Raw genomic sequence first — 230,686 nt, 5'->3', positions numbered from 1 at the left:
GGCAGCTCCGATCGCACCGTCGCCGTCAAGACGATCCTACGCAGCCGCACGGGTGCGCAGATCGACACCGCTTGCGACCCCAAGGCAGTGGAGCGCTTCGCGCGCGAGGTACGCATGATGCGCCGCCTCAGCGACCCCAACCTCACCAGACTCATCGCCGGAGGCGTCACCGACGACACCGGCATGCCGTTCCTCGCGATGGAGTACCTCGACGGCGAGACGCTGCGCGACCTCATCGCCGAAGAGGAAACCCTGCCCGTCTCCTGGGCCGCCGCGATCGGCGCCCAGATCGCGTCCGGCCTCGCCGCCGCGCATGCCTCGGACGTCGTGCACCGCGACCTGAAGCCCGCCAACGTGATGCTCGTCCAGGGCGGCACGGTCAAGATCCTTGACTTCGGCATGGGCCGGATCGTCGACGACCCCGACGAGGCCAGGCTGACCAGCTCCGGGGTGAGCGTGGGCACCGCACGCTACATGGCTCCCGAGCAGTTCGAGGCCAAGCAGGTGACCCAGGCCGCGGACCTGTACGCCCTCGGCTGTGTGCTCTTCGAAATGCTCATCGGTGTTCCGCCCTTCACCAGCGAGTCTCCGTTCGAGCTGGCACGCAAACACGTCGACGAGCCCCCGACCCCCGTCGCCGCGATCCGCGGCGACGTCCCCGTCGAGCTGGCCCGGTTGGTGGACCGGCTGCTCGCCAAGAACCCCGCTGACCGCCCCGCCGACGCGGTGGCGGTCCGCGGCGCACTGCTGCCGCTGGTGACTGACGACGCCACGCACCTCCCGCACTGGAGCGCCCTGGACCCGACCCGGCCCCTGCGCACCCCGCACCAGAAGCCCGAAACAGCCCCGCCCACCCAGCCACAGCCCACGCCCGCCCCGGTAACAGCGTCCGGGACCGCCATGGACGTGTTCGGCGTCCACCGCACGCTCATCAAGGACTACCGGTCTTTCACCCAGGGCGGCACGGTCGTCCGCGACGACCGGGTCAGCGCCTTCGTCGAGGAGGACCTCAACCAGAAGTCGCAGTGGCCCGACCCCTGGCTTTCCCTGAACCCCTTCTTCAAGGGCGGCGGCACGGTCGCCGAGCTGACCACCCAGGGCGTGCTGCACCCGGAGTGCGCCCGCATCTTCCAGGCAGGCAAGACCGAGGGCGGCACCGTCTGCAACGGCCGNCCCCTTCTGCTGCACCAGCACCAGCGCGAGGCGATCGACGCCGCGAAGTCCGGTGATTCGTACGTCCTGACCACCGGTACCGGCTCCGGAAAGTCGCTCTCCTACATCGTTCCCATCGTCGACAAGGTGCTGCGCGAAAGCGAAGCCGAAGGTCCTCGGGCCGAGAAGCGGGTGCGCGCCATCATCGTGTATCCCATGAACGCCCTGGCCAACAGCCAGCTCGGGGAACTGAAGAAGTTCCTGCGGGACGGTTACGGCGAGGGCCGAGAGCCCGTCACCTTCGCCCGATACACGGGACAGGAGGACGACGAGAAGCGCAAGGAGATCCGCGACAACCCGCCGGACATCCTCCTCACCAACTACGTGATGCTGGAGCTGATGCTGACCCGGCCCACCGACCGGGCCAGCCTCATCAAGATGGCCCATGGCCTGGAGTTCCTCGTCTTCGACGAGCTCCACACCTACCGGGGCCGTCAGGGCGCCGACGTTGCGCTGCTGATCCGCCGGGTACGGGAAGCCTGCGGCTCCGAGCAGCTCCAGTGCATCGGTACGTCGGCGACCATGTCGACCGAGGGCACCGCCGAGGATCAGAAGAAGGTCGTCGCCCAGGTGGCGAGCCTGCTGTTCGGGACGCAGGTGCGTCCGCAGCACATCATCGGGGAGACCCTGGTACGCGCCACCGGCCCGTCACCGGACTCGGTGCCGGCCGAGCGCCTGGCTTCCCCTGCCGCTCCTCGCGCGTACGACGATCTGGTCCGCGACCCCTTGGCCCGCTGGATCGAAACGCGCTTCGGTCTGGCCACGGACGAGGACACAGGGGCTCTGGTACGCAGGCAGCCCGCGCAGATCGAGGTCGCGGCCGCGGAACTGCACGAGCAGTCGGGGGTCGACAAGGAGACGTGTGCCGACGCGATCCGCGCCACCCTGGAAGCCGGGTCGCAGGCCCGCCATCCGGTGACCGACCGCCCACTGTTCGCTTTCCGACTGCACCAGTTCCTCTCCAAGGGTGACACGGTGTACGTGACCCTTGAGGACAAGCGATCCCGTCACCTCACCCGCTCGTACCAGATCGAACAGCCGGGCAGCGGAGGCAAGTTGCTCATGCCTCTGGCGTTCTGCCGGGAGTGCGGCCAGGAGTATCTGACGGTCTGGCGTACGGAGAAGGACGGCGAGGTGCGTTACGAGGCGCGCCGCGACACGTCCGCGACGGGTGGCCGTCAGGGAGACGGTTATCTGTATGTGGACCATGAGCGCGAGTGGCCCTCCAGCGTCCAGTACGCGGTGGACGACCGCAGGCTTCCCGAATCCTGGCTGGAGCTGGACGGCCAGGGCCAGGAGACGGTGAAGAAGACCTACCGCGAGCGGGTACCGCGGGCCGTCACCGTCGATCCGCTCGGCCACGAGGGGCGCGGTGAGCTCAAGGCGGCGTTCATCCCCTCGCCCTTCCTGTTCTGCCTGCACTGCGGGGTGACGTACGAGCAGACCCGCGGCCGGGACTTCGCGAAGCTGGCGACGCTGGACCAGGAGGGCCGGTCCTCCGCGACCTCACTGATTTCCGCCTCGGTGGTGCGCTCCTTGAAGTCGGTGCCCGAGGAGGCGCTGAGCAAGGAGGCCCGCAAACTCCTGACCTTCGTCGACAACCGGCAGGACGCCTCGCTCCAGGCGGGCCACTTCAACGACTTCGTGCAGATCACACAGTTGCGCGGTGCGCTGTACCGGGCGGCGGTCGGCGCCGGGGACGAGGGCGTACGGCACGAGGATCTTGCCTCTTCGGTGACCAACGCGCTGGCCATCACCCCGGCCGACTACGCCGGTGACGACGACCTGCCGCCCTCCCTGGCCCGCAACGCCGCCAAGACCCTCCGCGACGTGATCGCCTTCCGGCTCTATCTCGACCTGGAGCGCGGCTGGCGCATCACCATGCCAAACCTGGAGCAGACGGGTCTGCTGGCGATCGATTACGAGGATCTGGGCTGGGTCGCCAACAAGCAGGACCGGTGGGAGCAGACGCACCCGGCGCTGCGGGACGCCGACCCGGCGCTGCGGGCCGAGATCATGAAGGCGGTGCTGGACGAGATGCGCCGCTCGCTCGCCGTCGACGTGTCGTACTTCCGCGACGACTTCGACGCGTTGCAGCGGGCAAGCGAAGAGCGCCTGATCGACCCGTGGGTGTTGTCCGCCGCGGACAAGCCCAAGGTGGGCATCGCCTACCCGCACCCGTCCCGTCCGGGCATGGACCGCGCGAGCCTGTTCCTTTCGGCGCGCGGCAAGTTCGGCAAGTACCTGCGGCGGACGGACAAGTCCTTCCGTATGGACCCGGCCGATCTCCAGCTGGTCATCGAGCAGTTGCTGAAGGTCCTGGCCAAGGCGGGCCTGGTGAAGGAGGCGACGGAGGCTCCCCAGCGCGCGGGGCGCTTCCACCGGTCCACCGATCCCGCCCCGACCGGCTACCGGGTCGCCGCCCAGTCGCTCATCTGGCGGGCGGGCAAGGGAGAGACGGGCACACATGACCCGCTGACCCGCACGTACCAGAGCGGTGACGGGCCACGCGTCAACACGTTCTTCCGCGATCTTTACCGGGAGGCGGCGGGCACGCTGTCCGGCCTGTTCGCGCGTGAGCACACGGCGCAGGTCCCCCCGGAGGAGCGCGAGAAGCGCGAAGGCGCGTTCCGCAAGGCGGAGTTGAAGCTGCTGTACTGCTCGCCGACGATGGAGCTGGGCGTCGACATCTCGTCGCTGAACGCAGTGATGATGCGCAACGTACCGCCCACACCGGCCAATTACGCACAGCGCTCGGGCCGCGCCGGCCGCAGCGGCCAGCCCGCCCTCGTCACGACGTACTGCTCCACGGGCAACAGCCATGACCAGTACTACTTCCGCCGGTCCGAGCGCATGGTCGCGGGCGTGGTCGCGCCTCCGCGGCTCGACCTCGCCAACGAGGACCTCGTCCTCTCCCACCTCCAGGGCATCTGGATCGCGGAGGCCGGTCTGAAGCTCGGCCGGTCCATCCCCGATGTCCTCGACGTGTCGTACCCCGACACCGGCGAGCGGCCCTCCCCCGCCCTGGAGCTGCTGCCGGACATCCACCAGGCCTCGCTCGACGAGGCCGCACAGCGTCGGACGGTGGCGGCAGCCCTGCGGGTGCTCGGCCCCCTACTGCCCGACTTCGCCGAGACCACCTGGTGGCACGACGACTGGATCCAGGACCGGGTGCGCACCGTTCCGATCCGGTTCGACGAGGCCTTCGACCGCTGGCGCCAGCTCTTCCGAGCTGCGCTCGACGACCAGTACATCCAGAACAAGCGGCGGCTGGACTACAGCCTCACCGAGACCGACCGACGCCGGGCCAACTCCCGCCGTCGGGAGGCCGAGACGCAGCTCAACCTGCTGATGAACGAGAGCGCCGACAACAAGTCGGTTCTCTCCGACTTCAACCCGTACCGCTACCTGGCATCGGAGGGCTTCCTGCCCGGCTACAGCTTCCCCCGGCTGCCGTTGGCCGCGTACATTCCCACGGTCGGCCGCCGACGCGGTGACGGGGACTACCTCCAGCGGCCCCGCTTCCTCGCCATCCGCGAGTTCGGACCCGGCGCGCTCATCTATCACGAGGGTGCCCGCTACCAGGTCACCCGCATTCAGCTTCCGCCGGACTCCTCGGGCGAGCTGGCGACCAGTGAGGCCACCCGCTGCGGTCACTGCGGTTACCACCACGACCCCAAGGAACGCGACGACCGCTGCCTGATGTGCGACGAGCGGCTCGGCGCGGCGACGTACGGCCTGCTGCATCTGCACACCGTGTACACCACGCGCCGGGAGCGGATCTCCTCCGACGAGGAGGAGCGACGCAGGGCCGGGTTCAAGCTGGAGACGTCCTACCGCTTCCGCGACCACGGGCCGTTGCGCAAGGGCCGCCTCGATGCCGCGGTCAGCGATGCGTCAGGCGCGCCGCTCGCCACTCTCGCGTACGGCGACTCGGCCGAGGTCCGGATCACCAACACCGGCCGGGTACGCACCAAGAAGGAGGAACCGGCGGGCTACTGGCTGGATCTCGCCGACGGCCGGTGGATGAACGACAAGGACGCCGCCGAAGCTTCGGGCGATTCCAGCGAGCTGCCGCGCATCGACAAGGACGGCAACGAGGGGCGCCGCAAGAAGCGCGTCATCCCGTACGTGGAGGACCGCCGCAACATCCTCGTGGTCACCCTGGACGAGGCGCTGCCGGAGCCGATCGCACTGACCCTGATGTACGCGCTGGAGCGGGGCATCGAGGCCGCGTTCGAGCTGGAGGACGTGGAGCTGTCCAGCGAGCTGCTGCCGCCGGACAACGGCCCGCGCAACCGCATCCTCTTCATGGAGGCCGCGGAGGGCGGCGCGGGCGTACTGCGACGACTCCAGGCCGAGGCGGGAGCCGTCGCGAAGGCGGCCCAACGCGCCCTGGAAATCTGCCACTTCGCACCCGACGGCAGTGACATGGGTGGCCCGCACCCTGAACGGCCGTGCGCGCTGGGCTGCTACGAGTGTCTGCTGACGTACGGCAACCAGCTCAACCACGCGCTGATCAACCGGCACACGGTGAGCCATCTGCTGGTGCGGCTGGCGTCAGCGGTCACCCGCCGCGAGGGGCGTGGGGAGTCGCGTTCGGAGCAGTACCGGCGGCTGCTGAAGCAGGCTCCGGCCGTATCCGGGCCCACCGAGTCCACCCCCCTTGAGGCGTCCGTCGCCGAGCTGATGGAGCGGGGCGACTTCCTTGGCTGGGCGAAGGCACGCGGGCTGCGGCTGCCCGACGAGCCCGGTTCCTTCCTCACCGAGGCGAACGCCGCTCCGGACTTCGTGTACCGGATGCCGGGCGTGCAGCTGGCCGTTTTCGTGGACCTGGCGGATACGGAAGCGGACGCCTCCCGGGACGACGATGCTGTGGAGCGTCTCTACGACGCCCGGTGGGACGTCATCCGCTTCCCGCACGGCGAGGACTGGGACGCCATCGCCGCGAAGCACCCCCGGTACTTCGGCACCCCCGCCGCCAACTAACCTTTCTTCCAGAGGACTTGACGACGCACATGGCTCACACATACTCCGCGGGCTCGCTGGTGCGCTCCCGTGGCCGCGAATGGGTGGTTCTCCCCGAGAGCAAGCCCGACCTGCTCGTCCTGCGCCCGCTGGGAGGCTCGGACGACGACGTCGCCGCGGTCTTCCCCGCATTCGAGAAGGTGGAGGAAGCGCGTTTCGCGCCGCCCGAGCCGAGCGACCTGGGTGATCAGCGCGCCGCCGGTCTGCTGCGTACGGCGCTGCGGATCGGGTTCCGGTCCGGCGCGGGCCCCTTCCGGTCGCTGGCCGGCATCGCGGTGGAGCCGCGTGCGTACCAGCTCGTACCCCTCCTGATGGCGCTGCGGCAGAAGACCGTCCGGATGCTGATCTCGGACGACGTCGGCATCGGCAAGACGATCGAGGCCGGTCTCGTCGCGAGCGAGCTCCTGGCGCAGGGCGAGGCGACGGGGCTCGCGGTGCTGTGCTCCCCCGCGCTGGCCGAACAGTGGCAGCAGGAGCTGCGCAGCAAGTTCGGCATTGACGCGGAGCTGGTGCTGTCCTCGACGGTTTCACGACTGGAGCGTGGACTGGATCTGGGCCAGTCCCTCTTCGACAAGCACCCGGTCGTGATCATCTCGACGGACTTCATCAAGTCGCCGCGTCACCGGGACGACTTCGTACGGAACTGCCCCGACCTGGTGATCGTCGACGAGGCGCACACGTGTGTGACCGCGGACGACGTGACGTCGAGCGCGCAGAGCCAGTTGCGGTACCAGTTGCTGCGCTCGGTCGCCAAGGACGAGACACGGCACCTGGTTCTGGTGACGGCGACGCCGCACAGCGGCAAGGAGTCCGCGTTCCGCAACCTGCTCGGCCTGGTGAAGCCGGAGCTGGCACAGGTGAACCTGGAATCCGAGGCGGGGAGAAAGCTCCTCGCGCAGCACTTCGTGGCGCGCAAGCGGGCCGACGTACGCCAGTACCTCACCAAGGAGGACGGGCTGAGCGACGATTCGCTGGCGGAGCGGACGGCGTTCCCGTCGGACCGCTACTTCAAGGACGAGACGTACAAGCTCTCCCCTGCCTACCGGGCCCTGCTGGACGACGCCATCGCCTACGCGGGTGAGCGCGTGGAGCAGGCGGGCACCGAGGACAAGCGGAAGGCCCGCATCGCCTGGTGGTCGGCGATCGCGATGCTGCGCTCTCTGGTGTCGTCCCCTCGGGCCGCCGCTCAGACGCTGGTCACACGTTCGGCGACGGCGGTGGCGGCGTCCGTGAAGGAGGCCGACGATCTGGGCGCACAGGGCACCAGCGACTCCCCGGACGGCGACACGATGGAGGGCGGGGACGTCGCGCCGGGTGCGGAGATCGGTGAGGAAGGTCAGGACTCCCGTCTCGCGGAACTGGCCGAACGCGCGAAGGAGTTGGAGGGCCCGACCCAGGACCTCAAGCTCAAGGCGCTGATCAAGCACCTCAAGGGGTTGCTCGCGGACGGCCACAACCCGATCGTCTTCTGCCGCTTCATCCCGACGGCCGAGTACCTGGCCGAGCAGCTGGGCGGAGACAAGGAGAAAGGCATTCGCGGGGCGCTGGGCGCGAAGACCGTGGTGAAAGCGGTCACCGGCACCATCTCCCCGCAGCAGCGCATCGAGCGCATCGAGGAGCTGGCTGCGGAGGCAGGCGAGGACGCCGCCGCGCGCCGGGTCCTGATCGCCACCGACTGCCTCTCCGAGGGCGTCAACCTCCAGCAGCACTTCGACTCCGTCGTCCACTACGACCTCGCGTGGAACCCGACCCGCCACGACCAGCGCGAGGGCCGCGTCGACCGGTACGGCCAGCGCCGGGACGAGGTCCGCGTCATCACCCTGTACGGCGACGACAACGGCATCGACGGCAAGGTCCTCGAAGTCCTCATCAAGAAGCACCGCCAGATCAAGAAGGACCTCGGCATCTCCGTCTCGGTGCCGGACGAACTGTCGACGGGCGTCACGGACGCGATCGTCGAGTGGCTGCTGATGCGCGGCAGGGAGGAACAAGACACGTTGTTCAGCGCGGACGCGTTCAAGGTGAACACGGCACAGCTGGACAGCGACTGGAACTCGGCCGCCGAACGCGAGAAGGCGTCGCGCTCCCGCTTCGCACAGCGCTCCATCCACCCGGAGGAGGTGGCCCGCGAGGTCACCGCCGTCCGAGCGGCGCTGGGCAGCACGGGCGAGGTGGACACGTTCGCACGGGAGTCACTGCGCGCCCTCGGGGCGCTGCTGCGGGAGGGCGGCGAGGACTTCACCGCTCAGGTGGGCGGTACGCCGATGGGTCTACGGGACGCGCTCGCGCCGGTGGTCGGCTCGGAGGTGATCGAGAAGGACCTCCCGATCCCGTTCCGGGCGGACCCGGCGGTGGCACGCGGCGAGGCGGCTCTCGTACGTACCGACCCCGTCGTGGGCGCGCTCGCTTCGCACGTTCTGAACGCGGCGCTGGACCCCCAGGCGGACGGCGCCCGGCCGGCCCGCCGCTGCGGCGTGGTCACCACGGACGCCGTGACCACCCGCACCACCCTCCTCCTGGTCCGCTACCGCTTCCACCTCACGCTGCCCTCGCGCAGTGGTGAGAAGCAGTTGGTGGCGGAGGACGCCCGGCTCGTCGCCTTCGAGGGCTCTCCCAAGAACGCCGTGTGGCTGACGCCCGAGCGGTCTCTGGAGCTCCTGGACGCGAGCGCCACCGAAAACACCGAACGGCACTTCGGCGAGCGGACGATGTCCCGCATCCTTTCCCAACTGACCGAAGTCGAGGACTATTTGGGCAAGTATGGCGATGAGCTGGCCGCCGACCTCCGCGAGTCGCACCGCCGGGTGCGCAAGGCGTCCGACGAGATCGTGCGCGGTCTGTCGGTCGTCGTCCAGAAGCCCGCCGACATCCTCGGTGCCTACGTCTACCTGCCTGCCGCCCCGGCCGCCGCGACTGGAGTGTCCGCCTGATGTCCGCCACCACCCGCAACCTGGTGTTCTCGTCGGTCCAGACGGTGGGCGCACTGCTGCCGGCCGACATGCTGGTACGTATCTCCGAGAACAAGGACGTACCGGGCTCGAAGCCCGCCGACTACGGTATGCCGTCGTCCCGTTCCGTGCACGCCGAGGCGGAGCGGAGCTGGGAGTACCTGAAGCCGCTCTGGCGCGAACTGCGCAAGCGCCTGCCCGAGAACAAGGACACGGGCCGTCCCACCGCCGACCCGACGGGACTCGCTGCCACCGAGTGGTTGGCCCCGCTCTGGCGCGAGCTGGGCTTCGGTGCGTTGGACCCGGTGGGGGCGGGCGGAATCCCGGCGGATTCCGACGAGAAGAAGAAGTTCCTGGTCTCCCACCACAGACGCCACACACTCATCCATCAGGTGGCGTGGGATGCGGGCCTGGACAAGAAGGCCGGGGGCGCGGGAGCGGTGCCCCCGCAATCCATGCTCCAGGAGTGCCTGAACCGGACCGAGGCGCACCTGTGGGGGATGCTGACCAACGGCCGCCAGGTGCGGCTACTGCGCGACTCCAGTGCGCTGGCCACGGCGTCGTACGTCGAGTTCGACCTGGAAGCGATCTTCGACGGCGAGCTCTTCAACGAGTTCATCCTGCTGTACCGGCTGCTGCATTCGTCGCGGTTCGAGGTCGCGGAGGGCGCTCCGCCGTCGACGTGCTGGCTGGAGACCTGGCGTACGACGGCCATCGAGTCGGGCACGCGTGCGCTGGACCACTTCCGGGACGGCGTGCAGAGGGCGCTGACCGTGCTGGGCACGGGATTCCTGCGGCACCCGCAGAACACGGCACTGCGGCAGGATCTGGACCCCGTCGCGCTGCAAACGGCACTGCTGCGGCTCGCGTACCGCATGATCTTCCTGTTCGTGGCGGAGGACCGGGGCACGCTGTTCGCGCGGGATGCGTCCGAGGAGGCCCGCGACAACTACAACAAGTACTTCTCCACGGCCCGGCTGCGTGACCAGGCCCTGCGGCGGCAGGGCACGGCCCACTTCGACAAGTACCTGGAGCTCCAGCAGATCCTCACCGCGCTGGGCGACGAAGAGGGGCGACCCGATATGGGGCTGCCCGGCCTGGGCGGCTTGTTCAACGACACGGACGCGGACAAGCCGCTGCATGGTGCTCAGTTGGCGAACCGACCCTTCCTGGAGGCCGTACGGCATCTGGCACGGGTACGGGACGAGGGCTCGTCGCGCTGGCGGCCGGTGGACTATCTACACATGGGGGCCGAGGAGTTGGGCTCGGTGTACGAGGCACTGTTGGAGTTGGTGCCCCGTCACAGCGCGTCCGAGCGGTCCTTCGAGCTGGTGGACCGGCCGGGCAACGACCGCAAGAAGACGGGGAGTTACTACACTCCGGCGGCACTGATCGAGACGGTGCTCGATTCGACGCTGGACCCGGTGATTCAGGCTGCGGTCGACCGGGGCCAGGAGAGGGCGGATGAGCGGGGCGCTTCTGAGGCTGCCGCTGCTGACTTGATCGTCGAGGAACTCCTCGCGCTGACCGTGTGCGACCCGGCTTGTGGGTCCGGTCACTTCTTGGTGGCGGCTGCGCGTCGGATCGCGAAGCGGGTTGCTGCGGTACGGGAGCGGAACCCGGAGCCGACCTTGGAGGCAGTGCGGCACGCGCTGCACGAGGTGGCGCCGCGGTGCATCTACGGAGTGGACCTCAACCCGATGGCGGTGGAACTGGCCAAGTTCTCGCTGTGGTTGGAGACGATGGAGCCGGGGATGCCGATGGGGTTCCTGGATGCGCACATCAAGCTGGGGAACGGACTGATCGGGGCTACGCCGGCGCTGATGGCCAAGGGGATTCCCGACAAGGCGTTCAAAAAGACGGAGGGGGACGACGAAGCCTTTGCGCGCAAGCTGATGCTGCGTAATGAATTGCAGCGGAAGGGCAATGTCGGCCTGTTCAGCACGGAGACGGAATCGCGGGTTTCCAACACAGCCTTCGCGCAGGGGCTGCGGCGGATCACCACGGCTCCTTCTGACACGCTCGCGGAGGTGCGCCGACAGGAGGCCGCTTACAGGGACTGGTCGACTTCGTCGACCTACTTGAGGGCTCTGCATCTGGCGGATGCGTGGTGTGCGGCTTTCACTTGGGTGAAGAGTGAGGATGCGCCGCCCCCGATTACGTATGACGTATTCCGGGAACTTGAGGACCCGGAGGATGGGGTATCTCGGTCCACGCATGACGAGATCATTCGACAGCGGGAGCAGTACCGCTTCTTTCACTGGTACTTGGAGTTCCCTGAGGTCTTTGGCGTTCCGGAGAAAGCTGCCATCGGCGCGGAGGCGGTGGACGCGGCTACAGGGTGGGCCGGAGGCTTTTCGTGTGTGGTGGGGAATCCGCCATGGGACAAGGTAGATTTTGAGGACAAGAAGTACTTCAGCGTGGTCAGCCCGGAGATTGCCGAAATCTCCGGTGTTACGCGGCGCACGAAGATCGTTGAGTGGGAGGCCGAAAATCCCGACGCGGGCGCCCGATACCGGGAGGCCCGCCGTACGGTGAAGGGTACCTTCCACTTCGCAGGTGACTCAGCTGCGTTCCCGCTGTGCGCGAAGGGGTTGACAGTCAAGGGCATCACCATGATCCAGACAGACACCCTGTTCGCCGAGCGTATGGCCACTGTCGCCGCGCCCGAGGGCCGTTTCGGTCTGATCCTGCCGACTGCGATCGCCACCGGGGCTGGCTCCCAGCATCTGTTCGCCGACTTCACCCGGCGGGGGGCGCTGGTCTCGCTGTACGACTTCGAGAACAAGCGCCCCAAAAGTCCGGCCCTTCCCAAGGGCGGCAAGTGGTTCGAGAGCGTGCACTCCAGCTACAAGTTCTGCCTGCTCTCTCTCACCGGGCGCGAGCTTCGCGAATCAGCTGGCCTGTTTGGGTTCTTTCTCTCCGACATCACCGAACTCGATGATCCCAACCGTGTCTTCGCTCTCAGCCCCGAAGAACTCACCCTCCTCAATCCTAATACTGGAACCCTCCCCGTATTTCGCACTCGCCGTGACGCAGACCTAACTACGGCCATCTACAAACGTCTTCCGGTGCTCCTCAGCGAAGGGCCTGATGGTAGCAACCCATGGCGCATGAGGTTCAAAGCAACCTTCTTTCACACAACCGATGATTCAGACCTGTTCCGCAAACAGGAGGAATTGGAGCGTGAAGGGTGGGGTCTGGAAGGAAACACATTCGTTCGCAACCAGGATCGCATGCTTCCGTTGTACGAAGCGAAGATGGTCGATTTCTACAACCATCGCGCTGCCGATGTCATCAAAAGCGAGACGGCCGTCAGCCGCCAGAATCAACCGAGCTATTTGCCAGCCACTGAACTACAGCGACCCGACCGCCTCGCCATGCCGCTCAATTGGATTCAAGAGGACGGCCAGATTGCAACGAGACGCAATAATAGGGAAGCCAAGGTTAACGGAGTTCAGTCTCGACTCGATGAGATGCAATGGGACCGAGGTTGGCTTTGCGGTTGGTGTGATGTCACCGCCTCCACAAATGAACGCACTGCCATTCCGGCCATCCTCCCGCGCACGGCAGTAGTAGAGACATTTCCGCTCATGCTCCCTGGAACGGATGCCCGGCGCACCACATGTCTATTGGCTGCCCAATCCTCGTTGGTGTTCGACTTCGTTTGTCGGCAAAAGGTCAATGGCGCCCACTTGAAGCTCTACACGTGGAAGCAACTCCCTGTCCCCACTCCCACGGCCCTCGAACCCCACATTCCTTTTCTCCTCCCCCGCGTCCTCGAACTCGTCTACACGGCATACGACATGACCCCCCTCGCCCGAGACCTGGACGACGAAGGCCAACCGTTCCGCTGGGACGAAGCTCGCCGCGCACAGCTCCGCGCCGAGCTGGACGCCTACTTCTTCCATCTGTACGGGATCTCTGCCGACGACACCAACTACATCCTGGAGACCTTCCAGTCGGCTTCCGGCGGTCTCAAGAACAACGAAATCGCCAAGTACGGCGAGTACCGCACCAAACGCCTCGTCCTGACCGAGTACGAGCGCATGGCCAAGGGCGGCCTCACCATGGAGAACCCCCTCGTGGACGGCGAGACCTACACGTCCCCGCTCTCCCCACCGCCCGGCCAGGGCCCCCGCCACTCGGCCCCGTAAACACGTCGTGCCCGCCGCAGACCCCTGCGGCGGGCACGCACCTTGCGCAGCTCAGCCTTCGGCCAGGTACCGCACGAACGGGGACCAACCGCCATGTCCCACCGCAAAGGCTGGGCGTGCCAGGTCCTTGGAGTCCCGCACGTGGATGGCCTGTTCGGTGACCGCGACCTCCACGCAGTCGTCTCCCTGCGTTCCGCTGTAGCTGGACTTGAACCAGGCGAGTTCCGTCGTACTCATAGCTCTCCTCGCAGTCGCTCCAGCAGACCCCGCGAGTCTTTGGGGTTCAGGGCCTGCGAGCGCAGTGTGTCATAGCGCTGTTGGAGGAGGCTCACCTCTTTCGGGTCGGCAATCAGGCGCCCGTTCTGCTGCCCCTCGGAGTACGCGAGCCGTCGGCCCTCCGGAGTTTCCAGCAGTCGCACAGGCCCGTCCAGGCATGCATGGAACTCGGCTTCCATGGGCATGAGTTGGAGCGTTACATTGCGCGGAGCTGTGACCTCCAGTACTTGGTCGAGCAACCCCCGCGTCACCGCCACTCCGCCCAGCCTGCGACGGAACAGCGATTCCTCCACGATGAAGCTGAAGGGCACGCTTGGGCGCGTCCGAAGCATCTTCTGGCGGTCAAGGCGTGCGGTGACCTGCGCCTCCGCCTGCTCGTCCGTCAGCAGCGGAATGCTGTTATCGAAAGCAGCTCGCGCATACCCCTCCGACTGCAACAACCCCGGCACCAGTCGGCACTCATACGTGCACAGGCTCACCGCCACCTTCTCCAACTGCGCCCACCTCCGGAACCAAGCCGCCAACCCCGGCTCCCCGCGTGTCAGGTGGACAGCCGCCTTCCGCAACGCCCCCGTGTTCCCCGTTTCCCCCTCCGCCCGCTCCACGAACGCCTCGTCCGTCATCCGCCGCCCCAACTCCACCGATTCCACCGTGTGTTTGGAAAAGCGGATACGCTCGCCGAACTCCGCTCTCCCCAGCCCGGCGTGTTCCCGCAGGGCCTGGACGACGGCCCCGAAGGTCCGCAGACTGTCCGACGGATCGGGTTCCCGTTCCCCGCTCCCCCAACTGCCGTCGTCCACCGGCTCATCCGCGTCGTGGGTCGTCGTCATGCGCGGCCACCTCCAGGTGCGTTCGCGTACCGCTGCGCTGCTCCTCGATCGAACTCACCCAGGGTGACGGTCGACTCCGCGTACCGTCTACCCCGCGCCCCCGTACGCTGACGCAGCGTACGGAGCGAAATCCTGGCACCGGGCCCCGCACGCCCGCCACGGTGGCCCCATGAACACGAGCACACCCCAACTCCCGGCCAGCCAGCACGCCTTCACCCAGCTGCTGTCCTCCACCCGACGCGGCGCTCGCCTCGCCCGCCTGCTCGCCACCGAGCAGCTCCGCACCTGGCCGGTACCACCGAGCGTGACGGAACGGGCGGAGCAGATCGTCGCCGAACTCGCCGCCAACGCGGTGCTGCACGGTCGCATACAGGGCCGCGACTTTCGGCTGGCCCTCACGCTGGACACGACGGTCCGTACCCTCCGGATCGAGGTCACCGATGCCCGGGGAGACCAACTCCCGCTCCCCACAGGCAAACCGGAGACACCCCAGGAATCCGGCCTCGGTCTCTATCTGGTCGCCGCGCTGGCCGACCGATGGGGCACCGAGCCCTACCCGCCCAGCGGCAAGAGCGTCTGGGCCAAGATCGTTCTCACGCCGGAAGCGGCAGGGTGCATTTCCGGCCAGCAGGCCGACGAGTCCGTTGCCCGGCATGATCACCCGGCGTAAGCTTCCTCAACTCCCCCACGCCTACCGTCCACCACCTGCCCCCTGTCTTGGAGCGTGTCCGTTGCCCTTCCCGCCCGGTGACATGCTCGCCGCTTTCGGCACGTACATGCGCTTCCAAGGCTTGGGGCAGGCCTTGGCCGAGCGCCATCCGGAGATCGCGCATCGCATCGAAGTCGCCGAGACGGCACCGCTCTATCTGAAGGTGGACCTGGACGGGAAGCGTGGCGTACTGCTCTCGCACGTGCGTTTCCCGTACACCATCATGTGGGGCCTCACCGGCCCCGACCTGGCGGCCGACACTTCGGTATTGCCGCTGGAAACCAGGGAGGAAGCGCTCGTCGACGCGGTGCACGCCCATGTGACTGCGCATCTCACCGGCACGCCCGTCCCGTCCCCCTGGCGCTGGCACGAAAACGAGCACTCGGACCTGACCGAACTGGCGGACCTGCTGGACGCACAGGGAGTAGTAGTCCGTCGAGTGACCGCAGGAAACAGGTACAGCCTGCGCGGCCCCTACTACGCCCCCGAGCTCGTCTCTCCCAGCCACCCCGCCCCACACGTCGACGCCGCAGTCGACGGCCACGAAGTACGCATCTCCCTCAAGCCGCGCCTCGGCTGGATGGTCGACCTCTGGTGCCCCGAGGTCGACCTCTGGACCCGTATCGACCTCAATGGGTCTCTCGGGCGTCCCCTCTCTCCCGTGCCCGGGGTGTCCCGGGCAGCCCTGTCCGTCGAGGACCTGGCCGAGCTGATCGGAGACGGCCCCCGTGCCTGGGAGATCGAGGACGTGGGAGACGTCCGGGACGAGAGTGCCGACGGCCTCGGTTACCAGGACCTCTTCCTGACCGTGCTCGGTCAGCTCGGCACCTTCGGCTTCACCGACGTCCACGAGGGCGACGCCGAGGACCCCCTCCGCTCGGAGCACTTCCACATCGTCTTGCACCGTCCGGAGAAGGACCTCTCCGCGCCTGCTCTGAAGGCACTCAACGGTGAGGCCGCAGCAGCCGGGGACGACGTGCCCAAACGGCTGATGGTCATCGCCCGATCGGGCCTGAGCAAGCCCGCCGCCGCCTTCGCCGACCAGGCCAAGGCGTTCGTCTTCCAACTCGACGAGCGGACAGGGCGGCTGACCGGGCTCCACGCACGGGCCCGCGAGGTGCTGCTGCCCCGCGACAAGCCCGACTGTCAGTAGGGGCCAGTAGGCTCGAAGAAGATCACAGCTCCACAGCCGTGCGGTGCCAGCCCGAAGAGCCGAGGAAGCCATGTCCGACACCTATCCGGAGTTCCGGCTCCGACTGCCGAACGGCGGGCCGACAGCCCGCGGCCGGCTGACCGACGAGCGCGGGACGAACGGCGCCCAGAGGTTCGCCGTGCTCGCCGGGCAGCCCGTGCGGCCTGACGTGGTGGACTCCTTCACCCAGCGCGTGGCTTCCGCGCACCGCAAGCGCCAGGAGCTGATCCGGCAGGGGCTGATCGTCCAGTCGGTCAGCCTGCCCGAATACCTGGAGACCACGACCGCCCTCACTTTCAACTCGCCCTCCGAAGCCGCGGCCGTCCTGCTGGGTCGCAGCGCGAACGGCTGGTTCGACTGGAAGACCGAGGACGGCCGCCCGCTGAGCGATTTCATGCCCGGCAGCTGGCCGGGGCCCAACCGCCCGTGGCTGGTGCGGGGCTCCAACGTGTCCGGTCTCGATCTCGTCCAGCGCATGTGGCTCCCGGACGGACTCGTCACTCTCTCCGCCTCCCGGCTGCGGCCGAACGTAGAGGAGAGCGCACGGAAGGCCCGTACGAGCGCGGAAACCTCCGCTCCCGAAGGCATCACCAAGGGGATCACCAAGGACTTCCTGCGGACCGCCGTCGAGGAGGACTACGAGTCCACTGCGACGTACAGCCAGAAGCAGCAGCTCGTCGAGGACCTGTACGTCTTCCTCTGCCGGATGAAGCCGGGCGATACCGTATGCACGATCTCCGCCGGAGAACTGTACGTGGGGGTTGTCACCGGTGAGTTCGCCCAGGTCGAGTCGGATGACCGGCGGTCGAATCTGCGCCGCCCGGTGGAGTGGCAGCCGGAAGGGTTCGAGTACGACGAGCTGCCGGAAGAGCTTCAGCAGAAGCTGTCCATCCAGCACGACATCGTCGACCTCGCCACGGTACAGGCGCACATCGAGGGGCTCGGGCTGAGTGACGAAGAGCTGGAGCGTGAGGCTGCGGAGATAGAGCGGGACCCCAGCGCTGAGATCGCGGCCATCGCCGTGCGCCGTGAGCTTGAACTCCCGGAGCCCACCGCGGAGTTGGCGAAGGACCTGCTGGTGCACCAAGTCGAGTGGCTGCGCGAGGTGCGCGATCTGCTCGCGGACGAGCGGCAGTTGGTGCTGTACGGGCCGCCGGGTACAGGCAAGACGTATCTTGCGCAGAAGATCGCCGAGTTCCTGGGCGGCGGCGCCGAGCAGGTGAAGCTCGTACAGTTCCACCCTTCGTACGCGTACGAGGACTTCATCGAGGGCTTCCGGCCGAAGGAGGACCCGAAGACCAAGGAAGTCGCCTTCCGGATCAACGCGGGCCCCCTGCGCGAGCTGGCCGACCTCGCGGCACTTGAGGGCAACCGGCACATCCCGTACTTCCTGATCATCGACGAGATCAACCGCGCCAATCTCGCGAAGGTCTTCGGCGAGCTGTACTTCCTCCTGGAGTACCGGCGGAAGTCCGTGCAACTTCCCTACTCGGGCGACGACTTCTCCCTCCCGCCGAACCTCTTCATCATCGGCACCATGAACACCGCCGACCGTTCCATCGCCCTCGTGGACGCCGCCATGCGCCGCCGCTTCGCGTTCGTGGAGCTGTCGCCGCGCATCGAGCCGACGAGCGGGCTGCTGCGGCGGTGGCTGGAGAATGAGGGCAAGAGTTCCGAGCCTGCGGATCTGCTCGAAGCCCTCAACTCCCGCATCGATGAGGCGGACTTCAGGATCGGGCCCTCGTACCTCATGAAGCCCGGTGTCTACCGCGAGGGCGGTCTTGAGCGCACCTGGCGTACCAAGATCCTGCCGCTGCTGGAGGAGCACCACTACGGGGAAGACGTCGACATCGAGAAGCGGTACGGCCTGACGGCCCTGCGCGCGTCACTGGGGTGAACCGGGTGAGTTCCGAGGACTCCGACGACATCGAGCTGGTCGAACACGCCCCGGCCACCTCCAGGCGGCTGCCCGACGCCATCGGACGAGCGCTCGCCGCCGGTGACATGGTCAGCGCGGCTCCGGATCCGTACACACCGGGTGTCTGGTCGCTGAAGGCGAGCAGCAAGGTCGGTGCGGTCAGCGTCGGCACGCCTGATGGTGGGCCGCCGGTCACCCTTCGCGTCACCCCCAAGGTGCCGATCGCCCGGCTCTTCTTCCTGCTGGGTTACAGCCTCGACCCGAAGCGGAACTGGCGGGACGAGGACGTGGAGGTGGCCGAGCACCGCGACCTGCTGCCCACGCTGGCCCATGCGATGGAGCGTCAGGTGGACCGGGCGCTGCGACAAGGGCTGTTGCAGGGGTACCGCCCGACGGAGCAGAGCGCCCTCGTCGTACGAGGTCGGATCAGGGAGGCCGAGCAGATCCGGCGGCGCTTTGGGATGACGCTGCCGGTGGAGGTGGCGTACGACGAGTTCAACACCGACATCGCGGAGAACCGCATCCTGCGGACGGCCGTGGAGCGCCTGCTGCGGCTGCCCGGCGTGCCGGGGGACGTGCGGCGCAGGCTCCTGCACCAGCGTGTGCGGCTGGCGGACGTCACGCCTGTCGTACGGGGCAGGAAGCTGCCCGCGTGGCATCCGAACCGCCTCAACTCCCGTTATCACCAGGCCCTTCGACTGGCGCGGGTCGTACTGGACGGGGCGTCCGCCGAGCACGCGCCGGGTGAGGTGCGCATCAACGGCTTCCTGTTCGACATGAACACGCTCTTCGAGGACTTCGTGACCACCGCCCTGCGGGAGTCGCTGCGCGGCACGGGCCGTACCGCGCGACTCCAGGACCCGCACCACCTCGATGTGGCCGACGCGATCCGCATGAGGCCGGACTTCGTGCTGTACGAGGCGGACGGAAAGGTGGCCGCTGTGGCGGACGCCAAGTACAAGGCGGAGAAGCGCGGCCGCTACCCCGACGCCGATCTCTACCAGATGCTGGCGTACTGCACCTCTCTCGGACTGCGGGAGGGGCATCTGGTGTACGCGAAGGGCAATGCCGTGCACGCGGCCCACGAGGTGCGGCATGCGAGGGTCGTGATCCATCAGCACGCCCTGGATCTGGACCAGACACCGGCCGGGCTCCTCGACGACATCGCTGGGCTCGCACGCCGGATGGCCCCGGTCCTTCCCGAATGAGCTGGTCGCGGACCGTCCCGTATGCGCCGGTCACAGCCCCCGCCCGTATGATCGGCCGCTGAACAGCCATACCGGAGCGGGGAGTTCACGTCGTGCCGCAGCTTGCGTTCGCCAACAGTTTCTGGGAGAGCTACGACGTCCTGGAGAAGCCCGTCAAAGCCGGTGTGCGCAAGGCGATGCAGAAGTTCCAGCAACTGACCGTGGCAGAACTGCACGCCGACAAGGGGCTGCATCTGGAGTCCGTCGACAACTCGCGTGACCCGCGCATGCGCACCATCCGGATCAACGACTTCTGGCGCGGAGTCGTCCTGGCACCGGACGACGGCAGCGATGTCTTCCTGCTGGTGAACGTAGTCGCGCACGACGTCGCGTACAACTGGGCGGCCAAGCGGCTCTACACGACGAACTCGGCGACGCGCGCCCTCGAAGTGCGCAACGTAGTGGCCATCGAGCAGCTGACCCCCGCTCTGGAGAAGGCCGCGGCCACGGCCCCCTCCCTGCTCTTCGCCCGGTACTCCGACTCGGCCCTTCGCCACCTGGGCATCGACGACCAGGTGCTGCGGGCCGTACGTACCGTCATCGACAAGCCGCAGTTGGAGGCGTTCGAGACGCTGCTGCCGGAGGACCAGTTCGAGGTGCTCCAGTACCTGGCCGAGGGCTTCGACCCCGACGACGTCTACCGGGACGTCGTCACCGCCCGGCGACCGGCCGCACCGGTGTCGACGGCGGAGGACAGCCTCGCGGTGGTGTTCGCCAACACCAGGACCCGGATCACGCTGGTCACGGGGCCCGAGGAGCTGACCGACATCCTGGAGAAACCCTTCGCGGCGTGGCGGGTGTTCCTCCACCCTTCACAGCGCCGGGTCGCGTACCGGTCCTCGTACAACGGGCCCGTCCAGGTCACGGGCGGCCCGGGGACGGGAAAGACGGTCGTGGCGCTCCACCGCGTCAAACACCTTCTGACGCGCTCGCCCGACTCGCGCATCCTTCTCACCACGTACACGAACGCACTCGCGGCCAGCCTGCGGGAGAACCTCTCGCTGCTCCTCGAAGGGGATCAACAGCTGCTCGGGCGGGTGGAGGTGACCACGGTCAACGCCTACGCGCACTCCGTCGTGGCCCGTTACGACGGCAAGGCACCCAGTGCCGTCGGCGAGCAGGAGGAGAAGCAGGTCTGGCAACGCGTCATCAAAAAGCTCGGTGTGCCCTGGACACAGCAGTTCCTCATGCAGGAGTACCGGCACGTCCTCCTGGGACAGGACCTCCGCTCGCTGGACGCCTACTGCGCATCCCGGCGACGTGGGCGCGGCAGCATGCTGCCGACGGCGCGTCGGAAGCAGCTCTGGCCCGCCGTCGAGCTGTTCGAGGCAATGCTGCGCGAGCGCGGCTGCGCCACGTACCTCCAGGTGTGCCGGCGCGCGGGCGATCTGCTGGCGGAACGGGCACCGGCCTTCGACCACGTGGTGGTGGACGAGGCGCAGGACCTGCACCCCGCACAGTGGCGGGTGCTGCGCGCGGCCGTCGCCCCCGGCAACGACGATCTGTTCCTCACCGGGGACCCCCACCAGCGGATCTACGACTCGAAGGTGTCCTTGGGGTCGCTGGGGATCTCGGTGGCCGGACGAACGAGCCGGCTGCGGATCAACTACCGCAGTACGGAGGAGATCCTGCTGTGGTCGACGCGCATTCTCGACCCGGTGCGGGTCGAGGACCTGGGCGGTGAAGGCACGGATGACCTCACCGGATACCGCTCCCTGCTGCACGGCCGCCGACCCGGGACCCAGCACCACTCCAGCGAGAACGACGAGGTGGCGGCGCTGGTGGAGCGGGTGGAGGAGTGGATCGCGCAGGGCATCCGGCCCTCCGCGATCGGCGTCTGCGCCCGCTTCAACCTCCAGCTCGACAAGGCGTACGAGCGGCTGGCGGCGGCCGGAATCCCGGTGGCCAGGGTCCGGGACAACCCGGGTCCGGATCTGGCAGGGGTCAGGCTGGCCACGATGCACGCGATGAAGGGGCTGGAGTTTCGCTGCGTGGCGGTGCTGGGGGTCACCTCCAGTGCGCTGCCGTTCGCACGGGAGGTCACCTCGGCTTCGGTCGACACCCTGCAGAACGCGTCGGACCTGTTGCGGGAGCGGTGTCTGTTGTTCGTGGCGTGCACCCGGGCAAGAGAGGCGCTCCATGTCTCCTGGGCGGGGGCGGCGAGTGAGTTCGTACCGCAGGCGAGCGAATTCCCATCCGAGGTGTCGGCCCGATAGCCGAAGGCGCCATGACGTTTGTAAACTGAGTCAATCCACAACGTCACGACACTTCCGGAGGACCTGATGTCCCAGCCCCGAGGGCCGCACGCCTCAGTGAGCCTCGCGGACATCGCGCGGATGGTGGGGGTCGGCCGGGCGGCGGTCAGCAACTGGCGGAGGCGGCACGAGAGTTTCCCCGCCCCGTTGGACGGCAACGACGTCAGCCCCCAGTTCTCCTGGGCCGAGACCGAGGCGTGGCTACGGGCCGAGGGCAAGCTCAGGTCCCCGCTGAGCGCGCTCGACCGGTTGTGGCCGGAGTTCGAGGCGGTGGGAGGGCGCGACTCGATGGGGTATCTGGTGGCGGCGGTGGGTGAGCGTCTGAGCCCACAGCGCGGCGGAGATCTCGCCGGCCTGCTCCCCGTCATCGACACGCACCAGGCCGATCTTCTCGACCGCGCCGTGAAGGTGGCGGACTCCGAGGGTCCTGAAGCAACCTTCGACTTCCTCTACCAGCGTTGGCTGCAAACGCATGTGCGCCAGGTGACGGTCACCCCCGAACCGATGGCGGCGTTGCTGACCGACATCGTGACGACCGCCCATGGCCGCCGCGTGCGCACGGTGCTGGACCCGGCGTGCGGGACCGGGGCCCTGCTCCTGGCATCGGCCCGGTCGATGTCCGAAGGCGAAGGGCCTCAGCTTTTCGGGCAGGACCGCGATCCCGTACTCGCGGCGTTGGCGGCGGCGCGGCTCGCGATGGCGGGCCTTCCCGCATCCGTCACCGTCGCCGACACGCTGCGTGCGGATGCCCAAGCTGGGGTGCGGGCGGACCTGGTGCTGTGCAATCCGCCGTCGAACGAGCGGGACTGGGGGCATGCGGAGCTCGCCACCGACACCCGCTGGACGTACGGGCTGCCGCCGCGTACCGAGCCGGAACTGGCCTGGGTCCAGCACGCCCTCGCGGCGTTGGCCCCCGGCGGGACGGCCGTGCTGGTTCTTCCTCCGGCTGTGGCCGCCCGTCGGGCGGGGAGGCGGATGCGGGCGAAGCTGTTGCAGGCCGGGGTGCTGCGTGCCGTGATCGCACTGCCGCCGGGGGCTGCGCCGCCGCACGGCGTTGGCCTGCATGTGTGGGTGCTCGCTGTTCCCGGCCCGGAAAACGTGAGCTCGGATCTACTGCTGGTGGACGCCGCACACGGTCTCGATGCCGCCGACATGGGCAAGCCGGGGTTGGACTGGGCTCGGGTGCGGGACTGCGTGCTGGCCGCGCTGCGCGGGGAGCACGCTGCGGGCAGCGTGGCCGTCGCGGTCATCGACCTGCTCGACGACGAGGTCGATCTCACGCCCGCCCGGCACATCCCACGCTCCGACGCGGCCAGCGGACTGGATCTTCGCCACGGGTGGGCCCGGTTCGACAGGCATCTGCGCGAGCTGCGGGACGTGGCGGGCGGCCTGTCAGGGCTGACCCCTTCGAACGGCGAAGGTGCGGGTACGCGCGCGACGGTGGCGGAGCTGGAACGGGCCGAAGCGCTGAAGGTGCTCGCCGGTCAGAGCGTCCCGGAGCACCTCGTGCTGCGCGGGGAGCGGCCCGAGGACGCGGTTCCCGCACTCACCTCTGTCGTACTCGCCAAGGAAACGGGTCACTGGTTGCCCCGGGCGGAGGCCGCGCGGGGTGAGGCCGACGGCACCCTGACGGTGACGGCTTCGCAGGACGTGATCGTCGTCGGTCTCGCCAGGGACTTCAGAGTGAGCGTGGACGACGAGGCACCCTCGGTGCTCGGCCCGCAGCTCTACGCACTGCGCGTTGACCCAGCACTGCTCGATCCCTGGTTCCTGGCGGGTTGTCTGGGTGCGCCCGCCAACGTCCGCCAGGCGGGTACGCATGCCTCCACCTCCTCCCGGGTCGACGTGCGTCGCCTTCAGGTGCCCCGCCTGCCCCTGCGCGAGCAGCAGAAGTACGGGGAAGTTCACCGGAAGGCCGTTTCGTTGGAGCGGGAGGCCCGGGAACTGAGCTCCGCGGCGGGCACGTTGAGCCGGTCGCTGGGCGATTTGATCGCGGAGGGGCGGCTCTCCGGAATGTGAATTCGCGTCAGTCGGGCAAGCACGACTCAGGCAGGTGCGAGAGGAGTTCCGTGACGGCGCCGATCTGGCCGGCGTCGATCTGGTCGGACCTGAGCCAATCGACCAGTCCGAGGCCCGCTTCGCGGCAGCGGGCAAGGAGCGAGGCCGCCTGATCGGACAGTTCGAGCACCTCTCGTACCGTCCGGGTCCAGTCCTCCACCGCTCGCAAAGCGTCCCCATCCGGGATGCGGCATTCCACCACCCCGATCTCCGCTTCCAGCATGAGGGCCCGAAGTTCGGGGACCGCATGCCGGGCGGGGGCGCCCGCAACCTGCCCGTACAAGAACTCGGCACGCTGGACACGTCCGCCGAGGAGAGCGGCATCGGCGCAGGTCAGATGGGCTTTTGCGACCGAGAGATCCGCGATCCCCCAGTCCTCCACAGCCTGGGCCAGGGCACGCTCCAGGCGTGCGCACACCGGTCCCGCGTCGGTGGCTTCCAATTCGTCCTTGGCCCTTTCCTGGAGCGCGGCGAATTCCCCGCGCCCCAGCCAACTGCCGCGCCGACGGTTCAGGCGGGGAACCACAGAGGGCTGTCGTGGCGCGGCGACCGGGTGCAGCCCTCCGGCCGTGCGGTAGTGCAGCGTCGGGTCCGGTTCGAGCGCCGGGTCGGGAGCAGGGTCACCGGGGGACGGCAGGAGGCCGTGGAGCGCTTCCCACACCTCTTCGATGCGGACAGGGCGGTCGCCGGGGATCTTGCTCAGCAGGTCCGCGACGAGGTCGTCGAGTTCCTGCGGCAGACCGGAGTTGATGGAGCGCATGCGGGGTGGCAGGTCTTCGAGGTGCTGGATGTTCTTGTTGCGGTCCGGCTTGTCCTCGAAGGGGCACTGCGCCGTGACCAGTTCGAACAGCACGCAACCGAAGGCGTAGCGGTCCACCGCGGCGGTCACCTCCCGCAGGCCGCGCAACTGCTCGGGCGCGATGTATCCGGCGCTGCCCGGTGTCTCGCCGAGTGCGGTGTAACGCGTCGCGTCGGGGTCCGTGAGGTAGGCGATGCCGAAGTCGAGAAGGCTCACCCTTCCGTCGGCGCGGCTCAGGACGATGTTCCCCGGCTTGAGGTCCCGGTGGACCACTCCGTGGGAGTGGGCATGGGCGAGGGCTTCGGCGATCTGGACGGCGATGGCGCAGGCAGCCGCCAGCGGGAGCGGCCGGTGCTGGTCGAGGAACTCGCGCAGGGTGGGCCCGTCGACGTACTCCATGACGAGGTACGGCTCTTCGCTCCAGTAGCCCCGGTGCAGAAGCCGGGGGATCGCGGGGTGATCGAGCTCGGCGAGGATCGTGCCTTCGCGTTCGAAGCGCTTGAGCATCTCGGCGTTGCGCCGTGCCCGCTCGCCGGGGCTGAGGCGCCCGTGCGTATAGGCGTCCAGCCGGAGGACCTTGACCGCGACCGTCCTTCCGGTCGTGGTGTCCGTGGCCTTCCAAATGCTGCCCATGCCACCCTGGTCGAGGGACTCCTCGACCAGGAAGCGCCCGTCGTCGAGGACGTCCCCGGCTTTCACACCTCACCCCGTTCTGCCTGCGCGCTGCGCGCCGCCTGACACACCATAGCGTTTCATGAACAGAATGCATCAACTGGATTGACTATGTACACAGACGCATGCTTCTCTTGTCGAGTACGTTCCCGCGCCCCATGAGAGGTTCGCCGTGACGCTTCAACCGCTCCCGCCCGGAACCGACGGTGACACCCGCCTCGTCCGCACCTCTCTGCCGCTCGTACGCAACGACCCCCGGGACTGCCCGCGCGGTTCCGCAGTACGGGCCAGGCCGTTGATCCAGCAGTCACCGAAGCGGTCGCGCCGCAAGCCAGTCGAAGACTTCGCCCTCGGCCCGGTGATGGCCGCGCTGGACTCCGTGGAATTCGACGGCACGGCTCCGGAGGCCGTACTGGACGACCTCTCTCGAATCCGCAAGTACACCGCTGGACATGTCAGTTGGGCTCGCACGGCGGTGTACGCGTTCCTCGCAGCACGTCGGCAGTCGGAGGCCGAGCGCAGCGTGGCCGGGCGCCCGGCCACGCTGCCGGTTCGGGAAGAGTGGACCTCCTGCGAGGAGTTGCGGGCACCCGACGCACGCGGCGTCCTGCGCTACGAACGCACCGCGTGGGGGCGGCGGTATGCCTCGAAGAACGGTGGTGAGCGGGAGCTGTGGTTGCCGTCCTTCAACTCCCTCAAGCACGACCGGCCCGCCGAGGAAATCGCCGAAGCCGCCTCCGTCCTCGCGATCGGTACCCCCTCTCACGCGGAGTTCGGCGACATACACCGCCCGGTCCCCGGAAGTGCGGCCCTCCCCCACCGGGTCCGCGTCATGGGGGTGGGCTGCGGCGACGGCGAGTACGGGGTACTGGCCGACTGGGACACCACCCGGGTAAAACAAGAGTTCGTCGCACATGCCCGGCCGGCCCTCGCCCGCGCCGTCACCGGCACCGCGACCAACCCCGGGTCCGAATGCGTGCGGTGCGAGGCCCTTTCGGGCTGTACGGGGCTGCCGAAGACCCCCGGCCTGCTCGGCGTTCCCGGACCGCGCCGCCCCCGCAAGCGCCGCTCCGTGTCCGCTTCTGACCTTCGCGCGTACGACTGCTGCCCCTCCTTCTTCCACCTGACGCGGGTACTCCACCTGAAGTCGCCCGCACCGGAGAGCGAGCCGATCCGCCGGGGGCGCGCCGTCGACGCCTGGCTCAACCAGCAACATCTCAAGGGCCCTTGTGCCGATGCGGCGCTGCCGCAGGAACTCCCGGAGCTGGGCCCGGACGAGCAGACCACGGCGCTCGCCATGATCGCCGAGCATGTACGGGCCTGTCCGCTCGACGAGCTCGGCCCTGACGAAGAAGTGCAGGTGCAGAAGCGCCTGACGGCCTACGACCCCGAACTGGACACGGTGATCGTGGCGGACCCCGACCTGCTGTACACGCGGCACGGCGGCTGGATCTGGCACGAGACCAAGACGGCCAGCAGCCCGTTGTGGGAGGGACGTCCACTGCTGGAGTCCTACCCGCAACTCGCCCTGGCGGTCCTCCTGATGTCCCACGGAGTACTCGGCGGCGACCCGCGCCGTTCACTCATCGAGCTCGAAGTGCTGTACGCGGACGGATCACGCTGCCTGGAAGTCGACCCGGGCGACCCCGACACCGTCGCCGAAGCCCGGCAGGTGATCTCCCGTCTCGCCGCCCCCTGGGCCGTCGACGAGACCTACGAGCCCCGGCCCGGTGACCAGTGCGAAGCGTGCGAGATGCTGCGTTACTGTGCAGCCGGGCAGGGCCGGGTGAAGGCCGGATGAGCGAGACCACGCCGGACGGCCTTCCTCCGTACGCCGCAGACTGGGCCGCCCACGACGGCGTCGCCCTGATGCGCACGCTCGCCTCCGCACTCACCGCCCTCGACGCGGTCGACGGTCTGCACTCCTTCGTGCTGCCCTATCCCCCCGAGGCCCAGCGCGCCCTGGACGGGACGGTTCTCGCCTGCCTCGAGCGGGGTGCACGCCCACCGATGAGCCTGCCCGACCTGATGTCCTGGTGCCGGGAGCGACCAGTGGCGGACTGGCCGATGGCACTTCCCGACGAGGCGGTCGGACCCGACGACCTGCTCCTCGATCCGGTGTCGTCCCGCCCGACCGAGCTCTGCCACGAATGGGCGGACAAGTACCCCGACAGCGCGCTGGACCAGCGCGACCGAGAGATCATCCTGGCGGCGCTCAGGCTGTGTCGCGAGTACGGCGAGGAGGACGCTTACACAGAGTTCCGCCGGTTGCTCGTGAACCGTCCGGTACTGACCTCGGCCGACGCCTTCTCCGTCTCCGTGGACCATGTCCTCGCCCCGGTGAAGGAACTCGTCAAGCGGATCTACCAGCCCGTGCCCGACAGCTACCTGCGTGGCGACACCTACGCCACGTGCGGCAGCTGCCTCACCCTGCTCACGCCGCTGAGGGAGAGCGGGTGGTGGTGCGAGCGGGACCGTTGCCGCCGACAGGGCGCGCCGCCCCTGGGGCGGCTCATCGCCCGCCAGGAGGCAGGTGAACTGCTCCAGTTGGAGCGTCCGTTGCGTCAGTTCGTCACCGGTCCCGGCAGGGCGGAAGCCGAGCTGGAGAAGGCCTTGGTGCGGCTCGGCCTGCGGGTGCGCATGTGGCCGGCCTTCGACGCTTACGACCTGCACATCACCTTTCCCGACGGCTGGGTGTGGGCGGTCGACGTGAAGGACTGGGCCCACCCGGCGTTCCTCGGGCGCTCCGCCCGCCCGGTGCCCCAGGAGCCCCGGTACGACGCGGCGTTCTGGGTGGTGCCGCAAAGCCGGGTCGCCGACCGCCCCGACTACCTCGCCACGTATGCCCGCAACCGCCCTCCGCACGCGCGGTCCCTGCCCCTGCTGACCGACACCACACTGATCAGGCGCGCCCGCGCCCGGCTGACCGGAGCCGAGGGAGGCCAGGGTGCGTGACCGCGACGGCTGGTACAAGAAGGTGACCGAACAGCTCACCCAAGTGTGGGGTGACGTCCCCGCGGAACTGTCCGGGACGAGACCCGCACTGGTCTGTCAGGTCGAACTGGCACTCCGGCTGCTCGAACACATCGCGCCCGGCGAATGCCCCCGAGGCGCCTACGTCCTCTTCGGCGGCTACCCCTTCGCCCGATCCCGAGGTCTGGCGGTGACCGAGGAGCACGAAATCATGCTCACGGCGGGACGCCACCTCCTGTGGACGCTGCGCCGACGCCGCACCTGGCACCAGGCCCTCGACACCTACCGTGCACTGCCGCCGCGGGTGCGTGTGTACGACGTGCCGCTGGAGGGCGGCGTGCCCGCCGTGCGCACGGAACCGGAGGACTCCGAGCGGTTCACCGTGTACGACATGGCGCTGGCGGCCCTCCCCCCGCTCGCGCGCAAGGAACTGTCGCTCGCCCCGCCCGGCCGTGCCACCTTCCTCGCCTGGCGGCGTCCCACGTCGGTAACCCTTCCCGCAGGGCTGGCTGCCGATCCCGTTCCCGGACACCGGCCCGACCTCGGGCGTCCCGGCGACGGCGCACCGCTCCTGGTGAAGCGAGCGGAACTTTTGGACACCGCACGATGGATGGACGAGACCGAGCGGGCGATGGCTGTCGCGAGCCCGGGGTACTGGGAGGACCGGCTGACGGAGTTGCGGCTTGCACCGCGCAGCAGCGACGGACTGTCCTTCGTCGATTCCGACACCCTGCGCATCGAAGGACTGTTGCATCTGGCGGGCATGGTCGGCGCGGGCAAGTCGACGCTGATGACCCTAGTGGCCGTCTGGGGCGCACGCCAGGGGCTGCGTACCACTCTGGTCGTGGGGGACGTCGCGGAACAACTGCGGCTGACCGGGCTCCTGCGGGACTTGGGGCTCGTTGCCGCCCCCGTACTGGGTCTGACGACCCGGCAGACCCACGTACAACGCCTCCACCGCAGGCTCGCCGCGCGCGGCTTGGACAACATCCTCGACCACGACGCCCCCGGCTTCGACGACTTGAGCACCGTGTGTGTGATCAACGCGCTGCGCGGTACCGAGGCCGCCGAGCCACTGCGCTACGCGGATGCCCCCTGCGCGTCCCTGTATCCGGAGAAAAAGCGTCAGGACCCGCAGCCCGCTACGGACCCGGCGCTGCCGGAGCCTTATCAACCTGGCAAGACCGCACCTCGGCGTGCCGAAACGCAGTCGGCCGAGCTGAAAGGCGCTCCGCACGGCTGCCCCCTGTGGCACGCCTGCCCACGCCACCACACGGCCCGCGAGCTGGTGGACGCCCTGATCTGGGTGGCGAACCCCGCGAGCCTCGTGCAGTCCGCCGTCCCCCGGCACCTGGGTGCCGAACGGCTCCGTCACCTGGAACTCGCTCTGCTGCGCAGCGACATCGTCTTCGTCGACGAAGCGGACTCCGTCCAGATGAAACTGGACGAGATCTTCGCCCCTTCCGCCACCCTCGTCTCCCCCGGCATCGACTCCTGGCTCGACCAGGTGCAGACGCACCGGATCGAGGAGCTGTCCAAGCAGGGCAGGCTGCCGCTCACCGATCAGGAGATCGAGCGGTGGTCCGCCTCACTCACCGTGGCCCACTCGGCCACGGACCGCCTGTACAAGCTGCTGATCTCGGACGCCGATCTCCGCGAGTGGGCGGACATCGAGTACTTCAGCCCCTGGACTCTCCAGGAGAAGCTCCTCGGCGAGTGGTTCGCCCCGGCCACATCGACGGGCGCACCCGACGGCGTCCCGGACGAGGCGGAACTGTACGAGGCGTACGAGGACGACGCACCGGAACCCGAGTCGGCCGGTCCTGTCACCGACGCGCTACGCAAGGAACTGACGGACATCTTCGACGCGTTCCGGGACGACCCGCTCGGCGGCGACGGCCCCTATGCCAACGAGACCGACGACCTGGTCCGGCTCGCACACGATGTGCTGACGACCCTCTCCACCCCGGCGTCCCGTGGGCGGGCCGTGGCGGTGCTGGTCCCGATGCTCGCCCGTACCCCGGCGGCGGCACGCGTCGAGGACGACCAGTGGCTCGACCTGACCGCGCGGAGACTGGAGTTCATGCTGCTGCTGAGCGCGCTCAACCAGCGGCTCGACCGGCTGGTCTTCCTGTGGCCGCAGGTCGAGGCGGCTCTGCATCTCGATTCGACCGGCAACGAACTCTCCCGCCGGCCTCCCCTCGACTACGCCCCGCTGGTCCCGGAAGCTCCCATGGGCAACGTGCTGGGCTTCCAGTATCTCCCCGACGAACGCGAGCGGGACGACGACGGTCGGCACAGCGGCACGCTGCGCTTCTTCCGTTGTGCGGGTGTCGGCCGCGCTCTCCTGCTCTCGCTGTCCGAGGTGGGCTCCGATCCCGGGGCCGGCCGGAAAGGCCCTCACGTGGTGCTGATGTCTGGCACGAGCTGGGCGGGCACCTCCACCCGTGCCCATGTGCTCGCCCCGGTGGGCGCCGTTCTAAAACCGTCGGAGCGATCACTGCGGGCCGTTGGGGAGTCGGTCTTCACCACGCACTTCCTGTACGACGACAACGGCCGCCCGATGGGCCTCTCCGCGGTGGACCCCAAGACACGCCCAGCAGCGGCGCGCGAGCTGGCGCAGAAGCTCGGCTCTCCGGGACGTGGCGGCGGCCCCAGCCCTCTTGAACAGGAGCTCGCGAAAGTCACCGACGACCGCCGCCGACGGGCGATCCTGCTCGTGGGCAGCTACAAGGAGGCAAACACCGTCGCCATGGCGCTGCACGACCTGGACCGATGGCGCGACAGGGTGCGCGTTCTCGCAGCCGACGACGCGGATCTGGAACAGGCCGTGGGCCCGTCGGGGTCGACGCTCCGGGCGTCGGGCCAGGGAGCGGTGACCGTTCTGAGGCGTGGAGATCTGGCGTCCTTCGCCGAGGACTGCAGCGCGGAGATCCTGGTGGCCCCCCTGATGGCGGTCGAGCGCGGGCACAACATCCTCAACGCCCAGCGCAACGCCGCCTTCGGGACCGCACTGTTCCTGGCGCGCCCGCACCCCCGCCCCGACGACCTGTCGCTGGCCGTCTTCGCCATCAACGACTGGGCCTCGCGCTTCGTACGGAACGAACCCGGCCTGGAACAGGGAACTTTCGGCAAGCTCGCCGCCGACGCGGAGGACCTCGACGCCGCCGGCCTCGCCTTCCGCCATGTGGCCCGGGCGGAGTGGCGCAGGCTGCTGGCACGCCGGTACATCTACTCGCGGCTGTCCGACCGGGAGAAACAGTCCTTCACATGGGACCAGCTGGTCACCATCTGGCAGGTCATCGGCCGACTCGTCCGAGGTGGCGTCCCTGCCAGGGTGGTGTTCGTCGACGCGCGATTCGCCCCGCGAACGGCCCGGGCCCTCTCGCCGGGGTCCTTGTCGACGCAAGTCCCTTCCCAGGACGGACTGTTGACAGGACTGCGCGATGTTCTCGCCCCCTACTTCGGCCCGTCGGCCGATCCCTCCGCCTTTCCCGACTTCGGCGACCCTGCCGTGGCCCAACTCCTGTACGCGCCGCTGTACAAGGCATTGCGCGACCTCACCCATCACGTCTCCTGAACAGCCCCGCCGTACCCCCTGCCCCGGAAGGCGAACCACCATGGCCCTGCGCTACAACTCCGTCCGAACCGCTTGCTGGCTTCCGGCCTCTCCCGATGCCTCCCACGTCGCCCGCTACCGCGCGCTTCCGTTCCCCGAGCAGTGGCGAGATGCCTTGCTCGACCTGTGCAGCGCGGGCCGTGAGAAGCGATGGGAGACAGTGCCGACCTGGCGCATGGACCAAGTGCTCCAGACCTTCGCTCCCGACCTGCTGGTACGCCCGCGCCCCTCGCAGTACCGGGGCGAGGAACCGGACTACTGGCTGTACGCACCCCACTCGTCCCCGGCCCCGCTCCCCGATCCGGCCTTCCAGAGCCTGTTGGGGGCCTGGCTCCGCGACCTCCGCCCGGAACCCGAGCACCGTTCCCGCGTCGCCGAGGTGCGGGCCCTGTTCCAGGAGGAACCGCCCCAGTGGCAACAGGACGTCGAGGTGGAACTGCTCAAGTGCGTGACGACCACAGGCGGAACCGCTGCTCCGGACCCCGGCCAGTTCCAGTTGACCACCGACTGGCTGGCCCAGAGGATCCTCTCTCTGGAGCCGTACGACTTCGGAGCGGGACGGCTGCGTTTCCGGGCGATGCCGCGCGGGCCGCAGGACCAAGGTGCCGAGCTGGTGTCGCAGGCACTGCCGCACGAAGGCACTCGCGGCACGGAGTGGTACTCGGTGGTCCTGAACATCACCCTCCACACGGTGCCCTTCGAACCGCTGCCGCGGTTCCACTTCCACACCCACATCCGGCGGTACGCCACCCACGTCGGTGCGAAGTCCGGCCGCCTCCACCTTCCCTTCGGGCGCAGGACAACGGTCATGCTGCGACCGCGCGTGCCCTGGCTGCCCGGTGCGCCGCTCAGCGACCGGTTCGCCGTGGCCCGGCTCGCATGGCTCCAGGGAGTCTACGACTGGGTGGGCGGCGGCCCGGCCGGCATGCTGCGCAACATCTCCCTCACCGACCCGTTCCCCGACGCGCAGGCCCTGCTTGCCGCACCTGCCGGATGGATCCAGGACGACATGCGCGCGGCTGTCGTGTACAGCACGGCCATGGGGTCGCACGAGGTGGGCGCCGGTCTGATGTCCCACCAGCGCTCCGCCATCACCGAGTGGGCCGAGAAGGCACTGCCCGAGGGGCTTCGCCCCACCGCACCTCTCGTCCGTACCCGCCTCTCCGGCAGCGCACCCGCCAACCCCCGGCAGGACCCTTCCGAGGCGGCAAAGAAGGCGGAGGCAAATCTTCGTCGCGCTGAAGCCCGGCGGAAGGGAGCCGCGTTCGCGTTGGGCGACCTCAGCCCCGGGGTGGACGCCGGTGTGACTCCCGTACTGGAAGCGCGACTGCTGTGGCAGACGCCGACGATGCGCGACATCACCGTCGCGGCGCTCATTGCGCACTTGGACCTGAAGGGCGACGGCGGCGCCCCCGACGCTTCGTCCACATACGACACCAGCCCGGTGGTCCTCGAATGGCAGATGCCTGAGCTCGTCGTGCGTCTGCGGTGCCTGAAGCTGTCACGTTCCCTCGGCGGCGACCTGCCCCTTCCCGACGGGATCCGGCATTCCCGTGAAGCCGTCACGACTGCGCTCGCCGTGCGTCGTACGCAGACCGCCGAGTTCGTCGCATCGGACCAAGCCTCGCCCGTACCCACTCTCGCGCTGGTGGAAATCGACCGCGCGAAGGACTTCTCCTCCCCTGCTCATGATCCGAAGTTCGCGCTGCGCCTGGGGTGCGCCGACGCCAAAGTACTGACGCAGTTCATGGCCGTACCGAAGAAGACCAAGGGTTACAACAGCGAGAAGAACGCAGAATTTCGTGCTGCCAAAGCATGGGACGACGGTCTGCGACAGTTGGGCGTGCGCGTACATCCCGAGCACAGCCTCGGCGAACAACTTCCGCAAGGGCTGCGGTACTTGGCCACCTGGATGGTGCGCAAGAACGGGCGCAGTCGCACCCGCTGGGCCAGCCATGTTCCCGTCGCGGTCCTCGTCACACCTCAGCCGTCGGGGGAAGGCACCGCCCGGGTGCAGGGCTGGGACGAGCAGGCCCGGGCCTGGGTGCCGTACCCGGTCATGCTGCTGCAACTCACCCGCCGTGCCGAAGTTCCCCGACACGCGGTGCCTGCCCCGCGTAACACCGGTGAACCGACGAGTCTCCCGTCCTGGTGGACGGACCGGGCGCAACAGCGTCGGAGTGCCGAGGAATGGTTGGAGAAGGTGTTGCGCTCCGTTCGAGACACCCCCACCGTGTTGCTCGTGCACGGCCAAAACATGCGCTCGCACTGGACCTGGCTGCAGGACGGCAATGTGGTGGCGGACAAATTCCGCGGCGGCCACGCCCCCGCCCGCCGCCTGGATCCGGATCTGCGGATCGTACGGGTGCGCAGCGCACGCGGCCGCGAAACTGCGCAGTGGTGGGGCCTGAATCCGGACCCGACCAGCGCCAACGGTCTTCCGGCCCACCTGTGGACCGATCCATCTGCTGCCCCGGGCGAGGCACGTGTCTTCTGGTCGACCACACCCAAGGCTCAAACCTTCAAGCTGTCTGTAGCCGCGGACAAGCTGGCCCCACGGGTCAATACCAAAGGAAAACTGACCATCGACACGGGCGAAGCCGCCTGGAACCCCGGCCTGGTCGAAGTCGCCGTGATCGGCTGCCACCCGCAGGACGGGGACGTGCCCGAGGCCCTGGCACTGGCCGTTCATCAGTTGCGGCAGGCTCCCGATCTGCCAGACGCGTTGAGCCTTCCGCTGCCGCTGCACCTCGCGGGCCTGTCTCAGGAGTACGTCCTCCCCACCCGCGCCGAAGAGGACTCGACTCCGGAAACCGACCAGGTGGCAGACGCAAACCCGGATGTGGCGGCTGCACCGGGCCTGGCCCGCATGCCGGAACCGGCCGAGCACGACGAACAGTTGTCGCTCTTCGAGCCATCCGCGGGAGCCCCCGCACCCTAAACGGACAAACTCCTTCTGGCCTTCTGGCCTTCTGGATTGCTGGCAATTGCGCATGGAGGGGTGGTACAGAACAGAGGCCCATCCGACGACCCACCCGTAGCAGCATCAAATGGCAATTGAGTCCGCGCCGTGCCATTCCGGAGGGATAGCAACGCATCATTCACCCGCGTATGACCTGCTGACGGGCCCCGCAGACGGACCCCGATACCTCTCGTCGAGGTCCTCCAGTCGGGCCGACAGTGCACGCGAGCTCCGCCCAAGGCTCGCGCCCCGCAAAGCAAGAACGCGCCATCACATCGGACCGATGATCCGTTTCGCAGGGAACGGCACCCCTTCGCCCAAGCGCATCCGGCAGCGCCGGAGCAACGCTCAGTCCGAACCGTACAACTTGCACTTCCGGTCAGCTGACACTTGATCAGAGCGAGCGTCGGATGAGCGTCACATGTGATGCATATGCATAAAACCGCAGGCCAGAGGCCCTTGGCAGCGGATTCGAGGCCGGGCAACGTGCTCCACCTGATGCGGCATCCAAAACACGTCGAGATTCTCATCCAGACCATAAACCTGCAGGTCAGGCACCCTTCGCGACCGGCTCCAGAATCGCCACACACTCCACATGATGCGTCATAGGAAACAAATCAAACGCCCGAAGCGTCCGCACCCGATACCCACCCTCCCGGAAATACCCCAGGTCCCGCGCCAGCGCAGCCGGATCGCACGCCACGTACGCGATCCGTCGTGCCCCCAGCCCCGCCAAGTGCTTCACCGTCTGCTTGCCCGCGCCCGCGCGGGGCGGGTCCAGGACGATGAGGTCGGCTTCCGTGATGCCCGTGCGCGGGAGGACCGAGTCGACCTTGCCCTGTTCGATGCGGACGCGGTCGAAGGACGCGAGGTTGTGGCGGGCGTCTTCCACCGCCCGCTTGCCGGACTCGATGCCGAGCACCGCGCCCTTCTCGCCGACGCGGTCCGCGAGGGCGCCGGCGAAGAGGCCCACGCCGCAGTAGAGGTCCAGGGCCGTGTCGCCCTTGCGGGGCGTGAGGCCCTGCATGACGGCCAGCATCAGGGTTTCCGCCGCCTTCGGGTGGACCTGCCAGAAGCCGCCGCTGCCCACCCGGTACGTGCGGCCGTCGGCGCGTTCGCGGACGAAGGGGCGGCCGTGGACGCGGTGCGTTCCGCCGTCCTTCTCGCCGATTCGCATCACCGAGACCGGCTTGTCCAGTTCGACGATGGGCAGGCGTGCGCCCGGCTTCGGGGCCAGGATCACCTGACGGTCCTGGGAGCCCGACGCCGCGATCGCTTCGATCGACGCCATGCCCGACCAGTCGCGCTCCTCGATGCCGAGTTCGGAGACGCCCTCAGCCGCGATCATGCAGTGCTCGATCGGCTCGACCTCGTGCGAGCGGTGGCGGCGCAGGCCCGCGTTGCCGTCCGCGTCCACCGCGTACTGCACGCGCGTGCGCCAGGACGGGACCTCGCCGGGCGGGAGCTTGTCGCCCTCCGCGGGCATGACCGTGCCGTCCCAGCCCGCCTCCTCGGGGGTGAGTCCGGCGAGGCGCTGGAGCTGTTCGGCGATGACCTCGCCCTTGAGGCGGCGCTGTGCGCCCGGCTTCGCGTGCTGCCAGTCGCAGCCGCCGCAGCGGCCGGGGCCCGCGTAGGGGCAGGGGGCCTCCACGCGGTCCTTGGACGGGTCCAGGATCGACACCGCGTCCGCGCGGAGGAAGCGTGCGCCCTCCTCGCCCTCCGTCACGCGCGCGACGACCTTCTCGCCGGGCAGCGCGTGCCGCACGAAGAGGACCTGGCCCTCGGCCGTGCGGGCGATGCAGTGGCCGCCGTGCGCGACGGGGCCGATCTCTACCTCGTACTCCTTGCCGATCAAAGAAACGGCCGACTCGGCGGCGTCCGCCCGCGCGTTCCCCGCCTGCGTTTTGTTCGGTTCTGCCTGCATGGCGGGGTGACTCCACTACGTAAAGGAAAAAGGGCGACGGCCGGACTACAGCCCACCAGTCTACGTGGGTGTCGTCCGGCCGCTCGCCATGAGCCCGAAGGCCCTCCCAGGGCCCTACGCCTTCTTGCTCGGTTCCTTCTTGCTCGGTTCCTTCTTGTTCTGCTCCTTCGCGCGCCTCGGCTTCTCCACCGGGCCCCGCCGCACCGCACCCGGCGCGTTCCACTCCGAGCGCCTGCGGGCCCGCTTCTTCGCGGCCTCGGAGGAGTCCAGCTGGTAGGGGACGGACGTGACCATGACTCCCGGGGTGAAGAGGAGGCGGCCCTTGAGGCGCAGGGCGCTCTGGTTGTGGAGCAGGTGCTCGTACCAGTGGCCCACCACGTACTCCGGGATGATCACGCTGACGACGTCGCGCGGGCTCTCCCTGCGGAGGTTCTTGACGTACTCGATGATCGGGCGGGTGATCTCGCGGTACGGCGAGTCGAGGACCTTCAGGGGGACCGTGATGCCGCGGCGCTCCCACTCCTCCTTGAGGGCCTTCGTCTCCGCCGGGTCGACGTTGATGCTGAGGGCCTCCAACGTGTTGGAGCGCATCAGCTTCGCGTACGCCAGCGCGCGCAGCGTCGGGCGGTGGATCTTGGAGACCAGGACGATCGAGTGGACCCGCGAGGGGCGCACGCTGTCGTCGTTCGGGGTCTCGGGGGCGGCGATCTCCTCGGCCACGCGGTCGTAGTGACGGCGGATCGCCGTCATCGTCACGTAGAAGATGCACATGCCGAGCAGCGCGACCCACGCGCCGTGCGTGAACTTGGTGACGAGGACGACCACCAGGACGAGGCCCGTGAAGAACGCGCCGAACGTGTTGATCGCGCGCGAGCGGATCATGTGGCGGCGCTTCGTCTGGTCCTTCTCCTTCGCCAGGTGGCGGTTCCAGTGCCGGACCATGCCGATCTGGCTGAGCGTGAAGGAGACGAAGACGCCGACGATGTAGAGCTGGATCAGGCGGGTCGAGTCCGCGCCGTAGATCACTACCAGCAGTGCGGCCGCGCCCGCGAGCAGCACGATGCCGTTGGAGAACGCGAGGCGGTCGCCGCGGGTGTGCAGCTGGCGCGGCAGGTAGCGGTCCTGGGCGAGGATCGAGCCGAGCAGCGGGAAGCCGTTGTACGCGGTGTTGGCCGCGAGGAACAGGACCAGCGCGGTGGCGGCCGCCAGGACCAGGAAGAGGAAGCTGCCGTGGCCGAAGACCGCCTCCGCGACCTGGGAGATCACGGGGTTCTGGACGTAGTCGCTGCCGACGGGGACGCCGTTGTGGATGAGGTCGTGCGCGGGCTTCTCGGCCATGTGCACGTTGGTCGCCATGGCGAGGCCGATGATGCCGCAGAACATGGTGACGGCCAGGCCGCCCATGAGCGCGAGCGTCGTCGCGGCGTTCTTCGACTTCGGCTTGCGGAAGGCCGGGACGCCGTTGCTGATCGCCTCGACGCCGGTGAGCGCCGCGCAGCCCGAGGAGAAGGCCCGCAGGAGCAGGAAGATGAGGGCGAAGCCCGCCAGGCCCTGGTGCTCGGGCTTGATCTCGTAGTCGGCGGTGGGCGAGTTCATCGTGTCGCCGAGGACGATGCTCCGGAAGGCACCCCACGCGATCATGATGAAGACGCCGGCCACGAAGACGTACGTCGGGATGGCGAAGAGCTTCCCCGACTCCTTCACGCCCCGCAGGTTCATCAGGGTGAGGAGGAAGATCACGGCCACCGCGCAGAGCACCTTGTGCTCGACCACGAACGGCACCGCGGACCCGAGGTTCTCGATGCCCGAGGAAATCGACACGGCCACGGTCAGGACGTAGTCGACGAGCAGGGCGCTCGCGACGGTGAGGCCGGCTCTCGGGCCGAGGTTGGTGTTGGCGACCTCGTAGTCGCCACCACCACTCGGGTACTCGCGCACGTTCTGGCGGTAGGACGCCACCACGGTGAACATCAGCACGACGACCGCTACGGCGATCCAGGGGCTGAAGTGGTAGGCCGACACACCCGCGATGGAGAGGACCAGGAGGACCTCTCCCGGCGCGTACGCCACAGACGAGAGCGGGTCGGACGCGAAGACGGGGAGTGCGATGCGCTTCGGCAGGAGCGTTTCTCCGAGCCGGTCACTGCGCAGTGCGCGCCCGATGAGGATCCGTTTGGGCACGTCGGTCAGTTTGGACACGGAGAGGATCGTAAGCGTTCGAATGGGGGCGCGCCCACCCACCACCCCCAACTGCTCCTCTCATCTGCCTTGTGCGATCCTGCGCCCCTCCGGATGGGTGGAGTGCGCCTCGGAGTGCACTCCGGGGCGCTCGGATGTGCGCTCCTGGTCCGCCTGTCCGCGGCGCGCCTCCGCCGCCCTCGCCTCGGCCCGGCGTATCGCCGTCGACGGCCACCACGCCGCGCGTCCGAGCAGGAGCAGCGCGGCCGGCAGGATCATGACGCGGATCACGAACGCGTCGAGCAGGACGGCCACCGCGAGGACGAGGCCCATCTGCTTCATCTCCAGGATGTGCAGCATCACGAAGCTCGCGAAGACCGTGACCATGACGATTGCCGCGCTGGTGACGACCTTGGCGGACGACGTGATGCCGTCGATGACCGCCTTCCGCGTGGGCACGCCGTTCAGGGCCGCTTCGCGGATCCGGCTGACGACGAAGACCTGGTAGTCCATCGAGAGCCCGAAGAGGATCACGAAGAGGAAGAGCGGTACGCGTGAGGAGATGCCGCCGAGCGAGACGAAGGAGAGCAGTTCCTCCGCCCAGTCGCCCTGGAAGACGAGGACGAGCACGCCGAGCGCGGAGCCCACGGAGAGCAGGTTGAGGACGACGCCGAGCAGTCCGAGGACGACCGAGCGGAACGCGAAGACCGTCATCACGAAGGTCATGAGGAGGAGGAAGCCCAGGACGAGCGGCAGCTTGTCGTTCTGGTGTCCTACGTAGTCGACGCCGCGCGGTACCTCGCCGGTGACGGCCGTCTCCACGCCGGGGAGCCTGCCGACGGTCGCGGGCAGGTAGGTGTGGCGGAGGTGGTCGAGCGAGTCTTCGGCCTTCTTCGAGTACGTGGGGTGCGGAACGTTGAGTTCCAGGGTTGTGGTCCTGCGGTCCTCGGAGGAGCGGAGGAGGGGACCACCGGAGGAGTTCCCGTCAGCCGCGCTGCTCACGTCGGCGGGGCGCGCGAAGAGCGGGTCCGTCTGCGCCCTGCGCTCCAGCGCCCCCAGCGCCTCCCGCACGTCACCGGCCTGCGAGGCCTCCGCCCGCACCACCACCACGTGCCGCACCCGCTGCTCCGGGAATGCCTGGAGGAGTCTGTCGTACCCCCGCATCGCCGGGATGTCGCGCGAGAAGCTGTCCCGCGCCGGGTTCTTCAGGTTCATGTCCAGCGCGGGGAGCGCCAGCCCGAGCATCACGAGGACCGAGAGGCCGAGCGTGAGCGCGGGGTGCTTGCGGGCGGGGGCGAGCAGGAGGTTCCAGGCGCGGCCGGGCTTCTTCTCGCCGTACGTCCGGACCGTCTTGCCCCGTGCGACGCGCTTCGCCGCGCGCCGTTCCGTCCGGCGGCCGAGCTTGACCAGGAGCGCGGGCAGCACCGTCACCGAGCTGACCATCGCCACGGCGACGACCAGGATGGTGCCGGTCGCGAGCGAGTCGAAGATGACGTCACGGGCCAGGAAGAGCGCGGTGGTGGAGACGATCACCGCCAGTCCCGATACGACGATCGCGCGGCCGGCCGTCGCCGCGGCGGCCTCGACCAGCGCCTCCGAGGTGGGGCGGCCGCCCGCGCGGGCCCGCTCCTCGCGTTCGCGCTTGAGGTAGAAGAGCGTGTAGTCGACGCCGACGGCCATGCCGATCAGCAGGATCATGCTCATTCCGACGCCCGTGTCGGGCAGCAGGTGCGACGCCACCATCGCCAGGCCCATCGTCGCCACGATCGAGGTGACGGCGAGCAGCAGCGGCACGCCGACCATGACGACCGAGCCGAAGACCACGGCCAGTGTGATCAGCGTGATGGGCAGCGTGATCGCCTCGGAGAACTGCAGGTCCTTGTTGCGCTGGTCGTCGACGCCCTTGCTCACGGAGGCGTCGCCGGTCTCCTCGATCGCGAGCCCCGGGTGCGCCTTCGCCGCCTCGGCCGTCTGCTCCTGGAGCGGTGGGACCCGCTCCTGGTCGTCCTGTTCGGTCCCGGTGAGCTCGACCGGGATCCGCAGCACGCGTCCGTCGGCGGAGGGCACGGGGGCCTTCACCGAGGCGACCTCGGGCAGGGACTTCATCCGCGCGGTGATGTCCTTGACCGCGGCGTCGGCGGCCGTCTTGTCCAGCGGGCCCGGCTTGCTCATCGAGCCCGACGCGTCGCGGATCAGTACGTGTTCGGTCGACCGCGGCTGCACGCCGCCCTCGGTCGCCAGGGCCTCGGCCCGCCCCGCCTCGCCGACGCGGAAGTCCTCCGCCGTCGCGCTGTTCATGCCCGCGGCGATTCCGCCCCCCAGGCAGAGCACCACGAACACCAGCCAGCCGATGACCGCCCGCCCTGGATGCAGCGCGCTCCACCGGGCCACGCGCACCGTGACCGATCGCTTTCTCATGACTTCCCCCGCCTCTGTTGTTGGCCTCTACCGTTGCTTCATGTGTAAGTGGAGACTGACAGGTGAAGGAGTGAGCCGTCAACTGTCATACGAGGGAGGTGCGAGGGACGCCTGGAGGGGCTTCGGGGCGGGCCCGCGGGAATTGACAGTGGTTCCCGTCATGCGTAAGCCTTGGCTGACGGGTTTGACGGGTTTCGGGACCAGCGCGAAGGCGGATCATGGACAGCGCAGAGCTGCTCGCCTTCCTCTCCGCCGTCGGCCACGCCCAGCGGATCCGGATCATCACCGAGCTCGCCCCGGGGCAGCTGTACGTCAGCGAACTGGCGCGGCGACTCGGCGTCTCCCGCCCCCTGCTCTACATGCACCTCGAACGTCTGGAGAAGGCCGGTCTCGTCGTCGGCCGCCTGGAACTCTCCGATGACGGCAAGGCGCTCAAGTACTTCGAACTGGCGCCGTTCGACGTGCGGTTGAACGTGGATACGATCCTCGCGGCCGTCCGGCAGGATGCGTCGGACGAGGCCGGCCGGCAATCCGGCGAGGCCGGTCAGCAATCTCCAGAGGGGTCTTAATGGACGACGTGATCATTCCGGTCGCCTTCTTCCTGATACTCGCCGGCGCGATCGTCGCCGTCGCGTACTTCCAGACGCAGCGCAACCGCGAACGCGACCGGCAGTACGCCGAGGCGATGCACGAGTATCGCGAGGCCGTCGAGCGCGCCAGATCCGAGCAGGAGTCGACCCGCCTCCAGCTCGTCGAACTCGGCCACCGTCTGCAGAACGTCGAGAGCCTGCTGCGCAGCGTCGACTGACCTCTCACCTCCGACGGGCCCCTTCGCGTCTCCGGCGGGCCCCTTCGCGTCTCCCTGACTGAGTACGCGGGTGAGTGCCCGGGACCCGTTGCGGCTTAAGCTCGTCTCTTGGCAACGCCGCACGCTGTTGCCCCGTGGTTGCCGGCACAGTGACAGAAATGAGTGAGCACGATGTTTTCGCAGGTCAGCGGGATGACCAGGAGTGCGGGGTAAAGGACAGGTGCACATCGTCATCATGGGCTGCGGGAGAGTCGGCTCCGCTCTCGCCCAGAACCTGGAACAACAGGGGCACACGGTCGCCGTCGTCGACCAGGACCCCACGGCCTTCCGCCGCCTCGGCGCCGGGTTCGGCGGCCGCCGCGTGACCGGCGTCGGCTTCGACCAGGACACCCTGCGCGAGGCCGGCATCGAGGAGGCGGGCGCCTTCGCCGCCGTCTCCAGCGGCGACAACTCGAACATCATCGCCGCCCGCGTGGCCCGCGAGATGTTCGGCATCGAGAACGTCGCGGCCCGCATCTACGACCCGCGCCGCGCCGAGGTCTACCAGCGCCTCGGCATCCCCACGGTCGCCACGGTCCGCTGGACCGCCGACCAGATGCTGCGCAGGCTGCTGCCGTCCGGCGCCGAGCCGCTGTGGCGCGACCCCACCGGCGGGGTGCAGCTCGCGGAGGTGCACGCGTCGCCCGCGTGGATCGGACACAAGATCAGCCAGCTCCAGGAGGAGACCGGCGTACGCGTCGCCTTCCTCACCCGGCTGGGCGAGGCGGTCCTGCCGACCTCGCAGACGGTCCTGCAAGAAGGCGATCTGGTGCACGTCATGATGCGCACCGACCAGGTCGACAAGGTCGAAGCCGCGTTCGCCGAAGGCCCCGAGGAGGGCGGTCACTGATGAGGGTCGCCATTGCCGGAGCCGGTGCGGTGGGACGTTCCATCGCCGGGGAGCTCCTGGAGAACGGCCATGAGGTCCTTCTCATCGACAAGGCGCCGACCGCCATCTCGGTCGAGCGCGTCCCGCAGGCCGAGTGGCTGCTCGCCGACGCCTGCGAGATCACCTCCCTCGACGAGGCCGCGTTGCAGCGCTGCAACGTCGTGATCGCCGCGACCGGCGACGACAAGGTCAACCTCGTCGTCTCGCTGCTCGCCAAGACGGAGTACGGCGTCCCGCGGGTCGTCGCCCGCGTGAACAACCCCAAGAACGAGTGGCTCTTCAACGAGTCCTGGGGCGTCGACGTCGCGGTCTCCACGCCGCGTCTGATGTCCGCGCTCGTCGAGGAGGCGGTGAGCGTCGGCGATCTCGTACGGCTGCTGCGCTTCAGCCACGGCGACGCGAACCTCGTCGAGCTGACGCTGCCGCCCGAGTCGGCCCTCGCGGGCACGCAGGTCGGCGACGTGCAGTGGCCCGAGGACACCTCGCTGGTCACGATCATCCGCGGTACGCGCGTCCTCGCGCCGACCGCGGACGACTCCCTCGAAGCGGGTGACGAGCTGCTGTTCGTCGCGGCGCAGGCGCGGGAGGAGCAGTTGGAGGACCTGCTTTCGGTGCGGCGCGAGAGCTAGCCCCGGGGCTCTGTACGTGGATGGGGGGCGCCCGGCGATTGCCGGGCGCCCCCCATCTCGTATGTCCGCTGCGGGTACGTCGTGGCTGGGCGCGCAGTTCCCCGCGCCCCTGAACGCCGCCCCTTCGGGGCGTGTTCTCACGCCTCGCGGCGTTCCCGTTCGCGCTCCTTCTCCGCCTTCTCCGCCGCTTCCATCTCGGCGAAGACGTCGATCGGCGGTGGGGCCTTCGCCAGGAAGACCCAGGTCAGGTAGACGGCGAGGAGGAACGGGGGGATCTTCAGGGCGATGAGGACCCAGCCGAACTGCGTCGTGTCCGCCCACCAGTACAGCGGGAAGAGGATCGCGCACTTGGCGAGCAGGATCAGGCCCCAGGCCCAACTGGCCTTCGCGTACGCCTTCTTGCGTCCCGGGTTGCGGGTGCGCCAGGAGAGGTTCTCCTTGAAGACCGGGCCGAGGATCAGGCCGATCAGCGGCACGCCCGCGAGGGTCGTGATCATGTACGCCAGGGCGAGGCCGAGGGTGTAGAGCATGCCCGGCAGGTAGAAGTCCTTGGCGTTGCCGGTCATCATCGCGAAGACCACGCCGAAGGCGACCCCGAAGACACCGCTGAAGGCGTGTTTGACGGTGTCCCGCATGACCAGGCGGACCACCACGAGCACCACGGACACCGCGAGGGCCGCGATGGCCGACATGTGCAGGTCCTTGTTGATCGTGAAGATCGTCACGAAGAGCAGACCGGGGAGAACCGTCTCCACCATGCCCCGCACGCCGCCGAAGGCTTCGAAGAGCGCTGCCTCGGTCACGGCCCGGGAATCTGCGTCCTGGCCCGCGTTTCCGTGGTCCGTCGGCGCGTTCCCGTGGTCCGTCGGCTTGTCGAGGGACGTCACCGGCTACTCCCGTCCGAGGGGTCTGAGTTCGTACTTCGGGTTGAAGAGCACCCGGCGGCCCCGGCTCTCCGAGATCCGGCCGGACGCGATCAGCTTGCGCCCCGGTTCGATTCCCACGATGGAGCGCCTGCCGAGCCACACCACGTCCAGCGCCGCCGAGCCGTCGAACAGCTCGGCCTCCAGGGCGGGAACCCCGGCGCGTGGGCGCAGAGTGACCGTGCGCAAGGTACCAGTAACGGTGACTATCTGGCGGTCACGGCAGTCGCCGATACGGACGCAGCCCGCTGTCTCGGCGTCCTCCCGCAGCTCCTCCGACTCCAGATCCTCCTGGGAGGAGGAGAGCCGGTCGAGCATGCGCCGGAAACGGCCCGCCGGCTTGTCGGAACCAGAAACAGCACTCATACACGAAGCGTACCGGGGGGCGCCGACACAGCGGAAAGGGGTGCGCTCATCTGTGCTTATGTCCGCTCAGTATCCGCTGCCCATGTCCGCTCACTACCCGCCGGGAACCCCGTTGAAGCGAGCAATCCGGTCACCTCTCGGAAGGATCACTTCTCGAACCGGTATCCCATTCCGGGCTCCGTGATGAAGTGCCGCGGGTGCGCGGGGTCCGCCTCCAGCTTGCGGCGCAGCTGCGCCATGTACACGCGCAGGTAGTTCGTCTCCGTCCCGTAGGAGGGCCCCCAGACCTCCTGGAGCAGCTGCTTCTGGCTGACCAGGCGGCCGGTGTTGCGTACCAGCACCTCCAGGAGGTGCCACTCCGTGGGAGTGAGGCGTACGTCGCGGCCGCCGCGGTTGACCTTCTTGGCGGCCAGGTCGACGGAGAAGTCACCGGTGTCGACCATCGCGTCGTCGTCGCCCGTCCCGGTGGGCTCCGCCCTGCGTACGGCGGCGCGCAGCCGGGCGAGGAGTTCGTCCATGCCGAAGGGCTTGGTCACGTAGTCGTCGGCGCCCGCGTCGAGCGCCTCGACCTTCTCGTCCGAGCTGTGCCGGGCGGAGAGGACCAGGATGGGGACGCGCGTCCAGCCGCGCAGGCCCTTGATGACCTCCACGCCGTCCATGTCGGGCAGACCGAGGTCGAGCACGATCACGTCGGGGTGGCGGGCCGCGGCGACCTGCAGCGCGGTGGCGCCGTCGGGGGCCGAGTCCACGTCGTACTTGCGCGCCTTCAGGTTGATCACGAGGGCGCGTACGATCTGCGGCTCGTCGTCGACCACGAGCACCCGGGTCATGCGTACCTGCCTATCTTTGTTTCCGTGGTTTCCGGTGGTCACGAGGTGACCTGGGACGACAGCTCGGGGCGGACCGGCGGACGTCCGGCCGCCGCCCGCAGGGTGAGGACCATGGTGAGGCCCCCGCCGGGGGTGTCCTCGGCGGCGAGCGTGCCGCCCATGGCCTCGACGAAGCCGCGGGCGACGGCGAGGCCGAGGCCCACGCCCGCACCCCGGGGAGCGTCACCGTAGCGCTGGAACGGCGCGAAGATGCGGTCTTTGGCACTGTCGGGCACGCCGGGCCCCCGGTCGACGACGCGGATCTCGACCCGCTCGCCGAGGGCGCTGGCGGAGACCTTGACGGGCTGTTCGTCGGGTGCGTATTTCACCGCGTTCTCGACGATGTTGGCCACCGCCCGCTCCAGGAGGCCCTTGTCGACGGCGACCATGGGCAGCGTCTCGGGGATGTCCAGCTCCGCGGTGCCGTCGGGGACGCCGCCGAGCGCCATGGGGACGACCTCGTCGAGGTCGACCTCGCGGATCAGCGGGGTGACGGTGCCGGTCTGCAGGCGCGACATGTCGAGGAGGTTCCCGACGAGGTGTTCCAGGCGGTCGGCGCCCGCCTCGATGCCTTCGAGGAGTTCCGCCTCGTCCTCGTCGGACCACTCCACGTCGTCGGAGCGCAGGGAGGACACGGCGGCCTTGATGCCCGCGAGCGGGGTGCGCAGGTCGTGGCTGACGGCGGCGAGCAGGGCGGTGCGGATGCGGTTGCCCTCGGCGAGGGTGCGGGCCTGGTCGGCCTCGGACTGCAGGCGCTGGCGGTCCAGGACGACGGCTGCCTGCGCGGCGAACGCGGCGAGGACGCGGCGGTCCGCGGCGGGCAGGACCCGGCCGGAGAGGGCGAGCGCCATGTGATCGCCGACGGGCATGTCCACGTCGGCGTCCTCGGGGCGCTCCAGCGGGCGCCCGTCGCCGACTCTGCCCGCGCAGGTCCACGGGTCGGTGTCGCCCGCCCGTTCAAGGAGGGCGACGGACTCCATGGCGAAGGTCTCGCGGACGCGTTCGAGGAGGGCTTCCAGGCTGGTCTCGCCGCGCAGCACGCTGCCGGCGAGGAAGGAGAGTATCTCCGCCTCGGCCCGCAGCCGGGCGGCCTGGTGGGTGCGGCGGGCCGCGAGGTCCACGACGGAGGCCACCGACACGGCGACGCCCACGAACACCGCGATGGCCACGATGTTCTTGTTGTTGGAGACCGTCCACAGGTGCAGCGGCGGCGTGAAGTAGTAGTTGAGGAGCAGCGAGCCGACGGCCGCCGAGGCGAGCGCCGGGATCAGCCCGCCGACCAGCGCGGCGGCGACCGTGAGCGTCAGGAACAGCAGCATGTCGTTGGCCAGGCCGAGGTCCGCGTCGATGTGGGTGAGCAGCACCGTCAGGACTGCGGGTCCCGCGACGCCGACCAGCCAGCCCCCGATGGCCCGGGACCTGCCGAGGCGCGCGCCGCGGGCGACGGGCAGGCCGCGCCCCTTGGCGACCTCGCCGTGCGTGACGATGTGCACGTCCAGGTCGGGGCCCGAGTCGCGGGCGACGGTCGCGCCGACGCCGGGCCCGAAGACGTACTGCCAGGTCTTGCGGCGCGAGGAGCCGAGGACGATCTGGGTGGCGTTGACGCCGCGGGCGAAGTCGAGGAGGGCGGCGGGTATGTCGTCGCCGATGACGTGGTGGAAGGTGCCGCCGAGGTCCTCCACGAGGGTGCGCTGGACGGCGAGTTCCTTGGGGGACGCGCCGGTGAGGCCGTCGCTGCGGGCGATGTAGACGGCGAGGATCTCGCTGCCTGAGCCCTTCGCGGCCATGCGGGACGCGCGGCGGATCAGGGTGCGGCCCTCGGGGCCGCCGGTCAGGCCGACGACGATGCGTTCGCGGGCCTGCCAGGTGGAGCGGATGTTGTGCTCGCCGCGGTACTGCTGGAGGTACTCGTCGACGCGGTCGGCGACCCAGAGCAGCGCGAGCTCGCGCAGGGCCGTGAGGTTGCCGGGCCGGAAGTAGTTGGAGAGGGACGCGTCGATGCGGTCGGACTTGTAGATGTTGCCGTGCGCCATGCGGCGGCGCAGCGCCTGTGGCGACATGTCGACCAGTTCGATCTGGTCGGCGCGGCGCACCACCTCGTCCGGCACCGTCTCCTTCTGCCGTACACCGGTGATCGACTCGACGACGTCGCCGAGCGACTCCAGGTGCTGGATGTTGACGGTGGATACGACGTCGATGCCCGCGGTGAGGAGCTCCTCGACGTCCTGCCAGCGCTTGGCGTTGCGGGAGCCGGGGACGTTGGTGTGGGCGAGTTCGTCGACGAGGGCGACCTCGGGGGCGCGCTCCAGGACCGCGTCGACGTCCATCTCGGTGAACGCGGTGCCGCGGTACTCCAGGTCCCTGCGGGTCACCTGTTCGAGGCCGTGCAGCATCACCTCGGTGCGCGGCCGGTCGTGGTGCTCCACGAAGGCGACCACGCAGTCGGTGCCGCGCTCGATGCGGCGGTGGGCCTCGGAGAGCATCGCGTACGTCTTGCCGACGCCCGGTGCCGCACCGAGGTAGATCCGAAGCTTGCCGCGTGCCATGGCCTCATTGTCTTCCCGAAACTGCTGTGTACGCAGAAACTGCTGTGTACGCAGCGTCGACCTTACGGCCAACAATTCCGGCAATACGGACGAGGGGGTGCGGGGACACTGTCCTTGACACAACCCTGATGGGTCGGGGCGGGGGCGGTGGAGGGCCTGCTCAGAGCGTGCCGAGCTCGCCGTCGCGCAGTTCGATGACCCGGTCGGCCAGGTCGAGCAGTGCCGCGTCGTGCGTGGCGACGAGGGCGGTGACGCCCTCGCTGCGGACGACGGCGCGCAGCAGCTCCATCACGGCGAGGCCGGTCTCCGCGTCGAGCTGGCCGGGGCGCGCCCCGCGGCGGCGTACACCCCGACGCCCCGCATCGGCAGCGGCCGTTCGTCCGCGCCCCGCACGGTGGCGTACGCAAATGTGGCCCGCAATGGTCCGGACGAACCGGAACCATCGCGGGCCACCGCGCAGTTGAGGGGCCTGCGCCCCGGGCGATCACCTAAGTGATCAGCACACCTACAGGATCAGCCCACCTAGGTGATCAACGCACCTCAGTGATCAGCGCACCTCGGTGATCTCGGGGCCGCGCTGCAGCTGCCCCATGCCGCCCGAGAAGCGCGAGCCTTCCTGCTGATCCTGCTGGACGCCCTCGGCGACCATCTGCGCGTCGTCCGGCAGCTTCAGGACGATCGGGTCGCGCGGCGCCATCGGGCCCTCGCCGCGGACGACGACGGTGTCCCGGAAGATCTGCTCGAGGAGCCCCGCGGCCTGCGGCTGCACCGCGCCCTGGCCGGAGATCACACCGCGCAGGAACCAGCGCGGGCCGTCGACGCCGATGAAGCGCACGACCTGCACCCCGCCCGTGCCGTCCGGCAGCTGCACCGGCACCTGGGCGCGCAGCTCCCAGCCGAGCGCGCCCTCGACCTCGTCGATGACACCGCCCTGCTGGGTGATGCCCGAGGCGATCTCCTCGCGGACCTCGCCCCAGATGCCCTCCTTCTTGGGGGCGGCGAAGCCCTGCAGCTGGATGGCGCTGTCCTGGAGCACGACGGTGGCCGCGACGATCGCGTCGCCCGCGACCTCCACACGCAGCTCCATGCCCTCGACGCCCGGCACGAAGAGCCCACCGAGGTCCACACGGCCCTCGCCGGGCTCACGGACCTCCGAGAGGTCCCAGGGACCGTCGGGGCGGGGCTCGGGCTCGAGCCTCACGCGCGACCGCGCGGCGTCGGCGGAGTCCGCGGGCTCGTCACCGTGCACGTCGTCGACGACCTGCTCGTCCGCGCCCGCCGCGTCCTCGGCGGCACTGTCCTTCTTGCGACGTCCGAACACGTCACTGTCCTTCCCGGTCGGATACGACCGATGCGTATCGATTCCCACCCGTTTGTTCGCCCGGGCTCACGCCCGGACCGCTGCCCACGGCGGCATGGCCGCCTGTGGACCCGAAGCCCCCCTCGGCCCGCGCCGATTCGGGAAGCTCCGCGACCTCCTGGAAGCGAACCTTCTCGACCTGCTGGACGACCAGTTGGGCAATCCGGTCGAAACGCTCGAACCGCACGCTGTCGCGCGGGTCGAGATTCACCACGATCACCTTGATCTCTCCACGGTACCCGGCATCCACCGTCCCCGGGGCATTCACCAGAGCGACACCGCAGCGGGCGGCGAGCCCGGAACGGGGGTGCACGAACGCCGCGTACCCCTCCGGTAGGGCGATGGACACCCCGGTGGGCAGGACCACCCGCTCGCCGGGGGCCAGTTCGCAGGACTCCGTCGTCCGCAGGTCGGCGCCCGCGTCACCGGGCTGCGCGTACGCGGGCAGCGGCACCTCGGGGTCGACGCGCCTGATCAGCACGTCCAGTTCACGGGAGGGCATCAGGGGTTCACCTCGAAGGCGCGGGCGCGCCGGATCTGGTCCGGGTTGTTCATGGCGGCCTGGATCTCCTCCGGGCGGCCGTTGTCGATGAAGTGGTCGACCTTCACCTCGATGAAGAGGGCGTCGGCACGGACCGCGACGGGGCCTTCGGGGCCGCCGATGCGCCCGGTGGCGGTCGAGTAGATCTTCCGTCCGGCGACGGCGGTGACCTCGGCTTCCAGGAACAGCACGGTGCCCAGCGGTACGGGCCGCACGAAGTCGGTCTCGAGGCGGCCGGTCACGGCGATCACGCGCAGCAGCCAGTTCAGCGAGCCCAGCGTCTCGTCGAGCGCGGTGGCCAGGACCCCGCCGTGGGCGAGGCCGGGGGCGCCCTGGTGCGCCTCGCGTACGGTGAACTCGGCGGTGATGGCCACGCCCTCGCCGGCCCGCGCCGCGAGGTGCAGTCCGTGCGCCTGCCCCTCGCCACAGCCGAAACAGTGCTCGTAGTGGGCACCGATGAGCTCACCGGGGGCGGGTGCGTCGGGGTGGCGGACGGGCGCTATGGCGTCGGCCGGGGGCGTCAGAGCTGCAGATGTACCACTCACAGGCGCAGACCTTACCTCCGCGTCAGCGCGGCAACCGCACCGTGCCAAGCTTGGTTCCATGCAGCCTTACGAAGAACGCCTGACCGCGCCCCGTTCGTGGTGGTTCGCCTCGGTCCTGGTGGGTGTGGCGATGGCCCTGATCCTGCTGCCGTTCGGCACGCTGCCGCTCCTCGGCGGCCTGGTCGGCGGCACGGCGGTGGCGGCGGTCGTCACCAGCGCGTACGGCGCGGTGCGGATCCGCGTGGTGGCGGGCTCGCTGGTCGTCGGCGACGCGAAGATCCCGGTGTCCGCGCTGGGCGACGCGGAGGTCCTGACGGGCGAGGAGACGCGCGCCTGGCGTTCGTACAAGGCGGACCCGCGCGCGCACATGCTGCTGCGCGCCTACATCCCGACGGCCCTGCGCGTGAACATCACGGATCCCGAGGATCCGACTCCGTACGTGTACATCTCCACGCGGCACCCGAAGGAGCTGGCTGCGGCCCTCGACGCCGTGCGCCAGAGCGCCGCGTAAGGGGCGCGGGGCGCGGACTCAGCGCCCCAGCTCCCGGGGGATCTCCCCCATCCGCAGCGGGTCGGCCGGCTTCTCCAGGGGCGGCAGCGCGGGCAGCTCGTCCCACGGGACCTGGTTCTTGCTCAGGTCCTTGCGGATCCGACCGGCCAGCTTCCTGGTGTCCCGGCGGTTCATGACCGCGCCGACCGCCGCGCCCACCATGAAGGGCATGAGGTTCGGCAGGTTACGGACCATTCGCTTCATGATCTGCTGTCGCAGCTCGCGCTTCATCTGGCCGCCCAGGGCGGCGTTCAAGGTCGCGGGTTTGGTGACCTCGACGCCGCGTTCCTGCGACCAGGAGTTCAGGTAAGCGGTGCTGCGCTGCTTGAGGTTGCCTTCCGGCCGCAGGCCGTAGACCTCGTGCAGCTCGGCGATCAGCTTGAGTTCGATGGCGGCGACGCCGGTGATCTCCGCCGCGAGCTCGGCGGGCATCGCGGGCGGCACCGGCAGCATCGCGGCGGCGCCCACTCCCGCGCCCACGGTGGACGTGGCGTTGGCGGCGCCCGCGATGAGCTTGTCCGCGAGCTGTTCGGGGCCGAGGCCCGGGAACTGCTTGCGGAGGGTCGCGAGATCGCGGACCGGGATCCGCGGGGCGTTCTCGATGAGCCGGTCGGCGAGATAGCCGATGCCGGCCTTGGCGCCGCGCCCGCCCTTGCGCACGCCTTCCTTCACTCCGTGCGTGACGGCGGCAACACGGCTCCCCCTGGACCCGGCCTCATCGGCACTCCTTGCGGTCCTGGGGGCCTTGTCGGCCGCCGTCGCGCCCGGCACCGCCTCGAGGGCGTTCGCCGGTTCGAGCGAGGCTGCTCCGTCTGCTGAGGAGCCTCGCCCGTCGTCACGTGCGCCGACGTCCGAGACGCCGGCTTTGTCCGCCCCGCGCTTGCGGAAGCGGCGCTTCCGGAACGGGGTCGAGCCAGTCACGGCCGACCCCGCCTCAGTCGCAGTCGCGGCAGATCGGCTGGCCGTTCTTCTCCTTGGCCAGCTGGCTGCGGTGGTGCACCAGGAAGCAGCTCATGCAGGTGAACTCGTCCTGCTGCTTCGGGAGCACGCGGACGGCGAGCTCCTCGTTGGAAAGGTCGGCGCCGGGCAGCTCGAGGCCCTCGGCGGCCTCGAACTCGTCGACGTCGACTGCTGAGGTCGACTTGTCGTTCCGCCGTGCCTTGAGTTCCTCGATGCTGTCCTCGTTGACGTCATCGTCGGTCTTACGTGGGGTGTCGTAGTCCGTTGCCATGTCGCTCTCCCCCTCTGGGTGTCTGCGGGTGTCTCCAGCGCACGTAACGCGTGAGAGGCCGGACTTGTGCCCGACCTGAGGCGGAGATTTTGCCTCACATCAAGGTCTGTTACTCAATCGACACCCAACCGCACCTCTGAAGAGGCGTTCTGTTGGATGGCGATCGGGACCGTACACGGTCCCTGTGCTGCGCTTCACGGGCGCCACCCCGTGTACTTCCCGTGATCAAGACTCCCGAAAACCCGGATTTTCCCGGCTTTCCGACGACTTTCACGATCACAGAGAGTAGACGGCCGAAAAATCGCCTCTGTGATCGATCGCACACATCATCCCCGGGGTCCACCCCTGGAAATTACGCTCAAAGCGAACACATCAGCGCGTCTGCGACTGCATCTCAGAGGGGCAAGGTGACTCGCATCACGAGCCCTCCCCCCTCACGCGGCTCCGCGATGATACGGCCCCCGTGAGCCCGCGCCACCGACCGGGCGATCGACAGGCCGAGACCCACGCCCTTGTCACTGCCCGTCCGCTCCGTCCGCAGCCTGCGGAACGGTTCGAAAAGGTTGTCGATCTCGTACGCGGGCACCACCGGGCCCGTGTTCGACACCACCAGGACCGCCTGGCCGTGCTGAGCCTCCGTGGTGACCTCGACCCAGCCCTCGTCCTGCACGTTGTACCTGACGGCGTTCTGGACGAGGTTCAGGGCGATCCGCTCCAGGAGGACGCCGTTGCCCTGCACGACGGCAGGACCGCGCTCCCCGCGGATCTCCACGCCCTTCGCGTCGGCCTCGCTCCGCACCTGGTCGACGGCGCGATCGGCCACCTCGGCGAGGTCGACCGGTTTCCGCTCCACGATCTGGTTGTCGCTGCGGGCGAGCAGCAGCAGACCCTCGACGAGCTGCTCGCTGCGCTCGTTGGTGGCGAGCAGCGTCTTGCCGAGCTGGTGGAGCTCGGGCGGCGCCCCGGGATCGGAGAGGTGCACCTCCAGGAGCGTGCGGTTGATCGCCAGGGGGGTGCGCAGCTCGTGCGAGGCGTTGCCGACGAACCGCTGCTGGGCGGTGAACGCCCGCTCCAAGCGGTCCAGCATCTCGTCGAAGGTGTCCGAGAGCTCCTTCAGCTCGTCGTCCGGGCCGTCCAGCTCGATGCGGCGGGAGAGGTCCGTGCCCGCCACCCGGCGCGCGGTGCGCGTGATGCGACCGAGCGGCGAGAGCACGCGGCCTGCCATCGCGTACCCGAAGGCGAAGGCGATCACGGCGAGGCCGAGCAGGGCGAGCAGCGAGCGGCTGAGCAGGTTGTCGAGGGCGTTCTGACGCATCTGGTTGACGCACTCGTTCAGGGCGCGGTTCAGCTGCGCCTCGGTCGGCTGCTCCGGAAGCCCCTGGAAGTTGGCACAGGTGCTGCTGCTGACCGTGGACTTGCCCGTGACCCTGAACGGCAGGTCACTGCCCACGTTCAGGGCCTGGGCGGCGAGCAGGTAGATGATCGAGAGCAGCAGGATGCCCGCGATCAGGAACATGCCGCCGTAGAGCAGCGTGAGCCGTATGCGGATGGTCGGGCGCAGCCAGGGGAACGGCGGCTCGGCCTTCCTCGGGTCCCACGTCGGCTTCGGAGGCGCGGCTGGCGGCGCCGGTGTCGCGGCCACCGCCGGTCAGATCCGGTAGCCGGAGCCCGGCACCGTCACGATGACGGCGGGCTCGCCGAGCTTGCGGCGCAGGGTCATCACCGTCACCCGGACGACGTTGGTGAACGGGTCCGTGTTCTCGTCCCAGGCCTTCTCCAGGAGCTGCTCCGCGGAGACGACAGCGCCCTCGCTGCGCAGCAGCACTTCGAGTACGGCGAACTCCTTGGGGGCCAGCTGGATCTCCCTGCCCTCGCGGAAGACCTCGCGGCGGTTGGGGTCGAGCTTGATCCCGGCGCGCTCCAGGACGGGCGGCAGCGGCACGCTGGTGCGCCGTCCGAGGGCACGCACGCGTGCCGTGAGCTCGCTGAACGCGAAGGGCTTGGGGAGATAGTCGTCCGCACCGATCTCCAGGCCCTCGACGCGGTCGCTGACATCGCCCGACGCGGTGAGCATCAGGACGCGGGTCGGCATGCCGAGCTCGACGATCTTCCGGCAGACGTCGTCGCCGTGGACGAGCGGGAGGTCCCGGTCGAGCACCACGACGTCGTAGTCGTTGACGCCGATGCGCTCCAGGGCGGCCGCTCCGTCGTACACGACGTCGACGGCCATGGCCTCCCGGCGCAGTCCGGTGGCCACCGCATCGGCGAGCAGCTGCTCGTCCTCGACGACGAGTACGCGCACGTCGCTGTCCTTCCTCTGTGCCCCTGCGGGCAGGTCTGTCTTGGGGTAGGCCTCCATCCTGCCCCTTTCGGCCATAAACCGGCTGTAAGGCGGCCTGTCGACGTGATCGGGCCACGGGAATGCCGGATTTTCTCGGGCGGTTGAGGTTTCTGCGGAAGGGAGCCAGGGGAGGACGGCCTTACACCCGCGATCACGCTTTGTATGTGGCGCGCCACGAACCGCTTTCCCAGAGCGGCTTGAGACGTGATCGCCCCTTCTTTGAGGGCACACCCCCGTGCCATCGACCCACGACCCAGCCGAGGGGGCGCAACCATGGACGCATTCACCGCAGGTCTTCTGCAGCGCATAGAGGCCACGGAGACCGACCTCACGAAGGCCCGTGAGACGGGAGACGACTTCCTTGCCGAGGTCGAGCTGGCGGAGCTGGAAGATCTCCACCGCCTGGCTGCCGAGCACGGTGTCGAGGTGGGCGCACTCCACGCCTGACCGAGCCCCGGACATCTGAACGGCGAGGGCCCCGACACCTGGACGAGGTGTCGGGGCCCTTCCGTCTACGCGAGCTGTCTATCCGGGCCGCCTACGCGGGCGCCTCAGTCGTGCCAGGCGCCGAGGTCCTCCAGGAGGCCCTGGAGCGTCTCGAAGAGGGCGGGCGGGGCGGCGACGGCCAGCTCGCCCGAGAGGGCCTCTCCGGGGCGGCCACCGGTCAGGGCGCCCGCTTCCCGCGCGACGAGGTCGCCCGCCGCGAAGTCCCAGGGGTTGAGCCCCCGCTCGTAGTACGCGTCGAGCCGTCCCACCGCGACGTCGCACAGGTCGATGGCGGCCGATCCGGCGCGCCGGATGTCGCGCACCTTCGGGATGAGGTGGCGGGCCACCTCGGCCTGCTGGGCGCGGCGCTCGGCGATGTACCCGAAACCGGTGCCGATCAGGGCCTGGTCGAGGGAGGGGGCGGGGCGCACGCGCGCGGGTGTGTCGTTGATGTGGGCGCCCTCTCCGAGGACCGCGCGGTACGTCTCCCCGCGCATCGGGGCGTGCACGACCCCGACGAGCGTCTCGCCGTCCTTGCGGGCGGCGATGGACACGGACCAGTCGGGGCGGCCGTAGAGGTAGTTGACGGTGCCGTCGATGGGGTCGATGACCCACTGGACGCCGCTGCTCCCTTCGGAGCTCGCGCCCTCCTCGCCGAGGACGCCGTCGGCCGGCCTGCGCTCCGCGAGGAAGTCGGTGATCAGCTTCTCGGAGGCGATGTCCATCTCGGTGACGACGTCGACGGCGCTGGACTTGGTGGCGGCCACGCCGAGGTCGTCGGGGCGTCCGTCGCGCAGGAAGGTCCCGGCGCGGTGTGCGGCCTCCAGGGCGACGGCGAGGAGTTCGGCCTTGAGGCCGTTCGGGTCGCCGGCCGGGGCGTCGGTCGGGAAGGTCACGTGGGTCACGGCTGGGGTCCTTACGCGTACGGGCTGTCGGCGCCCGCGGCGGCGGGCTTCGGGGCGCGGGCGGGGCAGCAGCCGACCGGGCAGAGGTTGTGGCTCGCGCCGAGAGAGCCCAGGGCGCAGGGGTTCACGGGTGTGCCGCTCTCGGCGGCGGCGCGCTCCAGGACCAGGTCCCGGATGGCCGCGGCGAAGCGCGGGTCGGCTCCGACGGTCGCCGAGCGCCGGACCGGGAGGCCGAGCTCCGCGGCCTTGGCCTCGGCCTCGGTGTCGAGGTCGTACAGGACCTCCATGTGGTCCGACACGAAGCCGATGGGGACCATGACGACGGCGGGGACTCCGGCGCCGTGCCGCTCCTCCAGGTGGTCGCAGATGTCGGGCTCCAGCCACGGGATGTGGGGGGCGCCGCTGCGGGACTGGTAGACGAGCTGCCAGGGGTGCTCGGTGCCGGTCTCCTCGTGGACGACGTCGGCGATGAGGCGGGCCACGTCCAGGTGCTCCTTGACGTACGCACCGCCGTCGCCGTGGTCCTCGACGGGGCCTGAGGTGTCCGCCGCCGCGTCGGGGATCGAGTGCGTGGTGAACGCGAGGTGCGCGCCGTCCCGCACGTCGTCGGGAAGGTCGGCGAGCGACTTCAGGACTCCGTCGATCATGGGGCGTACGAAGCCGGGGTGGTTGAAGTAGTGCCGGAGTTTGTCGATCTTCGGCAGCTCCAGGCCCTCGGACTCCAGGACGGCGAGGGAGTCGGCGAGGTTCTCGCGGTACTGACGGCAGCCCGAGTACGAGGCGTACGCGCTGGTGGCCAGGACGAGGATGCGGCGGTGGCCGTCGGTGACCATCTCGCGCAGGGTGTCGGTCAGGTAGGGCGCCCAGTTGCGGTTGCCCCAGTAGACCGGCAGGTCCAGGCCGTGCTCCGCGAAGTCCTTGCGCAGGGCGTCGAGCAGGGCGCGGTTCTGGTCGTTGATGGGGCTGACCCCGCCGAACAGGAAGTAGTGCTGCCCCACCTCCTTGAGCCGCTCCTTGGGGATGCCGCGCCCGCGCGTCACGTTCTCCAGGAACGGGACGACGTCGTCCGGGCCTTCGGGGCCGCCGAACGAGAGCAGCAGCAGGGCGTCATACGGAGTGGGATCCAGCGCATCGGACATGTATCCGATCCTGCCACCCACCACTGACAGGCGGAAAACGGCCTCCGCCGTCCGGAAAAACAACGGTGGGCGCCAGGCCCGGAAATCACGGTGCACCGGACCCCGCAGGAGCCGTAAGCTGTATCGACCATCTTCATGCCTTACCGGGACCTCCCGCCGGGAGCCGCCCCGGCGTTTCAGCGGAGTCCCACGTGCCCAGCCCCTACCGCGCCCTCTTCGCCGCCCCCGGCACCAAGGCGTTCTCCACCGCCGGGTTCCTCGGCCGCATGCCGCTGTCGATGATGGGCATCGGCATCGTGACCATGGTGTCCCAGCTGACCGGCAGGTACGGCCTCGCGGGCGCGCTGTCCGCCACCGTGGCACTGTCCGCGGCGGCGATCGGGCCGCAGATCTCCCGGCTCGTCGACCGGTACGGCCAGCGCCGGGTGCTCCGCCCCGCGACGCTCGTGTCCCTTGCCGCGGTCGCGGGGCTGCTGCTCTGCGCGAAGTTCGAGACGGCCGACTGGACGCTGTTCGTCTTCGCCGCGCTGGTCGGCTGCGTGCCGAGCGTGGGCTCGATGATCCGGGCGCGCTGGGCCGTCCTGTACCGCGGCACCCCGCAGCTCCACACCGCGTACTCCTTCGAGTCGGTGGTGGACGAGGTCTGCTTCATCTTCGGGCCGATCATCTCGATCGGGCTCTCCACTGTGTGGTTCCCCGAGGCCGGACCGCTGCTCGCGGGCGCCTTCCTGGCCGCGGGTGTCTTCTGGCTGACGGCGCAGCGGGCCACCGAGCCGGTGCCGCACCCGCGCGAGCACCACACCAAGGAGTCGGCGCTCCGCAGCGGGGGGCTACAGGTGCTGGTCGCCACGTTCGTCGCGACCGGCGCGATCTTCGGGTCGATCGACGTGGTGACCGTGGCGTACGCGGAGGACCAGGGTCACAAGTCCGCGGCGAGCCTGGTCCTCGCGGTCTACGCGCTCGGCTCCTGCGTGGCCGGCGCGGCCTTCGGGCTCGTGCACTTCAAGGGGTCGCCCGCCCCCAGGTGGCTGCTGGGTGTCTGTGCGATGGCCGTGAGTATGATCCCGCTGCAACTGGTCGGGAACCTGCCGTTTCTGGCCGTGGCGTTGTTCGTGGCGGGCCTCTCCATCGCGCCGACGATGATCACGACGATGGCCCTCGTCGAGCAGCACGTACCACGCGCGAAACTGACCGAGGGCATGACGTGGGTGAGCACGGGGCTCGCGGTCGGCGTCGCGCTCGGCTCCTCCGCGGCCGGCTGGGTCATCGACGCCGCGGGGTCGGGGGCCGGGTACGGGGTACCGGGGATCTCCGGAGCCGTCGCGGCCGCGGTCGGATTCCTGGGGTATCGCCGGCTGAAGCGGCCGGTTCCGCAACGGGGAGGGTCCCATGAGCACGGGCACGGGCAGCGGGAAGACCACATCGACGTGGCGTAACTGGGCGGGCAACGTCACCGCGCGACCGGCCCGGGAGGCCACCCCCGCCTCGGTCGACGAACTCGCGGCCGCCCTGCGCCGGGCCAGGGAGGACGGCCTCAAGGCGAAGCCCGTCGGCACGGGGCACTCCTTCACGGCGGCCGCCTCGACCGACGGCCTCCTGATACGCCCCGATCTGCTGACCGGCATCCGCGGCATCGACCGCGCCGCGGGCACGGTCACCGTGGAGGCCGGCACCCCGCTGAAGCGCCTGAACGTGGCGCTCGCCCGGGAGGGCCTGTCGCTCACGAACATGGGCGACATCATGGAGCAGACCGTCTCCGGGGCCATCAGCACCGGCACGCACGGCACGGGCCGCGAGTCGGCCTCGATCGCCGCCCAGATCGCGGGCCTCGAACTGGTCATCGCGGACGGCACGGTCCTGACCTGCTCCGCCGACGAGAATCCCGACGTCTTCGCCGCCGCGCGCACAGGACTCGGCGCGCTCGGTGTGATCACCGCGATCACCTTCCACGTCGAGCCGATCTTCTTCCTGACGGCCCGTGAGGAGCCGATGGCCTTCGACAAGGTCACCGACGACTTCGATGCTCTCGTCACCGAGAACGAGCACTTCGAGTTCTACTGGTTCCCGCACACCGGCAATTGCAACACCAAGCGCAACAACCGCAGCCCGGGGCCCGCTGCCCCGCCCGGCAAGGTCAGCGCCTTCGTGGACGACGAGTTGCTCTCCAACGGCCTCTTCCAAGTGGTCAATTCCGTGGGCCGGGCCTTCCCCGCCGCCATCCCCGGCATCGCCAAGGTCTCCAGCAAGGCGCTCTCCGCGCGGACGTACACGGACATCCCCTACAAGGTCTTCACCAGCCCGCGCCGGGTGCGGTTCATGGAGATGGAGTACGCCGTTCCGCGCGACGCCCTCGTGGCGACCCTGCGCGAGCTGAAGACGATGGTGGACCGCTCGCGGCTGCGGATCAGCTTCCCCGTGGAGGTACGCACGGCGCCCGCCGACGACATCACGCTCTCCACGGCGTCGGGCCGGGAGACCGCGTACATCGCCGTCCACATGTACCGGGGCACGCCCTACCAGGCGTACTTCGCGGCCGCCGAGCGGATCTTCACCGCGCACGAGGGGCGGCCGCACTGGGGCAAGGTGCACACGCGCGACGCGGAGTACTTCTCCAAGGAGTACCCCCGCTTCGGCGAGTTCACCGCCCTGCGCGACCGCCTCGACCCGGACCGCCTGTTCGGCAACGGCTATCTACGGCGGGTCCTCGGCGCCTGACACTCCTCTACGGAGTGGGCGTTCCGCCCTGCTGGGGTTCGCCGCCGGTGCCCGAGCCCTTCGAGGGCGCGGGCGTCGGGCTCGGCGTGGGCGTGGGCGTCGGATCCGTCTTGGAACCGTCGTCTCCGGAGTCGGAGCCGTCGCCCTTGTCCTTGTCCGGGTCCGTGCCGGTGCCGTTTCCGGTGTCGTCCTTCGAGCCGGAGTCGGTGCCGTTGCCGGTGCCGTTGTTGTCGCCCGTGCCGTTGCCCGAGTTGTCGCCGCCGGTCCCGTTCGGGTCCTGCGACGCGTTGTCGCCACCCTTCTGGGAGCCGTCACCCGTGCCCGGCGTGCCGTCGTCCGACGGCTGCCCGGAGGGCTCGTCGGCGGGCGGGGGCTGCTTCCTCGAAGAGGAGTTGTGCCCCGAGACGCCGTTGCTGATCGTGGTGCCCTCGCCGCCGCTGAGGTCCTTGCCGGACACCAGCTCGTACGTGGTGATGCCCGCCATGGCGACACCGAAGACGACGGCCGCGGCGATCAACGGCCGCTTCCAGCTGCGGACCTGCGTGCGGTGCGTGGTGCCCTCGGTGAACTCCTCCGAAGGGAGCGCGGGTTCGAAGGCCGTCGTCGGCGCCGGCACCTGGGCGGGACCCGTGGTGCGCAACACTCGCGTGGCGTCGTCGTGCGGCAGCGCCTGCGTGGCGTCGACCGCCCCGAGGAGCTGCGTCCTCTCGGCATCGGCACCGGCCGCCGCCGAAGGCAGCAGCGTCGTGGCGTCCGCGTCGCCCGCGGGCGGCGGCACCGTAGTGGGGTCCGTGCCCGCGGCGGGCAGCACCGTGGTGGGATCCGCCGCGGGATCCGCGTCACCGGCCGTGGGCAGCAGCGCGGTCGCGTCGGCATCGGTGCCGGGCGCGGCCGTCTCCGGTCGCCCCCACGTCGTGGTCACCGGCCCCGTCGCGCCAAGAGCACCCGTATAGGCGGAGGTTCTGGCGGAGGTCCTGAATGTCTCGGGCACCTGCGCCGCGGCCGTCACCGGAACCTGCCGCGCCTTCGGCTTGGCCTGCACCGTGACGTCACGTATCTGCTCGCCCGTACGCCTGAAGAAATGCTGGAAGACGGTACCGCCACAGGTCGCGATCGCGCTCACGACACCGGCGCCGAGGATCGTCCCGTAGACACCGAGGTTCGAGGCGAGCTTCGCCGCCACGACCGCGGCGATGGCGCTCCCCGCCACCTGCGGCACACTCAGATCGAGGCGCCGCTTCTCCTCCGGCTCCCCCTGGTCCTTCGACTCCTTGCCGGAATCCGGCTTTTCACGCATCTCCGACCCTTGCCTGCCTTTCTCGTCCGACTACACGAGAAGGGGACGTATGGGCGAAGTGATTAGTTCCGTTTCTGCCGTTTCCGTGAAGTGCGCCACCCGCGCACGCGCGGCGCAGGGCAGGGGCGGGCGCCAACTCCCGCCCTCCAAGAGAAGTTCGGCGGCGCGGCGGTCCACCCGCGTGGCCCGAATGGAGTACTGTTGCGAGCCCTGGGTCCGGTCTCCCGCCAGGGTGCCCGGGACCTTGCCAGGACCGCCGGGTGGGGGGCTCGCTGCACAGGGTGACGAACGTCGTCACTTAGCGTTGCGAAAAGGTAACCGTGCCATAACGGCGATCCAGGGCCCCTGCCCGACACGCCGGGCAACTCGGCAAGGTTGTGGCAGGCTGCACCCGGGCAGGCCACACTCGACTAGCGGAAGCAGCGACGCACGTGACGTCGGCAGGCACCACCCGGGAGGTCCCCATGCCCGAACTGCGTGTCGTGGCCGTCAGCAACGACGGCACACGGCTGGTGCTGAAAGCTGCGGACAGCACGGAGTACACGCTTCCGATCGACGAACGGCTGCGTGCGGCCGTCCGCGGCGACAGGCCCCGACTCGGACAGATCGAAATCGAGGTGGAGAGCCACCTCCGCCCCCGCGACATCCAGGCACGTATACGAGCCGGTGCCAGCGCGGAAGAAGTGGCCCAGCTCGCGGGCATCCCCGTCGACCGCGTCCGTCGCTTCGAAGGACCCGTGCTCGCCGAGCGCGCCTTCATGGCGGAGCGCGCCAGGAAGACTCCCGTACGCCGCCCCGGCGAGAACACCGGACCCCAGCTCGGCGAGGCCGTCCAGGAACGGCTCCTGCTGCGGGGCGCGGACAAGGAGACCGTCCAGTGGGACTCCTGGCGCCGTGACGACGGCACCTGGGAAGTCCTGCTCGTCTACCGCGTCGCGACCGAGCCGCACTCCGCGTGCTGGACGTACGACCCGCCACGGCGGCTCGTCCAGGCCGTGGACGAGGAGGCCCGTTCGCTGATCGGCGAGACGGACGACATCGCCGCGCCCGAGCCCAGCTTCCCGTTCGTGCCGCGCATCGCCCGGCTGCCAAGGGACCGCCCCTCGGACCGGCCGCTCGACCGTGCCCTGGACCGTCAGCTGGACCGCCCGAGCATCCCCGCGCCTCCCGCCGATCCGCCGGAGGAAGGGGTCGGAGCGGGCGCCGCGGTCGCCGAACAGGAGCGCGACTCCCTGACCAGCCTCCTGGAGGCGGTGCCGAGCTTCCGCGGCGACATGGTGGTGCCCGAGCGCCCCTCGGCGGCCACCGCGGAACTGCCGCCGTCCGTCACACCCGTCGCGCCCGTCTCGGAGGAGCCCGAGCAGGAGCCGGACGCCGAGGAGCCCCCGGCCGCAGCCGGAGCGGGCGCCGCCTACGCGGACGTGCTCATGCCGCGTTCGGTGGCGAGCCACCGTGACCGGCTCGTCGGCTCGACGGACCGTCAGGCGGAGGCCGACGGTGTGCGACCGGGCCGGCGTGCGGCGGTCCCGAGCTGGGACGAGATCGTCTTCGGCACGCGCCGCAAGAAGCAGGAGTAGCCGCAAACCAGCCAGTCTCTATGGAGAGGGGGTCCACACCGCGCGGTGTGGACCCCCTCTCCATAGAGCTGCCTTGGAGACGGCCTCAGCGGCCCGAAAAGCGCTACTGCGGGTCCGGTCCCGTCGCCACGGGACGCGCGGAGTCGGCCGACCACTCCGACCACGAGCCGACGTACAGCGCGGCGGGAATGCCCGCCACGGCAAGGGCGAGCACCTCATGGGCGCCCGAGACGCCCGAGCCGCAGTAGACGCCGATCTCCGTGGTGTCGGCGGCGCCCAGCTTCTCGAAACGCTCCGCCAGCTCGGCGGCGGACTTGAAGCGACCGTCCGAATCGACGTTCTCCGTAGTGGGCGCCGAGACCGCGCCGGGGATGTGTCCGGCCACGCTGTCGATCGGCTCCACCTCGCCGCGGTAGCGCTCGGCGGCGCGGGCGTCCAGGAGCAGGCCGGAGCGGGCCAGGGCCGCGGCGGAGTCCGCGTCCAGCAGGTCCTTGCTGTTCGGCGCCGGTACGAAGGAGCCCTCGGCGGGAGCCGCACCCGCCCCCTTCTCCAGCGGCCCCGTCCATGTGTCGATACCGCCGTCAAGGACGCGCACGGCCGCGTGACCCGTCCAGCGGAGCATCCACCACAGACGTGCCGCCGCCCAGTTCTGGCCACCGTCGTACACCACGACGCCCCGGTCCTCGGAGACCCCGGCCGCCCTCATCACGGCGCCGAAGCGGTCCACGTCGGGCAGGGGATGACGGCCTCCGGCACCAGCGGGGCCGGCCAGGTCAGCGTCGAGATCGACGAACGCGGCCGATGGGATGTGGCCTTCCTCGTACGCGGAGCGCAGCGAGCCCTCGTGGTGCCAGCGGACGTCGAGCAGGACCGGCGGATTCTCGCCCGCCAGCTCGCTGGCGAGTTCGGATGCGGAGATGATGGCATTCATGGCCCCATCCTTGCGTACGGGGTAGTCGCGCCGCCAAGGTCCGGCTACCCTGCTCCGCCGGACACGGCCGAACACGGGGCGTATGGAAACATGCACGCCCTGTTCGATGCACGGACATCGCCCGGCATTCACGCGTTCACGGATGAGAAGCAAGAAATCGGGCATCTACCGCGGGAAGCGGATGGTGCGGCGCGGCTACCGCGCGCACATGCGAACAGGAACCGAGCGGCCGACACGAAGGCCGAGGAGAGGGTGACGATGACCGAGGCGCGGGCGAATGGGGTCTCCCCTGAACAGAGCTCGGCGGAACAGAGCTCGTCGGACCCCTTCGGGAAAGTGCGGCAGGACAGCGGGGGGACGGGCCGGCACAGGCCCGGTACGCCCTGCTGGGTGAGCCTGATGACGCGCGACCTGCCCGCGACCCAGGAGTTCTACGGGTCACTCTTCGGGTGGGAATTCCGGCCGGGCCCCGAGCAACTCGGACCTTATGTGCGGGCCCTGCTGGACGGCCAGGAGGTGGCGGGCATCGGCCGACTGCCCGCCGACCGCCACCTGCCCATCGCCTGGACGACCTACCTGGCGACGGACGACGCGGACGCGACGGCGGAGGCGGTGCGCCACTGCGGCGGCACGGTCGGCGTGGGCCCGCTCGACGCGGGCGACGCGGGGCGTCTCGCGATCGCGTCGGACCCGATGGGCGCCGTGTTCGGCCTCTGGCAGGCGGCGGCCCATCTGGGCACCGCGGTGGTCGGCAGGCCGGGCACGCCGACCTGGAACGAGCTCCTGACGCTGGAGACGAGCAGCGTCGTCAAGTTCTACCAAAACGTTTTCGACTGCACCGTGGAGGCCGTCGTCTCGGCGGACCTCGACTACGTGACGCTGCACGTGGACGGCCGCCCGGTCGCGTCCGTGCACGGCCTCGGCCAGGCGCTGCCGCGCGACCGGGGCCCGCACTGGATGACGCACTTCGAGGTCGCCGACGTGGACGAGGCGGTGGAGCGGGTCGTCGAGCTCGGCGGGCACGTCATCAAGCCCGCCTGGGAGGCGTCCTACGGCCGGATGGCGACCGTCGCGGACCCGGAGGGCGCGGCCTTCACCCTCGTACGTTCACGGGTGGACGCCTGAGTCAGACGCGGGCGGCGGCCGTGTCGACCGGCAGCACGTCGGGCGACAGGGCTCCCGCGCGCGCGGTCGCCGCCGTCGTCCTGCGCCGGTGGTGACGGCGGCACAGCACCTCGTAACCCACCTCGTCCGGCGACTGGTTGACATCGCCGACGACCACCTGCGCACCCTCGACGACCATCTCGCCGCCTATGGTGCGGGCGTTGTGCGTGGCGCGTGCGCCGCACCAGCAAAGGGCCTCGACCTGGAGCACCTCGACGCGGTCGGCGAGCTCGACCAGGCGCTGCGAGCCCGGGAAGAGCTTGGAGCGGAAGTCCGTGGTGATGCCGAAGGCGAAGACGTCCAGGCCCAGGTCGTCGACGACCCTGGCGAGCTGGTCGATCTGGCCCGGCGCCAGGAACTGCGCCTCGTCCGCGATCACGTAGTCCGCGCGGCCGCCCTGCGAGAGGTGGTCGACGAGGTGGGCGTAGAAGTCGAAGTCGTCGGCCGCCTCGACCGCGTCGGTGACGAGACCGAGCCGGGAGGAGAGCTTGCCCTCGCCCGCGCGGTCGTCCCGCGTGAAGATCATCCCCTGGAGTCCGCGGGCGGAACGGTTGTGCTCGATCTGCAGAGCCAGCGTGCTCTTTCCGCAGTCCATCGTTCCGGAGAAGAACACCAGCTCGGGCATGGGGAGTGGAAAACCTTTCGGGGCGGACGGGGAGGCGGGGCGGACGGGCGGCGCGGGAGGGCGGAACCCGGTCAGGAGCGTACTTCGAGGAGCGGGACGAGCTGCTCGACGGGGGTCATCGAGCCGTGCATGCCGACCAGAGAGGACTCCTTGGGCTCACGCTCCGAGGCAATGATCGCCACGTCGTCATGGGCCGCGGCGACCACATCACCGATGCGGTCGTACACACGTTGATCAATGTGTGGACCGAACCAGCCCGCAGCGATCGCCTCATCACGTCCCGCAACCCAGAACTGCTCGCCGAGCACCTCGCGCCACACCGTCAGGACGTCGTTCGCGGCGCCCGGCACCGCGTACACGTGACGGGCACGGCCTTCGCCGCCGAGGAGGGCCACACCGGCGCGCAGCTCCCAGTCCTCGTCGAAGTCGATGCGGGACGCTTCGTCGAAGGGGATGTCGATCATGCCGTGGTCCGCGGTGACGTACAGGGCACTGCGCGGCGGAAGCCGCTCGGCGAGGCGCTGGACGAGCCGGTCCACGTACATGAGCTGGCCGCGCCAGGCGTCGGAGTCGACGCCGAAGCGGTGCCCCTTGCCGTCCACTTCCGCGTAGTACGTGTAGACCAGCGAACGGTCCCCGGCGGCCAGTTGCTTCGCGGCGAGGTCCATGCGGTCCTCTCCGGAGGCCTTGCCCCGGAAGGTGCCGCCGCTCAGCGCGACCTTGGTGAGCGGGGTGTGCTCGAAGGTCGGCGAGGAGACCTGCGCGGTGTGCACGCCCGCTTCGTGGGCGCGCTGGAAGACAGTGGGGTACGGCTGCCAGGCGTGCGGGTCGGTCCACGGGTTCCAGCGCAGCTGGTTCATCAGCTGACCGGTGGCGGGGTCGCGGACCGCGTAACCGGGCAGGCCGTGCGCGCCGGGCGGCAGGCCCGTGCCGACCGAGGCGAGCGAGGTCGCGGTGGTGGCGGGGAAGCCCGCGGTGACGGGCCGCCCCGTGCCGCCGCGCGAGCTCTGCAGCAGCGAGGTCATGAAGGGTGCCTCGTCCGGGTGCGCCTTGAGCTGCTCCCAGCCCAGGCCGTCGATCAGGAAGACGCAGTTCCGGTCGGCCGGGGCCAGTTCGGGGATGACGGGCGCGAAGCCGTCGACGCCCTGGTGGGCGACGAGCGTGGGCAGCAGGTCGGCGAGCGAGCCCGTGCCGTACGCGGGCACGGGAGCGGTGTCGAGGGCGAGCGGTTGTACGTCGTCCCAGGCAGGAAGGGACATCAGCGGGCGGTGTCCGCGGTCGCTTCGGACAGGGCCTGAGCGAAGGCGAGCGTCTGCCGCACGGTGTCGGGGCCGTCGCCCGCCTCGCTGACGCGCAGGCTGAGGTCGTCGGCGGTCGAGCTGCCCGTGTACCCGTGGTCCGCCTCGCAGTTGGGGTCGCCGCAGGCCGCGGGCTCCAGGTCGATGCGCGACACGGCGCCCCAGCCGATGGTCAGGACGACCTCACGGGGCGGGGTCCCGGGAACGTACTTCTCGGGGTTGGCGACGACGCGGCTGACCACGACCGACGAGATGCGGCCGATCTTGACGGACTCCGTGGAGGTCGTCGCGTACGGCGTCGGGGACGTGCTGTCCGCCGCCTGCTCGTCGGTGTGGCTGACGATGAAGCGCGTGCCGGTCAGGACGAGGACGGTGACGTGCCGCCGCACTTCATTGGCGTCGAACGTCGTCTCCTGGTGGACCAGGTACGACCCGATGGCCTCGCCGCCGATCGCGGCCTCCACCGCCTCGGCCACGAGGGCCGGGTAGTAGCCGCTGCGCTCGATCGCCGCGCGCAGCCCCTGGGTCGTCGTACCGGTCTTTGCCATGCCGTCCATCCTACGGCCCGGCGCGGGGCGCACGGTGCCCCGTGGGCGCCTCAGTAGCCGGGGAGGGTGCGCGGGCCCAGGTCGTCGCGGGCGGGCGGGGGCGCGAGCCGCACGGAGGCGTCGAGCACGGAGAGGCCGCGCTGGGCGACGACCACGGTTTCCAGGGAGACACCGACCACCTCGGGGTGGTCGTCCACGAGCCGGGAGACCCGCTGGAGGAGCTCTTCTAGGGCTGGGGTGTCGACGGGCGCCGAGCCGCGCCAGCCGAACAGGAGCGGCGCGGTCCTGACGGACCGGACGAGAGAACCCGCCTCGCGGTCGGTGACCGGCACGAGACGGTGAGCGGTGTCGCCGAGCAGCTCGGACGCGGCGCCCGCGAGGCCGAACGAGAGCACCGCCCCGGCCGCCGGATCGATGACCGCGCGGACCACGGTGTCGACACCGCGCGGCACCATGCCCTGGACGACGGGCCGCAGCTCGGCGGGCTTGCCGAAGGCGTCCGTCAGCTCCTGGTACGCGCGCCGCAGTTGTTCCTCGTCTGCGAGGTCGAGGCGCACACCGCCCAGGTCGGCGCGGTGGCGCAGGTGCGGGGCCGTGGTCTTCAGGGCCACGGGGTAGCCGAGGGTCCGCGCGGCTTCGGCCGCCGCGTCGGGATCGGGCGCGGTAAGCGCTTGCCGTACGTGGATGCCGTACCGCCCGAGCAGTTCGTTGGCGTCGGCCGGGGCGAGGGTGAGCCCGCGCGGGTCGCCGTCCGCGGCGAGCAGCTCCTCGATGCGCCCCGCGGCGCCGTTCTCGTCGATGTCGTCGTACTCGTGCACCCGGCCGGGCTCGGCGGCCTCGCGGCGCCACTGCGCGTACTTGACGGCTTCGGAGAGGGCACGGACAGCGCGCTCGGCGGCGGGGTAGGCGGGGATGCGGTACTGGTCGGGGGCGGGCGGCTCGGGGGTTTCCGGGGTCGGCTGCTCCACGAGGACGGGTGGCTCCGTAGAGCCCGGTGCCTGCGCAGGGCCCGGTGCCTCCGCAGAGACCGGCGCCTGCGGCTCCCTGCCGGTCGGCGGGGTGGGCGCGTCAGGTCCCGTGCTGGTCGCGGCGGCCAGCGCCTCGGCGAGGCCGCCGAGCTCCACGTGCACCACGGCCACCGGCTTCGCCGGGCACCCCGCCGCCGCGGCCCGTAGCTCCGTGGCGAGGGTCTCGGGGTCGGTCGTCGCGCCGTCCTCCCCCACCCACGGGATCGCGTTGACGATCACCGCGTCGCAGCCGTCGTCCGACAGCGCCTCGGCGAGCGCGGTGCGGAAGTCCGCCGGGGTGGCCCCGGTCGTCAGGTCGCGCGGCCGATGCGGCCGCAGTCCGTCGGCGACGCACGCGTCGTACGTGAGGAGGCCGAGCGACTCGGAGTTGCCGAGGATGGCCACGCGGGGCCCGGACGGCAGCGGCTGCCCCGCGAGCAGCAGTCCCGCGTCGACCATCTCGGTGACGGTGTCGACGCGGATCACGCCCGCCTGGCGCAGCAGCGCCGAGACGGTGGCGTGCGGCAGCCGGGTCGTCCGGACGGCGTGGCCGGTCGGCGCGATGCCGCTGTGCCGGGCGCCCTGGACGACGACCAGCGGCTTGGCGGTCGCCGAACGCCGCGCGAGACGGGTGAACTTGCGCGGATTGCCGATCGTCTCCAGGTACATCAACGTCACGTCGGTGTCCGGGTCCTCGAACCAGTACTGGAGGAGGTCGTTGCCGGACACGTCCGCGCGGTTGCCGGATCCGACGAACGTGGAGAGGCCCGCGCCCCGGCGGTGCAGTCCGGAGAGCAGGGCGATGCCGATGGCGCCGGACTGGGTGAACAGGCCGATGCGTCCCCGCGCGGGGGACTGCGGGGCGAGCGAGGCGTTGAGCCGCGTCTCCGGAGAGGTGTTGATGACACCGAAGGCGTTCGGGCCGATGATGCGCATGCCGTACGACCGGGCCTGGCGCACCAGTTCCCGCTGCCGCTCGCGCCCCTCCACGCCGCTCTCCGCGTATCCGGCGGACAGCACGACGAGGCCGCGCACCCCGCGTTCCCCGCACTCGGCGACGGCCTGCGGGACGCGGTCGGCGGGCACGGAGATCACCGCGAGGTCCACGGGTTCCTCGATGTCCGCGACGGAGCGGTGCGCGGGCACCCCGTCGATGTCCGCACCCTCTCGGCCGCCCTCTCCGGAGACGCCGCCCGCGGAGGGGCCCTCCAGGGAGACGCCCTCTACGAAGGCGCTGTTCACCGCGTACAGGCGCCCGGTGTAGCCGGACTCCTGGAGGTTGTTCAGGACGCTGCGGCCCACTCCGCCGGGCGCGCGGCCCACTCCGATCACCGCGACCGAGCCCGGCGTGAGGAGCCGCTGCACGGACCGCCCCTCGGCGCGCTGTTCGCGGGCACGCTGCACGGCGAGGGAGCGGTCGGTCGGCTCCAGGTCGAACTCGAGGCGGACGACGCCGTCCTCGAAGCTGCGCTTCTGCTGATAGCCCGCGTCCGTGAAGACCTTGATCATCTTGGTGTTGGCGGGCAGCACTTCGGCGGCGAAGCGTCGGATGCCGCGCTCCCTGGCGACGGCCGCGATGTGTTCGAGCAGCGTGGAGGCGACTCCCCTGCCCTGATGGGCGTCCTGTACGAGGAAGGCGACCTCGGCCTCGTCGGCGGGCGCGCTGGCGGCCATGCCGCGTTCGTCGATGCGGTCGTAGCGCACGGTGGCGATGAACTCGCCGCCGATGGTGGCCGCGAGTCCCACCCGGTCCACCTGGTCGTGGTGGGTGAAACGGTGCACGTCCTTGGCGGACAGCCGCGGGTAGGGCGCGAAGAAGCGGTAGTACTTCGACTCGTCCGAGACCTGTTCGTAGAAGCTGACCAGGCGGTCCGCGTCCTCGGCCGTGATGGGCCTGATGCGGGCGGTGCCCCCGTCGCGCAGCACCACATCGGCTTCCCAGTGCGACGGGTAGTCGTGCCGATCCTGCTGATCCGACGGGGTCTGCATGGGGCCAGGGTACGGGTCGCGCGGCCGCCCGGGCCGGGGCAGGCTAGGACAGGTCGAAGGGCGGCCGGGGCCGGGACGTCTGCCCGGCAGAGCACCCGTGACGGCATGAGACACTGGTCTAGACAAGTGTGAGACACCTGGAAGGGCAGCAACACATGGCTGAGCGCCGCGTCAACGTCGGCTGGGCCGAGGGCCTTCACGCCCGACCCGCCTCCATCTTCGTCCGCGCGGCCACGGCCGCCGGCGTCCCCGTGACGATCGCCAAGGCCGACGGCAACCCGGTCAACGCGGCTTCGATGCTCGCGGTGCTCGGTCTGGGCGCCCAGGGCGGCGAAGAGATCGTGCTCGCCTCCGACGCCGAGGGTGCCGACGCCGCCCTCGACCGTCTGGCGAAGCTGGTCGCCGAGGGGCTCGAGGAGCTTCCGGAGACGGTCTAGGACACGTTCCTCGCATTACGTCGATGGGGTCACCCGGAATTCCGGGTGACCCCATCGACGTATGTACGGTCCTGAATAAGCCGGTACGGTCCTGAATAAGCCAATCAATTCGCGCACATCGTCGGGCATTCACATACGGCGCCTCCGTTAATTGCGGAGGCTCATATTGTTTACGGCATGTTGCGAATCCCTCACATGGCCGCCCCGGCGCGCGGGGCGCAACCGGTGGGACGCACGCGTCCGTTCGACGTGCGCCGCCGTGAGCGCCCTCGCCCGTTGCGCGTCCCGGCGGGCGACCGCGTCGACGATCGCCGCGTGCTCGGACCAGGACTCGCCCGGCGCCGCCGAGGGCTCGACGACGTACATCCAGGCGATCTTGTGCCGCAGCGGGGTGAGCAGCGCCGTGAGGCCGGGGCTGCCCGACGCCTGGGCCAGCGTCTCGTGGAACCAGCCGCCCAGCGAGCGCAGATCCTCCCCACAACCCCTCCTCGTGCGCTCCTGGCCCAGCCTGACAAGTCCGCGCAGGACTTTCAGGTGTGCGTCCGTGCGGCGCTGCGCGGCGCGGGCCGCGGCGAGCGGTTCGAGCAGCGTCCGGACCTCCAGGAGGTCCGCGGCTTCCTGCTCCGTCGGCTCGGCGACACACGCGCCCGCGTGTCTGCGGGTGACGACGAAGCCCTCGGCCTCCAGCGTGCGCAGAGCCTCGCGCACGGGGACGCGGGAGACTCCGTAGCGCCGCGCGAGGAGTTCCTCGGTGAGCTTGCCGCCCCTTTCGTACACACCGGCGACTATGTCGTCCCGAATGGCCGTGCATACCGAGTGCGCGGGAACGCGCATGACCGGACCTCCGCTTTGATCCCCGCGCAACGCGGTCGACCGACGCTCGTTCCGTGACTCTATTGCAGGGCGCCGGGATTTCCGACGGCGGGACGGAATTCATGGATATCTTTTGGCCAAGAACACGGCGGCCCGGAACGCCGAAAGCCCCGGCTCACGAGGAGCCGGGGCTTTCGGTTCGGTGCTTGGCCGCTGCGGGGGCCGCGTCGGTCAGACGTTGACGCCGTGCGAGCGGAGGTACGAGACCGGGTCGATGTCCGAGCCGTAGTCCGCGCCGGTGCGGGCCTCGAAGTGGAGGTGCGGGCCGCTGGAGTTGCCGGTGGACCCGGAGAGGCCGATCTGCTGGCCCGGGGTGACCGTCTGGCCGACGGTGACACCGAGGGACGACATGTGGCCGTACTGGGTGTACGTGCCGTCGTTCATCTTGATGACCACGTTGTTGCCGTAGGCACCGCCCCAGCCGGCCTCGACGACGGTGCCGGAGCCGACCGCGTGGACCGAGGTGCCGGACGCGGCGTGGAAGTCGACACCGGTGTGGCTGCCGGAGGACCACATGGCGCCGCCGGTCTGGTAGCCCGTGGAGACGTACGAGCCGGAGACCGGGGAGACGTAGGTGTTCAGGCGCTTGCGCTCGGCCTCGCGGGCGGCGCGCTCCTTGGCCTCGCGCTCCTTCTTGGCCTTCGCCTTGGCCTCGGCGTCGGCCTTGCGCTTCTCCTCGGCGGCCTTCTTCTTGGCTGCCTCTTCGGCCTTCTTGGCGGCAGCGGCGTCGTCGGCGGCCTGGCGCTGCGCGGCGGCCTGCGCGTCGATGCTCTCGGCGAGCGAGTCACCGACGGATATCGCCTGGGTGAGTCCGGTGTGCTCCACGGCCGCTTCGTCGGCGGCGGCGAGCGCGGGGCCTGCGAGGCCTCCGATGACACCGGTGGTGGTGAGCGCCGCGACACCCGCGACGTTCGCGGTGGTCCGCGTCATGCGGCTCGGACGACGGTGCTTCCCGGTGGCACGGGTGAACGCCATGTGGCGGGTGTTCCTTTCCTTCCCTCTCGCCTACCGGGTTAGCTGACGGGTTCGGAGCAGGAAGGTCTCCTACGAGTCCCTCGCCTCACGGCAAGGTTCCCGATTCACCCCAGGGGACATGTGGGTCCCCGGCTCCCCTGGCTCGCGCCGTACGGGGACTCGGCGATGACTGCCCGGTGCCGCGGATGCGGCGTACTGCGCGACGGACAGCCGGGTCGACGCTAAGCGGGGCGTCTTTCATTCGACAAACAGAACGCGACTTTTGTAGCGCACGCCACACGCCAGACAGGCAACCACTATATGAATCCGGACATATGAGGACCCCGGTGACCGAAACGGGTCACCGGGGTCGCGATGCGTCCTGACTGTGGCTCAGCGCGGTCGCTGCCGCCACTCAGCCGGTGACGACGCTCACTTCGCCGATCCCGAGCGCCCTGACGGGCTCCTCGATCTGCGCGGCGTCCCCGACCAGGACCGTCACCAGCCGGTCGTCCGGGAAGGCGTTCACGACGGCCGCAGTGGCCTCCACGGTGCCCGTGGCGGCCAGCTGCCGGTACAGCTGCGCCTGGAAGTCGTCCGGCAGGTTCTGCTCGACCTGGTCGGCGAGCGTCGCCGCCACGGAAGCCGCCATCTCGTACTTGAGCGGCGCCACGCCCACCAGGTTCTGCACGGCCACGTCACGCTCGGCGTCGGTGAGCCCCTCGGCGGCGAGGGTGCGCAGCACCTTCCAGAGGTCGTCGAGCGCCGGTCCCGTGTTCGGGGTGTCCACGGAGCCGCTGATGGCGAGCATCGCGGCGCCCGTCCCGTCCGGGGCGGAGCGCAGGACCTGGCTGAACGCCCGTACACCGTAGGTGTATCCCTTCTCCTCGCGCAGGACACGGTCCAAGCGCGAGGTGAGGGTGCCGCCCAGGCAGTACGTGCCGAGGACCTGGGCCGGCCAGACGCGGTCGTGCCGGTCGGCGCCGACCCGGCCGATCAGCAGCTGCGTCTGGACCGCTCCGGGACGGTCCACGATGACGATGCGGCCGCGGTCGTCGGCGGTCACCGGCGGCACCGGGCGCGGCTCGCCCGGGGAACCGGTCCAGGCGCCGACGGTGTCCGTGAGGATGGCGTCCAGGTCGGTGCCCTCGAGGTCGCCGACCACGACCAGGGTGGCCGTGGCCGGGCGGACGAACTTCTCGTAGAAGGCACGCACCGCCGCCGAGTCGATGGCCGTGACCGTCTCCTCGGTGCCCTGGCGCGGGCGCGACATGCGCGACGTCGGCGGGAACAGCTGCCGGGAGAGCTCCTTGGCGGCGCGCCGCGCCGGGTTGGCGGCCTCGTGCGGGAGCTCGTCCAGGCGGTTGCGTACGAGCCGCTCGATCTCGCTGTCCGCGAAGGCGGGGGCCCGCAGTGCGTCGGCGAGCAGGCCGAGCGCCTTCGGGAGTCGGGAGACCGGCACCTCCAGGGAGACCCGCACGCCCGGGTGGTCGGCGTGCGCGTCGAGGGTCGCGCCGCAGCGGTCGAGCTCGGCGGCGAACTCCTCCGCGTCGTGCTTGTCGGTGCCCTCGTTGAAGGCCCGCGCCATGATGGTGGCGACGCCGTCCAGGCCCTCCGGTTCGGCGTCCAGGGGCGCTTCGAGGTGGACCTCTACGGCGGCGACCTGCTGGCCGGGGCGGTTGCAGCGCAGGACGGTCAGGCCGTTGGGCAGCGTGCCGCGCTCGGGGGCGGGGAAGGCCCAGGGCTTGGCGGTGCCGGCCTGGGGCTGGGGGTGGAACTGCATCGTCGCGGCCTCGGTCACTTCGCCGCCTCCTCTTCTTCCTCGGCACGCTCGTCGGCGCCTTCCACGGGCTCGTACACGAGCACCGCGCGGTTGTCGGGGCGCAGGCGGGCCGCGGCGACCTCCTGGACCTCCTCCGCGGTGATGTCGAGGACGCGCTGGACGGCCGTCAGGGCGAGCTGCGGGTCGCCGAACAGGACCGCGTACCGGCACAGTTCGTCGGCGCGGCCGGCGACCGTGCCGAGCCGGTCGAGCCACTCGCGCTCCAGCTGTGCCTGGGCGCGCTCCATCTCCTCCGGAGTGGGGCCCTCCGCGGCGAAGCGGGCCAGCTCCTCGTCGACGGCGGCCTCGATGACGGGCACCTCGACGTCACCCGACGTCTTCACGTCCAGCCAGCCGAGCGAGGGCGCCCCGGCGAGACGCAGCAGACCGAAGCCCGCGGCGACCGCGGTGCGGTCCCTGCGCACGAGCCGGTTGTAGAGCCGGGAGGACTCGCCGCTGCCGAGGACGGTGAGGGCGAGGTCGGCCGCGTCGCACGCGCGCGTGCCGTCCTCCGGGAGGCGGTAGGCGGCCATCAGGGCGCGGGCCGGGACCTCCTCCTCGATGACCTCGCGCAGCTCCTTGCCGATGCGCTCGGGCAGCGAGCCGTCGCGCGGCGGCTGCTTGCCGTCGTGGCCGGGAATCGACCCGAAGTACTTCTCGACCCAGGCAAGCGTCTGCTCGGGGTCGATGTCGCCGACGACCGAGAGGACCGCGTTGTTGGGCGCGTAGTACGTGCGGAAGAACGCGCGTGCGTCGTCCAGGGTGGCCGCGTCCAGGTCGGCCATGGAGCCGATCGGCGTGTGGTGGTAAGGGTGGCCCTCCGGGTACGAGAGAGCGGTGAGCCTCTCGAAGGCCGTTCCGTAGGGAACGTTGTCGTAGCGCTGGCGGCGCTCGTTCTTGACGACGTCGCGCTGGTTTTCCATCGACTCTTCGTCGAGCGCGGAGAGCAGGGAGCCCATCCGGTCGGCCTCGAGCCAGAGGGCCAGCTCCAACTGGTGCGCGGGCATGGTCTCGAAATAGTTGGTGCGCTCGAAGCTCGTCGTGCCGTTGAGCGACCCGCCCGCTCCCTGTACCAGCTCGAAGTGGCCATTGCCGTGCACCTGCTTCGAACCCTGGAACATCAGGTGCTCGAAGAGGTGAGCAAGGCCGGTACGCCCCTTGACCTCGTGGCGCGAGCCGACGTCGTACCAGAGGCAGACCGCGGCGACCGGGGTCAGGTGGTCCTCGGAGAGCACCACGCGCAGGCCGTTGGCCAGCCGGTGCTCGGTCGCTTTCAGGCCGCCGGAGCCGGCCTCGGCTGTGGCCGTGTGACCCATGGGCATGTACGTCCCTTCGATCGCTGGATCATCGCTGGATCAGAACAATTGCTGCCAGTCCTGACACTGTATGCAAGCGTGTCAGCACCTGACGAAGTTCCCGCTCCGCCCTCGGCGTAGTCACGGGTGACACCGCCGGTGCACGGGTCGTGGTCGGCGTTGTCAGTGGGACAGTCCACAATGGTCGGCGTCAGAACCCGCACTTGCTTGGTGAAGGAGCCGCAGCAGCGATGGCCCGCCGCAGCACGAAGACCCCGCCGCCCGACGACTCGTACGAGGAGAAGATCCTCGACATCGACGTCGTCGACGAGATGCAGGGCTCCTTCCTCGAGTACGCGTATTCGGTCATCTACTCCCGCGCCCTGCCGGACGCCCGCGACGGCATGAAGCCGGTGCACCGCAGGATCGTCTACCAGATGAACGAGATGGGCCTGCGCCCCGACCGCGGCTATGTGAAGTGTGCCCGCGTCGTCGGCGAGGTCATGGGTAAGTTGCACCCGCACGGCGACGCGTCGATCTACGACGCGTTGGTGCGCATGGCGCAGCCCTTCTCGATGCGCCTCCCCTTGGTGGACGGGCACGGCAACTTCGGTTCGCTCGGCAACGACGACCCGCCGGCCGCCATGCGGTACACCGAGTGCAAGATGGCCGACGCCACCTCACTGATGACGGAGTCGATCGACGAGAACACCGTCGACTTCGAGCCGAACTACGACGGCCAGGAGATGGAGCCGTCCGCCCTCCCGGCGGCGTACCCGAACCTGCTGGTCAACGGCGCGTCGGGCATCGCGGTCGGCATGGCGACGAACATGCCGCCGCACAACCTCGGCGAGGTCATCGCCGCCGCCCGACACCTCATCAAGCACCCGGGGGCGGACCTCGAGACGCTGATGAAGTACGTGCCGGGTCCGGATCTGCCCACGGGCGGCCGGATCGTCGGCCTCGGCGGCATCAAGGATGCGTACGAATCGGGCCGCGGCACCTTCAAGACCCGCGCGACGGTGTCGGTGGAGAACGTGACGGCGCGCCGCAAGGGCCTCGTCGTCACCGAACTGCCCTTCACCGTCGGACCCGAGAAGGTCATCTCCAAGATCAAGGACCTGGTCGGCTCGAAGAAGCTCCAGGGCATCGCCGACGTCAAGGACCTCACCGACCGCGCGCACGGCCTGCGCCTGGTCATCGAGATCAAGAACGGTTTCGTCCCCGAGGCCGTCCTGGAACAGCTCTACAAGCTGACGCCGATGGAGGAGTCCTTCGGCATCAACAACGTGGCTCTGGTGGACGGCCAGCCGCTCACCCTCGGCCTCAAGGAGCTCCTGGAGGTCTATCTCGACCACCGCTTCAACGTGGTGCGCCGCCGCAGCGAGTTCCGCCGCACCAAGAAGCGCGACCGCCTGCACCTGGTCGAGGGCCTCCTGGTCGCCCTCCTGGACATCGACGAGGTCATCCGCCTCATCCGCTCCAGTGAGAACTCCGCGCAGGCCAAGGAGCGCCTGATCGAGCGCTTCTCGCTCAGCGACATCCAGACGCAGTACATCCTGGACACGCCGCTGCGCCGCCTGACCAAGTTCGACCGCATCGAGCTGGAGTCCGAGCGCGACAAGCTCAACGGCGAGATCGACGAGCTGACCGGCATCCTGGAGTCGGACGCGGAGCTGCGCAAGCTGGTCTCCACGGAACTGGCCGCCGTCGCGAAGAAGTTCGGCACCGACCGGCGCACGGTGCTCCTGGAGTCGTCCGGCACCCCCGCCGCCGGTCCGGTCTCGCTGCAGGTGGCGGACGACCCGTGCCGGGTCCTCCTCTCCTCGACGGGCCTGCTGGCCCGCACGGCCAACGGAGAGCCCTTCACTGACGGCGACACCAAGCGCGTGAAGCACGATGTGATCGTCTCGGCGGTGCCGGCGACGGCGCGCGGCGAAGTGGGCGCGGTCACGTCCGGCGGGCGGCTGTTGCGCCTCTCCGTAGTGGACCTTCCCCAGCTGCCGGAGACGGCGAGCGCACCCAACCTCTCCGGAGGGGCGCCCGTCTCGGAACTGCTGTCCCTGGAGAAGGACGAGAAGCTGATCTGCCTGATGACGCTGGACGAGTCCTCACCGGGCCTCGCGCTCGGCACCGAGCAGGGCGTCGTCAAGCGCGTGGTCCCCGACTATCCCTCCAACAAGGGGGAGTTGGAGGTCATCACGCTCAGGGACGGCGACCGGATCGTCGGCGCGGCCGAGCTGCGCACCGGTGAGGAGGACCTCGTCTTCATCACGGACGACGCCCAGCTCCTGCGCTATCAGGCCTCGGTGGTCCGCCCCCAGGGCCGTCCTGCGGGCGGCATGACGGGCGTCAAGCTCACCGACGGTGCGAAGGTCATCTCCTTCGCGGCGGTGGACCCGGCGACGGAGGCGGTCGTCTTCACGGTGGCGGGCTCGCGCGGCACGCTGGACGACTCGGTGCAGACGACGGCCAAGCTCACGCCGTTCGACCAGTACCCGCGCAAGGGGCGCGCCACGGGTGGTGTGCGTGTCCAGCGGTTCCTGAAGGGCGAGGACTGCCTGAGCTTCGCCTGGACGGGCCCGACGCCGCCGCATGCGGCCCAGCGCAACGGCATGCCGGCGGAGCTGCCGGACATCGACCCGCGCCGTGACGGTTCGGGTGTCTCGCTCAAGAAGCCGGTGGCGGCGGTGGCGGGCCCGGTGTGACGGCAGATGTGACGGCCGGTGCGACCGGGACCCGCTAGCCCCCTCACCAGCCCTCGCTAGCCCTCTGTGTCGGCGCTTTCGTCCGGTTCCTGGACGTAGCGCAGTACGCCCCACATACTCCGCTCGTCGGCGGCCTGTGGGGCGTACTCGCGACAGGCCTCCAACTCCTTCTCCAGGGCCGGTACGTCGACGCCCGACCCGATGAGCACCAGCTGGGTCAGCCGTGGCTCGTCGGGTCCCCACGGCTGCGGGTAGAAGCGCAGGAACCGCCCCACGGCGTGGACCTCGTACCGGTTCCGCGGATCGGCGGTACCGAAATCGACGTACCCCTTGATGCGGTAAAGCCCTTCGGGACGGCTGTCGAGCAGGGCCATCAAGGGGCGCGGCCCCATGGGCACTTCGGAGGTGAAGGCGAGACTCTCGTAGGCGGAGTGCAGGTGGCCGCCGTGCTCACCGTGTCCGCAGTCCTCGCCATGCCCGTCGTGGTCGCCATGCCCGTCGTGGTCGTCGTGGTTGTCGTGGTCGTCGTGGTTGTCGTGGTCGTCCTCGCGCAGGTCGTCGAAGGAGAGCTGCCCCACGCGCTCCCCCACGGGTGCGCGGTCGAAGAACAGCTCCACGTCGACGCGGCCGTACGAGGCCGAGACGACGGCCGCGCGCCCCGCGAGCCCCCGGACGACCCCGAGAACACGCTCGTGCTCCTCGCCGGGCACCCGGTCGGCCTTGTTGACCACGACGAGGTCGGCGATGCCCAGGTGCCGGTCCACCTCGGGATGCCGCTCCCTGGTGGCGTCGAACTCGGCGGCGTCCACGACCTCGACGAGTCCCCCGTACACGATGTGCGGGTTCTCGCTGGCCAGCAGCATCTTCACGAGTTCCTGGGGCTCGGCGAGCCCGCTGGCCTCGATGACGATGACGTCGATCCCGGCGGCGGGCCTGGCGAGCCGCTCCAGATACTCGTCGAGCTCACTGGCGTCCACGGCGCAGCACAGACAGCCGTTGCCGAGGGAGACGGTCGAGTCGCCGAGCTGTCCGGCGACGGACATGGCGTCGATCTCGATCGAACCGAAATCGTTGACGATCGCCCCGATCCGGCTGCCGCCGCTGCGGTGCAGCAGATGGTTGAGCAGGGTCGTCTTGCCCGAGCCCAGGAAGCCGGCGAGGACGACGACCGGAATCTGCTGCCTGTTCAACGCGGACCTCTCGTATCGACGCTGGTACGGACCGCGACGGATGCCGTACGACGAATGAAGACGGGGCCAGGATAGGCACGCGTAGTCGGGCCGCGGAGTGAACGATTGTTAGCGGCGCTCGCGGGGCACACGTTAGGCACGGCGCCGGGTTGTCAGACCACCGCTTCCCTCCGTGCGCCTCCTCTCCGCCTCCCCGCCGATCAGAGCCGCTCGGCACCCTGGGAGACGGCAAGCGCACCGCCCACCGCTCGCCGGTCCGCTCCCTGTCGACCCGCACCCGACGACCGGCGGACGGTCGCCCGAATCGGGGGTTGACATGTTCACAAAGATGCACGCGGCAGAGATGCTGCGCTGCGTTGTCACAGCAGGGCTTGGCATCGCTGCGGGAGCCGTCGCCACCACGGCCGCGCAGCGACGGTCCTTCGACGCGCTCGACGCGCGGCTCGAGCACTTGGAGCGCACGGCGCGGGCCCAGCGCCACGCAGATCTGACCTACCAGCAGCGGTTGCACTGGGAGTTGCTGAGCAAGGCCATGGACGACGCCGACCTCGCCGAGGTCCTCGACGCCTACGGAGAGGGCGTATCCGCCAAGCGGCAACGGCAGTACCTCTACGCCAACGCGATGTACACCAACATGGTGCTCAACTACCGCATCGGCAATGTCACCCGGGACCAGTTCTTCGGCTACGCCCGCGGCATGCTCCAGAATCCGATCGTCCGGGAGTACTGGCACGCGACCCAGCCGCATCGGGCGACGCTGGACAGCACCACTGAGGAGGCGCAACTGGGCCTGATGGTCGACGACCTCCTGCAGCAGCTGGAGGAGGCGGACATCGACGAATGGTGGGTCGTAGGCGAGCCGCCGCCCACATAAGGCCAGGTCGGGGCGGTACGCAGGCCCACACGTCGGGGGTACTTGATCCACACGGGGGACATGGCGAGCGTCTCACGAAAGGGCCCGTAACCAACTCCGGCACCGCGCCGTTTTGCAGTGGCAGGCGGTGAACTCCAGCCTTGCACCCACACAAGAGCGCCGGTGTTCCGCGTTGCTGCCTGCGAGCCCCTCCTGTTCAGGTCTCGAACGCGGCGGCCCCAGGCACGTCGGCCGCGAGATCAAAGGGAAAACGACAGTGAGCCGAATCATCCGTCGTATCGGGGCATCCCCCCGCGCTCGTGGTTGCGCGACGGGCCAGAACTGTCCCGACATCTTCGAGCTGACCGACGGAAGTTTCGCTGTCATCGGTACCGACGTCACAGCCAAGCTGGACGCCGATCTCCCCTCGGATGCCTCGCGCGCCGACTACGAACGCATCATCACCATCTCCCGCGAGACCTTGATCCGGGCCAAGGCAGACATCCCGGACGCCTGACAGGCACGCATCACTCGTTGCACTGCACGCACGCGGGGGCGCCGACACAACGTCGACGCCCCTCGGTGTTGATGCTCTCGGCCGACCTGGCCCCGGTCAGTCGAGAGCGGGCACCGGCACCGGAGGAACCACCCCCACATACCGTGCCGCCGGCCGGATGATCTTTGAGTCGCGCGCCTGCTCCAGGATGTTGGCGCTCCAGCCGATCACTCGTGCCGACGCGAATGTCGGGGTGAACATCTCGCGGGGCAGGCCGCACAGTTCCATGACCACGCCCGCGTAGAACTCCACGTTCGTGTGAAGCTCGCGGCCCGGTTTGAGCTCCGCCAGGATCGCCTCGACCTGGCGTTCCACCTCGACCGCGAACTCCACCATGTCGCCGCCGAACTGCTGGGCGATGCCTCGCAGCATGCGGGAGCGCGGGTCCTCGGTGCGGTAGACGGGGTGGCCGAAGCCCATGATGCGGTCCCCCGCCAGGACCCGCTCGCGGATCCAGCCGTCGATGCGGTCGCGGGTGCCGATCGCGTCGAGGGTGTCGAGGGCGCGGCTCGGAGCGCCGCCGTGCAGCGGGCCCGACAGCGCACCGACCGCACCGACCAGGCAGGCCGCGACGTCCGCGCCCGTCGACGTGATGACTCGGGCGGTGAATGTTGACGCGTTGAATCCGTGATCAATGGTCGAGATCAAGTATTGCTCGATCGCCCGAGTGCGGGCGGTGTCCGGTTCCGAACCGGTGAGCATGTAGAGGTAGTTGGCGGCGTACGACAGGTCGTCGCGCGGCTCTACGGGGTCGAGGCCCTGCCCGAGCCGGTACAGCGCGGTGAGCAGCGTCGGCACGACGGCGGATGCGGCGAGCGCATCCGCGCGGCGCCGGTCGTCGTCGATGTCGTACACCGGGCGGAAGCCCTTCGACGCACCGAAGAGCGACAGGGCGGTGCGCAGCCCGGAGAGCGGTCCCGACAGTGCGCTGGCGCGGGCTATGGCGGGCAGCGCCTCGCGCACCTCCGCGGGGAGGTGGCGCAGCGACGCGGTGTGCGCGGCGAACGCGGCGCTCTGCTCGGAGTCGGGCAGAGCGCCGTGGAACATCAGGTGCCACACGTCCTCGAAGCGGCGCTGCTGCGCGAGTTCGACGGCCGAGTACTGGCGGTAGTGGTAGAAGCCCTCGTACCCCCTGACGTCCCCGAGTTCCGTCTCGGTGACGACGACACCCGCGAGTCCTCGTGGGACCTCCACGGGTTCGGTGGGGGCGGCAGCGGAGCCATTGATCGGCATGTTCTTCCTCGACTTCCTCCCTGGACTTGATTCGACTGTCCATGCTTGACTTATGTGGTGTCAATATTGATTCAATCAATGTGCACGTACAGGTATCGGGATGCGGATACGGTGACGCCTATGACGGATCAAGGAGCCACGCACGAAAACCGGCGGCTCAGCACCAAGGAAGCCGCCGAGCTGCTCGGCGTGAAGCCCGAGACCGTGTACGCGTACGTGAGCCGTGGCCAGCTCAGCAGCCGCCGCGGGCCCGGCTCCCGGGGCAGCACGTTCGACGCCAAGGAGGTCGAGGCGCTGGCCCGCAGGAACCGACGGGAACCCGCGGTAGCGACCACGGCCAACGAGCTCTCCGTACGCACCCGCATCACGCTCATCGACAAGGACCACTACTACTACCGCGGTGTCGACGCCGCGGAGCTCGCCCTGAACCACTCCTACGAAGAGGTCGCCGAGTGGCTGTGGACCGGCGTCCTGCGCCCCGGCGTCGTCTTCACCGCCCCCCACGAGACCGCCGGCGCGGCGCGCCGCGCCGTCGACGCGCTGCCCGAGCACAGCGGCCCCACCGACCGGCTGCGCGTCGCCGCCATCTCCGCCGCGGCCGCCGACCCGCTCCGCTTCGACCTCTCCGAAGAGGCCGTCATCGGCACCGCACGCACCCTCATCCCCACCCTCGTCGCCGCGCTGCCGCCCGTCCTGCCCACGCACCGCGACGCAGGCCCGCTGGCCCGCCGCCTGTGGGCCCGGCTGACCGGCATCAAGCCCGACGAGGCCGCACTGCACGCCCTGGACACGGCGCTCGCACTGCTCGTCGACCACGACCTCGCCGCGTCGACGCTCGCCGTCCGGGTCGCGGCCTCGGCGCGCGCCCACCCCTACGCCGCGGTGTCCGCCGGACTCGGCGTCCTGGAGGGCCCCCTGCACGGCGCGGCGAGCGGGCTCGCCCACCGCATGCTGATCGACGTGCTCGACAGGGGCAGCGCCGCTCCCGTGGTCGCCGACGAACTCCGGACGGGCCGCCGGGTCCCCGGGCTCGGCCACCGGCTCTACCCCGGCGAGGATCCGCGCGCGCAGGCGCTGTTCGCCCTCCTGGAGGTGATGCCGAAGGCCGACCCCGCCCTCGCGGCGGCGCGCGACGTGGTGGCCACCAGCGCCCGCCACACCGATCTGCGGGCCAACGTCGACCTGGCCCTGGCCGTCCTCACGGCGTCCACGGGGATGCCGGCCGAGGCAGGCGAGACGATCTTCGCGGTGGCGCGCACGGCCGGCTGGATCGCGCACGCTCTGGAGGAGTACGAGGAGCGACCGCTACGTATGCGCCCCAGCGGCCAGTACGTCGGTCTGCGTCCGCCCCAGCCGATGCCCTACGGCATACAGCGCAGGACGGGCCCGGGAGGCAGCGCAGGTTAGGCTCGCCTGCGTGAGTACGTGTGCGACCGCCTCGCGGGACCTGGCCGAACCTCTTGCGGGGACCGCTGCCACCGCCCGGACATGGCTCCTGCTGGAACAGCCGGGCCCCTGGGGCGCCAAGGCCCTGACGTCCAGCCATCTCGACCCGGAGCTCGGCCGCGCCCTGGAGAAGGCGGCCAAGGGAACCGGCGTGCGCATCGCCCTGATACGCCGCCCCGGACGCCACGCGGACTGTCACGCGACGGCCCGGCACCAGGTCTACGTGGGGCACACCGTCCCCGGCCGCACCTGGCTGCGCGGCACGGTGCTCGACGATCCCCGACAGTTGCTCGACCTCGACTTCACCGCTCTCGGAGCGGGTGACCACGGCGGCTTCGGCGACCCGCACACCGGCGACCCGCTCGCGCTCGTCTGCACGAACGGCAAGCGTGACCGCTGCTGCGCCCTGCTCGGGCGGCCCCTCGCCGCCGCACTCGCCGCCTCGGGGGCGGAGGGTGCCTGGGAAACCACTCATCTGGGTGGTCACCGCTTCTCGCCCACCATGCTCGTGCTGCCCCACGGATACGCGTACGGCCGCATGGAGACACCTGCCGTCAAGGAGATCCTCGACGCGGCACGCGCGGGCCGCGTCCTCGCCGAGGGCTGCCGGGGCAATTCGGCCTGGGAACGGCCCGGGCAGGCCGCCGAGCTCGCCGTACGCGAGGCGGCGAAGGAAGAGGCCGCCGACGCGCTGAGGGTCGTCGCGACGGACAGAGCGGACGCAGCAGCCGCAGTGGACGGAGAGACCCCGCACTGGGAGGTGACCGTCGCGCACGCCGACGGCCGCCGGTGGCGCGTCACCGTCGCGCAGCGGGCGTCGCTGCCGCCCCGCCCGGAGAGCTGCGGCGCGGCGCTCGCCTCGCCCGCGCGGATGGACGTCGTGGTGGTGGAGGGGATTCCCGAGGGCGCCGACGGGCCCACGTACGAGATCCCCGCCACAGTCGCTTCGGAGTAGCCCGGTCGCGGCCGTACCGTTCGTACACATGAGCCCGACCTCCCCTGCGCGGCGTCTCCGCCTCGGCCTGCCGCGGCGTGTGTTCTCGCAGGTGCTGCTCATGCAGCTGGCCATCGCGGCCGGGGTCGCGGTGCTCGCCACCGGCCTCTTCCTCGCGCCGCTGAGCGACCAGCTCGACGATCAGGCGATGCGCCGCGCGCTGGCCATCGCACAGACGACGGCCGCCCAGCCGCGCATCGCCGAGGACCTGTCGTCGTCCCGGCCCACGGCCGGGGGCCCGGTCCAGGAGGCGGCCGAGCGGATTCGGCGGGCCAGCGGCGCCGAGTACGTAGTGATCATGAACAAGGAAGGCGTGCGCTGGTCCCACACCGACCACGGTCAGATCGGCAAGGTCGTCTCGACGGACCCCAGCGACGCCCTCGCAGGCCGTGACGTCATGGAGATCGACAACGGCACGCTGGGCCGCTCCGCCCGCGGCAAGGTGGCGTTGCGGGACGCCGACGGGAAGATCGTGGGCGCTGTCTCCGTGGGCATCGAGTACGACAGCGTGCGGGCCCGTCTCGTCCACTCGATCCCCGGGTTGCTCGCCTACGCGGGCGGGGCCCTGGCCGTCGGCGCGCTCGCCGCGTACCTGATCTCACGGAGAGTGCAGCGGCAGACCCGCGACCTGGCTTTCTCCGACATCTCCGCGCTGCTCGCGGAGCGCGAGGCGATGCTGCACGGCATCCGTGAGGGAGTGGTCGCGCTGGACCGGTCCGGCCGGATCAGGCTGCTCAACGACGAGGCGCAGCGTCTCCTCGGCCTCGGTACGGAGGTGATCGGGAAGCCGCTCGACGAGGCGCTCGGGGCCGGACGTACGACGGACGTGCTCGCCGGTCGGGTCACTGGAACCGATCTGCTGACCGTACGCGGGCAGCGCGTCCTGGTCGCCAACCGCATGCCCACCGACGACGGCGGCGCCGTCGCCACCCTGCGCGACCGCACGGAGCTGGAACAGCTCGGCCGGGAGCTCGACTCCACCCGTGGCCTGATCGACGCCCTGCGCGCGCAGGACCACGAGCACGCCAACCGCATGCACACGCTCCTCGGGCTGCTGGAACTCGAGATGTACGAGGAGGCCGCGGAGTTCGTCGGCGAGGTGGCGGGCGCCCACCGGGTGACGGCCGAGCAGATCACCGAGAAGATCCACGATCCGCTGCTCGCCGCCCTGTTGGTCGGCAAGGCGACCGTGGCGGCGGAGCGGGGCGTCGCCCTCTCGGTGCCGCGCGACACCGCTCTGCCGGACCGTCTCGTCGATCCGGGCGGGCTCGTCACGATCGTCGGGAACCTCGTCGACAACGCCCTCGACGCAGCCGCCGGCACCCGCCACGCGCGCGTGGAGGTCGATGTGCGTACCGAAGGGCGCACCGTGCTTCTCCGGGTGCGCGATTCCGGCCCGGGGGTCCCGACGGAACAGCGAGAAACGATCTTCACCGAGGGGTGGACGACGAAGGAGCCTCCCGCCCACGGCAAGCGCGGCATCGGCCTCGCCCTGGTGCGCAGGCTGGCCGAACGGCAGGGCGGCAGCGCACGCGTCGGCGAAGCACCGGAAGGTGGCGCGGAGTTCAGCGTCGTACTGCCCGAAGGTCTGACGGAGCCCGGGATCGCCGCGGCGGAGGAGCACTCTGCGGAAGACCACGACGGCCCGCAGCACGAAGGAGCGACAATGACCCGGGTCCCCAAGGAGCCACGATGATCGAGGTTCTCGTCGTGGACGACGACACCCGTGTCGCGGACGTCAATGCCGCCTACGTGGAGAAGATCCCCGGCTTCCGAGTGACCGCCAAGGCGCACACCGCCGCCGAGGCCCTGCGCCTCGTCGAGGACGTCCCCGTCGACCTGGTGCTGCTGGACCACTACCTGCCGGACGAGACCGGCCTCTCCGTCGTACGCAGCTTGCGGGAGCGGGGCCACCAGACCGACGTGATCATGGTGACCGCGGCGCGCGACGTCACAACGGTGCAGGCGGCGATGCGGCACGGCGCACTCCAGTACTTGGTGAAACCGTTCTCCTATGCGGGTCTGCGCGCCAAACTCGACGCATACGCCACGCTGCGCCGCACCCTGGACGGCGGCGGCGAGGCGGAGCAGGCCGAGGTCGACCGCATCTTCGGCGCCCTGTCATCGACTCCCGCGCCCGAGCTGCCCAAGGGGCACTCCCCCACGACGGCGGAGCTGGTGCGCCGGGCCCTGCTGGCCGCGGAGGGGCCGCTCTCGGCCCAGGAGCTGGCGGACCACACACGACTCAGCCGGCAGACGGCACAGCGCTACCTGAAGCTCCTGGAGCGCACGGGCCGGGTCCGGCTGAGTCTCAAGTACGGCGACACAGGCCGTCCCGAGCACCGCTACGAGTGGGCTGCCAGCACCTGAGACACCCGCACAGCCCGGCTCGCCGAGCAAGCCACCCCCCTGTGACGAGGAGGGAATCGTTACGCCGCACCGGCACCGGTGAGCGACCGCACCTCCGTCTCCGCGTGCTTGGCCTCATCCGCTTCCTCACGCGAGGTCACCGTGCCGAGCCACCCCGCGAGGAAGCCCAGCGGGATGGAGACGAGGCCTGGGTTCTCCAAGGGGAAGTACTGGAAGTAGACCCCCGGGAACAGGGACTGGGGCCCTCCGGAGACCACCGGCGACAGGACCACCAGCACGAGCGCGGGCAGCAGTCCCCCGTACACCGACCACACCGCACCCCGTGTCGTGAAGTTCCGCCAGAACAGGGAGTAGAGCAGCACCGGAAGGTTCGCCGACGCCGCGACGGCGAACGCGAGACCCACCAGGAATGCGACGTTCAGATCACGGGCCAGCAGGCCGAGGCCGATCGCGATCACACCGACCCCTGCGGCGGCGATACGGGCGACCGCCACCTCGCTGCGCGGCTTCGCGTTCCGCCGTCGCAAGGAGGCGTACAGATCGTGGGCCACGGCCGCCGACGACGCGAGCGTGATGCCGGCGACCACGGCGAGGATCGTGGCAAAGGCGATGGCGGCGACGATGGCGAACAGAACCGTTCCACCCGTGGAGTGCGCGCCGCCTCCCAGATCGAGCGCGAGGAGCGGAACTGCCGTGTTGCCCGAGGCATTCGACCCACGCACCGCATCGGGGCCGACGACGGCGGCCGCGCCGAACCCGAGCACGATCGTCATCAGATAGAAGCTGCCGATGAGTCCGATGGACCAGACGACCGAACGGCGGGCGGCCCGCGCGGTCGGCACGGTGTAGAAGCGGGAGAGGATGTGCGGCAGCCCGGCGGTACCGAGCACCAGCGCGAGGCCGAGGCTCATGAAGTCGAGGCGCGCGGTCCAGTCCCCGCCGTACTTCAGACCGGGCGCGAGGAACCGGTCGCCGTGACCACTGCGGCCCGCAGCGGTCCGCAGCAGCTCGTCGAAGTCCCCGTAGAAGCGCACCAGGACGAGGACGGTCAGCGCGATCGCCCCGCCCATCAGCAGGACCGCCTTGACGATCTGGATCCAGGTGGTGGCCCGCATCCCTCCCAGCGACACATAGACGACCATGAGCGCGCCGACGCCGATGACCGTCCAGGTCTGCGCCGCCCCGCTCGTCCCTCCCAGCAGCAGCCCCACCAGAGAACCGGCCCCCACCATCTGCGCCACCAGGTAGAGAACGGACACGGTGACCGAGGAAGTTCCCGCCGCGATCCGCACCGGGCGTTCCCTCATCCGCGCGGCGACGACATCGCCGAGCGTGAACCGCCCGCAGTTGCGCACCAGTTCGGCCACGAGGTACAGGACGACCAGCCAGGCGACGAGGAACCCCACCGAGTAGAGCAGCCCGTCGTAACCGAAGAGGGCGATCAGTCCTGAGATGCCGAGGAAGGACGCAGCCGACATGTAGTCGCCGGCGATGGCGAAACCGTTCTCCATCGGGGAGAAGAGCCGCCCGCCCGCGTAGAACTCCTCCGCCGAGCCGTGCCGCTTACGACTCGCCCATGTGGTGATCGCAAGAGTGACTGCGACGAACACCCCGAACAGCAGCAGCGCCAGGGTCTGGTGTTCCCCCTTCACCGCTCCACCTCCTGGGCCGCCACCGCTCCCTGCGCAGGCGCCTTTCCCTGCGCAGGGAGCGGTGCCGGCCGCACCCCCGCACCCCGCTCCCCCTGTTCCCCCCGCTCTTCCTGCTCTTTCTGCTCTTCCTGCTCGCGTAGTTGCTCCTGTTCCTGCTCCCGCTTCTGCTCGAAGACGGCCCAGCGCAGGTCGAGCGCCGCCCTGTCCCGCCGCAGCCGTGCGTGGCGCGCATACGCCCACGTCAGCAGGAACGTCGTCAGGAACTGACCGAGCCCCGCCACCATCGCCACGTTCACCGCGCCGCTGACGGGCCGTGCCATCAGGCCCGGTGCCGTCGTCGCGGCCGCGACGTACGCGACGTACCAGGTGAAGAAGAGCGCCACGCCCGGGACTACGAACCTCCGGTACCGGCCGCGCACTTCCTGGAAGGCGGTGCTGCGCTGCACTTCCACGTAGATGTCGGCCGGGCTCGTGCTCCCTTGCCGGGCCGCGTCCCGGGGCGCCACCACGGAAGCCGGGGATCCGGCGTCGTCGAGTTCTCCCCAGCCGGAGGCAAGCGTGTCGTACCAGGGGTCTCTCAGGTCGCCGGAGCGGTCCCGGCCGGTAACGGCCCGGCCCGGCCCCGCATCGGGCCCGTCGTACTTCTCCACCGAACTCTCCTTAGTCCGCGGCCCTGTTCGGCCACGTGCCCAAGGATGGACAGATCGGTAAGATCCCAGACTCTCCTCTCATTGCTCTTCACCCCATCAGGTGAAGCCACGTCAGATGTCTGAGGCCCTGTCCAGCTTGATGAGCCCATGTCTGTACGCGTAACGCACGGCCTGCGCGCGGTCCTTGAGTGCCGCCTTCGCGAAGAGGTTGTTGATGTGGGTCTTCACCGTCGCGGTGGAGACATGCAGCGCCCGGGCGATCTCGTGGTTCGACATCCCCTCGGCGATCAGGACCAGCACCTCGGTCTCCCGCGCGGTCAGGCCGTCCGGAGGATCGGCCGCTGAGGCGTCGTCCGGCTCCGACAGCCGCTCGAGGAGCCGCCGCTGGATCCGCGGAGAGAGTCCCGCATCTCCTGAGAGCACGTCCTCGACGGCCCGCACGATCTCGTTCCCGCCCGCGTCCTTCGTGAGGTAGCCGCGTGCCCCCGCCTTGAGCGCGGGGAACAGCGAGTCGTCGTCGGCGTAGGTCGTGAGCACGACGACCTGTGTCCCCGGATACTCCGCGCGGATCCGTCGCGTGGCCTCCGCGCCGTCACACCGGGGCATGCGCAGGTCCATCAGGACGACGTCCGGAGCGAGCTCGGCGACCAGGCGCACGGCCTCCTCGCCGTCCGCGCCGGCACCCACCACCTCAATGCCGGGCAGCAGCCCCAGCAGCATCACGATCCCCTCGCGCACCACGGTCTGGTCGTCGACCACGATCACCCGCGCGGGTGGCTTTCCCCGGCCCTCGGCAGGTCCGGCCGGACTGACCTCCGTGGCCTTCGCAGCAGCCTCGTTCCCCGTCATCCCGGCACCCTCAGCGTCACCACGAAGCCCTCCTCACCCGGTCCCGCCTCCAGGGATCCGCCCAGCAGCTCGGCGCGCTCGCGCATCCCGAGCAGACCGTACCCGCCGCCGGAGGTGCCGAGCTCACCCGGCGATCGCCCTCCCGAGTCCCTGACATCGAGCCTCACTTGATCGTTCTCGTACCGCAGGCACACCTCGACCTCCGCGCCCGGCGCATGCTTGCGGACGTTCGTCAGCGCTTCCTGCGCCACTCTCCGCACCGCCTGGGACGCCTCGGCGGGCAAGGGGCGCCGATCCCCCGCCACGGTGACCGAGGCGCGGTCGGCCGTGACGAGCTCGCGCAGGAAGTCCTCGACCGGGGTCATCTCCCCGCGCAGCGCGGACAGGGCCTGTCTCGTCTCGGCGAGCCCCTCTCTTGCCATGGACCGCGCCGCCACGACCCGGCCCAGAACCTGCTCCTTGGACGCATCCCCCTCGATCAGCAGCCGCGCGGCCTCCAGGTGTACGAGCTGTGCGGAGAGGCTGTGCGCGAGCACGTCGTGGATCTCGCGGGCGATACGGGCCCGCTCGGCGAGGGCAGCCGATTCCGTCTCCGCGGCCCGCGCGGCACGCTCCTGCGTCAGCAGCCGCAGGGCGCTGCCCCTGGCCTCGGCATCCAAACGGAGGGTGTATCCGGCCAGCACCAGACCGATGACGGTGAGTGCCGTGATGAGCGGGCTGTCGCCGATGTACACGGCGTATCCGGACATCGCCACGAGCACACAGGGCGCTGCCGCGAGTATGGGGAGCCGCTCCAGGGCGGAGATCGCCGAGCCGCACCACAGCACCATGGCGAGCACCTGCCACTCACCGAACTCGGCGGCGAGTGCGGTGGCCAGGAGCAGTGACATCAGCGCCAGGGAGGGCCAGAGGCGGTGGGCGAACGAGACCCGGAAGAACGCCCACCCCGCCCACGTGACGGCAAGGACCATCGCCACCCCGGCGACGAGCCGCAACCCGCGGTCCGCATGGAACGCGTCCCACAGCAGGCTGCCTATGACCACGACGCGCAGGACTCGGACGAACCACAGCCGGGCCAGGCTCATCCCGGCCCACGTGAGCGCCTCCCGGGAAGGCCACCTTGTCCACCAGTCGCCGTTCACACGGGTTCCTTCCGCATCGGCTCGGGCGCCGCGTCGGGCACACCGTACGCCGAGGGGACGGGGCCGGCGCGCAGTACGAGCAGACCGCTGCGGGCCAGCAGCGTGGCCGCGAGGGCCAGCATCAGGCCGGGGGCGCCCTGGCGCACGTGCAGCAGCGAACCGATCCCGAAGAGCCCCGCCCGCAGCGCGATTCCGACGGCCCAGACCACGGCGGTGGCCTTGGTGCCCTTGCTCCAAGCGGTGCCGTCCGGTTCGGTCCACACATGGGAGGTCCGTGCCCAGCCGGCCCCCATGGCCAGGCCGACGAGCAGTTCGGCCACCAGCAGCGTCACGGATGCCGCACGGTGCTGGGGGTCGATCAGGCCGGGCTCGCGCACGGCCATGAAGACCAGCACGGCCGGTATCAGCCACCAGCGCCTGTCCGTGCCGATCTCCTGCGCCTTGAACTGGCGGACGACCACCAGCACCACGACGGCGCAGATCACCAGTGCGTTGGTGAGCCCGGACATGTCAGCCTCCGTACGACGAGCAGGACGAGGCCGGTCCGCGGAGGACCGACGCCTTCGACGCTACGGAAACCGCCTGATCACGACATCGGCGCAGGGGTTGAACGCGGGTGGAGCCGTGCTCTCCACCCGCGGGTGGAGAGCACGGCTCGTGCGTACCTGACGAGCCCGGGTGACGGGCGCGCGAGCGGTTACGCGTCGATCCGTGAGCGGTCCAGCGTCGCCGCGGAGCTGGTGATGAATTCCTTGCGCGGCGCGACGTCGTTGCCCATCAGCAGATCGAAGACCTGCTCGGCGGATTCCAGGTCGGAGATGTTGATGCGGCGCAGGGTCCGGAAGCGCGGATCCATCGTCGTCTCGGCCAGCTGATCGGCGTCCATCTCGCCCAGGCCCTTGTAGCGCTGGATGGAGTCCTTGTACCGGATGTTCTTGCGCTGCAGCTCCAGCAGCGTCTCGCGCAGCTCACGGTCCGAGTACGTGTAGATGTACTTGTCCTGGCCCTTCTTCGGCTGGCTGAGCTCGATGCGGTGCAGCGGCGGGACCGCCGCGAAGACGCGGCCGGCCTCGACCATCGGCCGCATGTACCGCTGGAACAGCGTCAGCAGCAGGATCCGGATGTGCGCGCCGTCGACGTCGGCGTCCACGAGCAGAATGATCTTTCCGTAGCGCGCCGCGTCGATGTCGAAGGTCCGGCCCGACCCTGCTCCTATGACCTGGATGATCGCGCCGCACTCGGCGTTCTTCAGCATGTCCGTCACGGACGCCTTCTGAACGTTGAGGATCTTGCCGCGGATGGGCAGGAGCGCCTGGAACTCGGAGTTCCGGGCCAGCTTGGCGGTGCCGAGCGCGGAGTCTCCCTCGACGATGAAGAGCTCGCTGCGCTCCACGTCGTCGCTGCGGCAGTCGGCGAGCTTCGCAGGCAGCGACGAGGACTCCAGGGCCGTCTTCCGCCGCTGGGCGTCCTTGTGCTGGCGGGCCGCGATGCGCGTGCGGGCCGCGGCGACGGCCTTGTCCATGACTGCGCGGGCCTGCGCCTTCGCGTCCCTCTTGGTCGAGGTCAGGAACGCCTTGAGTTCCTTGGCGAGGACGTTAGCGACGATGCGGTTGGCCGCGGAGGTGCCGAGCACCTCCTTCGTCTGGCCTTCGAACTGCGGCTCGGCGAGACGGACCGTGACGACCGCCGTGAGGCCTTCCAGGGCGTCGTCCTTGACGATGTCGTCCTCGGCGACGCGGAGCACCTTCTGGGTGCGCATCGCTTCGTTCATCGTCTTGGTGAGGGAGCGCTCGAAGCCGGTGACGTGGGTGCCGCCCTTGGGGGTGGCGATGATGTTGACGAAGGACTTGATCACCGTGTCGTACCCGGTCCCCCAGCGCATGGCCACGTCCACGCCGAGCTCACGGGTGACCTCGGTGGGCGTCATCTGGCCGTGCTCGTCCAGGACGGGGACGGTCTCCTTGAAAGTGCCCTGGCCGGAGAAACGGAGGACGTCGCAGACAGCCTTGTCCTGCGCCAGGTACTCGCAGAATTCGCTGATGCCGCCGTCGAAGCGGAAGGATTCCTCGCCCTTCGAGCCGCCGTCGCCGAGACCGAGCTCGTCCCGTACGACGATGGTGAGGCCCGGGACCAGGAAGGCGGTCTGGCGGGCGCGCTGGTGCAGGTTCTCCAGCGAGAGTTTGGCGTCCTTGAGGAAGATCTGGCGGTCCGCCCAGTACCGCACGCGTGTGCCGCTGCGGGCCTTGGGGACCTTCTTGACCTTGGTCAGCCTGGCCGAGGGGTCGAAGGTCGCCTCGGGGCCCGGCTTGGCGAAGGCGCCGGGGACGCCGCGGCGGAAGCTGATCGCGTGGGTGTGTCCGGCGCGGTCCACCTCGACGTCGAGGCGCGCGGAGAGCGCGTTCACGACGGAGGCGCCCACGCCGTGCAGGCCGCCGGAGGCGGCGTACGAGCCGCCGCCGAACTTGCCGCCCGCGTGCAGCTTGGTCATGACGACCTCGACGCCGGAGAGGCCGGTCTTGGGCTCGACGTCGACCGGGATGCCTCGGCCGTTGTCCCGGACCTCTACGGAGGCGTCGTCGTGGAGGATGACCTCGATGTGGTCGCAGTACCCGCCCAGGGCCTCGTCGACGCTGTTGTCGATGATTTCCCAGAGGCAGTGCATCAGACCGCGGCTGTCCGTCGACCCGATGTACATGCCCGGACGCTTGCGGACGGCCTCGAGCCCCTCCAGGACGAGCAGGTGCCGCGCGGTGTAGTTGGAACCGTCCCGGTCTGCTCCTGTCAGCAATGCTGTGGACGGCACGGACGTCTCGGCGGTCACGCGGTTCGCTCCTCGCTGAATTTCAAGGGGGGTCCTTTGGGGTAAGGACGCGGCTTCGGTTACCGGTCAGAGGGTACCGAGGCCTGGTAGAGCGGTTGTCACGCCACCCTCGTCTCAACTCAGACTAGTCCAGGCTCGCATACATGTTCGATCCCTCGATGGAGTGAAGCGCACGTCACGTTCCCTTCGAGGCATGAACCATTTAGGCTCCGGGCACGTCCTCATGAACAACCGGCAACCCAGCCGGGGACGACCTGACCTGACAGACAGCGCGAAACCGTAAGACACGTAAGAGACGCAATACGGCACATTCGCCGCCAACCGGCAACGGACAGCCACCTCGAAAGAAAAGTTCGAGGAAAAGCCACGAGCGGGAACGTTTTCGGCCTGGTTGGATGTTGACCCTGGTACGACAGCTCGTCGAGCTAGAGAAGAGGCGACGTGACTACTGTTCTGACCCCCGCGAGCCCCCTGACGGCCGCTGATCGCTGCGACCGCTGCGGCGCCCAGGCATACCTGCGCGTCGTCCTGTTGAGCGGCGGTGAACTGCTCTTCTGCGCCCACCACGGACGCAAGTTCGAGCCGGAACTCAAGAAGATCGCCGCTGAGATACAGGATGAGACGGAGCGCCTGACCGCCGTTCCGGAAAGCGCCACCGAAGAGGAACGCTGACACCTCGCATCCACGACGAGCCAGCTCCGGCGCACCAGGCCGGCGAACGGGCGGCCGTCCCTGCCCACAGCAGGGGTGGCCGCCCGCTCTCGCCACAGGGCCACTCAGGGCCCTTCTCGGCCCCCTGAGGCCGCCCGCCGACCAGTCCCGGACGGACAGCCCGGCTCAGTCGCGGGCGCCCAGCACCCTGGTGACGTCCGAGATCCTCGTGTAGACGCCCGGGCTCCCGGGGCGGCCGCAGCCGCTCCCCCAGGACACGAGCCCGATGAGGCGCCCCCGCGCGACCAGCGGCCCGCCACTGTCCCCCTGACAAGCGTCCCGTCGGCCCCTCATCTCACCGGCGCAGAGCATCGTCCGGGCGATGTATTTACCTTCGGCGCTGCCCGGGTACGCCTTTTCGCAGACCCCGTCGGCGAGCACATCGACGCGCGCCGAACGCAACGTACGGGCGTAATCACCCGCCCCAGTGGTGTCCCCCCAGCCGTATACGGCGGCGCCCGTGCCCGGCTCGTACGCCGGGTCGCCGGGCCCGGCCATCCGGATGGTGCGCCCCTGAGGGAGCGGCTCGGCGAGGGTCAGGGCCGCCACGTCGCCGGAGTTCGTGTGCGCGTCGTACTCCGGGTTGACCCTGACCTCGCGCACGGACACTTCCTGCCCCTCCGAGGACCGCAGATCCCCGCGGCCGACGAGGACTTTCAGGTCCGTCACCTCCTTCAGCGGCACCCCCAGCACGTCCTTGCTCATGCAGTGGGCCGCGGTCAGGACCGTCGAGCGCCCGGTGACCACGCCGCCGCAGAACTGTCCTGCGCGTGAGCCGCCGAAGCGGGCGCGGCTGGAGACGGCGACCACCCATGGACTCTCGGACACATCCACCGGATGGCCCCCGACGACCACGCTGTCGGCCGACACGGGGGCCGGGGCGGCCAGGGGCAGGGCGGCGGCAGCGGCCGCCACAGCCAGTACCCCCGTCCACGCTCGGGCGAAGGAACGACGCATGCGATCTCCTCACTCTGGGTTGCCATTGCGCACCCCAGAGTCATGCAGTATCGCTCACCCCGCACCCGCTCAGGCGTAAGGCCCGAAACCCGCTTGTCGCGGGCTTCGGGCCTTTCGTGGAGCCTTCTGGGTGACTGTCCCGTGCTGCCTAGTCGAGATAGTCGCGCAGGACCTGCGAGCGCGACGGGTGACGCAGCTTCGACATCGTCTTCGACTCGATCTGACGGATGCGCTCACGCGTCACTCCGTAGACCTTGCCGATCTCGTCGAGGGTCTTGGGCTGGCCGTCCGTGAGGCCGAAGCGCATGGAGACCACGCCCGCCTCACGCTCGGACAGGGTGTCCAGGACGGAGTGCAGCTGCTCCTGGAGGAGCGTGAAGCTCACCGCGTCGGCGGGAACGACCGCTTCGGAGTCCTCGATGAGGTCACCGAACTCGCTGTCGCCGTCCTCACCCAGGGGGGTGTGGAGGGAGATCGGCTCACGGCCGTACTTCTGGACCTCGATGACCTTCTCCGGGGTCATGTCGAGTTCCTTGGCCAGCTCCTCCGGAGTGGGCTCGCGGCCCAGGTCCTGGAGCATCTGGCGCTGGACACGGGCCAGCTTGTTGATGACCTCGACCATGTGCACCGGGATACGGATGGTGCGGGCCTGGTCGGCCATGGCGCGGGTGATCGCCTGACGGATCCACCAGGTGGCGTACGTGGAGAACTTGTAGCCCTTGGTGTAGTCGAACTTCTCGACCGCGCGGATCAGACCGAGGTTGCCCTCCTGGATGAGGTCCAGGAAGAGCATGCCGCGGCCGGTGTAGCGCTTGGCCAGGGAGACCACCAGGCGGAGGTTGGCCTCCAGGAGGTGGTTCTTGGCGCGGCGCCCGTCCTCGGCGATGATCTCCAGCTCGCGCTTGAGCTTCGGGGCGAGCTTGTCGGCGTTGGCCAGCTTGTCCTCGGCGAACAGGCCGGCCTCGATGCGCTTGGCGAGCTCGACCTCCTGCTCGGCGTTGAGCAGCGGGACCTTGCCGATCTGCTTCAGGTAGTCCTTGACCGGGTCGGCGGTGGCGCCGGCCGCGGCGACCTGCTGGGCGGGCGCGTCGTCCTCGTCCTCGTCGGACAGAACGAAGCCCTGGGCGCCTTCCTCGGCGGGCTCGCCCTCGCCGGGCTTGCCGGCGGCGGGCGCCTCCTCGGTGGCCTCTTCGTCGAGGAGCTCGTCGGCGTCCTTCTTGGAGGTGGTCTTCTTGGCCGCCGTCTTCTTGGCGGTGGTCTTCTTGGCGACGGCCTTCTTGGCCGTCGTCTTCTTGGCTGCGACCTTCTTCGCGGGCGCGTCCTCGGCGGTGCCGTCCGCGGTCAGCGCCTCAGTGGCGGCGGTGGCGGTGGGCTTCGCCGTGGTGGCCTTGGCCGCGACCGTCCTGGTCGCGGTGCGCTTGGCCGGGCTCTTCGCTGCGACGCTCTTGCGGGGGCGCTTCGGCTCCGCGGCACTGACCATCAGCGTCACACCCTCTTCCTCGAGGATCTGGTTGAGGCTGCGCAGAACGTTCTTCCACTGAGTGGCCGGAATCTGGTCAGCTTCGAAGGCACGACGCACGTCATCGCCGGCGATCTGCCCATCAGCCTTTCCCCGCTCGATGAGCGCCATGACAGAGACGGATTCGGCGATCTCCGGCGGGAGCGTACGGGATGTGCTGGCCGACACGAACAACCTCTCGGAACGTTGGAAAACGGCTTCCGGCCCCGTCCATTGTGGACCGGGGCCGACGACCGGCGGCTAAGGATGTGGGCCGACGGCGCGGGCGGGGCCGGGGAGCTGCACAGCGTCGCGAACGACCGCTGTATTCCCTCCTCGGCTATCACCTCTTAGGTCATCGCGCTGTTCCTTGGAGCGTTACGCCCAATCTACGTGGCCCGAGTCACACCCCGTAAGCGCACAAAAGCATCCAGATGCGGTCAGAAGCGGCCTATACGCATGCACGAATGATCCCCCGATGCCCCGCGAAGAAACCCCCCACATTCGTGTCGCCGGACTCCGCCGCGCTCCCGAGGAGCTCGTGGCAGGTCCGGCGACACAGGGGGACGGCGGCGGAGTCGCCGACGGGCACGGAGTGACGTACGCGACGACTCAGCGCTGCCGCGGGGCACGCGCACGGCCGCGGCGCCTACGTGGACGCGCGGTCAGTGCTCGCGCGGAGCGGGCACGACACGCTCCACCTCGGGGTGGACGGTGAGCAGCTGCCGCATGGCGGCCTCCGCGCCGGATCCGTCGCCGGCGGCGAGGGCGTCGACGACGCGGGAGTGGTGCACGAGCGACGCCTCGCTGGGGCGGTCGCAGCCGGTGATCGGACCGCCGGAGACCTGCAGTGCGGCCGAGACGATCCCGGAGAGGTGCTCCAGCATGCGGTTGCCCGCGACCTGCATGAGCAGCGAGTGGAACTCGGCGTCCGCGCGGGAGAAGGTGATCACGTCGCCCTGACCCAGCGCGTGACCCATGATCTCGACCATGTCGGCGAGGCGCTGCTGCACCTCCTCGCGGCCGTGCCCGGCGGCGAGGCGCGCGGCGAGGGGCTCGATCATCCAGCGCAGCTCGCCGAGCTCCCGGCGCTGGTCGTCGCGCTGCGGCCCGAAGGCGCGCCACTCGATGATGTCCGGGTCGAGCAGGTTCCAGTCGCTGACGGGGCGCACGCGCGTGCCGACGTTGGGCCGGGCGCTGACCAGGCCCTTGGCCTCGAGCACGCGCAGGGACTCACGCACGACGGTGCGGGAGACCTCGAAGCGCTGGCCGATCTCTTCGGGAACGAGCGGGCGGTCGGCGCCGAGGTCACCGGAGACGATCATCTGGCCCAGCTGCTGGACGAGTTGGCCGTGCAGCCCGCGGCCGCGGCTTCCGGCGGCGCGCCGGCCCACGCGCCCCAGGTCCTGGTCGGGGCCGTCCCAGACGGGAGGGACGACGCGGCCGCCGGCGGCGGACTCCGCGTACGGGTATCGGTCGAGGTCACCCGGGCCGGCGAGACCGGAGTCGGCGGAGCGGGCGGTGGTCATCATGGTGTGCGCAAGGGTACTCACGGATCAGTTGTCGGCGCTGCCTCCAACTCCCTTGAGGTCTTTGGTGAAAAGCACACGAAAGGGTGATCGCTTACCCCGCCGCAATTGACGCCTTATCGGAAAGAAACGGACGCCCTTCGGGGAGTTGTGCACAGCCCCGCCCGGGAAGGCCGCGGACGGTCGTCAACGGACTCTGGTGCGCATCGCCGTGAGCAGATATGCGCAGAGCAGAGCGGTCAGCGACAACATCAGCGCGGTGCCCACGGGTTGAGCGATCATGCGCACTCCCGCCGCCAGATATCGCTCGGCCCCGAACGGCCACTGCACCAGAGCGAGGTCCCGAAGGCGCGCCGGAAGTCCGGCCGCCGATCGCACGGACGGTCCCTCGACGGCCTTCTGTACGAGAGGTACGACGACGATCGGCACGGCGAGCACCGCGGCGAGACCGGCCGTCGTGGACCGGAAGACCCCCGCGGCCAGCACACCGGCCCAGGCACACCCCGTCACGAGGGCGTACCAACTGGCGGTCAGAGACGGCCAGTCGGCGGGAACTTTCGTGAGTTCCTCTCCGTATACAAGGTGGAGCAGCACGGCATCGGAGACCACGGCGAGAGTGCTCAGCAGCAGCGCCACCGCGGCCGCGACGAGGAGTTTGGCACCGAGCATCCCGAGGCGGCGCGGGACGGTGCCACGGTCCGCGGCGAGGGCGGGGTGGCGGAACTCGTCGCCGAAAGCGAGGGCGCCCAGAAGCCCGGCGCCAAGGGCGGCGGGCGGCAGGGGAAGTTCGTGGGGCCAGGCGGCGAGCAGGTACGGCTGCGCGGTGTGCCCGGACCGCGCCAGGAAGACGGAGAAGAGGGCGGAGGTGGCGAGGACGGCGGCCAGGGTGAAGTAGCCCGTACCGACGCCCAGCAGGCGACGCACCTCGTAGCGCAGGGGGTGCAGAGGACTTCTGCCGGGGCGAACGGTGATGGGGGGTGGCAGGGCGGACGCGGTTGTGGAGGCGGATCCGGTTGCAGAGGCGGTAGCGGTAGCGGTAGCGGAGGCTGTTGCGGGCGTGGCGGCCGTGTCCTGGGAGGTAGCGAGGATCCCCGTCGGTGCGCCGGAGCGGTGGGTACTGGTGCCTAGGGGCGTGGTGTCGAGGGGCATGGTGTCGTGCGGTGCGGAGTCGTGCGGTGCGGTCCTGTGAGGCGTGGAGTCGTGCGGCGCGGTCTCCTGCGGTGCGGTTTCGTGAGGCGTGGAGTCGTGCGGCGCGGTCTCCTGCGGCGTTGTGTCGTGAGACGTGGAGTCGTGCGGTGCGGTGTCGTCGTCTCTTCCTGTCGCCGAGTGCTCGGCGGGGGTGTCGTCTGGGGCGTCGGAGGAGGCTTCTGCCGCCCCTGTGGCGCCGGTCGAGCTGCCGACCGGGCGGACGTCGGCATGCGGTTGAGTGGCGGCCTCAGGGGGGCTCTCGGGGGTGGTCGTGGGGGTGGTCTCGGGGCTGGCCTCGGGGGCGGTCGTGGGGGTGGCCTCGGGGGCAGAAGCGGGGGCGGGGATCGGGCTCGGCGGGGCTTCGGGCTCCGGCCGCCCTTCCCGGTCCTGCCGGTCCTGCCGGTTTTCTCGGTTCTGCCGGTCCCGTCGGTCCCGTCCGCCCTGTCCATCCCGTCCGTCCGGCTGGCGCGTGTGGTTCTGCGGGCCCGCGTCGCCGAGCTCGTCGGCGAGTTGGTGGACGAGGATGCCGTGGCGGTATGCGGTCTCGCCCACGTCGGCGCATGTGCTTCCGTAGACGGAGAGCCGGTTGCCGTCCTCCTTGACGACCTCGATCGCACGCCGTCCCGTGCGTGCCTCTTTGGTGAGGAGTGCGCCCAGGCGGGCGGCGTGCGGGGTCCGGACGGCGACGCGGGGGCGGAGCCTGGTCCGGGCGAAGTCAGGAGCGTCCTGGTCGGCGACCAGCTGTCCGGAGTCGAGCGTGACCACGCGGTCGGCGGCCCGTGCCGCTTCCTTGGGGTCGTTCGTGGCGAACAGGACCGTGCCACCTTGCGCGGCGTGGGCGCGCAGGATGCCGTGCAGCCAGGCGCTCTCTCTGGCCGAGAGGCCCTCGCCCGGCCTGTCCAGGACGAGCGTGTGGGGGTCGGCGAGCAGCGCGCAGGCCAGCCCCAGTCGCCGGTCCATGCCGCGTGAGAGCGTGCCGAGGCGCTCGTCCCGGAGGCTGACGAGTCCGACGGCCTCCAGAACGTCGTCGGCGCGCAGAACGGGTACGCCCATGGCCGCGCACAGCATGCGCAGATGGCCGCGGACCGAACGCGCCGGGTGGCCCGGGACATCACCCATGAGGACGCCGACCTCGCGTGACGGGTGGGCGATGCGGTGCAGGGGGCGGCCTCTGAAGTACGTGATTCCACGGCCCTGTTGGAGTTCGAGCATCAACCGCAGCGCCGTGGTCGTGCCGATCGGCTCGGCGTCGAGCAGCGCGGTGACACGCCCGGTGCGTGCCTCGAAGGACACGTCCTCGACGGCGGGCGGGAGCTCCTGGCGGGGATTGCTGGTCAGTCCGATGGCCTGGATCATCGCTTCTCTCGCAGGATGTGCGACTGCTCGACGGCCAGGGCCCGTCCGCCGGATCGGGGACGGACGAACCCCGTGGGTACTGCAGCAAGATAACGCGACATTTGCGGCTTTTCGGTCAGGGCGCGGGCCACTGGTGTCCAGGGGGCAGGCCGACCGCACAGGATCGGCTGGTAACGCCGACCGGGGGTGTCAGACTTCGGGACGCAGCATCGGCGGGTTGAGGAGCGTCGCACCGCCCGCACGGAAGAGCTGGGCGGGGCGCCCGCCCTGGCGGGTGGTGGTCCCGCCGGTGGGCACGAGGAAGCCCGGAGTGCCGGTGACCTTGCGGTGGAAGTTGCGCGGGTCGAGGACGACGCCCCAGACGGCTTCGTACACGCGCCGCAGCTCGCCGACGGTGAATTCCGGCGGGCAGAAGGCCGTGGCCAGCGACGAGTATTCGATCTTGGAGCGGGCGCGCTCGACGCCGTCCGCGAGGATCTGGGCGTGATCGAAGGCGAGAGGGGCGGCCTGTTCGTCCTCGCGGCCGTAGCCACCCTGCTTGAGAAGGGCCTCCACCGGGGCCCAGCGGGCGCTGTTCGCGTCGCCACCGGCGCGCGGCGCGGGGAGGTCCGGGGCGAGCGCGAGGTGGGCGACGCTGACCACGCGCATGCGCGGGTCGCGCTTCGGGTCGCCGTACGTACCGAGCTGTTCGAGGTGCGCCCCGTTGGCCTGCGCCGGGGCGTCGGGCGCGTGCGCGCACAGGCCCGTCTCCTCGCGCAGTTCGCGCGCCGCGGCCGACGACAGATCCTCATCGGCGCGTACGAACCCTCCGGGCAGCGCCCAACGCCCCTGGAACGGCTGCTCACCGCGCCGCACGGCCAGCGCGCAGAGCGCGTGCCGGCGCACGGTCAGCACGACCAGGTCGACGGTGACAGCGAAGGGCGGGAAGGCCGACGGGTCGTAGGGCGACATGCCGCGATCATAGTCGTCTGCTTGACGATAAACATCTCCTTCGCCCATTGCTGTCCGGTTGCCTCCCGTCGCTCCGCCGCCCGGGTCGCCGGTGCCGCGGGTCCGGTCGTCCGTGCGCCATCGCTGTGCGTGAGACAAGGTCATACCCCCAACTGCAGCCCGTCGGCCGCCTCCTCGACCATGGCGAGACCGAGTCGGCTCACCCGTACGGAGAACGCTGCTCCCCCGACGCTCAGCCCGCCCAGCCCCAGCTCTCCCAGCGGGGCGCTGCGGACCGGATCGAGCTTCACCGTGCCCGCGGGTGCGTCGGGCCGGATCCCGGCGAGCGCGGTGAGGACGTGCACCCCGGCGGCCGCGGCGGTGGCGGCCGGGCGGCAGGCCGCCGGGTGCGGCAGCGGAGCCGCACCTTCCGTGCGCTGCTCCCCCGCGTACATCTCGGGCAGCCGGTGGCCGAAGCACTCGGCCGCGGACAACAGGCCGCGCAGGAGCGAGCTCGCCTCCTTCTCGTACCCCGCAGCCGCCAGGCCGGTGATGGCGACCGCCGTCTCGTGCACGCGGACCGCTCCGCCTCTGTGCCCGAACGGGTTGTACGCGGGCTCCCTCGCTCCCAGGCTGCGCAGCCCCCAGCCGGAGTCCATGACGGGCCCGCCGAAGAGCCGGGCGAGTTGTTCGGTCCTGACCTTGTCGAGCAGTCCGGGAGCGAGCGCGCCCGAGCCGAGCAGACCGGTGTCCAGGAGGTGGGCCGCACCTCCGGTGAGGTGCGGTACGGGCCTCCCGTCGGGTAGCCGGGCGGCGGCCGGTCTGCCACCCGTCCTGTCGTCCACCCAGAACTGCTCCTGGAAAGCGGACCGCAACCGGGCCGCCCACTGGCGCAGCCCCAGAGAGTCCCCTCGGCCGTACGCCGCGAGCAGGTCGGCGCCCAGCAGCGCCGCTCGATGCGCGTGCGCCTGGACTTCGCCGCGTGCGATCCCCGCCGGGTGGACGTCGGAGAGGAAGACGTCGTCGCCGACCGAGGTGTGCAGCCACCGCAGGCACCGCTCCGCCGCGGGCAGCAACTCCTCCACCTCCTGCGCGGGGAGCCCCCAGCGCCGGGCTTCCGCAAGGAGCACCGGGAAGAGCAGGGTCGCCTCGGTGCCCGTGCAGCCGGGCGGCAGATGTGAGCCCGCGTCGCGCAGCGGACCCGGGATCAGGCCCGACCGGGGGCCCGGGCCCCCGACCTGCCCCCGGGCGAGCGTGCGCAGCGTCCCCGCGGCGATGCGGGTGCCGAGCGGCAATGCCATGCGGGCGGCGGCCAGCGCCTCGGCCGGTGCGAGCCCGCAGCGCCACGGCGCCCCCGCGGCCGGATACATGTCGGAGGGATGCCCGGGGTCCCGGAGCAGCAGCGCCTGGAGGTCCTCGACGGACCGGGCGAGGAGCGGCTGGACCCTCGGGTCGTCGCCGGTAGCCCGCGCTCCGGCGGCCGAACGCATCGCCCCGCGCCCCGCCGCGCGGACCGGTCCCGCGCCGTCGGGCCGTACCCTGAGCTCCACGCTCCGGGAGGCGCCCGGCGGCAGGTCCACCTCCCAGCGCAGCAGTCCCGCGGAGGCCAGGGCGTCCGCCGGCGCGGGGTCGGCCGTGACGACGCAGTGCGCCGCGGCGGAGGACCAGCGCATGCCCGAGTCGTGCACGCTGGCGGGCAGTTCGGGCCCTGCCCGGCCCGATGCCACCGCGCCCACCTCCGCCAGGTCCGTGCCGAGGGCGACCTCGAGGGGCAACCGCAAGGGGCGTCCCGCCGCGCTGTGCAGGGTGATCCGCTCCGTGCCGTCGGCGTGCCGGATCCGCTCGACGACGACCTCCGGGTCGGGTCCGCCGTCCGTCGCCAGGCGGAGCGTCGCCACGAATCGCGCGCTGTCCGCGGAGAGCATGCGCGCCTGCACGGCGACGGGTTCGCGCCCCGCCACCCGTACCTGACAGCGGGACAGGGTCCGGCGCCCCGCGCGGTAGAACCCTTCAAGCCCCTGGCCCGTCAGCTGCCCCTGGTCCGTCGAGATAGCGAGAGCGGGCAAGGCGACGCAGATCAGCGCGGTGTGCGCGGGCGGGAGTGCACGGACGCGGCGTACCTCCGGGGTCGCGGCCGGTGGGGGTGGGGGTGACGGGCGTGTAGGCCGGAACGGGGGTCGTCCGACAGAAGACGGGGCGGGGAGAGACATGGGCAGCTTCTTTTGCGTTGTCTGCGGTGTCTGCACGGTGTCTGCGGCGTTGGTGCGGTGTCTGCGGTGTTGTGTTGTTGCGTGCCTGTGGTGTTGGTGCGGTGTCTGCGTTGTGTTGTTGCGTACCTGCGGTGTTGGTGCGGATGCATGCGGGGGGCTACGTCGTCTGCGGTGTCCGTGCTTCGGCGGTGTGACACGGCTGAGGTACCGCCACTCAGGTGAACGGGCAGACCCTGTGCCAAGTCACGCCTCCCCGTGCGAAGCCGACCATGTGGCCCAGAGCTCGTGCGTGGTCATCGGCTGTCCTTCGCGGTGCGCCGGGTGGCGCGGCGGCGGCTCTGCGGGCCCTTAGTCGGGCCGTTGGCCGAGTCGCCAGTTGGGCCGCCGCTGGTCGGGGAGGTCCCGCTCGCGGTGCGTGACAGGCGTCGGCGGCGGCGTCGGGGAGCGGCGCCGTCACGGGTTTCGCGCTTCTGTCGCAGGCAGCGGCGGATCGATTCGGGGTCCAGGTCCTCGTTGCAGGCCTGGTTGAGGAGCAGGGCAAAGGCGTACCCGGAGTCGGCCCCCAGTGCCATGTCCAGGGCCTCCTGTCCTTCCGCGAGGTCGCCGAGGGACCAGGCGACCCAGCCAGCTAGGGCCAATGGCGCGGCGGCGTACTCCGTGTACGCCCCGACGCAGCGTCGGGACAGAGCCCTCCAGAGACGCAGCGCGGGCGGCCCCTCAGCCCCCTCCATCCACTCCGCCGCACGGTCACGGGTCGTACGGGCCTGGAGGCCGAAGATGAGCGCGGCCGCCTCGTCGTGTGCGATCAGTTCGTCGTCCCTGTTGTCGGCTTCGAGGGTGTCGCCGGGCGTCGGGGGTGACGCTTCGAGGCGCGCCATGATCCGGCGCGCGAGATCGAGCGTTTCTGAGGCGACGTCCTGTCCTTCGCCACGCGCCCTGTCCGAGCCCTCGTTCCGTTCCTCGTCACGGTCCTTGTTCCGTTGCTTGTCCCGGTCCTTGTCCCAGTCCTTGTCACGTGCCTTGTCACGTGCCTTGTCACGTTGCGCGTCCCGTGCCTTGTCACGGTGCGCGTCCCGTTTCGCTTCCGTGTCGTCCGCGTCCTCCATGTCCTGCGCGTCGCGCAGCATCCTGGGAAGGAGGTCGATGCTCGCCGCGTCGAGCGCGCGCTCCTGGTCCGTCGCCGCGGCGGTCTCCCACGGCGTGAGGCGTCCCCTGATCTCGCTCTGCGTGGCGCCCGCCTGCACGCCCATGTACGTGGCGGCGGCGGCCAGGACCGAAGTGCCCGGCCTGAGCAGGGGGACTCCTTCCGGTGGGCAGCACCGGGTGTCCGGGCAGCAGTAGGTCCAGAAGCGGTTCTGTGAGATGCACACGACTTCGAGGACCGGCACGTCCAGACGGCCACAGGCCGTGCGCAGCTCCTGGGCCAGCGGGCGCAACCGCTCGACGACCTGCTGCCCCGTTTCCGCGCCGAGCGGGTCCTGGCAGAGGAAAACGACGATGCCGTCGGGTCGCTCCCCCCTCCGCTCGGAGCCGCCCACCAGGCACTGGGCCAGCTGCTCCGCGGCGGACGGCCAGTCCTCCGCGCGCTCGGGGACACCTAGGCGCACGCGGCCGCCGAATCGCCCCCGCTCTCCGTGCAGGGCGAGGAGCACGATGCTCTCCTCGGGCCTGAACCCGAGCAAGTAAGGCAACGCGTCCGCCAGTTCGGCCGGCGTGCGCAGTGTGACCACCGGCTCGTCGAACGGGTTCCCGGGGCGGGCAACGCCGGTGGCATGGACGGAACTGTCGGGTTCGAACTGGCCCGCTGCTTCGCTGTGGTTCGTCATGCGCCGACTCTCCCGCGAAGCGCCGGATTCCGGTTTGCCCTGTGGATAACCCCGATCAGGAGCACGCCAACCCGCGAGCGGCTCGCCAGGAGCACGCCAACACTTATCCACAGCTTCGCGTGCCCGCCCCGCCCAACTCCCCGATCCCGTACACAATTGCGTCACACACAGCCGCTCCGCCGTTCGGCGTCTTCACCTCAGACCTGCAACAAATTAGGTTAGGCTAAGCTAAGGTCACTTCGCAGTTCGGACCCAGCGGTGCGCGCGTCATCAGGGGAGGGAAAACACGCATGGGCCTACCCGCCATCGGCTCCTACCCGATGCCGGACCGCACCGCCCTCCCCCGGTCGCACGTCTCCTGGCGCATCGACCCGGTGCGCGCCGCGCTGCTGATCCATGACATGCAGAACCACTTCGTGGGCGCGTTTCCCGCGGGACGCTCCCCCGTGGTGGAACTCGTCGACAACATAGCGACGCTCCGAGAGCTGGCGTCGACACTGGACATGCCCGTCGTCTTCAGTGCGGAGCCCGCCGGTCAGGCGCCGGGGCAGCGCGGGCTCGTCGCCGACATGTGGGGCCCCGGGATCGGGGACGAACCGGGTGCCGCCGCGATCGTCTCGCCCCTCACGCCGCGTCCCGGCGAGCATCTGCTGTCGAACGTGCGCCACAACGCCTTCCTGCGCAGCCACCTCGGCAGGCTGCTGCGGTCGAGAGGCCGCGATCAGCTGATCGTCTGCGGGGTCTACGCGCACCTCGGCGTTCTCCTGACCGCGGCGGACGCCTTCATGAACGACATCCAGCCGTTCGTCGTCGCCGACGCGGTGGCCGACCTCTCCGCGGAGGAACACACGCTGGCCCTCCGCTGGGCCGCACGCACCGGCATGGTCTGCACGACGGACGGACTGCTGCGCGGCCTCCTCCTGCACAGGGAACCGCACGGGGAACCGCACAGGGAGCCGTACAGGGAGTCGTGCAGAGAGCCGTACGCAGGGCCGAAGAACGCGTGACCACGCCCCCCACCACGAGAGACGGAGACCATGACAGTACGGGCCGCGGTGGCCGGAGCCAGTGGCTATGCCGGCGGGGAGATCCTCCGCCTGCTGGTGTCGCATCCGGAGGTCGAGATCGGCGCGGTGACCGCGCACAGCAGTGCGGGGCGACGGCTTGGGGAGGTGCAACCGCACCTGGCCGCCGTCGCGGACCGGGTCCTCGTGGAGACGTCGGCCGAGTCCCTGCGGGGACATGACGTGGTGTTCCTGGCAATGCCGCACGGCCGGTCCGCCGCGCTGGCACGGCAGTTGGAGCCCGGCACCCTCATCGTGGACTGCGGCGCCGACTTCCGGCTGCGTGACGCGGAGGACTGGCAGCGGTTCTACGGCTCTCCGCACGCCGGCACGTGGCCCTACGGGCTGCCCGAACTGCCGGGCGCGCGGGACGAGCTGAAGGGGACCGATCGCATCGCCGTGCCGGGCTGCTACCCGACAGCGGTGACCCTCGCCCTGTTCCCGGCCTTCCTGGCGGGCCTGGTGGAGCCGGAGGCCGTCGTCGTCGCCGCGAGCGGCACATCGGGGGCGGGCCGGGTGGCCAAGCGCCACCTCGTCGGTTCCGAGGTGATGGGCTCGATGACGCCCTACGGGGTCGGCGGCGGCCACCGGCACACGCCCGAGCTGACGCAGAACCTGTCCCGTGTCGCGGGCGAGCGCGTAACCGTGTCCTTCACACCGACCCTGGCGCCGATGCCGCGCGGCATCCTCGCCACCTGCTCGGCACGCCTGCGCCCCCCTCGGGACGAAGTACACGCCCTGGATGACGTACACGCACTGGATGACGTACACGCACTTGAGGAGGCGGTGCGTTCCGCGTACGAAACCGTCTACGCCGACGAGCCGTTCGTACGCCTGCTGCCGCCCGGCACCTGGCCCTCCACCGCCGCCGTTCTCGGCTCCAACACCGCCCAGGTGCAGGTGGCCGTCGACGCGGCCGCCCGCCGGCTCGTGTGCGTCAGCGCGATCGACAACCTGACCAAGGGCACCGCCGGTGGCGCGGTGCAGAGCATGAACATCGCCCTCGGACTCCCCGAAGGGGCGGGGCTTCCCACGAATGGAGTGGCTCCGTGAGCGTGACCGCTGCCCGGGGATTCGCCGCGAGCGGGGTGGCCGCAGGGATCAAGGATTCCGGCGCCCCGGACCTGGCACTGGTGGTGAACCGCGGCCCCTCGCACGCCGCGGCCGCGGTGTTCACCTCCAACCGGGTGCAGGCCGCCCCCGTGCGCTGGTCCCGGCGCGTGATCGGCGACGGCACCCTGGCCGCGGTCGTCCTCAACTCCGGCGGTGCCAACGCCTGTACGGGCCCCGCGGGCGAGGACGACACCCGGGTAATGGCCGAGCGCACCGCCCGGGCCCTCCGCGTCGAGGCCGAACAGGTCGCGGTGTGCTCCACCGGCCTCATCGGCGTGCGACTGCCCATGGACCGGGTGACGGCAGGCATCGACACCGCTGCCACGGAGCTGTCGGATTACGGCGGCGAGCCGGCGGCGGTCGCGATCAAGACGACCGACTCGGTCCACAAGACGGCGGTCGCGTCCGGCCCCGGCTGGACCGTGGGCGGCATGGCGAAGGGCGCGGGCATGCTGGCCCCCGGCCTCGCGACGATGCTGGTGGTCCTCACCACGGACGCCGATGTCAGTGCCCCGTTGCTGGACTCCGCGCTCCGGGAGGCGGTGCGCACGACCTTCGACAGGGTGGACTCGGACGGCTGCATGTCCACCAACGACACCGTGTTGCTGCTCGCTTCGGGCGCCTCGGGGGTGCGGCCGGACCCGGCCGGGTTCACGGAGGCCGTGCACGGAGTCTGTCTCGACCTGGCGCTCCGGCTCGTCGCGGACGCGGAGGGCGCGTCGAAGGAGATCGAGGTGCGCGTGGTCGGCGCGGCCTCGGAGCCGGACGCCGTGACGGTCGGCCGGTCGATCGCCCGGAACAACCTCCTCAAGTGCGCCCTGCACGGCGAGGACCCGAACTGGGGCCGGGTGCTGTCGGCGATCGGCACGACCTCCGCGGTCTTCGACCCGGACCGACTGGACGTATCGATCAACGGCGTCCGGGTGTGCCGGAACGGCGCGGCCGGGGAGCCGCGGGACACAGTGGACCTCTCGGGGCGCCAGGTGACGATCACCGTCGACCTGCGCTCCGGGGATGCGTCGGCGACGATCTGGACGAATGATCTGACCGCGGCGTACGTCCACGAGAACAGCGCGTACAGCTCGTGAACGGAGTAGGGGCACACATGCGAACGGCCGTCAGGGAGCAGGGCTCCGAAGCCGCGGAGACGGAGGCGGAGACGGACGCGGAGACGGAGGCACTTCTCCGCGCGGAAGGCATGCAGGGCAGCGTCGTCGTCGTGAAGTTCGGCGGGCACGCCATGGTGGACGCCGACCTGCAACGGGCGTTCGCCCAGGACGTCGTGGAGCTGTGGCAGGCGGGCCTGCGCCCCGTCGTCGTCCACGGGGGCGGGCCTCAGATCAACGCGATGCTCGACCGTCTCGGCCTGGAGACCCGCTTCGCGGCGGGCCTGCGCGTGACCACTCCGGAGACCATGGAAGTGGTCCGCATGGTGCTGACCGGCCGGGTCCAGCGGGAACTGGTCGGCCACATCAATGCCCACGGTCCCTTCGCCGTCGGCATGACGGGCGAGGACGCGCACACGATGACGGCCGTGCGGCGGGCCGCCTGGGTGGACGACCGGCCGGTGGACATAGGTCTCGTCGGAGACATCGTGGCGGTGAACCCGGGGACGGTACGCGCGCTCCTGGAGCAAGGGCACATCCCGGTCGTCTCCCCCGTGGCACGCGGCGAGGACGGGCAGGTCTACAACGTCAACGCCGACCTGGCCGCGTCGGCCCTTGCCGTGGCACTCGACGCCGAACGTCTCGTGATGCTCACGGATGTCGAGGGCCTGTACGCGGACTGGCCGCACAGCACCGAGGTGATCGAGCGCCTGACGGCCGACGCGCTGGACGAGCTGCTGCCGGGGCTCGCCAGCGGGATGCTGCCGAAGATGGAGGGCTGCCTGCGCGCCGTCCGCGGCGGCGTGCGCAAGGCCCACGTGCTCGACGGCCGGGTGCGGCATGCGGTGCTCAGCGGCGTGCTGGGCGAGACGAGTCCCGGCACCACGGTGGTGCCCGACGAGGTCACCGAACGTGACGGAGCCGCCGGGCGTGCCGAGGCCGTCCAGCGCGACGAAAGCGCCGAACACGACGAACACGACGAGTGCGCCGTCTGACCTGCGCAACCTGCGCATACGAAAACTCCCGCCCCGGGACGTGAACCGGGGCGGGAGCGGTGCCGGAGACGCGGGAACGTTGCCGCGCCCGACCTCACGGACTCCGCAGCCCTCACGAAGTCCTCAGACCTCACAAACTCCGCGCCAGTATCCGCGCGTTGCGCCGCGGGTCGAGGGAGCCGGCCCACGTCGGCGGCGCCGTCCGCACGGCAGCGGGGGCGAAGCCGTACCGGAGGAACAGGTCTCCCCCACCCGTCGTCGCCGTGAACAGAGCGCTGAGCGACTTGGCGCGCGCGACGGCCAGTACGGCGCGCATGAGCCCGGCCCCCACCCCTCGGCCCTGCCTGTGTCCGGCCACGCAGAAGTTGTAGAGGACGCCCGCCGCTCCACGGCCCTCGACCGGGTCGGCCGCGTGCACCCGCAGGCCCACGCACCCTTCGAGCGTGCCGCCGGGCACGGCCATGACGAGGAAGTCGGCGGCGTGTTCGGAGTAGAGGGAGGTGGGCCTCTCGCGCAGCGCCCCCGAGCGTACGAAAGGCTGGGACAGGGCGGCGAGTGCGGCGGCGTCCTCCTCACGGGCCGGGCGCACGACGGGCACCCTGGCGGGCGCTCCTGCGGTGAGTTCGTGCGCGGGGAGTTCGCGCAGCGGGGCAGGGCGCGGCGTAGCCGTGATCAAGGCTGTACCTTCCTCGGTTCCACGATGGTTCCACGATCGAACTGGCGCAGTAAGGCTAGCCTTACCTAAGTTTCGAGTCCAGTTGACGCAGAACAGCCACGGAGAAGCAACACAGAGAAGGAGCACAGAAGGAGCGGCGCAGAAGGAGCGACAGAGGGAAAGCCACCAGAGAGAGCTGAGGAAGGGGCCAGATAGAGAAGGGCGGCCGGACAGCCGGTCCGGACACAGCAAAGGCAAGAGGGGAAACCCACCTCTTGCCACTCTCAAGTTATAGCCCACAGGGGGGCTTGCGGCAAGGCCCCCTCCGTCCCGCAAAATCACTGGCCTACACCAGCTTCGCGGACATCGGAGACCCTCCTGCCCAGCAGCGCGTTCAACCTGCCCGCCAACCTCTCGCCCAAGGCCGAGCCGACACTGATCGCTCGCGACGAGCGGCACTTCGCGGCGATCGCGGAGAGCCTCGACCAGACCGTCGCCGAGCTCTCCGGCCGTCTCGACACCCTGCGCAAGGCACCCGGCGGCATCGGCCGGGAGGCGATGGACCGGGACTCGGAGATCCACCGGATCAGTAGCCGTCTGCGCGCCCTGCGCCGGTTCGGTCTCGACCTCTGCCTGGGACGCGTCGACGTGGAAACCGACCCCGAGCCCCTGTACATCGGACGTCTGGGGCTCACCGACAGCGAGGGCCGCCGACTGCTCGTCGACTGGCGTTCACCTGCCGCCGAGCCGTTCTTCGCGGCGACCCACGCCAACCCGATGGGGCTGGCGAGCCGTCGCAGGTACCGCTGGACCGGCGGCCGGATCAGCGACTACTGGGACGAGGTGTTCACCGCCGACGGCCTGGAACACCACGCCGCGCTCGACGACCAGTCCGCCTTCATCGCCAGCCTGGGCAGCAACCGTTCGGCCCGGATGCGCGACGTGCTGGGCACCATCCAGTCCGACCAGGACGCGATCATCCGCGCGGGCTCCCGGGGCGCGCTCGTCGTCGACGGCGGTCCCGGCACGGGCAAGACCGTCGTCGCCCTGCACCGCTCCGCGTACCTGCTCTACTCCGACCCCAGGCTCGGTCACAACCGCCGCGCCGGCGGGGTGCTCTTCGTCGGTCCGCACGAGCCCTACCTGGGATACGTCGCCGATGTCCTGCCCAGCCTCGGCGAGGAGGGCGTGCAGACCTGCACCCTGCGCGACCTGGTCGCCGAGGGCGCCGCGGCCGGCCCCGAGAGCGACCCGGACGTGGCCCGGCTGAAGTCGACCGCGGACATGGTGCAGGCGATCGAGAAAGCCGTCCGGTTCTACGAGGAGCCGCCCACGGACGCGTACACGGTCTCCACGCCCTGGGCCGACGTACGGGTGACCGTCGACGACTGGGCCGAGGCGTTCCGGACGCCGGGTCCTGGAACGCCGCACAACGAGGCGCGGGAGCTGATCTGGGAGGAGTTGGCCACGATCCTCATGGACAAGCTCGGCATGGACGAGGAAGGGGACGAGGACGTGCCCGGCGTCTCGCCCGAAACGTTCCTGCGGGCGCTCCGCCAGGACAGGGAGCTGGTCACGACGCTCAACCGCGCGTGGCCGCTGATCGAGGCCGCCGACCTCGTGTCCGACCTGTGGACCGTCCCCGCGTACCTGCGGATGTGCGCGCCCTGGCTCGACCGGGACGAGGTCGCGAAACTCCAGCGCAAGGACGCCCCGCAGGCCTGGACCGTGTCCGACCTGCCGCTCCTGGACGCCGCACGGCAGCGGCTCGGCGATCCGGAGGCGGCGCGGCGCAAGCGGCGCCACGATGCCGCCGTCGCCGCCGAGCGCGAGCGCATGGCCGGCGTCATCGACGAGATCCTCTCGGCCGCCGACTTCGCCTCGGCCGGTGACGACAGCGAGGGCGCGGTGCGGATGCTGCGCGGCAAGGACCTCCAGGACACACTGATCGACGAGAGCGCTCTGCCCACCGACGATCCGGACCGGCTCGCGGGCCCGTTCGCGCACGTCGTCGTGGACGAGGCGCAGGAACTGACCGACGCGGAGTGGCAGATGCTGCTGCTGCGCTGTCCATCGCGGAGCTTCACCATCGTCGGCGACCGCGCCCAGGCGAGGCACGGCTTCACCGAGTCGTGGGAGGAGCGGCTCGCGCGGGCCGGCATCGACCGGGTCACGATGGCTACCCTGAGCATCAACTACCGCACTCCGGAAGAGGTCATGACGGAGGCCGAGCCGGTCATCCGTGCCGAGATCCCCGATGCCAACGTACCGACGTCCATCCGCAGCAGCGGCATTCCCGTCGACCACGGGTCGGTCGCGGAACTGGACTCGGTCCTCGGCACCTGGCTCGACGCGCACAACGACGGCGTCGCCTGCGTCATCGGCGACCAGGCCTTCCACGAGAAGTTCCGGGAGCGGTGCCAGGCCCCGTCACGCGTACGGTCCCTCACCCCGGAACTGTCGAAGGGGCTCGAGTTCGACCTGGTCGTCCTCGTCGACCCGGAGACGTTCGGCGAGGGCATCGAGGGAGCGGTCGACCGTTACGTCGCGATGACCCGAGCGACGCAGCGACTCGTCATCCTCACGAGCCGTTGACACGCCCCCGGAACGCTCACGGCCCTGTCGCGCGCCCCTCAACGTACGTCGCCACCACCTCGATGTCGCCGATACGTGAGGTGTCGACACGTCGCGGGTCGTCGCCGAGCACCACCAGGTCGGCGCGCTTGCCCGGGGTGAGGGTGCCCAACGTGTCCTCCCAGTGGCAGGCGCGGGCACCGGCCACCGTGTAGGCGTGCAGGGCCTCGTCGACGGTGATGCCCTCGTCCGGGCCGATCACCTGGCCCGTCCCGGACGCGCGCTCGACCATGAACTGGACGGCCCGCAGCGGGGCCCCGTCCGTGACGGGGCGATCGGAGCTGCCGACCAGCGGGATGCCGTGGTCCAGGAACGCGCGGCCGCGGTAGAGCCAGGGTGCCCGCGCCTCCCCCATGATCGCCGCGTAGTCGTCGCCGAAGCTGTGCAGGAAGGTGGGCTGGACGACCGCGCTGACGCCGAGCCGGGCGAACCGCGGGAGCTGGTCGGGCCGGATCAGGCCCGCGTGTTCGATGCGGTGCCGGGCGGTGGGCCGCGGGCGCAGGCGCTGGGCCCGTTCCAGGGCATCGAGGGCAAGGTCGGCCGCGCGGTCGCCGATGGCGTGGACGGCGAGCTGCCAGCCCGCCAGATGTCCGTCGACGATCAGGTCGGTGAGCGCGTCCGGATCGTCCTGCAACTGGCCCGCGTGGTCGAGTCCTTCGTACGGTCCGCTGAGCGCGGCGGTACGGGCCATCATGCCGCCGTCGGTGTAGACCTTCAGCGCGCCCACGGAGAGCCAGTCGTCGCCGAAGCCGGTGCGCAGGCCCAGGTCGAGGGCCCTGGGGATGCCGTCCGCGTCGTGCGCGGCGACCGGCCGAAGCCGTTCCGCGGCCACCATGAGCTGCACGCGCAGCGGCAGCAGCCCCTCGTCGCGAGCCAGTTGATAGGCCCCCAACTCGAGCGGGCTGTGGCCGAAGAGGGTGCCGCCGATGCCCGCCTCGGCGCAGGCGGTGACGCCCTCGGCCAGACAGGTCCGCGCGGCCCGCCCGATCGCCTCGGCCAGTTCGCGCTGGGAGTACGGCAGACGCAGGGCGCGAGCGGCGCCCATCGCACCCTCCGCGAGGAAGCCGTTCTCGTGCGGGGTGCCGGGCGGGAGCAGGTCCAGGACGGCGGAGTTGACCACGCAGCCGTGCCCGGATTCGTGCAGCAGGTAGACCTTGTGGCCCTGGCTGACCGTGTCCAGTTCGGCGGCGGTCAGATGGCGGCCCAGGGCCCGCTGGTCGTATCCGGCGATGCTCAGCCAGGCGCCGGGCGAGGGCTCACGGGCCGCGGCCGCCGCCACGGCGGCGAGCACGTCGTCGATCCGGGCACGGCCCGCGATACTCAAGGTGTTCTCCTTGAGCCCGGTCCAGGCCAGATGTACGTGGGCGTCGATGAAGCCGGGCAGCACGGTGGCGCCCTGCAAGTCGATCACCTCGCGCGCGGGCCGGGAGGTCACGGCCGCGTCGAGGCCCGCGATCCGGCCCCGCCAGATGCCCAGGTCATGGGCGACGGGGTGGTCCGGATCCATGGTGAGGAAACGCGCGTTCGTCAGTCTCTTGCAGAGCATCGAAGGTGCCTCTCCAGAGCGTGCCTCATCACTCGCCGAAGAGGTGCGGTCAGCCCTCCACCGACGCCACGAGGGAACGCGGCCGCAGGTCGGTCCAGTTGGTCTCGATGTACTCCAGGCAGGCGTCCCGCGAGTCCTCGCCGAAGGCAGTGGTCCAACCGCCGGGCACCTCGGCGAAGGACGGCCAGAGCGAGTGCTGCCCCTCGTCGTTCACCAGGACCAGGAAACGGCCGTCGGGGTCGTCGAAGGGGTTCGTGCTCATGTGTCAGTGCCTCCGTCAGGATGATTAGGTTAGGCTCCCCTAAATTAATGCGAGCTTAGCCTTACTTGCTTCCCTCTCACAAGGAGACGTTGATGCGCCCCGCGGCCGACACCGGGAACGCCTTCGCCGAGTACGGACTGTCCGGCGAACCGGGCACCGAAGCCTTCTGGTCGGCTGCCCGCAGCCCCGTCTCCATACCTGCCGAACCTGCCGAACCCGCCGACGATGGCGGTTGGCGGACCCTGTTCCTGTGGCGCGGGTCGCGGGCGAGCATCGGTTTCGAGAGCTGGTCGGAACCCGTGCCGCTGGCCCGGTGGGCCGAGTCGGACTGCTGGTACGCCGAAGTACGCATGCCCGCGCGGCTCCGCGTGACCTACCAGTTCCTCGTGGGAGAGGGCGAGGGTGGGGGCGACGAGGCGTACGCCGATCCGCTCAACCCGCACGGCGCAGGCGGCGACCGCTCGATCGCCTCGACCCCCGACGCCCCCGCCCAGCCCCACTGGCCCGCCCTCGGAGCCGACGACACCCTCCCCCTGCCCGGCACCCGGATCCGCTGGGCCAGTCAACGGCTCGGCGGACGGCGCACCGTGCGCGTCCACGCGGTGGGCGGCGGCGGCCCGTTGGTGCTGTTGCTCGACGGCGACGACTGGCTCTACCTGCACCCCGCCATGACCGCCTTCGAGGCGGCCGTCGCCGCCAACGAGATGGAGCCGGTCACGCTCGTCTTCCTGCCGTCCAAGGACAGGCTGGGCGAGTTCGGGTGCAACCCCGCGCTGTGGGAGGCGGTACGGGACGAACTGCTGCCTCTGGTGGCCGGGAGCGGCGTACCGGCGGACCCGGAACGTCTGGTGGTCGCAGGGCAGAGCCTCGGCGGGCTCAGTGCGATGTACGCGGCGCTGGACTTCCCCGACCTGGTGTCGCGCGTGGCCTGTCAGTCGCCGTCGTTCTGGTGGACGCCCGACGCCATGGCGTCGCAGGACCCGCTGGGCGGCCCGGTCGGCGGCACCATCGCCGAGCGACTGCGCGAGGAAAGCCCCGACCTGTCCGGTCTGCGCATCGCGTTCGACCTCGGCGAGCACGAGCCGCGGATGCTCCCGCACTGCGAGCTGACCGAGACGCTGGTCGAGGAGGCCGGTGCGACCGTACGGGTCTCGCGGGCGGCCGCCGGCCACGACCGGGCGGGCTGGCGGCACGCACTCCTCAGGGACGTCGCCTGGGCCCTCTCCTGACGGACACCTGGACGCAGCCCGTCACCTGACCCGTGCCCTGAAGCAGCCCGTTGCCCTGAAGCAGCCCGTCACCTCGCCACCGCCGCACAGTAGGCCTCATCCGTGGCGAGAAGGTTCCGGTGGCTGTCCTCCGCGGTGATGACGCCGTCGTCCAGGACAAGGACGCGGTCGGCGGCGTCCAGCATGGCCGGGCTGCTGGTGATCACGACGGTCGTGCGGCCCCGGCGCAGCTTCGCGACGTTCCGCGCGATGAGCTGTTCGGTGACCGCGTCGACGGCCGTCGTCGGGTTGTGCAGGACGAGGACCTCCGTGTCGGCGGCCAGCGCGCGGGCCAGGGAGAGGCGCTGGCGCTGTCCTCCGGAGAGGTTGGCTCCCCGATCGCGTACTCCGTAGTCGAGGCCTTCGCGGTGGAGGGCGACCACGTCGGTGAGCATGGACGCCTCGACGGCCTCGGAAATCGTCCGGCTGGTGCCCGACGGGTCGATGTTCGAGCGGAGCGTGCCCGCGAAGATCTCCCCGTCGTAGGGGTTCACCAGGATGTGCTCGCGGACCGCCTCGACCGACAGGTCCGCCATCTCCTGCCCGCTGACCCGGACCACTCCCTCGTACGCGTCCGGCGGCACGTTCATCGCGAGGACCGACGCCAGATCGGCGACCGCGCGCGGCTGGTACCCGGCGATCGCCACGAACTCGCCCGCCGCCACCGTGAACTTCAGCTCGCGCAGCGACCCGTACCGGACGGAGTCGATCTCCAGGCCCCCGCCCGGGTCCGGGCGCCCGGTCCCGGGGTCCGTCACGGGCGGCGCGTTCAGGACCAGTGCCATCCGCTCGGCCGACGCCCGCGCGATCATCACGTACTTGGGCATCTCCGAGAACATCTTCAGCGGTTCCATGATGAACTGCGCCAGGCCGACGGCCATGACGAGTTCGCCGATGGTGATGCCGCCCTCGAACGCCAGCCAGCCCGCCGTCAGGGTCACCGCGGCCGCGAGGACCGCGTTGAGGGCCTGGGCCGTGCCCGCGTACACGCCGTTGACCTTGGCGACGGTGACCGACTGGTGCTTGGCCTCCGTGCTGACGGTCCGGTAGGAGCGGAACGCCGCGTGGTTGCCGCCGAAGCCGTGCAGCGGGCGCAGGCCGCTGATGAGGTCGGCGACCTTCGCACCGGCCCGCGCGACCCGGGCCTGCTGTTCGCGCGTACTGGAGCCGATCCGCTTGGACATCACGCTGAGGATCGACAGAATGGCGACGGTTCCCACGATCACGAGCAGTCCGAGCCGATAGTCGGCCATGCCGAGCGCCACCGCCGCGACGAGCACCGCGACCAGCGAGCTGATCAGCAGCGGCACCACCTCGATGATGTCAGCGGTCTGGTCGGCGTCCTCGGTGGCGATGGTCAGGACCTCGCCGGACTTGAGGTCGACGTCCCTGGCCACCGGCTGCAGCCCGCAGCCCGCGACCTTCACGCGCCAGCGGTGCGCCTCGGTCGTGTTGGCCTTCTGCAGGACGCGCATCCCGAACCGCCACGACAACGAGACGGTCGTGATGATCACGGCGAGCACGCCGATGGAGAGCGCGAGCGCGCCGAGGGTCCGGTCGTCCCGCATCGTGTGCTCGACGATCATGCCGAGCGCGATGGGGAACGCCGTCTCGCCGGCCTGGTACAGGCCCATGAGGACGGTGCCCAGGACCATCGCGCCGATGTTGCGGCGCAGTGCGGTCCGGAGGATGTCGGACCGCGGGCGGGGGCGCTTCACGTCAGGACTTGTCGGAGTCGTCGGCATTGTCTGCGTTGGCATTGTCGTCATCGAGGTGGCGGGCAATCGCTTCCGGGGTTCGCAGGGTGAAAAGGTCTCGGATGGTGATCACAGGACCGTACTCGCGGCGGAGCAGCCCGATCAGCCGTACCGCCAGCATCGAGTGTCCTCCGAGGGACACGAAGTCACTCACCGCGCTCACCTCGTCGTCGTCGAGGTCCAGTGCTTCGGCGAAGAACTCGCAGACCACGGTCTCGGTCTCGGTCTCCGGGCCGCGCTCCCCCGCCGTGGTCAGCGCGCCGAGGGGCTTGGCCTCCGGCAGCGCCTTGGTGTCGGCCTTCCCGTTCACGGTCAGCGGGATGCTGTCGACCTCGGCGAAGTGCGTCGGGCGCAGGAAGTCCGGCAGGCCCGTGCCCACCTCGGCGGCGACGGCGGCCAGGTCGGCGCCGTCGAGCACCAGGTAGGCGGCGAGCCGGTACGCGCCGTCGACCTGCGGGTCCGGCTGGGCGACCGCGGCGGCGAACCGCACCGCCGGGTGTCCGGCGAACGCGGCCTCGACCTCGCCCAGTTCGACGCGGTGGCCGCGGATCTTGACCTGCTGGTCGGTGCGGCCCAGGTACGTCAGGTTTCCGTCGGGCCTGCGGAACACCAGGTCTCCGGTGCGGTACATGCGCTCGCCGGGGGCGCCGAAGGGGCAGGCGACGAAGCGGTGGGCGGTCTGCGCGCACTGGCCGAGGTAGCCGCGTGCGATGCCGACGCCCGACACATACAGCTCGCCGGGGACGCCGTCCGGCAGCGGCCGCAGCCACGGGTCGAGGACGTACACGTCGGTGTTGTCGATGGGCACGCCCACCACCGGGTCCTGGCACTCGAAAGTACCGACCCCAAGGGTGTTGATCGTGTACTCGGTGGGGCCGTACAGGTTGTAGCCGACCGTCCCCTCGGTCTCGGCGAGCCGCTGCCACAGCGTCGGCGTGACGGCCTCACCGCCGAGCAGGACGAGCGCCGGGCGCCGCTCCGGCTGGTCGAGCAGGCCCTCTGCGACCAGCTGCTGCGCGTACGTCGGGGTGACGTTGATGACGTCGATCCCGTGCTCCAGGCAGTACTCGACCAGGCCGGGCGCGTCGCGGCGCAGCTCCTCGTCGCAGATGTGCACTTCGTGTCCGTCGGCGAGCCACAGGAGCTCCTCCCACGACATGTCGAAGGCGAACGACACGGTGTGCGCGATCCGGAAGGTCCGGTGGCCGTGCTCGGCGAGGACCGGTTCGAAGATCCGGCGCTGGTGGTTGATCAGCATGTTGGTGAGTCCGGCGTACTCGGTCACCACACCCTTGGGCTTGCCGGTCGATCCTGAGGTGTAGATCGTGTACGCGGGGTGCCGCAGCCGGTCCGGGTCGTCGGGCGCGAACGTCACGAACGGCTCGGCCGCAGGAAGCGGACGGTCCAGCTCGATCAGGCCCTCCGTACCGCCCAGAGCGCCGGTCAGCCGGGGCGAGACCGCGCTCACGGTGAGGATCGCGTCCGGGCGGGCGTCCGCCACGATGGCCGCGATCCGCTCGTCCGGGTGGTCGAGCTCCAGCGGTACGTACGCCGCGCCGACGCGCAGCACCGCGAACAGCGCCACGATCGAGTCGAGGGAGCGCGGGATCGCGAGCCCCACGGTCGTCTCGGGGCCGAGGCCACGCCCGGCGAGCACACCGGCCACCGCGCGGCTGCGGTCCCGCAGTTGGGCGAAGGTCATCGTCGAGCCGTGCGCGACGAGGGCGACCCGCTCGGGGTCGCGGTCGGCCGCCCGGTCGAACCGGTCGACGACGGTGTCCGTGCCGACGTCCGTGCGCTCGGCGGGCTCGGGTGCGCGGCCGAGGCCGGGCAGCGCGCCGAGGGGGCCTGTCGAGCGGGCCAGGTCTTCGAGTACGCGTACGTAGTCGTCGAGGAGGCGGCGGGCGTAATCGGTGTCTCCGTAGCGGTGCTCCAGCTTGACCGTGAGCCGGTCGCCGGGCGTCACGACCCAGGTGAACGGGTAGTGCGTGGAGTCGTCGGCCATGACGGAGGTGATGCCGTGCCGGGAGTTCATCTCGGCGAAGGCGTCCATGTCCAGGAAGTTCTGGAGCACGAACAGGTTGTCGAACAGGGTGTCGTGCCCACTGGCCCGCTGGATCTCGCCGAGCCCGAGGTGCTCGTGCTCCATCGCTTCGACCCTGGCCGCCTGTACGGCCGACAGGTAGCCGTCGACGGTGTCGTCGGGCCGGGCCTTGGTCCAGGTCGGCACGGTGTTGAGGAGCACGCCGACGACGTCGGAGAGGCCCTCGCCGTCGCGGCCCGACACGGTCACGCCGAACACGGCGTCGCTGCGGCCCGTGTGGGCACCGAGGAGGAGGCCGAACGCGCCGGTCAGGACCGCGTTCAGCGTGACTCCGTGCTGCTTGGCCGCGTCCTTCAGGAGGTCGGACTGTTCTGCGGTCAGCTGGTGCACGAGTGCGGGTGGCAGATCCTGCGAGAGGGCCGGTGCGGGTCCGGCGAGCAGGGTCGGTCCTGGGACGCCTGCCAGGTGCTCCGCCCAGAAGCGTTCCGATACGGCGGAGTCCTTGGCGTCGAGCGCCCTGGCGTACTCCTCGAAGCTCGGCGTTGCCGGGGCCGCGTCGAACGGCTCGCCCGCCACCGCGGCCTCGTACGCGTCGAACAGGTCCCGCAGCACGATCTCGCGGGACCAGCCGTCCCACAGCAGCAGGTGGTAGCTGAGCAGCAGTCCGTCGTGGCCGCCGGGCAGGCGGACCACGGTGAGGCGGATCAGTGGCGCGTCGGCCGGGTCGAACCCGGCGTCGCGGTCCCGGGTACGGAACTCCTCGACCTCCGCGTCGCCCGCGAGCTCCACCGTGCGGACGTCCACCCGCCGTCCTGCCTTGAGGACCTGGACCGGGTTGCCGTCGTCGTCGGTGGTGAAGCCCGCGCCGACGACCGGGTGCCGCGTGATCACGTGCGCCATCGCCTCGGCCAGCGCGTCGGCGTCCAGGCGCCGGTCGAAGGTGAACCAGCTCTGCGCTACGTAGTGTCCGGCCGCGCCCGCCATCTGGGCCTGGAAGAACAGGCCCCGTTGCAGCGGGGTGACCGGCGCGGTGCGCTCGGCGGTCGCGGAGGCGTCGGCGACGCGCTCCAGGGCGGTGAGCCAGTGCTCGGTGAGGGTGTCGGGGATGCCGTCGGCGAGGGTGAAGGCGGCGTGCAGGCTGCCGGTGGCGTCGTCGGTCCAGGCGTTGACCTCGACGGCGTACGGGCTGCCCTGGTCGCCTCCGGAGACGTGCACCGCCTGGGACTCGCTGCCCCGGCCCAGGTAGTTGAAGAGGACCTGGGGGCGGCCGGTGAGCAGCGGCGCGGTCTGCGGGTTGAGGTACTTCAGCTGCCCGTACGCGACGTGCCCGCGCTCGTCCGGCTGGCGCTCGGCGACCTCGCGCGCGGCGGCGACGGGGTCGGTGTGCGCGGTGAGCCGTACGGGCGCGATGGAGGTGAACCACCCCACTGTGCGCGTGTAGTCGTGCTCTTCGGAGACCGCGATCCGGCCGTGCCGCTCCAGCTCGACCGCGAGGTCGGTGGGCGTCGCCTGTACGTGGGTCAGGGCGGTGCGAAGTGCGCCGCACAGCAGCTCCGTGAGGCCTACGCCGAGGGCGGCGGGCGCGGTGCGGGTGAGGCGGTCGCTCGCCTCGGGTGCGAGGACGACGGTGGTCTCGCGCAGGTCTCCGTTGTCGCGGTCCGGCAGCAGCGCGGGCGCTTGCAGCGTGGTGATCCAGTGCGGGAGGCCTTCGATCGCCTCGTCGGAGGCCGAGTGGAGCGTCAGGGCGTCGGCGTACTCGGCGTAGGACGTGGTCGGCGGCGCCAGGTCCGCACCGCGCATGGCGGTGCTCAGATCGTCCAGGAGGACCAGCCAGGAGACGGCATCGACGGCGATGTGGTGCACGGTGACGACCAGGGTGCGGCTCGCCTCGAGCCACGAGAACGCCACGACGTCCCCGGTCTCGGGGTTGAGCCGGTCCGCGGCCTCGTCGGCGGCGGCAGAGGCATCGGCGGCGTCCGTGCGGACGACGGCGACCTCGCGGGCGGGTTCGGTGCGCAGCGCCCACACGCCGTGTTCGACGCGCAGCCGCAGCCGCAGGGCCGGGTGGGCGGCCACGACGGCGTTCGCGGCGCGCTCGGCGTCGGCGAACCCGGTGCCTTCGGGCGCCTCCAGAGTCCTGGCCTGGACGAACCGGTGGAGGGAGCCGCCCAGTTCGCGCTGGCGCAGGATGATCGGCGTCGGCGCGAGGGGGCCGTCCTCGTGACCAGTAGCGGCGGGCGCCGTGGCCTGCGGGGGTGTGCTCGAACCCAGGTGCTCGGCGAGCGCGCGCGGCGTCCTGAACAGGAAGACGTCGCGCGGCGCGATCGGCAGGCCCAGCGCCCTGGCGCGGTTGATCACGGTGATGGCGACGATGCTGTCGCCGCCCGCCATGAAGAAGTCGGTGTCCCCGTCCACGGTCGCGGAGCCGGGCAGGGCCTCGGCGAAGATGTCGACCAGCGCGGCGAGCGCCGAATCGGCGACGGCGGAGTCGTCGTCCTCGTGCGCGGCGCGCTCGACGAGAGCCTTGCGGTCCAGCTTGCCGTTGACGGTGAGCGGCAGCGCGTCGACCGGCAGGACGCGGCTCGGCACCATGTGCACGGGCAGCTTCGCGGCGAGCAGGCCCGCGAGGTCGCCGGGCACACGACCCACGACGTGCGCGACCAGGTGGTCGCCGCTCTCGGCGACCGTGACGGCCACGTCGACCACGCCGTCGAGCTCCCGGAGCGCGGACTCGACCTCGCCGAGCTCGATGCGGAACCCCTTGAGCTGCACCTGGTCGTCGGCACGGCCCACGAACTCCAGCTCGCCGTCGAGCGTACGGCGGGCGAGGTCGCCCGTGTGGTACATGCGGGAGCCGTCGTCCGCGAACGGGTTCGCCACGAACCGGCCCGCCGTCAGGCCGGACCTGCCCAGGTAGCCGAGCGACACCTGATCGCCCACTACGTAGATGGCGCCCACGCGGCCCGGCGGCACCGGCCGGAGCCGGTCGTCGAGCAGGTGGGTGACGAGCCCGGGGATCGGACCGCCGATCGGACTGACACCGTCACCGGAACCGGCGGCGCTGAAGTCGGCGTCCGTCAGCACCCGGTGCGTGACGTGCACGGTCGTCTCGGTGATGCCGTACATGTTGACGAGTTCGGGCGACGCCGTGCCGTGCCGCTCGACCCAGCCGCGCAGGCGACCGAGGTCGAGCGCCTCGCCGCCGAAGATGATCTTCCGCAGCGCGGGAAGAGGTTCACCGGCGTGCCGGTCGGCCTCGATGAACTGGTAGAACGCCGACGGGGTCTGGTTGAGCACGGTCACGCCGCGCTCGCGGACGAGCCGGTGGAAGTCGACCGGGGAGCGGGTCAGGCCGTACTCGGGCACCAGCAGCTCACTGCCGTGCGCGAGCGCGCCCCACAGCTCCCAGACCGCGAAGTCGAAGGAGAAGGAGTGGAACTGGACCCACACGTCGTGCGGCCCGAAGCCCATGTCGGGCCGCGTGTTGGCGAGCAGAGTGACCACACTGGAGTGCGGTACGACGACGCCCTTGGGGCGGCCGGTCGAGCCGGAGGTGTAGATGACGTACGCGGGGTCGTGCCAGCGGGCCGCCTCGCGCGCGGGCCCGTGCGTGGCGGCTTCCCGCAGCGCCTCGCCCCCCGGAAGGCCGTCCCCTTGGACGAGCACGCGGGCCGTTACGCCCGCCCGCTCCAGGAGCCCCGTGAAGCGGTCGCGCTGCTCGCGGTCGACGAGGACGACCTGCGGGGCGGCGTCGGACAGGATGTACTCCAGGCGCTCGTCCGGGTACGCCAGGTCCAGCGGTACGTAGGCACCGCCCGCGGAGACGATCGCGACCAGCGCGACGACCTGCTCCACGGAGCGCGGGACGGCGACGGCGACGCGCTTGCCGGGACCGACTCCGGCCGCGCGCAGCACTGCCGCCAACTCGTCCTTGGCGTCGGCCAGCTCGCCGTACGCCAGCGTCCTCGTACTGCCGTCGAGCGCGCACTGCGTGACGGCGGTGGCCGCCGGGTCGCGGCGCGCGGCGGCGTCGAAGAGGCCGCCCAGGGTTGCCTGCTCGACGCGTGCGGGCCTCCGGGGGTCCTGCGGCGCCAGCTCCCCGACGACGGCGTCCGGACGCGTCAGCAGGCCCGTGAGGGCCACCGTGAAGGTGCGCAGGATGTCCCGGGCGGTGGTCTCGCCGAGGAGCTCGCCGTCGTAGATCAGGTTGAAGCGCGGACGCCCGTCGAGCGCGCGCTCCACGACGAGGGTGAGCGGGTAGTGCGGGGCGCCCTCGTTGACGATGTCGGTGATGACGAGCTCGGCGTCGGGGATCCGCAGGCTGTCGACGTCGGTCGCGACGTCGAACACCACGAGGGTGTCGAAGAGCGATCCGGCGCCCGCCTGGCGGCCGATCCGCGCGAGCGAGACGTGCTGGTGCGGCAGGACTGCGCTCTGGTGCTCCCGCACCTGGGCGAGCAGGTCGCCCGCCGTGGTCGCGCCGGTCCAGCGGGCGCGTACGGGGATCGTGTTGATGAACAGGCCGACCATGTCGCCGATGCCGGGCACGTCCGCGTCACGCCCGGACACCGTGGACCCGAACACCACGTCGTCGGTGTGCAGGATGCCGCCCAGGGTCACGGCCCACGCGCTGTGCACGGCGACGCTCAGCGGCACACCGGCGGTCCGTACGGCGGCGTCGACGTCGTCCTCGGCCTCGACGGCCGTGTCGGCGAACCGGTCCGACGGGGTGTGGCCCTCGGCGACCAGTGAGGGCCCCGGCAGCCCGGCGAGCTCCTCGCCCCACACCCGGTCGCTCTCGTCGTCGTCCCGCCCGGCGAGCCAGTGCACGTAGTCGGGGAAGCCGCCGACCGGGTACACGGTGCCCGGCGCGTGGTACTCGGCGAGCAGCGCGCGCAGCATCGGCGGCACCGACCAGCCGTCGGCGATGATGTGGTGCACGGTCTGCACCAGGACGGTGCGGTCGTCGCCCGCCCGGACGAGCGTGTACCGCATCAGCGGCCCGGTGGCCAGGTCGAACCCGGCGCGGCGGTCCAGCTCGGCGAGGTCGCGCAGCTCGGTGTCGGTGATGCCGGGGCGGTCCACGGTCGTGAAGGGCGCCTGGACGCCGTTCTCCAGGACGGAGACCACGCGGCCGTCGGCGAGGGCGGTGAAGCGTGCGGCGAGGTTCGGGTAGAGCGTGAGCAGCCGGGTCGCGGCGGCGGCGAGCCGGTCGGCGTCCACGACCCCCTCAAGGGTGAGGAGCTGCTGCTCTACGTAGGCACCCGCCGAGTCGTCGTCGAAGACCGAGTGGAAGTACAGGCCTTCCTGCAGCGGGGTCAGCGGCAGGATGTCCCGCAGCGCCGGGCCGTCCAGGCTGTCGACGTCGGCCTGGGTGAGCGGTACCAGGGGGAAGTCGCTGGGGGTGTGGCCGCCCTCGTCGAGTGCGGCGAGACCGGCGAGGGCGACGCGGAAGTAGCCACCGAGCGTCGCGATGTCCTGGTCGGTGAACATGCCGTCGGGCCAGGAGATGCTGGTGACCAGCTCGTACTCGCCGCCGGCCGAGGCGGGTTCGGCGATGGCGTTGAACTCCAGGGCACGCGGGAGGCGCATGTCCGGGTCACGCTTCTCGCCTAGCTGGCCGGTGGCGCCCGTGAGCTGCCAGTCACCGGAGGCGCCCGCGTCGAAGCGGCCGAGGTAGTTGAAGAGCACCTGCGGGGCGGGCACGTCGAAGACGGTCCCTGCGAGGTAGCGCAGGGCTCCGTAGGAGATGCCGTTGCTCGGTACGCGGGACAGGTCTTCCTTGACCGCCTTGAGGGCGGCGGCGAGGTACTCCGGGGCGGTGAGGTCGGGCGCGGTGCCGGGGTCGACGGTCACCGGGAACAGGGTGGTGAACCAGCCGACGGTGCGCGAGAGTTCCGGTTCAAAGCCTGCGGTGTCCGCCACGTACCGGCCCTCGCGACCGTGGCCCTCCAGCTCGATGTGCGCGAACGTCTGGTCCTGTCCGAGGTCGCGGCGCCACCGGGCGAGGGCGACGGCGAGCGCGGTGAGGAGCACGTCGTTGACGCCCGCGTGGAACTTGGCGGGGATCTCGCCGAGGAGCGCGGCCGTGACCTCGGGGCCGACGGAGACGGTCTGGACGCGCTCGCGGGCGACGGTGTCGGCGGCTGTCAGCGCGCGACGGCCCACCGGCCGGTCGGCGCCCGGCAGGGGCTGCTGGAAGTAGGCGCGGTCGGTGTCGAAGTCCGCGCGCTCCAGGAGCTGCGTCCAGCGCCGGAACGACGTGCCGACAGGGGGCAGTTCGACGGGCACTCCGGAGGCGAACCTGCGCCACGCCGTGGCCAGGTCCTCCATCAGGACCCGCCAGGACACGCCGTCGATGACCACGTGGTGGACGACGACGACCAGTTGGTTCTCGGCGCGGCGCCACACCGCGCGGAGCATCACTCCGTTGTCCGGGTCGAGTCCGTCGGTGGCGAGCTCGACGCACGCGTCCAGCGGCCGGTCGCTCTCCTGCCACACGGGGGCGGCGGTGCGGCCCGCCTCCGGGATGTCGAAGCTCCAGTGGTCGCCGCGCACGAGCTTCGCGCGCAGCATGTCGTGCCGTCCGAGGACGGCGCCGAGTATGTCGTCGAGTGCTTCGGCGGTCAGGCCCTCGGGGGTGTTGAGGACGACCGACTGGACGAACCCGTCGACGGCTTCGGTGGTCTCGCCGAGCCACTGCACGACGGGCGAGCCCACGACGGCGCCGGTCGCGACGTCGCCGTGGTCGACGGTGGAGACGTCGTCGCGGCTGGCGACGGCGGCCAGGGCGCCGACGACGCTGTGGGTGAAGATCTGCCGTGCCGTGACGTAGAGCCCGGCCTCGCGCAGCGCGCTGAGCAGCGAGATGGTGAGGATGCTGTCGCCGCCGAGCTGGAAGAAGTCCTGGTCGACGCCGACTTCGTCGAGTTGCAGGACCGCGGCGACCGCCGCGCAGACCACGCGTTCGTTCTCGGTGGTGGGCGGGGCGACCGCGCCGGTCGCGGTGGCGGGTTCGGGCAGCGCGTTGCGGTCGAGCTTGCCGTTCGCGGTGAGCGGGAACGCAGCCATCACGACGATGTGGGTGGGCACCATGTACTCGACCATGTGGTCGGCGGCCCACGCCTTGACCTCGTCGGCGCGCAGGTCATCACTGCCGGCGGCGGGGATCACGTATCCCACCAGGTAGGTGCCGCCCGCCGTGTTCTTCTTGGCGACGACGCAGGTGTGGCGCACGCGCGGGTGCTCGGCGAGGCCGACCTCGACGTCCTCGATCTCCAGGCGCATGCCGCGGATCTTGATCTGGTTGTCGGCGCGGCCGAGGAAGTCCAGGGACCCGTCGGGCGCGAACCGCGCGAGGTCGCCGGTGCGGTAGAGCCGGGACCCGTCCGAGGCGAAGGGGTTGGCGACGAAGCGGGAGGCGGTCAGGCCCGGCGCGTTGACATAGCCGCGCCCCAGGAGGAGGCCGCCCGCGTACAGTTCGCCGCCGACGCCGACCGGGACCGGGCGCAGCTCGTCGTCGAGGACGTACAGCTGGGTGTTGGGGTTGGCCCTGCCGATGGACGTGGAGAGGCGCTCGGCCTCATCCCGGTAGATGACGTGGGAGACGCCGATGGTCGTCTCCGCCGGGCCGTAGCCGTGGTACATCGGAATGGCGAGCCGGGTGCGGAACCGCTCGTACAGCTCGGGGGTGAGCACCTCGCCGCCGCACCAGACGTGGCGCAGGCTGTCGAGGCGGCCGGAGTCGCCCGCCATCTCCAGGAGTACGTCCAGCATGGACGACACCAGGTACGTGAAGGTGACGCGCTGCTCGGCGATGACGCTCAACAGGTGGTGCGGGTCGCGCTCGCCGCCGGTCCGCAGGACGACGAGACGGCCGCCGCAGACCAGCGGCAGGAATATCTCGTTGATGGAAATGTCGAACGACAGCGGCGCCTTGAACAGGGACGCGTCGTCGTGGCCGAAGTGCAGGATCTCGTCGACCTGCCAGAGCAGCCGCTCGCTGATCGCGGCGTGCCGGATCATCGCGCCCTTGGGCCGCCCCGTCGAGCCGGACGTGAAGATCACGTACGCGAGGGAATCGCCGTCTACGGAGACGTCGGTTCGCGTGAAAGGCAGGGTGCCGAACGCCCAGTCGGCGAGATCGACGGCGACGGCTTCCGGCTCCTGCGGGTCGTACTCCCCGGAGGAGTTGAGCTGTAGGACGACGCGGGCGTCCTCGATGACGACGGAGCGGCGTGCGGCGGGCCACTGCGGGTCGAGCGGTACGAAGGCGCAGCCCGCCTGGAGCACGGCGAGCAGGCCGACCACCATGTCGGCGGAGCGGCTCAGCGAGATACCGACGACCTGCTCGCGGGTCAGGCCGCGGGAGAGGAGGTGGTGGGCCAGCTGGGCGGAGCGTTCGGCCGCCTCGCGGTAGGTCAGGGAGCGGTGCTCGTCGACGATGGCTACGGCGTCCGGCCTGGTCCTGGCCTGCTCGTGGAACATCTCGACGATGGTGGGGCGGGCCCGGTCCGCGTCGGTGTCGTTCCACTCGGCGAGGGTCTTGAGGCGTGCCTTCGCGTCGACGGGGGCGATGGTGCCGAGGGGCCGGTCGGGGAAGTCGGCGAGGTCGTCGAGGGCGAGCTGCGCGGCGTCGGGGCCGACGCCATCGGGGACAGGGACATGCCAGCCTTGGGCGCCGACTTCTCGACTCCCGGTTCCGGTTCCGGTTCCGCCGTTGTCGACCCAACCGAGGACGTCGGCGAAGAGTGTGCCCGGAGTGAGTTCGATGCCTTCGGGGCTACGGCCCGTCGCCCAGTACGACAGTCCGATGGCGCAGGCCTCGGCGATGGTCCGGTCGGAGTAGTCGCCGGCACGCCGACGCACATCGGCCAGGCGGGTGGGGGTAAGCAGCACGAGGCGAGCGCTCGGTTCCATCATCGAAGACACAGCGTCCCTTCCAGGTAATCGCAGTTAGGCTAACCTAAATTAGGGTTGCCTAACTACCCTCTCGCCAGGCCCGCCACAGTCGCGCGTACCGTCCGCCCAGAGCCACCAACTCGTCGTGAGTGCCCTGCTCCACCACGCGCCCTGCGTCGAGCACGGCGATCCGGTCCGCGGCCATCGCCTGCGTCAGCCGGTGCGCCACGAACAGCGTCGTCCGGCCCGCGCACGCCGCCAGCACGGCACGCTCCAGCTCGGCCGCACCCTCACTGCCCGCCTCCGCGGTCGACTCGTCGAGCACGACCACCGGCGCCCGGCCGAGCACGAGGCGGGCCAGGGCGATCTGCGCGATCTTGGTGACGTCCAGGCGCTCGCCGCCCTCGCCGACCGTGGTGTGCAGGCCGTCGGGCAGCGCCTCGACCCAGCCGTGGGCGCCCACCGTGCGCAGCGCGTCCATGAGTTCGGCGTCGGTCGCCTGCGGCGCGGCCAGCCGCAGGTCATCGGCGAGCGGGCCGGAGAAGACGTGTGTCTCCTGCGTCAGGATGCTCACCAGTGCCCGCGCCCCGGCCTCGTCGAGACCGCCCAGGTCGTGCGCGCCGACGCGCACCGAACCCGTCTGCGGCGTCCCGATGCCCGCGATCAGCGCGGCCAGCGTCGACTTGCCCGCACCCGTCGCGCCGACCAGCGCCAGCGAACCACCCGCCGGAATCGTCAGGTCGACGTCCCTGAGCACCGGCTCGTCGGCGCCCGGATAGGTGAACGTGAGCCCCTCCACCGTCACCTGATGCGGCACGGCTTCGGCTACGGCGACAGACGTGTCACCCACGAGCCGCTCCTCCGCGGACTCGCCGAGCACCCCGACCAGGCGGGTCAGGCTGGCGCCCGACTTCTGTGCCTCGTCGAAGGTGAACATGATGGCGCCGAGTGGGGTGAACAGGCGGTGGAACATCAGCGGGGCCGCCGACACCTCGCCGAGGCTGGCGGCGTCGGCCTCCAACAGGGCGTATCCCACCACGAGGATGAGGACGAGCCCGATGAACTCGGCGCGGTTCTCGCGGCCCACGAACCGGCCGAAGAACCGGAACACGTCGATCCCGAGGTTGCGCACCCGCCAGGACTCCGCGGTGACCTTCTCCCTGACATCGTCCTCGAGGCGGTACGCGCGTACCGTGTCGATGCCGTTGAGGCCGCTGATCAGCGCCTGTGCGCGGTCGGCCTGCGCCATCCGCTGCTTGCGGTAGAGCGGGGCGGAGCGGGGCAGGTACCAGCGCAGGGCCAGCGCGTACGCGGGCAGCGCGGCGGCGCCCGCGAGGCCGAGCCGCCAGTCGAGGCCGAACATGCCGACCGTGGCGATGAAGACCAGCACACCCGCCGAGAACACCGTGGGGATGGCCGTACGGATGCCCTTGGACAGCACGGCCACGTCGTCACCGACCCGGGAGAGCACGTCTCCCCGGCCGACCTGCTCGATCCGCGCGCTCGGCATGCCGAGCACCGCGCGGACGGCGCCTTCGCGCAGCCGCGCGAGCAGATCCGCGCCGAGGCGTCCGATCAGATAGGTCGAGGCCGCGGTGGCCACCGCGCCGAGCAGCGCGGCGACCCCCATGAGGACCCCGATCGTGACGAGGACCGAGCGTCCCTCCCCCTCGACCACCGCGTCGACCACCCGGCCGAGGAGCAGCACCGGCAGCACTTGGAGCGCCGCTCCGACCACCGTGGTGAGCACGGTGGCCGTCGCCAGCCACGGGACTTCGCGGCAGTGGGCCGAGACCCACCGGGTGGCCTCGCGTCCGGACGCCGTGCGCAGGGTCGCCGGGGCGGTGGACGCCTCGGTTGTGGACGCTTCGGTTGTGGACGCGTCGGCCGCGGGTGTCGCGGCGGCCGTGGGCGTTTCGGTGGTGGGTGTTTCGGCGGTACTCACACGAAGACCAAGTCGAGCCGGGGACGGGACAGGTGGAACGTCATTGCTACTCGACCGACTTGACGAGCTCGTCGATCGCGTACGGGAGGGACAGGACGGTGCCCTGCGACATCGCTGCGCCGACCGCCGGACCCTCGCTGTCCAGCAGGTAGGACACGTTGCCCTTCTTGACGGCGTCCAGGTTGTTGAACAGCTTGAACTTCTTCAGTGCGGCGGTGTCGGCCTTGTCGTTGATGACGACGATGCGGTCGACGTCGATCAGGTCCGTGCGCTCGGGCGAGAGTTCGGTGGAGAACTTGCCACCGGCGATCTTGTCGATCTTCGTCTGGTACTTGAAGCCCATGCCCGTCAGGAGACGTCCGCGCACGTCCTTCGAGGTGAACGGGTTGATGGAGTCCTTGTACCAGGACACGGCGACGGAGGTCTGGCCGGCGAACTTCGGGTGCGACTTCTTGGCCGCGGCGAGCTTGTCCTCGATCCCCGCAACCAGCTCCTTGCCCTCGTCCTCCTTGCCGAGCGCCTTGGCGATGTGCACCGCGTTGTCCTGCCAGGGGGCGCTGAAGAGCTCCTTCTCGCCCTTGGTGCGGCCCACCGTCGGGGCGATCTGCGAGAGCTTGTCGTAGGCGGCCTTGTCGATCTCGGAGTACACCGCGATGATCAGGTCCGGGCGCAGGGCGGCGATCTTCTCGTAGTTGGGGCCGGAGTCGCCGTTCTTCATGATGACGTCGGGCCTGGTGTCGCCCCACTTGCCCTTCACCCAGGGCCACTGGGTGTTGATGTCGGGGGACTTGCCCTCCGGGTTCGGGTACTGGTCGACCATGCCGACCGGCTTGGTGCCGAGGGCCAGGGCGGTCTGGTCGTCGGTGTAGCCGACGGTGACGACGCGCTTGGGGGCCTTGGTGACCTTCGTGGACCCGAACGCGTGCTCCACGGTGACCGGGAACGTACCGCCGGCGGCCGCCGCCGGAGCGTCGTCGCTCGCCTTGTCGTCCGAGTCGGAACCGCAGCCCGCGAGGAGGCCGACACCGAGCGCCGTGGCGGTGAGTACGGCCGCCAGCCGCCGGGGCTTCGTGAGCGTCGTTCGGTGGAGGAGCATCCGGATTCCCTTGCTGTCGCGCTGACCGCTGCACCCCGGTCTCAGGGCAGCCAAACCTTATCCTGCTGAGATGAGGTTAGCCTAGCCTTACCAAGCTGTTCCGCAGTGGGGTCAGTCGAGTTGGACGTGCGTACGCCCGATCGGCACGATCAGCGGCCGGTCGCCCACCGGGTCGTCGACGACCCTCGCGCGCAGCCCGAACGCCTCCTGCAGCAGCTCCGCGGTGATCACGTCGCGCGGGTGCCCCTGCGCCAGGATCGCACCGTCCTTCATCACGACGAGGTTGTCGCTGTACCGCGTGGCCAGATTGAGATCGTGCAGCACCATGACCACGGTGCGCCCCGATTCGTGCAGGTCGTCGACCAGGTCGAGTACGTCGATCGCGTGCGCCAGGTCCAGGTACGTGGTGGGCTCGTCGAGGAGCAGCAGGTCGGTGCCCTGGGCCAGGGTCATGGAGATCCAGACGCGCTGGCGCTGGCCGCCGGACAGGGAGTCGACGGGGCGGTCGGCCAGGTCGGAGACGCCGGTCATGGCCAGCGCCCGCGCCACGACACCGGCGTCGTCCGACGACCACTGGCGCAGCCAACTCTGGTGCGGATGACGCCCCCTGGCGACCAGGTCGGCCACCGTGAGCCCTTCCGGGGCGACGGGCGTCTGCGGCAGCAGCCCGAGCTTCTTCGCCACGTCACGGGTCTTGAGCTTGACGATGTCCTGGCCGTCCAGCACGACCGAGCCGCTGACCGGCTTCAGCAGCCGCGTCAGGGTGCGCAACAGGGTCGATTTGCCGCACCCGTTGGGGCCGATGATCGTCGTGATCACCCCGGGCGGGATGGACACGTCGAGGTCGTCGATGACGGTACGGCTGCCGTATCCGACCGAGACGCCCCTGGCGGCGAGCCGCGCGGCGTCCTGGACCGCCGGCTCGATCTCGGTGATGTACTGAGCGACCACAAGCCCCCCTAATATTAGGTTTGCCTCACCTTTGTACCAGCTAACCGAGCCGAGCCTGCTATTTGAGGTTCTTGAGGTTCGCCCGTACCAACAGGTAGACGAGGAAGGGGCCGCCGATCGCGGCGGTGACCACGCCGACGGGGAGGTTGTTCGGCAGCACCGTACGCGCGGTGAGGTCGGCGCCGATCAGGAGCAGCGCCCCGAACAGTCCGGACGCGATCAGCGGCGGCGTCGGACGTCGCGTCAGACGCATCGCCACCTGGGGCGCCACCAGCGCGACGAACGGAATCGGTCCCGCCGCACTCACGGCCACGGCCGCCAGCAGTACCGCGCACAGCAGCAGCACCGCACGCACCCGCCCGAAGCGGACCCCGAGCCCCGCCGCGATGTCGTCGCCCAGATGCAGCGGCTTGAACTGGAACGCGGCCGCGGCCACGACGACCAGCAGGCCGAGCGAGCACCACAGCGCCACCCACACCTGGTCCCACGACCGGTTCTCCAGCGAGCCGACCAGCCACGCCTGGGCGCGCGCCACATCCCTGATGTCGGCCGAGACCAGAAGCCAGGTGGTGATCGCCTGCGTCACCGCGCTCACCGAGATCCCGATGAGGATGAGCCGGAACCCGTCGACCCCGCGCCGCCACGCAAGGAAGTACACGAGCAGGCCCGTGCAGAGGCCTCCGGCGAGCGCCGCCGCGGAGAGCCCGATGGAGTCGATGACCGCCGCGGCGGCCCCGCCCGACACCGTCACCGAGAACACCGCGACCGCGCTCGCGCCACCGGTGATGCCCAGAATGTCGGGGCTGGCAAGCGGGTTGCGCGCGACCGACTGCGTGATCGCGCCGGAGACTCCCAGCGCGATCCCCACGACGAGCCCGGCCAGGGCGCGCGGCATCCGCAGATCCATGATCACGAACTCGTCGACCTGCTCGCCGCGGCCGACGAGCGTGGCCATCACCCGGGAGAGGCCGATGGGGAAGTCGCCGATGCTGATGGACAGGCAGAACACCAAGAAGGTCGCCGCCGCGAGCACCAGCGTGATGAGGACGAGCCAGGGCCGCCAGACGAACGACAGGGGGCCGAGCCGTACGCCCGGCGTCATCGTGGGCTTCACTTCTGTCTCGTTCATGCGCTCTTGAACTTTCCTCGCCACACCAGGACCGCGAAGAACGGCGCCCCGAGCAGGGCCACGACGACACCGGCCTCCAGCTCGCCGGGCCGCACCACCAGTCGCCCCACGATGTCGCAGACCAGCAGGACGACCGCGCCGAGCAGTCCCGCGTACGGCACCAGCCAGCGGTAGTCCGGTCCTGTGAGGTAGCGGGCCACGTGGGCCACCATCAGGCCGAGGAACGCGATGGGCCCGCAGGCCGCCGTCGCCGTGCCCGCGAGCAGGGTGATGGCGAGGATGCCGACGGTCCGGCTGAACGCGATGTTCACGCCGAGCCCGCGCGCCACGTCCTCGCCCAGGTTGAGCAGGTTGAGGGCGGGCAGCGTGGTCAGGGCGAGGACGAGACCGACCGCGATGAACGCGCTCACCGGCCAGATCACGTCGAAGTCGACACCGGCCACGGAGCCCGCGTTCCAGAACCGCAGGGCGTTGAGGGACTGTTGGTCCGAGAGCGAGACGGCCGTGGTCATCGCCGCGAGGAACACCGTGATGCCCTGCCCGGCCAGGGCGAGCGTCAACGGGTTACCGGCCCCGCGCCCGATGCTCGCGAGGCCGAACACGACGACACCCGAGACGGCCGCTCCCAGGAAGCCGAACCAGACGTACTGGAACGGGTTGGAGAACCCGAACAAGGCGACCACCGTCACCACGGCGAACGACGCGCCCGCGTTCACGCCCAACAGGCCCGTGTCCGCGATGGGGTTGCGGGTGTACCCCTGGATCAGTGCGCCGCCGACACCGAGCGCGATGCCCGCCACCACGGCGAGCACCGTCCGCGGCACGCGCACGGTCTGCACGATGAGCCGGATCTCGGTGAGCCGCTGGTCGGACTCCGGCCCTGCGAACAGCCCGTGCCACACCTCGGCCGGGGTCAGCGCGCGCGCCCCGACGGCCAGCGACACCGCCGCCGTGATCACCAGGACCGCGGCGAGGATGCCGAGACCCACGACCCGCCGTCGACGGGACTCCGTTGCGTCCCTCGGCACGGGGCGCTCCACTGCAGTCGTGCTCATGTCGACGTACGTTATCCCTTTGATCCGTTGGCCTTTTGATCGGATCGCGCCGTACGGCGGGCGGGGCCTGCGTGCGCCCTAACGCGTGGCGCTGCCCGTCTCACCTGCGACCGGGCGCACCTCGGCGGAGGCGGCGCCGCGCTCGCGCACCGAGTCCAGGATCTCGCCGACCCGGATCGCGATGTTGGACAGCAGCGACGACGTGATGCCGTGCGTGTGCTCCGTACCGCCCTGGAGATAGATGCCGCACCGCAGATCGGCGTCGGTCGCCACACGGTAGTCGCGCTCGACACGGACGCGGCCCTCGTCGTCGCGGAGGCAGCGGTCGGCGACCTCGCCGAGGAGGCCGACGGGGTCGGCGGGGCTGTAGCCGGTGGCGAAGACCACGACGTCGGCGTCGACGGGGTTCTCCTCGCCGGTGACGAGGGACGTCACGGTGGCGCGGACGCCTTCCGGGGTCTCCTTGACGCCGGTGAGGCGCGAGACGTTGAGGAAGCGGAGGCGCTCGGTGCCGAGGACCTTCTCGCGGTACGACTCCCGGTACAGGTCGTCGATCAGGTCGATGTCCACCACGGAGTAGTTGGTGTTGCCGTGGTAGTCCATCAGGCGGCGCTTGACGCCCTCGGGTGCGTCGAAGTACTCGTCGACGGCGTCGGGGTCGAAGATCCGGTTGGCGAAGCTGCTGTCGTCCGCGGGGCTGTAGCCGTAGCGCGAGAAGACCGCGCAGATCTCGGCCTCGGGGAAGCGGCGGTGCAGGTAGGCGACGTTCTCGGCGGCGCTCTGTCCCGCGCCCACGACGACGAAGCGGGAGGGCGAAGTACCCTCCAGGTCATCGACCTTGGCCAGCAGTTCGGAGTTGTGCCAGACACGGTCGCCGCGCTCGATGCCCTCGGGCATGAGGGGGCGCAGGCCGGTGCCTATGACGAGGTTGCGGGCGCGGTGGACGGCGAGACCCTCCGCCGACCGGACGGTGACGTCCAGGTACTCGACCACTCCGTCCCGTACGAACGGCGTGACGCCGACGACCTCGTGACCGTAGGAGACCTGGTCGTCGACCTTGGCGGCGGCCCACTCCAGGTAGTCGTGGAACTCCACCCGCAGCGGGAAGAGGTTCTTGTGGTTGATGAAGTCGGTCAGGCGGCCCTTGCTCTTCAGGTAGCAGAGGAAGCTGAACTCGCTGGTGGGGTTCCGCTGCGTCACCAGGTCCTTGAGGAAGGACACCTGCATGGTCGCGTCGTCGATCAGCATGCCGCGGTGCCAGCCGAAGCTCGGCTGCTGCTCGAAGAAGTGAGCGGTGACCGTCTCCTCCCTGCCGACGCTCGCGTTGTGCTCGCTGAGCGCGATCGCCATCGCCACGTTGGACGGGCCGAAGCCGATGCCAATGAGGTCGTGGACCAGTGGTGCGTCGTCGCCAGGAAGAACCTGTGACATGTCACTCCCATCGTGCGGGAAAGCCGCCTGTCAGGCGTGGGGGAAAGTACGACAAGTGGGCACGTCGACGGGCGACCCACTCGAACTTAGGTGAGCCTAAGCTAATCCGTGACGACTGTCGACCGGGCGAAACGGACATGGGGACATACCGGGCGGGCGGCCACCTCGCCAACTGGGGTGCGGAGCAGACGCGTTACGCGGTACCGACCGAACGCATTGCACAGTAAGGTAAGCCTTGCTTTACTTTTCGTCAGTCATTCCCTGCCCTGAGGAGGAACCCCCATGCGGGTCGTCATGTTCGGTTACCAGACCTGGGGGCACCGCACCCTGCAAGCCCTCCTGGACTCCGAGCACGACGTGGTGCTGGTGGTGACTCACCCCAAGAGCGAGCACGCGTACGAGAAGATCTGGAGCGACTCGGTCGCCGACCTCGCCGAGGAGCACGGCGTTCCGGTCCTGATCCGCAACCGCCCTGACGACGAGGAGCTGTTCGAGCGCCTCAAGGAGGCGGACGCGGACATCATCGTGGCCAACAACTGGCGCACCTGGATCCCCCCGCGCATCTTCGGCCTCCCGCGCCACGGCACGCTGAACGTCCACGACTCCCTGCTGCCGAAGTACGCCGGGTTCTCCCCCATCATCTGGGCGATGATCAACGGCGAGCCCGAAGTGGGCGTCACCGCGCACATGATGGACGACGAGCTCGACGCCGGCGACATCGTCCGGCAGGAAGCGGTCGCGGTCGGCCCGAAGGACACGGCCACCGACCTCTTCCACAAGACCGTCGACCTCATCGCCCCGGTCACCATCGGCGCGCTCGACCTCATTGCGGGCGGGCAGACGGAGTTCACCAAGCAGGACCGCTCCCAGGCGAGCTTCTTCCACAAGCGGTCCGCCGAGGACATCCGCGTCGACTGGACCTGGCCCGCCGAGGACCTGGAGCGCCTGGTGCGCGCGCAGTCCGCGCCCTACCCGAGCGCCTACGCCTTCCACAAGGGCAAGCGCCTCGAGATCGTCACCGCGGTGGTCTCCGAGGGCCGCTACGGCGGCACGCCCGGCCGCATCTTCTACCGCGAGGGCGAGGGCGTGGTGATCGTCGCCGGAGCCGACGCCCGCTTCGGCCGCAACCACGGCCTGGCCATCACGCGCGTACGGACCGAGGACGGCCAGGAGCTGCCCGCGGCGGAGTACTTCACCTCCATGGGCGGATACCTGACGAGCCGTCCGTGAGCTGAGGCCCCAGGCCCCGTGCCACCCCCCTCCCGGCACGGGGCCTGGACCCGGCGCCTAGCCCGCCGCCGCGAGCACCAGAGGCAGCACCTCCCCGCTGCCCGCTCGCCGCAGGAGGCGGGCGGCGACGGCAAGGGTCCAGCCCGAGTCGGTGCAGTCGTCGACGAGCAGGACGGGACCCGGCGATGCGGCGAGCGCGGCAGCCAGCTCCTCCGGGACGGTGAACGCGTCCGACAACGACCGCAGCCGCTGGGCGGAGTTGCTGCGGCGCGCCGTGTGCGCGCCGCCCGGCCCCTCGTACGCCAGCGTCCCCAGGAGGGGCAGGCGGCCGACGGTCGCGATCCCCTGCGCGAGCGAGCCGACGAGCTGCGGCCGGGAGAGCGACGGCACGGCCACGACGCCCACCGGCCGGGCCGCCGCGTCCGCGGCACCGGTCGCCCATCCCCCCGGCGAACGCGCCCAGTCGGCGAGGACAGCGACCGCGGCCTTGAGCACGTCGTCGGGGACGGGACCGTCCGGCGCGTTCTCGGCCAGCAGCGGCCGCAGCCGGTTGCCCCAGCCGATGTCCGAGAGCCTGCCGAGCGCGCGCCCGGTGGAGCACTGCTCCCTGGCCGGAATACGTCCCTTGAGCTCGACGCCCAGCGCGGCCATCCCCGTCGGCCACATCCTGCGCGGCTCGACCTCGACGCCGGGACGGTCCAGCTCCTTCGCCGCGCCCGACAGCGCGTCCTCGGAGACGGACGCGTCGGTCCAGGTGCCCGCGCAGTTGTCGCACCGGCCGCACGGAGCCGCACCCTCGTCGTCCAGCTGACGGCGCAAAAACTCCATGCGGCACAGGTCCGTGCTCACGTAGTCACGCATGGCCTGCTGCTCGGCCTGACGCTGCCTGGCCACCCACGCGTACCGCTCGGCGTCGTAGACCCACGGTTCGCCGGTCGAGATCCAGCCACCCTTGACCCGCTTGACCGCGCCGTCCACATCGAGGACCTTCAGCATCGTCTCCAGACGGGTGCGGCGGAGCTCCACCACCGCCTCAAGGGCCGGCACGGAGAGCGGCCGCCCCGCGTCGGCGAGCGCGGAGAGGGTCTGGCGGACCTGCGCCTCGGGCGGGAACGCCGTATCCGCGAAGTAGCGCCAGATGGCCTCGTCCTCCTTGCCCGGCAGCAGCAGCACGTCGGCGTGCTCGACGCCTCGCCCCGCGCGGCCCACCTGCTGGTAGTACGCGATCGGCGAGGAGGGCGAGCCGAGGTGCACCACGAACCCCAGGTCCGGCTTGTCGAAGCCCATGCCCAGCGCCGACGTGGCGACCAGCGCCTTGACCCGGTTCTCCTGGAGGTCGGTCTCGGCCTGCAGCCGGTCGGCGTTCTCCGTACGTCCCGTGTACGACGACACCTTGAAGCCGCGCTGCCGCAGGAAGGCGGTGGCCTCCTCGGCGGCGGCGACCGTCAGCGCGTAGATGATCCCGGAGCCCTGCAGTTCGTCCAGGTGCTCGGCGAGCCAGGCCAGCCGGTGGGCGGCGTCCGGCAGTTGGACGACGCCGAGACGCAGGCTCTCGCGCTCCAGTGCGCCGCGCAGCACCAGTGCCTCACCCGCACCGGTACCCAGCTGCTCGGCCACGTCGGCCGTCACGCGCGCGTTGGCCGTGGCGGTCGTGGCCAGCACGGGCACGCCGGCCGAGAGCTCGGCCAGCATCGCCCGGAGCCTGCGGTAGTCCGGCCGGAAGTCGTGGCCCCAGTCGGAGATGCAGTGCGCCTCGTCCACCACCAGCAGACCCGTGGTGGCCGCGAGCTTGGGCAGCACCTGGTCGCGGAAGTCCACCGAGTTGAGCCGCTCCGGGCTGACGAGGAGCACGTCGGTCTCGCCGCGTTCGACCTCTCCGTAGATCGTGTCCCACTCCTCGGGGTTGGCCGAGTTGATGGTGCGCGCCTGGATACCGGCGCGCGCCGCGGACTCGACCTGGTTGCGCATCAGGGCGAGGAGCGGCGAGATGATCACGGTGGGGCCCGACCCGCGGCGGCGGAGCAGGGCCGTTGCCACGAAGTACACCGCCGACTTGCCCCAGCCGGTGCGCTGCACCACGAGGGCGCGCCGCCGCTCCCGCACCAGCGCCGCGACGGCCTGCCACTGGTCCTCGCGCAGCCGGGCCGAACCCCCGGGGTCGCCGACGAGCTCGGCGAGGATGGCGTCGGCTTCGGTGCGGAGCTCCAGGGTGTCCATGCCTCCATGCAACCCGATGCCACTGACAATCGCCGAATCCGCCACGGCCCCACGGGGCGCGGGGGGGCTCGGAGGACTCGGAGGACTCGGAGGACTCGGAGGACTCGGACGCGGATGATCTGGGCAGGAATATAGACAGTGCACCGACCGATACCGGCTCCCGTGCCGATTGTTCATTGCCCCCGGCGATGGCGGCGGGAACAATTGGAAGCGCTCCCGTGCGGCCCTCGCGGTCCGGCAGGGCTGTGCCGCGGTGCGCTCCCCCAGCCCGACCCCGCCCGTGCACGGGCGCGTAGCCGAAGGGAGGACCGTTGACCTTCGGATTCGCCTCGTCCGGCGCGGCATCCACGCAGGGCTCCTCGGCGCCGGGCTCCCCGGCGCCCGGCTCCCCTGCATGGGCCGATTTCTCCCCCGACTCGGCCGACTCCGCCCACCGACTGGCGCGGATGCTCGAACCCGCCGAGTGGTCGGCGGCGGGAATTCCCTTGCTGCGCAACCCGCGCGAGGTCGTCAGCGGTCTGCACGCACGCCATCTGCCGACCCCGGGGACGGCTGTCGTGGCCGTGCTCGATCCCGACGAACGGCTGCGGGCGAGCGCCTCGTTCGGCCGGTGCGCGACGGCGACGGACGGCTGGGTCTTCCGCCACGCGCTGCTCGCGCAGTTGCGCCGGATCATCCCGCACGACCTGCGGCGCCGCACTCCGGTACGCACCGCCGTACTGCTCTACTGCCGTGAAGGGGACGCCCGTTGGACCCAGGAGGACGGGGCGTGGATGTGGGGCCTGCGCGATGCCTGCACACTGCACGGGCTGCGCTGCGGCGCCTACATCACGCTGACGTCCGACGGCTGGCAGGTGCTCGGCGAGGGGCGCGGCGGCCGACAGCCGCACACCGGCTCGCGCCCCGAGCCCTTCACCGGAACCGATCCGCCGGCGATACGCACCGGAGGGGCCGCCTCCGATGTGCTGCGCCGCGCGGCGGCACGCTGACGAGGGGTCCGTTGCCCCTGGCCCGCACCGTGCGCCGCGGCGCACGTCGGACCGCGGCACCGCGCTCCCGTGCGGTCGGCGCCTGACGGCACCACCGCACGGTCGACTACGACTCCACGCCCGCCACGATCACACGTCGGCCGTGACGTCGGCCGACGGTGGTCGTCTCAGTCGGCTCAGACGCCCGCGCCCAGCATCGAGTTGATCCGCTGCGGGTCACCGCAGACGATCAGCAGGGTGCCGGCTCGGGTGAGGGCCGTCGGCAGGGCCGCGGTCTCGCTGTCCTCGCCGCCGTTGAGGGCGACGACGACCACGGGCCGGGAGGCGGCACGATCCAGGGCGGCGGCGTCGGCGTAGAAGACGTCGTCGCCTGCGTCGTGCTGGGCCCAGTAGGAGGCCTCGCCGAAGGACAGCTCGTGCGCGGCCCACGGGTGCGGGTCACCGGTGCTGATCACCAGGACCTCGCCGGGGGCGCGCCCGGAGTCGAGAAGGAGGTCGACTGCTTCCTCGGCCGCGTCCAGCGCGCCCTCGGCCGAGGCCGGGATGAGCTGGATCTGCGGCACCGACGCCGAGGCATCGGAAGCGGCGGGACCGGGGGCAGCCGGGACGGAAGGCCCGGGCTTGGCTGCCGCGTCACGCGGCGTGCGCTGCGCGGGCGGCATCGGCCGGGCAGGACCCGGACGGCCGGGGCGCGGCGGGGCCGCGGGACGCGGTCCGGGTACGGGGCGGGGGGTCGGCGCGGTACGGCCACTGGCCGGCGTGGCGCGGGGACCCTGGGCACTCTCGTGAATCTGAGGCTCCTCGGGACTGAGAGGCATGAAGTGTTGTCTATCAAACGCCGACGCGACTCGCGTCGGCGGGTGGCACATGAGTGCGACGGGAAGGACCGGAAAAGCGTCAGAACTCAAAGCCGAGCTGACCCTCGATTTCCGGAACATTTCCGTCCGCCCAGCTGCGGGCCTTCTTGAGGTGCCGCCACTGGGGCAACGCATCAAGATACGCCCACGTGAGCCGGTGGTACGGGGTGGGCCCCCGCTCCGCCAGCGCGGCCTTGTGCACCGGCGACGGATAGCCGGCGTTGGCCGCAAAACCGAAGTCTGCATGTTCGATGCCCAGTTCGGCCATCATTTTGTCGCGCTGAACTTTCGCGATCACCGAAGCCGCGGCTACGGCCACACAGGATTGGTCGCCCTTGATCACCGTACGAACCCGCCAGGGATTGCCGAGATAGTCGTGCTTCCCGTCGAGGATGACCGCGTCCGGACGGACCGGCAGCCCCTCCAGAGCACGCACCGCGGCGAGCCGCAGCGCGGCCGTCATCCCCATGGCGTCGATCTCCTCGTGCGAGGCGTGACCGAGGGCGTGCGCCGTGACCCAGCCCGCCAGCTCCTCGGCGAGCGCGGTACGCCGCTTGGGAGTGATCAGCTTGGAGTCGGTGAGCCCTACCGGCGGCCTGCGCAGGCCCGTGACCGCCGCGCAGACGGTGACCGGTCCCGCCCACGCACCGCGCCCGACCTCGTCGACACCGGCGACGATCTTCGCTCCGGTGGTGGCGCGCAGGGAGCGCTCGACGGTGTGGGTGGGTGGTTCGTACGGCATGGCGGCAATAGCCTACGCCGCCGGAACCCGTCCGCGACACCCAGGCCCGTCCCCGGGCCGACCGGCCCCTCAGGGGCGCAGCATCGGCACCACCACCTGGTCGATCAAGGCCTCGAATTCATCGTCGCGCCATTCGCTTCCGCACACCTTCGATCGATACATGAACATCGCCGGGATGACATCGCAGACGTACGTGTCCACTCCCCCGGAACGCACCTCTCCACGCTCGATTCCGCGGCGTACGACCTCCTTGATCAACTGGATGCTCGGCTCGATGACGCCCTGGAAGATCACGTCATGGAAGCGCTCGGCCGTCGCTGTGTCGCATTCGTGAAGCACCGCGCGCAGGGCGAAGCCGGTGCGCGAGAACATCGTGACCCGCATCTCCTTGCACAGCTGCAACAGGTCTTCCCGGACGCTGCCGCGGTCCGGAGGGCTGTCGAGCCGCGGCAGCCCGGCCCGCAGCGCGTCGACGACGAGATCCTCCTTGGACGGCCACCTGCGGTACACCGCGGCCTTGCCCGTCTGCGCGCCCGCGGCCACGCCCTCCATGGTCAGCCCGCTCCAGCCGACCGTACTGAGCTGCTCCAGGGCGGCATCGAGGATCGCCCGCTCCAGGACGGGCCCCCGGCGGCGCGGTGACGCCGTCCGTCCGGGAACCGCCGACCAACGGGAAGTAGCCATCAATTTCTCTCCATAGAGCACACAAGGGAGACAGCGAGCAGAAGAAGGATCAGTGAACGGTTGCGTTCACTCAAGGGGTGTCACTACCGTCGTAGTTGACAGTGAACGGAACCGTTCACTAAGGAACTTGTGGGGGATCATGACGTCCACCTCTCAGCTGACGAAGAATCAAAAGCCCGGAAACGCCCGCCGAGAGGGGCACCCCGGCTTAGCTCTCGCCGTCATCGCGGCCTGCCAACTCATGGTGGTACTGGACGCCACGATTGTGAATATCGCGCTCCCCCACATCCAGGGAGCCCTCAGCTTCTCGACGACCGACCTCACTTGGGTCGTCAGCGCGTACACCCTCACCTTCGGTGGACTGCTGCTGCTCGGCGGTCGCGCCGGTGACATCCTGGGACGCCGCCGCGTCTTCATGGCCGGCATCCTCCTCTTCACACTCGCCTCGCTCCTCGGCGGATTCGCCCAGGAGCCCTGGCAGTTGCTCGCCGCACGCGCCCTCCAGGGCGTCGGAGGCGCCATCGCCTCTCCCACCTCGCTGGCACTGATCACGACGACCTTCCCCGAAGGCCCCGAACGGAACCGTGCCTTCGGCGTCTTCGCCGCCGTCTCCGCAGGTGGCGGCGCCATCGGCCTACTGGCGGGCGGCATGCTCACCGAGTGGCTCAACTGGCGCTGGGTCCTCTTCGTGAACGTGCCCATCGGCATCCTGATCGCCGTCCTCACCCCGCTCTACATCAACGAATCCGAACGCCACCCCGGCCGCTTCGACATCCTGGGCGCCCTGACGTCCACGCTCGGCATGGCCTCCCTGGTCTACGGATTCATCCGCGCCTCGGAAGAGGGCTGGCGCGACAGCATCACCGTGGGTTCGTTCGTCGCCGCGGTCGTCCTGCTCGTGGCCTTCGTGTTCGTCGAGAAGCGGGCGAAGGAGCCGATCACGCCCCTCCGCATGTTCGCCGACCGCAACCGCTCCGGCACCTATGTGATCATGCTCAGCCTGGCCGCCGCGATGTTCGGCATGTTCTTCTTCATCGTCCTCTTCGTCCAGAACATCCTGAACTACACCCCGATCGAGGCCGGCCTGGCCTTCCTGCCGGTCACGGTGGTCATCGCGATCGGCGCGGCCCTGTCGCAGAAGTTCCTCCCCGTGCTCGGTCCCAAGCCGTTCATGGTGACCGGCTCGGCCATCGTCGCCCTCGGCCTCGGCTGGCAGACACTCATCGGCCCTGACAGCTCGTACGTCGGCGGCGTACTCGGCCCGATGCTCCTCTTCGGCTTCGGCATGGGTCTGAACTTCGTGACCCTCACCCTGACCGCCGTCTCCGGCGTGGCCCTCCACGAAGCGGGCGCGGCATCCGGCCTCCTCAACGCCACGCAGCAGGTGGGCGGCTCGCTCGGTCTCTCCATCCTCACCACGGTCTTCGGCACGGCGAGCCGCAACGAGGGCAAGGACCAGGTGGCCGACTTCATGGCCCACGCCACCCCGGAGCAGAAGGCGGAGTTCGCCAAGACCCACGAACTCCCCGCTCCCTGGAGCCACGAAATCCTGGCCGAGGGCATCTCCACCGCCTTCATCCCGGCCGCCGCCATGGCTGTCATCGCCCTGGTCACCGCTGCCCTGGTGATCCGCGTACGCAAGAGCGACCTCGACGCCCTCGCCGGTACGGCAAGCGCGGCGGGACCAGCGGGCGGCTGACGAAGAAGCCACCCCAGGCCCGGATACGGGGGTTCCGGATACGGGGTTCGGGTGCCGACCGGCGTGGCGGACTCAACCGCCACGCCGGTCGGCATGACGGGAACCGGGCGGGGCGGAGAGTCAGACCGCCCCGTCGAGCACCCAGTCCGGCAGCGCCTCCGTACGCTCCAGCCACTCCGAAGGCGGTGCGCCATCCTCCCCGGAGGCGACGACACCACCGACGATGGCACACGTCGTGTCCATGTCCCCGCCGACCCGGGCCGTGTCCCAGATCGCCTGCTCGTACGCCCCCAGCCCACGAGCAGCCGACCACAACGCGAACGGCACCGTGTCATGCGCCGTCGTCCGCCGACCGCACCCCAGAACCGCCGCGACGGTCCCGGCATCGCCGTAGTCGAGCATGTCCCGCGCCCGGCGCAGCCCCGCCCCCACCGCACTGCGCGGCACCAGGGCGATGACCCCGTCGAGCAGTTCCTTCGGCGCGGGCGGCCCCGCGGGAGCGGCCACCAGCGCCGCCGCCGCGGCCACCGCCATCGCTCCGACGACGGCCTCACGGTGCTGATGCGTGGGATACGCCGAGATCTCCGCCTGGTGCGTCGCCTGCTCAGGGTCGTCCGCGTACCAGGCACCGAGCGGGGCGATCCGCATGGCCGCGCCGTTCCCCCAGGACCCCTGGCCCTTGAAGAGCGCGGAGGCCAGCTCACGCCAGTCCCCGCCCTCACGTACCTGCCGCAGCAGCCTGCTCACGGCGGGCCCGTAGCCACGGTCGAAGTCATGGTGCTCGGCGAACGACAGGGCGAGGGCGTCCTGATCGATGCGGCGGTGCTCGGCGAGCACGGCATACACGGAGCAGGCCATCTCCGTGTCGTCGGTCCACTGCCAGGGAGCATCGGGCAGCTCGCGGCGCTTGAGCAGGGGGTAATGCGCGGGCACGAAGAACTGTGAGCCCAGCGCGTCCCCCACCGCCAGTCCGCGCAGGCTGGCCAGAGCGCGCTCGAGGCGCCGGTCGGGAGAGGAATCAGCGGTCATCGCCCTGCCACTCTAATTCGTTGCCAACGGATGCAGCACCACTCAAGCGGTTCCGCCGAGCCTCCCGGAACCTCTGACCGGTGATATCCCCATCACAGCTCCGGCCTGGGACGACACCCACCCCATTGGATGTCGGCTATCCCGTGACGCCGTAGGACTCCGGCTCCCGCCAGCGTTCGAACGGCCGGTCCAGCGTGTACTTGCCGTCGTCGCCGAGCACCAGCGCCCTCATCTCCCCGTTGCCCGGGTTGGACAGCGACTCGAACTCGGCCACCGACCAGTGGAACCAGCGCATGCAGAACAGCCGCATGGTGAGCCCGTGCGTGACCAGCAGGACGTTCGGCGGGTGGTCCGGCGCTTCGAAGCTCCGGTAGAGGCTCTCCAGGAAGGCCCCCACCCTGTCGTAGACATCGGCGCCCGACTCCCCCTGCGCGAACCGGTAGAAGAAGTGCCCGTACGCGTCGCGGTACGCCTTCTGCAGCCGCACGTCGTCCCGGTCCTGCCAGTTGCCCCAGTCCTGCTCGCGCAGCCTCGGCTCCTCCCGTACACGCACCAGCTCCGGGTCGAGCCGGAACGCCTGGAAGGTCTCGTGGGTGCGGCGGTACGGCGACACATACACGCTCACCCGCTCGCGTCCGAGCAGTTCCCGCAGGTGTTTCCCCGTGTCCCCCGCCTGCGACCACCCCGTTTCGGTGAGCTCGAGGGCGTGATCGGGTTCGCGCTCGTACACGGTGTCGTCGGCGTTGCCTGCCGACTCGCCGTGCCTGACCAGAAAGATGCGCCGCGGGCGTGCCATACGGAAACCCTAGATCGGGTCTCTGGTGGGCTGCTCAGTCGGGTAGCCGCCCGGACTCCATCCGGCGTATTCGGCCGGTGAAGCGCCGACGGAGCAATCGGTCGTGCGAGACGACGACCAGTGCTCCTGTCCACTGGTCGAGCGCTGCCTCCAGTTCTTCGACCAGGCCCAGTGCCAGATGGTTGGCGGGCTCGTCCAGCAACAACAGGTCGGCGGGTCTGGCGAGCAGGCGGGCCAGGGCCAGCCTGCGTCGCTGCCCTGCGGACAGGGACCCAACCGGGACGTGCAGGTCACGGGGCCTGAACAGGCCGTAGGAGAGGAGCAGCTGCCTCTGCTCGTCGTCGGCCGGCCCGAGGCCTTTCGCGAAGGCCTCGAGGACGCGCTCGGTCGGGCGCCCTACCGGTATTTCCTGGGCGAGATAGCCGATCCGTCCTCTGCGGACGACCGTGCCCTCGTCGGGTTGGAGCACTCCCGCCATGGTGCGCAGCAGAGTGGACTTGCCCGCGCCGTTGCCCCCGTGGATCAGCAGCCGCTCGCCCGCCGAGACGGTGAGCGACGCCACGGCCAGCCGCTCTCCCACCTTCACGTCCCGCAGACTCACCAGCGCACCCTCCGCCGCCCCCGTCGCCGGGCGCGCCGTGAATCTGAGCGGCTCGGGAGGCCGTTGGACCGGCTGGTCCTGCAGCCTTCGGAGTCGTTCCTGAGCGTTCCGGACACGTCCCGCGACCGAGGCCTGGACCCGTCCCCCGGCGCGGTCGTACGCCATCTTGTTGTTGTCCTTCATGCCCCGGCCGCCGGCCACCGCATGGGCAGTGGTCGCCATGAACTCCTGGAGTCGGCTCGTCTCCTCGCACCACTGCGCGTACTGCTGCTCCCAGCGCAGGCGGGCGGCCTCCTGTTCCGCGACCAGTCCCTGGTAGCCACCGCCGTGCCGCACGACCGACCGACGGTCGGCGTCCACTTCGAGGATCGCGGTGGTCACGCGCTCCAGGAACATACGGTCGTGAGAGACCGCGACGACGGTCCCGCGGTGCGCCGAGAGGGCGCTCTCCAGCCAGTCCAGTGCGCTCTCGTCCAGGTGATTGGTCGGTTCGTCCAGGAGCATGACCTCGGGAGCGGCCGCTATGAGGCACGCGAGGCCGAGCCGGGCCTGTTCGCCACCGGACAGGCTGCCCAGGACCCTGCCCCTGTCGATGTGGCCGAGCCCCAGACCGTGCATCGCCTTGTCCACGCGCGCGTCCGCCTCATAGCCACCCCGCAGCTCGAAGGCCGTGAGCAGATCACCGTACTCACTCAGGTCGCGCTCGGTCGCGGAACCGAGTTCCGGCTCCATGGCGCGCAACCGACGTTCCATCGCACGGAGTTCGGCCAGGGCCGCGTCGATGGCATCGCCCACGTGCCGGTCCGCCGACAGCTGGGGAGTCTGCGCGAGAAGAGCGGCGCCTCGTTCGGCGACGGTCACCACTTCGCCCTCGTCGGGCCGCTGATCACCGGACATCAGGTGCAGCAGCGTGGACTTGCCCGCACCGTTCTCCCCCACGACGCCGATGCGTTCGCCCGGCCTGATCGCGAGAGACACCGCGTCGAGGATCAGCCGATCCCCTCGGGTCTTGGTCACGCCATGCAAAGAAATCTGAGTAGGCACAGGAACCCCCGGTTTCCATCCACCTCGATCAAACGCAACCTCTGTCGCATTACGATGAGTGTGACAGACTGACGCATCTAATGCAACCCAAGTAGCAATTAACATCCGGGCGGGACGGCAGGGGAGGATGGGCCGATGAAGGAAAAGGCTGGTGTAGCTGGTCAGGGCGGTGGCACGCCGGAAGCGGGGGGACGCGGCTCGGGCGGCGGGGAACGGACCGTGTCCACCGAACCGAGCGGAGCGAAGCCCGCCTCATCGGTCTCAGCCGCCCCCGGCACCCGCCGCCCCGGCGGCCGGACGGCCCGGACCCGCGCAGCCGTCCGCGACGCCGTGCTGAGCGGCCTGGCCGATCACGGATATCCCGGACTGACCGTCGAGTACGTCGCCGATCACTCGGGAGTCCACAAGACCACGCTGTACCGCCGCTGGGGCGGCCTCGAAGGCATGGTCGCCGATGCCCTGGACATGGCGGGCGAGGACACGTGGACGCCGCCGGACACAGGCAGCCTCGACGGTGATCTGCGGGAGCTCGCCCGTGAAGTCGTCGAGTCCTTCGCCGACGACGCAACCGCGGCGGCCCCCACCGCTTTCGTCGCGGCAGCCTTCCAGTCGGCGCGGGCAGCCGATGCCCTCCACGCTTTCTATGCGAAGCGGTTCGGACGCTGCGAGGCGGTCGTCGAGCGCGCCGTGGAACGCGGAGAGGCAGCCCCGGACACCGATGCGGCAGCGCTCGTCCGCGCCGTGTCCGCGCCACTGCTGCTCCGCGTGTTCATCACGCGGGAACCGATCGACACGGCGCTCGCGGACCAGGCGGCGGCAGCGGCCGTCGCCGCCACTCGCGAGGGGGCGTTCGCTCGACGGTGAGGCCACAGCGGCGCGACGCCGAGGCGAACCGGGCCGACGCGAACCGGGCCGAGGCGAGGCACGGCACAGCACGGCAAACCGACTCGGGCGATACCGGCCAGGCAGAGCGAACCCAGAGCGGCCGGGCAGACCAGCCCCACGACGAGCCCGGCCGCCCCGGAATCAAGAAGGGCTCACACCGTCCAAGACGGCTCCAACTCCACGATGTCCCCCGCGAGCGCGGCGACGTCGGCCTGCGTCTGCGCCCGCAAGGCGAGACGCTCCACCCGCTCGGCACGGTATTTGCCGTGCTCGGCCGCCGACAACCACATGGAAAGCACCAGGAATTCGTGTCCGGGCGCCTCGCCGAAGAGACCGCGCACCATACCGGGTGAGCCGGCCATGGCGGGGTTCCAGACCTTCTCCTGCATGAGCGCGAAGTGCTCCACCCGCGGCTCACGGACACGGCAGTGCGCGACGCGCACCACGTCCACGTCGGTGAAACGCGGCTCGAATCCGGTCTTCACGTCGAAGCGGTGGTCGAAGAGTTTGGCGCGGAGGCACTTGTAGGTGCCGGACTGCGCGGTGGCCAGGCGGTCGTGGGAGCGGGCCATGAAGGAGTCGTAGAAGGGGCGGCTCTCCCAGAACGTGAAGACGTGGGCGACGCCCTGTCGCCCTCGGCTCCACCCCCCGCCCTGCCCCCGGAATCCCGGCTCCCCCAAAAGCCCCGCCCACTTCCGCTGTCCTCGTTCGAATCCCCGACGATCGACCACGGAGCAGCGAATCCACTTGACCAGCACCGCGCCATCGTACGGCGCGGAGCACGCCCCGGGTCACGCTCCGGCGTAGTGCACCCGGATCAGCTCGGCCGAGTCCTCGGCATCGAGTTCAATACCGAACTCCCGGTCGAGAACGTCCAGCAATTCGCCCACAGGAACGCTTCGTTCGTCCGTCGTGCCGTCCGGGCGGGTCAGCGTCAGTTGATCGCCCACAAGCATGCGACGCACCTCGGAGTCGGCCTTCTGCACCACCGGCCGGCGAATGAATGACGACCTGGGGTGGGTCGACGTGTAGTGGTTCATTACTACGTAGTCGACCGGGAGTCGCCGTTCCTGTGTGTACGCGTAGAGGTCGAACCATCCGTCGCCGGGGCGCCATGTCCGCAGCACCAGGACGCCTGAGTCCTCATCCTCCTCGTGGAGGACGAATCGCCACTCTCCTTGTTGCATTTCCACGCCCGCGCGCAGCGGGATGGGCTCGAGCAGTCCATCGGCTCCGAACCCTGTGTCGCAGTGCCACGCTTCGCCGTCGACCTCCACCTTGAGGAGCATGTGGCTCACCGCACGCGTGGAGGTCGCCCCGGCCCTGACGCGTGCCCCGAGCCCGGTGACCTCGAAGCCGATGCGCTCCAGGGCCGCCGCGAAGAGAAGGTTCTGTTCGTAGCAGTAACCGCCTCGCCGCCGACGCAGCAGCTTGTCCTGGAGGGCGGGCAGATCGAGCGGTACCGGCCGACCGAGCATCATCTCGAGATTCTCGAAGGGGATCGCCGCCACGTGCTCCCGGTGGAGCGTACGCAGGGTGTCCAGATCCGGCTTCGTCCCGCCCGTATGTCCGAGCCTCGCCATGTAGGCGTCGATGTCGAGTTCTTCCCCGTTCCATGTCATGGGTCCATGATCTCGTCGTAGCGTGTGCGGCACGTCAAGGAGGGGAAAGTCCAGTGAACAGTGTCCACAAGGGCATCAAGAAGGTCGAGGTCGGTCTCAAGTGGGATCCGAGCCCGGCCGGAACGCCGCCCAACGACCTCGACATCATCGCGGCGACGTACGCGGCCGATGCCCCCTACGGCGATCCTGTGTACCTCGTGCACTTCGACAGCCGCTCCCCCGACGGCACGATCACACTCAACCGCGACAGCAGGACGGGGCAGGGTTTTGGCTTCGACGAGGTCATGACGCTGGAGCTGAACCGGCTCGCTCCGACATTCACCCGCGTCGTAGTGGGCGTGGCCATACAGCAGGAGACAGGGCAGAAGGTCTTCGGCGATATCTCGAACGCCGCGTTCCGTATCCGTGAGGGTCACAACAACCTGGTCGAGAGTGACCTGTCCGGCGTCTCCGGCAGCACGGCCGCGACGATCGCCCAGTTCACCCGGGACGAGGCCGGGGCGTGGTCGTTCCTCGGGCTCGTCCGGGGCTTCGATGCCGACCCGACGACGTTCGCCTCTCTGATGGGCAGCGAACACTGATCCAAAGGGCGCACTGATCCAGAGGGCACCCTGATCCAGAGGGCGCACTGATCCAACGGGAGCACTGATCCTAGGGGGCCACACCGGAAGAGGGTGCCGACCGATGGTCGACACCCTCTCTCAAGCGCGGCTCAGGGTCGCGCGGCGGACGTGGTCCGCCTGCTGTCAGCTGCAGCCGCTGGTCGAGCCGCAGCCCTCGCAGATGTAGCAGGAACCGGCGCGCTGCATCTTCGTGCCGCAGGAGAAGCAGAGCGGCGCGTCGGCCTGGATGCCCAGCTGCATCTCCACGAGCTCAGCGCTGGTGTGCGCCTGCTGCGGGGCCTCCTTGGCCGCCTCGGCCTCCGCCTTCGGCGTGGCGACGGCCTTCAGGGACTCGGGCTGCCGCGGGGCGGACTGCGCCAGACCCTCGACGTCCACCTCGTCCTCGGCGGGCTCGTACGACCCGGTCTCCAGGTGGCGCTGACGCTCCTCGGCCGAGTGGATGCCGAGCGCGGAGCGCGTCTCGAAGGGCAGGAAGTCCAGCGCCAGGCGACGGAAGATGTAGTCGACGATCGACTGCGCCATCCGCACGTCCGGGTCGTCCGTCATGCCGGCCGGCTCGAAGCGCATGTTCGTGAACTTGGAAACGTACGTCTCCAGGGGCACGCCGTACTGCAGACCGACGGAGACGGCGATGGAGAAGGCGTCCATCATGCCCGCGAGGGTCGAGCCCTGCTTGGACATCTTCAGGAAGACCTCACCGAGACCGTCGTCCGGGTAGGAGTTCGCGGTCATGTAGCCCTCGGCGCCGCCCACCGTGAAGGAGGTGGTGATGCCGGGACGGCCCTTCGGGAGGCGCTTGCGGACCGGGCGGTACTCGACCACCTTCTCGACCGCGGCACGGATCGTGTCCTCGGCCTTCTCGGTGACCTCGGCCTTCTCCGCTTCCTTCTTCTTGGCGGAGAGGGGCTGACCGACCTTGCAGTTGTCGCGGTAGATGGCGAGCGCCTTGACGCCCATCTTCCACGCCTCGTAGTAGACCTCTTCGACGTCCTCGACGGTGGCGGTCTCCGGAAGGTTGACCGTCTTGGAGAGGGCGCCCGAGATCCACGGCTGGATCGCGGCCATCATGCGGACGTGACCCATCGCGGAGATGGAGCGCTCGCCCATGGCACAGTCGAAGACCTCGTAGTGCTCGGGCTTCAGGCCCGGGGCGTCGATCACGTTGCCGTTCTCGGCGATGTGGGCGACGACCGCCTCGATCTGCTCCTCCTGGTACCCCAGGCGACGCAGGGCCTGCGGCACGGTGCCGTTGACGATCTGCATCGAGCCGCCGCCGACGAGCTTCTTGAACTTCACCAGGGCGAGGTCGGGCTCCAGGCCCGTGGTGTCGCAGGACATCGCGAGACCGATGGTGCCGGTCGGGGCGATGACCGACGCCTGGGAGTTACGGAAACCGTTCTTCTCGCCGAGGCGGACGACGTCCTGCCAGGCCTCCGTGGCGGCGGCCCAGATCGGCGAGTCCAGGTCGTCCATGCGGACGGCCGAGGCGTTGGCGTCGGCGTGCTGCTTCATGACGCGCTTGTGCGGCGTGGCGTTGCGGGCGTAGCCGTCGTACGGGCCGACGACCGCGGCGAGCTCGGCGGAGCGCTTGTACGAGGTGCCCGTCATCAGCGACGTGATGGCACCGGCGAGGGCGCGGCCGCCGTCGGAGTCGTAGGCGTGGCCGGTGGCCATGAGCAGGGCGCCCAGGTTGGCGTAACCGATGCCGAGCTGACGGAAGGCGCGGGTGTTCTCGCCGATCTTCTGCGTCGGGAAGTCCGCGAAGCAGATCGAGATGTCCATCGCGGTGATGACCAGCTCGACGACCTTGGAGAAGCGCTCGGCGTCGAAGGACTGGTTGCCCTTGCCGTCGTCCTTCAGGAACTTCATCAGGTTCAGCGAGGCGAGGTTGCAGGACGTGTTGTCCAGGTGCATGTACTCACTGCACGGGTTCGAGCCGTTGATGCGGCCGGACTCCGGGCAGGTGTGCCAGGCGTTGATCGTGTCGTCGTACTGGATGCCGGGGTCGGCACACGCCCAGGCGGCCTCGGCCATCTTGCGGAAGAGCGACTTGGCGTCGACCTCCTCGATGACATCGCCCGTCATGCGGGAGGTGAGGCCGAACTTGCCGCCCTCCTCGACCGCCTTCATGAACGTGTCGTTCACGCGGACCGAGTTGTTGGCGTTCTGGTACTGGACGGACGTGATGTCGTCGCCGCCCAGGTCCATGTCGAAGCCCGCGTCGCGCAGGGCGCGGATCTTCTCCTCTTCCTTCACCTTGGTCTCGATGAAGCCCTCGATGTCGGGGTGGTCGACGTCGAGGATGACCATCTTGGCGGCGCGCCGGGTGGCACCGCCGGACTTAATGGTTCCGGCGGAGGCGTCGGCACCGCGCATGAAGGAGACGGGACCAGAGGCGTTGCCTCCGGAGGACAGCAGTTCCTTGGAGGAACGGATGCGGGACAGGTTCAGGCCGGCGCCGGAGCCGCCCTTGAAGATCATGCCCTCTTCCTTGTACCAGTCGAGGATCGACTCCATGGAGTCGTCGACGGCCAGGATGAAGCAGGCGGACACCTGCTGGGGCTGGGGCGTCCCGACGTTGAACCAGACCGGGGAGTTGAAGCTGAAGATCTGGTGCAGGAGGGCGTAGGCCAGCTCGTGCTCGAAGATCTCCGCGTCGGCGGGCGAGGCGAAGTAGCTGTAGTCCTCGCCGGCCTTGCGGTACGTCTTCACGATGCGGTCGATCAGCTGCTTGAGGCCGGTCTCGCGCTGCGGGGTGCCGACGGCCCCGCGGAAGTACTTGCTGGTGACGATGTTGACCGCGTTCACCGACCAGAAGTCGGGGAACTCGACGCCACGCTGCTCGAAGTTGACCGAGCCGTCGCGCCAATTGGTCATGACGACGTCACGGCGCTCCCAGACCACCTCGTCGTACGGATGCACGCCGGGGGTCGTGTGGATGCGCTCGATACGCAGACCCTTGCTGGCCTTGGATCCCTTTGCGCGGGAACCTCGTGCCGGGCCGCTTGTCGTCTCGGTCATGCCGCCTCCCTATATCAGGCTAAAACGCCCTGAAGTGCCACGTTGTTCCCATGGCACGGATGTGTGTCTGGCGTCGAGGGCACCCCGGAGGGCGCCTTCAACAGGTCTGGTTCGCCGCCGGCCGGTCGGACAGCCGGTCAGTCGGCGGCGGTGGCGGGCACCGGGACTTCGACAGTCCCTCCGGGCCCGCAGTCGTTCACGACGCGCTCTCCGCCCGCGTCGCGCGGCTCGGCCTCGAGCCGCTGTTCCCTCAGTTCCCCGATGGCCGCCTCGAAGTCCTCGAGCGAGTCGAAGGCCCGGTACACGGACGCGAAGCGCAGGTAGGCGACGAGGTCGAGCTCCTGCAACGGGCCGAGTATGGCAAGGCCCACGTCGTGAGTGGTGAGCTCGGCGCTTCCGGTGGCCCGCACCGCCTCTTCGACCCGCTGACCGAGCAGGGCGAGGGCATCCTCGGTCACGGGCCGTCCCTGGCACGCCTTGCGGACGCCATTGATGACCTTGGTGCGACTGAAGGGCTCCGTCACGCCGCTGCGCTTCACCACCATCAGTGAGCACGTCTCCACGGTCGTGAAACGACGGGAGCAGTCGGGGCACTGACGACGCCGTCGAATCGACGTGCCGTCGTCAGTGGTGCGACTGTCGACTACGCGGCTGTCGGGGTGCCTGCAGAAGGGGCAGTGCATGGAACTCCCAACCCTCCTTCACGGCACACGACTCATAAGCCTCAATGGGCCCTTGGGGCCCTCGAAGCAGCCCCAAGCATAGGCGATCCTGGAGGCCCCGAAGGACCAGGGACCACAACTTCTGGGCCGCTGCCGTAATCCAACCACTAGATCTGGGGTTTGGCCGCTTTTTCTGCATCGCGCGTGTCGTGCGGCATCGGCCGACCCCAGGTGCGCGCAACCGCCGCTCGCGCCGCTCTGGGCGGGGGCCGGTGCGGGGTTGACGGGGCGCTGGGTGGCAGTATGGAAGCCCCGCCGAAGGGCTCACTGTCCCGGCGGTGAAGCGTACCGTAATGAACCGAATTGCCGTTCGGCCCGAGCGCTAGCCATACACCCAAACACATGATCACGGTAGGTAATCACCGGTTTTTCACTCGAACGTGTGTTTGGCGCAACCTTTCGAAAGCAACTACCGTTGGCTAGCTAGGGAGAGAACATCTCGAGAGGGGCCGACCGACGTGACCACCACCGCAGACAGCGCCACCATCACTGCCCAGGACCGCTCCCAGAGCCGACTCGAGCCGGTGCATGCCATGAATGACGCAGCCACGAACCAGGAGGGGCCCAAGCCCGCTCGCTCCCTGCCGGGTCGACCTCCAGGCATCCGCGCGGACAGCTCGGGGCTCACCGACAGGCAACGCCGAGTGATCGAGGTCATCAGGGACTCCGTGCAGCGGCGGGGCTACCCGCCGTCCATGCGGGAGATCGGTCAGGCGGTCGGACTTTCCAGCACCTCCTCCGTCGCCCACCAGCTGATGGCTCTGGAGCGCAAGGGCTTCCTGCGCCGCGACCCGCACCGCCCTCGGGCGTACGAGGTGCGGGGCTCGGACCAGCCCAGCAGCCAGCCCACCGACACCACCGGCAAGCCCGCAGCGTCGTACGTCCCGCTCGTGGGCCGCATCGCCGCCGGTGGACCGATCCTCGCCGAGGAATCGGTCGAGGACGTCTTCCCCCTCCCGCGCCAGCTGGTGGGTGACGGCGAGCTCTTCGTTCTGAAGGTCGTCGGTGACTCGATGATCGAGGCCGCGATCTGTGACGGCGACTGGGTGACGGTGCGCCGTCAGCCCGTCGCGGAGAACGGAGACATCGTGGCCGCCATGCTGGACGGCGAGGCGACGGTCAAGCGGTTCAAGCGCGAGGACGGCCACGTCTGGCTGCTCCCGCACAACTCCGCGTACCAGCCGATTCCCGGCGACGAGGCGACGATCCTCGGCAAGGTCGTGGCGGTGCTCCGGCGGGTGTGACTCCGCCCCTGACCGGGCCCCGGAACCAACTGCGCCGGTTCCGGGGCCCTGCTGCGTCTGGGGCAGCCTGAGTTGCCATGCTGCGTCTGCGACGGCCGAGCGCTTTCGCAGGACGCTGCCGGGTCACCGGACCTCGTAGGTAGAACCATGGCCCGGCGATCCGGCGCCAGCATCAGGCACCGGGCACCGGGCACCGGGCACCGGGCACCGGGCACCGGGCACCGGGCACTATGCCTCGTCCGCCCTCGCCGCCGCGTCGATCGCGGCCAGTGAGCGCCGTACCTGATTACGGTCCGTCGTGTACCAGAAGTCGGGCAGTGAGGTCCGCAGATAGCTGCCGTAGCGCGCGGTGGCCAGGCGCGGGTCCAGGACGGCGACCACTCCACGGTCCCCGGAGGCCCGTACGAGACGTCCCGCGCCCTGCGCCATCAGCAGGGCCGCGTGGGTCGCCGCGACCGCCATGAAGCCGTTGCCCCCGGCGTCGTCGACCGCCTTCTGGCGGGCGCTCATCAGCGGATCGTCGGGACGCGGGAACGGAATCTTGTCCATGATCACAAGCTGGCAGCTGGGACCCGGCACGTCGACGCCCTGCCAGAGCGAGAGCGTCCCGAACAAGCAGGTCTTCGCGTCGGCCGCGAAGCCCTTGATCAGCTCGCCCAGCGTCTCCTCACCCTGCAGGAGAATCGGCATGTCCAGCCGCCCCCGCAGCTCCTCCGCCGCCCCCTGAGCGGCCCTCATCGAGGAGAACAGGCCGAGCGTGCGCCCTCCGGCAGCCTCGATCAGCTCGGCCAGCTCATCCAGCATGTCGCTGCGGGTGCCCTCGCGGCCCGGCCGGGCCAGGTGCTTGGCGACGTACAGGATGCCCTGCTTGCCGTAATCGAAGGGCGAGCCGACGTCGAGCCCCTTCCAGACGGGCGCGTCATCGGATTCGGTGCCCTCCGGGGCCAGACCGAGTGAGGCCCCCACTCCGTTGAAGTCACCGCCCAGCTTGAGGGTGGCGGACGTCAGGACCACCGAACGGTCGGAGAAGAGCTTCTCCCTGAGGAGGCCCGACACGGACATGGGGGCCACCCGGAGGGAGGCTCCGTAGCGATCGTGGCGCTCGTACCAGACCACGTCCCACTCGGAACCGTTCGTGATGCGTTCCGCCACGTCGTGGATCGACTCCACGGAGGCGAGGGCCTGCTTGCGGACGGCGTCCTCGTCCTGGACCGACTTGTCCCGGGTCGAGCCGAGCGCGCTGATGACCGTGCGTGCGGCGTCCCGCAGGGCCATCAGCGCATAGCCGAGGTCCTCGGGAATCTCCTCCAGGCGGCCGGGCAGGGCCAGCTCCATCAGCCGCTCGAAGCCCTCGGAGGCGGTCTGGAGCTGGTCCGCCGCCTTCTCGTTCACCAGCTTCGCGGCACGGCGCACGGCGCGGGTCACCTGCCCCGGGGTGAGCTCCCCCGTGGCCACGCCGGTGACACGGGAGACCAGCTCGTGAGCCTCGTCGACGATCAATACCTCGTGCTGAGGCAGGACGGGGGCGCCTTCGATGGCGTCGATGGCGAGCAGCGCGTGGTTCGTGACGACGACGTCGGAGAGCTTGGCGCGCTCGCGGGCCGCCTCGGCGAAGCACTCCGCCCCATAGGCGCACTTCGAAGCCCCCAGGCACTCCCTGGAGGAGACGGACACCTGTGACCAGGCCCGGTCGGAGACCCCGGGGGTCAGGTCGTCGCGGTCGCCGGTCTCGGTCTCGTCCGCCCAGTCCCGCATCCGCAGGAGGTCCTGGCCCAGCTTGCTGGTGGGGGCGGCCGCCTCGAACTGATCGAAGAGGCCCTCCTCCTCGTCCTGCGGCATGCCCTCGTGGAGACGGTGCAGGCACAGATAGTTCGAGCGCCCCTTGAGCATCGCGAACTGCGGACGGCGGCGCAGCAGCGGATGCAGCGCGTCCACGGTGCGCGGCAGGTCGCGCTCCACGAGCTGGCGCTGCAGGGCGAGGGTGGCCGTCGCGATCACCACACGCTCGCCGTGGGCGAGGGCCGGCACCAGATAGCCGAGGGATTTACCGGTGCCGGTGCCGGCCTGGACCAGCAGGTGGGAGCCGTCGTCGATCGCCTCGGCGACGGTCTCGGCCATGGACACCTGGCCAGGGCGTTCCGTACCACCGACAGCGTCGACGGCGGCGTGCAGGAGCTCGGGGAGCGAGGGCTTCGTCATAGCGCGACCACCCTACGGTGCCCCACTGACAATCCGCCGATCAAGGCTGATGGAGGGGGTTGGCCACGGTTCCGTGCACGGCAGCGTGCGGGCGCTGGGGTCGGTCGCGGTATCCGTCGAGGTGGAGACGGTTCCGGTTCAGGCAGAGCCGCTCGATACGGGGCGTGAGCAGGTCGAACATCTCGTACCGTTCCTTCAGCTCGGGAGTGCGCGCCTGGTGCCGCAGGATCTCGGCCCGTACGTAGGACCAGAAGTCACCCTCCGGGACGCCCAGTTGTTCCTCGCAGAGAGGCGCGAGGTAGCGGAAGACACCCACGAAGAGACCCGAGTGGATGAACTGGGTGAGGAAGCCGGGCGGCTCGGTGAGCAGTACGTCGCGCACGTCGCCGGGCATCGAATCGTGCTCGGGCAGCGGCACCGCACTCACGTTGACGTCGTCCACGAAGTCCTTCACCGCAAGCCGGACGGGCACATCGTGGTCGTCGAAAACAACGATGGTGTTCTCCCCGTGAGGGGAGAACACCGTTCCGTAGCGGTAGAGGAAGTGCAGCAGGGGCGGTAGCAACGCGGCGAAGAGCCGTCGCAGCCAGACATCTGGGGCCAGCCCCGAGCGTTCCACCAGCTCGGCGACGAACGCGCGCCCGTCGAAGTCGGTGTGCGTGAGGGAGGCGAGGGTGCGGGCGCGCTCACCAGGTGCGAGGTACTGGTGAAGGGGCTCTCGCCAGATGGCGCCGAGCAACTCTCTGTACTGGTACGGAACTTCGGGCAGCCCGTCGTACACGGGATGCTCGACAGCCACCGATGCCACCTCGCCGAGCAGGATCACCCCGCATTCGTCACGCAGGAAGGGATCCGCGTCCCTCAGTGCGTGCATCCATGCCGTGACGGCGGGCGCGGCGACCGTGCGGCCGGTCGGCAGGCCCCGCCACACGAGCGTGTTCAGGACCGACAGCGGAAGCTTCACGGTGTGCCGGTCGGGGCGGGAGGTATTGAGGAACGTACGGATGGACTGCTGGGGAACGCGCAGGTCACCGTCGCTGCGGAGCGGAACGATGGCATCCGCGGCGACGGACGGCGCGAAGAGCGGCAGCACGGTCTCGTCCCATTGCCAGGGGTGCACCGGCAGGTAGAGATACTGCGCCGGGTCCAGCCCGCGGGTGCGCAGTAAGTCGGCGAAGGCGTCCCTGATGTCGGCGGAGAGCTCGCGGGCGTACAGCTGCGGGGCGGTGTCCAGTCCCGCGACGCCCCGGTACACGGCGAGGTCGGTGTGGACGGCGATCCACGGAAGCGTCGTGGAGCGGCGGGCCTCGGGCGCCCAGCGGTCGGTGTCGCCGGCGGAGAATCCGATCCGCCCCTTGTTGAGGACGAGCCAGGGATGGCCTGTCTGGTGCCCTTCGAGTTCCGCATAGCCGAGGTCGGCGAGCTGGGCCGCGCTGAGCGCCGTGTGGTCGATCCGGGCGTCGGCGCTGAGGGTGACGGTGAGCTCGCGGATGAGATGGCCGAGGGTGGCACCGTCCAGGCCCAGGGTCCGGCGGGCCAGTACGAGAAAGCGCAAGGGGTCGCTCAATGCGACGGCCGGCCCGTTGCCCTCGGTGAGGGTCAGGCCGGCCGGGTCGACGTACCAGCTTCCGTACGAGCCGCGGCGGGCTCGGAAGGTGAGTACGGTGCCTTGTCGCTCCGCGGAGTCGGCAGTCGTCTCGCGCTCGCCCGCCGCATCGGCGGTGTCATCCTGCACCTGTGTCTCGTCCGCGGCCTCGTCCTGTCCGGCCGGTTCGAGTCGAAGCCGGTAAGTACCTCCCTCGCCGCCCCCGCCTCGCTCCCCCTCGGCCACGGGCACAAGCACGGGCCGGATGATCTCCTCGTACGCGAACTCCCCGACCATCTTGGCCAGCAGCCGGCGTCCGGCCTCTCGCCATCTGTCCTGGGTCAGTTCGGGCGGGTCGTGGAGCTCGGCGGAGTGGCGGGGGGTGGGCCTGGCGGACGGATTCGGCACGGGGACTCCTCAGTGAGGGAACCGGATCGGGTCGAGCGGTGTTCTGGAGGTGACCGGGTCAGAGCACGGTGCGCAGGGCCCGGTCGCGGACCATGAGAGCCGCGCGTTTGTCGGGCAGATCCACCTCGGCGAAGAAGCGGAAGCCTGCGCTCAAGAAGGCGGAGACGGACGGGGTGTTGCGCAGATCGGGTTCAGCTACGACGCGTGCGCAGGAAGGGCGATGGTCGAGCACCAGGTCGGCCACGGCTCTGAGCAACGAAGTGCCGAGGCCACGGCCGCGGTGGGCGACGGCGCCGATGAGCAGGTGGATGCCGGTGTCGTGCGGCCGTGAGGCGTAGTGCCGGGCCAGCGGATCCAGGTCCGCGCGGTAGAGCTCCCAGTAGCTCATCGGCATGCCGTCGAGCACGCCCAGGCAGGGAACGCTGCGTCCGTCCCCGTCCAGCTGCGCCCTGAGGTGGGCCTCTGTCACGGCTTCGGGTCCGGCCAGTTCCCAGAAGGCGGCCACCGCAGGGTCGTTCATCCAGCGGCTGATCACCGGCAGGTCACGTTCGAGGCGTACGGGTACGAGTTGGAAGACACCGGCACCGGTGGTGACAGGGCCCCACTCCCCGACGCCGTCCAGGAGGTCGTCCCGCGCCCCGCCGATCCGCCGCTCGCCCTCGGCCAGCAGGGCGACGAGCTCGTCGGGCAGCCGCAGGTCGAGGGTGTCCGTGCAGTCGGCGCCGGCGGTGGCGGATTCGATTCCCGTGCCGATACCGGCATTGATCCCGGCATCGGCGCCGACACCGGCATTGATACCGGCATCCATCCCGGTATCGCTGCTCGCATCGGTGCTCGCGTCGGTGGGAGGCACGGCGTCGCTCCTGTCAGCAGAGGTGGGGCATGTCCTCAGGAATCCTCAGGAATGGAGGGGGTTGGGGATGGTGACGTAGACGGACTGGGTGTCGACCGGGCCGACGAGCTCGTCGAGGCCGTGCAACCGGGTCAGCAGGTTGGCCTTGCAGCGCAGCACGGGCGAGTCGAGCAGGGTCGCGGGCAGTGAGGTACGCAGTTTGGCGGGGCCCGATGCGACGTCGCCGAGGAAGCGACGGAAGGCGGCGAGCAGCAGCTTCTCGTCCGCGAGCCGTTCGGCGCCGAGGGCTCCGATGAGGCCTAGGACGTTGTTGATGCCGAGGTAGTAGGCGAACCGCTCGTCCGTCACCTCGTCGGACACGAACGTGTCGCTCTCCTGTCCGATGCCGGGAAGCCGTCGTTCCAGTTCGGCACGCCGGGACTCGCGGAAGTAGTAACCCTGGTTGTCGCGGTACCGACCGCCCACGGGCCAGCCGTCGGGGTCGAGCAGGAGGAGGGTGTTCTGCTGGTGCGCCTCCAGGGCGACGCCCGCCTCGCTGTCCAGCCAGAGCACGGGGCGTACGACGGTTTCCAGGTAGCGCAGGAACCACTCGGTGGCGACCGCGCCCCGGGAGCGCCCCGTTCGTCCGGCGAGGCGGGTGACGGTTTCGCCGAGCCGGGAGCGCATCGCGTGGCTTTCCTGGCAGGCGGGCAGCGCCGAAGGCCGTGGCGAGACCAGTCCGGCGATGCAGGTGGCGTCGTCGCCGGGCCGGAAGGGGTTGTGCCGGATCATGACGTCGAGTCCGGGGACGGGGGTGCCGTCGGGGCCTGTGACGGCGAGCCAAGCGGGGTCGCGGACCACGTCGAAGCAGGGGTGGACCGACTGCCACTCCTCGGCGAGTCCGCTGCGCAACAGCCGGTGGACCTCGACGCCGCGGTGGAGTTCCTTGCGGAGGTTCTCACGGCGGGAGTTGGTGATGCGCAGGCCGAGCGACAGCTTCAGCATGGCGGCGGCGCCTGCGCGGTAGAGGGTACGGACGGAGGAGGTGGGGCGCCAGGGGGTGCCGTGCGAGCCGAGATCTTGCAGCAGGCCTGCGTCGAAGAGCGCGGCGGTCGAGGGCCGGTGGCGGAGCTCACGGATCTGCCAGGGGTGCACGGGAAGGGCGACGCGGTCGCCCGGGAGCGGCAGCTCGGCGCCGACGAGACGGGTGGTGAGCTGCTCGGCGGGGACGGTACGGCCGCGCTCGGTCCACGCCGAGTCGGCGGCGACTACGGAGCGGTCGACGGCCAGCCAGTGGAGCGCGAAGGCGCCGCGCAGCTCCGGCGAGTAGAGGCGGGACTCGGTGTCGGACAGGCCCTCGCGGCTCTTGGGGGTCGGATGCAGGGGGTGCCCGAGAAGGAGGGACTGCTCGGCGGCGAGGAAGAGGTCGGGTTCATCGGCGGGCCGGTCGCGACGGTCGGCGATGAAGGTGGCGGTGCGCCGGACCGAGTCGGCGACCCGGCCGACGAGGTCGGCGCCGTCTACTGGCTCGGACGGGTTGGCGGCGTCGGCGGTGGCGGTGGCATTGGCGGCGTCGACGTCGGCGGTAGCGGTGGCGTCGGCAGTAGCGGCGGCATTAGCGGCTTCGACAGCGGCTTTGGTGGCGTGCGCCGCATGCGCCGCATGGGCCGCGCGCGCCGCGTGCGCCGCCTCGGCCTCCGAGATTGTCGCCTTCTCCGCGCCGCCGTCCTGAGGGGCCGCGCCCTCACCGTCCAGCCCTGTCCCGTCCTCCGCTCCTTCCTCCACCCCTCCCCCCGGCGGTTCCGTCGCGCGGCGGGCCGTCTCGCGGCCGAGTAGGGCGGCAACGGTGACGGCATCCACGGGTGGGGCGCTCGCGGGGCCGTCCTCCAGGTAGGGAAGGCTGAAGCGATGCCAACCGGTGGCCGACCAGTAGTGCACGGGGACGAGCAGAGCCGTTCCGCTGGCCTCCAGGGGAACCCGCAGGACGCCGCGCTCCGGAGCGGGGAGGTTGTTCTCCCTGACCCAGCAGCGGAGGAGGTTCTCGACGGCCGCCGCCTGTGCGGCGACGTGCGGGTCGGGATGCTCCAACAGGTCGGCGGACGCCCCGCACAGGCGTTCAGCCTCCTGGCCACCACCCTTCTGCCGGGGGACCGTACCGGACTCCGCCACCAGTGAGGTGTGCGCGCCGCACGCGCCTGGGACGTCGTCGGGGTGGGAGCGGCCTTCGGATGCGGGGGTGGCGTTCAAGAGGGCTTCCTTGTGGGGTTGTTCGGGTCTCCGTGTGGCGACGCGGCCCGGTGCGTGCTCGGCGGTTTCTGTCCGGCAGGACGGCCGCCCGGGCCTGTCTTGGCTATCTGAGGTGGGCGCGCGCCGCGGTGGCCAGCGCGTCGGCGAGGCGGTCGAGGACCGCGGTTGACTGTTCGTCGGTGAGGGTGAGGGGAGGCAGGAGTCGTACGACACTGGAGTGGCGGCCGCCGAGCTCGACGATGAGCCCGCGGCGCAGGCACTCGCGCTGCACAGCAGCGGCCAGTTCGGGCGCAGGGGGGCGAGGCTGGGCGGTGGGAGCGAGATCGGCGAGGGGCACATCGAGGCGTGTGGGCTCGGTATGTGCGGTGCCGGTACGTGCGGTGCCGGTACGTGCGGTGCCAGTATGTGCGGTGCCGTCGGCAATGGCCTGCGACGGGAGCATCGCTGACGCCGAGCTCGCCGTCAGCTGCGGCTGCGGCTGCGGCTCCTCACTCTGCGGGCCCGGCTCAGCGTTCGGCTCCACCAGCTCCACGCCGATCATCAGCCCTCGGCCGCGTACTTCGCCGATGCAGGGGTGGTCCGCGGCCAGGGAGCGGAGCTGGCCGAGCATGCGGGCGCCGAGCGCGGCGGCACGTTCCGCGAGGCCGTTCTCGCGTACGTACGCGAGGGTCGCCGCGCCCGCTGCCATGGCGAGCTGGTTGCCGCGGAAGGTCCCCGCGTGGGCTCCGGGGGGCCACACGTCGAGGTCGTCGCGGTAGACCACGACGGCCAGCGGGAGGCTGCCGCCGATCGCTTTGGAGAGCACCATCACGTCCGGGACGATGCCGCTGTGCTCGACGGCCCAGAAGGTGCCGGTGCGGCCGACACCCGTCTGCACCTCGTCCGCGATGAGCGGGATGCCGCGAGCGGCGGTGATCTCGCGCATCCGGCGTAGCCAGGCGTCGGGTGCGGGGTAGACCCCGCCTTCTCCCTGGACGGGTTCGAGGATCATGCCGGCGGGGGCCGGTACGCCCGACTTCGTGTCGTCGAGGAGGTTCTCGGTCCACCGGGCGGACAGTTCGGCGCCTCGGGCGCCGCCGAGGCCGAACGGGCAGCGGTAGTCCTGGGGGTAGGGCAGGCGCCCGACGCGGACGGTCGACGCGCCCCCGGATGCTTCGAGCGCCCCGGCGGTCATGCCGTGGTAGGCGCCGGTGAAGGCGAGCAGCCCGTCGCGGCCGGTGGCCGCGCGGACCAGTTTCAGCGCCGCCTCCACCGCGTCCGTCCCGGCGGGACCGCAGAACTGGATCCGCGCGCGGTCCGCCAGACCGGGCGGCAACGTGCGGAACAGCTCCGTGGTGAAGGCGTCCTTGACCGGCGTCGCCAGATCGAGGACGTGCAGCGGGGCCCCGGAGTCGAGGACCTTCCTGATCGCTTCGAGCACCACGGGGTGATTGTGGCCCAGGGCGAGGGTTCCGGCGCCGGAGAGACAGTCGAGGTAGCGGCGGCCGTCGGCTCCCTCGATCGTGAGGCCGCGCGCGCGGACCGGGACGATCGGAAGGGCTCGTGCGTAGGTGCGGGCGGCCGATTCGCGTGCCGCCTGACGTCGCAGGATCCCCTCGTGCGCTGTGGTCCGCGCCGCGGGAGTCGCGGTGGTGTGCGCCCCGGCGTGAGTCGCGGGTTGCGATTCCGACTGCACGGCGGACTGCGCGGGCTGCGTTACGGAATTCACTGCGGACGCCGCCGCGGGCGCAGGCTCGGTCACGGCCACGACTGTTGGTCCTCCCGCTGTGGACGAATGCGGCCGTCCGGCGAGGCTCCGAAGAGCGACATCTGGGCGGACGCGCAGGCGAGTTGGGCAGGGGGATGAACGCATGCGGCGACTCCCCCGTACGTACCAACGACGAGAGGCCCGGTGGAACACGGGCAAGCGGAAGATCCTTGCCGTGACGGAACCGTTGCCCTTCCGTCGGCCGTCCCCAACGGCACCGGCATAGTGTGGGGGCCGTTCATCAGCCACAGGTGGCATCGCTCCCCCGAGCAAACCCAGCAAACCTGAGTAAAACGAGCGAAGGGGTGCCGCGCCGGTGGCAACGGGTGCTCCGTACCCGGATGTCCAGCACTTTGGAACAATTTCGAGGCCCAGGGGGATTCTCACGATGCGACCCATACGTCCGCTCTTCACTGTTCGCAGTAGGAGGAGCCTGCGCTCCAGAACCTCTCCTGTGGCGGCTGTGGCGCTCGGCGCGGCGCTCGTACTGACCGCCACGGCCTGTGGTCCCACCGAGGACAGCGCCGGTGGTGACTCGTCCTCGGCCCAGCCCGGTGACAGCAACGGTGACGACAAGATCCAGATCCCGGACGACTGGAAGGACAAGCTCAAGGAGAACGGGATCGATCTGGACGAATGGAAGAACGGCGCCTGGAAGAACTGGAACAAGGACGACTGGCTCCGCGAAGCGGGCGACTTCGTCAACCCGATCATCGAGGACCTGTGGGACCCGGACCGGATGCGGGACGCCGATAAGAACCCTGACCGGGGCGTCGACGACAACGACATCTCCGGTGACCAGGGCGTCACCGACCCGACCCCCAAGCCCGTTGAGGCGGCCGCCGTGAAGGCGCCGTACCACGACCAGGCCGCCGAGTCGGGCAAGCTCTTCTTCGACAGCCCCAAGGGCTCGATGGTCTGCTCCGCGACCGTCGTGAAGGACCCCGCCCACCCGGGCAAGTCCAACATGGTGTGGACCGCGGGCCACTGCGTGCACGCGGGCGCCAAGGGCGGCTGGTACCGCAACATGGTCTTCGTGCCGTCGTACAACAACAGCGGCAAGTCGGTCGAGGAGCTGCGGAACGCGCCCAAGGAAGAGGTCGCTCCGTACGGCGTCTGGTGGGGCGACTGGGCGCAGACCTCCGACCAGTGGATCGAGCAGGGCGGTCCGACCGGCGGTGCGGGCGCGCCGTACGACTTCGCGGTCATCCACGTGAAGCCGGAGAAGGGCAGTGCGGGCAAGTCCCTCGAGGAGACGGTCGGCTCCGCGCTCCCGGTGGACTTCAATGCCCCGGCCGTGCCGCAGATCGACACCATGACGGCGACGGGGTACCCGGCGGCGCCGCCGTTCGACGGCCAGAAGCTGTTCCAGTGCGCCGACAAGCCGGGCCGGCTCTCGCTGACGAAGCCCGACCCGACGATGTACCGCGTCGGCTGCACCATGACCGGTGGTTCGTCCGGCGGTGGTTGGGTCGCCAAGGGCCAGAACGGCAAGCCCGCGCTCGTGTCGAACACCTCCATCGGTCCGGTGACGGCGGGTTGGCTGGCCGGTCCGCGCCTCGGCAAGGAGGCCAAGGGCATCTACAGCTCGGTGAGCAAGAAGTTCGCCGACAAGTAGTTCGTCCCACCCGGTGACCGGCATGCCGGTCACCGAGGAACGGCCCAGGGCCGTCCCACAGAAAGTTCTGTACGGCGGCGGGACGCCGGAAACCTTCACGCTCCCGCCGCCGTTCGTCCCCAACCCCACGGGCATAGTGGGGTGTTGCGTCGGCGCCGGACACGAAGACCCGCGTCGACCTGCATGACACGCACATGGCAAATACACGTTCCATCGGGGGTAACAGCACCATGCGTTCCACTCGTGCGCCGTTCGCGCGCAGCCGCGGACGGCGGGTGGCGCTCGCCGCCACCGGGCTCGCGGCCACCCTGGCGCTCACCGCCACGGCCTGTGGTCCCAGCGACGACAAGGCGAGCGACAAGCCGGACACCACCACGTCCCAGGGGGCCGACGGCTCCGACTCCGGTTCCGACGTCCAGCTTCCCGACGGCCTCGCCGACAAGCTCAAGGACAAGGGAATCGACCTGGACGACTGGAAGAACGGCGCCTGGAAGAACTGGGCCAAGGACGACTGGGTCCGGGAGGCCAAGGACTTCGCCAACCCGGTCATCGAAGGGCTCTGGAAGCCCGAGCGGATGCAGAAGGCCAAGGACCCGAACAAGACGATCGCCGCGAAGGACGCGACCGCCGATCAGGGCGCGACCGACCCCGACCCGACGCCGGTCCAGGCCAAGCCGGAGAAGACGCCGTACCACCTGAACGCCGCTCCGGTCGGCAAGATCTTCTTCGACTCCCCCAAGGGTTCGATGGTCTGCTCCGGCACCGTCGTGAAGGACCCCCGCAACCCCGGCAAGTCCAACCTCGTGTGGACCGCGGGCCACTGCGTGCACGCCGGGCAGAACGGCGGCTGGTACCGCAACATCGCCTTCGTGCCCTCGTACAACGACCTGGGCAAGTCCGAGTCGGACCTGCGCAACGCGGCCCCGCAGGAGATCGCGCCCTACGGTCAGTACTGGGCCGACTGGGTCTCGACCTCCAATGAGTGGATCAGCGGCGGCGGGCCGACGGGCGGCGCGGGTGCGACGTACGACTACGCCGTCATGCACGTGAAGCCCGAGCAGGGCAGCAAGTCCCTCGAGGAGACCGTCGGCAACGCGCTCGATGTCGACTTCTCGACCCCGGCCGCGCAGAGCGTGAGCTCGATGGGCGCCTGGGGCTACCCGGCCGCTCCCCCGTACAACGGTCTGATGATGCACAAGTGCGTCGACAAGCCGGGCCGTCTCTCGCTGTCGCCGTCGCTGCCGACGATGTACCGCATCGGCTGCACCATGACCGGCGGTTCGTCCGGTGGCGGCTGGTTCCGCGTCCTGGACGGCAAGACGAAGCTCGTGTCGAACACCTCGATCGGCCCGGCCGAGAACACCTGGCTGGCGGGCCCGCAGCTGGGCCGCGGCGCCGAGCAGGTCTACGACATGATGAGCAAGAAGTACGGCGCTCAGTAGTCACTCGGCCACGCGGCCGCAGCGCCGCGCGGCGTTCCTGACACGGCGAAGGCCCGCCCCCTGCCAGAGGGGGCGGGCCTTCGTCTTGTGCGCTTACGTTCTCACGCCGAGGCGTGGACCACCGGGCTCAGTGCGCCGCCAGCACGTACGGAGCGAGCTCCGCGGCGAGCTCTTCGTGCACCTGCGCCTTGAGCAGGGTGCCGTCGGCGGTGTGCTCCTCGGAGAGCACCTCGCCCTCGGCGTGCGCCCGCGAGACGAGCTGTCCGTGCGTGTACGGAACGAGGGCCTCGATGTCGACCTCGGGCCGCGGCAGCTCGGCGTCGATGAGCCCGAGCAGCTCCGCGATGCCGGCACCGCTCCGCGCGGAGACCGCGATGGCGTGCTTCTCGTTGCGCAGCAGGCGCTGGAGGACCAGCGGGTCCGCCGCGTCCGCCTTGTTGATCACCACGATCTCGGGCACGTCGGTCGCGCCCACATCACGGATGACCTCGCGCACGGCGGCGAGCTGCTCCTCGGGCACCGGATGCGAACCGTCCACCACGTGCAGGATCAGGTCGGAGTCACCGACCTCCTCCATCGTCGAGCGGAAGGCCTCGACGAGGTGGTGCGGCAGGTGCCGGACGAACCCGACGGTGTCCGCCAGGGTGTAGACCCGGCCGCTCGGCGTCTCGGCCCTGCGGACGGTGGGGTCCAGGGTGGCGAACAGTGCGTTCTCCACCAGCACGCCCGCGCCCGTGAGGCGGTTGAGCAGCGAGGACTTGCCCGCGTTCGTGTATCCGGCGATCGCGACCGAGGGCACCTTGTTGCGCCTGCGCTCCTGGCGCTTGATGTCGCGGCCCGTCTTCATCTCCGCGATCTCCCGGCGCATCTTCGCCATCTTCTCGCGGATCCGTCGCCGGTCCGTCTCGATCTTGGTCTCACCGGGACCACGGGTGGCCATGCCGCCACCGCCGCCGCCACCCATCTGACGGGAGAGCGACTGACCCCAGCCGCGGAGCCTCGGCAGCATGTACTGCATCTGCGCGAGGGCCACCTGCGCCTTGCCCTCTCGGGACTTGGCGTGCTGGGCGAAGATGTCGAGGATCAGGGCGGTCCTGTCGACCACCTTCACCTTGACGACGTCTTCGAGGTGGATCAGCTGGCCGGGGCTCAGCTCACCGTCACACACGACGGTGTCGGCCCCGGTCTCGAGCACGATGTCACGCAGCTCCAAGGCCTTGCCGGAGCCGATGTACGTCGCCGGGTCGGGCTTGTCGCGTCGCTGGACTACGCCGTCGAGCACGAGCGCGCCCGCCGTCTCGGCGAGGGCGGACAGCTCGGCGAGGGAGTTCTCCGCATCCTGGACCGTGCCCGAAGTCCACACGCCGACGAGCACCACACGCTCCAGGCGGAGCTGTCGGTACTCGACTTCGGTGACGTCCTCGAGTTCGGTGGAGAGGCCTGCGACGCGGCGCAGAGCCGCGCGCTCGGAGCGGTCGTACTGTTCGCCGTCCCGCTCTCCGTCGATCTCGTGGCTCCAGGCGACGTCCTCTTCCATCAGGGCATCGGCCCGAAGACCTTCGGGGTAGTTCTGCGCGAAGCTCTGTGCGTCCTGGGAAGGGGAAGAAGAGGAGGTCATTGGGTCCTTACGTCGATCCGTCGATGGAAAGGCGACGGATGCGGGATCCGTCACAGTCGACAACGCCCGGTGCGGTCCGGAGATTCCCGGAACCGGCCGATCGTGCCCTGAGATGTCCCCGAGGGGATATCCCTGACGGGCCCGCGCCGTCGACCTGACGATGGTTGCACGGTACGGCCCGTCTCGTCACCCGGGTTATTTCCCGGAATGCCAGTCCGGATGCCCCGGCATCGGGGGCGTCTTCTTCCCGTACAGCCAGCCGTCGAAGAAGCCGGTGAGGTCGCGCCCGGCGATCCGGGAGGCGAGCCGCACGAAGTCGGCGGTCTCGGCGTTGCCGTCGTGGTGGACGCGGACCCAGTTCCGTTCCAGTTGCTCGAAGGCCATGCGGCCGATCTCCTGGCGCAGGGCGTAGAGCACCAGGGCGCTGCCGTCGTAGACGACGGGTCGGAAGATGCTGATCTTCTTGCCGGGTGCGGGCGCCTTCGGCCTGGCCGGGGGCCCGCCCGCCGCGCGCCAGCTGTCCGACTGGCGGTAGGCCTGCCGCATCCGGTCGGCCACCTTCCTCTTCGCCTTCTCCTCGGCGTAGAGGGCCTCGTACCAGGTGGCGTGGCCCTCGTTGAGCCAGAGATCGGACCACGCCTTCGGGCTGACGCTGTCGCCGAACCACTGGTGCGCGAGTTCGTGCACCATGATCGATTCGATGTACCACTCCGGGAACTCGGGGCGGGTGAAGAGCTCTCTCTCGAAGAGAGAGAGCGTCTGCGTCTCCAGTTCGTAGCCGGTCCTCGCCTGGGCGATCAGGACGCCGTAGACCTCGAAGGGGTAACGGCCGACCTTCTCCTCCATCCAGCCGAGCTGGCCGGGTGTCTTTTTCAGCCAGGGCTCCAGGACCTTGCGGTCCGCCGTGGGCACCACGTCGCGTACGGGGAGGCCGTGCGGCCCCTCCCGGCGCAGCACGGTGGAGCGGCCGATGGAGACCTGGGCAAGCTCGGTCGCCATGGGGTGCTCGTGCCGGTACGCCCAGGTGGTGGCGTTGCCGTGTCGGGTCGCGCCGACGGGGAGGCCGTTGGCGACGGCGGTGTATCCCTTGGGCGCGGTGATGCGGAACGTGAACGTCGCCTTGTCCGCCGGGTGGTCGTTGCACGGGAAGACCAGGTGGGCGGCGTCGGCCTGGTTGGCCATGGCGAGCCCGTCGTCGGTGCGCACCCAGCCTCCCTGGGTGCCCTTCGGGTACTGGGGGTCGCTGGTGTGGCGGACGGTGATCCGCATCCGGTCGCCTCGTCCCACGGGTGCGGACGGAGTGACGACCAGGTCTTCGCCGCCGCTTTCGAAGCGTGCGCGTTTGCCGTCCACCTCGACGGAGCGCACTTTGCCGTGCGCGAAGTCCAGGTTCACACGGTCCAGGGCTTCGGTGGCCCGGGCCTCGATCTGGGTGACGGCGTCCAGCGGCTCACGGTTGTCGCCGCGGTAGGTGAAGGCGATGTCGTACGACTGCACGTCGTATCCGGGGTTGCCCAGGTGCGGAAAGAGGCGGTCGCCGATGCCGAGCGGGGTGGCCGGCGAGGGGGCGCTCGCCGCGAGGAGGGCGGCGGACACCGTCGCCGCGATCAGTGCGGCGGCGAGGCGTGGGGGGCGGAGGGCCTTCGGCCCGGGGGCCGTGGTCCGAGGGGTGAGCAGCATGAACAACCGCTATCAGCGCGCGTCTTCCGCGTGGTGACGGCGCGCGCCGGGCCACTCGAACGAGTCGCTGCCAAGACGCCGTGCGTCGCCTGTCGGAACGTGACGGCCCGCGTCAGTGGGCGGCGGCCGCCGGATGCTGCGCACGGTTCACGTCATACACCCCGGGGACGGCGCGCATCGCGCGCATCAGCCCCGGGAGGTGTGCCGCGTCGGGGAGTTGGAGCGTGTACGTGTGGCGTACGCGCTGCTGGGTCGGTGGCTCCACGGTCGCCGAGATGATCGCCACGCCTTCGAGGGCGATCGCCTCGGTGAGGTCGGCGAGCAGATGCGCCCGGCCGAACGATTCGGCGATCAGGGTGACACGGCACTCCGCGGTGTCTCCCCATCGCACGCCGATCTCCGGACGGCCCACTTCCTTCATGCGCTCCACGGCGGGACAGCCGACCCGGTGGACGGTCACGACGCCGCCGCGGACGGCGAACGCGGTGACGTCGTCGGGAGGCACCGGCGTACAACAGCCCGCGAGGCGCACGCTCGCGCCTTCGCGGTCCACGACGGCGTTCGCCGCGGCGGGCCGCAGGGCTCCGGAGTCCTCCGGCCTCGGCACGACCGACGGCGTCTGCTGCGGCGGCCGCTGCGCGGGCGACATCGGCGCCGGGGCGGGTGCGGGGTGTGCGGTGAGCCAGCGCCGGATGGCGATCCGCGCGGCGGGAGTGCGCGCGTGGTCCAGCCAGTCGCGTGAGGGCCCGGACGTGGGGTCCTGGCTCATGAGCAGCTGGACGGTGTCGCCGTCCCTCAGGACCGTGCTGAGCGTCGCCAGACGGCCGTTGACGCGTGCGCCGATGCAGGCGTGGGCGTCCTCGCCGTACTGGGCGTAGGCGGCGTCCACGCAGCTGGCGCCCGCGGGCAGGCCGAGCGTGGCGCCGTCGGGCCGGAAGACGGCGATCTCGCGGTCCTGGGCGAGGTCCTCCCGCAGCGTCGACCAGAACGTGTCCGGGTCGGGGGCGGCCTGCTGCCAGTCGAGGAGCCGGGAGAGCCAGCCGGGCCTGGTGGGGTCCACGCGCTCGTCGTCGGCGCTGTCGGACGGCTCCTCCGACGGAGGAGCGTAGGGATTGTGCAGGGCGACGACGCCCGCCTCCGCGACCTGGTGCATCTGGTGCGTGCGGATGAGGACTTCGGCGACCTCGCCGTCGGAGCGGGTCACGGCCGTGTGCAGCGACTGGTACAGGTTGAACTTCGGTACGGCGATGAAGTCCTTGAACTCGGAGACGACCGGCGTGAAGCAGGTGTGCAGCTCGCCCAGGACTCCGTAGCAGTCGGCGTCCTCGTTGACGAGCACGAGGAGGCGGCCGAAGTCGGACGCGCGCAGTTCGCCGCGCTTGCGGTGCACGCGGTGAACGGAGACGTAGTGCCGGGGCCTGATGAGGACCTCGGCGGTGATGCCCGCTTCGCGCAGCACGCTGCGCACCTCGCCCGCGATGTCCCCGAGAGGGTCTCCCTCGCTCGCGGCGTTGGCGGCGATCATGGCCTTGACCTGGGCGCAGTCCTCGGGGTGGAGGATCGCGAAGACGAGGTCCTCCAGCTCGGTCTTGAGTGCCTGCACTCCGAGGCGCTCGGCGAGCGGGATGAGCACGTCCCGGGTGACCTTGGCGATGCGCGCCTGTTTCTCGGGGCGCATGACACCGAGGGTGCGCATGTTGTGCAGGCGGTCGGCGAGCTTGATCGACATGACGCGCACGTCGTTGCCGGTGGCGACGAGCATCTTGCGGAAGGTCTCGGGTTCGGCCGCCGCTCCGTAGTCGACCTTTTCCAGCTTCGTCACGCCGTCGACCAGGTAGCAGACGTCGTCGCCGAACTCGGCCCGCACCTGGGCGAGTGTGACGTCGGTGTCCTCGACGGTGTCGTGGAGCAGGGATGCGGTCAAGGTCGTGATCTCCGCGCCGAGCTGGGCGAGGATCAGGGTGACCGCGAGCGGGTGCGTGATGTACGGCTCGCCGCTCTTGCGCGTCTGGCCGCGGTGCGAGGACTCCGCGAGGACGTACGCACGGCGCAGGGGCTCCAGATCGGCGTCCGGATAGTGGCCTCGGTGGGCCTCCGCCACATGGCCGATCGCGTCGGGCAGCCGGTCCCGCGTGCCGGATCCGAGCAGGGCGGCCCTGCCCAGCCTGCGCAGGTCGAGACGCGCACGGCCGCGCTTGCGCTGGGCCCCGGACGTGACGGGGCCGGGCGTGGCAGGGTTCGTGGCCTCCGCACTCATGAGCACCTCCGGCTGCTTCGACCGGCGGTGTGCGGACGGCGGCATACTCCGTCCGGGCCGGTGCTTGATGCTACCGAGCCCATCACGTGGCGCTGACCGCCTCTCGCCGAGCGTGAAACGGATCACCCATTCGAGCGACAGTTCATGCGCTCGCCGTTTCGAACCATTCGGACGCGATCTCGCCCTGGGCGACGATCACGGCCCCACCCGTCATCTCGATCTCGCCGTCGGGGCGCTCGGTGATCACCAGACGGCCGCCGGGCAGATCGACGGTGTACGTGGCCGGGGCCCCGGTCGTGGCCGGGTCCAGGCCGTCCTTGCGGGCCGCCGCCACAGCCACGGCGCAGGCGCCGGTCCCGCAGGAGCGGGTCTCGCCCGCGCCGCGCTCGTGCACGCGCATGGCGACGTGCTGCGGGCCCCGGGGGACGACGAACTCGACGTTCACCCCGTCCGGGTAGGCGGAGGCGGGGCTGAAGGGGGGTGCTTCGTAGAGGTTGCCCGCTTCGGAGAGGTCGTCGACGAAGGCGACCGCGTGGGGGTTGCCCATGCTCACGTTCCGCGCGGGCCATCGGTGGTCGCCGACCGAGACGGTGACGTCGCCCTCGTGGAGGACCGCCTTGCCCATGCCGACGGTGATGTCGCCGCCGGACTCCTCCTTGGCGATGTGCACGGTCTTCACACCACCGCGGGTGGCCACCGCCAGATCACCTTCGACGGCGTGCCCCGCGCGCTGTAGGTATCGGGCGAAGACACGCACTCCGTTGCCGCACATCTCCGCGACGGATCCGTCGCCGTTGCGGTAGTCCATGAACCACTCGGCGCGGTCCGCCAGGTGGCGGGCGTCGGGGTGGGCGGCGGAGCGAACGACGTGCAGGAGGCCGTCACCACCGATGCCCGCGCGGCGGTCGCACAGGGCGGCCACGGCCGACGGGGACAGCTCGATGGCGTTGTTGGGGTCGGGGATGATCACGAAGTCGTTCTCGGTCCCGTGCCCCTTGAGGAAGGCGATCCGCGTGCTCATTCCTCGATCGTACGGTGTGGGTACGACACCTGGTCCAGGCGGTGTGCTCAGCGGAGCCTGGCCACCCGCCACACGGCGAGGGCCACGGCGCTCAGGAAGAGCACGGCGTACCCGGAGACGACGCGCCAGTCCGGGCGGCCCCCGGAGCCGCGCTCGGGCAGTCCCGGCCAGGTGTGGCCCACGCGGCGGGCGGCCATCATGCCCCACCCTGCGGCGCAGCAGCTGATCAGCAGGCCGAGCATGGCGACCACCGCGCCGCCGTCGCCGAACTCGAAGGCGAGCGGGAAGGCGAACATCAGAGAGCCGACCGCGGCCAGGATCACGATGGGCGCGAGCTGCCAGATACGCAGACGCGGCTGGGGGCGCAGCTCGACCTCGACCTCGGCCGCGGCCGACATCTCGTCCGCATCGGGACCGTCGTCCGTCACGCCTCCCGACGTCTCGTCGGGACCGTCGGGACTGAGCTGCTCTCCGCCGTCATGTGCGGTGTCACGAGGGCCGGCCTCCATCGCCACGCGCCCTCCCACTTCGGACTTCACCGGTCGATCGATGGTCGATGATGGCACGGTGTCAGGTGCCGGGATGACCGCCGGAGCGTCCCGATGCCATCACGTGATCAGGCTGTGACCGGTCGTTCGACCAACGCCAGCGCGCGTGCCGGGAGTTCCTCGCGGTCGGCCAGTGCCCCGCTGAGCCAGTGCACCCGCGGATCACGGCGGAACCAGGAGTCCTGGCGGCGTGCGAAGCGCTTGGTGGCGCGCACGGTTTCGGCGCGCGCCTCGTCCTCGGTGCACTCTCCTGCGAGCGCCGCGAGCACCTGTTGGTAGCCGAGCGCGCGTGCCGCCGTACGCCCCTCGCGCAGCCCCTGAGCCTCCAGCGCACGCACTTCGTCGACCAGGCCGCGCTCCCACATGCGGTCCACGCGCGTGGCGATGCGTTCGTCGAGTTCGGGGCGTGCCACGTCGACGCCGATCTGGATCGTGTCGTAGACGGATTCGTGGCCGGGGAGGTTGGCGGTGAAGGGCTTGCCGGTGATCTCGATGACCTCGAGGGCGCGGACGATCCGGCGGCCGTTGCTGGGCAGAATGGCCCGGGCCGCCTCGGGGTCGGCGGCGGCGAGGCGGGTGTGCAGTGCTCCGGAGCCCTGCAGCGTGAGCTCTTCCTCCAGGCGGGCCCGCACGCCGGGGTCGGTGCCGGGGAACTCCAGGTGGTCCACGGCCCCTCTGACGTAGAGGCCGGAGCCGCCGACGAGGATGGGCCAGCGCCCCTCCGCGAGGAGCCGGTCGATCTCGGCGCGGGCCAGTTTCTGGTACTCGGCGACGCTGGCCGCCTCCGTGACGTCCCAGATGTCGAGGAGATGGTGGGGCACACCGCCGCGCTCGTCGGGCGTCAGCTTGGCGGTGCCGATATCCATCCCTCGGTAGAGCTGCATCGAGTCGGCGTTGACGATTTCGCCGCCGAGGCGTTGGGCGAGGAAAACGCCCAGATCGGACTTTCCTGCCGCGGTCGGACCGACGACGGCGATGACCCGCGGGGCGGGGGCTGCGCTACTCACCGCCCCAGTCTCGCAAACATCGGACCCCGTCCCCGAACGAGCGACGTGACGGCACGGCTCTGGGGTCGTTGCCTGTTGCGAGGTTCCGGCCGCCGGTTTCGAGGACCGAAGACCCGGGCGACGCAATGGGACGCACCGGGCGGGGCGGGATTTCGCCCACACGAGTAACGTATGGAGTAGATATGGGCGTTTTTGCACGTTTCCGCCGGAAGTCCAAGGGCAGCGACGAGGCGTCGACGACTGACGCGGCAGCGGCCACGCTGACGGCCGAGCCCGAGACAGCCGAAGAGGCAGCCTCCGAGGCCGGCAGCGACGCGAAGCCCGCCGCCGAGGCCGATACCGACACCGAGAGCGCCGCCGAGGACAAGCCCGCGGAAAGCGCCGAAGCGGCTGATGCGGAGGGCGTGGACATTCCGAAGCAGCAGTCCGCGGAGGAGGCGGCCGACAACGAGGCCGGCGAGGGCGCGCGCAAGTAGCTCCCCCACGAGGGAAGGTGAACCCATGGGCTTCCTTGACCAACTGAAAGCCAAGCTCGCCCCTGCGAAGGGCAAGGTCTCGGACCTGGCGCAGCAGCACGGGGACAAGATCGACCAGGGCCTGGACAAGGCTGCGAAGGTGGTCGACGAGAAGACCAAGGGCAAGTACAGCGACAAGATCCAGGCGGGCACGGGGAAGGCGAAGGACGCCGTCGACCGCATCGCGGGGGCCGACGACGGCAAGGGCGCGGGCGGCAGCGCCGGCCCTCCGACGTCTCAGTCGCCTCCGTCACCCCCGCCGGCTTCCTGAAGCGCAGCGACGGACGGCCGCGAAGCACCCCGCTTCGCGGCCGCCACCGTGTGTCCCGCCGTGCCGAACCGGCGTCGTGGGCTCGGCTACGACCAGGCGGCCACCACGTACCCCACCCCGTACGGCGCGTCCTCGTAGAGCAGCTCGCCGCTCAGCGCCGCGCTCTCCGCCGCCCCGGCGAGCACCTGCCAGGGCGCACGGCCCGCCGCCTTCAGTTCGTACGCGAGACCCGCGTCCAGCGCCTTCAGCGCCTCGACATCGGCCTCTCCGAGGGCCCGCCCGATCTCCGCGTCGAAGCCGGCCGCCCGCTCGTCGAGGTATCCCGGCGCCTTCAGCGTGCGGCACGCACTGGCGTCGCCCATCACCAGCAGCGCCACCCGGTCGGCCCGGGCCCCGATGTCCCTGCCGACCTGAATGCACCGCTCGGCGTCACATGGTTCCCCCACACCGAGACCTTCCACCGGCGCGGCCGACCACTGGGTGCGTTCGAGCAGTCGGCCCGCGACAGCGAGCGACGCCGGAAGCTCACGCTGCCCCTCAGCGCCGGCGTCCGGTTCCGTTTCGGACGGCACCGGGCCGAGGTGGACGTCGACGTCCACCCCGAACCCCCGGAACGACCCGCGCGCGCCCTGCGGGTGCGGTCCGCGCCCGCTCTGCCCGGCGGGACCGATCACCACGAGGAGGCCGGGCCGTGCGGCGGCGAGCACCCCGATGGCGTCCGAACACGCCGCCCGCGCGGCGTCGAGTTCAGGAGCGGCACCCGCGGCGACCTCGGGAACGAGCAACGGAGGACAGGGGCAGACAGCTGCGGCGACAAGCATGATCCGCAGCGTAACGCGCCCCCGTAGGACCTGGCTCCGTCAGTCGCAGCCGCAGCCGCTGCCCGTCGCCACCGGGAGCGGCGCAGGGGCGCCGATCTTCGGCAGGCCCAGCATCACGCCTGCGGGCTTCGCGGCCGCCTCGGCGTTCCGCTTCTCCCAGGCATCACCCGCGCGCGTGGGACGCACGTTCAGGACGGCGCCCTCGGCGAGCAGGTGGTGCGGGGCGGCGTAGGTGATCTCGACGGTCACGACGTCACCGGGGCGCACCTCGGTGTCCGGCTTGGTGAAGTGGACCAGGCGGTTGTCGGGCGCACGGCCGGAGAGGCGGTGGGTGGCGCCGTCCTTGCGGCCCTCGCCCTCGGCGACCATCAGGTCCAGGGTGCGGCCGACCTGCTTCTTGTTCTCCTCCCAGGAGATCTCCTCCTGGACGGCCACCAGACGCTCGTAACGCGACTGGACGACCTCCTTGGGGATCTGCCCCTCCATGGTGGCCGCCGGGGTCCCGGGACGCTTGGAGTACTGGAAGGTGAAGGCGTTCGCGAAGCGGGCCTCACGGACCGCGTGCATCGTCTGCTCGAAGTCCTCCTCGGTCTCGCCGGGGAAGCCCACGATGATGTCGGTCGAGATCGCCGCGTCCGGCATGGCTGCGCGGACCTTCTCGATGATGCCCAGGAAACGATCCTGCCGGTACGAGCGGCGCATCGCCTTGAGGATCGGGTCCGAGCCGGACTGCATCGGCATGTGGAGCTGCGGCATCACGTTCGGCGTCTCGGCCATCGCGGCGATCACGTCGTCGGTGAAGTCGCGCGGGTGCGGGGAGGTGAAGCGCACGCGCTCCAGGCCCTCGATCTTTCCGCAGGCCCGCAGGAGCTTGCTGAAGGCCTCGCGGTCGCCGATGTCGGAGCCGTACGCGTTCACGTTCTGCCCGAGGAGGGTGATCTCGGAGACGCCCTCACCGACGAGCGCCTCGATCTCCGCGAGGATGTCGCCGGTCCTGCGGTCCTTCTCCTTGCCGCGCAGCGCGGGCACGATGCAGAAGGTGCACGTGTTGTTGCAGCCGACGGAGATGGAGACCCAGGCCGCGTACGCGCTCTCGCGGCGGGTCGGCAGTGTCGAAGGGAAGGCTTCGAGCGACTCGGCGATCTCGACCTGTGCCTCTTCCTGGACGCGGGCGCGCTCCAGGAGGACCGGCAGCTTGCCGATGTTGTGCGTGCCGAAGACCACGTCGACCCAGGGGGCCCGCTTGACGATGGTGTCGCGGTCCTTCTGGGCCAGACAGCCGCCGACGGCGATCTGCATCCCTGGCCGCTTGGTCTTCATCGGCGCCAGGCGGCCGAGATTGCCGTACAGACGGTTGTCGGCGTTCTCGCGCACGGCGCACGTGTTGAAGACGACGACGTCGGCGTCGCCGTCGGCTCCTTCGGGCGCTCGTTCGTAACCGGCGTCCTCCAGCAGCCCGGAGAGCCGCTCGGAGTCATGGACGTTCATCTGGCACCCGTAGGTGCGCACCTCGTAAGTCTTCGCGCTCATCTCGCCCCCCAGGGTACGGGGTCGCCACGCGCGCGTGCCCGCGGATTGCGACGGTGACGGCGACGACCGGGCTCCGTGGCGGCCCGGTGTGACCTCTCCCCTGGTCATCACGGTGAGTGGACTGGCAGGATCGCGCGCATGCTCAAGGCACTCCCACAGATCAGCAGGCGCCGCGCCCTCCAGGGTTCCGCCGCGGCCCTCGTGGTGTTCGGTCTGCTGATGTGGTGGCTCCTGCCGATGGGCGAGAACTCTCCGAGCGGGCGGATCGCGTTCAGCACGGGCGTGCGGGAAGGCGTGTACGAGCGGTACGGCAAGCTCCTGGAGACGGCGATCTCCAAGGACATGCCGGATGTCGACGTCGAGCTCCTCAACAGCGAGGGGTCGCAGCAGAACGTCGCGCGCGTGGCCACCGGGAAGTCCGACTTCACCATCGCGGCCGCCGACGCGGTCGAGACGTACCGTCTGGACGCCGCACCGGGCTGGTACCGGCTGCGGGGCTGTACGCGCCTGTACGACGACTACGTACAGCTCGTCGTGCCCCGGTCCTCGAAGATCAAGAACGTCGCCGACCTGCGGAACAAGCGCGTCGCGGTGGGCCAGGACCACTCCGGGGTACGGCTGATAGCCGACCGGGTGCTGGACGCCGCGGGCCTGGAGCCGGCCTCCGACATCAAGCCGGTGTCCGCCGGGATAGACACCATGCCCAGTCTTCTGAAGAGCGGCCGCATCGACGCGTTCTTCTGGTCCGGCGGGCTCCCGACCAACTCCGTGCGTGCCCTCTCCGAGCAGATGGACATCAGGCTCGTGAAGCTCGGTTACCTCGTAGAGGCACTGCACAAGCAGGGCGGCGGCTCGCGCTACTACCGGGCCGCGACGATGCCGGCGGACGCGTACCCCGAGGCCCAGCAGGGTTCCGCCGTGCCGACGCTGGCCGTGGCGAACCTCCTGGTGACCACGGACCGCACCGACCCCGAGCTCACCGAACAGCTGACCCGCACCGTCATCGACAGCCGCGACAGCATCGGCGATCAGGTGCACGCGGCGCAGGTGGTGGATTTGCGCACCGCGCTGTTCACGGACCCGCTCCCCCTGCATGCCGGGGCGCGCCGCTACTACCGCTCGGTCAAGCCCTGACTGGACGCGCGCGGCGCTGAGCCGCCCGTCAGGCCACGCCCAGGGGCTCGCTGCGCGGGATGCTGACCGTCACCCGCAGGCCGTGCGGTTCGTGGCGCGCGTACGCGATGGAGCCGCCGCCCGCCGCGAGCAGAGTCCGCGAGATGGAGAGGCCGAGCCCCGAGCCCTGCACGTTCTGGTGGCGGTTGCTGCGCCAGAAACGGTCGCCGACGCGGGCGAGCTCGTCCTCGGTCAGGCCGGGCCCGCCGTCGGTGACCACGACGGTCGTCGTTCCGTTGCTCGACGCGACCGCGACCTGCACGGCCCCTCCCTCGGGCGTGAACTTCAGGGCGTTGTCGATCACCGCGTCCAGCGCACTGGAGAGGGCGATCGGGTCGGCCCAGCCGGTGGTGGCCGGACAGCTGCCCGTCAGCCGCACGCCCCGCCCGTCGGCGAGCGGCCGCCAGGCGGCGACGCGCTCGGCGGTGAGCGCTCCGATGTCGACGACGCTCAGGTCCGCCGCGGCGTGCTCGGCCAGCGCGAGGTCGAGCAGGTCGTCGAGGACCTGCGCGAGCCGCTTGCCCTCGGTGCGGACCGAGGCGACCTCTTCGTTGCCCTCGGGCAGTTCGAGTGCGAGGAGCTCGATGCGGAGCAGGAGCGCCGAGAGGGGGTTGCGCAGTTGGTGGGAGGCGTCGGCGACGAAGGCGCGCTGCTGCTCCAGGACGTCCTGGACGTTGTCGGCCATTTCGTTGAACGAACGGGCGAGGCGCCTTAGTTCCGGTGGACCGCCCGCCGCCGCGACCCGGGACTTGAGGCGTCCGGTCGCTATGTCGTGCGTGGTCGCGTCCAGGATCCGCACCGGGCGCAGCACCCAGCCGGTGAGCCGCAGGGCCGCGCCGACGGCCAGGAGCATCGCCGCCGACTCGCCCGCGGCGATGAGCAGCCAGCCGTGCAGCGTCTGGGAGCGCATGCGTCCGGTCGGCGAGTCCGTGACGACGACCGCGATCACGTCGCCGTCCTTGATCACCGGGGAGGCGACCGCAAGCCGCCCCCGCTGCCACGGCCAGACCTGCTCGGGGTCGTGGCTGCCGCGGGAGCGCAGCGCCTCCTCGAAGGCGCTGCGCAGGGCTCCGCGGCGGGGCAGGAACCAGTCGCTGGGGGACTTGGCCATGGCGCCGTCGTCGCGGTAGAAGACGCCCGCGCGGATGCCGTAGACGTCGTAGTAGTCATCCAGTTCGTTCTGCAGTGTCTCGCGGCGTTCGTCGGTGCCGCCCAGTCCCACGGGGCCCGTGGGACGTTTGGTGACGAACTGCGCGAGCGAGGCGAAGCGGGCCGTGTCGTCGATGCGGTCGACGACGACCTTCTGCTGCTGGGCCGCGGCGACGCTGACGGCGAGCGGGAAGCCGAGGGCGAGCAGTACACCCGCCATGAGGACGATCAGCAGCGGGAGGAGGCGGGAACGCACCTGTCCTTGCTCCTGGCTACGCGGCCGGGGCGACGAGGCGGTAGCCGACGCCGCGCACGGTCTCGATCAGGGCCGGCATGTGCAGTTTGGCGCGCAGGGAGGCCACGTGCACCTCCAGCGTGCGCCCTGTCCCTTCCCAACTGGTGCGCCACACTTCGCTGATGATCTGCTCCCGGCGGAACACCACTCCGGGGCGCTGCGCGAGAAGAGCGAGCAAGTCGAACTCCTTGCGGGTCAGTTGGACGACCGACCCCTCAACGGTGACCTGCCGGGTGGGCAGCTCGATGTGCACGGGCCCGAGCCGCAGGTCGCCGTCCTCCGATGCCGGCGCGCCGCCGGGGGTGGGTCGCCGGATGACGGCATGGATGCGGGCGATGAGCTCCCCGGTGTCGTACGGCTTCACTACGTAGTCATCGGCTCCGAGGTTGAGGCCGTGGATCCGGGAGCGTACGTCCGCGCGGGCCGTCACCATGATCACGGGTGTCGAGCCGCGCTTGCGGATCTTGCCGCACACCTCGTAGCCGTCCTGGTCGGGCAGGCCCAGGTCGAGAAGCACCACTCCGAAGGGGGGCGTTTCCGCGGGCAACAGGGCCTGCAGAGCCTCCTCGCCGCTGCGGGCGTGCTTGACGTCGAAGCCGTGCCGGGCGAGGACGGCGGACAGGGCGGCCGCCACATGGTCGTCGTCCTCGACGAGAAGCAGTCTCATAGGGGCCCCTCCAGTTCATCCGTCGTTCCGTCGCGGCACGGACCATCAAGGCATCCACGCCGATGCGTAAGGACCACGTCAAGAGGGTTCAGGTCACGAGCACGTTCCGTTACCCACCCGGTACGCGCTCCGTGGACCCTCTTCACACGGTGTGTCCGGTTGCGGCCGGATCGTTATGCTCAATTTCCCCTCAGATGTAATGACGCTGGTCGCACTGGGTTATTACTGTCCTCCCAACCGAGGAGGATGGAGCAACAAGCCGTGACCGAAGTATCGGTGACCAAGGACGCGATACCGCCCGGGGCGGACGACCTGGTCGTGCTGAAGAACGTCAACAAGCACTTCGGCGCTCTGCACGTGCTCCAGGACATCGACCTGACCATCGCCCGCGGTGAGGTCGTCGTCGTGATCGGCCCCTCCGGGTCCGGCAAGTCGACCCTGTGCCGCGCCGTCAACCGCCTGGAGACGATCGATTCGGGAAGCATCTCGATCGACGGCAAGCCGCTGCCCCAGGAGGGCAAGGAGCTCGCGAAGCTCCGCGCGGACGTGGGCATGGTCTTCCAGTCGTTCAACCTCTTCGCGCACAAGACCGTGCTCGAGAACGTGACGCTGGGCCAGACCAAGGTGCGCAAGATCGGCAAGGCGGAGGCGGAGGCGAAGGCACGCGGTCTGCTCGACCGTGTGGGCGTCGCCTCCCAGGCCGACAAGTACCCCGCGCAGCTCTCCGGAGGCCAGCAGCAACGCGTCGCCATCGCGCGCGCGTTGGCGATGGACCCCAAGGTGATGCTCTTCGACGAGCCCACGTCGGCGCTCGACCCGGAGATGATCAACGAGGTCCTCGAGGTCATGCAGCAGCTCGCCAGGGACGGGATGACGATGGTCGTCGTCACCCACGAGATGGGCTTCGCCCGTTCCGCGGCCAACCGTGTCGTCTTCATGGCAGACGGCCGGATCGTCGAAGAGGCCGTGCCGGATCAGTTCTTCAACAACCCGCGCAGCGACCGGGCCAAGGACTTCCTGTCGAAGATCCTTAAGCACTGAGGCTCCCACGCCGTCTCAACTCCAGTCGAAACAGAGGATGTTCACCATGAAGCTCCGCAAGTCCGCTGCTGCGGCGGCCGTTGTCGCCGCCCTCGCCCTGACCGCCACGGCATGCGGCGGCGAGGAGGGCACGGCCGGCGACAAGCCGAAGGACCCGACCGGCGGCAAGAACGCGCCCAAGCTGCCCACGTACGCCGTGAAGTCCGACGTCAAGGTCGACTCCTCGGTCCTGAAGAAGGCCCAGAAGTCCGGCAAGATCGTTATCGGTGCCAAGGACGACCAGCCGTACCTGGGCTTCAAGGACAGCGCCGGCAAGCGCTCCGGTTTCGACATCGAGATCGCCAAGATGGTCGCCGCCGACCTCGGCTTCAAGCCCGACCAGATCGAGTTCAAGACGATCGACTCCGGTGTCCGCGAGACCACCATCTCCAAGGGCGACGTCGACCTCTACGTAGGTACGTACACGATCAACGACGAGCGCAAGAAGCAGGTCGGCTTCGCCGGTCCGTACTTCATGGCGGGCGCCGACCTCCTCGTCCGCTCGGATGAGAAGGACATCACCGGTCCGGACACCGTGAAGGGCAAGAAGGTCTGCTCCATCGTCGGCTCCACTCCGCTCCAGGAGATCAAGAAGTCGAAGTACGGCGCGAAGACCGTCGAGCTGGCCAAGTACTCCGAGTGCGTGCAGCAGCTCATCAACAAGGAGGTCGACGCCGTCACCACCGACGACGCCATCCTCAAGGGGTACGCGGCCCAGCAGCCGGACGCCCTGAAGGTCGTCGGCAAGCCCTTCACCAAGGAGCCGTACGGCATCGGCATGAGCAAGGGCGACAAGGCCCTGCGCGACGCCGTGGCGGACGCCGTCGAGGCGCACCAGAAGAACGGCGACTACAAGAAGGCGTACGACGCGACGCTCGGCCTGTCGAAGTCCGAGTACACCGAGCCGCCGGCCCTCGAGCGCTACTGACCGCGCCGAAGCGCCCGCCCCACTCCCCGGCAGTGAGTTGACCGGGTCCCCGTACGCATCACGGTGTGTACGGGGACCGGCTCGCCCTGCCCGACCACTGCCGCCCACGAGGACATCCCCGTGAATGTACTTCTCGACCACTTCGCGGAATTCCGCGAGGGATTCATAGGCACGGTCTGGCTGACCGTGGCCAGCAGCGTGCTCGCGCTGTTCCTCGGTGTCGTGCTCGCCGGTTTCCGGGTCTCCCCCGTACCGCCGCTGCGGTTCTTCGGTGCCGCCTGGGTCACCCTCTTCCGGAACACGCCGCTGACGCTGCTCTTCCTCACCATCTGGTTCGCCGTGCCGCAGGTCTTCGACTTCGGCTTCGACCCGTGGACCAAGGCGCTGATCGTGCTCAGCGTCTACACCTCGTCGTTCGTCTGCGAGGCCGTACGGTCCGGTATCAACACCGTGCCGATCGGGCAGGCCGAGGCCGCCCGCTCCCTCGGCATGACGTTCTTCCAGACGCTGGGCACGATCGTCCTGCCCCAGGCCGTGCGCACCGTCCTGCCGCCGCTGAGCAGCATCTTCATCGCGCTGACCAAGAACTCCGCCATCGCGGGCGCCTTCAGCGTCACGGAACTGTTCGGCTGGCAGAAGGTCCTCAGCGACCAGGGCTTCGCCATCGCCTGGCTCTTCCTCTGGGTGGCGCTCGGCTACCTCGTGATCACATTCACCATCAGCGGCCTGTTCCGGCTGCTCGAGCGGAGCCTGGAGGTCGCACGATGAGCTCCAGCGTCCTGTACGACGCCCCGGGCCCCAAGGCCCGGATGCGCAACCGCATCTACTCGGTCATCGGCACGGTCGCGATCATCGGCCTCCTCGCCTTCGTGATCATGCGGCTCGCCGACCGCGGCCACTTCGCGTCCGAGGTCTGGAGCACCTTCAACTACGCCAACGTGCGGATCACGATCCGTGACGGCATCTTCACCACGCTGAAGGTCTTCGCGCTCGCCGGTGTGCTGTCCCTGGTGCTCGGCGCGCTGCTCGCGGTCGCCCGTGCGTCGGACCACCGCGCGATCCGCTGGCTGGCCACGGGATTCATCGAGCTGTTCCGCGCCATTCCGCTGCTGATCACGATCTACGCCCTCTGGGTGCTCTTCCTCACCTACAAGAGTGACCTGGGCATCGTCGGGGAGAACAACGGCTTCTGGGCCCTGGTCATCGGTCTGGCCGTCTACAACGGCGCCGTACAGGCCGAGGTGCTGCGGGCCGGTTTCAACGCCGTGCCGCGCGGTCAGGTGGAGGCGGCGTACGCACTGGGACTGCGCAAGTCCCAGGTGATGACGATGCTGCTGCTGCCGCAGGCGGTCCGGTCCATGCTGCCGACGATCATCAGCCAGCTGGTGGTCACCCTCAAGGACACCTCTCTCGGCTACATCATCACGTACGCGGAGCTCCTGTACGCGGGCCGGCAGCTGGCCAACACGACCCTCGTCAACGGCCAGTACATCTACGTTCCAGTGATCATGGTCGTCGGCACGATCTACGTGGCGATGTGCATGGCCCTCTCCGGGCTCGCCACCTGGGTCGAGAAGCGTGGGCGTCGCGCCAAGACGGGCATCGCGGTGGCCGCTGCCGCCGAGCCCGCCGAGGCTCCGGGCGCGCTCGACCCGTCCGACCCCAAGGGTCCGACGGCCGACGGCACGCAGCCGACGGCCAAGGCCGACGAGCCGCCCGGCAAGACGGACTGAGTGGGCTTCAGTAAACGAGCCGAGGTAAGGGGCGGCGTCCATGGGACGCCGCCCCTTACCGTTCCCGGACGGATCCTCCGGCCTGCGATGTGACGATCGGACCGGGCGGCGGCGCCGGAGGTCCCGTCGGGCGGCCGTCGCTTGACGCAAGCACCGGCAATAGGTTGCATACGTTCTGTGATCGTGCACCGGGCTCCAACTGCCAGTTCCTGTACGTACGTCCAGAGCATCCGGGCAGCCCGGACCCTCGGAGCCCGCCGGGCCGGAGGGCGTGCGCCGTGGACCCGGTGATCGTCGTCGGCGCGGGCCCCGTCGGACTCGCGCTCGCGCTCGCCCTCGCCCGTCACTCGGTGCCCACCGTCGTCCTCGACGAGGGACCCGGCAAGGACGAACAGCGACCCGCGCGGACCGTAGTCCTCCGCGACGACACCGCGGCGTTCGCCGAGCGGCTCGCGGGTCATTCCTTCGGTGACACGGAATCGGGCGCGCGATGGACCGGCTGGCGCTCGGTACGGCGCAAGCAGCTGATGCGCGAGCTCGACTTCGACGAGGAGACCCCGGCTCCACTGCACCTGCCGCAGCACGAGCTGACCGTCGCCCTGCGCGAGGCCATCGCCGACGAGCGCCTGGTCAAGGTCGCGGTGGACAGCAAACTCGACTCCCTGGAGCAGGACCCCGGCGGTGTCACGGCGCATACTCGCGGCCCCAAGGGCACGTGGTGGCGCGGCAGTTACCTCGTGGGCTGCGACGGCTCGCGCTCCACGGTGCGCAAACTCCTCGACGTCCGCTTCCCCGGACGCACGGCCGTCGAGCGACACGCCGTCGCCGCGCTGCGCACGGAACTTCCCTGGCCCGGTCAGGCGTTGTTGCACCGGATGCCTCCGTGGCGCCACGGAGGCGCCGAGGTGGTGGGGCGGCCGCAGGCCGGCGGCGTGTGGCGGCTCGACTGGCTGCTGCCGCCGCGCGGCGAACTGGTGACGCCCGACGCTCTCGTCGTCCGCATCCGGGAGACCCTCGCGGGCTGGTGCGGCGGCTCCACACCGCCGTACGAACTGCTCGACACGGGCGTGCACACCGTCCACCACCGCCTCGCCCGACGGTGGCGGGTGGGCCGCGCCTTCCTCGCCGGGGACGCCGCGCACCTGCTCGGCGCGCTCGGCACCCAGGGGCTCGACGAAGGGCTGCGGGACGCCGACAACCTCGCGTGGAAGCTGGGGCTGGCCTGGCACCACGGCGCGCGCGAGGCGCTGCTCGACAGCTATCAGGTCGAGCGCCGGGCCGGTGTGGCCGCCCGCCTGCGCGCCGCCGACCAGTCGCTGCCCTCGCTGCGGGGCAGCAAGAACCTGCGCTCGTACGTCCCCGGGACGGCCCGCGGGCACGACACGCTCCTCACGGACGGTCACGTAGGGCGCGGCCCCCTCGGCGCTCCGTCGTCGTACGCCGATTCGCCGCTGGCGCCCGTTCCCTCCGAGTCCGTCACCGCGGTCGCGACGGAACCCGGCGCTCCGGTCGCCGACGTACGCGTGACGGCGCCGGACGGGTCCTTCGTCCAGCTGCGCGACCGCCTCGGGCTCGGGCACCTGATCGTCGTCCTGGTCGCGCCGGGCACCGTGGTGTGGGAGCGGCGGCACTGGGTGACCGCGGGGATCATGCCGCGGCTCGCCGCCGCGGTCACAGCCCTGCCGCACACCGCCGAACTGCTCGTCGCGGAGAGCTACCCGGGGGCGGCGGCCCACTCGGTCCTGCTCGTACGCCCCGACGGCCACCTGGTCACCGCGCTGTCCGGGGTACGCCCCGCCGAGCTGTACGCGGCGGCAGAGACGGCACTGGGCGGACCGGCCCCGACGGGGCGCGGGGACGGCGCGGGCCGACCTGACCGCGCGGGCACGGACGATGAGGAGAGCTCGGCGGGGGCCGCGGGGGCGGCACGGCGATCTGGGTGAGCGGGGAGACCGGGCGCACCAGTCTGCGGGGGGGCTGTGCTTACGGCTACGGCGCGCGTCGCCGGTCGCGCACGGTCTGAACGGCGTCCGCGGACGGTCCTCGTTCGCATGCTGAGCCAGGGTTGACCGGTCTGCACCCCCGTGGTCTACTCCGGATCGTGACCGACACCGATGTGCACCTGTGGCGGAGGGTCCACATGGACCTCGTCCGCTACGCAGGCTGCGTGTGTCACCCGTCCTGCTGAATTCGCCCTTCCCTCGCGCACCGAGTACGGCCCCGTGCTGTGTCGTGCGCGCTTCCGCGAACCTCCAGGACGGTACCCGTGTCTGTTGCCCCTTCCCCCACCGCGCCCTCGTCGGCGCGCTCCTCGGCGCCCACCGCCGCCGACCTCCTCGCCTTCGTCCGCCGCACTGCGGCCGACTCCGAACTCATCGCCTCCTTGCCGCTCGACCCCGAAGGCCGTACCTGGGTACGTCTGGAGGGGCCCGGCGGCAGCGAGGCCTGGCTCATCGGCTGGCCGCCGGGCACCGGAACCGGCTGGCACGACCACGCGGAGTCGGTCGGCGCCTTCCTCAGCGCGGCGGGCACGCTCAAGGAGAACTCTTTGGCCGCGCGCCTGCCCACCGACGGGTGGAAGACCCTGGAGCTCTCCGACGACGTCGACCGCGAACGGGAGCTGACGCCCGGCGAGGGGCGCGCCTTCGGCCGGAACCACGTGCACGAGGTGCTCAACGAGTCGCCGACCGAGCACGCCGTCTCCGTACACGCGTACTACCCGCCGCTGCCGCGCATCCGCCGCTACAGCCGTACCGGCGACGTACTCCGGCTGGAGTCCGTCGAGCGCCCGGAGGACTGGCAGTGACCGCCGGACAGCCGGTGGACGACGACCAGCCCGTGGGCATCGACGAGTTGCTGGAGCGCGTACGGCTCGGACTCGACCGGCTCTCTCCGGAGGAGGCGTACGCGACCGCCGGAGCCGGTGGCCTGCTGGTCGACATCCGTTATGCGGCGCTGCGGGAGCGGGACGGGCTGATCCCCGGCGCGCTCGTCGTCGAACGCAATGAGCTGGAGTGGCGACTCGACCCCCGGGGCAGCCATCGTGCTCCGGAGGCCACCGGCCACGACCTGCGCGTCGTCGTGGTCTGCAACGAGGGGTACGCGTCCAGCCTCGCGGCCGTCTCCTTGCGGCAGTTGGGCCTCCGCCACGCCACCGACCTCACGGGGGGCTTTCAGGCGTGGCGGTCGGCGGGACTGCCCGTGGTGACCGCCGAGACGTGAGGACCGGCCGTGCCGCCTACTCCTTGGCCGTCGCCACCGTGACGGGGAGCGGCCTCAGGGCGGCGCGGCCCGGCAGGGCGGTCGCGGCCAGGGCGAGCAGACCGGCGACGGTGAGCACGGACACGTACGCCAGAGGCACGACCGTCGGCGCCGCGCTCCCGGTCATGCCGACGCTGAACGCCGTCAGGACGGCGAGCGCCACCCCGCTGCCGAGCGCGGTGCCGATGAGAAGGACCGTCAGCGCTTCGGTGCGCAGCATCCGCAGCACCTGACGGCGCGTCGCTCCGGCCAGGCGCAGCATCGCGAACTCACGGATGCGTTCGGAGACGGACATCGCCAGGGTGTTGACGACGGCGATGGCGGTGAAGGCGAGGACGAGCCCCATCGCCAGCAGGTTCACCTCGGCGTTGGTCCGGCGGCCCTCCGCCTGGAGGCTGTCCACGGCCGCCGGGGTGAGCACACGCAGACCCGGGAACTTATCGACGGCGGCCGCGAGTTGTTCCTGTGTACGGTCGCTCCTGACGAGGACCGTGGCGGCGAGCGGGTTGTCCACGTGGCGGGCGACCAGATCGTGCGCCATGGTCAGATCCCCGAAGCCGAGCCCGCGTGCGTACACGGCGCGCACCGTGAGTTCTGTCTTCGTGCCGTCTCCCAAGGTGAACTTGAGCTTGCTGCCCGGTTTCAGCCCGAGCCGGTCGGCGGCCAGTTCACTGACGGCGACGCTGTCCTCGCCGAAGTCCTCGATCGATCCGTCGGTGACGTCCGGGTCCCAGGTCCGGGCGAGGTTCTCAGGGGTGACGCCCTGCGCGGGGTACTTGTCGAGCCCCACGCGCACCGTCGTGCGGACGACCTCGGTGGCGGCCTCCACCCCGTCGGTCGTACGCAGCTTCCGCGCGGCCTGCGCCGGGACGCCAGGGCCCTGCGCGGCCAGCACCCAGTCCGCGCGGATGCCGTCGCGGGCCTGGGCCCGGGCGGCGTCGTCGAGGGTCGGCTGGACGAAGAGGACGGTGCAGGCCATGCCGGTGAGGAGGGCGAGCGGCGTGACGACGGCGGCCATGCGGGCCGCGTTGCCGCGCAGGTTGGCGTGAGCGAGCTTGCCGCCGGGTCCGGTCGCCCGGAGCGGGCTCCGGAGGAGTGCGGCCGCCGCTCGGACGACGAACGGACCGAGGAGTGCGATGGCGCAGGCGAAGACCACGACCGTCAGGAACGTCACGGGCGTCGACGCCGCCTCGGTGCGCAGCACGCTCAGCACGGCGACCAATACGGCGCCACCGACGAGGAACACCAGGCCGGCGATGATCCGACTCCAGGCCGGCCGCCGCCGCTCGACCTGCGCCTCGGTGAGGGCCTGCGCCGGACGGATACGGACGATCCTGCGCCCCGCGATGCGTGCGGCGGCCCAGGCGCCGAGCAGGGTTGCCCCGACGGCGATGAGGGGCGGGAAGACGCTGACGGTGCGCTCCAGGGTGGTGGGCACGGCGCCCGACGCCACGAACCGCTCGTGCAGCCAGGCGCCGAGCGGGATCCCGGCGAGCGAACCGACGATCCCCGCCATCGCGCCGACGATCACCGCCTCGCGCCCGAGGAGCCTGCGGATCTGCTTCGGGGTCGCGGCGACGGCGCGCAGCAGGGCGAGTTCGCGGTGGCGTTGCTGCACCGAGAGAGCGAAGGTGCCGACGACCACGAGGACGGCGACGAGGAGGGAGGTGCCGCCCATGGCCGCACCGATGCTGATGAGCTTGACGCGCGCTCCCGCCGCGTCCAGGAACTCCACGGGTCCGCGGTCATCCCCGGCGCTGACCTGCGCCGTCGTCCCTTCGAGGGCCTGCTCGACCGCCGCCTTGAGATCGGTGACGGAGGTGCCCGCGGCCGGGACGACTCCGAAGGCGGTGACCTTTCCGGGGTGGGCCGCGAGTCGTTCGGCTTCTTCGGAGGAGAAGAAGAGCGAGGTCTGGTGGGTCAGGGCGCCGCTCCAGGCGGCGGCGACTCCGGTGATGCGGTAGGCGCGCGGGCTCTGCGTCGACTGGACGGTGAGGCGGTCGCCGGGACGCAGCCCTGCGCGGTCGGCGAAGCCGCGGTCGATGACGAGATCGTGAGAGGACCGCGGGGCCGTGCCGTCGACGAGACGGAAGGGGGTGAGGGCGGCGGATGCCCAGGCGTGCCCGTACGTGGGTGTGTCGGCGCCGTCGGCGGGTCCCCCTCCCGTGCCGCCTCTCGGGTTCAACGGATGGGCGATGAAGGTGAGTTCGGGCACGACAGAGCCGACACCCGGGGCGCTCTTGATCCTGTTCTCGATGTCGCCGGTCCGCAGCCATGCCCGTTCGGCGATCGGCTTCGCCTTGTGCTTGACCTTGGTCTTGCCCTTCTTGTGTTTGACCGTGGTCCGGTGCACGTTCTGATCGGCGGAGACGACCACGGGGGCCGCGGCGTAGCGCTCGGTCCTGATCGTGCCGCGCAGGCCGGTTTCCAGGAGGGTGCCGCAGGCCGTGATGAGGGCCGCCGCACACATCAGCGCGAGGAAGGCGCCGACGAATCCGCCCTTGCGGTCCCTGACGGTCTGCAGTGCGTAGCGCAGCATCATGAGGGCTCGGACTCTTTTCGGTTGTCGGGGTCGGCCGTGGGCGCGGGGAAGGCCAGGAACCGGGTGAGGACGGTGCGGGCGCCGTCCGGCGTGTCGGCGTCGGACCGCTTGTAGCGGTTGAGCAGCGCGATGTACTCCTCGAAGAAGGCGTGGAGTTCGGGGAGGGTCAGCCGGATCGTGCCTCGTGAGTGGGGCAGTGCGTCGGCCCACTCGTCGGGGCTGGGATCTCGCTGCAGTCGCGCGAAGAGCTCCAGGTCGGCCGCGTACGAGAGGCGGTTGAGCTCGTCCATGACGAGCCGCATCTCGGGGCTCTGGCGGCTGCGCGGCGGAAAGCGCCGGTCGCCCGGGACGGCGCGCCACCAGCGCTCACGTCCGTGTCCGGAGCCGCGCGTCTCCTCGACGAAGCCGTAGCGAGCGAGTTCGCGCAGGTGGTAGCTGGTCGCGCCGGTGTTGAGCCCGAGGGCTCTGGCGAGCGTCGTGGAGGTGGCCGGGCCGTGCACGGTGAGGTGCTGCAGCATCTGTTGCCGCCGCGGCTGCGCGAGCGCCTTCAGAACGCGCAGATCACTCAGTTCTTGCGGGCCCTCGGCCTCACGCAGTTCGTACGGCCCCTCAGCCGCACTCAGTTCGCGCGTGCTCTCGGCCCGTGTCGCGGGCCGTGCCGCGGGCCGTGCCGCGCCGGTCCTGCCGGGTTCCTCTGCCATGCGTACACAGTCGCCTGTGCACAGGTTCCTGTGCACTGCGGCAACCCGGCGTCTCCGCAGGGGGGTTACCCCCACCCTGCGGAGCGCGAGTCGGGATGCGCGGATCGCTCCGGCTGCCGCCCCACCCCCGTGGGGGCGGCCCGCTCAGAACCCCTCGTACCCCAGGTCCTCGGTCTCTTCGCCCTCTTCCTCCAGCGCCTGCCGGACCACGCGGAGCGCCATGCCCTCCCCGTATCCCTTGCGGGCGAGCATGCCCGCGAGGCGGCGCAGGCGCTTGTCACGGTCGAGGCCCCGCGTGGAGCGCAGCTTGCGGGCGACGAGCTCGCGTGCGGTCGCCTCCTCCTGCTCCGTGTCGAGCTGCCCCACGGCCTCGTCGATCAGCGTGGACTCCACGCCTTTGGTACGCAGCTCCCGCGCGAGCGCCCGGCGGGCCAGACCCCGGCCGTGGTGCCGGGACTCCACCCACGCGTCCGCGAAGGCGCCGTCGTTGATCAGCCCGACCTCTTCGAAGCGGGAGAGGACCTCTTCCGCCACGTCGTCGGGGATCTCCCGCTTGCGCAGCGCGTCGGCGAGCTGCTTGCGCGTGCGGGGGGTGCCGGTGAGGAGGCGCAGGCAGATCGCCCGCGCCCGCTCGGCCGGATCCGTCGGCGGCTCCCCCTTCTCGGCCCTCGACGAGGAAGAGGCGCCGCTGTCCTGGTGGCCGCCCGGGCTGTCGGAATCCCCGAAGCGGCCGCGGCGACGCCGGCGCCCACGGCTCCGCCCGCCACCGTGCTCGAAGCCTTCGCCCTCCTGATGGCCCCCGCCATCCTGATGGCCCCCGCCGTCCTGGAGGCCCACGTCATCTTGGAAGCCTTCGCCGCCCTGGAAGCCGTCACCGTCACTCCGGTCGGCGTACCGGCCCACTCCGTCCTGATCCACACCGCCCCCGTGGCCCCGCCCGGCAGCGCCGGTGCGGCTTTCGGGGGCGGTGTGGTCCGCCCAGTCGGTTCGTCGCGTCACGGACTAGCTCTTGGCCGCCGCGGCCTTGGACTTGGCGGCCTTGGCCGCCGGAGCGGGCACCGTCTTGGCGTCATCGGCAGCCGGGGCAGCACTCGCCGCGTCCGCGCTCGGCTCCTCGGTCGGAGCCTCGGGCTTCACACCGACGCCCAGCTTCTCCTTGATCTTCCTCTCGATCTCGTTGGCGAGGTCGGGGTTGTCCTTCAGGAAGTTGCGGGCGTTCTCCTTGCCCTGGCCGAGCTGGTCGCCCTCGTACGTGTACCAGGCGCCCGCCTTGCGGACGAAGCCGTGCTCGACGCCCATGTCGATCAGGCCGCCCTCGCGGCTGATGCCCTGGCCGTAGAGGATGTCGAACTCGGCCTGCTTGAAGGGCGGCGCGACCTTGTTCTTGACGACCTTGACGCGGGTGCGGTTGCCCACCGCGTCCGTGCCGTCCTTCAGGGTCTCGATGCGGCGGATGTCCATGCGCACCGACGCGTAGAACTTCAGCGCCCGGCCACCGGTCGTGGTCTCCGGGGAGCCGAACATCACGCCGATCTTCTCGCGCAGCTGGTTGATGAAGATCGCGGTGGTCTTGGACTGGTTGAGCGCGCTGGTGATCTTTCGCAGCGCCTGGCTCATCAGGCGGGCCTGCAGACCCACGTGCGAGTCGCCCATCTCGCCCTCGATCTCCGCGCGCGGCACCAGGGCGGCCACGGAGTCGATGACGATCAGGTCGAGGGCGCCGGAGCGGACCAGCATGTCGACGATCTCGAGGGCCTGCTCTCCGTTGTCCGGCTGGGACAGGATGAGGTTGTCGATGTCGACGCCGAGCTTCTTCGCGTACTCGGGGTCGAGGGCGTGCTCCGCGTCCACGAAGGCCACCGCGCCGCCCGCCCGCTGGGCGTTCGCCACGGCGTGCAGGGTGAGGGTCGTCTTACCGGAGGACTCCGGTCCGTACACCTCCACCACGCGGCCGCGGGGGATGCCGCCGACGCCGAGCGCGACGTCGAGCGCGGTCGACCCGGTGGGGATGACCTCGATGGGCTCGTTCGGCCGCTCGCCCATGCGCATCACTGCGCCCTTGCCGAATTGCCGTTCAATCTGTGCGAGCGCGGCGTCGAGCGCCTTCTCGCGGTCGGTTCCTGCCATGGGTTCCACCCGATTTGCTTGAGTCGATCGCTTCACGTCAAAGACGCTAACGCCTGCCACTGACAATCCGCCCCGACGCCCGTCCAGCCTGTGGATAACTCCAGGCCCAGCCCGCAGAATCGCCGCCGGTCAACCCATGAGAATGGATGTTCGAATTTAGTGTCAAGCGTGGCACGCCGGGGTCGTCGGCGTCCGCTCCGCTACCTGCGCTTGCCCGGCTTCGGCGAAACCCCACCGGGCTCCGCCGGGGCCTCCGGCCGGTTCGGTCCCCGCAGCGCTCGCCGCATCCGGGCCAGGAGGGGTGCTCCGACCTGGCGCCGGTGCCCGTGCACCCGGGGGTCGTCCGTGACGTCGTACCTCTTCACGTACGCCCCGAGGAACGCCTGCAGCGTCGCGACGGCGGGGATCGCGATGAGCGCCCCGACCGCGCCGAGGAGCGCCGTGCCCGCGATGACCGAGCCGAACGCGACCGCGGGATGGATGTCCACGCTCTTGGCGGTGAGCTTGGGCTGCAGCACGTAGTTCTCGAACTGCTGGTAGACGACCACGAAGATCAGCACCCAGAGCGAGTACCAGGGGTCGACCGTGAAGGCGATCAGCATCGGCAGGGCGCCCGCCAGATACGTGCCGATGGTGGGGATGAACTGGGACACGAGGCCGACCCACACGGCGAGCACGGGCGCGTAGGGGACTTCGAGCACCTGGAGCAGGATGTAGTGCGCGATCCCGGAGATCAGCGCCATCAGGCCGCGCGAGTAGAGGTAACCGCCGGTCTTGTCGACCGCGATCTCCCAGGCCCGCAGCACCTCGGCCTGCTTGGCGGGCGGCAGCACCGAGCACAGCGCGCGCCGGAGCCTCGGCCCGTCGGCGGCGAAGTAGAACGAGAACAGCAGGATCGTCAGGAGCTGGAAGAGACCGCCCAGCACCTGCGCGGAGACGTCCAGGACACCGCTGGCGCTGTTCTGCACGTACTTCTGCAGCCAGTCCGAGTGGACCAGGCTGTCCTGGACCTCGACGCGGGAGAGGTCCGTGTGGAAGGTCTGGTTGATCCAGCTGATGACCTTGTCGAGGTAGTCGGGGAAGTCCTCGACCATGTCCACGATCTGGCCCGCGAGCATCGACCCCATCAAGGCGACGAAGCCCGCACTGGCGATCACCACGCCGAGGAAGACCAGGAACGTGGCGAAGCCCCTGCGCATCCCGCGCGCGGCCATCCAGCTCACCGCCGGCTCGACCGCCAGCGCCAGGAAGAACGCGATCAATACGTTGATCAACAGCCCGGTCAGCTGATGGAACGCCCAGCTGCCCAGCTGGAAGCAGGCGACAAGCGCGAGGGCCAGAATCATGGCGCGCGGCAGCCACCGCGGCATGCGGGCGCCCTGCCCTGCCTCGGCCCCGGCGGGGGGCTGTGCGGGCGGTGTCGTGCCGGGCGGAGCGATGTCCTGGGTGACCTGCGCGGTCTCGTCTGTCGGTGCCACGGAGCAAGTCTCGCCCACGGCGGCGTCGATCGGACGCCACCTTCGCATCTTGGGACGGGCTTGGGACGGCCCACGCGCGCGTAAAGCTCTCCGGCGCCGTCGAACCGCCCCTAGTCAGCGCTTTTCGGCGGGTACGTCCATCGCCGTGCACACCGCACGCCAGACGTCCTTGGCGTCCCAGCCCGCTTCCAGCGCCTCATGGACCGTACGGCCGCCCAGTTCCGCCATCACGTGATCGCGCGCGAAGGAGTCGGCGTACCCCGCACCGAAGTGGGCCGCCATCCGCTGCCAGAAGACCGTCAACCGCATGCCTCCAGTATCACGCCCCTGAGGGTGCAGCCCGGCGCAGGGGGCTCGGCGAGAACGCTTTCCGTCCTACGGTCGGTCCATGGCCGAAACCGGAGCATCCCCCGCAGTGCCCTCACCCGACGCGGCGCTCTCCCCGCTCGCCCGCGCCGAGCGCTTCGTCTGGCTCACCGCGCGCGTCCTGGAACAGCGACGGTTCGCGTACCACTTCCTCGACGGCGCGGGCGGCGACACGGCCGCGGACGCGGTGGAGACCGCCCTGACCTCGTACGCCACCGCCGACGGCGGGTACGGCTTCGCGCTCGAGCCCGATCTGCGCGGCCCCGTCAGCCAGCCGCTGCACACCGGGCACGCGCTGGGCGTCCTGGACTCCATCCACCGCTGCGGCGGGCAGCGGGTGGAGCGCGTATGCCGCTACCTGACGTCGGTATCGACACCCGAAGGTGCCCTTCCCGCGATCCATCCCAGCCAGCGCGGCTACCCCTCGGCGCCGTTCATGCCGATCGTGGACGACCCGCCCAGCGAGCTGCTCGCCACCGGCCCAGTGGTGGGTCTGCTGCACCGCAACGAGGTGTGGCACGCCTGGCTCTTCCGGGCCACGGACTTCTGCTGGGCGGCCGTCGAGTCGCTGGAGAAGTCGCACCCCTACGAGATCCAGGCGGCCGTCGCCTTCCTGGAGGGTGCACCCGACCGCTCACGCGCGCGTGCCGCCGCCGACCGTCTGGGCCGGCTCGTGCGCGAGCAGCGGCTCGTGGCGCTGGATCCGGCGGACCTCGACGCGCATCCGGCGCCGCCCGGCTACGCCCCGGGGGAACACCACTTCCCACACGACTTCGCGAAGGTCCCTGAGTCGCTCGCGCGGTCGTGGTTCACCGACGCGGAGATGGAACGCTCCCTCGACTTCCTGGCCGGGGACCAGGAGGCGGACGGGGGCTGGCCGGTGCGCTGGCGGCAGTGGGCTCCCGGCACGGCCATGGAGGCGCGGCCCATCGTCACCATCCAGGCACTGCGCACGCTCCGGGCGTACGGACGGGACATCGCCTGAGAGAGGGCACCAGGGCTCGCCCCCTCACCCCGTCAGCGCCCGCACTCCCGCCGTGACGGCGACGGCCGCGAGGATGACGACGAGGAACGGCGCGCGCAACAGCAGCGCCACGGCCGCTGCGGCGAGCCCTGCCGCCTTCGCGTCAAGGACGAGCACCCGCCCGTCGGCGAAGGCCTGTTGGGCCGTGAGCGCCGCGAGGAGAGCCACGGGGAGCAGGACGGCCGTGCGTCGGACGCGTGGGCGTTCCAGCGTCCCCACCGGTACCAGCAGCCCTGCGAGCTTGACGAGGTAGCAGCCCACGGCGGTCGCTCCGATGGCGATCCATATGTTCAACGGTCCGCCCTCCGGGTGCCGTTGTGGTGAGCCCGTCGGCCTTCTGCAGTGAGGACGATCGGCACCGCGAGCGCCGCCACGAGGACGGGCACGCCCGCCGGCAGCACCGGCAGCAGACCGAGTCCGAGGAGGACGGCGATGCCGGCGACGGCGCGTTCCGTCGTGGTCCGCAGCATCGGTGCGAGCAGCGCAAGGAAGACCGCGGGTCCCGCCGCGTCGAGCCCCCACGCGTCGGTGTCACCGATCGCCTCCGCGCCCAGGGCTCCGAGCAGTGTGGTGATGTTCCACAGGGCGTACAGGCTGAGCCCGGTGACCGTGAAGCCGATCCGGGCACTGCGCCGCGTGGGCTGGGCGAGCGAGACGGCGGTGGTCTCGTCGATGACCCAGTGCGCGGCGAACGGCCGTACCGCGCGCGGCAGGGCGAGCAACTGGGAGAGGCGGAGCCCGTAGAACGCGTTGCGCACCCCCAGGAAGAAGGCGCCCGCGGCGGCCGTGAACGGGTTCCCGCCGCCCGCGAGCGCGCCGACCAGGGCGAACTGCGAGGCTCCGGTGAACACCAGCAGGCTGAGCGCACAGGTCTGGAGCAGGGTGAGACCGCTGCCCGCGGAGGTCACTCCGAAGGCGAAGCCGGAGAGCCCGACGGCGACGCCGACACCGAGCGCGTCCCGGACGACAGCGGCATCGGGCTTCTCCGTAGCGGCCTCTTCCTCCACCCGGGAGGGCTCTGTCTCCGCCTGCAAGGACTGTTCCTCCACCCGGGAGGGCTCTTCTTGGTCTATGCCCGTGTGGGGCCTCTGTTCTGCCACGCGTCGGACGGTACGAGCAGGTCCGCCGGCGGGTCTTGTACGTTCTTGCGCTCGCGTTGGTACGCCCCCGGCGGCACCCCCACGATGCGCGTGAAGTGCCGGTTGAGGTGCGGCTGGTCGGTGAAGCCCACCGCGACGGCGGCGTCGGCGGGTGAGGTGCCCGCGTCGAGCAGGTGGCGGGCCCGGCGCACGCGCGCGTCGGTGAGCCAGGCGTGCGGCGGCATCCCGTACATGTCCCGGAAGGCACGCAGCAGCGCGAAGGGGCTCGTGCCGAGTTCGGTGGCGAGCCGCTCCAGGCTCGGCGGATCCGTGAGGCTCTCCTGGAGGACGGTACGCGCGCGTGCCGCGGTCCTGGCGCCCGCCGTGCGCACGGTGCGCTGCGGCAGGTGCCCGCCGTTGAGCCGCAGCAGCCGGGTCACCGCCACCCGGAGCAGCGTGTCGGCGGCGAGCGCGTTGCCCTCCTCGGCCGCGCGCAGCACGTGGTGGACGAGCGCCACGGCGTACGGATCGTCGAGGACCGGGCGGATGAAGCCGGGCGTACCGCGAAGGGCCGTCGTCTCGGCCGCGATGGCGGCGACCACGTCCGGTGCCGGGTAGACCGCTCCGTAGCGCCAACCCCCGGGGTCGCCGGCCCGGCCCGTGTGCGGGGTGTCCGGGTTGACCAGGGCGAGGGAGCCCGGCCCCGCGTGCCGGTCGGCACCGCTGTGGTGGAAGACGTCGACGCCCTCGGCGATCGCCGCGATCACGAAGTGCTCGTGGGTGTGGCGCGCGAAAGTCCGGCTGACGTAGCGGGCACGCAGCAGGTCGACGTCGGGCAGCGCCGCGTACCGCCAGTGCCGCGCCTGCTCCGCCGAACCCGCCATGCCTCCATTCTGCGCCGGACGCGCAACCTCTTTTCCGCAGGTCGGCGCCGTTGTCAGTGGCGGGGTGCACGATGGGTTCATGGTCAGCTCCGCGTCCAGTGCTCCCGGCGCCTCCAGCGCTCTCGACGGCTTCTCCCCCGCGACCCGCGGCTGGTTCACGGGTGCTTTCTCCGCGCCCACGTCCGCCCAGGCCGGGGCGTGGCAGGCCATCTCCGAGGGTTCGGACGTCCTCGTCGTCGCGCCCACGGGCTCCGGGAAGACCCTGGCCGCGTTCCTCGCCGCCCTCGACCAGCTGGCCTCGACACCACCGCCGGCCGACGCGAAGAAGCGCTGCCGGGTGCTGTACATCTCACCCCTGAAGGCGCTCGCGGTGGACGTGGAGCGCAATCTGCGCAGCCCGCTGACCGGCATCCGTCAGGAGGCGGTGCGCCTCGGCATGACCGAGCCGGAGGTGCGGGTCGGGATCCGTTCCGGTGACACCCCGGCCGCCGAGCGCCGTGCGCTGTCGACACGCCCGCCGGACATCCTGATCACCACGCCCGAGTCCCTCTTCCTGATGCTCACGTCGGCGGCGCGGGACGCGCTGACCGGCATCGAGACGGTGATCCTCGACGAGGTGCACGCCGTCGCGGGCACCAAGCGCGGCGCCCACCTCGCCCTCTCCCTGGAGCGGCTCGACGAGTTGCTGCCCAAGCCCGCGCGGCGCATCGGCCTGTCGGCGACGGTGCGCCCGGTGGACGAAGTGGCGCGCTATCTGTCCCCGAAGCGCAAGGTGGAGATCGTCCAGCCGGACTCCGGCAAGGAGTTCGACCTGTCGGTCGTCGTCCCGGTCGAGGACCTCGCGGAGCTGGGCGGCTCCCCGGTCAGCGACTCCGGGGACGGGCCGGGGGCCGAGGCGGAGCGCCCCTCGATCTGGCCGCACGTCGAGGAGCGCATCACGGACCTGGTGCAGGCGCATCGCTCGACGATCGTGTTCGCCAACTCCCGCCGTCTCGCCGAGCGCCTGTGCAACCGCCTCAACGAGATCGCCTACGAGAGAGCGACCGGCGAGGCGCTCCCCGAGGACCACTCCCCCGCGGAGCTGATGGCCGAGTCGGGGGCCGCCAAGGGCGCCCCGCCGGTCCTGGCGCGCGCCCACCACGGATCGGTCTCCAAGGAGCAGCGCGCACAGGTCGAGGAGGACCTCAAGGCGGGCAGACTGCCGGCCGTCGTCGCCACGTCCAGCCTGGAGCTGGGCATCGACATGGGCGCGGTCGACCTGGTCGTGCAGGTCGAATCGCCGCCGTCGGTCGCCTCCGGGCTCCAGCGCGTGGGCCGGGCGGGCCACCAGGTGGGCGCTGTCTCGACGGGAGTCGTCTTCCCGAAGTACCGGGGGGACCTGGTGCAGGCCGCGGTCGTGACGGAGCGGATGCGGACCGGCTCCATCGAGTCCCTGCGCATCCCGGCCAACCCACTGGACGTGCTGGCCCAGCAGCTGGTCGCGATGGTCGCACTCGACACCTGGCAGGTCGACGACCTGCTGACGGTGGTCCGCCGCGCGGCGTCCTTCGCCTCGCTCCCGGAGTCCGCGTTCACCGCCGTCCTGGACATGCTCGCCGGACGGTATCCCTCCGACGCGTTCGCCGAGCTGCGGCCGCGCGTGGTCTGGGACCGCGTGGCGGGCACGGTCACCGGACGGCCCGGGGCGCAGCGCCTCGCGGTCACCTCCGGAGGCACGATTCCCGACCGCGGTCTCTTCGGAGTGTTCCTCGCGGGCGCCGACCCCAAGAAGGGCGGTGGCCGGGTCGGAGAGCTCGACGAGGAGATGGTGTACGAATCGCGGGTGGGTGACGTCTTCACCCTCGGTACGAGCTCGTGGCGCATCGAGGACATCACGCGCGACCGGGTCCTCGTCTCGCCCGCCCCCGGCGTCCCGGGCCGCCTTCCCTTCTGGAAGGGCGACCAGTTGGGCCGCCCGCTGGAACTGGGCCGCGCTCTGGGCGCGTTCCTCCGCGAGGTCGGCGCGCTCTCGCAGGAGGACGCGCGCAAGCGCCTCCTCGCCACCGGCCTCGACACGTGGGCCGCCGACAACGTCCTGGCGTACCTCGGCGAACAGCGCGAGGCCTGCGGGCACATCCCCGACGACCGCACCATCGTGGTGGAGCGGTTCCGCGACGAGCTGGGCGACTGGCGCGTCGTCGTGCACTCCCCCTTCGGAGCCCAGGTGCACGCCCCCTGGGCCCTCGCTCTCGGCGCCCGCCTCACGGAGCGGTACGGCATGGACGCCCAGGTCATGCACGCCGACGACGGCATCGTGCTCCGGCTCCCGGACGCCGACCTCATGGGCTTCGACCTGCTCGACCAGGAGCCCAGCGCTCCCCCTGTGGAGTACGACGCCGACAAGCCCCCGGTGGGCGCCGGTGACGTCACCTTCGACAAGGGCGAGGTCAATCAGATCGTCACCGACCAGGTGGGCGGCTCGGCGCTGTTCGCCTCGCGCTTCCGTGAGTGCGCCGCCCGCGCGCTGCTGCTGCCCCGCCGCAGCCCCGGCAAGCGCACCCCCCTGTGGCAGCAGCGCCAGCGCGCCGCCCAGCTCCTCGAGGTGGCGAGCGAGTTCGGGTCCTTCCCCATCGTCCTGGAAGCGGTCAGGGAGTGTCTCCAGGACGTCTTCGACGTACCGGGCCTGACCGAGCTGATGGGCGACATCGAGTCGCGCCGCGTCCGGCTCGTCGAGATCACCACCCCCGAACCCTCCCCCTTCGCCCGCTCCCTCCTGTTCGGGTACGTGGCACAGTTCCTGTACGAGGGCGATTCCCCCCTCGCCGAGCGGCGCGCGGCGGCCCTCTCCCTGGACTCTCGGCTGCTCGCGGAGCTCCTCGGCCAGGCGGAGCTGCGCGAACTGCTCGACGCCGACGTCCTGACGGAACTGGAGCAGGAGCTCCAGTGGCGCACCGAGGACCGCCGCGTCAAGGACGCCGAAGGCGTCGCCGACCTGCTGCGACTCCTCGGCCCGCTCACCGCGGCGGAGCTGACCGAGCGCGGCGCCGAGCCGGAGTGGGCGCAAGAGCTGGCGGCCGCACGCCGTGTGATCCAGGTCCGTATCGCGGGCGCGGAGCACTGGGCGGCCATCGAGGACGCGGGACGGCTGCGGGACGCCCTCGGCACCGCCCTGCCCGTGGGCGTCCCCGAGGCCTTCACCGAGCCCGTCAAGGACCCCCTGGGTGACCTCCTGGCCCGCTTCGCCCGCACGCACGGCCCGTTCACGTCCGCCGCGGCCGCGGCCCGCTTCGGACTCGGCGCGGCGGTCACCGAGGGCGCGCTGCAACGCCTCGCGGCGAACGGCCGTGTGGTGCAGGGCGAGTTCCATCCGGCGGGCATCGGCCAGGAGTGGTGCGACGCCGCGGTGCTCCGCCGTCTGCGCCGCCGCTCCCTGGCCGCCCTGCGGCACGAACTGGAACCGGTGCCCCCCGCCGCCCTGGCCCAGTTCCTGCCCCAGTGGCAGAACCTGAGCGGCCACGGCCTGCGGGGCATCGACGGCCTGGTGCGCGCCGTCGAGCAGCTGCAGGGCGCCACGGTTCCCGCCTCCGCCCTGGAGAAGCTCGTCCTGCCCTCGCGCGTGACGGGCTACAACCCGGCCATGCTCGACGAACTGACGGCGGCCGGCGAAGTCATCTGGGCGGGTGCCGGTTCGCTGCCGGGCAAGGACGGCTGGGTCTCCCTGTACCTGGCCGACACCGCGCCGCTGCTCCTGCCGCCCCCGCACCCCCTGGAGCTCACCGCCCTGCACCAGTCGGTCCTGGACACGCTCTCCGGAGGGTACGGACTCTTCTTCCGCCAGATCGCCGACCAAGTGCGCGCCACCACCCACCCGGACGCGCTGGACCCGCAACTGGCCGACTCCATCTGGGAGCTGGCCTGGTCCGGGATACTCACGAACGACACGCTCGGCCCGATGCGCTCCCTCCTGGGATCCGGACGCACCGCGGGCTCCACGGCCCACCGCGCCAAGCGCGGCGTCCCGCGCGGGCGGTACGGAAGCCTCACCGCGGCCGCCCGCACCGCCTCCCGCACCGGCCCTCCCACCGTCGCGGGCCGCTGGTCCCTGCTCCCTCCCCGGGAGCCCGACCCGACCCTGCGCGCCCACGCCCTGGCCCGCGCCCTCCTCGACCGGCACGGCGTCGTCACACGCGGCGCGGTCGCCGCCGAGGGGGTCGAAGGCGGCTTCTCGGCGGTGTACCGCGTCCTGTCGGCCTTCGAGGACAGCGGCCAGGCGCGTCGCGGCTACGTGGTCGAGGGACTCGGCGCCGCGCAGTTCGCCATGGACGGCGCGGTGGACCGCCTGCGCGCGACGGCGAACTCCCGTGACCGTACGGACGGTTCGCGCCCCTCGGACGCCCAGGCCGCGGTGGTCCTCGCCGCCGCCGACCCCGCCAACGCGTACGGGGCCGCGTTGCCCTGGCCCGAGCCGCCGAACGGCGCGAGCCACAAACCGGGCCGCAAGGCCGGGTCCCTGGTCGTCCTGGTCGACGGCGAACTGACGCTCTACATGGAGCGTGGCGGCAAGACGCTCCTCGCCTGGCCCGCCGCCCCTGACGCCCCGATCGCCGACGACCCCCGCCTGCACGCCGCCTCCGAGGCGCTGGCCGGCGCCGCCCGCGCGGGCTCCCTGGGCACGGTCACGGTAGAGCGGGTCAACGGCGCCGCCGCGCTCACGTCCCCCTTCGCCCCTCTCCTGGAGGGAGCCGGTTTCCACGCCACCCCGCGCGGCCTACGGCTACGGGCATGACCACTACGTACAGGATCACCCGAGCGCCCGCCGCCCCCTCCCCCGCCACCCCCGTCATGCCACCCTGGACCCATGCCCGAAGGTGACACCATCTACCAGGCGTGCCGACGCCTGCACGCCGCCCTTGCCGGGCACACGATCACCCGCTCCGACCTCCGCGTCCCCAAACTCGCGACGGTCGACCTCACGGGACGCGCCGTCCTGGACGTCACCCCGCGCGGAAAGCACCTCCTCACCCGCATCGAGGGCGGCCTCACCCTCCACTCGCACCTCCGGATGGACGGCTCCTGGCAGCTGTACGCCCCCGGTGAGCGCTGGCGCGGCGGCCCCGGACACCAGATCCGGGCGATCCTCGGCACCGCCGAACGCACCGCCGTCGGCTACCGCCTGCCCGTCCTGGAGCTGCTCCGCACCGCCGACGAGGACAAGGCCGTGGGCCACCTGGGCCCCGACCTGCTGGGCCCCGACTGGGACCCGGAGCGCGCGCTGAACAACATCCTGGCGGTGCCCGACCGCGCACTCGGCGAAGCCCTTCTGGATCAGCGGAACCTCGCGGGCATCGGCAACGTGTTCAAGAGCGACATCTGCTTCATCCTCGGCGTCACCCCTTGGCTCCCCGTAGGCGAGCTCTCCGAAGAGACGGCCGCCCACGTGCCGGGCATCGCCAAGAAACTCCTGGACGCCAACCGGAATCAGCCCAACCGCACCACCACGGGCCGCGACCGCCCGGGCCAGCGCCTCTTCGTCTACGGCCGCGCGTCCCGCCCGTGCTGGCGCTGCCGCACCCCCATCCGCCGTGCCCAGCAAGGAGACGGCTCCCGCGACCGCCCCACCTACTGGTGCCCCACCTGCCAACAGGGCCCGACCCCCTGACCGGCACCCCAACACCACACCCCGCCAACAACGCGCACCGCCACAACAGTTGACGCCCCGTCAGCTCAGCCGTACCGTCCCGTCATGCCCGTCAAGGCGTACGACCTCACCGGACGCACCGCATTCCTCACCGGCGCCGCCAGTGGCATCGGCCGCGCGTCGGCCCGGCTCCTCGCGGAGGCGGGCGCCACCGTGCACTGCGCGGACCGCGACGAGCAGGGACTGCAAGAGACCGCCGCACTCATCACAAAGGCGGGCGGCACCGCCTACACGTACCCCCTGGACGTGACCGACAGGGCACAGGTCGACCGGGCGATAGCCACAGCGGCCACCCCCCGCCTGGACATCCTCGCCGCCATAGCCGGCGTCATGCACAGCAGTCCGGTCCTGGAGACGCGCGACGAAGACCTCGACCGCGTCCTGAACATCAACTTCAAGGGTGTCCTGTACGCCTGTCAGGCCGCGGCCCGCGCGATGGTCGACGCGGGGTCGGGCGGCAGCATCATCACCATGGCGTCGGGCGCCGTCGACACCGGCGCCCCCGGACTCCTCTGCTACGGAGCGGCAAAAGCGGCCGTCGTCCAGCTCTCGAAGACGCTGGCCACAGAGCTCGGCCCGCACGGGATCCGCGTGAACGTCGTCGCACCGGGATGGGTCCGCACCCCCATGACGACGCGTTCCAACAGCGAGAAGCAGGCGCATACCGAAAAGCAAGGGCACACCGAGCGCACCATGCTGCGCATGTCACCGCTCGGCCGCGTGGGCGAACCGGACGACATCGCTCACGCCGTGCTGCATCTGGCGTCGGACGCCTCGTCCTTCACGACGGGCCAGATCCTCCGCCCGAACGGCGGCGTCGCCATGCCCTGGTAGCGCGCACGCGGAGAGCGTGCCCCCGCACCCGCCCCGCCGACACGGCCGCCCGTCCCCACCAGGCGAGAGCCGTACGCTCCCCCGGCCACCGCACTTCTCCGTCGGGACGCCGCGCGTACTGCGCGGGATCCGCTCCCCTGGCCGCCCTTGCCTCGCCCAGCGCACGCGCCCTGGGCACGCAGTGGACGGGCAGCACGCTCAGCCCCCAGCCACCGGCGGCGACCGCTCCTTCGAGAACTCCCGCGTCGGGCGAGAAGGCGAGCCGCAGCACACCCCACCACCACAGCGCGCCGAGCGCCAGGAAGGGCACCCACCGTACGGTCCGCCATGTCACGGCTGTCCCGCTCACGGCTGCCACAGATGCCACCTCCCACCCGACGCGAGGTCGACGCTAAACGCCGGGGTTCACCCCATGGGAGGGCGTATCGGCGGCGCCTGGAGCGCGACGGGGAGCTGCTGCCCCGCCGCGCGCTCCTCGGCGCGCGAACGGCCACGCCGTCCCATGGGGAGCGCCCTCACACGCGGGGTCAGCCGTTCTCCGCCTGGAACATCCAGTGGTGCTTCTCCAGGTCGGCCGTGATGCCGATGAAGATGTCCTGGCTGACCGGGTCGGCGTCGCCCGTCGCCTCGACGCGCTCGCGCATCCGCGTGATCACCGCGCCGAGCGCGTCCACGAGCGTCCCGACCGCGTCCACGTCCTTGACCCAGCCCTCAGGGATCTTCCCGATGCCGCTGCTCTGCGACACGGTCGCAGCACGCCCGTCGGGCGAGACGCCGAGCGTGGAGGCACGCTCCGCGACGGTGTCCGAGTGCTGCCTGGCGGTGTCCACGACCTCGTCGAGCTGCAGGTGCACGGAGCGGAAGCGCGGGCCGACCACATTCCAGTGGATCTGCTTGGCCACCAGCGACAGGTCGACCAGGTCCACGAGCGCGCCCTGCAGGGCCTCCGAGACCGCCTTGAGATCCGCGTCGGACAGCGGGCTCTTCACGACGTACATCTGTCTCCTCCAACACACGAGCGAAATGAGGTAAATCCCCACCAACCATGTCACAAAATAACCAAATAGGTCGATTCGCGAACGGTTGGCCCCAGAACACCTGCTAGGGGGCCGGGCGGGACGACCTCGACAACACGGAAGCCCCGACCGGGTACCCGGTCGGGGCTTCCACACACTTCCCAGAGCTGCTCAGGAGCAGCCTCGCATCACGCCGCGACGACGTCGACCGCCTCCGCGGGCGCCTTGATCGTGACCCGTTCCGGTGGCACACCGGCCACGGACACGGAATTGAGCATCGAGCGAACCGGCGCACGCACCGGTTCCGGGACTGCTGCAGACTCAGCCAGCTCGGCGAGCGACAGTTCGTCGCTCACTTCACGCATGAGCTCGGACATCCGTACGTCAAGCGCGTCGCAGATCGCGGAAAGCAGCTCGGAGGAAGCCTCCTTCTGCCCCCGCTCCACCTCGGAGAGATAGCCGAGCGAGACTCGGGCGGACGAGGAGACTTCGCGCAGAGTACGGCCCTGGCGCTGGCGCTGCCGACGCAGCACGTCACCAAGCAGGCGACGGAGCAGAATCATCGGTGGCTCCCTCCTCGGACCGCGTAGCCGCATCCTTCACGCCCCACCGTACCGCCTTGCGCGGCGGCCGTGCGGGGAGCGATGTCGTGTTCACTCAGGGCTGCAAACATCAATTCCCCCCGTTCTGTTCCGTATCCTGTGCCCGCCCATTCCCGGAACGTTCTCCGGACAGCCGCTCGAGAAGCAACGTGAGCACGCTCCGTACACTCTCCATACGGATTTCCGAACGGTCACCGTTCAACCGCAGAGCGGCCACTTTCCCACGCGCTCCGCCAACGGCGTAACCGCGCATGCTTTCGACATCCGGCCCCGAAACCGCCACGTACACGGTCCCGACCGGCCGGCCGTCCTGGGGTTCGGGCCCGGCGACCCCGGTCGTGGCGATGCCCCAGTCCGCGCCGAGAACGCTGCGCACACCGTCCGCCATCTGCCGCGCGACCTCGGGATCCACGGCCCCGCGCTCCTCCAGCAGAGTGCCGTCGACCCCGAGCACGTCCCGCTTCAGCTCCGTGGCGTACGCGGTGACCGACCCCCGGAAGACCTTCGAGGCCCCCGGCACCGAAGTGATCTCGGCGGCCACCAGGCCTCCGGTCAGCGACTCGGCCACGGCGAGCGTCTCACCGCGCGCGGACAGCAGCCGCACCAGAGCGTCAGCGGCCCGCACCTTGTCGGCCGGGAGCCCGCGGGACGTCACTTCGCTGCCTCCCGAGCGGACTCCGCGGCCGCCGCACGCGCCTCGGCCATGCCCTGCCTGCGCAGCACGACGGCCTGCTTCACATAGTCGAGCCCCGTCACCACGGTCAGTACGACGGCGACGGCCATCACCCAGAAGCGCAGCGTCGCGAGCGGCCCGGTCAGGGCCAGAACGTACATCCCGACCGCCGTGCCCTGCGCCAGCGTCTTCATCTTGCCGCCGCGACTGGCCGGAATGACGCCGTAGCGGATCACCCAGAAGCGCAGCAGCGTGATCCCGAGCTCGCGCCCGAGGATCACGCCGGTCACCCACCAGGGCAGATCGCCGAGCCAGGACAGACAGACCAGCGCGGCCCCCATGATCGCCTTGTCGGCGATGGGGTCGGCGATCTTCCCGAAGTCCGTGACCAGGTTGTACGTGCGTGCCAGGTGACCGTCGAAGAGGTCGGTGATCATGGCGACGGCGAAGGCGGCCCAGGCGAACGAGCGCCAGGCCGGGTCGTACCCTCCGTTGCCGAGCAGCAGCATCACGAAGCCGGGCACGAGCAGCAGCCGCACCATGGTGAGCAGGTTCGCGACGTTCCACAGGCTGGCCTGATTGACCGCCGCGGCGCCCAGCTTCCCGCCGCGCACCGGCTGGGCGCTCGAAGCGCCCTGAGCGCCGGAGCCGCCCGCGGGTGCCGGGACTCCTGTCATCTGCGGGCCTCCTCGAGACACTCGGCCACCAAGTCCACGCCCTCCGTGCCGACGACCTTTGCCACGACCATACGGCCGACCTGCAAGGCATCCCCACCCATGGACCCCGTCAAGCGGATCTGGCCGTCCGTCTCGGGTGCCTGGTGCGCGGCCCTGCCGAGCGGGCCCTCCTCCTCGTCGAGGGATTCGACGAGGACCTCGACGGTCTCGCCGAGCCGCTCGTCGGCGCGCTGCGAGGTGAGCTCCTCGGCGAGCCGGGAGATGTGGGCGAGCCGCGCGTCGACGACGTCCTGGTCGAGCTTCGCGTCGTACGTGGCCGCTTCGGTGCCCTCCTCGTCGGAGTATCCGAAGACGCCGATGGCGTCCAGCCGCGCGCCGGTCAGGAAGCGCTCGAGCTCCGCGAGGTCCGCCTCGGTCTCACCGGGGAAGCCCACGATGAAGTTGGACCGGACGCCGGCCTGCGGCGCCTTGGACCGGATGGTGTCCAGGAGCTCCAGGAAGCGGTCGGTGTCGCCGAAGCGCCGCATGGCGCGCAGGACGCCGGGGGCGGAGTGCTGGAAGGACAGGTCGAAGTAGGGGGCGATCTTCTCCGTCGACGTGAGGACGTCGATGAGGCCGGGTCGCATCTCGGCGGGCTGCAGGTAGCTGACGCGCACGCGCTCGATGCCGTCGACGGCGGCCAGCTCGGGAAGCAGCGTCTCCAGGAGCCGGATGTCGCCGAGGTCCTTGCCGTACGAGGTGTTGTTCTCGGAGACGAGCATGACCTCCTTGACGCCCTGCTCGGCGAGCCAGCGGGTCTCACCGAGGACGTCGGAGGGACGCCGCGAGATGAAGGAGCCGCGGAAGGACGGGATGGCGCAGAACGAACAGCGCCGGTCGCAGCCGGAGGCCAGCTTCACGGAGGCGACGGGGTTGGTGCCGAGGCGGCGGCGCAGCGGGGCGCGCGGCCCGGACGCGGGCGCGACGCCCTCGGGGAGGTCCGTGGGCGCCGCGGCGTCCGCGTGGCCCGGGAGCGCGACGTCCGCCTTGGCCAGCTGGCGCTCGGCGGGGCTGATCGGCAGCAGCTTGCGCCGGTCGCGCGGGGTGTGCGCCTCGACGCTGCCGCCGCTGAGGATCGTCTGCAGGCGTCCAGAGATGTCGGCGTAGTCGTCGAATCCGAGCACGCCGTCGGCCTCGGGCAGCGCCTCGGCGAGCTCCTTGCCGTACCGCTCGGCCATGCAGCCGACCGCGACGACGGCCTGGGTCTTGCCGTGACCCTTCAGATCGTTGGCTTCGAGGAGGGCGTCGACGGAGTCCTTCTTGGCGGCCTCGACGAAGCCACAGGTGTTGACGACGGCGACGTCCGCGTCCTCGGCGTCCTCGACGAGCTGCCAGCCATCCGCCTCCAAGCGGCCTGCGAGCTCCTCCGAGTCCACCTCGTTACGGGCGCAGCCAAGGGTGACAAGGGCGACAGTGCGGCGTTCGGGCATGGTCTCAAGACTACTTCGTCCGCGCCTCGGCCCCCGCCGCCAGGGTTACCCGGCGGTCGGGCGACGGCCGCCCACACGTCACCCTGCCGTCACCGCGTACCCCACGGAACCGCTGGTCAGCGGCGTACGGAAGGTGGTCAGCCGGCCTCGGGGTCGCCCTTCGTGTACGTGAGGCGCTCCACCTGGCCGGGCTCGAATTCGTTCTCGACCTGCTTGCCGTTCACGTACAGCTCGATCGCACCCGCGTCGCCCAGGACGAGGTCGACCTTCTGCTTGTCCTGGAACGTCTTGTCCTGGCCCTGCTCGAGGACGCCGTCGAAGAGCGTGCGCCCGCTGTGATCCTTGGCCGAGATCCAGCTGCGGCCGTCCGCGGCCTGCACCTTGACCGTGACCTTGTCGCGCGGGACTCCGGCGATGGCGCTGTCCGACGGGTCGGGCTTGGGGTCGGCGGGCTTGCTGGGCTTCGGCTTCTCGCTGGTCTTGGTGGGGGCGGCGGTGGCGCCTTCGGCGACGGACTTGGAGCCTTCGTCGCTGTCGTCACCGCCGCTGAACGCGGTGAAGCCGACGAAGCCGATCACCGCGACGATCGCGGCGACCATGGCCGCGGTCCAGTTCGGGCGGCGCGGCTCGGAGCGGATGCGCTCGGCCTCGAAGAGGGGCGCCGCGGGCGTCGGCGCGGGCGGGTGGCCGCCGTGTCCGTCGTCGTACTGGGCGACGAGCGGGGCCGGATCGAGGCCGACGGCGCGGGCCAGCGTCCTGATGTGGCCGCGGGCGTACACATCGCCGCCGCAGCGCGAGAAGTCGTCCAGTTCGATCGCGTGCACGATCGGGACGCGCACGCGCGTGGAGGCGCTCACTTCGTCGACGGTCAGGCCCGCGTCGATACGGGCCTGCTGCAGGACATGGCCGATCGAGGGCCGCTGCTCGGCCGGGCGGTCGTCCGCCGGGCGGTCGCCTGCCCGGCTCCCGTCTGCCGGACTCTCGTCCGTGACACGGTCGGTGCGGTCTAGGCGGTCGTCCGAAGGTCGGTCTTCTTCAGGGGAGTTGCCGATGGACACGGGGGCGCCTTTCGCGTGTAGCCACCTGCCGGAGGTTCATTTTAGGGGGGCCTTGAAAGGGTGGGGCAACCGGGCGGACGGACTTTGTACGCCATCAGAATGGCCGGACATCCTGATGGTGGGACATCGTGCTCTTCTCTCCTCAACTTGACGTATGCCGAAGAGAAACGGTTGCCTGCCTCTCCCTTACGGGTGAGCCTCGCTCACCCTTCTGGCTGAGCCTCCCCGCGGATCACCGCGAGCACTCCGTCCAGCTCGTCGGGTTTCACAAGAACGTCACGTGCCTTCGAGCCCTCGCTGGGCCCCACGATGGAGCGCGACTCCATGAGGTCCATGAGCCTGCCGGCCTTGGCGAAGCCGACGCGCAGCTTGCGCTGCAGCATGGACGTGGACCCGAACTGTGTGGAAACCACCAGCTCAGCGGCCTGGCACAGCAGATCGAGGTCGTCGCCGATGTCCTCGTCGATCTCCTTCTTCTGCTTGGTGCCCACGGTGACGTCATCCCGGAAGACGGGCGCCATCTGGTCCTTGCAGTGCTGGACGACCGCGTGGATCTCGTCCTCGGTGACGAAGGCGCCCTGCATACGGGTGGGCTTGTTCGCCCCCATCGGCAGGAACAGGCCGTCGCCCTTGCCGATGAGCTTCTCCGCTCCCGGCTGGTCGAGGATGACGCGGCTGTCGGCGAGCGAGGAGGTCGCGAACGCGAGCCGGGAGGGCACGTTCGCCTTGATCAGGCCCGTCACGACGTCCACGGACGGGCGCTGGGTGGCGAGCACCAGGTGGATGCCCGCCGCGCGCGCGAGCTGCGTGATGCGCACGATGGAGTCCTCGACGTCGCGCGGCGCGACCATCATGAGGTCGGCGAGCTCGTCGACGATCACGAGCAGATACGGGTAGGCCTTGAGCTCCCGCTCGCTGCCCTCGGGCGTCTTGAGCTTGCCCTCGCGCACGGCCTGGTTGAAGTCGTCGATGTGCCGGTAGCCGAACGCCGCGAGATCGTCGTAGCGCAGGTCCATCTCGCGGACGACCCACTGGAGCGCTTCGGCGGCCCGCTTGGGGTTGGTGATGATCGGCGTGATGAGGTGCGGAATGCCCTCGTACGCCGTCAGCTCGACGCGCTTGGGGTCCACGAGGACCATCCGCACGTCCTCGGGCGTCGCTCTTATCATGATCGACGTGATCAGGCAGTTGATGCAGGACGACTTGCCGGATCCGGTGGCTCCGGCCACCAGGATGTGCGGCATCTTCGCCATGTTGGCCATCACGTAGCCGCCCTCGACGTCCTTGCCGAGCGCGACGAGCATGGGGTGGTCGTCCTCGGCCGCGTCGGCCAGGCGCAGCACGTCTCCCACGTTGACCATCTCGCGGTCGGTGTTCGGGATCTCGATGCCGACGGCGGACTTGCCGGGGATGGGCGAGATGATCCGGACGTCAGGGGACGCGACCGCGTACGCGATGTTCTTGGCCAGCGCCGTGATCTTCTCGACCTTCACGGCGGGGCCGAGCTCGATCTCGTAACGCGTGACCGTCGGACCGCGCGTGAAGCCGGTGACGGCGGCGTCGACCTTGAACTCGGTGAAGACGTTCGTCAGAGAGTTCACGACCGCGTCGTTGGCGGCGCTGCGGGTCTTGCCGGGGCCGCCGCGCTCCAGGAGGTCGAGCGAGGGCAGCGAGTAGGTGATGTCGCCGGAGAGCTGGAGCTGCTCGGCGCGCGGCGGCAGCTCGCGCTGGGTCTCGGGCGCGGACTTGGTGAGGTCGGGGACGGCTCCGTCCGTGCTGTCGGCGGCCGGCTGCGGCTTCTTCTTGAGCTTGCCGGGCACCGGCGCGTCCGTGGCGCGCGCGGTCGGTACGGGAGCCTTGCGCTCCTGCGCCTGGCTCTGTTCGCGCTGTCGGCTGTGTTCGCGCTCCTCCCGCTCCTGGGAGACGCCCTGCGTCAGATCGGCGACCAGCGGCGAGGGAGGCAGCCCGTGCATCACCGCGCCGTCCAGGGACGCGGCCGCGGCGGCCGCCACGTCCACGGCGTCCATCGGCCGGTCCATGTCCGGCTGTACGGGGGTCCTGCGCGGCCTGCGCCGCCGGGTGAGCGCCTCTTCCTCGGCGTGGTCGGCGTCGTACGCCTCGGGGGCGGCGGAGCGCCTGCGTGCGGGGCGTACGGGCAGCGCCTCGCGCCACTGCTCGTCGTAGCGCTCGTCGTCGTCCGTGAATTCGTACTCCTCGGGCTCCGCCTGGACCACGCCGAGCTTGACGCCGAGCAGCCGCAGCCGCTGCGGGATGGCGTTGACGGGCGTCGCGGTGACGACGAGCAGTCCGAAGACGGTGAGGAGCACCAGGAGCGGCACCGCGAGGATCTCGCCCATGGTGAAGATCAGGGGTGTGGAGGCGCCCCAGCCGATCAGGCCGCCGGCGTCCCTTATCGCCTGCATGCCGTCGCCGCGGGCCGGTGAGCCACAGGCGACGTGGACCTGGCCGAGGACGCCGATGACGAGGGCGGACAGGCCGATCACGATGCGGCCGTTCGCCTCGGGCTTCTCGGGGTGCCTGATGAGGCGTACGGCGATGGCGCCGAGCAGCAGCGGCACCAGCAGGTCGAGGCGGCCGAAGGCGCCGGTCACCAGGACCTCGACGAGGTCGCCGACCGGGCCGCGCAGGTTCGACCAGGTGCCCGCGGCGACGATCAGTGAGATGCCGAGCAGCAGCAGCGCGAGGCCGTCCTTGCGGTGCGCCGGGTCGAGACCCTTGGCGCCACGTCCTATGCCGCGGAACATCGCGCCGACCCCGTGCGCCAGGCCGAGCCAGACGGCGCGCACGAGCCGGTACACGCCCCCTGTGGGGCTGGGCGCAGGCTTGGGCGCGGGCTTCTTGGCGACGACCTTTTTGGCCGGTGCCTTCTTCGCGGGTGCCTTCTTCGCCACGGCTTTCTTCGCGGGAGGTCGGGCGACGGCCTTCTTCGCCGGAGCCTTCGTCGGCGCGGCCGCCTTCTTCGCGGGCGTCTTCTTGGCTGCGGACTGACGTGAGGCCATGGGTGTGAGGTTACCGGTGCGGGCCACTGCGGACACGTGTGCCCACTGCTTCACCCGTTCGTGTCGCCTCTGCGGAGGCCTGGAACTGACGGTGGTTCACGGGATGCCGACGGCACGAAACCTCGTCAGTGAGGCTTCGTGCCGCGTCAGTTCTGCGAGGGCACCGAAGGGGCGCCGGTGCCTGTGCCCGGTTCCAGGGCGTCAAGAGCCCGCCGCAGACCGGTGAGTTTGCGTTCGAGATGGGCGGCCGTGGCCACCGCCGCCGCGTCCGCCGACTCGTCGTCCAGCTGCTTGGAAAGCGCCTCGGCCTGCTCCTCGACCGCGGCGAGCCGCGCGGACAGCTCGGCGAGCAGCCCCGCGGGCTCCTTCGCGTCACCGGCCGCCGCCTTGCCGCCCTCCAGCTGGAGTCGCAGCAGAGCCGCCTGCTCCCGCAGTTGGCAGTTCTTCATGTACAGCTCGACGAACACCGAGACCTTCGCGCGCAGCACCCACGGGTCGAACGGCTTGGAGATGTAGTCCACAGCGCCCGCGGCGTACCCGCGGAAGGTGTGGTGCGGCCCGTGGTTGATGGCGGTGAGGAAGATGATCGGGATGTCCCGGGTCCGCTCCCGCCGCTTGATGTGCGCCGCGGTTTCGAAACCGTCCATTCCTGGCATCTGGACGTCCAGCAGAATGACCGCGAAGTCGTCCGTGAGTAGTGCTTTGAGCGCTTCCTCCCCGGACGATGCCCGCACCAGCGTCTGATCGAGCGCAGAGAGGATCGCCTCCAGCGCCAGCAGATTCTCCGGCCGGTCATCGACCAGGAGGATCTTGGCCTTCTGCACCATGGCCCGCCCTCCTCGCCCCGGCGAAACACCGGGCGCCGCCCCAGGGGACGACTCCCTTGCGCCGCCCGTCCTTGTGCCGGTCATGGTAGCCGCACCCCGCCTGTCGCCACACCCTGTCACCGCGATGTCACTGTGCACGTAGCAGAAACGCGGTGGGAGACCAGAAGGTTCCCCGAATACCGCGGTTCTACACGACCTCGGCCACACTCTGTCAGCAACTCCGTGTGACGAAGCCGGTTCTCGGTCACTCGGCGCGCATCCACTGCTCCATGACCGACAACAGGTGATCCGGGTCGACCGGCTTCGTGACGTAATCGGAAGCTCCGGAGTCGATCGCCTTCTCCCGGTCGCCCTTCATCGCCTTCGCGGTGAGCGCGATGATCGGGAGCCCGGCGAACTGCGGCATCCTGCGGATCGCCGTCGTCGTCGCGTACCCGTCCATCTCGGGCATCATGATGTCCATCAGCACCACCGTCACGTCGTCGTGCTGTTCCAGCACTTCGATGCCTTCCCGGCCGTTCTCCGCGTAGAGCACCGCGAGACCGTGCTGCTCCAGGACGCTGGTGAGCGCGAAGACGTTGCGGATGTCGTCGTCGACGATCAGCACCTTCTCGCCGCCGAAGTGGAAACCGGGCCGCGCCGCGACCGGGGTCTCCTGGCCCGCGTTCGGCCACGGCTCCTGCGTCCGCCGCTCCTCCTGGGCTCCGCCGGCCGGCTGCCCGGGCAGCGCCGAGGGCTCCTGTACGGGCGTGGGACGGCGGCGGCGCCGGAAGAGCGCCGAGGACCCCAGGGGCGGCTCCTCACGGCGCACAGGAGCGGCCTCCGGCTGCGCGGCGCCCTCTGCCGCGCCTGCCTCCTCCAGTGCGGGCAGTTCCCGCGGCTTGGGAGCGGGAGCCAGCTGCGCGTAGCCCTGGGGCGGCAGTTCGCTCGGGTGCAGCGGCAAATAGAGCGTGAAGGTGGAACCGCGGCCGGGCTCGCTCTGCGCGTAAATCTCGCCGCCGAGCAGCCGCGCGATCTCCCGGCTGATGGAGAGACCGAGGCCGGTACCGCCGTACTTCCTGCTCGTCGTACCGTCGGCCTGCTTGAACGCCTCGAAGATGACGCGCATCTTGCTGGCCGCGATGCCGATGCCGGTGTCCGTCACCGAGAAGGCGATCAGGTCGGCGTCCGCGTCCCGCAGCGAACCGGCCTCGAGGAGCTGCTCGCGGATCGCGTTCGGCACGTCGTTGTTCGCGTGCCTGATGACCAGCTCGACCGCTCCGGAGTCGGTGAACTTCACCGCGTTCGACAGCAGGTTGCGCAGCACCTGGAGCAGGCGCTGTTCGTCCGTGTGCAGCGTCGCGGGCAGCTCCGGAGACACCCGTACGGAGAAGTCGAGTCCCTTCTCGGCGGTGAGCGGCCGGAAAGTGGCCTCTACGTAGTCGACGAGTTGGACCAGGGCGATGCGCGTCGGGGAGACGTCCATCTTGCCCGCCTCGACCTTCGACAGGTCGAGGATGTCGTTGATGAGCTGCAACAGGTCCGAACCCGCGCCGTGGATCGTCTCGGCGAACTCGACCTGCTTGGGGGTGAGGTTCGCGTCGGCGTTGTCGGCGAGCAACTTGGCCAAGATCAGCAGGGAGTTGAGCGGGGTGCGCAGCTCGTGCGACATGTTCGCGAGGAACTCGGACTTGTAGCGCATGGAGACCGCGAGCTGTTCGGCCCGTTCCTCCAGGACCTGCCTGGCCTCTTCGATCTCGGTGTTCTTGACCTCGATGTCGCGGTTCTGCTGGGCAAGGAGCTCGGCCTTCTCCTCCAGCTCCGCGTTGGAGTCCTGAAGGGCCTTCTGCCGGTTCTCCAACTCGGCCGACCGCTCCCGCAGTTGCTCGGTCAGCTCCTGCGACTGCTTGAGCAGCACCTCGGTCTTGGTGTTGACGCTGATGGTGTTGACGCTCGTCGCGATCATTTCGGCGATCTGACTGAGGAAGTCCTTCTGGATCTGCGTGAAGGGCTGGAAGGCGGCCAGCTCGATCACGCCGAGCACGGTCCCTTCGAAGAGCACCGGCAACACGATGACCTGCGCGGGCGGCGCCTCCCCCAGACCGGACGCGATCCGCAGGTACCCGGACGGCGCGTTCTCCACCAGGATGGTGCGCCGCTCCTTGGCGGCCGTCCCGATGAGCGTCTCGCCGGGCCGGAAGGACGTCGGCATGGACCCCATCGAGTAGCCGTAGCTACCGAGCATGCGCAGCTCGTACGCGTCCTCGTGGTCGCCCCCGAGATCCTGCCCGTCGTCCGTGGGCATCGCCAGGAAGAACGCGCCGTGCTGCGCGGAGACGACCGGCGTCAGCTCGCTCATGATCAGCGAGGCGACGTCCTCCAGGTCGCGGCGGCCCTGCATCAGGCCGGAGATCCGCGCGAGGTTGCCCTTGAGCCAGTCCTGCTCCTTGTTGGCCAGCGTGGTGTCGCGCAGGTTCGCGATCATGGTGTTGATGTTGTCCTGGAGGACCTGGATCTCGCCGGCCGCGTCGACCTCGATCTTCAGGTTCAGGTCGCCGCGGGTCACCGCGGTGGCGACCTTCGCGATGGCCCGCACCTGACGGGTCAGGTTCCCCGCCATCTCGTTCACGGACTCGGTGAGGTCGCGCCACGTGCCGTCGACGTCCCGCACGCGCGCCTGGCCGCCCAGCTGGCCTTCCGTGCCCACCTCGCGGGCGACGCGGGTGACCTGCTCGGCGAAGGACGACAGCTGGTCGACCATCGTGTTGATGGTCGTCTTCAGCTCCAGGATCTCGCCCCGGGCGTCGATGTCGATCTTCTTGGTCAGATCACCCTTCGCGATCGCGGTGGTGACCATCGCGATGTTGCGGACCTGTCCCGTCAGGTTGGACGCCATCGAGTTCACGGACTCGGTGAGGTCCTTCCACGTACCGGAGACGCCCGGCACGCGCGCCTGCCCGCCCAGGATGCCGTCGGTGCCCACCTCGCGGGCCACCCGTGTGACCTCGTCCGCGAACGAACTCAGCGTCGTCACCATGGTGTTGACCGTGTCGGCGAGCTGCGCGACCTCGCCGCGCGCCTCGACCGTCACCTTCTTCGTCAGGTCTCCGTTGGCGACCGCCGCCGAGACCTGGGAGATGTTCCGCACCTGGCTGGTCAGGTTGTTGGCCATCAGGTTGACGTTGTCGCTCAGGTCCTTCCAGATGCCGGTGACGCCCGGCACCCGCGCCTGGCCGCCCAGCTGACCCTCGGTGCCCACCTCGCGGGCCACGCGGGTGACCTGCTCGGCGAAGGACGACAGCTGGTCGACCATCGTGTTGACCGTCGTGACGAGTTCGAGGATCTCGCCCTTCGCGTCGACGGTGATCTTCTTGGAGAGGTCACCCATGGCCACGGCCGTCGTGACCTCGGCGATGTTCCGCACCTGAAGGGTGAGGTTGTTCGCCATGCCGTTCACGGACTGCGTGAGGTCCTTCCAGGTGCCCGAGACGCCCTGGACCTCGGCCTGACCGCCGAGGATGCCGTCCGTCCCCACCTCGCGGGAGACCCGGGTGACCTGCTCGGCGAAGGCGGACAGCTGGTCCACCATCGTGTTCAGGGTGTTCTTCAGCTCCAGGATCTCGCCGCGCGCGTCCACGTCGATCTTCTGCGACAGGTCACCGCGCGCCACCGCCGTCGCGACCTGCGCGATGTTGCGCACCTGCGCCGTGAGGTTCCCGGCCATGCCATTCACGGAATCCGTCAGATCACGCCACACCCCGGCCACGCCCGGCACCTGCGCCTGACCGCCGAGACGGCCCTCGGTGCCCACCTCGCGGGCCACCCGCGTCACCTGGTCCGCGAACGCGGACAGCTGGTCGACCATCGTGTTGATGGTGTTCTTCAGCTCCAGGATCTCGCCGCGGGCGTCGACCTCGATCTTCTGGGAGAGGTCGCCGCGCGCCACCGCCGTCGTCACCTGCGCGATCTGACGCACCTGCGACGTCAGGTTCCCCGCCATGAAGTTGACGGAGTCCGTGAGGTCCTTCCAGGTGCCGCTCACGCCGTCCACGCGGGCCTGCCCGCCGAGGCGCCCCTCCGTGCCCACGTCGCGCGCCATCCGCGTGACCTGGTCGGCGAACGACGACAGCTGGTCCACCATCGTGTTCACGGTGTTCTTCAGCTGGAGCATCTCACCGGAGACGTCCACGGTGACCTTCTGCGACAGATCGCCGTTGGCGACCGCCGTCGTCACCTGCGCGATGTTGCGGACCTGCCCGGTCAGGTTGCGGAAGGCGGTGTTGACGGAGTCCGTCAGGTCCTTCCACGTACCGGCCGCGCCCTGCACCTGCGCCTGGCCGCCCAGCTCACCCTCGACACCGATCTCCCGCGCCACGCGCGTCACTTCGGAGCCGAAGGCCGAGAGCTGGTCGACCATCGTGTTCACGGTGTTCTTCAGTTCGAGCATCTCGCCCGCGACATCGACGGTGACCTTCTGCGACAGGTCGCCGTTCGCGACGGCGGTCGTCACCGTCGCGATGTCCCGCACCTGCGTGGTGAGGTTGCGGAAGACCGTGTTGACCGAGTCCGTCAGGTCCTTCCACGTCCCGGCGGCGCCCGGCACGTTGGCCTGCCCGCCGAGCTGCCCCTCCGCGCCGACCTCGTTCGCCACGCGCGTGACCTCGTCCGCGAACGTGCGCAACGTCTCGGTCATCTGGTTGATCGTCTCGGCGAGCTGGGCGACCTCGCCGCGCGCGCTCACCGTCACCTTCCGGGACAGGTCACCGTTGGCGACCGCCGTCGTCACCTCGGCGATGCCGCGCACCTGGGCGGTGAGGTTGCCGGCCATGAGGTTCACCGAGTCGGTGAGGTCCTTCCACACGCCCGCCACACCCGGCACCTGCGCCTGGCCGCCGAGCTCGCCCTCCGTGCCGACCTCGCGGGCGACGCGCGTCACTTCCGACGAGAACGACGAGAGCTGGTCCACCATCGTGTTGACGGTGTTCTTCAACTCCAGCATCTCGCCCGCGACATGGACGGTGACCTTCCGCGACAGGTCGCCCTTGGCCACCGCCGTCGTCACCAGCGCGATGTCCCGCACCTGAGCGGTCAGGCGGTACGCCATGGTGTTCACGGAGTCCGTGAGGTCCTTCCACGAACCGGACATTCCGCGCACCCGGGCCTGCCCGCCGAGCTTGCCCTCGGTGCCGACCTCACTGGCCACGCGCGTGACCTCGTCCGTGAAGGTGGAGAGCTGGTCGACGAGGTTGTTGACCGTCCGCCCGACCTTCAGGAACTCACCACGCAGCGGGTGCCCGTTTCCGTCGGCCCCCTGCGCCCGCAGTTCCATGCGCTGCTCAAGATCACCGTCCGCCACCGCGGACAGGACCCGGCCGACCTCGGAGACCGGACGTACAAGATCGTCGACGAGCGCGTTCGACGCGTCGATCGCGGCCGCCCACGACCCTTCGCTCGCGCCGCCCTCCAACCGTTCCGTGAGTTTTCCCTCACGTCCGACCATGCGCCGCACCCGCGACAGCTCACCCGTCAGATGCAGATTCCGGTCGGCCACCTCATTGAAGACGGCGGCGATCTCCGACATCACATCGTCGCCGGAGACCGTAAGACGCTTGCGGAAATTGCCGTCCCGCATCGCCACCAGGGCCGCGAGCAGCCTGTTCAGAGCCGCCGCATCGACGGACGCCGTCGTCCCGTTGCGCGGTTTGCGCTGTTTATTCAGGGACTGTCCGTCTTTCGCGCGCGTCTTAGTGCCCCGCGTCGCTGCGCCAGACTCCACTGTGTCCCTCCCGCAAGGGTCGACCGGTACTGCTCGGGTTGTTCTGACCTGTCTCCATGAAGCTTGCCCAGTGTTTCACCATGGCCGAACCAGGCCATAACAGTTCGGCAGCTTCGCACACCGTCCGCACACCACCCTCCGGGCGGAAACACTGACGACCGGCATCAGCATGGACGGCGAAGGTAAGTAACCTTGCATCCGGCTGTCCAACCACCCCGGTCCTGCCCGGCCTGGGCGGTGGTACACGAAACAAGCGGGCATCGGAGGGGCGGCCGCACCATGGGTTCGGGAGAACTGGGCGTCGATACAGTCGACACTGTCGATACTCGTACGAGGAGTGCTGTGATCACCGCGCGCGCGGCTGCCACCTTCGACCCCGTCGGACGTTCCGTCGCGACGGCCCGCTCCTTTGTGCGCGACACCCTCCAGGGGTGGGGATTCTCCGACGTCATCGACGATGCCGTCGTCCTCACCAGCGAGCTGGTCACCAACGCCGTGGTGCACGCGGGGACGGCCGCCGACGTCGAGTGCCTGCGCAGCGAGGACGCCGTCCGCATCGAGGTCTCCGACCACTACCCGGAACGTGAGATCCCGCTCCAGCAGTCCTCCGTGAACATGGGCAGCCCCGACCGCGAGGGCGGCCGCGGCCTCCAGCTCTGCGCCGCCCTGGCCACCCGCTGGGGCGTCGACTACACGCCCACGCACAAACAGGTCTGGTTCCAGCTCGACCTGCCCCACCGCTCCGTCGGCACCCGCACCGCGGGCCCCTCGCTCCCGGCCGACCTGCTGCCCATCGCCGACGGCAGGGTCCGCGTCGCCGTCATCCAGATCGACCGCCTGGGCGCCATCTCCGCCTGGAACGAGGACGCCGAGGATTTGTTCGGGTACGTGGCCGAGCAGGTCATGGGCAAGCCCCTCAACGACCTCGCGGCCTGGCCGCACACCCCGGGCACCAGCACCGGCATCGCCGAGGCCCTCCAGCTCTCCCGCTGGGAGGGCAGTTACGGCGTCCGCAACGCCCACGGCCGCGTGATCCCGGTCTACGCCTCACACCTGCGCGTGCGCGACGCCGCCGGCGAACCCTCCACGGTCTGCCTCCTCGTACGCGACGACGAGCGCGCCGTCCTCCAGACCCCGCTGCGCGGCACGGCCCCCGAGCCCGGCTCCCTCAGCGAGCCGCACGCCGCGGACCCCTTCGAAGTGTTCATCGGCTCCCCCGCCCCCGACGACCTCGACGGCCTGCTCCAGCGCACCGTCGAGCGCGCCCGCGACATGCTCGACGGCGACGCGGCGTTCCTGCTCCTGGCCACCGACGACGAGACCGAACTCGAAGTACGCGCCTCCACGGGCCTCCCCTCGGCCCGCCAGCGCTTCGCCCGCGTCCAGGTCGAGTCGGCCCCCGGACGGTACGGCTCCGCCCGCATGCCGGCCGTCCACGAGGACCTCACGGTCGTGCCCGGCGCCGTCCCGCTGCTCTCCGGCACCGGCATGCGCTCCGTCGTCACGGTCCCGCTGAAGGTCGAGGGCCGCCTCACGGGCTCCCTGGGCGTCGCCGCCGAAGCCTCCGGGCGGTACTCGAACGAGGAGGCCCTGCGCCTCCAGTTCGCCGCCGACCGCATCGCCCTTGCCGTGGAGTCCGCCCGACTCGGCGAACTCGAGCGGCTCCGCCGCGGTTCGCTCTCGTTCCTCGTCGAGGCCTCCGACCTCCTGGCCGGCACCCTCGACCGCGACCAGACGCTGGCCCTCATGGCCCAGATGACGGTCCCCACACTCGCCACCTGGTGCGCGGTCTACACGATCGCCGACCAGTCCGCCGAGCCCTATCTCTCGTACGTCCTGCACGAGGACGAGGAGCGCATCGACGGCCTCAAGGCCCTCCTCTCCAAGATCGCCCCGCCGGACCCGGTGCCCACTCCGGGCGCCCGCGTCTGGGCGGCCCCCTCCGAAGCCGCCCATCAGGCCGCGCTGCGCACCTCCATGCGCAGCCTGGGTCTGGGCGAGTCTCCCGGCCTCGGCTCGGGCATCGGCACGACGCTCTCCACCGCTTCGGCGGTGGGCGGCGAGACCGTCGTCCTCCCGCTGGTCGCCCGCAACCGTGTCATCGGCATGCTCACCCTCGGTAAGCCCGCCGACGAGCACTTCCGCCAAGAGATCCTGGAATTGGCCGAAGATCTCTCCCGCCGAGCGGCCCTCGCCCTCGACAACGCCCGCCTCTACTCGGAGCGCATGGCCATCAGCCAGTCCCTCCAGCGCAGCCTGCTGCCGCCGGGACTGCCGCAGGTGCCGGGCGTCGAGGTCGACGTCATCTACCGCGCGGCCGGCGAGGGCAACGAAGTCGGCGGCGACTTCTACGACCTCTTCCCGATCCGCGACGGCGCGTACGGCTTCGCGATCGGCGACGTCTGCGGCACGGGCCCGGAGGCCGCGGCTGTCACGGGCCTGGCCCGGCACGCGCTGCGCCTGCTCGCCCGTGAGGGCTTCGGCGGCCCCGCGGTCCTCGAACGCCTCAACGCGGCGATCCTCGACGAGGGCGCCCGCAGCCGCTTCCTGACGCTCCTGTACGGCGAGTTGTGGCCCCAGGAGGACGGCTCGGCGGTCCTGAAGATCGTCTGCGCCGGCCATCCGCTGCCGCTGCGCCTGCGCCAGGACGGCACGGTCGAGCCGTACGCGGAGCCGCAGCCCCTGCTCGGCGTCATGGAGGACCTGGAGCTGTACGAGCAGACGGCGACGCTCGACCCGGGCGACGTCCTGCTGTGCGTCACCGACGGGGTCACCGAGCGCCGCGAGGGCACGCGCATGCTCGGCGACGACGGCCTCGCCGACGTCCTCACGACCTGCACGGGCCTGACGGCCGGCGCGGTCGCGGCCCGCATCATGCGCGCGGTGGAGCGCTTCGCGACGGACGCGCCGTCGGACGACATGGCGATCCTCGCGATGCGGGTCCCCGGCCTCCAGAAGGACTGAGGGTCCCGGGGAAGGACTGACGGTCCCGGGGGCACCGCACGGTGCCCCCGCCCGTCCCTCACATCCCTCGAATACGCAAAAGGCCCCCGCCCAACTGGGCGGAGGCCTTTCCTGCTTGAGCCCCCAAGCGGAATCGAACCGCTGACCTTCTCCTTACCATGGAGACGCTCTACCGACTGAGCTATAGGGGCCTGTTGCCTTCGGGGGTTTTCCCCGCGGCAACGGAATAGATCATACCCGAAATCGAAGGTGCCTCGAACCGCCCCTTCCTCTGGACCGCCCCTTCCGGCGCTGCCACTCTGCGCCCATGCCGACCCAACGCGGTACGCACGCGCGGTACGTCCGCCCTCTGGCCCTCATCGCCTTGCTCCTGCCCCTGGCGGCCTGCGGATCGGAGAACGACAAGGCCTCGAACGGGACGCCGACGACGAAGCCGTCGCCCGTGGAGAGCCCACGTCCGGGCGACCAGAAGGTCACGCTCTCCTGGAAAGGCGAGAAGCGCGTCTACACCGTCCACGCCCCACCCGGCTTCTCCCGCACCGAGAGCCTCCCGCTCGTCGTGGCGATGCATCCGTATCCGGGAGACGGCAGAGCCGCGGCGGCCATCAGCGGCCTCAACGCCAAGGCGGACGACGAGAAATTCCTCGTCGCCTATCCGGACGGCCTCAACAAGGGCTTCAACGCGATGATCTGCTGCGGTACGGAAGACGACGTGGGATTCATCCGTACGATCACGAAGAGGCTGACCCGCACCTGGAACGCCGACCGGGACCGTGTCTACGCCACCGGTATCTCCAACGGCGGCGACATGACGTACAAGCTCGCCGTCGAACTCCCCGACACGTTCGCGGCGATAGCCCCGGTCAGCGGCGGCTTCCTCGGCACGGACGCCGAAAAGGCCTCCTACAAGCCGAAGTCCCCGGTCTCCGTGATCACTTTCCTCGGCGGCGCGGACCAGTACTTCCCCGCGATGGACAAGGGCATCAAGACCTGGCAGGACCGCCTGTACTGCACAGCGCGGAGCTCCGACAGCCTGCGAAACACCGGCATCAAGAAGACCGAGGCCAGCTGCCGCGACGGCTCGGACGTGGTCGTCCACCGGCTGCCCGACATGGGCCACTCCTGGCCGGGGGGTGCGGGCGGCGGAATGTCCGATCCGAGGGCGGGTATCAACGCGACCGACCTGATGTGGGAGTTCTTCAAGTCCCACCCAAGGAAAGCCGGGTAGCGCTCAGAAGGCCGGCTGAAGCAGCCCGCCGAGCGCGTTGCACGCGGACACGACGCGTTGAAGTTCACGCCGCGTCATGGAGGCCCCGACGGGTAGCGCCAGCGTCTCGTCCGCGGCCCGTTCGGTCTCGGGCAGCCGTACGTCCCGCCAGAACCGCGGCATGCGGTGCACGGGGGTCTTCACCGGCACGTGGCACTCGACGCCCTTGGCCCGTACGGCACGTGCGAACGCGTCCCGGTCGGGCCGCCCGTTGCCGGGCACGCGCACGACGTACTGCTCGTAGCTGTGCCCCTCGCCGCCGTCGGGCGTCACGACGCCGTTGAGCCGCCCATTGAGATACGCGGCATGCTGTCGCCGAAGCGTCAGCCCGTCGCGGGAGGCCTCGGACTCCCCCTGCTCCAGGACGAGCAACCCGTGCCGCTGTCCTACGTCTCTCAGCCGCCGCACATCGGCCTGGTTGCCGAATCGGTGTACGACGACGACGGCGGCCGTGCGCGGGGTGACCGCGGCGGCGACGGCGTCGGGGTCGAGGCAGTACGTGGTGGGCTCTATGTCCGCGAAGACGGGCACCGCTCCGGTGAGCGTCACGGCTTCGGTCACCTCGGTGTTGCCGTAGGCCGGTACGACGACTTCGTCACCTGTACCGACGCCGGCGGCGCGCAACATTGCAACTGTCCCCATACAGCGGATGTTGGCTGCACAACGTGAACGGCAAGTGACGGAAAACAAAAAAGAGCTGGTCCCTGAACCGAAGTTCAGGGACCAGCTCTTATTAAAAGGAGTTCGGCGGCGTCCTACTCTCCCACAGGGTCCCCCCTGCAGTACCATCGGCGCTGTGAGGCTTAGCTTCCGGGTTCGGAATGTAACCGGGCGTTTCCCTCACGCTATGACCACCGAAACACTATGAAACTGTCAACCGCACCATGCGTGACCATGCATGGGGTTGTTCGTGGTTTCAGAACCAACACAGTGGACGCGAGCAACTGAGGACAAGCCCTCGGCCTATTAGTACCAGTCACCTCCACCCGTTACCGGGCTTCCAGATCTGGCCTATCAACCCAGTCGTCTACTGGGAGCCTTAACCCCTCAAAGGGGGTGGGAATACTCATCTCGAAGCAGGCTTCCCGCTTAGATGCTTTCAGCGGTTATCCTTTCCGAACGTAGCCAACCAGCCATGCCCTTGGCAGGACAACTGGCACACCAGAGGTTCGTCCGTCCCGGTCCTCTCGTACTAGGGACAGCCCTTCTCAATATTCCTACGCGCACAGAGGATAGGGACCGAACTGTCTCACGACGTTCTAAACCCAGCTCGCGTACCGCTTTAATGGGCGAACAGCCCAACCCTTGGGACCGACTCCAGCCCCAGGATGCGACGAGCCGACATCGAGGTGCCAAACCATCCCGTCGATATGGACTCTTGGGGAAGATCAGCCTGTTATCCCCGGGGTACCTTTTATCCGTTGAGCGACGGCGCTTCCACAAGCCACCGCCGGATCACTAGTCCCGACTTTCGTCCCTGCTCGACCCGTCGGTCTCACAGTCAAGCTCCCTTGTGCACTTACACTCAACACCTGATTACCAACCAGGCTGAGGGAACCTTTGGGCGCCTCCGTTACTCTTTGGGAGGCAACCGCCCCAGTTAAACTACCCATCAGACACTGTCCCTGATCCGGATCACGGACCGAGGTTAGACATCCAGCACGACCAGAGTGGTATTTCAACGTTGACTCCACGAACACTGGCGTGCCCGCTTCAAAGTCTCCCACCTATCCTACACAAGCCGAACCGAACACCAATATCAAACTGTAGTAAAGGTCCCGGGGTCTTTCCGTCCTTCTGCGCGAAACGAGCATCTTTACTCGTAGTGCAATTTCACCGGGCCTATGGTTGAGACAGTCGAGAAGTCGTTACGCCATTCGTGCAGGTCGGAACTTACCCGACAAGGAATTTCGCTACCTTAGGATGGTTATAGTTACCACCGCCGTTTACTGGCGCTTAAGTTCTCAGCTTCGCACGCCCGAAAGCGCACTAACCGGTCCCCTTAACGTTCCAGCACCGGGCAGGCGTCAGTCCGTATACATCGCCTTACGGCTTCGCACGGACCTGTGTTTTTAGTAAACAGTCGCTTCTCGCTGGTCTCTGCGGCCACCCCCAGCTCACGGAGTAAATCCGATCACCAGTGATGGCCCCCCTTCTCCCGAAGTTACGGGGGCATTTTGCCGAGTTCCTTAACCATAGTTCACCCGAACGCCTCGGTATTCTCTACCTGACCACCTGAGTCGGTTTAGGGTACGGGCCGCCATGAAACTCGCTAGAGGCTTTTCTCGACAGCATAGGATCATCCACTTCACCACAATCGGCTCGGCATCAGGTCTCAGCCTTGTGTGCGACGGATTTACCTACCGCACGGCCTACACCCTTACCCCGGGACAACCACCGCCCGGGCTGGACTACCTTCCTGCGTCACCCCATCACTCACCTACTACCACCTTGGGTCGGCGGCTCCACCACTTCCCTTTGCCCGAAGGCTCCAGGACGGCTTCACGGCCTTAGCATTAATGGGCTCGATGTTTGACGCTTCACAGCGGGTACCGGAATATCAACCGGTTATCCATCGACTACGCCTGTCGGCCTCGCCTTAGGTCCCGACTTACCCTGGGCAGATCAGCTTGACCCAGGAACCCTTAGTCAATCGGCGCACACGTTTCTCACGTATGTATCGCTACTCATGCCTGCATTCTCACTCGTGAACCGTCCACCACTGCCTTCCGGCGCGGCTTCACCCGGCACACGACGCTCCCCTACCCATCCCAGCACCCGTTGGGGCTTATTGCTGGAATGACACGACTTCGGCGGTACGCTTGAGCCCCGCTACATTGTCGGCGCGGAATCACTAGACCAGTGAGCTATTACGCACTCTTTCAAGGGTGGCTGCTTCTAAGCCAACCTCCTGGTTGTCTCTGCGACTCCACATCCTTTCCCACTTAGCGTACGCTTAGGGGCCTTAGTCGATGCTCTGGGCTGTTTCCCTCTCGACCATGGAGCTTATCCCCCACAGTCTCACTGCCGTGCTCTCACTTACCGGCATTCGGAGTTTGGCTAAGGTCAGTAACCCGGTAGGGCCCATCGCCTATCCAGTGCTCTACCTCCGGCAAGAAACACACGACGCTGCACCTAAATGCATTTCGGGGAGAACCAGCTATCACGGAGTTTGATTGGCCTTTCACCCCTAACCACAGGTCATCCCCCAGGTTTTCAACCCTGGTGGGTTCGGTCCTCCACGACCTCTTACAGCCGCTTCAACCTGCCCATGGCTAGATCACTCCGCTTCGGGTCTTGAGCGCGCTACTAAA

General features: G+C 70.1%; 163 protein-coding genes, 1 tRNA gene, 2 rRNA genes, 2 pseudogenes and 1 riboswitch (2 of these 169 only partly in view). Of the genes and pseudogenes, 63 read left to right on the top strand and 105 right to left on the bottom strand.

The window, feature by feature from the left end; genetic code table 11:
- The 3 genes in view from NOO62_RS30135 to NOO62_RS30125 are tightly spaced (at most 29 nt apart) and all read left to right on the top strand, a layout consistent with a single transcriptional unit that may run on beyond the window.
- Positions 1-6,201 carry the 3' portion of a protein kinase domain-containing protein gene (locus NOO62_RS30135; RefSeq protein ID WP_268773939.1) on the top strand. The gene continues 102 nt to the left of window position 1, outside the view, so only the last 6,201 of its 6,303 coding nucleotides appear in the window; its start codon lies off the left edge, out of view; its stop codon occupies positions 6,199-6,201.
- A 29-nt stretch (positions 6,202-6,230) separates the two neighbouring features.
- Complete coding sequence (locus NOO62_RS30130; protein ID WP_268773938.1) at positions 6,231-9,170, top strand: DEAD/DEAH box helicase; 2,940 nt, start codon at positions 6,231-6,233, stop codon at positions 9,168-9,170.
- Positions 9,170-13,345 carry an Eco57I restriction-modification methylase domain-containing protein gene (locus NOO62_RS30125; RefSeq protein ID WP_268773937.1) on the top strand — a complete coding sequence of 1,392 codons (4,176 nt, stop codon included), beginning with the start codon at positions 9,170-9,172 and terminating at the stop codon, positions 13,343-13,345. Before NOO62_RS30130 ends, NOO62_RS30125 begins: the two co-directional genes overlap by 1 nt.
- Positions 13,346-13,396: 51 nt before the next feature.
- Here NOO62_RS30125 and NOO62_RS30120 read toward each other — a convergent pair whose 3' ends face one another.
- Positions 13,397-13,582, bottom strand: a complete 186-nt coding sequence (locus NOO62_RS30120) for a DUF397 domain-containing protein (protein ID WP_268773936.1) — start codon at positions 13,580-13,582, stop codon at positions 13,397-13,399.
- Positions 13,579-14,451 carry a helix-turn-helix domain-containing protein gene (locus NOO62_RS30115; RefSeq protein ID WP_268773935.1) on the bottom strand — a complete coding sequence of 291 codons (873 nt, stop codon included), beginning with the start codon at positions 14,449-14,451 and terminating at the stop codon, positions 13,579-13,581. Before NOO62_RS30115 ends, NOO62_RS30120 begins: the two co-directional genes overlap by 4 nt.
- Before the next feature lie 169 nt (positions 14,452-14,620).
- Between NOO62_RS30115 and NOO62_RS30110 the strand changes: the two genes are divergently transcribed.
- The 6 genes from NOO62_RS30110 to NOO62_RS30085 all read left to right on the top strand — a co-directional run bounded on the left by NOO62_RS30110 (position 14,621) and on the right by NOO62_RS30085 (position 23,791).
- The gene (locus NOO62_RS30110) at positions 14,621-15,121 is read left to right on the top strand and encodes an ATP-binding protein (RefSeq protein ID WP_268773934.1); all 501 of its coding nucleotides are present in this window, start codon (positions 14,621-14,623) and stop codon (positions 15,119-15,121) included.
- Between the two features lie 61 nt (positions 15,122-15,182).
- Positions 15,183-16,313, top strand: coding sequence for a hypothetical protein (locus NOO62_RS30105; protein ID WP_268773933.1), 1,131 nt, complete (start codon positions 15,183-15,185; stop codon positions 16,311-16,313).
- 70 nt (positions 16,314-16,383) lie between these two features.
- A complete protein-coding gene (locus tag NOO62_RS30100; RefSeq protein ID WP_268773932.1) occupies positions 16,384-18,249 on the top strand; it encodes a DUF4357 domain-containing protein in 1,866 nt (621 codons plus the stop codon).
- Positions 18,250-18,254: 5 nt separating this feature from the next.
- Positions 18,255-19,478: an McrC family protein gene (locus tag NOO62_RS30095; RefSeq protein ID WP_268773931.1), complete on the top strand. Its 1,224-nt coding sequence runs from the start codon at positions 18,255-18,257 to the stop codon at positions 19,476-19,478.
- 92 nt (positions 19,479-19,570) lie between these two features.
- Entirely contained in the window at positions 19,571-21,733 is a 2,163-nt protein-coding gene (locus NOO62_RS30090; protein ID WP_268773930.1) for a UvrD-helicase domain-containing protein, read from the top strand.
- 66 nt (positions 21,734-21,799) lie between these two features.
- Complete coding sequence (locus tag NOO62_RS30085) at positions 21,800-23,791, top strand: N-6 DNA methylase (protein ID WP_268773929.1); 1,992 nt, start codon at positions 21,800-21,802, stop codon at positions 23,789-23,791.
- A 7-nt stretch (positions 23,792-23,798) separates the two neighbouring features.
- Here the strand turns inward: NOO62_RS30085 and NOO62_RS30080 are convergent, their stop codons facing one another.
- Positions 23,799-25,328, bottom strand: coding sequence for a serine/threonine-protein kinase (locus NOO62_RS30080; RefSeq protein ID WP_268773928.1), 1,530 nt, complete (start codon positions 25,326-25,328; stop codon positions 23,799-23,801).
- A 145-nt stretch (positions 25,329-25,473) separates the two neighbouring features.
- Between NOO62_RS30080 and NOO62_RS30075 the strand changes: the two genes are divergently transcribed.
- The 4 genes from NOO62_RS30075 to NOO62_RS30060 are packed head-to-tail and all read left to right on the top strand — an operon-like array spanning position 25,474 to position 34,834.
- Entirely contained in the window at positions 25,474-27,102 is a 1,629-nt protein-coding gene (locus NOO62_RS30075; RefSeq protein ID WP_268773927.1) for a PD-(D/E)XK nuclease family protein, read from the top strand.
- On the top strand, positions 27,099-28,256 hold the full coding sequence (locus NOO62_RS30070; RefSeq protein WP_268773926.1) for a hypothetical protein: 1,158 nt from the start codon (positions 27,099-27,101) through the stop codon (positions 28,254-28,256). Before NOO62_RS30075 ends, NOO62_RS30070 begins: the two co-directional genes overlap by 4 nt.
- Positions 28,249-31,854 carry a hypothetical protein gene (locus tag NOO62_RS30065; RefSeq protein ID WP_268773925.1) on the top strand — a complete coding sequence of 1,202 codons (3,606 nt, stop codon included), beginning with the start codon at positions 28,249-28,251 and terminating at the stop codon, positions 31,852-31,854. The genes NOO62_RS30070 and NOO62_RS30065 overlap by 8 nt, the downstream gene beginning before the upstream one ends.
- A 40-nt stretch (positions 31,855-31,894) precedes the next feature.
- Positions 31,895-34,834, top strand: coding sequence for a pPIWI_RE module domain-containing protein (locus NOO62_RS30060; protein ID WP_268773924.1), 2,940 nt, complete (start codon positions 31,895-31,897; stop codon positions 34,832-34,834).
- Between the two features lie 571 nt (positions 34,835-35,405).
- Here NOO62_RS30060 and NOO62_RS30055 read toward each other — a convergent pair.
- The 3 genes from NOO62_RS30055 to NOO62_RS30045 all read right to left on the bottom strand — a co-directional run bounded on the left by NOO62_RS30055 (position 35,406) and on the right by NOO62_RS30045 (position 41,375).
- A complete protein-coding gene (locus NOO62_RS30055; RefSeq protein WP_268773923.1) occupies positions 35,406-36,779 on the bottom strand; it encodes a class I SAM-dependent RNA methyltransferase in 1,374 nt (457 codons plus the stop codon).
- Between the two features lie 114 nt (positions 36,780-36,893).
- Positions 36,894-38,978 carry an APC family permease gene (locus NOO62_RS30050; protein ID WP_268773922.1) on the bottom strand — a complete coding sequence of 695 codons (2,085 nt, stop codon included), beginning with the start codon at positions 38,976-38,978 and terminating at the stop codon, positions 36,894-36,896.
- A 60-nt stretch (positions 38,979-39,038) separates the two neighbouring features.
- The gene (locus tag NOO62_RS30045; protein WP_268773921.1) at positions 39,039-41,375 is read right to left on the bottom strand and encodes an MMPL family transporter; all 2,337 of its coding nucleotides are present in this window, start codon (positions 41,373-41,375) and stop codon (positions 39,039-39,041) included.
- A gap of 218 nt (positions 41,376-41,593) precedes the next feature.
- Here NOO62_RS30045 and NOO62_RS30040 point away from each other — a divergent pair, with 218 nt between their 5' ends.
- The 4 genes from NOO62_RS30040 (at position 41,594) to NOO62_RS30025 (ending at position 43,740) form a co-directional block, all read left to right on the top strand.
- On the top strand, positions 41,594-41,944 hold the full coding sequence (locus tag NOO62_RS30040; protein ID WP_268773920.1) for an ArsR/SmtB family transcription factor: 351 nt from the start codon (positions 41,594-41,596) through the stop codon (positions 41,942-41,944).
- Complete coding sequence (locus NOO62_RS30035) at positions 41,944-42,183, top strand: hypothetical protein (protein WP_150186657.1); 240 nt, start codon at positions 41,944-41,946, stop codon at positions 42,181-42,183. The genes NOO62_RS30040 and NOO62_RS30035 overlap by 1 nt, the downstream gene beginning before the upstream one ends.
- A 220-nt stretch (positions 42,184-42,403) precedes the next feature.
- A complete protein-coding gene (locus tag NOO62_RS30030) occupies positions 42,404-43,072 on the top strand; it encodes a potassium channel family protein (protein WP_150173158.1) in 669 nt (222 codons plus the stop codon).
- On the top strand, positions 43,072-43,740 hold the full coding sequence (locus tag NOO62_RS30025) for a potassium channel family protein (protein WP_268773919.1): 669 nt from the start codon (positions 43,072-43,074) through the stop codon (positions 43,738-43,740). Before NOO62_RS30030 ends, NOO62_RS30025 begins: the two co-directional genes overlap by 1 nt.
- A 137-nt stretch (positions 43,741-43,877) precedes the next feature.
- Here the strand turns inward: NOO62_RS30025 and NOO62_RS30020 are convergent, their stop codons facing one another.
- The 8 genes and pseudogenes from NOO62_RS30020 to NOO62_RS29985 form a co-directional block, all read right to left on the bottom strand.
- Entirely contained in the window at positions 43,878-44,627 is a 750-nt protein-coding gene (locus tag NOO62_RS30020; RefSeq protein ID WP_268773918.1) for a DUF3159 domain-containing protein, read from the bottom strand.
- Positions 44,628-44,630: 3 nt separating this feature from the next.
- Positions 44,631-45,029 (bottom strand): OB-fold nucleic acid binding domain-containing protein, encoded by a 399-nt coding sequence (locus tag NOO62_RS30015; protein ID WP_150186654.1) that lies wholly within the window; start codon positions 45,027-45,029, stop codon positions 44,631-44,633.
- Positions 45,030-45,175: 146 nt separating this feature from the next.
- Positions 45,176-45,859 (bottom strand): response regulator, encoded by a 684-nt coding sequence (locus tag NOO62_RS30010; RefSeq protein WP_268773917.1) that lies wholly within the window; start codon positions 45,857-45,859, stop codon positions 45,176-45,178.
- 38 nt (positions 45,860-45,897) lie between these two features.
- Positions 45,898-48,444 carry a sensor histidine kinase gene (locus NOO62_RS30005; RefSeq protein WP_268773916.1) on the bottom strand — a complete coding sequence of 849 codons (2,547 nt, stop codon included), beginning with the start codon at positions 48,442-48,444 and terminating at the stop codon, positions 45,898-45,900.
- A gap of 160 nt (positions 48,445-48,604) precedes the next feature.
- Positions 48,605-48,766 (bottom strand): annotated as a pseudogene (locus tag NOO62_RS30000) (ABC transporter ATP-binding protein); the annotation flags it as partial.
- 225 nt (positions 48,767-48,991) lie between these two features.
- Positions 48,992-49,765 carry a DUF3710 domain-containing protein gene (locus tag NOO62_RS29995; protein WP_268773915.1) on the bottom strand — a complete coding sequence of 258 codons (774 nt, stop codon included), beginning with the start codon at positions 49,763-49,765 and terminating at the stop codon, positions 48,992-48,994.
- A 1-nt stretch (position 49,766) separates the two neighbouring features.
- Positions 49,767-50,306, bottom strand: a complete 540-nt coding sequence (gene dut / locus NOO62_RS29990) for a dUTP diphosphatase (protein WP_268773914.1) — start codon at positions 50,304-50,306, stop codon at positions 49,767-49,769.
- A complete protein-coding gene (locus NOO62_RS29985; protein WP_268773913.1) occupies positions 50,306-50,890 on the bottom strand; it encodes a PaaI family thioesterase in 585 nt (194 codons plus the stop codon). The genes dut and NOO62_RS29985 overlap by 1 nt, the downstream gene beginning before the upstream one ends.
- Positions 50,891-50,948: 58 nt before the next feature.
- Here NOO62_RS29985 and NOO62_RS29980 point away from each other — a divergent pair, with 58 nt between their 5' ends.
- Positions 50,949-51,401: a DUF3093 domain-containing protein gene (locus NOO62_RS29980; protein WP_268773912.1), complete on the top strand. Its 453-nt coding sequence runs from the start codon at positions 50,949-50,951 to the stop codon at positions 51,399-51,401.
- A gap of 18 nt (positions 51,402-51,419) precedes the next feature.
- Here the strand turns inward: NOO62_RS29980 and NOO62_RS29975 are convergent, their stop codons facing one another.
- The 4 genes from NOO62_RS29975 to NOO62_RS29960 all read right to left on the bottom strand — a co-directional run bounded on the left by NOO62_RS29975 (position 51,420) and on the right by NOO62_RS29960 (position 54,973).
- Positions 51,420-52,361: a hypothetical protein gene (locus NOO62_RS29975; RefSeq protein WP_268773911.1), complete on the bottom strand. Its 942-nt coding sequence runs from the start codon at positions 52,359-52,361 to the stop codon at positions 51,420-51,422.
- A gap of 13 nt (positions 52,362-52,374) precedes the next feature.
- Positions 52,375-52,671: a DUF4193 domain-containing protein gene (locus NOO62_RS29970; protein ID WP_055563079.1), complete on the bottom strand. Its 297-nt coding sequence runs from the start codon at positions 52,669-52,671 to the stop codon at positions 52,375-52,377.
- A gap of 394 nt (positions 52,672-53,065) precedes the next feature.
- Complete coding sequence (locus tag NOO62_RS29965; protein WP_268773910.1) at positions 53,066-54,313, bottom strand: sensor histidine kinase; 1,248 nt, start codon at positions 54,311-54,313, stop codon at positions 53,066-53,068.
- A 6-nt stretch (positions 54,314-54,319) separates the two neighbouring features.
- On the bottom strand, positions 54,320-54,973 hold the full coding sequence (locus tag NOO62_RS29960) for a response regulator transcription factor (RefSeq protein WP_062780089.1): 654 nt from the start codon (positions 54,971-54,973) through the stop codon (positions 54,320-54,322).
- Positions 54,974-55,285: 312 nt separating this feature from the next.
- Between NOO62_RS29960 and NOO62_RS29955 the strand changes: the two genes are divergently transcribed.
- On the top strand, positions 55,286-55,459 hold the full coding sequence (locus NOO62_RS29955) for a hypothetical protein (RefSeq protein WP_268773909.1): 174 nt from the start codon (positions 55,286-55,288) through the stop codon (positions 55,457-55,459).
- 104 nt (positions 55,460-55,563) lie between these two features.
- On the opposite strand, the gene NOO62_RS29950 is transcribed toward NOO62_RS29955, so the two are convergent.
- Both NOO62_RS29950 and NOO62_RS29945 read right to left on the bottom strand, forming a co-directional pair.
- Complete coding sequence (locus tag NOO62_RS29950) at positions 55,564-56,394, bottom strand: inositol monophosphatase family protein (protein WP_268775846.1); 831 nt, start codon at positions 56,392-56,394, stop codon at positions 55,564-55,566.
- A 20-nt stretch (positions 56,395-56,414) separates the two neighbouring features.
- Positions 56,415-57,542 (bottom strand): ferrochelatase, encoded by a 1,128-nt coding sequence (locus NOO62_RS29945; RefSeq protein WP_268773908.1) that lies wholly within the window; start codon positions 57,540-57,542, stop codon positions 56,415-56,417.
- 191 nt (positions 57,543-57,733) lie between these two features.
- Between NOO62_RS29945 and NOO62_RS29940 the strand changes: the two genes are divergently transcribed.
- Positions 57,734-58,978 carry an MFS transporter gene (locus tag NOO62_RS29940; protein WP_268773907.1) on the top strand — a complete coding sequence of 415 codons (1,245 nt, stop codon included), beginning with the start codon at positions 57,734-57,736 and terminating at the stop codon, positions 58,976-58,978.
- Complete coding sequence (locus NOO62_RS29935; protein WP_268773906.1) at positions 58,932-60,257, top strand: D-arabinono-1,4-lactone oxidase; 1,326 nt, start codon at positions 58,932-58,934, stop codon at positions 60,255-60,257. Before NOO62_RS29940 ends, NOO62_RS29935 begins: the two co-directional genes overlap by 47 nt.
- Before the next feature lie 7 nt (positions 60,258-60,264).
- Here NOO62_RS29935 and NOO62_RS29930 read toward each other — a convergent pair whose 3' ends face one another.
- Positions 60,265-61,554: a hypothetical protein gene (locus NOO62_RS29930; protein WP_268773905.1), complete on the bottom strand. Its 1,290-nt coding sequence runs from the start codon at positions 61,552-61,554 to the stop codon at positions 60,265-60,267.
- A 464-nt stretch (positions 61,555-62,018) separates the two neighbouring features.
- Between NOO62_RS29930 and sepH the strand changes: the two genes are divergently transcribed.
- Positions 62,019-63,131 (top strand): septation protein SepH, encoded by a 1,113-nt coding sequence (sepH, locus tag NOO62_RS29925; RefSeq protein ID WP_268773904.1) that lies wholly within the window; start codon positions 62,019-62,021, stop codon positions 63,129-63,131.
- 103 nt (positions 63,132-63,234) lie between these two features.
- On the opposite strand, the gene NOO62_RS29920 is transcribed toward sepH, so the two are convergent.
- Positions 63,235-64,062, bottom strand: coding sequence for a sulfurtransferase (locus tag NOO62_RS29920; RefSeq protein ID WP_268773903.1), 828 nt, complete (start codon positions 64,060-64,062; stop codon positions 63,235-63,237).
- A gap of 399 nt (positions 64,063-64,461) precedes the next feature.
- On the opposite strand from NOO62_RS29920, the gene NOO62_RS29915 reads away from it, so the two are divergent.
- A complete protein-coding gene (locus NOO62_RS29915; protein WP_268773902.1) occupies positions 64,462-65,187 on the top strand; it encodes a VOC family protein in 726 nt (241 codons plus the stop codon).
- 1 nt (position 65,188) lies between these two features.
- Here NOO62_RS29915 and NOO62_RS29910 read toward each other — a convergent pair whose 3' ends face one another.
- The 4 genes from NOO62_RS29910 to NOO62_RS29895 form a co-directional block, all read right to left on the bottom strand.
- On the bottom strand, positions 65,189-65,851 hold the full coding sequence (locus NOO62_RS29910) for a thymidine kinase (protein ID WP_268773901.1): 663 nt from the start codon (positions 65,849-65,851) through the stop codon (positions 65,189-65,191).
- A 71-nt stretch (positions 65,852-65,922) separates the two neighbouring features.
- Positions 65,923-67,110 (bottom strand): alkaline phosphatase family protein, encoded by a 1,188-nt coding sequence (locus NOO62_RS29905; RefSeq protein ID WP_268773900.1) that lies wholly within the window; start codon positions 67,108-67,110, stop codon positions 65,923-65,925.
- A complete protein-coding gene (locus NOO62_RS29900; protein ID WP_268773899.1) occupies positions 67,110-67,697 on the bottom strand; it encodes a DUF5998 family protein in 588 nt (195 codons plus the stop codon). Before NOO62_RS29900 ends, NOO62_RS29905 begins: the two co-directional genes overlap by 1 nt.
- A gap of 50 nt (positions 67,698-67,747) precedes the next feature.
- Positions 67,748-70,693: a bifunctional GNAT family N-acetyltransferase/acetate--CoA ligase family protein gene (locus NOO62_RS29895; protein WP_268773898.1), complete on the bottom strand. Its 2,946-nt coding sequence runs from the start codon at positions 70,691-70,693 to the stop codon at positions 67,748-67,750.
- A 155-nt stretch (positions 70,694-70,848) separates the two neighbouring features.
- Between NOO62_RS29895 and NOO62_RS29890 the strand changes: the two genes are divergently transcribed.
- The gene (locus tag NOO62_RS29890) at positions 70,849-71,130 is read left to right on the top strand and encodes an HPr family phosphocarrier protein (RefSeq protein WP_030021209.1); all 282 of its coding nucleotides are present in this window, start codon (positions 70,849-70,851) and stop codon (positions 71,128-71,130) included.
- Between the two features lie 147 nt (positions 71,131-71,277).
- Here NOO62_RS29890 and NOO62_RS29885 read toward each other — a convergent pair whose 3' ends face one another.
- The 4 genes from NOO62_RS29885 to NOO62_RS29870 form a co-directional block, all read right to left on the bottom strand.
- The gene (locus NOO62_RS29885; protein WP_268773897.1) at positions 71,278-71,964 is read right to left on the bottom strand and encodes a GntR family transcriptional regulator; all 687 of its coding nucleotides are present in this window, start codon (positions 71,962-71,964) and stop codon (positions 71,278-71,280) included.
- Positions 71,965-72,174: 210 nt separating this feature from the next.
- Positions 72,175-72,978 carry a M23 family metallopeptidase gene (locus NOO62_RS29880; protein WP_268773896.1) on the bottom strand — a complete coding sequence of 268 codons (804 nt, stop codon included), beginning with the start codon at positions 72,976-72,978 and terminating at the stop codon, positions 72,175-72,177.
- Between the two features lie 12 nt (positions 72,979-72,990).
- Positions 72,991-73,153: riboswitch (cyclic di-AMP (ydaO/yuaA leader) on the bottom strand.
- 219 nt (positions 73,154-73,372) lie between these two features.
- The gene (locus NOO62_RS29875; protein ID WP_268773895.1) at positions 73,373-74,758 is read right to left on the bottom strand and encodes a M16 family metallopeptidase; all 1,386 of its coding nucleotides are present in this window, start codon (positions 74,756-74,758) and stop codon (positions 73,373-73,375) included.
- Complete coding sequence (locus NOO62_RS29870) at positions 74,755-76,101, bottom strand: M16 family metallopeptidase (RefSeq protein ID WP_268773894.1); 1,347 nt, start codon at positions 76,099-76,101, stop codon at positions 74,755-74,757. The genes NOO62_RS29875 and NOO62_RS29870 overlap by 4 nt, the downstream gene beginning before the upstream one ends.
- A gap of 224 nt (positions 76,102-76,325) precedes the next feature.
- Between NOO62_RS29870 and NOO62_RS29865 the strand changes: the two genes are divergently transcribed.
- The gene (locus NOO62_RS29865; RefSeq protein WP_268773893.1) at positions 76,326-78,782 is read left to right on the top strand and encodes a DNA topoisomerase (ATP-hydrolyzing) subunit A; all 2,457 of its coding nucleotides are present in this window, start codon (positions 76,326-76,328) and stop codon (positions 78,780-78,782) included.
- Positions 78,783-78,838: 56 nt separating this feature from the next.
- Here the strand turns inward: NOO62_RS29865 and NOO62_RS29860 are convergent, their stop codons facing one another.
- Complete coding sequence (locus NOO62_RS29860; protein WP_268773892.1) at positions 78,839-79,972, bottom strand: CobW family GTP-binding protein; 1,134 nt, start codon at positions 79,970-79,972, stop codon at positions 78,839-78,841.
- Between the two features lie 328 nt (positions 79,973-80,300).
- Between NOO62_RS29860 and NOO62_RS29855 the strand changes: the two genes are divergently transcribed.
- Positions 80,301-80,846, top strand: a complete 546-nt coding sequence (locus tag NOO62_RS29855; protein ID WP_268773891.1) for a DUF6082 family protein — start codon at positions 80,301-80,303, stop codon at positions 80,844-80,846.
- A 256-nt stretch (positions 80,847-81,102) separates the two neighbouring features.
- Positions 81,103-81,342 carry a hypothetical protein gene (locus NOO62_RS29850; RefSeq protein WP_268773890.1) on the top strand — a complete coding sequence of 80 codons (240 nt, stop codon included), beginning with the start codon at positions 81,103-81,105 and terminating at the stop codon, positions 81,340-81,342.
- Positions 81,343-81,438: 96 nt separating this feature from the next.
- Here NOO62_RS29850 and NOO62_RS29845 read toward each other — a convergent pair whose 3' ends face one another.
- On the bottom strand, positions 81,439-82,614 hold the full coding sequence (locus NOO62_RS29845) for a citrate synthase/methylcitrate synthase (RefSeq protein WP_268773889.1): 1,176 nt from the start codon (positions 82,612-82,614) through the stop codon (positions 81,439-81,441).
- A 120-nt stretch (positions 82,615-82,734) separates the two neighbouring features.
- Between NOO62_RS29845 and NOO62_RS29840 the strand changes: the two genes are divergently transcribed.
- The 4 genes from NOO62_RS29840 to NOO62_RS29825 are packed head-to-tail and all read left to right on the top strand — an operon-like array spanning position 82,735 to position 87,424.
- On the top strand, positions 82,735-84,021 hold the full coding sequence (locus NOO62_RS29840; protein ID WP_268773888.1) for a citrate synthase family protein: 1,287 nt from the start codon (positions 82,735-82,737) through the stop codon (positions 84,019-84,021).
- Positions 84,022-84,031: 10 nt separating this feature from the next.
- Positions 84,032-85,015 carry a sucrase ferredoxin gene (locus NOO62_RS29835; protein ID WP_268773887.1) on the top strand — a complete coding sequence of 328 codons (984 nt, stop codon included), beginning with the start codon at positions 84,032-84,034 and terminating at the stop codon, positions 85,013-85,015.
- A gap of 28 nt (positions 85,016-85,043) precedes the next feature.
- Positions 85,044-86,750, top strand: coding sequence for a sensor histidine kinase (locus NOO62_RS29830; RefSeq protein ID WP_268773886.1), 1,707 nt, complete (start codon positions 85,044-85,046; stop codon positions 86,748-86,750).
- Positions 86,747-87,424, top strand: a complete 678-nt coding sequence (locus NOO62_RS29825) for a response regulator (RefSeq protein WP_268773885.1) — start codon at positions 86,747-86,749, stop codon at positions 87,422-87,424. The genes NOO62_RS29830 and NOO62_RS29825 overlap by 4 nt, the downstream gene beginning before the upstream one ends.
- A 59-nt stretch (positions 87,425-87,483) precedes the next feature.
- Here NOO62_RS29825 and NOO62_RS29820 read toward each other — a convergent pair whose 3' ends face one another.
- The 6 genes and pseudogenes from NOO62_RS29820 to NOO62_RS29795 all read right to left on the bottom strand — a co-directional run bounded on the left by NOO62_RS29820 (position 87,484) and on the right by NOO62_RS29795 (position 94,538).
- Positions 87,484-89,076 carry a cation acetate symporter gene (locus NOO62_RS29820; protein WP_268773884.1) on the bottom strand — a complete coding sequence of 531 codons (1,593 nt, stop codon included), beginning with the start codon at positions 89,074-89,076 and terminating at the stop codon, positions 87,484-87,486.
- Between the two features lie 146 nt (positions 89,077-89,222).
- A pseudogene (locus tag NOO62_RS29815) lies at positions 89,223-89,726 on the bottom strand (DUF485 domain-containing protein); the annotation flags it as partial.
- Positions 89,727-89,837: 111 nt separating this feature from the next.
- On the bottom strand, positions 89,838-90,575 hold the full coding sequence (locus tag NOO62_RS29810; protein ID WP_268773883.1) for a response regulator transcription factor: 738 nt from the start codon (positions 90,573-90,575) through the stop codon (positions 89,838-89,840).
- Entirely contained in the window at positions 90,572-91,660 is a 1,089-nt protein-coding gene (locus NOO62_RS29805; protein WP_414930908.1) for a sensor histidine kinase, read from the bottom strand. Before NOO62_RS29805 ends, NOO62_RS29810 begins: the two co-directional genes overlap by 4 nt.
- 53 nt (positions 91,661-91,713) lie before the next feature.
- A complete protein-coding gene (locus NOO62_RS29800; protein ID WP_268773881.1) occupies positions 91,714-92,226 on the bottom strand; it encodes a CcdC protein domain-containing protein in 513 nt (170 codons plus the stop codon).
- Positions 92,227-92,414: 188 nt separating this feature from the next.
- The gene (locus NOO62_RS29795) at positions 92,415-94,538 is read right to left on the bottom strand and encodes a DNA gyrase/topoisomerase IV subunit B (RefSeq protein WP_268773880.1); all 2,124 of its coding nucleotides are present in this window, start codon (positions 94,536-94,538) and stop codon (positions 92,415-92,417) included.
- A 441-nt stretch (positions 94,539-94,979) separates the two neighbouring features.
- Here NOO62_RS29795 and NOO62_RS29790 point away from each other — a divergent pair, with 441 nt between their 5' ends.
- Positions 94,980-95,210 (top strand): hypothetical protein, encoded by a 231-nt coding sequence (locus NOO62_RS29790; protein ID WP_055544920.1) that lies wholly within the window; start codon positions 94,980-94,982, stop codon positions 95,208-95,210.
- Positions 95,211-95,375: 165 nt separating this feature from the next.
- Here NOO62_RS29790 and NOO62_RS29785 read toward each other — a convergent pair whose 3' ends face one another.
- The 7 genes from NOO62_RS29785 to NOO62_RS29755 form a co-directional block, all read right to left on the bottom strand.
- Positions 95,376-96,206 carry a serine protease gene (locus NOO62_RS29785; RefSeq protein WP_268773879.1) on the bottom strand — a complete coding sequence of 277 codons (831 nt, stop codon included), beginning with the start codon at positions 96,204-96,206 and terminating at the stop codon, positions 95,376-95,378.
- A 148-nt stretch (positions 96,207-96,354) separates the two neighbouring features.
- Positions 96,355-97,899, bottom strand: a complete 1,545-nt coding sequence (locus NOO62_RS29780) for an RNA polymerase sigma factor (RefSeq protein ID WP_268773878.1) — start codon at positions 97,897-97,899, stop codon at positions 96,355-96,357.
- A 470-nt stretch (positions 97,900-98,369) separates the two neighbouring features.
- Positions 98,370-99,257: a FadR/GntR family transcriptional regulator gene (locus tag NOO62_RS29775; RefSeq protein WP_268773877.1), complete on the bottom strand. Its 888-nt coding sequence runs from the start codon at positions 99,255-99,257 to the stop codon at positions 98,370-98,372.
- Between the two features lie 162 nt (positions 99,258-99,419).
- Complete coding sequence (locus NOO62_RS29770) at positions 99,420-101,777, bottom strand: ATP-binding cassette domain-containing protein (RefSeq protein WP_268773876.1); 2,358 nt, start codon at positions 101,775-101,777, stop codon at positions 99,420-99,422.
- Positions 101,778-101,966: 189 nt separating this feature from the next.
- The gene (locus tag NOO62_RS29765; RefSeq protein WP_268773875.1) at positions 101,967-102,728 is read right to left on the bottom strand and encodes an NUDIX hydrolase; all 762 of its coding nucleotides are present in this window, start codon (positions 102,726-102,728) and stop codon (positions 101,967-101,969) included.
- Between the two features lie 140 nt (positions 102,729-102,868).
- Positions 102,869-104,917, bottom strand: a complete 2,049-nt coding sequence (locus tag NOO62_RS29760) for a glycogen debranching N-terminal domain-containing protein (RefSeq protein WP_268773874.1) — start codon at positions 104,915-104,917, stop codon at positions 102,869-102,871.
- Positions 104,918-105,210: 293 nt separating this feature from the next.
- Positions 105,211-106,743 carry a DUF4192 domain-containing protein gene (locus tag NOO62_RS29755; protein WP_268773873.1) on the bottom strand — a complete coding sequence of 511 codons (1,533 nt, stop codon included), beginning with the start codon at positions 106,741-106,743 and terminating at the stop codon, positions 105,211-105,213.
- 290 nt (positions 106,744-107,033) lie between these two features.
- Here NOO62_RS29755 and NOO62_RS29750 point away from each other — a divergent pair, with 290 nt between their 5' ends.
- From NOO62_RS29750 to argB, 4 genes are all read left to right on the top strand, one after another.
- Positions 107,034-107,750 (top strand): isochorismatase family protein, encoded by a 717-nt coding sequence (locus NOO62_RS29750; RefSeq protein ID WP_268773872.1) that lies wholly within the window; start codon positions 107,034-107,036, stop codon positions 107,748-107,750.
- Positions 107,751-107,780: 30 nt separating this feature from the next.
- Positions 107,781-108,860: an N-acetyl-gamma-glutamyl-phosphate reductase gene (gene argC, locus NOO62_RS29745; RefSeq protein WP_268773871.1), complete on the top strand. Its 1,080-nt coding sequence runs from the start codon at positions 107,781-107,783 to the stop codon at positions 108,858-108,860.
- Positions 108,857-110,008 carry a bifunctional glutamate N-acetyltransferase/amino-acid acetyltransferase ArgJ gene (argJ, locus tag NOO62_RS29740; protein ID WP_268773870.1) on the top strand — a complete coding sequence of 384 codons (1,152 nt, stop codon included), beginning with the start codon at positions 108,857-108,859 and terminating at the stop codon, positions 110,006-110,008. The genes argC and argJ overlap by 4 nt, the downstream gene beginning before the upstream one ends.
- Before the next feature lie 110 nt (positions 110,009-110,118).
- Complete coding sequence (gene argB, locus NOO62_RS29735; protein WP_268775845.1) at positions 110,119-111,021, top strand: acetylglutamate kinase; 903 nt, start codon at positions 110,119-110,121, stop codon at positions 111,019-111,021.
- A 130-nt stretch (positions 111,022-111,151) separates the two neighbouring features.
- Here argB and NOO62_RS29730 read toward each other — a convergent pair whose 3' ends face one another.
- On the bottom strand, positions 111,152-111,697 hold the full coding sequence (locus NOO62_RS29730; RefSeq protein ID WP_414930907.1) for a GNAT family N-acetyltransferase: 546 nt from the start codon (positions 111,695-111,697) through the stop codon (positions 111,152-111,154).
- 357 nt (positions 111,698-112,054) lie between these two features.
- On the opposite strand from NOO62_RS29730, the gene helR reads away from it, so the two are divergent.
- Positions 112,055-114,271: an RNA polymerase recycling motor ATPase HelR gene (helR, locus tag NOO62_RS29725; RefSeq protein ID WP_268775843.1), complete on the top strand. Its 2,217-nt coding sequence runs from the start codon at positions 112,055-112,057 to the stop codon at positions 114,269-114,271.
- 16 nt (positions 114,272-114,287) lie between these two features.
- Here the strand turns inward: helR and NOO62_RS29720 are convergent, their stop codons facing one another.
- Together NOO62_RS29720 and NOO62_RS29715 are read right to left on the bottom strand one after the other, a co-directional pair.
- Positions 114,288-115,856: an amidohydrolase gene (locus NOO62_RS29720; protein WP_268773869.1), complete on the bottom strand. Its 1,569-nt coding sequence runs from the start codon at positions 115,854-115,856 to the stop codon at positions 114,288-114,290.
- 49 nt (positions 115,857-115,905) lie between these two features.
- Positions 115,906-116,118, bottom strand: a complete 213-nt coding sequence (locus NOO62_RS29715) for an MbtH family protein (RefSeq protein WP_150186603.1) — start codon at positions 116,116-116,118, stop codon at positions 115,906-115,908.
- A 92-nt stretch (positions 116,119-116,210) separates the two neighbouring features.
- Here NOO62_RS29715 and NOO62_RS29710 point away from each other — a divergent pair, with 92 nt between their 5' ends.
- The gene (locus NOO62_RS29710) at positions 116,211-117,347 is read left to right on the top strand and encodes an alpha/beta hydrolase-fold protein (protein ID WP_268773868.1); all 1,137 of its coding nucleotides are present in this window, start codon (positions 116,211-116,213) and stop codon (positions 117,345-117,347) included.
- A gap of 68 nt (positions 117,348-117,415) precedes the next feature.
- On the opposite strand, the gene NOO62_RS29705 is transcribed toward NOO62_RS29710, so the two are convergent.
- The 8 genes from NOO62_RS29705 to NOO62_RS29670 all read right to left on the bottom strand — a co-directional run bounded on the left by NOO62_RS29705 (position 117,416) and on the right by NOO62_RS29670 (position 137,695).
- Complete coding sequence (locus NOO62_RS29705) at positions 117,416-119,131, bottom strand: ABC transporter ATP-binding protein (RefSeq protein ID WP_268775842.1); 1,716 nt, start codon at positions 119,129-119,131, stop codon at positions 117,416-117,418.
- Entirely contained in the window at positions 119,106-130,109 is an 11,004-nt protein-coding gene (locus tag NOO62_RS29700; RefSeq protein WP_268775841.1) for a non-ribosomal peptide synthetase, read from the bottom strand. The genes NOO62_RS29705 and NOO62_RS29700 overlap by 26 nt, the downstream gene beginning before the upstream one ends.
- Positions 130,110-130,167: 58 nt before the next feature.
- Positions 130,168-131,919 (bottom strand): ABC transporter ATP-binding protein, encoded by a 1,752-nt coding sequence (locus tag NOO62_RS29695; protein WP_268775840.1) that lies wholly within the window; start codon positions 131,917-131,919, stop codon positions 130,168-130,170.
- Between the two features lie 160 nt (positions 131,920-132,079).
- Positions 132,080-133,129, bottom strand: coding sequence for an iron-siderophore ABC transporter substrate-binding protein (locus tag NOO62_RS29690; protein ID WP_268773867.1), 1,050 nt, complete (start codon positions 133,127-133,129; stop codon positions 132,080-132,082).
- A gap of 111 nt (positions 133,130-133,240) precedes the next feature.
- Complete coding sequence (locus tag NOO62_RS29685) at positions 133,241-134,080, bottom strand: ABC transporter ATP-binding protein (protein WP_268773866.1); 840 nt, start codon at positions 134,078-134,080, stop codon at positions 133,241-133,243.
- Between the two features lie 58 nt (positions 134,081-134,138).
- Positions 134,139-135,209 carry a FecCD family ABC transporter permease gene (locus NOO62_RS29680; RefSeq protein ID WP_268773865.1) on the bottom strand — a complete coding sequence of 357 codons (1,071 nt, stop codon included), beginning with the start codon at positions 135,207-135,209 and terminating at the stop codon, positions 134,139-134,141.
- Positions 135,206-136,264 (bottom strand): FecCD family ABC transporter permease, encoded by a 1,059-nt coding sequence (locus tag NOO62_RS29675; protein ID WP_268773864.1) that lies wholly within the window; start codon positions 136,262-136,264, stop codon positions 135,206-135,208. Before NOO62_RS29675 ends, NOO62_RS29680 begins: the two co-directional genes overlap by 4 nt.
- A 78-nt stretch (positions 136,265-136,342) precedes the next feature.
- Entirely contained in the window at positions 136,343-137,695 is a 1,353-nt protein-coding gene (locus NOO62_RS29670) for a lysine N(6)-hydroxylase/L-ornithine N(5)-oxygenase family protein (RefSeq protein WP_268773863.1), read from the bottom strand.
- A 282-nt stretch (positions 137,696-137,977) separates the two neighbouring features.
- Between NOO62_RS29670 and NOO62_RS29665 the strand changes: the two genes are divergently transcribed.
- On the top strand, positions 137,978-138,925 hold the full coding sequence (locus tag NOO62_RS29665) for a methionyl-tRNA formyltransferase (RefSeq protein ID WP_268773862.1): 948 nt from the start codon (positions 137,978-137,980) through the stop codon (positions 138,923-138,925).
- Between the two features lie 57 nt (positions 138,926-138,982).
- Here NOO62_RS29665 and NOO62_RS29660 read toward each other — a convergent pair whose 3' ends face one another.
- Complete coding sequence (locus NOO62_RS29660; protein WP_268773861.1) at positions 138,983-141,142, bottom strand: RecQ family ATP-dependent DNA helicase; 2,160 nt, start codon at positions 141,140-141,142, stop codon at positions 138,983-138,985.
- 311 nt (positions 141,143-141,453) lie between these two features.
- Here NOO62_RS29660 and NOO62_RS29655 point away from each other — a divergent pair, with 311 nt between their 5' ends.
- Positions 141,454-142,131 carry a hypothetical protein gene (locus NOO62_RS29655; RefSeq protein WP_268773860.1) on the top strand — a complete coding sequence of 226 codons (678 nt, stop codon included), beginning with the start codon at positions 141,454-141,456 and terminating at the stop codon, positions 142,129-142,131.
- Positions 142,132-142,307: 176 nt separating this feature from the next.
- Here NOO62_RS29655 and NOO62_RS29650 read toward each other — a convergent pair whose 3' ends face one another.
- The 3 genes from NOO62_RS29650 to NOO62_RS29640 all read right to left on the bottom strand — a co-directional run bounded on the left by NOO62_RS29650 (position 142,308) and on the right by NOO62_RS29640 (position 144,414).
- Positions 142,308-142,949 (bottom strand): hypothetical protein, encoded by a 642-nt coding sequence (locus NOO62_RS29650; RefSeq protein ID WP_268773859.1) that lies wholly within the window; start codon positions 142,947-142,949, stop codon positions 142,308-142,310.
- A 79-nt stretch (positions 142,950-143,028) separates the two neighbouring features.
- On the bottom strand, positions 143,029-143,730 hold the full coding sequence (locus NOO62_RS29645) for a ribonuclease HII (protein ID WP_268773858.1): 702 nt from the start codon (positions 143,728-143,730) through the stop codon (positions 143,029-143,031).
- 69 nt (positions 143,731-143,799) lie between these two features.
- Complete coding sequence (locus tag NOO62_RS29640) at positions 143,800-144,414, bottom strand: TetR/AcrR family transcriptional regulator (RefSeq protein ID WP_268773857.1); 615 nt, start codon at positions 144,412-144,414, stop codon at positions 143,800-143,802.
- 139 nt (positions 144,415-144,553) lie between these two features.
- Here NOO62_RS29640 and NOO62_RS29635 point away from each other — a divergent pair, with 139 nt between their 5' ends.
- Positions 144,554-146,113, top strand: a complete 1,560-nt coding sequence (locus NOO62_RS29635; protein ID WP_268773856.1) for an MFS transporter — start codon at positions 144,554-144,556, stop codon at positions 146,111-146,113.
- Positions 146,114-146,233: 120 nt separating this feature from the next.
- On the opposite strand, the gene NOO62_RS29630 is transcribed toward NOO62_RS29635, so the two are convergent.
- The 3 genes from NOO62_RS29630 to abc-f form a co-directional block, all read right to left on the bottom strand.
- Positions 146,234-147,142: an ADP-ribosylglycohydrolase family protein gene (locus tag NOO62_RS29630; RefSeq protein ID WP_268773855.1), complete on the bottom strand. Its 909-nt coding sequence runs from the start codon at positions 147,140-147,142 to the stop codon at positions 146,234-146,236.
- 136 nt (positions 147,143-147,278) lie between these two features.
- A complete protein-coding gene (locus NOO62_RS29625; protein ID WP_268773854.1) occupies positions 147,279-147,938 on the bottom strand; it encodes a histidine phosphatase family protein in 660 nt (219 codons plus the stop codon).
- Positions 147,939-147,972: 34 nt separating this feature from the next.
- Positions 147,973-149,583, bottom strand: a complete 1,611-nt coding sequence (abc-f, locus tag NOO62_RS29620; protein WP_268773853.1) for a ribosomal protection-like ABC-F family protein — start codon at positions 149,581-149,583, stop codon at positions 147,973-147,975.
- A gap of 219 nt (positions 149,584-149,802) precedes the next feature.
- On the opposite strand from abc-f, the gene NOO62_RS29615 reads away from it, so the two are divergent.
- Complete coding sequence (locus NOO62_RS29615) at positions 149,803-150,447, top strand: TetR/AcrR family transcriptional regulator (protein ID WP_268773852.1); 645 nt, start codon at positions 149,803-149,805, stop codon at positions 150,445-150,447.
- Between the two features lie 173 nt (positions 150,448-150,620).
- On the opposite strand, the gene NOO62_RS29610 is transcribed toward NOO62_RS29615, so the two are convergent.
- Positions 150,621-151,226, bottom strand: coding sequence for a YdbC family protein (locus NOO62_RS29610; protein ID WP_268773851.1), 606 nt, complete (start codon positions 151,224-151,226; stop codon positions 150,621-150,623).
- Positions 151,227-151,259: 33 nt separating this feature from the next.
- Entirely contained in the window at positions 151,260-152,090 is an 831-nt protein-coding gene (locus NOO62_RS29605) for an arylamine N-acetyltransferase family protein (protein ID WP_268773850.1), read from the bottom strand.
- On the opposite strand from NOO62_RS29605, the gene NOO62_RS29600 reads away from it, so the two are divergent.
- Positions 152,084-152,671 carry a TerD family protein gene (locus NOO62_RS29600; RefSeq protein WP_268773849.1) on the top strand — a complete coding sequence of 196 codons (588 nt, stop codon included), beginning with the start codon at positions 152,084-152,086 and terminating at the stop codon, positions 152,669-152,671. The genes NOO62_RS29605 and NOO62_RS29600 overlap by 7 nt on opposite strands.
- 165 nt (positions 152,672-152,836) lie before the next feature.
- Here the strand turns inward: NOO62_RS29600 and NOO62_RS29595 are convergent, their stop codons facing one another.
- On the bottom strand, positions 152,837-155,734 hold the full coding sequence (locus NOO62_RS29595; RefSeq protein WP_268773848.1) for a vitamin B12-dependent ribonucleotide reductase: 2,898 nt from the start codon (positions 155,732-155,734) through the stop codon (positions 152,837-152,839).
- Positions 155,735-155,871: 137 nt separating this feature from the next.
- Entirely contained in the window at positions 155,872-156,417 is a 546-nt protein-coding gene (gene nrdR / locus NOO62_RS29590) for a transcriptional regulator NrdR (RefSeq protein WP_150172995.1), read from the bottom strand.
- A 497-nt stretch (positions 156,418-156,914) separates the two neighbouring features.
- On the opposite strand from nrdR, the gene lexA reads away from it, so the two are divergent.
- On the top strand, positions 156,915-157,700 hold the full coding sequence (lexA, locus tag NOO62_RS29585) for a transcriptional repressor LexA (RefSeq protein WP_223777175.1): 786 nt from the start codon (positions 156,915-156,917) through the stop codon (positions 157,698-157,700).
- 228 nt (positions 157,701-157,928) lie between these two features.
- On the opposite strand, the gene NOO62_RS29580 is transcribed toward lexA, so the two are convergent.
- The 5 genes from NOO62_RS29580 to NOO62_RS29560 form a co-directional block, all read right to left on the bottom strand.
- The gene (locus tag NOO62_RS29580; protein ID WP_268773847.1) at positions 157,929-159,899 is read right to left on the bottom strand and encodes an ATP-dependent DNA helicase; all 1,971 of its coding nucleotides are present in this window, start codon (positions 159,897-159,899) and stop codon (positions 157,929-157,931) included.
- Positions 159,900-159,939: 40 nt separating this feature from the next.
- Positions 159,940-161,892, bottom strand: coding sequence for an IucA/IucC family protein (locus tag NOO62_RS29575; RefSeq protein WP_414930906.1), 1,953 nt, complete (start codon positions 161,890-161,892; stop codon positions 159,940-159,942).
- A gap of 58 nt (positions 161,893-161,950) precedes the next feature.
- Entirely contained in the window at positions 161,951-162,745 is a 795-nt protein-coding gene (locus NOO62_RS29570; protein ID WP_268773846.1) for a GNAT family N-acetyltransferase, read from the bottom strand.
- Positions 162,746-162,790: 45 nt separating this feature from the next.
- Positions 162,791-164,971 (bottom strand): IucA/IucC family protein, encoded by a 2,181-nt coding sequence (locus tag NOO62_RS29565; protein ID WP_414930905.1) that lies wholly within the window; start codon positions 164,969-164,971, stop codon positions 162,791-162,793.
- A 103-nt stretch (positions 164,972-165,074) separates the two neighbouring features.
- Positions 165,075-166,562, bottom strand: coding sequence for a diaminobutyrate--2-oxoglutarate transaminase family protein (locus NOO62_RS29560; protein ID WP_268775837.1), 1,488 nt, complete (start codon positions 166,560-166,562; stop codon positions 165,075-165,077).
- A gap of 544 nt (positions 166,563-167,106) precedes the next feature.
- On the opposite strand from NOO62_RS29560, the gene NOO62_RS29555 reads away from it, so the two are divergent.
- Together NOO62_RS29555 and NOO62_RS29550 are read left to right on the top strand one after the other, a co-directional pair.
- Complete coding sequence (locus NOO62_RS29555) at positions 167,107-168,336, top strand: trypsin-like serine peptidase (protein ID WP_268773845.1); 1,230 nt, start codon at positions 167,107-167,109, stop codon at positions 168,334-168,336.
- Between the two features lie 230 nt (positions 168,337-168,566).
- Positions 168,567-169,778 (top strand): trypsin-like serine peptidase, encoded by a 1,212-nt coding sequence (locus NOO62_RS29550; RefSeq protein ID WP_268773844.1) that lies wholly within the window; start codon positions 168,567-168,569, stop codon positions 169,776-169,778.
- Positions 169,779-169,905: 127 nt separating this feature from the next.
- Here NOO62_RS29550 and hflX read toward each other — a convergent pair whose 3' ends face one another.
- From hflX to miaA, 6 genes are all read right to left on the bottom strand, one after another.
- Complete coding sequence (hflX, locus tag NOO62_RS29545) at positions 169,906-171,396, bottom strand: GTPase HflX (RefSeq protein ID WP_268773843.1); 1,491 nt, start codon at positions 171,394-171,396, stop codon at positions 169,906-169,908.
- Between the two features lie 195 nt (positions 171,397-171,591).
- Entirely contained in the window at positions 171,592-173,076 is a 1,485-nt protein-coding gene (locus tag NOO62_RS29540) for a M1 family metallopeptidase (protein ID WP_268773842.1), read from the bottom strand.
- A 112-nt stretch (positions 173,077-173,188) separates the two neighbouring features.
- A complete protein-coding gene (locus NOO62_RS29535; protein WP_268773841.1) occupies positions 173,189-175,333 on the bottom strand; it encodes a RelA/SpoT family protein in 2,145 nt (714 codons plus the stop codon).
- A gap of 142 nt (positions 175,334-175,475) precedes the next feature.
- Positions 175,476-176,354 carry a diaminopimelate epimerase gene (dapF, locus tag NOO62_RS29530; protein ID WP_268773840.1) on the bottom strand — a complete coding sequence of 293 codons (879 nt, stop codon included), beginning with the start codon at positions 176,352-176,354 and terminating at the stop codon, positions 175,476-175,478.
- A gap of 47 nt (positions 176,355-176,401) precedes the next feature.
- Positions 176,402-176,863, bottom strand: coding sequence for a hypothetical protein (locus NOO62_RS29525; protein WP_268775836.1), 462 nt, complete (start codon positions 176,861-176,863; stop codon positions 176,402-176,404).
- A gap of 107 nt (positions 176,864-176,970) precedes the next feature.
- The gene (gene miaA / locus NOO62_RS29520; protein ID WP_268773839.1) at positions 176,971-177,909 is read right to left on the bottom strand and encodes a tRNA (adenosine(37)-N6)-dimethylallyltransferase MiaA; all 939 of its coding nucleotides are present in this window, start codon (positions 177,907-177,909) and stop codon (positions 176,971-176,973) included.
- Between the two features lie 182 nt (positions 177,910-178,091).
- Between miaA and NOO62_RS29515 the strand changes: the two genes are divergently transcribed.
- Together NOO62_RS29515 and NOO62_RS29510 are read left to right on the top strand one after the other, a co-directional pair.
- Positions 178,092-178,385 (top strand): hypothetical protein, encoded by a 294-nt coding sequence (locus tag NOO62_RS29515; protein WP_268773838.1) that lies wholly within the window; start codon positions 178,092-178,094, stop codon positions 178,383-178,385.
- Between the two features lie 25 nt (positions 178,386-178,410).
- Complete coding sequence (locus NOO62_RS29510; RefSeq protein WP_268773837.1) at positions 178,411-178,695, top strand: antitoxin; 285 nt, start codon at positions 178,411-178,413, stop codon at positions 178,693-178,695.
- 86 nt (positions 178,696-178,781) lie between these two features.
- On the opposite strand, the gene NOO62_RS29505 is transcribed toward NOO62_RS29510, so the two are convergent.
- Both NOO62_RS29505 and miaB read right to left on the bottom strand, forming a co-directional pair.
- Positions 178,782-179,516 carry a class III extradiol dioxygenase subunit B-like domain-containing protein gene (locus NOO62_RS29505; protein ID WP_268773836.1) on the bottom strand — a complete coding sequence of 245 codons (735 nt, stop codon included), beginning with the start codon at positions 179,514-179,516 and terminating at the stop codon, positions 178,782-178,784.
- Between the two features lie 39 nt (positions 179,517-179,555).
- Positions 179,556-181,046: a tRNA (N6-isopentenyl adenosine(37)-C2)-methylthiotransferase MiaB gene (gene miaB, locus NOO62_RS29500; RefSeq protein WP_268773835.1), complete on the bottom strand. Its 1,491-nt coding sequence runs from the start codon at positions 181,044-181,046 to the stop codon at positions 179,556-179,558.
- Positions 181,047-181,184: 138 nt separating this feature from the next.
- Between miaB and NOO62_RS29495 the strand changes: the two genes are divergently transcribed.
- Positions 181,185-182,180 carry a TAXI family TRAP transporter solute-binding subunit gene (locus NOO62_RS29495; protein WP_268773834.1) on the top strand — a complete coding sequence of 332 codons (996 nt, stop codon included), beginning with the start codon at positions 181,185-181,187 and terminating at the stop codon, positions 182,178-182,180.
- Positions 182,181-182,208: 28 nt separating this feature from the next.
- On the opposite strand, the gene NOO62_RS29490 is transcribed toward NOO62_RS29495, so the two are convergent.
- Entirely contained in the window at positions 182,209-183,624 is a 1,416-nt protein-coding gene (locus tag NOO62_RS29490) for a sensor histidine kinase (protein WP_268773833.1), read from the bottom strand.
- A 16-nt stretch (positions 183,625-183,640) separates the two neighbouring features.
- The gene (locus tag NOO62_RS29485) at positions 183,641-184,330 is read right to left on the bottom strand and encodes a response regulator transcription factor (RefSeq protein WP_268773832.1); all 690 of its coding nucleotides are present in this window, start codon (positions 184,328-184,330) and stop codon (positions 183,641-183,643) included.
- A gap of 261 nt (positions 184,331-184,591) precedes the next feature.
- On the opposite strand from NOO62_RS29485, the gene NOO62_RS29480 reads away from it, so the two are divergent.
- The 8 genes from NOO62_RS29480 (at position 184,592) to NOO62_RS29450 (ending at position 191,293) form a co-directional block, all read left to right on the top strand.
- Positions 184,592-185,371 carry an amino acid ABC transporter ATP-binding protein gene (locus NOO62_RS29480; protein ID WP_321170618.1) on the top strand — a complete coding sequence of 260 codons (780 nt, stop codon included), beginning with the start codon at positions 184,592-184,594 and terminating at the stop codon, positions 185,369-185,371.
- 46 nt (positions 185,372-185,417) lie between these two features.
- The gene (locus NOO62_RS29475) at positions 185,418-186,338 is read left to right on the top strand and encodes a glutamate ABC transporter substrate-binding protein (RefSeq protein ID WP_268773831.1); all 921 of its coding nucleotides are present in this window, start codon (positions 185,418-185,420) and stop codon (positions 186,336-186,338) included.
- A gap of 120 nt (positions 186,339-186,458) precedes the next feature.
- Positions 186,459-187,106 (top strand): amino acid ABC transporter permease, encoded by a 648-nt coding sequence (locus tag NOO62_RS29470; protein WP_268773830.1) that lies wholly within the window; start codon positions 186,459-186,461, stop codon positions 187,104-187,106.
- Positions 187,103-188,071: an amino acid ABC transporter permease gene (locus NOO62_RS29465; protein WP_268773829.1), complete on the top strand. Its 969-nt coding sequence runs from the start codon at positions 187,103-187,105 to the stop codon at positions 188,069-188,071. Before NOO62_RS29470 ends, NOO62_RS29465 begins: the two co-directional genes overlap by 4 nt.
- Before the next feature lie 278 nt (positions 188,072-188,349).
- Positions 188,350-190,014, top strand: coding sequence for an FAD-dependent monooxygenase (locus NOO62_RS29460; protein ID WP_268773828.1), 1,665 nt, complete (start codon positions 188,350-188,352; stop codon positions 190,012-190,014).
- Between the two features lie 158 nt (positions 190,015-190,172).
- Positions 190,173-190,259: a putative leader peptide gene (locus tag NOO62_RS39320; protein ID WP_414931025.1), complete on the top strand. Its 87-nt coding sequence runs from the start codon at positions 190,173-190,175 to the stop codon at positions 190,257-190,259.
- Between the two features lie 78 nt (positions 190,260-190,337).
- On the top strand, positions 190,338-190,877 hold the full coding sequence (locus NOO62_RS29455; RefSeq protein WP_268773827.1) for a cysteine dioxygenase: 540 nt from the start codon (positions 190,338-190,340) through the stop codon (positions 190,875-190,877).
- Positions 190,874-191,293: a rhodanese-like domain-containing protein gene (locus NOO62_RS29450; RefSeq protein ID WP_268773826.1), complete on the top strand. Its 420-nt coding sequence runs from the start codon at positions 190,874-190,876 to the stop codon at positions 191,291-191,293. Before NOO62_RS29455 ends, NOO62_RS29450 begins: the two co-directional genes overlap by 4 nt.
- Before the next feature lie 16 nt (positions 191,294-191,309).
- Here the strand turns inward: NOO62_RS29450 and NOO62_RS29445 are convergent, their stop codons facing one another.
- The 6 genes from NOO62_RS29445 to NOO62_RS29420 form a co-directional block, all read right to left on the bottom strand.
- A complete protein-coding gene (locus NOO62_RS29445) occupies positions 191,310-193,874 on the bottom strand; it encodes an FtsX-like permease family protein (protein ID WP_268773825.1) in 2,565 nt (854 codons plus the stop codon).
- The gene (locus tag NOO62_RS29440; RefSeq protein ID WP_268773824.1) at positions 193,871-194,575 is read right to left on the bottom strand and encodes an ArsR/SmtB family transcription factor; all 705 of its coding nucleotides are present in this window, start codon (positions 194,573-194,575) and stop codon (positions 193,871-193,873) included. The genes NOO62_RS29445 and NOO62_RS29440 overlap by 4 nt, the downstream gene beginning before the upstream one ends.
- A gap of 144 nt (positions 194,576-194,719) precedes the next feature.
- Positions 194,720-195,574, bottom strand: coding sequence for a recombination regulator RecX (gene recX / locus NOO62_RS29435; protein ID WP_268773823.1), 855 nt, complete (start codon positions 195,572-195,574; stop codon positions 194,720-194,722).
- 3 nt (positions 195,575-195,577) lie between these two features.
- Positions 195,578-196,702 (bottom strand): recombinase RecA, encoded by a 1,125-nt coding sequence (recA, locus tag NOO62_RS29430; protein ID WP_268773822.1) that lies wholly within the window; start codon positions 196,700-196,702, stop codon positions 195,578-195,580.
- A 200-nt stretch (positions 196,703-196,902) separates the two neighbouring features.
- The gene (locus NOO62_RS29425) at positions 196,903-198,180 is read right to left on the bottom strand and encodes an AI-2E family transporter (protein ID WP_268773821.1); all 1,278 of its coding nucleotides are present in this window, start codon (positions 198,178-198,180) and stop codon (positions 196,903-196,905) included.
- 114 nt (positions 198,181-198,294) lie between these two features.
- Positions 198,295-198,489, bottom strand: a complete 195-nt coding sequence (locus tag NOO62_RS29420; RefSeq protein WP_268773820.1) for a DUF3046 domain-containing protein — start codon at positions 198,487-198,489, stop codon at positions 198,295-198,297.
- A 79-nt stretch (positions 198,490-198,568) separates the two neighbouring features.
- Between NOO62_RS29420 and NOO62_RS29415 the strand changes: the two genes are divergently transcribed.
- Positions 198,569-199,531, top strand: a complete 963-nt coding sequence (locus tag NOO62_RS29415) for a hypothetical protein (protein WP_268773819.1) — start codon at positions 198,569-198,571, stop codon at positions 199,529-199,531.
- Between the two features lie 24 nt (positions 199,532-199,555).
- On the opposite strand, the gene NOO62_RS29410 is transcribed toward NOO62_RS29415, so the two are convergent.
- The 3 genes from NOO62_RS29410 to NOO62_RS29400 all read right to left on the bottom strand — a co-directional run bounded on the left by NOO62_RS29410 (position 199,556) and on the right by NOO62_RS29400 (position 201,533).
- Positions 199,556-199,864 (bottom strand): AzlD domain-containing protein, encoded by a 309-nt coding sequence (locus NOO62_RS29410; RefSeq protein ID WP_268773818.1) that lies wholly within the window; start codon positions 199,862-199,864, stop codon positions 199,556-199,558.
- A complete protein-coding gene (locus tag NOO62_RS29405) occupies positions 199,861-200,577 on the bottom strand; it encodes an AzlC family ABC transporter permease (protein WP_268775834.1) in 717 nt (238 codons plus the stop codon). The genes NOO62_RS29410 and NOO62_RS29405 overlap by 4 nt, the downstream gene beginning before the upstream one ends.
- Positions 200,578-200,639: 62 nt before the next feature.
- Positions 200,640-201,533 (bottom strand): AraC family transcriptional regulator, encoded by an 894-nt coding sequence (locus NOO62_RS29400; protein ID WP_268773817.1) that lies wholly within the window; start codon positions 201,531-201,533, stop codon positions 200,640-200,642.
- A gap of 79 nt (positions 201,534-201,612) precedes the next feature.
- On the opposite strand from NOO62_RS29400, the gene NOO62_RS29395 reads away from it, so the two are divergent.
- From NOO62_RS29395 to NOO62_RS29385, 3 genes are all read left to right on the top strand, one after another.
- Positions 201,613-206,298, top strand: a complete 4,686-nt coding sequence (locus NOO62_RS29395) for an ATP-dependent helicase (protein ID WP_268773816.1) — start codon at positions 201,613-201,615, stop codon at positions 206,296-206,298.
- A 72-nt stretch (positions 206,299-206,370) separates the two neighbouring features.
- Positions 206,371-207,171, top strand: coding sequence for an Fpg/Nei family DNA glycosylase (locus NOO62_RS29390; RefSeq protein WP_268773815.1), 801 nt, complete (start codon positions 206,371-206,373; stop codon positions 207,169-207,171).
- Between the two features lie 84 nt (positions 207,172-207,255).
- Positions 207,256-208,044, top strand: coding sequence for an SDR family NAD(P)-dependent oxidoreductase (locus tag NOO62_RS29385; RefSeq protein ID WP_268773814.1), 789 nt, complete (start codon positions 207,256-207,258; stop codon positions 208,042-208,044).
- Here NOO62_RS29385 and NOO62_RS29380 read toward each other — a convergent pair.
- The 10 genes from NOO62_RS29380 to NOO62_RS29335 form a co-directional block, all read right to left on the bottom strand.
- Complete coding sequence (locus tag NOO62_RS29380; protein WP_321170659.1) at positions 207,992-208,354, bottom strand: hypothetical protein; 363 nt, start codon at positions 208,352-208,354, stop codon at positions 207,992-207,994. The two genes, NOO62_RS29385 and NOO62_RS29380, sit on opposite strands and share 53 nt — an antisense overlap.
- Before the next feature lie 217 nt (positions 208,355-208,571).
- Positions 208,572-209,042 carry a Dps family protein gene (locus NOO62_RS29375; protein WP_268773813.1) on the bottom strand — a complete coding sequence of 157 codons (471 nt, stop codon included), beginning with the start codon at positions 209,040-209,042 and terminating at the stop codon, positions 208,572-208,574.
- A gap of 206 nt (positions 209,043-209,248) precedes the next feature.
- A complete protein-coding gene (locus NOO62_RS29370; protein WP_055564110.1) occupies positions 209,249-209,623 on the bottom strand; it encodes a helix-turn-helix domain-containing protein in 375 nt (124 codons plus the stop codon).
- A 109-nt stretch (positions 209,624-209,732) separates the two neighbouring features.
- Entirely contained in the window at positions 209,733-210,317 is a 585-nt protein-coding gene (locus NOO62_RS29365) for a CinA family protein (protein ID WP_414930903.1), read from the bottom strand.
- Positions 210,314-211,012 carry a CDP-diacylglycerol--glycerol-3-phosphate 3-phosphatidyltransferase gene (gene pgsA, locus NOO62_RS29360; protein WP_268773812.1) on the bottom strand — a complete coding sequence of 233 codons (699 nt, stop codon included), beginning with the start codon at positions 211,010-211,012 and terminating at the stop codon, positions 210,314-210,316. The genes NOO62_RS29365 and pgsA overlap by 4 nt, the downstream gene beginning before the upstream one ends.
- A complete protein-coding gene (rimO, locus tag NOO62_RS29355) occupies positions 211,009-212,481 on the bottom strand; it encodes a 30S ribosomal protein S12 methylthiotransferase RimO (RefSeq protein WP_268773811.1) in 1,473 nt (490 codons plus the stop codon). The genes pgsA and rimO overlap by 4 nt, the downstream gene beginning before the upstream one ends.
- Before the next feature lie 137 nt (positions 212,482-212,618).
- Complete coding sequence (locus NOO62_RS29350; protein ID WP_398973105.1) at positions 212,619-213,392, bottom strand: helix-turn-helix domain-containing protein; 774 nt, start codon at positions 213,390-213,392, stop codon at positions 212,619-212,621.
- A 350-nt stretch (positions 213,393-213,742) separates the two neighbouring features.
- Positions 213,743-216,559 (bottom strand): DNA translocase FtsK, encoded by a 2,817-nt coding sequence (locus NOO62_RS29345; protein WP_268773809.1) that lies wholly within the window; start codon positions 216,557-216,559, stop codon positions 213,743-213,745.
- 146 nt (positions 216,560-216,705) lie between these two features.
- On the bottom strand, positions 216,706-217,386 hold the full coding sequence (locus NOO62_RS29340) for a two-component system response regulator (protein WP_268773808.1): 681 nt from the start codon (positions 217,384-217,386) through the stop codon (positions 216,706-216,708).
- A 244-nt stretch (positions 217,387-217,630) separates the two neighbouring features.
- Positions 217,631-223,141, bottom strand: coding sequence for a HAMP domain-containing protein (locus tag NOO62_RS29335; protein WP_268773807.1), 5,511 nt, complete (start codon positions 223,139-223,141; stop codon positions 217,631-217,633).
- Between the two features lie 342 nt (positions 223,142-223,483).
- Here NOO62_RS29335 and NOO62_RS29330 point away from each other — a divergent pair, with 342 nt between their 5' ends.
- Entirely contained in the window at positions 223,484-226,105 is a 2,622-nt protein-coding gene (locus NOO62_RS29330; protein ID WP_268773806.1) for a SpoIIE family protein phosphatase, read from the top strand.
- Between the two features lie 118 nt (positions 226,106-226,223).
- Here the strand turns inward: NOO62_RS29330 and NOO62_RS29325 are convergent.
- Positions 226,224-226,296 (bottom strand) — tRNA-Thr (locus NOO62_RS29325).
- Between the two features lie 116 nt (positions 226,297-226,412).
- Between NOO62_RS29325 and NOO62_RS29320 the strand changes: the two genes are divergently transcribed.
- A complete protein-coding gene (locus NOO62_RS29320; RefSeq protein WP_268773805.1) occupies positions 226,413-227,333 on the top strand; it encodes an alpha/beta hydrolase family esterase in 921 nt (306 codons plus the stop codon).
- A 3-nt stretch (positions 227,334-227,336) separates the two neighbouring features.
- On the opposite strand, the gene NOO62_RS29315 is transcribed toward NOO62_RS29320, so the two are convergent.
- The 3 genes from NOO62_RS29315 to NOO62_RS29305 all read right to left on the bottom strand — a co-directional run.
- Positions 227,337-227,999: a DegT/DnrJ/EryC1/StrS family aminotransferase gene (locus NOO62_RS29315; RefSeq protein WP_268775831.1), complete on the bottom strand. Its 663-nt coding sequence runs from the start codon at positions 227,997-227,999 to the stop codon at positions 227,337-227,339.
- Positions 228,000-228,114: 115 nt separating this feature from the next.
- Positions 228,115-228,231: ribosomal RNA gene (gene rrf, locus NOO62_RS29310) — 5S ribosomal RNA — on the bottom strand.
- 87 nt (positions 228,232-228,318) lie between these two features.
- Positions 228,319-230,686 (bottom strand): 23S ribosomal RNA (locus NOO62_RS29305); it runs 754 nt beyond the window's last position.

Source organism: Streptomyces sp. Je 1-369 (genome assembly GCF_026810505.1).
In the GTDB taxonomy this organism is placed as follows: Bacteria; Actinomycetota; Actinomycetes; order Streptomycetales; family Streptomycetaceae; genus Streptomyces.
The sequence above is the reverse complement of the archived record's forward strand: the minus strand, read 5'-3'. Positions and strand labels throughout refer to the sequence as shown.

Excerpts from the sequence above, each read along its gene's own strand:
- NOO62_RS30045 (WP_268773921.1), bottom strand. The coding sequence starts at position 41,375 with ATGAGAAAGCGATCGGTCACGGTGCGCGTGGCCCGGTGGAGCGCGCTG.
- NOO62_RS30100 (WP_268773932.1), top strand. The coding sequence starts at position 16,384 with ATGTCCGACACCTATCCGGAGTTCCGGCTCCGACTGCCGAACGGCGGG.
- NOO62_RS29710 (WP_268773868.1), top strand. The coding sequence starts at position 116,211 with ATGCGCCCCGCGGCCGACACCGGGAACGCCTTCGCCGAGTACGGACTG.
- NOO62_RS30025 (WP_268773919.1), top strand. The coding sequence starts at position 43,072 with ATGAGGGTCGCCATTGCCGGAGCCGGTGCGGTGGGACGTTCCATCGCC.
- pgsA (WP_268773812.1), bottom strand. The coding sequence starts at position 211,012 with ATGACAGGAGTCCCGGCACCCGCGGGCGGCTCCGGCGCTCAGGGCGCT.
- NOO62_RS29375 (WP_268773813.1), bottom strand. The coding sequence starts at position 209,042 with ATGTACGTCGTGAAGAGCCCGCTGTCCGACGCGGATCTCAAGGCGGTC.
- NOO62_RS29600 (WP_268773849.1), top strand. The coding sequence starts at position 152,084 with ATGTCATGGGTCCATGATCTCGTCGTAGCGTGTGCGGCACGTCAAGGA.
- NOO62_RS30055 (WP_268773923.1), bottom strand. The coding sequence starts at position 36,779 with ATGCAGGCAGAACCGAACAAAACGCAGGCGGGGAACGCGCGGGCGGAC.
- NOO62_RS29700 (WP_268775841.1), bottom strand. The coding sequence starts at position 130,109 with ATGATGGAACCGAGCGCTCGCCTCGTGCTGCTTACCCCCACCCGCCTG.
- nrdR (WP_150172995.1), bottom strand. The coding sequence starts at position 156,417 with ATGCACTGCCCCTTCTGCAGGCACCCCGACAGCCGCGTAGTCGACAGT.
- NOO62_RS29385 (WP_268773814.1), top strand. The coding sequence starts at position 207,256 with ATGCCCGTCAAGGCGTACGACCTCACCGGACGCACCGCATTCCTCACC.
- NOO62_RS29890 (WP_030021209.1), top strand. The coding sequence starts at position 70,849 with ATGGCTGAGCGCCGCGTCAACGTCGGCTGGGCCGAGGGCCTTCACGCC.
- NOO62_RS29785 (WP_268773879.1), bottom strand. The coding sequence starts at position 96,206 with ATGCGTCGTTCCTTCGCCCGAGCGTGGACGGGGGTACTGGCTGTGGCG.
- rimO (WP_268773811.1), bottom strand. The coding sequence starts at position 212,481 with ATGCCCGAACGCCGCACTGTCGCCCTTGTCACCCTTGGCTGCGCCCGT.
- NOO62_RS29415 (WP_268773819.1), top strand. The coding sequence starts at position 198,569 with ATGGCCGAAACCGGAGCATCCCCCGCAGTGCCCTCACCCGACGCGGCG.
- sepH (WP_268773904.1), top strand. The coding sequence starts at position 62,019 with ATGCCCGAACTGCGTGTCGTGGCCGTCAGCAACGACGGCACACGGCTG.
- NOO62_RS29910 (WP_268773901.1), bottom strand. The coding sequence starts at position 65,851 with ATGCCCGAGCTGGTGTTCTTCTCCGGAACGATGGACTGCGGAAAGAGC.
- NOO62_RS29705 (WP_268775842.1), bottom strand. The coding sequence starts at position 119,131 with ATGCCGACGACTCCGACAAGTCCTGACGTGAAGCGCCCCCGCCCGCGG.
- NOO62_RS29315 (WP_268775831.1), bottom strand. The coding sequence starts at position 227,999 with ATGTTGCGCGCCGCCGGCGTCGGTACAGGTGACGAAGTCGTCGTACCG.
- NOO62_RS29930 (WP_268773905.1), bottom strand. The coding sequence starts at position 61,554 with ATGCGTGAAAAGCCGGATTCCGGCAAGGAGTCGAAGGACCAGGGGGAG.
- NOO62_RS29630 (WP_268773855.1), bottom strand. The coding sequence starts at position 147,142 with ATGACCGCTGATTCCTCTCCCGACCGGCGCCTCGAGCGCGCTCTGGCC.
- argB (WP_268775845.1), top strand. The coding sequence starts at position 110,119 with ATGCAGGGCAGCGTCGTCGTCGTGAAGTTCGGCGGGCACGCCATGGTG.
- NOO62_RS29690 (WP_268773867.1), bottom strand. The coding sequence starts at position 133,129 with ATGCTCCTCCACCGAACGACGCTCACGAAGCCCCGGCGGCTGGCGGCC.
- NOO62_RS29680 (WP_268773865.1), bottom strand. The coding sequence starts at position 135,209 with ATGAACGAGACAGAAGTGAAGCCCACGATGACGCCGGGCGTACGGCTC.
- NOO62_RS29340 (WP_268773808.1), bottom strand. The coding sequence starts at position 217,386 with ATGGTGCAGAAGGCCAAGATCCTCCTGGTCGATGACCGGCCGGAGAAT.
- NOO62_RS29830 (WP_268773886.1), top strand. The coding sequence starts at position 85,044 with ATGAGCCCGACCTCCCCTGCGCGGCGTCTCCGCCTCGGCCTGCCGCGG.
- NOO62_RS30120 (WP_268773936.1), bottom strand. The coding sequence starts at position 13,582 with ATGAGTACGACGGAACTCGCCTGGTTCAAGTCCAGCTACAGCGGAACG.
- NOO62_RS29505 (WP_268773836.1), bottom strand. The coding sequence starts at position 179,516 with ATGCTTGTCGCCGCAGCTGTCTGCCCCTGTCCTCCGTTGCTCGTTCCC.
- NOO62_RS29675 (WP_268773864.1), bottom strand. The coding sequence starts at position 136,264 with ATGAGCACGACTGCAGTGGAGCGCCCCGTGCCGAGGGACGCAACGGAG.
- NOO62_RS29715 (WP_150186603.1), bottom strand. The coding sequence starts at position 116,118 with ATGAGCACGAACCCCTTCGACGACCCCGACGGCCGTTTCCTGGTCCTG.
- NOO62_RS29720 (WP_268773869.1), bottom strand. The coding sequence starts at position 115,856 with ATGCTCTGCAAGAGACTGACGAACGCGCGTTTCCTCACCATGGATCCG.
- NOO62_RS29535 (WP_268773841.1), bottom strand. The coding sequence starts at position 175,333 with ATGAGTGCGGAGGCCACGAACCCTGCCACGCCCGGCCCCGTCACGTCC.
- NOO62_RS29465 (WP_268773829.1), top strand. The coding sequence starts at position 187,103 with ATGAGCTCCAGCGTCCTGTACGACGCCCCGGGCCCCAAGGCCCGGATG.
- NOO62_RS29840 (WP_268773888.1), top strand. The coding sequence starts at position 82,735 with ATGACGGATCAAGGAGCCACGCACGAAAACCGGCGGCTCAGCACCAAG.
- NOO62_RS29510 (WP_268773837.1), top strand. The coding sequence starts at position 178,411 with ATGGGCTTCCTTGACCAACTGAAAGCCAAGCTCGCCCCTGCGAAGGGC.
- NOO62_RS29970 (WP_055563079.1), bottom strand. The coding sequence starts at position 52,671 with ATGGCAACGGACTACGACACCCCACGTAAGACCGACGATGACGTCAAC.
- NOO62_RS29880 (WP_268773896.1), bottom strand. The coding sequence starts at position 72,978 with ATGGCGTTCACCCGTGCCACCGGGAAGCACCGTCGTCCGAGCCGCATG.
- NOO62_RS29805 (WP_414930908.1), bottom strand. The coding sequence starts at position 91,660 with ATGAGCCTGGCCCGGCTGTGGTTCGTCCGAGTCCTGCGCGTCGTGGTC.
- recA (WP_268773822.1), bottom strand. The coding sequence starts at position 196,702 with ATGGCAGGAACCGACCGCGAGAAGGCGCTCGACGCCGCGCTCGCACAG.
- NOO62_RS30060 (WP_268773924.1), top strand. The coding sequence starts at position 31,895 with ATGGCCCTGCGCTACAACTCCGTCCGAACCGCTTGCTGGCTTCCGGCC.
- NOO62_RS30005 (WP_268773916.1), bottom strand. The coding sequence starts at position 48,444 with ATGGCACGCGGCAAGCTTCGGATCTACCTCGGTGCGGCACCGGGCGTC.
- NOO62_RS29595 (WP_268773848.1), bottom strand. The coding sequence starts at position 155,734 with ATGACCGAGACGACAAGCGGCCCGGCACGAGGTTCCCGCGCAAAGGGA.
- NOO62_RS29770 (WP_268773876.1), bottom strand. The coding sequence starts at position 101,777 with ATGATCCAGGCCATCGGACTGACCAGCAATCCCCGCCAGGAGCTCCCG.
- NOO62_RS29640 (WP_268773857.1), bottom strand. The coding sequence starts at position 144,414 with ATGGCTACTTCCCGTTGGTCGGCGGTTCCCGGACGGACGGCGTCACCG.
- NOO62_RS29935 (WP_268773906.1), top strand. The coding sequence starts at position 58,932 with ATGAGCACGGGCACGGGCAGCGGGAAGACCACATCGACGTGGCGTAAC.
- NOO62_RS29400 (WP_268773817.1), bottom strand. The coding sequence starts at position 201,533 with ATGGCGGGTTCGGCGGAGCAGGCGCGGCACTGGCGGTACGCGGCGCTG.
- NOO62_RS29635 (WP_268773856.1), top strand. The coding sequence starts at position 144,554 with ATGACGTCCACCTCTCAGCTGACGAAGAATCAAAAGCCCGGAAACGCC.
- NOO62_RS29370 (WP_055564110.1), bottom strand. The coding sequence starts at position 209,623 with ATGATTCTGCTCCGTCGCCTGCTTGGTGACGTGCTGCGTCGGCAGCGC.
- NOO62_RS29755 (WP_268773873.1), bottom strand. The coding sequence starts at position 106,743 with ATGACGAACCACAGCGAAGCAGCGGGCCAGTTCGAACCCGACAGTTCC.
- NOO62_RS29765 (WP_268773875.1), bottom strand. The coding sequence starts at position 102,728 with ATGTCGCCCTACGACCCGTCGGCCTTCCCGCCCTTCGCTGTCACCGTC.
- NOO62_RS29645 (WP_268773858.1), bottom strand. The coding sequence starts at position 143,730 with ATGCCGTACGAACCACCCACCCACACCGTCGAGCGCTCCCTGCGCGCC.
- NOO62_RS30115 (WP_268773935.1), bottom strand. The coding sequence starts at position 14,451 with ATGACGACGACCCACGACGCGGATGAGCCGGTGGACGACGGCAGTTGG.
- NOO62_RS29540 (WP_268773842.1), bottom strand. The coding sequence starts at position 173,076 with ATGCTGCTCACCCCTCGGACCACGGCCCCCGGGCCGAAGGCCCTCCGC.
- NOO62_RS29625 (WP_268773854.1), bottom strand. The coding sequence starts at position 147,938 with ATGGCACGCCCGCGGCGCATCTTTCTGGTCAGGCACGGCGAGTCGGCA.
- NOO62_RS29905 (WP_268773900.1), bottom strand. The coding sequence starts at position 67,110 with ATGTCCCTTCCTGCCTGGGACGACGTACAACCGCTCGCCCTCGACACC.
- NOO62_RS29550 (WP_268773844.1), top strand. The coding sequence starts at position 168,567 with ATGCGTTCCACTCGTGCGCCGTTCGCGCGCAGCCGCGGACGGCGGGTG.
- NOO62_RS30110 (WP_268773934.1), top strand. The coding sequence starts at position 14,621 with ATGAACACGAGCACACCCCAACTCCCGGCCAGCCAGCACGCCTTCACC.
- NOO62_RS29980 (WP_268773912.1), top strand. The coding sequence starts at position 50,949 with ATGCAGCCTTACGAAGAACGCCTGACCGCGCCCCGTTCGTGGTGGTTC.
- NOO62_RS29485 (WP_268773832.1), bottom strand. The coding sequence starts at position 184,330 with ATGAGACTGCTTCTCGTCGAGGACGACGACCATGTGGCGGCCGCCCTG.
- NOO62_RS29495 (WP_268773834.1), top strand. The coding sequence starts at position 181,185 with ATGCTCAAGGCACTCCCACAGATCAGCAGGCGCCGCGCCCTCCAGGGT.
- dut (WP_268773914.1), bottom strand. The coding sequence starts at position 50,306 with ATGCCCTCCCGTGAACTGGACGTGCTGATCAGGCGCGTCGACCCCGAG.
- NOO62_RS30010 (WP_268773917.1), bottom strand. The coding sequence starts at position 45,859 with ATGACCCGGGTGCTCGTGGTCGACGACGAGCCGCAGATCGTACGCGCC.
- NOO62_RS30035 (WP_150186657.1), top strand. The coding sequence starts at position 41,944 with ATGGACGACGTGATCATTCCGGTCGCCTTCTTCCTGATACTCGCCGGC.
- NOO62_RS29845 (WP_268773889.1), bottom strand. The coding sequence starts at position 82,614 with ATGCCGATCAATGGCTCCGCTGCCGCCCCCACCGAACCCGTGGAGGTC.
- NOO62_RS30125 (WP_268773937.1), top strand. The coding sequence starts at position 9,170 with ATGTCCGCCACCACCCGCAACCTGGTGTTCTCGTCGGTCCAGACGGTG.
- NOO62_RS29665 (WP_268773862.1), top strand. The coding sequence starts at position 137,978 with ATGCGGGTCGTCATGTTCGGTTACCAGACCTGGGGGCACCGCACCCTG.
- NOO62_RS29475 (WP_268773831.1), top strand. The coding sequence starts at position 185,418 with ATGAAGCTCCGCAAGTCCGCTGCTGCGGCGGCCGTTGTCGCCGCCCTC.
- NOO62_RS29670 (WP_268773863.1), bottom strand. The coding sequence starts at position 137,695 with ATGTCACAGGTTCTTCCTGGCGACGACGCACCACTGGTCCACGACCTC.
- NOO62_RS29810 (WP_268773883.1), bottom strand. The coding sequence starts at position 90,575 with ATGACGGGGAACGAGGCTGCTGCGAAGGCCACGGAGGTCAGTCCGGCC.
- NOO62_RS29515 (WP_268773838.1), top strand. The coding sequence starts at position 178,092 with ATGGGCGTTTTTGCACGTTTCCGCCGGAAGTCCAAGGGCAGCGACGAG.
- NOO62_RS29955 (WP_268773909.1), top strand. The coding sequence starts at position 55,286 with ATGGACGCATTCACCGCAGGTCTTCTGCAGCGCATAGAGGCCACGGAG.
- NOO62_RS29920 (WP_268773903.1), bottom strand. The coding sequence starts at position 64,062 with ATGAATGCCATCATCTCCGCATCCGAACTCGCCAGCGAGCTGGCGGGC.
- NOO62_RS29420 (WP_268773820.1), bottom strand. The coding sequence starts at position 198,489 with ATGCGGTTGACGGTCTTCTGGCAGCGGATGGCGGCCCACTTCGGTGCG.
- NOO62_RS29605 (WP_268773850.1), bottom strand. The coding sequence starts at position 152,090 with ATGACATGGAACGGGGAAGAACTCGACATCGACGCCTACATGGCGAGG.
- NOO62_RS29650 (WP_268773859.1), bottom strand. The coding sequence starts at position 142,949 with ATGCCTCTCAGTCCCGAGGAGCCTCAGATTCACGAGAGTGCCCAGGGT.
- argC (WP_268773871.1), top strand. The coding sequence starts at position 107,781 with ATGACAGTACGGGCCGCGGTGGCCGGAGCCAGTGGCTATGCCGGCGGG.
- NOO62_RS29440 (WP_268773824.1), bottom strand. The coding sequence starts at position 194,575 with ATGGCAGAGGAACCCGGCAGGACCGGCGCGGCACGGCCCGCGGCACGG.
- NOO62_RS29760 (WP_268773874.1), bottom strand. The coding sequence starts at position 104,917 with ATGTCTCTCCCCGCCCCGTCTTCTGTCGGACGACCCCCGTTCCGGCCT.
- NOO62_RS29390 (WP_268773815.1), top strand. The coding sequence starts at position 206,371 with ATGCCCGAAGGTGACACCATCTACCAGGCGTGCCGACGCCTGCACGCC.
- NOO62_RS29945 (WP_268773908.1), bottom strand. The coding sequence starts at position 57,542 with ATGTCCGATGCGCTGGATCCCACTCCGTATGACGCCCTGCTGCTGCTC.
- NOO62_RS29555 (WP_268773845.1), top strand. The coding sequence starts at position 167,107 with ATGCGACCCATACGTCCGCTCTTCACTGTTCGCAGTAGGAGGAGCCTG.
- dapF (WP_268773840.1), bottom strand. The coding sequence starts at position 176,354 with ATGAGCACGCGGATCGCCTTCCTCAAGGGGCACGGGACCGAGAACGAC.
- NOO62_RS29750 (WP_268773872.1), top strand. The coding sequence starts at position 107,034 with ATGGGCCTACCCGCCATCGGCTCCTACCCGATGCCGGACCGCACCGCC.
- NOO62_RS30040 (WP_268773920.1), top strand. The coding sequence starts at position 41,594 with ATGGACAGCGCAGAGCTGCTCGCCTTCCTCTCCGCCGTCGGCCACGCC.
- NOO62_RS29445 (WP_268773825.1), bottom strand. The coding sequence starts at position 193,874 with ATGATGCTGCGCTACGCACTGCAGACCGTCAGGGACCGCAAGGGCGGA.
- NOO62_RS29855 (WP_268773891.1), top strand. The coding sequence starts at position 80,301 with ATGCACGCGGCAGAGATGCTGCGCTGCGTTGTCACAGCAGGGCTTGGC.
- NOO62_RS29865 (WP_268773893.1), top strand. The coding sequence starts at position 76,326 with ATGGCCCGCCGCAGCACGAAGACCCCGCCGCCCGACGACTCGTACGAG.
- NOO62_RS29525 (WP_268775836.1), bottom strand. The coding sequence starts at position 176,863 with ATGGAGGCCGGCCCTCGTGACACCGCACATGACGGCGGAGAGCAGCTC.
- NOO62_RS30085 (WP_268773929.1), top strand. The coding sequence starts at position 21,800 with ATGTCCCAGCCCCGAGGGCCGCACGCCTCAGTGAGCCTCGCGGACATC.
- NOO62_RS29580 (WP_268773847.1), bottom strand. The coding sequence starts at position 159,899 with ATGACGAAGCCCTCGCTCCCCGAGCTCCTGCACGCCGCCGTCGACGCT.
- hflX (WP_268773843.1), bottom strand. The coding sequence starts at position 171,396 with ATGACCTCCTCTTCTTCCCCTTCCCAGGACGCACAGAGCTTCGCGCAG.
- NOO62_RS29825 (WP_268773885.1), top strand. The coding sequence starts at position 86,747 with ATGATCGAGGTTCTCGTCGTGGACGACGACACCCGTGTCGCGGACGTC.
- NOO62_RS29345 (WP_268773809.1), bottom strand. The coding sequence starts at position 216,559 with ATGGCCTCACGTCAGTCCGCAGCCAAGAAGACGCCCGCGAAGAAGGCG.
- NOO62_RS29870 (WP_268773894.1), bottom strand. The coding sequence starts at position 76,101 with ATGCCCATGGGTCACACGGCCACAGCCGAGGCCGGCTCCGGCGGCCTG.
- NOO62_RS29915 (WP_268773902.1), top strand. The coding sequence starts at position 64,462 with ATGACGCGCGACCTGCCCGCGACCCAGGAGTTCTACGGGTCACTCTTC.
- NOO62_RS29660 (WP_268773861.1), bottom strand. The coding sequence starts at position 141,142 with ATGGACACCCTGGAGCTCCGCACCGAAGCCGACGCCATCCTCGCCGAG.
- NOO62_RS30015 (WP_150186654.1), bottom strand. The coding sequence starts at position 45,029 with ATGAGTGCTGTTTCTGGTTCCGACAAGCCGGCGGGCCGTTTCCGGCGC.
- NOO62_RS29885 (WP_268773897.1), bottom strand. The coding sequence starts at position 71,964 with ATGCGCGTTCCCGCGCACTCGGTATGCACGGCCATTCGGGACGACATA.
- NOO62_RS30130 (WP_268773938.1), top strand. The coding sequence starts at position 6,231 with ATGGCTCACACATACTCCGCGGGCTCGCTGGTGCGCTCCCGTGGCCGC.
- NOO62_RS29320 (WP_268773805.1), top strand. The coding sequence starts at position 226,413 with ATGCCGACCCAACGCGGTACGCACGCGCGGTACGTCCGCCCTCTGGCC.
- miaB (WP_268773835.1), bottom strand. The coding sequence starts at position 181,046 with ATGAGCGCGAAGACTTACGAGGTGCGCACCTACGGGTGCCAGATGAAC.
- NOO62_RS29895 (WP_268773898.1), bottom strand. The coding sequence starts at position 70,693 with ATGCAGACCCCGTCGGATCAGCAGGATCGGCACGACTACCCGTCGCAC.
- NOO62_RS29395 (WP_268773816.1), top strand. The coding sequence starts at position 201,613 with ATGGTCAGCTCCGCGTCCAGTGCTCCCGGCGCCTCCAGCGCTCTCGAC.
- NOO62_RS29900 (WP_268773899.1), bottom strand. The coding sequence starts at position 67,697 with ATGGCAAAGACCGGTACGACGACCCAGGGGCTGCGCGCGGCGATCGAG.
- NOO62_RS30070 (WP_268773926.1), top strand. The coding sequence starts at position 27,099 with ATGAGCGAGACCACGCCGGACGGCCTTCCTCCGTACGCCGCAGACTGG.
- NOO62_RS29800 (WP_268773881.1), bottom strand. The coding sequence starts at position 92,226 with ATGTCCGGGCTCACCAACGCACTGGTGATCTGCGCCGTCGTGGTGCTG.